Source organism: Streptomyces sp. NPDC002886, assembly GCF_042888445.1.
Taxonomy (GTDB): Bacteria; Actinomycetota; Actinomycetes; order Streptomycetales; family Streptomycetaceae; genus Streptomyces.
Map to the genome: position 1 here is coordinate 1 of NZ_JBIAPV010000013.1, position 229,779 is coordinate 229,779.

Below are 229,779 nucleotides of genomic sequence, written 5' to 3' on the forward strand. Positions count from 1 at the left end.
CTCTCGGGCTTTCCTCCGGGCTTTCGTTCTGTTCTGTTCTTGCGTTTCAGACTCTATCAGAGTCTGTCTCGCTTGTTTTCCGCCTTCCAGGTCATCCGCTTTCGCGCTTTCCCTTTCCGGCGAGTTCGACTCTATCAGATCCTTTCGGGCCTGACTCCCAGTCAACGGGGTTTGTCGTTCGGGCTGTTGGGCCCTTGCGACGAGTGAGACAGTAGCGGATTCCTTGCCCCCGAACCTAATCGGCGGCCGCGTTCGTGAACGCGGATTCCTCATTCGCAAATACGCATGAAAACGGGACGACAAAGTGAGTCGCTCGTTCGAATGTGTAGTGCGGGATGGCTGTCCGGGGACCGACCGGGGTCGGATGCTCACTTCGGACAACTCGAAGAACCTTACGGATCCAGCACGCGTGTGTCAACTCCAGGCTGACCCGCCCCGCGGAGGGTGGAAACCTCACGCCCTCCTCACCCCTCAGGGTCTAGCCTCTCCCCCATGACTACGCGTGCGCTCATGCTCGACCTCCGTTGGTGGGCCGCCTGACGGCGGCCCACCCACCACGCGAGCACGCACGCGCTCGACGGCCGCCGAATCTCGGCGGCCGTTTTTCGTTTCTCCCCTCCCGGGAGTGGCTCGGCCGCCCGACGCGGTGGCGTCGACGCCCACACCGACACGAGCAGGGAGCAGGGACATGACGAGGATCTTCAGCGGGGTCAAGCCGACGGGGCATCTGACGCTGGGGAACTACCTGGGGGCCGTACGTCAGTGGGTCGCCGCCGAGCAGGCGCCCGACGAGGCGCTGTTCTGCGTGGTCGATCTGCACGCCCTGACCGTGGAGCACGATCCGGCCCGGGTTCGCCGGCTCAGTCGGCAGGCGGCGACGCTGTTGCTCGCCGCCGGGCTCACTCCCGAGAAGTGCACGCTCTTCGTGCAGAGCCACGTGGACGAGCACGCCCGGCTCTCCTATCTGCTGGAGTGCACGGCTTCGGACGGGGAGCTGCGGCGGATGGTGCAGTACAAGGAGAAGGCGGCGAAGGCGCAGGCCTCGGGGGAAGGGGTGCGGCTGTCGCTGCTCACCTATCCCGTGCTGATGGCCGCCGATATTTTGGCGTACCGGACCGGAGAGGTGCCCGTGGGGGAGGACCAGCGGCAGCACGTCGAGCTGACCCGGGATCTGGCGGTGCGGTTCAACCAGCGGTACGGGTACACCTTCACCGTGCCCAAAGCCACGCATCCGGTGGTGGCGGCGCGGGTCATGGACCTGCAGGACCCGCGGTCGAAGATGGGGAAGTCGGGGGACACGGGGCCCGGGGTGGTGTTCATCCTCGACGAGCCCGAGGCGGTGCGGAAGAAGGTGATGCGGGCCGTCACCGACAGCGGGGAGGGCGGGGTGGTCTACGACCCGGCCGGGCGGCCGGGGGTCGCGAACCTGCTGGACGTCCTCGCCGCCTGCACCGGGGGCGAGCCGGCCGCGCTGGCCGACGGGTACACCGGGTACGGGGCGCTCAAGCGGGACGTGGCCGACGCCGTCGTGGAACTGCTGCGGCCGGTCCGCGTACGGCACGCGGAGCTCGCGGCCGATCCGGGGACGGTGGATGCGGTGCTGCGCGCGGGGGCCGGGCGGGCCCGGGCGATCGCGCGGCCCGTGGTCGACGCGGCGTACCGGGCCATCGGGCTGCTGGAGCCCTGAGGAGGGGAAGAGGGGCGGGCGTCGTTACGGGGCTGCGCGCGCGGCCCCGTAACGGCCGGCGGGTGTCAGCTGTTGCCGGAGGCGAGTTCGCGGCTGCGGTCGCGGGCCGCTTCGAGGGCGGCGATCAGGGCCGCCCGTACGCCGTGCTTCTCCAGCTCCACGATCGCGTTGATGGTGGTGCCGGCCGGGGAGGTGACGGCCTCGCGGAGCTTGACCGGGTGCTCGCCGCTGTCGCGGAGCATGACGGCGGCGCCGACGGCGGCCTGGACGATGAGGTCGTGGGCCTGGGCGCGGGGCAGTCCGAGGAGGATGCCGGCGTCGGTCATGGCCTCGACGAGGTAGTAGAAGTACGCGGGGCCGGAGCCGGAGAGGGCGGTGGCCGCGTCCTGCTGGGATTCCGGGACGCGCAGGGTCTTGCCGACGCCGCCGAAGATCTCCTCGGTGTGCGCGAGGTGCGCGGCGGTGGCGTGGCTGCCGGCCGAGATGACGGACATGGCCTCGTCGACGAGGGCGGGGGTGTTCGTCATGACGCGGACGACCGGGGTGCCCGGGGCGAGGCGCTCCTCGAAGAAGGAGGTCGGGATGCCGGCCGCGCCGCTGATGACCAGGCGGTCGGCGGGGAGGTGCGGGGCGAGCTCTTCGAGGAGCTTGCCCATGTCCTGCGGCTTCACGGTGAGGATGAGCGTGTCGGCGCGCTTGGCGGCCTCGGCGTTGGTGACGGCCTCGACGCCGTAGCGGGTGCGCAGCTCCTCGGCGCGCTCCGGGCGGCGGGCGGTGACGAGGAGCTTGGAGGCGGGGCGGCCGCCGCGGATCATCCCGCTGAGCAGGGCCTCGCCGATCTTGCCGGTACCGAGGACTGCGACTGTCTGGGTCATGCCCGATTCACCTCGTCGAACTGTTCCTGCACGCGTGCACGGTCTGCGTCTGCTTCCTCATCCTTGCACTCGTGGGAGGAAGCGAGGCGGGCTGTCCGCAGTCCGGTCAGGCCCGGTCCGGTCAGGCCCTATCCGGTCAGGGCGTCCGGCGGCGGAGGGTGGCGGCGCCGAGGGCGAGGACCAGCAGGGCGCATCCGGCGACGACCACGGCGTCGCGGACGAAGTCGGCGGTCATGTCGGTGTGGGTGAGGACCTGGTTCATGCCGTCGACGGCGTAGGACATGGGCAGGACGTTCGAGATCGCTTCGAGGACCGGCTGCATCGTGTCGCGGGCGGCGAACAGGCCGCACAGCAGCAGCTGGGGGAAGATCACGGCCGGCATGAACTGGACGGCCTGGAACTCGGAGGCCGCGAAGGCGGAGACGAAGAGGCCGAGGGCGGTGCCGAGCAGGGCGTCGAGGAGGGCGACGAGCAGGAGCAGCCACGGGGAGCCGACGACGTCGAGGCCGAGGACCCAGAGGGCGACGCCGGTGGCGAGGAGGGACTGGATGACCGCCATGGCGCCGAAGGCGAGGGCGTAGCCGGCGATGAGGTCGCCCTTGCCGAGCGGCATGGCGAGGAGGCGTTCGAGGGTGCCGGAGGTGCGCTCGCGCAGGGTCGCGATGGAGGTGATCAGGAACATCGTGATGAGGGGGAAGATCCCGAGGAGGGACGCGCCGATGCCGTTGAAGGTCTGCGGGCTGCCGTCGAAGACGTAGCGGAGCAGGATCAGCATCAGTACGGGGACCAGCAGCATCAGGGCGATGGAGCGCGGGTCGTGGCGGAGCTGGCGCAGGACGCGGGCGGCGGTGGCGACGGTGCGGGCGGTGCTCATCGGGTGCTCCCGTGGGGGGCCTGAGTGCTGGTGGCTTCGGCGTTCGCGGCGTCGACGAGGCGGAGGAAGCCCTCTTCGACGGTGTCCGCGTGGGTACGGGTGCGCAGTGCCTCGGGGGTGTCCTGCGCGAGGATGCGGCCCTCGCGCATGAGGAGGAGGTCGTGGCAGCGCTCGGCTTCGTCCATGACGTGGGAGGAGACGAGGAGGGTGGCGCCGCGGGTGGTGGTGATCTCGTGGAAGAGGTTCCACAGGTCGCGGCGCAGGACCGGGTCGAGTCCGACGGTCGGCTCGTCGAGGACGAGGAGCTCGGGGCTGCCGAGGAGGGCGACCGCGAGGGAGACCCTGCTGCGCTGGCCGCCGGAGAGGTTGCCGGCGAGGGCGGTGGTGTGGGTGGTGAGGTCGACGTCGGCGATGGCCCGGGTGACGGTCTCGCGGCGGCGCTCGGCGGCGGCGCGGCCGGGGTCGAGGATCGCGGCGAAGTAGTCGAGGTTCTGGCGGACGGTGAGGTCGTCGTAGACGGAGGGCGCCTGGGTGACGTAGCCGATGCGGGAGCGGAGTCCAGGGTGGCCGGCGGGGTGGCCGAGGACGTCGAGGGTGCCGGTGACGTGGGCCTGGGTGCCCACGACGGCGCGCATCAGGGTGGACTTTCCGCAGCCGGAGGGGCCGAGGAGGCCGGTGATGCGGCCCCGGGGGACGTCGAAGGCGAGGCCGTCGAGGACGGTGCGGGGGGTGCGGCCGGTGCCGCGGCGGACGGTCAGGCCGTCGGCGTGGACGGCGGCGGCCGCTTGGTTATTCATCATGTGATGAATAATGCTCCCGGCGGTGCCCCTGCGCAAGGCTGGGGCGGTGCGGGGTGCGGTGCCGGGCCGGGATGGCGCCCTGCGCCGGGGGCTACTTCTTGCGCTTGGGGCGGCGGGCGGCCGGGTTGCCGGTACGGGCACCGCGCCGGCGGGCGAACTCGGCCGTGGCGTGCTCGTACTCGGTGCGGCGCAGCTTCTCGCCGGGGGCCTCGACGAAGCAGCGCAGGAAGTACGCGATGAGGCTGCCGATGAAACCGATCGCCTTCAGGCCCTTGAGGGCCGTCTCGTCGGAGGACGGGGGCTGGCGGCGGCTGAAGGATTCCCAGGTCTTGACGAAGGCGATGGAGCTGGCGATCGCGAAGAGGACGACGACGGAGATGCTGAGGAACGCGCCGACGTTGCCGATCTCCAGGCCCTCGTAGGAGAACCGGAGCAGGAAGGCGCTGAGGACGGCGAGGATCAGCGCGACGAGGGCCGCTCCGACGCGGCGTGCGCCGTAGCCGCCGTCGTGGTTCACCCAGGTGGTGCCGAAGAACCGGATCGGCTCGGGCTCGGGGCCGGTGGGCACGGCGGGGGCCGGCTCGGCGGGGGTCTGGTCTCGCTGGTCGTCGCTCACACCAGCGATTATCCCCCGCCGGGCGGGGTCGGCCCGGGGTGTCTCACGGGGCGGGCCGTGAGATGGACCGGATGGGTGCGGGCGGGTCTCAGCCGCAGCGGCTGGTGATGTAGCCGTCGCTGCCGGTCTTCACGTAGGCGTCGGAGATGTACTCGCCGTTGCCGATGTTGTCCCAGATCGTCGTCGTGCCGTAGGGCCCGGAGACGTTCGCCCCCTCGCACTGGCAGCGAACGCCGACGGAGGCTCCGAGCGGCAGGACGCGGACGACCGCGTAATTGGTGCCGGGACCGTTGCGGACGTTCACCCGGTAGCCGGGCGCGACCGGGAAGGTCGGGAATCCCGACCCGGAAGTAAGGCTCTCGACTTGGCTTGAATCGCTCTCGACCGACATGTGAAAACTCCCCCCTTACGGTGTTGCACTGCGCAACTCGCGCAGGGTAGCAGGACCTTGGAGATGCGCACGGACCATCGACTAGGCTCCGGCAGGGGTGGTGAGCGGTGCGTGCAATACGTGCGGAATACGCGGGTTTTCCGGAGTACGCCGGGCAGTACCGGCTCGAGTCCGTGCTCGGTTCCGGCGGCATGGGCGTCGTCCACCTGGCCACCTCCGAGTCGGGGCTGAAACTCGCCGTCAAGATCGTGCATCCGCAGCATGCCGTGGATCCGGAGTTCCGGGCCCGGTTCCGGCAGGAGGTCGCGGCGGCCCGGCGGGTGAGCGGAGCGTTCACCGCGCCCGTCGTGGACGCGGATCCCGATGCCGAACGGCCGTGGATGGCCACGCTGTTCATCGACTCCCCGACCCTCTCCGAGCGGGTACGGGACCGCGTACTGGAACCCAAGGAGCTGACGCGGCTCGCCGCCGGCTTGGCGGAGGCCCTGCGGGACATCCACCGGGCGGGGGTCGTCCACCGGGACCTGAAACCCAGCAACGTGCTGATGGCCCCGGACGGGGTGCGGGTCATCGACTTCGGGATCTCGCGGCCCGCCGACAGCGATCTGCGGACCGAGACGGGCAAGCTGATCGGGACCCCGCCGTTCATGGCGCCGGAGCAGTTCCAGCGGCCTCGGGAGGTCGGGACCGCGGCCGATGTGTTCGCCCTGGGGGCGGTACTCGTCTACGCGGCGACCGGACGGGGGCCCTTCGACTCCGACAGCCACTACCTGGTGGCGTACCAGGTGGTGCACAGCGAGCCCGATCTGACCGGTCTGCCGGAGCGGCTCGTGCCGCTGGTCGCGCAGTGTCTGGCCAAGGATCCGGCGGACCGGCCGAGTGCGGACGCGCTGATCGTGGCGCTGCGGGCGTTGGCGTACCCGACCGATCAGGACACGCAGGCCTTCGTCCCGCGGCAGCGGGAACCCTTGGCCGACGAGGAGCCCACGCACCGCCGGGAGGCGATCGCCACCCCGGCCGAGGCTCCGGAACGCAGTCGGCGGACCCGGGTGGCCGTCGCGGCGGGGATCGGTCTTCTGCTGGTGGGGGGATCCGTGGGCGGCTACGCGTGGTCGGCGCCCGGCGACAAGCCCCCGAAGCAGCGGGCCGCGCCGGTGGTGCCCGCTCCGCAGCCGGTCCGGCCGTGGTCCGTGCGGTTGGGCGAACGGGGCGCGGCGTGCTCCTGGCAGGCAACAGCCCTGTACTGCTCGGGGCCCGGCTCGACGGTGACCCGCCTCGACACCGTGGACGGGTCCGCGGTGTGGACCGTACGGGCGGCCTCAGCGGACACCCTGACGGCCAAGGACAACGCCCCCCTGTTCGGGGGCGGGCTCGTCTTCGCGGTGGATCAGGGCGGCGGACTGCTCCAGGCCCTGGACGCCTCGACCGGCGCCGAGCGCTGGAGGCGAAACGTCCCGGAAGGCTCGCGCGTGGTGCCGGTCGGAACCCGCGTACTGATCGCCGCGAAGAACGGAAGCCTCACGGCACTGGACGCGACCACCGGTGCCGCACGGTGGACGAAGCACCTCGGCGGGCTGGGTTCCGTCTGGCGGGCCGGGTCCGGGGAGCCCGGCGGGCCGGTGCTGTACGGGGTGACACCGACCGCCGACGGCAGGTCGACCCAGCTTTCGGCCGTGGACCCGGCGACCGGGGCGGTGCGCTGGCAGACCCGTACGACCGGAATGCTGCAACCCGTCGGAGTGGCGGGCAGCCGGATGTACCTGCTGGACAGTGACGTGTCCGGGGGCACGGGCTCCGTCGTACGGGTGGAGCTGAGCACGCGCGCCGTGACGCGGGTGCGGCTCGCGACACCGCTCTACCAAGCCCAGGGGTCGGTGGGGCCGGACGGAGTCGTTTACGTCTTCGGAGCCCCCGGCGGACTGGCAGCCGTCGGCCCCGCCAAGGAGGAGTGGCGGACGGAGACCGGCTTGGCGGGTGCCTCCCGGCCGGTGTTCGGCGACGGGCACGTCTTCCTGACCGCGCCGGACGGACGGCTGCTGGCCTTCGACGCGGCGGGGGGAAAGCCCGCGGGCCAGACCAAGCCCCGGACCGGCACCGGCAAGGACACCTTCGCCGGGAGCCTGCCCGCGCCCGTGGTCGGGGACGGGCGGGTGTACGCGTCGGCGCCGGACGGCAGCGTGTTCGCCGTGGTGGCGGGGGATCCCGCCGGGTGGTGAGACGCGGACGGCCCCGTCCGACGGGTGTCGGACGGGGCCGGGGCCGGATCGTACGGGGTCAGCGCTCCAGGAGGCTGACGTCGCGGACCGCGCCCTTGTCGGCGCTGGTGGCCATCGCCGCGTAGGCGCGCAGGGCCGCGGAGACCTTGCGCTCGCGGTTCTTCGGGGCGTAGACGCCGCCCAGGGCCTCGTGGCGGGCGGCCAGCGTGGCGTCGTCGACCAGCAGCTCGATGGAGCGGTTCGGGATGTCGATGCGGATGCGGTCGCCGTCCTCCACGACCGCGATGGAGCCGCCCGAGGCCGCCTCCGGGGAGGCGTGGCCGATGGAGAGGCCCGAGGTGCCGCCGGAGAAGCGGCCGTCCGTGATCAGGGCGCAGACCTTGCCGAGGCCGCGGCCCTTGAGGAAGGACGTCGGGTAGAGCATCTCCTGCATGCCGGGACCGCCGCGCGGGCCCTCGTAGCGGATGACGACCACGTCGCCGGCCTTGATCTCCTTGCGGAGGATCTTGTCGACGGCCTCGTCCTGCGATTCGCAGACCACGGCCGGGCCCTCGAAGGTCCAGATCGACTCGTCGACACCGGCGGTCTTCACGACGCAGCCGTCGACCGCGATGTTGCCGCGCAGGACGGCGAGGCCGCCGTCCTTGGAGTACGCGTGCTGGACGGAGCGGATGCAGCCGCCCTCGGCGTCGAGGTCGAGGGTGTCCCAGCGCTCGGACTGGGAGAAGGCGGAGGCGGAGCGCTGGCAGCCGGGGCCCGCGTGCCACAGCTCCATGACCTCGTCGGGGGCCGTGCCGGAGCGGGCGTCCCACTTCGCGAGCCAGTCCTCCAGGTTGGCGGAGTGGACGGTGGTGACGTCCTTGTTGAGCAGGCCGCCGCGGTGGAGCTCGCCGAGCAGGGCGGGGATGCCGCCGGCCCGGTGGATGTCCTCCATGTAGTACGTGCCGCCGGGCGCCACGTTCGGCGCGACCTTGGCGAGGCACGGGACCCGGCGGGAGATCTCGTCGATGTCCGTGAGGTCGTACTTCAGACCGGCTTCCTGCGCGGCGGCGAGGAGGTGCAGGATCGTGTTGGTGGAGCCGCCCATGGCGATGTCGAGGGCCATGGCGTTCTCGAAGGCCTGACGGGTCGCGATGTTGCGGGGCAGGACCGACTCGTCGTCCTGCTCGTAGTAGCGCTTGGTGATCTCGACGATCGTGCGGCCGGCGTCCTCGTACAGGGCGCGGCGGGCGGTGTGCGTCGCGAGGACCGAGCCGTTGCCGGGGAGGGCCAGGCCGATGGCCTCGGCGAGGCAGTTCATCGAGTTGGCGGTGAACATGCCCGAACAGCTGCCGCAGGTGGGACAGGCGTTCTCCTCGATGCGGAGCACGTCCTCGTCGGAGACGCTGTCGTTCGAGGCGTCGACCATGGCGTCGATCAGGTCGAGCTTGCGGACGGTGCCGTCGACGAGGGTGGCCTGACCGGCCTCCATCGGGCCGCCGGAGACGAAGACGACCGGGATGTTGAGGCGCATGGCGGCCATCAGCATGCCGGGGGTGATCTTGTCGCAGTTGGAGATGCAGATCAGCGCGTCGGCGCAGTGCGCCTCGACCATGTACTCGACCGAGTCCGCGATCAGGTCGCGGGACGGGAGGGAGTACAGCATGCCGCCGTGGCCCATGGCGATGCCGTCGTCGACCGCGATGGTGTTGAACTCGCGGGGGACGGCGCCGGCGGCCAGGATCGCGTCGGAGACGATGCGGCCGACCGGGGCCAGGTGGGTGTGGCCGGGGACGAACTCGGTGAAGGAGTTGGCGACCGCGATGATCGGCTTCCCGATGTCCGCGCTCGCTACGCCCGATGCGCGCATCAGGGCACGTGCGCCTGCCATGTTGCGGCCGTGGGTGACGGTGCGGGACCTCAGCTCGGGCATCGGGTTCTCTCCCCATGTGTGCGGTGACGCGAGCGCCTGCCGCGACTGTGGATATGGCTCGGTTACGAGGCTACGCCCCCTGCCCGGGATCCGGACAGGCTGTCCGGATCCCGGGACGGGCGGCTCAGTAATTGGGCACGGGTGCGGAGCCTACGGGGCTGCGCGCGAGGGTGTCGCCCTTCCTCGGTGCCGTCATTCCTCGGTGAGGTAGCGCTGGAGGGTGGGGGCCACCAGGCCGATGATCGTCTCCGGGTCCGCCGACGCGAGGGGCTCGACCTGGACGACGTAGCGCAGGATCGCGATGCCGATCATGTGGGAGGCGGCGAGCTCGGCGCGGAAGGTCGGGTCCGGCACGTCGAGGTCGGCCGCGATCCGCTCCAGGAGGCGGTGCAGGATCAGCCGGCGCAGCACCTTCGCGGCGGCGTCGTGGGTGAGGGCCGAGCGGACCACGGCGAGCAGCGGGGTCCGGGTGACCGGGTTCTCCCAGACCCCGAGGAAGTAGCGGGCCAGCCGCTCGCCGATGCCGTCGGGGCCCGCGCCCATGATCGCGGGGAGGACGAGGGCGGGCTCCATGCTGAGCTCGATCGCGGCGGCGAACAGGTCGTCCTTGCTGCCGAAGTAGTGGTGCACCAGGGCCGGGTCCACGCCGGCCGCCTTGGCGATCCCGCGGACGGAGGTCTTGTCGTAGCCGCGCGCGGCGAACTCGGCGCGGGCGGCCAGGCGGATGCGCTCCTGGGTGCCGGGGCCGTCGTCGGCCTCGTCCTGGCGGGGGCGGCCGGGGCCGCGGCGGGGCTTGGACGGCGGGGGCGTGGTCACGGGTGCGGGGTCCTCGGTGCCGGGCCCGGGGCCGTCGCGAGGTGCAGGCGGGTGAAGGCCAGCGCCTCGGCGAGGTCGGCCTCGCGTTCCGCGGAGGACATCGCGCGGCGGGTGTTGACCTCGATGACGACGTGCCCGTCGAAGGAGGTGGCGGCGAGCCGCTCCAGGAGTTCGGCGCAGGGCTGGGTGCCGCGGCCGGGGACGAGGTGCTCGTCCTTCGCGGAACCGTTTCCGTCCGCGAGGTGGATGTGGGCGAGGCGGTCGCCCATCCGGTCGATCATCGCGGTCGCGTCCGTGCGGGCGGTCGCGGTGTGCGAGAGGTCGACCGTGAAGTGGCGGTAGTCGTCCTTGGTGACGTCCCACTCGGGCGCGTAGGCGAGCATTTCGCGGTCGCGGTAGCGCCAGGGGTACATGTTCTCGACGGCGAAGCGGACGTCGGTCTCGTCGGCCATCCGCCAGATGCCGGTCACGAAGTCGCGGGAGTACTGGCGCTGCCAGCGGAACGGCGGGTGGACGACGACCGTGCTCGCGCCGAGCTTCTCGGCTGCCGTCTGGGCGCGCTGGAGTTTGGTCCAGGGGTCGGTGGACCACACGCGCTGCGTGATGAGGAGGCAGGGGGCGTGGATCGCCAGGATCGGGACCTGGTGGTGGTCGGAGAGGCGGCGCAGGGCGTCGATGTCCTGGCTGACGGGGTCCGTCCAGACCATGACCTCGACGCCGTCGTAGCCGAGGCGCGCGGCGATCTCGAAGGCGGTCGCCGTTGACTCCGGGTAGACGGAGGCGGTCGAGAGGGCGACTCTCGCGGTCGGGATCCGGACTGGTTCTGCCACGGGGCCAGGGTATCGGGGTCGCCGTGGGGCCGAACCCTGACCGGCCCCGAGGGCGCGGCCCCCTCACAGGGCCACCGAGCCCCGGCAGCACCCCGGCCCCGCCGGCGTGTGAGGCGCGACGGCGGCGCCGCGCCGATCAGACGCCGATCAGACGCCGACCGGAGTGGACCGGCCGAGGTGGTCCAGGCGGCGGAGGATGACGCCTTCGCGGAGGGCCCAGGGGCAGATTTCCAGGGCTTCGACCCCGAGGAGATCCATCGCGCCCTCCGCAACCAGCGCTCCCGCGAGGAGCTGGTTCGAGCGGCCTTCCGAGACGCCCGGCAGGGCAGAGCGCTGGGCCGTGGTCATCGCCGCCAGTCTCGGGACCCATTCCTCCAGCGACTTCCGGGTCAGGTCCCGCTGGATGTAGAGGCCTTCCGCAGAGCGGGCCGCCCCCGCGATCCGGGCCAGTTGCTTGAAGGTCTTCGAGGTGGCCACCACCCGGTCCGGCGTCCCGAAGCGGCTGAACTCGCCGACCGTGCGGGCGATCTGGGCCCGTACGTGACGGCGCAGGGCCCGGATGTCCGCCGGGTCGGGCGGGTCGCCCGGGAGCCAGCCCGCCGTCAGGCGGCCGGCGCCCAGGGGGAGGGAGACGGCCGCGTCGGGGTCCTCGTCGATGCCGTAGGCGATCTCCAGGGAGCCGCCGCCGATGTCCAGGAGCAGCAGCTTGCCCGCCGACCAGCCGAACCACCGCCGCGCCGCGAGGAACGTCAGGCGGGCCTCGTCCTCGCCGCTGAGGACGGGGAGGTCGACGCCCGTCTCCGCCTTCACCCGGGCGAGGACCTCGTCGGCGTTCGTGGCTTCCCGTACCGCGCTCGTCGCGAAGGGGAGCACGTCCTCGCACCCCTTGTCCTCGGCGGCCTGCACCGCGTCCCCGATGACGGAAACCAGCCGCTCGACGCCCTCGGGCGTCACCGCCCCGTCCGCGTCGAGCAGCTCCGCCAGCCGCAGCTCCACCTTGTGCGAGTGCGCGGGCAGCGGGCGCGCACCGGGGTGCGCGTCCACCACCAGCAGATGGATCGTGTTCGAACCCACATCAAGGACACCGAGTCTCATGGGGGGAAACGCTACTGGTCCAAAGGCGTAGGGGTGGAGTAAGGGGCGCTTAGGCTGGGGTTTGTGCCAAATACGAAGAAGGCCAACAAGTCCAAGACCAAGGCCGGTAAGGCCGGCAAGCCCGCAAAGGACGCCACGGGTGCCAAGAGCGCCAAGGGCGCGCGGGCGGACGAGAAGGGGCTCGACTTTCCGCGGGCCTGGGTGGAGTTCCCCGACCCCGCAGACGAGGAGCAGGTCTTCCGCTGTGACCTGACCTGGCTCACTTCCCGCTGGACCTGCATCTTCGGCAGCGGCTGCCAGGGCATCCAGGCGGGCCGCGCGGACGACGGCTGCTGCACGCTCGGCGCGCACTTCTCCGACGAGGACGACGAGAAGCGGGTCGCCGAGAACGTGGCGCGGCTGACGCCGGAGCTGTGGCAGTTCCACGACGTCGGCAGCGAGACCGGGTGGACGCAGCACGACGACGACGGGGAGAAGCAGACCCGCCGCTGGGACGGTGCCTGCATCTTCCTGAACCGGCCCGGTTTCCCGGCGGGGGCCGGCTGTTCCCTGCACATCCTGGCGGTGCGCGGCGGGCAGGAGCCGCTGGAGACCAAGCCGGACGTGTGCTGGCAGCTTCCGATCCGGCGGACCTACGAGTGGATCGACCGGCCCGACGACACCCGGGTCCTGCAGGTGTCGATCGGCGAGTACGACCGGCGCGGCTGGGGCCCGGGCGGCCACGACCTGCACTGGTGGTGCACCTCGGCCACGTCCGCGCACGGCGCCGGCAAGCCGGTGTACGAGTCGTACCGCGCCGAGCTGACGGAGCTGATGGGCAAGGAGGGGTACGAGGAACTCGTACGGCTCTGCGAGGCGCGGCTCTCCTCGCTGCTGCCGATGGCCCCGCACCCGGCCGATCCCACCCCCGCCCCCACCCCCGCGCCGTAGGCGGTACGAGGCCTGCGGCCTACGGCGCCGGGGTCGGATCCGGCGTGGGCGTGGCCCCGTCCGTGGGACTCGGGGTCGGAGTGGGCGTCGGCGTGGGTGTCGGCTCCGGCGTCGGGGTCGGGGTCGGCGTGGGTGTGGGCGTCGGGGTGGGCGTCGGCTGCGGCTCGGGCGGGGTGGGCTGCGGGCCGGGCGGGGTGGGTGCCGGGCGGCCCCGGCCCCGGATGGAGATCACCGCGCCGGCCGGGTCCACCCCGACCCGGGCGCTCCAGGCCCCCACGGGCTGGGCTCCGGAGTCCACGGTGATCCGTAGGGTGACCGATTCTCCTGGCGCCAGCCGGCCCGAGGTCGTACTGGCCCGCAGCCACGGGGCGTCGGACCACAGCCGCCACTCGACCGGGGCGCCGCCCGACGCGGTGAGGGTGAGCAGGGTGGTCGTTCCGTGGGTGGAGGCGGCCGCGGTCAGCCGGCCCGGGGTGCCGGGAGCGCCGGGGGTGGAACTCGGCGGCGCGCCGCTGCTGATGACCTCCACGGAGACGTCCGGGGTCGCCCCGGCCGGGGCGAAGTCGGGGCCGTCGGTGGCGACGGCGGCGTTGCCCGCGTTCTCGTAGGCCGTCAGCGGGCGGCCGTCGGTACGGGCCGGCGGGAGCTCCGCCTCGCTCGCGGAGATGCGCGTGGAGCCGTTGCCGACGGGTTCCCCGGTGCTCGGGGCGCCGCGGTACGCCGCCCACAGCGCCAGCACCGGGGCCGCGACGACGGTGGCGACGACCGTGGTGGTCACGGCGCGGGTGCGCAGCCGGTCGCGGCGGGCCGCGCGGTCCTTGGGGTCCATCGGGAAGCCCGTGCGGTCGAAGCGCGGGCCGGTGCCGGCGCCCCGGCGGCCGCCGGAGCGGAGCATCGCGGCGCGGACGGCGGTGCGCGGGGCCGGAACCAGCGGGAGGGCGGCGGTGTTGATGCCGCCCGAGCCGGGCCAGGGCGCGCCGGCGCCCACGCGTTCGGCGACGCGGCGGCAGATCGGGCAGTCGTCGACGTGGCGGACGAGCTCGGCGCGCAGGGAGGAGGACAGGAGCAGGTTCCCGTCTCCCCCGCCTTCGCCGCCGTCGCCCCCGTCGACGGCGAGCCGGGACACGGTCGGGCAGTTGCCCGTCTCCACGACGGCGAGGGCGGCGCGGGTGCGCTCCACCTCGCAGGCGGCGCCGGAGAGCAGTTCGCGGGCGGCGGCCGGGGGCGTACCGAGGACGGCGGCGAGTTCGGGGACGCCGAGGCGGTGGCGGACGGCGAGTTCGAGTGCCTCGCGCTGCTCGGGACTGGTCCCGGCGGCCTCCGGCCAGGCGAGGCGGGCCAGCTCGGTGCGGCGGTAGGCGGACACGTCGAGCCCGCCGCCGCCGGGGCCGCCGGGGCCGCCGGGGCCGCCGGGGCCGGCCGACGCGGCGTTCGCCGTCGCGTTCTCAGCGGCGTTCGCGTCGGCGTTCACGGCCGCGTTCGCGTCGGCGCTCGCCGTCGTGGGATCCGGCGCACGTCCGGCGTTCGTGTGCTCCGGTGCACGCCGGGCGGAATGCGCTCCCCCGTACCCGTAGCGCGTACGCCGCCGCTCGGCGAGCCTGCGCAGGCAGGCCCAGCGCGCGAGGGCGTAGAGCCAGGCCCGCCGGTCCCCCTCGTCGGGGCAGCGGCCGGGATGGCGGTCGGCCACGGCGAGGACGTCGCCGAGCACGTCGGTGGCGGTGTCGTGGTCGCACAGGACCGAGAGGCAGTACGTGAACAGCCCGTCCAGGTAGGGCTCGTACCGGAACGGTGGCGGCTGCTCCACCCTGGTCGCCTCGGGGGGCGTGCGCCCGTGCGCCCGGTGTGCGCCGGTGCGCGGAGCGGGGTGTCCCTGGTTGCTGCTGGTCACTTGGCGACCGTAGGCGGCGCGCCGGTGGCGCTCCGGAAGCCTTCACCAGTTTTAGCCCTTACGGGTGAACGGATCGGCGTCGTGCTGACGACACCCCTGACGGTGCACGCCACGGCGTGTACGCCGGGACCACCTCGGGACCGCCCCGGGACCCCCGCGCCGCCCCCGCGCCGCCTCCGCGGAGGCCGCTCGGCGGGGGCTGTCGGTGGCGGCGGCTACGGTGGGCCGCATGGCTGCCCGTACATCTCGTTCATCCGCCAAGGACCGGCCGTCCTACCGTTGTACCGAGTGCGGGTACTCCACCGCCAAGTGGCTCGGCCGGTGCCCCGAGTGCCAGGCCTGGGGCACCGTCGAGGAGGTCGGCGGCGCGCCCGCCGTGCGCACCACCGCGGCCGGCCGGGTCACCACGGCCGCCGTGCCGATCGGGCAGGTCGACGTGCGGACGGCGACCGCGCGCAGCACGGGCGTGAGCGAGCTGGACCGGGTGCTGGGCGGCGGGCTGGTGCCCGGCGCGGTCGTCCTGCTGGCGGGCGAGCCGGGCGTCGGCAAGTCGACGCTGCTGCTCGACGTCGCGGCGAAGGCCGCCTCCGACGAGCACCGCACGCTGTACGTCACGGGCGAGGAGTCGGCGAGCCAGGTCCGGCTGCGGGCCGACCGGATCAACGCGCTCAGCGAGCACCTCTACCTGGCCGCCGAGACCGATCTGTCCGCCGTGCTCGGGCACCTCGACGCCGTGAAGCCCTCCCTGCTGATCATGGACTCCGTGCAGACGGTCGCCTCCCCCGAGATCGACGGTGCGCCCGGCGGCATGGCGCAGGTCCGGGAGGTGGCCGGGGCGCTGATCCGGGCCTCCAAGGAGCGCGGGATGTCCACGCTGCTGGTCGGCCACGTCACCAAGGACGGGGCCATCGCCGGTCCCCGGCTGCTGGAGCACCTGGTCGACGTCGTCCTGAGCTTCGAGGGCGACCGGCACGCGCGGCTGCGCCTCGTGCGCGGCGTGAAGAACCGGTACGGCACCACGGACGAGGTCGGCTGCTTCGAGCTCACCGACGAGGGCATCAACGGCCTCGCCGACCCGAGCGGGCTGTTCCTGACCCGCCGCACCGAGGCCGTCCCCGGCACCTGTCTGACGGTGACGCTGGAGGGCAAGCGGCCCCTGGTCGCGGAGGTGCAGGCGCTGACGGTGGACTCGCAGATTCCCTCGCCGCGCCGCACCACCTCCGGACTGGAGACCTCGCGCGTCTCGATGATGCTGGCGGTGCTGGAGCAGCGCGGGCGGATCACGGCGCTCGGCAAGCGGGACATCTACACCGCGACCGTGGGCGGGGTGAAGCTGACCGAGCCGGCCGCCGACCTGGCCGTCGCGCTGGCGCTGGCCTCGGCGGCCAGTGACGTACCGCTCCCGAAGAACCTGGTCGCCATCGGGGAGGTCGGCCTCGCGGGCGAGGTCCGGCGCGTGACGGGCGTGCAGCGGCGGCTCGCGGAGGCGTTCCGGCTGGGCTTCACGCACGCGCTGGTGCCGGTGGACCCGGGGAAGGTCCCGGCGGGCATGAAGGTGACCGAGGTCGCCGACATGGGCGACGCCCTACGGGTCCTGCCGCGCGGGCGGTCGCGTACGCCGGCGAAGGACACCAAGGACGCCGCCGCGGGCCAGTAGCCCTCCGCAAGCGCCCCTGAAGCACCCCGGAAGCCCTCCGGCCGGCCCTCCGCAGCAGGTCAGCGGGCCCGGACGGGGCGCTCCCCGGCCCGGCCCGGCCAAGGCACGGCGGGCGCCGGGGCCGCGCCGGTAGACTTCGGGATGGTCCGCCCGGCCGTACGCAGGCGGTACATCCCGCGACCGGAGGAGTGCAGTGGCAGCCAAGGACGGGGCAGCAGCATCCGGGAAGTCGGGCGCGAGCTCCAAGCAGGAGGCCATGATGCGCGCCTCGCTGAGCGCGGTCGCACCTGGTCAGCCCCTGCGTGATGGGCTCGAACGGATCGTTCGCGGCAATACCGGAGGGCTCATCGTCCTCGGGATGGACAAGTCGGTCGAGGCCATGTGCACGGGCGGTTTCGTGCTGGACGTGGAGTTCACCGCGACCCGGCTGCGCGAACTGTGCAAGCTCGACGGCGCGCTGATCCTGGACAAGGACATCACCAAGATCCTGCGGGCGGGCGTCCAGCTGGTGCCCGACGCGTCGATCCACACGGAGGAGACGGGCACCCGGCACCGGACCGCGGACCGGGTCTCGAAGCAGTGCGGTTTCCCGGTGGTGTCGGTCTCGCAGTCGATGCGGCTGATCGCGCTGTACGTGGACGGCGAGCGGCGCGTGCTGGAGGAGTCCGGGGCGATCCTGTCGCGGGCGAACCAGGCACTGGCCACGCTGGAGCGGTACAAGCTCCGCCTGGACGAGGTCGCCGGGACGCTGTCCGCGCTGGAGATCGAGGACCTGGTGACGGTCCGCGACGTCACGGCGGTGGCGCAGCGCCTGGAGATGGTCCGGCGCATCGCGACGGAGATCGCGGAGTACGTGGTGGAGCTCGGCACGGACGGCCGGCTGCTCTCCCTCCAGCTCGACGAGCTGACGGTCGGGATCGAGCAGGAGCGGGAGCTGGTCATCCGGGACTACGTGCCGGAGCCGACGGCGAAGCGTTCCCGCACGGTGGACGAGGCGCTGCCGGCGCTGGACGCGCTGACGCATCCGGAGCTGCTGGAGCTGGCCATCGTGGCGAAGGCCCTCGGGTACACGGGCTCGCCGGAGACCCTGGACTCGGCGGTGTCCCCGCGCGGGTACCGGCTGCTGGCGAAGGTGCCCCGGCTGCCCGGGGCGATCATCGAGCGGCTGGTGGAGCACTTCGGCGGGCTGCAGAAGCTGCTCGCGGCGTCGGTGGACGACCTCCAGACGGTCGACGGCGTCGGCGAGGCGCGTGCGCGCAGCGTCCGCGAGGGGCTGTCGCGGCTGGCGGAGTCCTCCATCCTGGAGCGGTACGTCTAGGCCTCGAACGGCGAGCACGCGGAGCACGTCGAGAGCACAGAGCACACGGAAGGGCCGGACCGCCCGTAGGCGGTCCGGCCCTTCCGTTCTGTCCGGCCCCGTCCACTCGGACCACTGGGGCTACTCGGGCTACTCCGGCTTCAGTACGAACGAGGTGCGGGCCACCGGCATCCCCGGGGACTTGACCTCCACCACGTAGGTGTCCGCCGCGGCCGCCCCCGCCGGAGGCGTCTGGCACTGGGTGGCCTCGCTGAAGTGGCGGTCCCAGTCCATGGCTTGCTTGGTCTCGCCCTGCGAGGGGACCCGGTAGAACACGTTGCCCGCGCCCGTCGGGCAGTCCGCCGAGGACCAGACCGACTTGGCGTTGCCGGCCTGGGTGATCGTCAGCACGGCCTGCTTCGGGCCGAGATCGACCTTGCAGGTCGTGCCCGAGACATTGCGCGCGATGAGTTCGAGGCGCGGCTTCTCGCCCGCCTCGTACTCGTTCTTGACGCTCTTGACCTCCCACTGGAGCGCACCGGGCGCGCACGTGGGCACCGGCGAGTCGGCCGGGACGACCTGGCCCGCCGAAGAGCCGCCGGAGCCGCCCGCCCCGCCCTGGTCGGCGCCTCCGGGATCGGTGCCCGGTTCGCCGCTCCCGCCCGTGCCGGGGCTCGCACCGGGGTCGGAGCCCGTGCCGGTGCCGGCGGTCCCGCCGGAGCCGCCGGAGCCCGACTCACCACGCCCGCCCGGGGCCTGAGTGATCGCCGGACCGGAACCCGAGGGTCCGGGGGTGATTTGGGTGACGGGACCGGAGCCGCCCTGGCCCTTGCCGTTGGTACTCGACTTGCCCGCACCGGAACTGACGGTCCATACGGCGAGCATCGCGAGGAGCGCGGCAACGGACGCCAGCACGGCCCTCCGTCGCCAGTAGATGGAGGAGGGGAGCGGCCCGACCGGATTGCGCAGAGATCCCACGGACGGAACCTTACGAGAGTTCGGGGCGCGATCAGTGCCCACATGCCGCGCACGCGCCTTGTTTTGCCGATGATCATCCTGCGGGGTGATCATCTGCGCCGGAACGGACCGGGAACGGACCGGGAACCGACCCGAGACCGCTCCGGAGCTGATCCGGAACTGATGAAGACGTTATTCCGATTTAGGTACCTTCAGTCACCATGGACAGCTCCGGCCTCTACCTCGACGTCACCGATTTCGCCCACTCGACCCCCGCCTGGGTGCAATCGGCGTTCGAGTTCTTCACCGAGTACGGGCTGCTCGTCTTCGGCGCCCTCTTCATAGCCGTGTGGTGGCGTTCGCGCGACGCCCGCGCCCCCCGCACGGTGGCGCTCGCGATCCTCGCCCCCTTCGTCACCGCCCTGGCCTACGTCGCCTCCGAGCTGGTGAAGTCCACCGTCGACGAGGAGCGCCCCTGCCGGGCCGTGGCCGGGGCGGCGGCCTCGCTCGTCACCTGCCCCGCCACCGGTGACTGGTCCTTCCCCAGCAATCACGCCACCATCGCGGGCGCGGCCGCCGTGGCGCTGGCACTGGCCGTGCGCAAGCTGGTGCTGCTGACCGTTCCGCTGGCCCTGCTGATGGCCTTCTCCCGCGTCTTCGTCGGCGTCCACTACCCGCACGACGTGGCCATGGGCCTGCTGCTGGGAGCGAGCCTCGCCGCGCTCGCCGCCCTCGCCCTCGCCGGCCCGGTGACCAGGGTCGTCACCGCCGTGCGGACCAGCGGCGGCCGCACGGCCGTCCTGATCACCGGCCCGGACCCCGCCCGTTAGGACGCGGCCGAGGAGCGGCGCCCGGGGCCGACACGACATCGCCCCGGCCCGAAACGTGCCAGGATGCCGTCTGCCATGACTGCAACCATTCCCACCACCGCGCTGCACTCCCCCGTCATCGCGTGGTTCGAAGCACACGCCCGCGACCTGCCCTGGCGCCGCCCCGAGGCCGGCCCCTGGGGGGTGATGGTCAGCGAGTTCATGCTCCAGCAGACCCCCGTCAACCGGGTCCTGCCGGTCTACGAGCAGTGGCTCGCCCGCTGGCCCCGGCCCGCCGACCTCGCCGCCGACGCCCCCGGGGAGGCCGTACGCGCCTGGGGCCGTCTCGGCTACCCGCGCCGGGCCCTGCGCTTGCACGGCGCGGCCCTCGCCATAACGGAGCGGCACGGGGGCGACGTACCGCGCGAGCACGCGCAGCTGCTGGCCCTGCCGGGGATCGGCGAGTACACGGCGGCGGCCGTGGCCTCCTTCGCGTACGGACAGCGGCACGCGGTCCTCGACACCAACGTGCGCCGGGTCTTCGCGCGCACCGCGACCGGGGTCGAGTACCCGCCGAACGCCACGACCGCCGCCGAACGGCGCCTGGCGCGGGCCCTGCTGCCCGAGGACGAGGACACCGCGGCCCGCTGGGCGGCGGCCTCCATGGAGCTCGGGGCGCTGGTGTGCACGGCCAAGAACCCGGACTGCGGGAGCTGTCCGGTGGCCGGGCTGTGCGCGTGGCGGCTGGCGGGCAAGCCCGCCCACGAGGGACCGCCGCGGCGCGGGCAGACGTACGCCGGGACCGACCGGCAGGTGCGCGGCAAGCTCCTCGCGGTGCTGCGCGAGGCGGTCGGCGCCGTGCCGCAGTCCCTCCTCGACACCGTCTGGGAGGAGCCCGTACAGCGGGCCCGGGCGCTCGACGGACTGGTCTCGGACGGGCTCGTGGAACCGCTGCCCGGCCTCATGTACCGGCTGCCGGCCGCCCCCGCCAAGGCCGGACCCGACACCTCCTCCTGAAGCCGCCTGAGGCTGACTCAGGGATTCCGCTTGTCCGGGGAAACCGCAGCTCACGGGCTCTGTTACATAACCTATGGGTGTCCGTGCGCCCACCGAAGGCTCACCCGCACAGGCCCGTGACAACGCCTCCGTACCGTCGAATCCGTAAGACAGCGGTTCAGCGGTTGGTCGGAACGGAGGCGGTCTGAGATGGCGCACGGCGAGGTACTCGAATTCGAAGAGTACGTACGCACCCGGCAGGACGCGCTGCTGCGCAGTGCCCGTCGCCTGGTTCCGGACCCGACCGACGCACAGGACCTCCTGCAGACCGCGCTCGTGCGCACCTACGGCCGCTGGGACGGCATCGCCGACAAGTCCCTTGCCGACGCCTACCTGCGCCGTGTCATGATCAACACCCGGACCGAATGGTGGCGGGCCCGCAAGCTCGAAGAGGTTCCCACCGAGCAGCTCCCCGACGCCTCCGTCGAGGACGGTTCGGACCAGCGCGCCGACCGCGCCCTGCTCATGGACATCCTCAAGGTGCTCGCGCCCAAGCAGCGCAGTGTGGTGGTGCTGCGACACTGGGAGCAGATGAGCACCGAGGAGACGGCTGCGGCGCTCGGTATGTCGGCGGGAACCGTGAAGAGCACTCTGCACCGCGCACTGGCCCGCCTCCGGCAGGAACTGGAGAGCCGGGACCTGGACCTGCGCGCGCTGGAGCGCGGTGACCACACCATCCGGTACGAGGGGCGTGAGCGGTGCGCGGCCTGATTGGCCCAAGACTGAGCGGCAAGAGCTCGGTGGTACTGATGTCGGCGGGGACGATCGTCCTCGTCGGCACCGTGCTGTTCGCGGTCGGCTGCTCGACGGGGGGAACGGGGCTGCGGGACGGCGGCCCGGCCCGTACCGAGTCCGTGGCCAAGACCGGAGCCCCCACGTCGGCGGCCTCCGACCACGACGCGGGCGCCTCCACCGCCCTCGTCCCCCAGTCCTCCGGGAAGCCGGGCCCCAAGGTCGACCCGATCGCCCTGATCAAGGCGGACCCCAAGATCAGCGCCGAGACCAAGCGGGACCTGAAGCCCTGCTCGGGCAAGGAGTACCCGGTGGACGTCAGCTACGGGAAGGTCACCGGCGGCCCGGAGGTCGACATCGTGGTCAACGTCCTGTCCTGCGCCGACGCGCTGGGCCGCGGTTCGTTCGTGTACCGGGCGGACGGGGCCTCGTACGAGAATGTCTTCTCGGACGAGCAGCCGCCCGTCTACGCCGAGATCGACCGGGGCGACCTGGTCGTCACCAAGCCGGTCTACGGGAAGAGCGACGCGCTCTCCTACCCCTCGGGCGAAGACCTGATCACGTACCGCTGGAACGGGGAACGGTTCACCGAGCAGGACCGGGTGCACACCGACTACAGCAACGTGGTCGACGGCGGGACGCTCCCCGCCCCGGCCGTCAGCCCGAAGAACTGAGCAACGAGTACCGAGGCGAGGCGAAGCTCCCCATGGCCGAGACCCATGTGCTGTTCGTGGAGGACGACGACGTCATCCGTGAGGCCACGACCCTGGCGCTGGAACGCGACGGGTTCGTGGTCACGGCCATGCCCGACGGGCTGTCCGGCCTGGAGTCCTTCCGCGCGAACCGGCCCGACATCGCGCTGCTCGACGTGATGGTGCCCGGGATGGACGGCGTGAGCCTGTGCCGCCGCATCCGCGACGAGTCCACCGTTCCCGTCATCATGCTGTCCGCGCGCGCCGACTCCATCGACGTGGTCCTGGGCCTGGAGGCGGGCGCCGACGACTACGTCACCAAGCCCTTCGACGGCTCCGTCCTCGTCGCCCGCATCCGCGCGGTCCTGCGCCGCTTCGGCCACGCCGGCGGCCCGCAGGGCGGGTCCGAGGACGACGACTCCGGCGAGCGCGGGGTGCTGGCCTTCGGCGACCTGGAGGTCGACACGGAGGGCATGGAGGTGCGCAAGGCGGGCGCCTCGGTGGCGCTGACCCCCACCGAGATGCGGCTCCTGCTGGAGTTCTCCGGCTCCCCCGGCACCGTGCTCTCGCGCGACCGGCTGCTGGAGCGGGTCTGGGACTACGACTGGGGCGGCGACACACGCGTCGTGGACGTCCACGTCCAGCGACTGCGCACCAAGATCGGACAGGACCGGATCGAAACCGTCCGGGGATTCGGATACAAGCTCAAGGCCTGATGCCTTGGGAGCAACCAGCACGGGGGACGAGCGCGGGATGAAATCTGAATGAAGCGGTTCACCCTGCGGACCGGGATCCGCTGGAAGATCACGCTCGCCATCGCGTCCGTGGGCGCGCTGACCGCCATCGCGCTGAGCCTGGTGGTGCACAGCGCTGCCCGCGTCTCGATGCTGGAGAGCGCGCGCGAAGTGCAGCTCGACCGGGTGCAGTTCATCTCCCGCAACGCCGAGGCCGGCCGCAAGCCGCCCATGGGCGCCAAGCTCAACGACCCGGACCTGCCCGGTGAGCTGCGCGAGAAGGCCCGGTCGGGGCGGCGCGGCACCTACATCCAGGACAACCCGGGCGGGCTCCCCGAGGTGTGGGCGGCCGTACCGCTCGGCAACGGGCAGGTGCTGTCGCTCCACACGCAGTTCCGGGAGAGCGCCAACATGGTGCGCGACCTGGACCGGGCCCTGGTCATCGGCTCCCTGGCCGTGGTCGTCGGCGGGTCGGCGCTCGGTGTGCTGATCGGCGGCCAGATCTCGCGTCGGCTGCGCAAGGCCGCGGCCGCGGCGCAGCGCGTCGCGCACGGGGATCCCGAGGTACGGGTGCGGGACGCGGTCGGGGGCGTCGTACGCGACGAGACCGACGACCTGGCGCGGGCGGTCGACGCCATGGCGGACGCGCTCCAGCAGCGGCTGGAGGCGGAGCGGCGGGTCACCGCCGACATCGCGCACGAACTGCGCACCCCGGTGACGGGCCTGCTCACGGCGGCGGAACTGCTGCCGCCGGGCCGGCCGACCGAGCTCGTACGGGACCGCGCGCAGGCGCTGCGCGCACTGGTCGAGGACGTCCTGGAGGTGGCCCGGCTGGACAGCGCGTCCGAGCGGGCCGAGCTCCAGGAGGTGGCACTGGGCGAGTTCGTGCAGCGCCGGGTCACCTCGCTGATGCCGGAGGCCAGCGTACGGATCGTCGCCGACGAGATCGTCAGCACCGATCCGCGCCGCCTGGAGCGGATCCTCGGGAACCTCCTCGCGAACGCCGCGCGGTACGGGCGGGCTCCGGTCCAGGTCGATGTCGAAGGCCGCGTCGTACGGGTCCGGGACCACGGGCCGGGCTTCCCCGAGGCCCTGCTCCGCGAGGGGCCGAGCCGGTTCCGGACCGGGTCCACGGACCGGGCCGGGGTGGGGCACGGGCTGGGGCTGACCATCGCGGAGGGACAGGCACGGGTGCTGGGCGCCCGGCTGACGTTCCGCAACGTGGCCGCCCCCGGCGGCTTCGACCACAGCGGCGCGGCCGCGGGGGCGGTGGCGGTGCTGTGGCTGCCCGAACACGCGCCGACGGCGACGGGGAGCTTCCCGACGCTGCGGCGGGAGGACTGAGCGGGGGCGGTGCCGCGACCGGCGCGGGGACCGACGTGGGGACCGACGTCGTGATCGGGATCGGTGGCGGGATCGGCGTCGGGATCGGTGTCGTATCGCGACCATCGGCTGTTCGCTTGCGGACGCCGATGTTTTAGCATCCGAACCATGACTGACGGTACGGATCGCCCGCACAGCCCCCAGCCCGAGCCCGCCCCGGAGGGTGGCGGGTACGGGTTCCCGCCGGGAATACCCGCGCCGGGCGGCTACGGGTTCCCGCCCGGCTCCCCCGACCGGACCGCGTCGGGCGATGACAGCGTCCATCCGCAGAGCGGTGGCTACGGCTACCCGCCGGCCGGTGGTTACGGCTACCCGCCGGGCCCGCCCGCGCCCGGCACCTTCGGTCCCCCGCTGCCGTTCCCGGAGGAGCCCGGACCGAACGGACCGCAGGCACCGAACGGCCCGTACGGCCTGAACGGCCCCGACCTGAACCCGCCGCCCGTCACCTTCGGAGACGGGCCCGACTGGGAGGCGATGGCCGACCGGTCGGCCGCCGAGCGGCGCAAGAAGCGGCTGTGGATGGTGGGCGGCGCGGTGACCGTCCTGCTGCTGCTCGCCGGAGGCGGAGCGTTCGTACTGCTGCGGGACGGCAAGACCGGCGCGAAGGACGTGGCGGACAACGCCCCCTCCTCCTCCCCCAGCGTCTCCGCGCCGGCGTCCGGGTCTCCCGATCCCGACGCCTCCCCGTCGAAGGGGTACTCCCCCACCGTGTCCAGCGACGTCTCCCTGCTCCGGGACGGCGTCGGCAAGACCAGCATCCGCATGGGGCCCGAGGCCACGGTGCCCAAGGTGACCACGCGCTACGAGCTCACCCTCAAGGGCAATCCGAACTCGTACGCCCAGGCCACCGAGCCGGGCGTGGACACGACCAAGAGCTTCACCCTCGCGGCCCGCGTCAACAACGCCTCCACGGCGAAGGGCACGCACGTCGTGATGAGCCAGGGCACCGGGGAGGCGTTCTCCATCGAGCTCGGCGCGGACGAGGTGGACGGCAAGCAGGCCTGGGTGTTCCGCGTGCGGACCACCGAGAAGAGCGCCACGCCCACGGTGGTGACGGTCTCCTCCACGGGGAAGAAGACGGTCAAGACCTGGGCGGTGCTGCTGGCCGTGTACGACGCGGAGAAGAAGATGATCCATCTCTACGTGGACGGCAAGCAGGCCGGCGAGGCCGCGGTCCCGGGGATCTGGCAGAACTCCGGCCCCCTGCAGCTCGGCCGGGCCCGCCATCAGGACGCGTGGGCCGGCGCGTTCAAGGGGGCGATGAACCAGATCCGGATCTACGAATCGGCCTTCACCCCCGAGCAGGCCGCCGCCCACCGCAAGGGCGACCTGGACGCCGCGGGCCGCGCCACGGCGACCCACGCCTGGGTGACCGGCTGATCGGACGGGGGCTGATCGGACGGTGCCGGATCAGACCGTGCCGGATCAGACGGTGACGCCGACCGTCCGCAGGAAGGACACCGGGTTCACGGCCGAGCCGTAGTTCGGGGTGGTCCGGATCTCGAAGTGGAGGTGCGGGCCGCTCGAGTTGCCGGTGTTGCCGGAGAGGGCGATCCGCTCGCCCTTGGAGACCTTCTCGCCGATGTTGACCTGGATCTTCGAGAGGTGCGCGTACTGGGAGTACGTGTTGTTCGCGTGCTTGATCACGATGGCGTTGCCGTAGGCCGGGCCGTCGCCGCCGCCGTTGGGGCCGGCCTTGACCACGGTGCCCGCGGAGACGGCGTCCACCGGGGTGCCGACCGGGACGGCGAAGTCCTGGCCGGAGTGCTTGTGCGACCACATGGTGCCGCCCTTGCCGAAGGTCGCGGAGAGCGTGTACTTCGACACCGGCTTCTCCCAGAGGGAGGCCTGTGCCTTGAGGGCCGCGGCCTGGGCGGCCGCCTGCTCGGCGACGAGCTGGACCGTACCGGTCAGCTCGGCCTGGGGCACCTCGTCGGCGAAGGCCGCGGTCGTCCCGGCCCCGAGAGCCAGGGCCGCGCCGAGGGCGGTGGCGCCGATGGCGATACGGGTACGACGGGTGCTGACGCGCTTCGCGGACATGAAGGAAACCTCCGGGCCGGGGACGGGGAGAGTGCTGCGGGCAAGAAAGGACCCGGCACGCTGAGCAGGTGCCGGGCTTGCTTGCTCATCCTTGGTAACCCGGGCACCCCGGCTTCCCCAAACCTCCCCGGTACTACCCGGGCTCGTAGGTGCGGAGGGGGCTGTCAGCCCTGTTGACCGCCCCACCACTGGGGCAGCGGTGGGGCAAATCGGACATCGATCTCTACGAATGTTCCTAGTAGGTCCGATTTGCCCTGTGCGGCTTGTCACCGGCGCGGGACCTCCGGCGCCTCCCCGCCGGGACCAAAGCCCTGCGACCGGCGTCACACCGGAGCTACGCTCCGGCTCGTGGACGCATCCGTGGTGGGGATCCGGCTGGCCTCGGGGGTCGTGACCCCCCTCGTGAAGAAGCTCTTCCGCGGGGAGGGCGCGGGCGCCGGTCTGGTGGACCGGCCCGTACGGATCTCCTCGTACGTCTCCCTGCGCGAGCAGCGCACCCTCTCCCGGGACGACCTGCGCCGGCTCGCCGACAAGCTCGTCGCGGAGGCCTTACGGGCCCCCGGCGAGCCGCCGCTGCCGCCGGGCGAGGAGACGGGCGTCGCGGCCGCCCTGGCCGTCACCCTGCACTCCCTCGGGGACCTCGCCCTGGAGGACGCCCAGGCGGTCGAGATGGGCCCGCGCGCCTTCGCCGCCGCCCTGCGCGGGGCGGCGCCGCCGACGGGCCTGGGCCGGGACGCCGAGCTCTTCCACGACGAGCTGCTGGTCACCACCTGCCTGCACATCCTGCAGTTCTTCACGACCCGCTCCACCTACATCCCGGCGGCCCTGGTCCAGAGCGCCCACCGCCAGGCCGAGACGATCGCCAAGATCGACGCCCTGCTCGCCCGCATCCCCCGCCAGGACGGCCGGGACGCGGAGTTCGAGCGCACGTACCTGGCCTATCTGGCCACCCGGCACAACACCCTGACGATCTTCGGCCTCGACCTGGCGCCCGGCTCCGCGCGCTGGCCGCTGGACCTGGCCTACGTGAGCCTGGAGGCGACCCCCCGCCGCGCCGGCGGCGACGGCAGCGCCCCGATCCCGGCGCAGGACCCCGCTCACAGCCCCGCACCCGTCAGGACCGAGGACGTGCTGGCCTCCGAGCCGCGGGTCCTGCTCCGCGGCGAGGCCGGCTCCGGCAAGACCACCCTGATCCAGTGGCTGGCCGTCTCCACCGCCCGGGACGAGCCCGAGGGGGGCCTCGTCCCCTTCGTGCTCCCCCTGCGGAGCCTGAGCCGCTATGCGGAGCGGCTGCCCGCCCCCGAGGACTTCCTGGTCGCCACCGCGCTGAAGGGCCGCTCCCCCGAGGGCTGGGAGAGCCGCGTCATGGACGCGGGGCGGGGCCTGATCCTGGTGGACGGCATCGACGAGATCCCGGAGGACGAGCGGGGCCGCGCCCGCGACTGGCTCAGCGATCTGCTCACCGCCTACCCCGGCAACCGCTGGCTGGTCACCTCCCGCCCCTCGGCGGTCCGCCAGGACTGGCTGGCCACCGAGAAGTTCGCCGAGCTGACCCTCTCCCCCATGAACCGGGCCGACGTGGCCGGGTTCGTCACCCGCTGGCACCGGGCGGCCGAGGCCGGCGAGGAGCTCCGCGACCAGTTGCTGACTTCCCTGGCCACCAAACCGGAGCTGGCCCGGCTCGCCACCAACCCGCTGCTGTGCGGGCTGATCTGCGCCCTGCACCGCGAACGGCACGGCTTCCTGCCTTCAGGCCGCAAGGAGCTCTACACGGCCGCCCTGTCGATGCTGCTGCACCGCCGCGACCGCGAGCGGGACCTGCGCCTGCCGGAACTCGCCGAGGAGCCACAGCTCCAGCTCCTCCAGCGGCTCGCCTACTGGCTGATCCGCAACGGCCGTACGCAGATCTCCCGGAAGCGGGCCGAGGAGCTGATCGCCGCCGCGCTGCCCGCCGTACCGGCCGCCCAAGTGCTCGGTGAGGCACCGGCCGTACTGCGGCACTTCCTGGAGCGGACCGGACTCCTGCGCGCGCCCACGGAGGACACCCTGGAGTTCGTCCACCGCACCTTCCAGGACTTCCTCGGGGCCCGGGCCGGCCTGGACGAGGGCGGACTCGGCGAGCTGACCCGGCACGCGGACGACGACCAGTGGGAGGACGTCATCCGCATGGCGGTCGCCCAGGGCCGCCCCCACGACCGTGCCGCGATCATCGGCGACCTGCTGGTCCGCGACTCCGACCGGTCGGTCCTGCTCGCCCTCGCGTCACTGGAGTACGCGGCCGAGCTGGACCCCGGGCTGCGCCAGGACGTCCACAAGGCCGCCCTGCGGCTCATCCCCCCGAAGAACGAGGAAGCGGCGCGCGCGCTCGGGCGGATCGGGCCGCTGGTCCTGGAGCTGCTGCCGTCCGGCGGGAAGACGGTCCGCGTCTCCCACCTCTCGGTGATCGCGGCGGTGGAGACCGGAGCCGAGGCCGTCGGCTACCTCGCCGGCTACTGCCACCACCCGAGCGAACGGATCCGCGAGACGCTGACCCGGGTCTGGGAACGGTTCGACATGGAGCACTACGCGGCCGAAGTGCTCGCGCGCATGGTCCCGCCCCCCGGCGACCTCTCCATCACCCGGGATGCCGAGCTCACGGCGCTGACGGGCTTCACCGGCCCGCCCGGCCTGCACGTCCACCAGAGTGTGAGCCGTGACGCCCTGACCCGCTTCCTGGCCCGCCAGCCGGTGGCGGGACTCGGCCTGCTGAACTTCGCCGGCGGGACCGACGCCGAGTTCCTGCGCGGCCAGGCCTCGCTGCGGTGGCTCGACATCCGCGGATGGCCCGAACTGCGGGACCTGGGCGCGCTGCAGGGACTGCCCCTGGAAGTGGTGACCCTCGACCTCGGCAACGACGTCCCCCTCGGCCCGGCCCTCGCGTCCTGGCCGCGGCTGCGCGTGCTCACGCTGGGCCGGGGTCACGGGCCGTGGTCCTTCGCCGACTTCTCCCCCGAGGCCCGCCTCGAGATGGTCGACGTGGCCGACGCCGCCCCGGACCTGGCCGGCCTGGGACGGCACACGAGCCTGCGCAGTCTGTGGCTCGGCGACACGTGGCGCCCGCGCGGCGAGGCCGCGTGGGCGGAGCTCTCGGCGCTGGAGAACCTGGAGGAGATCGCCGTGCACACCGCGGCGCTGGCCGGCCTCGCCTCGTACGCGCACCTGCCCTCGCTGCGGACCATCATGATCCACGAGGACCAGGCGTCGAACTCGACCCTGCGGTCCCAGGTGGCCCACAGCTTCCCGCAGGCGGCGCTGAAGCCGGTGACGGAGGCCTTCCTCGACGCCTACGAGGCCTGACCGGCCGCCGCCCACGCCAAAGGGGCGGCCCCGGAACCTCTCGGTCCCGGAGCCGCCCCTTCGTACCGCTCGGAGCGGCTAGCGCTTACGCACCCTTGCTGAGGTCCGGGCCGGAGCCCGACGCCTCGATGGGGGGAAGGTCCGAGATCGGAGTCTTCTCCTCACCGCGGAAGGTGAACTTGGCTTCGTCGCCCTCACCCTCCTTGCCGACGACCACGATGTGACCGGGGCGCAGCTCGCCGAAGAGGATCTTCTCCGACAGGATGTCCTCGATCTCGCGCTGGATCGTGCGGCGCAGCGGGCGGGCACCCATGATCGGGTCGTAGCCCTTCTTGGCCAGCAGTGCCTTCGCTTCCGTGCTGAGCTCGATGCCCATGTCACGGTCCTTCAGGCGGTCATCGACCTTGGCGATCATCAGGTCGACGATCTGGACGATGTCTTCCTCGGTGAGCTGGTGGAAGACGACCGTGTCGTCGACACGGTTGAGGAACTCGGGCCGGAAGTGCTGCTTGAGCTCTTCGTTGACCTTCGCCTTCATCCGGTCGTATCCGGTCTTGGTGTCTCCCTGGGCCGCGAAGCCGAGGTTGAAGCCCTTCGAGATGTCCCGGGTACCCAGGTTGGTCGTCATGATGATGACCGTGTTCTTGAAGTCCACGACCCGGCCCTGGGAGTCGGTCAGGCGACCGTCCTCCAGGATCTGGAGAAGGGAATTGAAGATATCCGGGTGGGCCTTCTCGACCTCGTCGAAGAGGACGACGGAGAACGGCTTCCGGCGGACCTTCTCGGTCAGCTGGCCGCCCTCTTCGTAGCCCACGTAGCCGGGGGGCGAACCGAAGAGACGGGAAACCGTGTGCTTCTCGCTGAACTCCGACATGTCGAGGGAGATCAGCGCGTCCTCGTCGCCGAAGAGGAATTCGGCGAGCGTCTTGGAGAGCTCGGTCTTACCGACACCGGACGGGCCGGCGAAGATGAACGAGCCACCGGGACGCTTCGGGTCCTTCAGACCCGCACGGGTACGGCGGATCGCCTGGGAGAGCGCCTTGATGGCGTCCTTCTGGCCGATGACGCGACGGTGGAGCTCGTCCTCCATGCGCAGGAGTCGCGAGGACTCCTCCTCGGTCAGCTTGAACACCGGAATGCCGGTCGCGGTCGCCAGGACTTCGGCGATGAGCTCGCCGTCGACCTCGGCGACGACGTCCATGTCGCCGGCCTTCCATTCCTTCTCGCGCTTGGCCTTCGCCGCCAGCAGCTGCTTCTCCGAATCACGGAGGGAAGCCGCCTTCTCGAAGTCCTGGGAGTCGATGGCCGACTCCTTGTCGCGACGCACGTTCGCGATCTTCTCGTCGAACTCGCGGAGGTCCGGCGGCGCGGTCATCCGGCGGATGCGCATCCGGGAGCCGGCCTCGTCGATCAGGTCGATCGCCTTGTCCGGGAGGAAGCGGTCCGAGATGTACCGGTCGGCCAGGGTGGCCGCCTGCACGAGGGCCTCGTCCGTGATGGAGACGCGGTGGTGGGCCTCGTAGCGGTCGCGCAGGCCCTTGAGGATCTCGATGGTGTGCTGGAGGGAAGGCTCCGCCACCTGGATCGGCTGGAAGCGGCGCTCGAGAGCGGCGTCCTTCTCAAGGTGCTTGCGGTACTCGTCCAGCGTCGTGGCACCGATGGTCTGGAGCTCACCACGGGCCAGCATGGGCTTCAGGATGCTGGCGGCGTCGATCGCGCCCTCGGCGGCACCCGCACCCACGAGGGTGTGGAGCTCGTCGATGAACAGGATGATGTCGCCGCGGGTGCGGATCTCCTTGAGCACCTTCTTGAGGCGCTCTTCGAAGTCACCGCGGTAGCGGGAACCGGCGACCAGGGCACCCAGGTCAAGCGTGTAGAGGTGCTTGTCCTTGAGCGTCTCGGGAACCTCGCCCTTGACGATCGCCTGGGCCAGGCCCTCCACGACGGCGGTCTTGCCGACGCCGGGCTCGCCGATGAGGACCGGGTTGTTCTTGGTCCGGCGGGAGAGCACCTGCATGACCCGCTCGATCTCCTTCTCGCGCCCGATGACCGGGTCGAGCTTGGATTCGCGAGCTGCCTGCGTGAGGTTGCGGCCGAACTGGTCCAGGACGAGCGAGGTCGAGGGCGTGCCCTCGGCCGGGCCGCCGGCCGTGGCCGACTCCTTGCCTCCGCCGGAGTAGCCGGAGAGCAGCTGGATGACCTGCTGCCGGACTCGGTTGAGATCGGCGCCCAGCTTCACCAGGACCTGGGCGGCGACGCCCTCGCCCTCGCGAATGAGGCCGAGCAGGATGTGCTCGGTGCCGATGTAGTTGTGGCCGAGCTGGAGGGCCTCTCGGAGCGAAAGCTCCAGGACCTTCTTCGCCCGCGGGGTGAAGGGGATGTGGCCGGAAGGGGCCTGCTGCCCCTGTCCGATGATCTCCTCAACCTGCTGGCGAACAGCCTCGAGCGAAATCCCGAGGCTCTCCAAGGCCTTAGCGGCGACACCCTCACCCTCGTGGATCAAGCCCAGGAGGATGTGCTCGGTGCCGATGTAGTTGTGGTTGAGCATCCGGGCTTCTTCCTGAGCCAGGACGACAACCCGCCGCGCGCGGTCGGTGAACCTCTCGAACATCGTTTATCGCTCCTCAGAGCGGTCGGGCAGTTCGGGGTCGGTCCCCGCCCTGTCCTTCCGCATGCTAGTCCCGCGGGGCGGGACAGCTCATTCCAACTGCCGACATCCGTCCGCGGCTCACCCTCACGTCCGTGGGAAAACCCGGCTGTAAGTGCCGACAACTGCTCCAACCCGATGGTGCGAGACGATGTTCCCGCAGGCCAGGCAGATACCCGTCACACGTGTACGCCGATGGCGAACGGAAGCCGGTCTCGGACCCTGCAAATCAGCGTGTCGCCCCGATCCACTAGGAATGTCTTACCCGTAAGAGCGGACGGTTCACGCTGGTGGACGACTCTTCCCTCCGCTACGGGCGAACACGCTTCCGTCCTGAATGTGAGACTCCGGCCCCCCGGACGTTTACGTTCCGCATTGATACGAGTGCTCTGGGTCACATCGGGCGTACCCTCCCGCGTAACTCCGGAGCGTTTCCGCAGTTGCTCCGGGCATGGCCCTCACCGCGCCGCCCGTCACCGTCCCGCTCCCCCGCGTCCCGACCGGGTCTCCCGCGGCCCGTGCGACCGAGGGGGAGGAAGTCGCCGAAGCGCTCGCGTACTGGTACGAACGCGTGCTCGGCTGGCCCGTGGCCGGCGGTCCGCCCGCGCAGCTCGTCACCGGGGTGCGGTTCGACGTGCTGGAGCTGCCCGCCGATGCCGGCGCCGCGGTCCTGCGCGGCCCCTGCGGCGGCTCCACCGGTCCTGTGGCGCTCCTGGGGCGCAGGATGCGGTTCCTGGTGGCCCCGGGGAGCGCCGACGAGCTGGAGGGACTGCTCGACTGGCTGGAGTGGGGCGGCGTGGCCCTGGATCTCGCCGCCCTGGGTGCGGGTGGCCGGATCACCGCTCCGGCGCTTCCCGGACACCTGATGGGGTCCGGGGAAAGCCCTCGGGGGGCCGCCGTGTGGCTGCGGCCCCCCGAGCAGGGGTGTGAGGCACTGCTGCCCGCCCTGCCCGCTGCGGGGCAGGGCTCCGGGCCCGGTCGTGGCGGGGACGCCACCGGGCCCGGTCTCGTACGCCTGGTCGCGGCGGCGGCGACGGAATGCCACCGGGCGCGACTGCGTACGGCCTCCGCGCATCGCATCGGCACCGCGGACCCGACCGTGGGTCAGCGGTTCTCGTAAGCCTCGCGGATGTCCTGCGGAACGCGGCCGCGATCGTTGACGCTCATGCCCTGGGCCTTGGCCCACGCGCGGATCTCCGCCGTGTCCGGGTTGCCGGACGTCGCGGCCGCGCGGCCGCCCTTGGTACGGCCCGCCGCGGCACGGCCACCGGTACGGCGACCGCCCTTGGTGAACGGGTCGAGGAGGCCGCGGAGCTTTTCAGCGTTGGCGGTGGTGAGGTCGATCTCGTAGGTCTTGCCATCCAGAGCGAACGTCACCGTCTCGTCCGCCTCGCCGCCGTCGAGGTCGTCGACAAGAAGGACCTGAACCTTCTGTGCCACCGGGATTTCCTTTCATCGAAAAGCAGTACGCGGAAAGGAAACCGCTTTTGCCTGGAAAACACAAACCCCCCGTCACGGGTTCGGGTCCGCAACGGGTCGGGAAACGTGCGCGATTCGGACATAGGCCACGGAGCCGGGGGCTCCTGTGAAATCCCCGCAGTGATCGATCAGAGGTGCAGAAGCATCCGGCTGTTGCCCAAGGTGTTCGGCTTCACTCGTTCGAGACCGAGGAACTCCGCGACACCCTCGTCATAGGAACGCAGCAGCTCCATGTACACATCGGTCTCGACCGGGGTCTCGCCGATCTCGGTGAAGCCGTGCTTCGCGAAGAAGTCCACTTCGAAGGTCAGGCAGAAAACCCGGCTGACCCCTACCCTCCGGGCGGTCTCCAGCAACTTGTCGAGCACCAGATGTCCGACTCCAACGCCCTTCAAGTCGCGGTCGACGGCAAGAGTGCGGACTTCGGCCAGGTCTTCCCACATCACGTGGAGCGCACCGCAGCCGACGACCTGGCCATCGGAGTCGCGTTCGGCGACCCAGAACTCCTGGATGTCCTCATAAAGGACGACCGGCGCTTTGTCCAGCAGGATCCGCTGCTGAACGTACTGGTCGAGCAGGCGGCGCAGCGCGGGAACATCACCGGTGCGCGCTCGGCGGATCGTCACTGTTTTTGCATGTGCAGCGGAAAACTCAACCATGCCCGGACGTTATCGCCCCGGCACGGTGCCCGGCGCCGCGGAGTCGCCTTCGGCATCGGGCGGCGCGGCGGGGGAGGCGGCTTCCGGTTCCGGGGCGGCTTCGGGTTCCCGGACGGCTTCCGGTTCCGGGATGGCTTCGGGTTCCGGAGCGGCTTCGGGTTCCGCCGGCTGCACGATGCGTACGGCGTCCCTGAGTGCCTCGCGCTGTTCCGCCGACATCATGCCGAAGAAGGCCACGAGGGCGGCCGCGGGGTTGTCGCTCGTCGACCAGGCTTCGTTCATCAGTGCGGCCGAGTAAGCGGCCCGGGTGGAGACCGCCGTATATCGATAGGCGCGGCCTTCCGCCTCGCGGCGGACCCAGCCCTTCTGATGAAGATTGTCCATAACGGTCATGACCGTGGTGTACGCGATGGACCGTTCCTGCTGCAGGTCTTCCAGGACTTCGCGAACGGTGACCGGGCGGTTCCACTGCCACACCCGCGTCATGACTGCGTCTTCGAGTTCTCCCAAGGGGCGAGGCACAGCAGCACGATAGTGCGGGTTGTGGTGAATTGCGCGGCTATCCGGGCGGCAAGGCGCAACAAAATCCGGGGGCCGCCCAACGAAGAAGGGGCGTACGGCAGGGAAGCCGTACGCCCGTCCCCTGTCGAGGGGCCCGAGGAGGGGTCTACTTCTGGGGCTGGGCCTGCTGAGCGGCCTCGGCGCGGGCGAGCACGGCGTCGACGGCCGCGTCCTCCTTGGCCTTGTTGGCGCCGCCCTGGCTCTTCACGATCGTCACGACGAGCGCGACGAAGAACACGGCCATCACGAAGGGGGGCACGAGCGCGGAAACGTAGTCCATGCCCCCAGCCTAACTACCCGACCGCGCGACCGGCCTCCGGGGGCGTTGCCGGCTTGCGGCGGGGCGGGAAGACCTCGCCCGGGGTCGGGACGGGGCGCGACGGACGCTCGTCGGGGCGGGGCTCGGGCTTCGGGCGTCCCGGGTCGCCGTCCTTGTCGGTACCGCCCTTGTCGGCGCCGCGGGTGTCCGAGACGCGGGTGTCCGAGACGCGGGTGTCCGAGACGCGGGTGTCCGAGACGCGGGTGTCGGTGCCGCCCGCGAGGGTCAGCAGCCGGGTGCGCGGGGCGGGGGCCGTGGAGAGCCTGCGGCGTACGGAGCGCTCCGCGATGGTCTGGGCCCGCTCCAGCAGGGCGCCGGCAACCGGGTTGGCGCGCAGCGCCCGCAGGGCCGCCAGATCATCCGGTACGGGTTCGTAGCCGGCGGCCAGCGCGTCCTGCAGCAGCTCCAGGTAGCCGGAGAGGCTGCCGGGCAGGGCGGCTCTGTACCGCGCCAGGTCGGCGAGGAGGAACGCTCTGAGTCTCCCCGCCTCCTGGACCGCGTCGTCCACCGACGCCGCGAGGCGCAGGCAGTCCTGGACCTCGACGGCCGTCAGAGGGGCCGTCGAGGACTGAAGGGCGTGAGCGAGCGAGCGCCTGAGCACGTGAAGCTCATCGGCGCCGAACGCCATGCCGCCGCGGGATCCGTAGGGCGTGGGCATGGGCCGAAGATACGCGCTAATCGGACAAAATCCCTTGAGTGGACACGTTCAGGGCGCGTGTCGGCAGGGGGCTAGTCCGACTGCTTCACCACGCGCAGGAAATCGGTCCAGGCGGCCTGGGTGGTGGCGAGGACCAGGTGGGCCGGGTCCGCGCGGTCCGCCACGCGGACCAGGGTTCCGGGGGCGGCACTGACGTACACGCAGTTGTCCCCCTCGCCGCAGAACGAGGACTTCTGCCAGGCGGCACGAGCGGTCATGTCGTCTCCTCCGGTCACAGGCGCTGTGGCGCCGGGGACGGGCTCCCGGAACATCTCGTGGGGCACGTTATCCCCGCGGCGGCCGTGCTCCGGCCATTTCCGGGGAAATTGTCACGACGGGCGTCAGGGCGCGGTAAAGGGCGGGAGGCGGCGAGCAGACGGCCCCCGGCCTCCGAGGGGGAGGGCGGGGGCCGTCGGGCGGGCGGGCCGGGAGACCGGCCCCCGGTCCGCCCGGCGCGGTCAGCCGAAGGTGGGGGCGTTGCGCTCGTAGACCAGGCGGAGGCCGATCAGGGTGAGCCAGGGCTCGTGGTCGTCGATGGCCTCGGCCTCGCCGAGGACGATCGGGGCCAGGCCTCCCGTGGCGATGACCCGGACGTCGTCCGGGACGCCGTTCGGGCCGGCCAGCTCCTTGGCCATGCGGCCCACGATCCCGTCGACCTGGCCGGCGAACCCGTAGACCACGCCCGACTGCATCGCCTCGACCGTGGACTTGCCGATGACGTTGCGCGGGCGGGCCAGCTCGATCTTGCGGAGCTGGGCGCCCCGTACGCCGAGGGCCTCCATGGAGATCTCGATGCCCGGGGAGATGACCCCGCCGACGTACTCGCCCTTGGCGGAGACCGCGTCGAAGGTGGTCGCCGTACCGAAGTCGACGACGATCGCGGGGCCGCCGTAGAGCTCGGCGGCGGCGACCGCGTTGACGATGCGGTCCGCGCCGACCTCCTTCGGGTTGTCCATCAGGATCGGCACGCCCGTCTTGGTGCCGGGCTCCACGATCACCGCCGGCACGTCGCCGTAGTAGCGGCGGGTCACCTCTCGGAGCTCGTGCAGCACCGCCGGCACCGTCGAGCAGATCGCGATGCCGTGGATGCCGTCGCCCAGTTCGTTGCCGAGCATCGGGTGCATGCCCATCAGGCCCTGCATCAGCACGGCCATCTCGTCGGCCGTGCGGCGCGCGTCGGTCGAGACGCGCCAGTGCTCGACGATCTCGTCACCGTCGAACAGGCCAAGGACCGTATGGGAGTTGCCCACGTCGATGGTGAGGAGCATCGGTTACACCGCCTCGCGCAGATCGAGGCCGATGTCCAGGATCGGGGAGGAGTGGGTCAGCGCGCCGACCGCGAGGAAGTCGACGCCGGTCTCGGCGTAGGCGCGGGCCGTGTCGAGGGTGAGGCGGCCCGAGGACTCCAGGGTGGCGCGGCCGGCGACCAGCGCGACGGCCTTCGCGGTCTGCTCGACGGTGAAGTTGTCGAGCAGGATCAGGTCCGCCCCGGCCTCCAGGACCTCGCCGACCTGCTCCAGGGTGTCGACCTCGACCTCGATCGGGACCTCCGGGAAGGCCTCCCGCACGGCGGTGAAGGCCTGGACGACCCCGCCGGCCGCGACCACGTGGTTGTCCTTGACCAGCGCCGCGTCCGACAGCGACATGCGGTGGTTGACCCCGCCGCCGCAGCGCACCGCGTACTTCTCCAGGGAGCGCAGGCCCGGAGTGGTCTTGCGGGTGTCGCGGACCTTGGCGCCGGTGCCCTCCAGGACCTCGGCCCAGCGGCGGGTGGCCGTCGCCACGCCCGACAGGCGGCACACGATGTTGAGGGCGCTGCGCTCGGCGGTCAGCAGGTCCCGGGTGCGCGAGCGCACCGACAGGAGCACGTCGCCGGCCTTGACGCTGTCGCCGTCCTCCGCGTGCCGCTCGACCTCGAAGGCCTCGGTGCAGACCACCGAGAACACGGCCTCGGCGATGCGCAGGCCGGCCACGACGCCGTCCTCGCGGGCGACGAAGTCGGCGATCGCCTCGGCCTCTTCGGGGACGGTGGCGACGGTGGTGACGTCGACCCCGCCGTCGAGGTCCTCGGAGAGCGCCATGTGCGCGATGTCCTCGACCTCGATGGGGTCCAGGCCGGCTTCCTCCAGCAGTTCGGCGAGGGCCGGGTCGAGACCGGACTCCTCGGCTTCGCCGCAGGCGCAGTCGTCGCCGCAGCCGCCGCCTTCGCTCTGGCCCACGACGGGGAGCTCGGCGTGCTCGTGGTTGTGGTCGTGCTCGTGCGTGCTCACGGTTACGGCTCCAGGCTTTCGTTGCTGTCGGTGGTGGCTGTGCCGGCCGTGGTGGCTGTGCCGGCCGCGTTCGAAGGGATCCGTACGGACGGGAAGTCCGCCGAGTCCGTGGTGGTGACGACCAGGGCCCGCCGCTCGGTCTCCGACAGGCGGACCACCAGGTGGCGCCGCCAGTCGGTGTCGTCCCGGTCCGGGTGGTCCTCGCGCCAGTGGCAGCCGCGGGTCTCCGCACGCCGCTGGGCGGCGGCGACCAGCACCCGGGCCACGCACAGGAGGTTGGTGGCCTCCCAGGTCTCGGTGCCGGGCACGGCCGTCTTGCCCCGGGTCTCCAGCTCCGTCAGCGCCGTCGCGTACAGGGCTTCGAGCGCGGCGGCGGCCCGGCGCAGGGACTCGGCGGAGCGCAGCACGCCCGCGCCGTCGGTCATGATGCGCTGGATCTCGTAGCGCGCCTCGGCGGGCTGGAGGGGGCCGGTGGCCGGGACGGGGATGCCGGGGCCGGTGCCCGCGGGCGCGTTCCCGATGATGTCGTCGGAGATGCGCTCGGCGAAGACCAGGCCCTCCAGCAGGGAGTTGGAGGCCAGTCGGTTCGCGCCGTGCACTCCGGTGCAGGCGACCTCGCCGCAGGCGTACAGCCCGGGGACGGTGGTGCGGCCGTGCAGGTCGGTCCGTACGCCGCCGGAGGCGTAGTGCGCGGCCGGGGCGACCGGGATGGGCTCGGTGACCGGGTCGATGCCGTGCGAGCGGCAGGCGGCGAGGATGGTCGGGAAGCGCTGCTCCCACATCTCGGCGCCGAAGTGCCGGGCGTCCAGGTACATGTGCTCGGTGCCCTGCTCCTGCATGCGGCGCATGATGCCCTTGGCGACGATGTCGCGGGGGGCGAGCTCGGCGAGCTCGTGCTGGCCGGTCATGAAGCGGACGCCGCCGGCGTCGACGAGGTACGCGCCCTCGCCCCGGACGGCCTCCGACACCAGGGGCTGCTGGCCCTCGGCGTCGGCGCCGAGGAAGAGCACCGTGGGGTGGAACTGCACGAACTCGAGGTCGGAGACCTCGGCTCCGGCGCGCAGCGCCAGGGCCACGCCGTCGCCGGTGGAGACCGACGGGTTGGTCGTCGCGGAGAAGACCTGGCCCATGCCGCCGGTCGCGAGGATCACGGCGGGCGCGTGGACGGCGCCGACCCCGTCGTGCTGGCCCTCGCCCATGACGTGCAGGGTGACGCCCGCGGTACGGCCCTCGGCGTCCAGGAGCAGGTCCAGGACCAGGGCGTTCTCGACGGTCTCGATGCCGGCGTCCTGGACGGCCTCGACGAGCGCGCGGGAGATCTCGGCGCCGGTGGCGTCCCCGCCCGCGTGGGCGATGCGGCGGCGGTGGTGGCCGCCCTCGCGGGTCAGCTCGATCTCGCCGGTCTCGGCGGAGGTGTCGAAGACGGCGCCGGTCGCGATGAGGCGGCGTACGGCGTCCGGGCCCTCGGTGACAAGGAGCCGGACGGCGGCCTCGTCGCACAGTCCGGCGCCCGCGACGAGGGTGTCGTCGAGGTGCTGCTCGGGGGTGTCCCCGTCGCCGAGGGCGGCGGCGATGCCGCCCTGGGCCCAGCGGGTGGAGCCGTCGTCGAGCCGGGCCTTGGTGACGACGACCGTACGGCGGCCCGCGGCCGCGCAGCGCAGCGCGGCGGTCAGTCCGGCGACTCCGGACCCGACGACCACGACATCGGCGTCCACGGACCAGCCGGGCGCCGGGGCGTGGAGCCGTATGCCGGTGCTGGTGCCCGCTGCTGCGGGGCCTCTGCCTGGGGTGCTCACGGTTGTGCTCCGAACTCCAATGGGATGTTGTCGATCAGCCGGGTCGCGCCCACCTTCGCGGCGACGGCCAGCACGGCCTGACCGGTGAAGCCGTGGCCGGCCTCGGTGAAGTCCTGGGGGTCCACCAGCGCCAGATAGTCCAGGACGAGCGGCGGATCGTGACGGCCCGCCTCCTCCAGGACGTGCCGCGCGGCGGCCCGTACGGCCTCCGGCAGGCCGGCGCCCGCCGCCGAGACGGCGTGCGCGTCGGCGGAGGCCCGGATCTCGCCGAGCCGGGCCAGGCCGGTGGCCCGCTCGTCCCCGGCCGGGGGCGCCTGCGCCTCGGCGCGGGCGCGCAGCGCGGACTGTGCGGCGAGGCGGTCGCGGCCGGCGAACAGGGCGCGGGAGAGCGCGAGGGCGGTGCCGCGCTCCTTGGCGGAGAGGTAGCGGTTGCGGGAGGAGAGTGCGAGCCCGTCCGGCTCGCGGACGGTCGGTACGCCGACCACCTCCACGGGGAAGTTCAGGTCGGTCACCATGCGCCGGATCAAAGCCAGTTGCTGCGCGTCCTTCTGACCGAAGAAGGCCAGGTCGGGGCGGGTGAGGTGGAGCAGCTTGGCGACGACGGTCAGCATGCCGTCGAAGTGGCCGGGGCGGGTGGCGCCTTCGAGGCGGCCGCCCATCGGGCCGGCGGTGATCCGGACCTGGGGGTCGCCGCCGGGGTAGACCTCGTCGACGGCGGGGGCGAACACGGCGTCGGCGCCGGCGGCTTCGGCGATCGCCAGGTCGGCGTCGAGGGTGCGGGGGTAGCGGTCGAGGTCCTCGTTCGCCCCGAACTGGAGGGGGTTGACGAAGACCGTGACCACGACCTGGCCGGTGGGGCCGACGTGTTCGCGGGCGGTGCGGACCAGGGTGGCGTGGCCCTCGTGGAGGGCGCCCATGGTCATGACGACGGCCCGGCGGCCTTCGGTGGCGGTCGCGGTCGCGGTGGCGCGCGGCAGGCGGTGCAGCGCGTCCGCGGTGTCGAGGAGGATCACAGGTCGCCGCCGCCTTCGGTTCCCTCGGGGCCGGGGCGGCCGGGGTCGATGCCGTTCGCGCCGTCGGCGAGGACACCGAGGAGGTCTTCGGCCAGTTCGGGCTTGAGCAGGCCGTGCGCGAGGGCGCGGTCGGCGGTGGTACGGGCCATCGCGAGGTATCCGGCGACCGTGCCCGGGGCGTGCTTGCGCAGCTCCGAGACGTGCGCGGCGACGGTACCGGCGTCACCGCGGGCCACCGGGCCGGTCAGGGCGCCGTCACCGGAGCGCAGGGCGTTGTCGAGGGCCGCGCCGAGGAGCGGGCCGAGCATCCGGGCGGGGTGTTCCACGCCCGCCTTGCCCAGCAGCTCCATCGACTGTGCGACCAGGGTGACCAGGTGGTTCGCGCCGAGGGCGAGGGCCGCGTGGTAGAGCGGGCGGTTCACCTCGGCGATCCACTCGGGCTCCCCGCCCATCTCGATGACCAGGGCCTCCGCGGCGAGCCGCAGCTCGTCGGGGGCGGTCACCCCGAAGGAGCAGCCCGCGAGGCGCTGCACGTCGACCTCGGTGCCGGTGAAGGTCATCGCGGGGTGCAGGGCCAGCGGGAGCGCGCCCGCGCGGCGCGCGGGGTCCAGCACGGAGACCCCATACCGCCCGGAGGTGTGCACGAGGAGCTGTCCGGGGCGGACCGCGCCGGTCTCGGCGAGGCCCTCCACCAGGGACGGCAGGGCGTCGTCGGGAACGGTCAGCAGCACGAGGTCGGAGACCTGCATGACCTGCGCGGGAGAGACGACGGGCACGCCCGGCAGCATCCGCTCGGCCCGGCGCCGCGAGGCGTCGGAGACGCCCGACACGGCGACGGGGCGGTGCCCGGTCTGCTGCAGGGCGCGGGCCAGCGCGGGGCCGACCCGGCCGGCTCCGACGACACCGACGGCGAGCCGGGCGGGGCGCTCCGCCTGGGGGGCTGTGTTCACGCGGGGGAGGCCTTCCGCTCCGTTCCGGTCCGCGGGGGGTACCGGACGATACGTCGCCATGCTAGCTCCTGGTGTGTGGGCCGGTCGGCGATGATCGGGGGATGAACCAGGACACGGAGCGAACGGCGGGCACGCGGGCCGGGGACGACGGGGCGGCGGGACGGGTGACCGGGACCGGCGCGGGTCCCGACGCGGCGGCCGCACGGGAGGCCGGGACCGGCGCGGGTCCCGACGCCACGGCCGCACAGACGGCCGGGGTCGGCACGGGAGCCGGCGCCGCGGGCGGACGGGCGGCCGGGGCGGGTTCGGCTACGGGGGCGGCACCGGGCAAAGGGGCGGAGCCGGGCGAGGAAGGGGAGCCGGGCAGGACGGGGGGCGAGCTGCGGATCGCGGAACCCGACGCGGCGGCGGAACAGGCCGCGGGCGTGGAGCGGATCACAGACCCCAACCTGGACCCGGGCCCGAACCCGGACCCGGAAGCGGCCGGGGAGCCGGGGTCCGGGCGGGTGACGAAGGCGGTGGCCGAGCACTCCGCGGAGCAGGACGAGGATGCCCTGTCGGCTCGGATGGTGGTTGCCGGGCGGGTGGCGCGGCGGAGGCTGTCGCACAGTCTGCGGGAGGCCACGGTCGGCGAGCTGCTGGCGGAGTTGGCCGGGCAGGTCACGGACCCGGACGAGCCGGGCGACGTCTACGGCAACGGCGTCGTGGAGCGGCTGGAGCGCCGGGTCGCGGAGCTGCTCGGCACGCAGGACGCGGCGTTCTTCCCGACCGGGACCATGGCCCAGCAGATCGCGCTGCGCTGCTGGGCCGGCCGGACCGGGAACCCGGTGGTCGCCCTGCACCCGACGAGCCACCCGGAACGGTGGGAGGGCGGCGCGCTGTCGGTCGTCTCGGGGCTGCGGACCGTCCACCCGACGGGCGAACCGCGCCAGCCGACCGCGTCCGAGGTCGCCGAGCTGCCGGAACCGTTCGGGACGCTGATGCTGGAGCTTCCGCTCCGGGACGCGGGCTTCCTGCTCCCGACCTGGGAGGAGCTGTCGGCCCTGGTGGACGCCGCCCGGGAACGGGACGCGGTCGTCCACTTCGACGGGGCCCGGCTCTGGGAGTCGACGGTCCACTTCGGCCGGACGCTGCCGGAGATCGCGGCGCTGGCGGACTCGGTGTACGTCTCCTTCTACAAGTCCCTCGGGGGCATCAGCGGGGCCGCCCTCGCCGGATCGGCGTCGCTCGTGGCGGAGTCGAAGGTCTGGCGGCACCGGTACGGGGGCCAGATCTTCCGGCAGTTCCCGGCCGCGCTGTCCGCCCTGGCCGGACTCGAACGGGAACTCCCGCGACTCCCCTCCTACGTGGCCAAGGCGCGCGCGGTGGCGTCCGCCCTGTCCTCGGCGCTCGCCGCGGCTCCGGAGGTGCCCTGGTTCCGGGTTCACCCGGAGGTGCCGCACACCCACCAGTTCCAGGTGTGGCTCCCGTACGACGCGGACCGCCTCACCGAGGCGGGTGTCCGCCTGGCGGAGGAGACGGGCACGGTCCTCTTCCGCCGCTGGTCCCCCGACGGCCCGCCGGGCCTGTCGGTGACGGAGGTCGAGGTCACCCGCCCGGGCCTGTCCTGGACGGAGGCCGAAGTCACCACAGCGGTGGCCGACTTCGTGGCCCGCCTCTAACCCGGCCGGGCAAGACCAGGCCCGGGCCCACCGACCCCCGGGCCCCGGCCCCGGCCCCGGCAGGACCGAGGGCGGCCCGCAGCCCGGCCGGCAAGCCCCTGGGCCACGGCGGTCAGACCGGGTACCGGCGGGTCAGCACGCGGCGCAGGGCCGAGCGCCAGGGGTGGTGGGCCGGGGCGCCGTCGAGCACGGCCTGGAACTGCTCGTAGGCGCGGGCCGCAAGCAAGACGGCCACGTCGTCGCGGCCCGGCGGCGGGGGCATCGGGGTGCCGTGCTGTGAGGCCCGGTAGGTGTCGACGAGGTACTGCTCGATCGCGGTCATGCGGTCAGCCTGAACCTGGCCGCGGGTGCTGCGCGCGCGGATTGACGGAGGTCATCAATCGCCCCTGCGGGGTCGCCCTCGGCCGACGGGAACCCGCCGACCGGGTGCCCACCCCAGCCCCGCCGGCGCTTGAGGCGCAGGGGCCCGGGGACAGCGTCCCCGGCAACGGCGCTCGGCCACGTGGGGGAAGGGGGCGTGGCCTGGCGCCCGCGCGCGCCCCGCGGCGGCAGAATGATCCGATGAGCGTCACCATCGACATCACCGGGCTCCCCGCGGAGCGGATCGGCTTCGCGCCATCCCCGCTCGCAGAGCTCTGCATGGCGTTGCACGCGCTCTCCCAGCCCGGCCATCACCCCGGGCTCGCCTCCTGGACCTCCATCACCGCCGCCGCGCTGGACCCGGACCTCGCGGACCGGCTGCTCGAGGGCGATTTCATGTGGCGCAGCTCCTTCGCCGACCTGTTCATGGCCTTCGCCGGGATTCCCGGCGGCTCCGGCCTGCCCGGGGCCACGCTCGCCGCCGAGCTCGACGTGCTCGACCGGCTGGACGACGAGCGGTTCGTGACGGCCGCCCTGGAGCACTGCCGGCTGGCCCTCTACAACGACGACGGCGGGCCGTCCCCGCTCTCGGACCCGCTCGCCCGGGCGAAGGCCCTGGAGACGGCCTCCGCGCGCGGGCCGCAGCAGCTGGCCTTCGCCGTGCGGGTGCTCGACGACACCGCCGGTGTCCGCGTCTGGCTGCGCCGGCTGATGGAGGACTGCGACGAGGCCTTCTTCGCGGAGACCTGGCGTCGCGTCGAGCCCCGCCAGAGCGCGGACGCCCGGCACAAGACGGAGGTGCTGCGCCGCAAGGGGCTGCCCGCCGTCCTGAAGGAGGTCTCCTCGGCGCTGAGCGTCGACGAGGGGCTGAACACCGTCACGGTGGACAAGATGGTCCACGGGTCCACGACCGCGACCGATCCCCGAATAGGTGACGGCCTGCTGTTCGTGCCCACGAACTTCGGCTGGCCCCACCTGCTGGTGCTGCACGCCCCCGGCTGGCGTCCGGTGATCCACTACCCGCTCGGCTCTCCCGAACTGGCCTCCTCACCGGGGTCGGTGGAGTTGATGCAGCGGCGCATGGAGGCTCTGGCGCATCCGATGCGGATGATGCTGTGCCGCAATCTGGCGCGCGCCCCGTACACGACCGGCGAGTTGGCGGCCGCGCACGGGATCACGGCCCCTGAGGTGTCCCGCCATCTGACGGTGCTGAAGAAGGCCGGCCTGATCCAGACCCGCCGCCAAGGGCGGTACGTCCAGCACCAGCTGGACCTGGCGACGGTCGCACGCATCGGCTCCGACTTCATCGAGGGCATCCTGCGGTAGGCCCGCAGTAGGCCTATGACAGGCCGGCGGCAGGCCCGCCAAGGGCCTGTGGCGGCTCCACGGGCCGGACCGGCACACAGAGCGGGCACTGGCCGGATTTCGACGGCTCAGATGATCCGATATACGGATTTCACAAACCGGAATCAGTGAAAAGTCTGGCCATGGCCGCCACTTGATGTCTAACGTGCGTCCACCGCTCCCCCGAATCCGGCGCACGCACCTGACCTGCGTCCGCCTTCGCGTCCCCGCACCGCCGTACGCCCCATGCCACACGCTCCGTGCCACACGCTCCGTGCCACACGCTCCGTGCCACACGCTCCGTGCCACACGCCACACGCCATCCGCATGCGCTCCCGCATCTGCCGTGGAAGGACTTTCATGCCCTCACGCCGTATAGCCGCAGCCACCGCCGCCCTGGCGGCCGCGGCCCTCGTCTCCCCGCTGCTCCTCGCCGGACCCGCCGGTGCCACCGGCAGCCCGCAGAGCGATGCCGCCCGGGGTGACGCCCTGGCCCGCAAGCTGGTCAAGGACTCCACCGGCAAGGGTGCCAACAACCACCTGAAGGTCTTCCAGGCCATCGCCGACTACAACAAGGGCACCCGTGTGGCGGGTTCCAAGGGCCACGTCCAGTCGGCCCAGTACGTCGAGCTCGTCATGCGGGCGGCCGGATACAAGGTCACCAAGAACGAGTTCGACTTCGTGTTCGTCGAGACGATCGCCGAGACCCTGAAGGTCAACGGCCCGGCCGGCCGCGACGTCCCGATCAAGCTGATGACGTACACCGCCAGCGGTCCGGCGAACGGTGTGACGGCGCAGATCGCCGCCGCCCCGGTCGACGCCGACGGCACCAACGGCTGCGAGCCCGCCGACTTCGCCGCGGGCGCCTTTACCGGCAAGGTCGCGCTGATCAAGCGCGGCGGCTGCGCCTTCGCGGTCAAGCAGCAGAACGCGGCCGACGCCGGCGCGGTCGGCGCGGTGATCTACAACAACACCGAGGGCGCCCTCAACGGCACCATCGGCGCGGCCGACGCGGGCAAGATCCCGACCGGCGGTGTCACGCTGGCCGAGGGCCAGCGGCTCGCCGCCGACGCCGCCGCGGGGCCGGTCGAGGTCACCCTCGACATCCGCGAGTTCCGGGAGAACCGCAAGACGTACAACGTCGTCGCGGAGACGCGGGGCGGCGACGAGAACAACACCGTCTTCCTCGGCGCGCACCTCGACTCCGTCGCGAAGGGCCCGGGCATCAACGACAACGGCTCCGGCTCGGCGGGCATCCTCCAGGTCGCGCAGAAGCTCGCGAGCAGCCAGACGAAGATCAAGAACAAGGTCAAGTTCGCCTGGTGGTCGGCGGAGGAGTTCGGCCTGCTCGGCTCCGAGGCGTACGTCGACGGGCTGACGGAGGTGCAGAAGAAGCAGATCAAGCTCTACTTGAACTTCGACATGATCGCCTCGCCGAACGCCGCGTACTTCGTCTACGACGGCGACGACTCGGACAAGGTCGGCTCGGGCCCCGGCCCCGAGGGCTCGGCGCAGCTGGAGAAGGGGATCAACGACTTCCTCGACTCCAAGAGCATCCCGCGCGAGGGCACCGACTTCTCGGGCCGCTCGGACTACGGCCCGTTCATCGCGGTCGGCATCCCCTCGGGCGGTACGTTCACGGGCGCCGAGGGCATCAAGACGCCGGCGCAGGCGGCGAAGTTCGGCGGGCAGGCCGGGGTCGCGTACGACGTGAACTACCACGGCGCGGGCGACACCCTGGCGAACATCGACCAGAAGGCGCTCGACATCAACGTCGACGTCATCGCGGACGCGGTGGGTCACTACGCGTACGACCTGGCGCCGCTGTCGAAGCCGGTGCCGGCGCAGCCGACCGACGGCTCGGGCAGCGGTGGTGGCCTCCACGAGGGCCACGACCACGAGACGGAGTAGCCGCAACGGGGGCGGGTCGGGGACGGTGCGGCCGCTACGCGGCGCCGAGTCCCCACCCGCCCCCAGACGCCGCCGCTACCCCGGCCAGGCGGCCACCCCGACCGGCTGGACCAGCCAGCCGAAGTCGCCCAGCCCGCCGCGGGCGGTGAGTTCCGCGGCCTCCCCCGCCAGGGACAGCGCGCGGACGTACGCCGCCGGGTCGGTGGAGGCCAGGGTCAGCGGGGGCCGGGCCCCCGAGACGCCGAGGGCGGCCAGCGCGTCCCGCTGGGTCCACAGGACCGCCCCCGGCCCCGCGCACGCGTCGAGCGCCACGTGCGCGGTGACGTCGCAGCTCCCGTCCGGCACGGGGGCGGTCTCCCGCCCGGCCCGGAAGCCGGTCAGCGTCCCGAAGGGCGGACGGGCCTCCCGGGTGTGGGCGTAGTCCACGGCGACCGCGAGTCCCCGCTCCACCGTGGCGACGGCCGCGGCCCAGGCCTCGTCGCGCGGCCGGCCGATCTCCGCCCGGCCCCCGCCGGACTCCGCGCCGGCCCCCGCGCCCGCCCGCGGCCACCACCGCTCCAGCCAGGCCAGGTCCGGCCCGTCCAAGGGACCGCCCGGGCGCTCCGTGCCGTCCCGCGCGACCTCCACGTAGCGGCCGTCCTCGGCGAGGTCCAGCGGTACGTTGTCGAGCCACTCGTTGGCGAAGAGCAGCCCCCGGGTCCCCCGGGGCGGTTCGCTCACCCAGTGGATCCGCCCGTCGAGCCCGGCGGGCCGCTCCGCGCGTTCCACCCCGTACGGCCTCACCCGCGCGGCCGTCTCCGGCGGCAGCGCCGACAGCACCCCGGCCAGCAGCTCCCCGCGGCCGGCCCCTACGTCGACGAGGTCCAGCTCATCCGGGCGGCCGAGTTCCCCGTCCACCCACAGGAGCAGCCGGGCCACGGCCCGCGCGTAGAGCGGCGAGGCATGCACCGACGTGCGGAAATGCCCTGCGGGGCCGGGCCCGCCGGGGCGTACGTAGAAGCCGTCGGGGCCGTACAGCGCCCGCTCCATCGCCGTCCGCCAGCGCACCGGACCCGCCTGCTGATCCGCTTGTCCCGTGCCTTCACCCTGAGTGCTCATCGCTGAAAGGTTATGGTCGTCTCCACCTCGGGTAGTACTCGCGCGTCGCACGGATCGCCCCTCTGGTTGACTCCAGCACCTATCGGCTGTCCCTACTCTGGGTTACGTGCAGCGCCTCTACGATTTCCTCCGCAGACACCCGACGGGCGTCGACAGCTTCTGGGCTGTCCTCTTCTTCGGGTTCTCGATGGCCATCGTCGCCTCGATGCACCAGGGCACGGCCGCCGCGCTGCTCGCCACCCCCTGTGTGGTGGCGCTGAGCAGCGCCATCGCGCTGCGCCGCAAGTGGACCGTGCCGGTCTTCTGGCTCACCGTCGCCACCGGCCTCTACCAACTGGCCATCGGCGCGGAGGCGAACTTCTACGACTTCGCGATGCTCGTGGTCCTCTTCACGGTGGCCGCCTCCGACGTGCCGCGCTGGGTCTCGCGCACGGCCCTCGGCTGGGGGCTGAGCGCCTCCGCGCTGTACTTCCTGCGCAACGGCGTGGACAAGTCGAACTCCGCCACCGACAACCTGCTCTTCGTCGTGTTCATGATGATCCCGTTCGCCCTCGCCTGGGTGACGGGCGATTCCCTGCGCACCCGCCGGGCCTATTACGCCCAGCTCGTCGAGCGCAACCAGCGCCTGGAACAGGAGCGCGCGGCCCAGGCCAAGGTGGCCGTCGCCGCCGAGCGGGCCCGGATCGCCCGCGAACTGCACGACGTCGTCGCGCACAACGTCTCGGTGATGGTCGTCCAGGCCGACGGCGCCGCCTACGTGATGGACGCGGCCCCCGAGCAGGCCAAGGAGGCCCTGCAGACCATCTCCGGCACCGGGCGCCTGGCCCTCGCCGAGATGCGCCGGCTGCTGGGCGTACTGCGCACCGGCGAGCCGCAGGAGTCCGAGGACTACGTGCCGCAGCCCGACGTGGAGCAGATCGAGGTACTCGTCGAGCAGGTACGGGCCGCCGGGCTCACGGTGGACTTCGAGGTCGAGGGCGCCCCGCGCAAGCTGCCCAGCGGCGTGGAGCTGACGGCGTACCGGATCGTCCAGGAGGCGCTGACGAACACCCGCAAGCACGGCGGCCCCACCGCGAAGGCCAGCGTGCGGCTCGTCTACTTCGACGACGGGCTCGGCCTGCTCGTCGAGGACGACGGCCGGGGCGCGGCCCGCGAGCTGTACACGGACGGCGGCGCGGACGGCGCCGGACACGGGCTGATCGGCATGCGCGAACGCATCGGTATGGTCGGGGGCACCCTCGACGCGGGCCCCCGGCCCGGTGGCGGCTTCCGGATCAGCGCCCTGCTCCCCCTGAAGAAAAGGTGACCATGTCCTTCCCCACCGGCCCCTCGATCCGCGTGATGCTGGTCGACGACCAAGTACTGCTGCGCACCGGTTTCCGGATGGTGCTCGCGGCGCAGCCCGACATGGAGGTCGTCGCCGAGGCCGGCGACGGCCTGGAGGCGCTGGAGGTGCTGCGGGCCACCAAGGTGGACGTGGTGCTGATGGACGTCCGCATGCCCCGCCTCGACGGGGTCGAGGCGACCCGCCGCATCTGCGAGCCCGAGGAACACCCCAAGGTCATCATCCTGACCACCTTCGACCTCGACGAGTACGCCTTCTCGGGCCTGAAGGCGGGCGCGAGCGGGTTCATGCTCAAGGACGTCCCGCCGGGCGAGCTGCTGGCCGCGATCCGCTCGGTGCACAGCGGGGACGCGGTCGTCGCCCCGTCCACGACGCGCCGGCTGCTGGACCGGTTCGCGCCGATGCTCCCGACGACCTCGGCCGAGCCGCGGAACAAGGACGTCGAGCGGCTGACGGAGCGCGAGCGCGAGGTCATGCTGCTGGTCGCCCAGGGCCTGTCCAACGGCGAGATCGCCGCCCGCCTGGTCCTGTCGGAGGCCACGGTCAAGACCCACGTGGGCCGCATCCTGACCAAGCTGAACCTGCGCGACCGGGTGCAGGTCGTGGTCCTGGCGTACGAGACCGGCCTGGTCCGCGCGGGCGGCGGCGGGGCGGCGTAGCCCCCGGGCCCGGCCGCTGTCAGGTCATCCAGCGGTCCGGGCGGGCCACGGCCCGGGAGGTCCGGGAGCGGGCCGCCTGGGCGTGGAGCAGTTCGGCGGCCTCCGCCGCCGCGCGCAAGCGGGCCGTGACCGTGCCGTTCGCACCGGTGTCCACGTGCACGTCCGCCACCCCTCGGGCGCGCTGCCAGGGGCCCTGGGAGCGGCGCACGCTCTGCACCTTGGCGTGCGGCACGATCTCCGTACGCCGGCACAGGCGGCCGTGGCGGGCAGCGAACACGTCCGCGGACACGGCCAGGCCATACCCCTTCCACCACACCGGCACCACCCAGCGCGATCCGCTCCGCGGCGAGGGCTCGAAGACGAGGGCCCCCAGGTCGACGCCGGGCAGCACCCGCGCCACGACGGCGTGGGCGGCGGCCCGGGTGGCCACCGGGACCAGGACGTCGTTCTTGGAGCCGGCCACCGCCAGCTCCACCCGGACCCAGCCGCGCCGGCGCCACAGCAGCGGCTCGACGATCCGTACCGTCTGCACGCGCCCCGGCGGCACCGTCTCGTGCACGCGGTCGAGGAGCCCGTGGTCGAGCCGGAGCCCGTCCGGGGACTCGGCGACCCGCCAGTCGTACTCGGCGAGGAAGCGGCCGGCGCTCCCCGCCCACATCGCTCCCAGCACCGGGAGCAGGGTGACGACGGCCACCCACGGGTTGGAGCTGAACCACCACACGAGCAAGGGGCCGGCGATCCCGCCGGCGATGATCACCCAGGTGGTCATGGTGAGCAGCAGGGACATCGCCAGATCGCGCGGCTCCACGCGGAGCAGCTCCCGCTCGGGGGCCTCGCCCAGCAGCGGGGCCTCGGCCGGGGTGAATCCGGCCGCGCGGGCGAGCAGCTCGGCGCGGAGCGAGACGGCGTCCTTCTCCGCGAGGAAGGCCAGCTCGTCCTTGGCCTCCGTACCGATGACGTCGAGCCGCAGCTTGGCGACGCCCGCGAGCCGGGCCAGCAGGGGGCGGGTGACGTCGACCGCCTGGATCCGGTCGAGGCGGATGTGCGCGGTGCGGCGGAAGAGGAGCCCGCTGCGGATGCGCAGTTCGGTGTCGGTGACCGCGTAGTGCGTGAACCACCAGCTGAGGAAGCCGTAGACGCCGAAGACGAGCACCAGGGCCGCCAGCGCGAGGATCCGCAGGACGGTGGAGACGGCCGTCGCCCACTCGGCGAGGTTCTCGCCCTGCTGGGCGACGATGCCGATGGTCGCGGCGATCGGCACCCAGGCCCGGCGCAGCGGCGTGAGGAAGTGCAACCGCCGCTCCTGCGCGGACGCGGACGCGGCGGACGCCGCGGGTCCTGCGGACTCCGCGGACTGCGTGGGCTGCGCGGGCTCCGCAGGCCCCGCGGACTCCGCGCCGGCCGACGGGGTCACAGCCCCGCCGACCTTGCCTCGCCGAGTTCCGTCAGCCGGTCGCGCAGCCGTTCCGCCTCCTCGGGCGCGAGTCCGGGGATCGTGGCGTCGGTGGCCGCCGCGGCCGTGTGGAGCTGCACGGTGGCCAGCCCGAAGCGGCGCTCCAGGGGCCCCGAGGTCACCTCCACCAGCTGCATCCGCCCGTACGGGACCACGGTCTGCTCCCGCCACATCACGCCCCGGCTGATCAGCAGGTCGTCCGCGCGCTCCGCGTACCGCCACGACCGCCAGTTGCGCCCGAGCAGCACCCAGCCCCAGGCCAGCACCACCAGCCAGAACCCGCCGAGCGCCGCCCACCCCGGCCCGGCGGTCAGCGCCAGCACGACGGCCGTCACCACCGCGAAGAGGGACATCCACAGCGCCAGCAGGAGCCTGCGCAGCGTCAGCAGCCCTCCCAGCAGCCCCACCCACTCCGGCGGACCCGCCTCACCCTCTGTCCCCGTGTCCATCCCCCCACCCTAGGGGCGTGCCCCTCGGATCGGGCCGGGCTTGCGGCGCCCGTCGGCCGCCGCTCCCGATCCGGAATCCGGACCGGGCCGCGACCCACCCCCGCCGGCTGAGACAATGCCGCCATGACGGAGACCACGGTCGGCATCGGCGGCGCGGCGGAGAGCACCGACATGGTGCTCAACATCGGCCCCCAGCACCCTTCCACGCACGGCGTGCTGCGCCTGCGCCTCGTCCTGGACGGCGAGCGCATCGTCAGCGCCGAGCCGGTGGTCGGCTACATGCACCGCGGTGCCGAGAAGCTCTTCGAGGCCCGCGACTACCGGCAGATCGTGATGCTCGCGAACCGCCACGACTGGCTGTCCGCGTTCTCCAACGAGCTGGGCGTCGTCATGGCCGTCGAGCGGATGCTCGGCATGGAGGTGCCCGAGCGGGCCGTGTGGATGCGGACCCTGCTCGCCGAGCTGAACCGGGTCCTGAACCACCTGATGTTCCTCGGCTCGTACCCCCTGGAGCTGGGCGGCATCACCCCGATCTTCCACGCGTTCCGCGAGCGCGAGGAGCTGCAGGCCGTCATGGAGGAGATCTCCGGCGGGCGCATGCACTACATGTTCAACCGCGTCGGCGGCCTCAAGGAGGACCTCCCGGCCGGCTGGCTGGGCCGGGCCCGCGCCGCCATCGCCGACGTCAACACGCGCATGCACGTCTACGACGACCTGGTGCGCGGCAACGAGATCTTCCGCGCCCGCACCCGCGGCGTCGGCGTCCTGTCCGCCGAAGCCGTGCACGCGTACGGGGTCTCCGGCCCGATCGCCCGCGCCTCCGGCGTCGACTTCGACCTGCGCCGCGACGAGCCGTACCTGGCCTACGGCGAGCTCCAGGACGTCCTGAAGGTCGTCACCCGCACCGAGGGCGACTGCCTGGCCCGCTTCGAGGTCCTGCTGGAGCAGACCCACAACGCGCTGGACATCGCGGTCGCCTGCCTGGACCGGATGGCGGAGCTGGCGCCCGGCCCGATCAACCAGCGGCTGCCGAAGGTGCTGAAGGCGCCCGAGGGCGAGACGTACGCGTGGACCGAGAATCCGCTGGGGATCAACGGCTACTACCTGGTCTCCAAGGGCGAGAAGACCCCGTACCGGCTGAAGCTGCGCTCGGCGTCGTACAACAACATCCAGGCCCTGGCGGTCCTGCTCCCCGGGCAGCTGGTCGCGGACATGGTCTCGATCCTGGGCTCCCTGTTCTTCGTCGTCGGCGACATCGACAAGTAATCGCCGAGCAATCGGCGTGCGAGGGGCCGGCCGGGGGCGAGCGGCCGGGCGGAAGCCCGTGTACTGGACGTACTCGGGTTTTCGCCCGGTGCGCCGAGAGCACGTGCCGGGCGTCGCGAGGCAGGCGCTACTTTGCGGACACGCCCTAGGCTGCCCGCATGACCTCCGGCGCATCAGCAAACCCGCAACCGCACTCCGCCATAGTCGCCGCCTACCTGCGGCGGCTCGGCATCGAGGAGCCGGGTGCGCCGTCCGTCGAGGGGCTGTTCGCCCTCCAGCGGGCGCACCTGGAGCGCGTCCCGTACGAGAACGTCGACATCCAGCTCGGCCGCGCCCCCGGCATCGACCCCGAGCTGTCGGCGCGCCGCTTCGCCGCCGGACGCGGGGGCTACTGCTTCCACCTCAACGGGGCCTTCGCGATGCTCCTCGACCACCTCGGCTACGAGGTCACCCGCCATGTGGGCGGCGTGTACGAGGAGTCCCAGTCCGAGGAGGCCCTGCGGGGCGTGAGCGGCGACCACCTGGCACTCACCGTCCGCGTGCCGGGGGCGGCGCCCGACGCGGAGGGCGTCTACTACGTGGACGCCGGGCTCGGAGACGGCCCGCACGAGCCGCTGCCCCTGCGCGAAGGCACCTACCGCCAGGGCGCCTTCACCTACTCCCTGGAGCGGCTGCCCTCGCTGGGCTGGCTCTACCGCCACCCCGGCAGCTCCGCCCCGCTCGTGAACTTCCGTGCGGAGCCCGCCGGGACGGCGGGAGCGGCCGGCTTCGAGGCCGAGCACCTCCGGCTGTCGACCTCCGCGGACTCCGGTTTCGTACGGACCTTCGCGGCCCTGCGCCGCGACGCGGACGGCATCGACGCCCTGCGGGGGCGGGTGCTGAGCCGGACCGACCCCGTGAAGGGGAACGCGAAGCGGGTGCTCGACGGCCCGGAGGAGTTCTACGCCGTGCTGGAGGGCGTCTTCGGCCGCGCGCTCGACGACCTGACCCCGACGGACCGCACGGCCCTGTGGGCCCGGGTGAGCCGGGCCCACGAGAGCTGGGCGGCCGGCCGCGAGGGGTGACCGCGAAGGGGGCCGGCCCGAAGCGGCGGGCCGGGCCGATGTCGTAGCGGCAGGGCAGACTGGGGGGATGTCCCTCTCACCCCGCCGGGCCTGCCCCTCCTGCGGCCGCGACTGCGCCGTCACCGCCGGGCGGATCGCCCGCCACGACCCGCCCGCCGGACGGGGCCGCGGGGACCTCGTCTCCTGCCCCGGCTCCCGCGCCCGCGTGACCCTCGGCGCCAGTGCCCCCACCCTGGACGGCTTCACCCTGTCCCCGCTGCCGGGCCAACTCCCGCTGTTCTAGGCCCGGACGGGGGGGGAAGCACGGGGGGCAGCACCCGTAACAGCCGCCAGGTAGCCGGATGTCGGGGATGTCCGCCGCTCCGTAGCTTCGGAGCATGACGACCCAGCAGAAGCAGAGCAACCGCCTCCGGCTCCGGCGCGGCGCCGCCGCCGTGGTCCTCGCCGCCGTCCTCGGCGGGCTCGCCGCGCCCGTGGCGCTCGCGGCGCCCGCCGCCCCGACGGGGAGTCCCGCGGCCACGGCGTCCGCGCAGAGCGGCCGCGGGCACCTCATCTCCCTCATCCCCCTGGAGCGGCTCGCCCCCGCGGAGGTCACCGCACGCCTGGCCCCGCTCGGCTTCGACGCGTCCACCGTGCGGTACGGCGTCGCCGCCTACCGGCTCACCTACGCCACCGTCGACCCTCAGGGCCGACCGACCACCGCCACCGGCCTGCTGGTCCTCCCGCGAGGGGGCCCGCACCGGCTCGACCTGGTCTCCGACACCCACGGCACGGTCGCCACCCGCGACGACGCCCCCTCGGGAGGCGCGGGCTACAACCGGCTCACGCCCTACCTGCACGCCTCCGCCGGCCGCGCCGTCGCCGCTCCGGACTACCTGGGCCTGGGCGGCGGGCCGGGGGCCCACCCGTACATGGACACCCGGTCCTCGGTCACCGCCTCCGTGGACATGCTGGAAGCCGCCCGAACCGCGGCCGGCCGGCTGGGGCGCCCCGTCACCCGGGACGTCTACGCCACCGGCTTCTCCCAGGGGGGCCAGGTCGCGATGGCCCTGGGCCGCGAACTGTCGCGTCCCGGCAGCGGCTTCCGGCTCCGCGGGCTGGCCCCGATCGCCGGGCCGTACGACCTGGACGGCTCCGAACTGCCCGGCATCACCGACGGCCGGGTCGCCCCGCGCACCGCCGTCTTCTACCTGACGTACTTCCTCACCGCGCAGAACAGGCTGCACCCGCTCTACGCGGACCCGGCCGAGGTGTTCCGCGCACCTTATGCACAGGTTGTGGAAAGCCTGTTCGACGGGAGCCACCAGGTGGAGGACATCGCGGCCGGACTCCCCGCCTCACCGGAGGAACTGCTCACCCCGGCCTGGTACGAGAACATCCGCGCCCCGCACGGAGCCCTGCGCACGGCCCTGAAGGCCAACGACGAGGCCTGCGACTGGAAGCCGGCCGCCCCGGTCCGCCTCTACGGCGGCTCGGGCGACACCGACGTGCCCTTCGCCAACGCCCTCGCCTGTGCGGCCGATCTGGCCCGCCACGGGGTCCGGGCGAAGGTCGTCGACCAGGGGGCGGACGCCGACCACTTCACCTCGGCGATCCGCTCGGCACCCCAGGCGGTCCGCTGGTTCGACTCGCTGCGCTAGAACGCCGGGGCGGAACGGCCTAGGAGCTCGCCGCGCGCAGCTGCACCACGTCGATCGGCTCGGTCTCGTCGTGGGCGGTCAGGTCGATGACCTGGCCCACGGCGCGCTCCTCCGCGGCAGGATCCTTGAACTCCGGCTCGGCCGCCCCGCCCTGAGCGGACTCCGCCTCGTGGACGGCGAGGGCCTCCGCGCCGACGACATCGGCGAGGTCCTCGTTCTGGACGGACTCGATCGCCGCGCGGGCCTGCGCCGCGGTCTTCGCACCGAAGAAGTCGAAACCGCCCTCGACGCGCGAGGTGGGCCGGCGGTGCTCGGCGTACGGGGCCACCGCGGCCGCGAGACGGCGCGCGGGGACGGCCGCCGCCGGGCCGGCGGGCACCGGGCCGGTGAGCGCGGGGCCGGTGAGCGCGGGGCGGGAGTGCGCCTCCAGCGCGGCGGGCTTCGCCGGGGCGGCGGATGCGACGGGCTTCGCCGAACCGGCGGGGGCGGCGGGCTTCGCCGCACCGGCCGAACCGGCGGGTGCGGCCGGGAGGGCCGGAGCCGCGGGGGCCTTGGGGCCCGCCGGGAGGGCGGGAGGGCCGCTCGGGCCCTTGGGTCCGGGTCCGGGCCCGGGCCCGGTGGCCTTGGCCGTCTTGTCGGCCAGCGCCACGAGCGCGGCGTGGGCGCGGGCGAAGCCCACCGAGGTGGCGGCGCCCGCGCTGGTGCGCTCCTCGGTGACCGCCGGAAGTTCCTTGGGAGCGGGGGTGGAAGCCGCCGGGGCCGCGGCCTCGATGGCCAGCAGCCGGCGTCCCTCCAGGGCGCTCGCCCGCTCGGTCTCGGCGGTGGCGTATCGGCGCAGCAGCGAGGCGTGTTCCCCGCGCAGGCCCGCGAGTTCGACCCGCTTGGCGCGCAGTTTGGCGTCGAGCTTGCCGCGCAGCACCCGGGCCTCTTCGAGGTCGGATTCGAGCTCGGCTATCCGCTCGTCCGTGCGCCACTCGTCCTTGACCCGCTCGCGCCCGAGCTCGGTGACCCGGCGGCCCGCCGCCAGGTCCCACGCGCGCATGACGACGGCGCCGGTCAGCCCGGCGGCCGCGGTGAGCGCCACGAGCAGGCGCAGCGCCATCGGTTCCGCGAGCAGCCAGGCGGCGCCTGCGCCGACGACGGACACACCGGCGACGGCGCTCGGCGTGAGCAGCCGGTGAAGAGGTTCGGGATTGCGGTGGCGTCCACGGGGCATGGCCTGAAATTTACAGGGCGTGGACAGGGTGTGGGGTAGCCGCCCGGGAATCTGTTCCCGAGCGGTTACCGCACTCGGCGCACGAAAGGCGCAACTCCTACTTCTTCAGCAGTCCCTTGGACTCCAGGTAGGCCTTGGCGACATCCGCCGGCTTGGCACGCTCGGCGTCGATCTTGCGGTTCAGCTCGACCAGATCGGCGGTGGTGAGCGCCTTGGTGATCTTGTCGAGGGCGGCCGCGATCTCGGGGGCGCCGGCGTCCTTGGCGTTGACCACCGGGAGCACGTTGTCGGCGTTCTGGAGCTTCTTGTCGTCCTCCAGCAGCACCAGGCCGAAGCTGTCGAGGGTGGCGTCCGTGGTGGTGGTCAGGACCAGCTGGTCCGCGCCGTCCTTGACCGCCTGCTTGGCCTGCGGGGTCCCGACGCCCTTGGGGTCGATACCGGACACGTCGATTCCGTACGTGGTCTTCAATCCGGGTGCGCAGAAGGGCCGCACCGCGCATTCGTCACCCGCCGCGATCTTCACCTTCAGACCGGACTTGCCCAGATCGGAAAGGGTCTTGAGATTGTTCTTCGTGGCGAATTCCTTGCTCACCGCGAAGGCGTTCTGGTCGACCGCCGAGCCCGCCGGCAGCGCCTTCAGCCCCAGCGGGCCCGCCAGCTTCTCCAGGGCCGCCACCGTCGCCGTCACGTCGCTCGACGCGACCGGCTTCTCCGTCGGCGCCTTGGCACCGTTCACCTTGGCGTTGAGGAACTCCGCGAGGGTCGCCGCGTACTCCGGGACGACGTCGATCTCGCCCTTCTCCAGCGAGGGTTCGTACAGCTCGCGGTTGCTGACCGTGGTGATCGACGTGTCGTAGCCGGCGTCCTTGAGGACCTGCGCGTACAGCTCGGCCAGCACGTTGGACTCGGTGAAGCCGGCGGCGCCGATCACCAGCTTGCCGCCCTTGCCGCCCTCGGAGGACCCGGAGGCGGCGGCGGAGGAGCCACCGTCCTTGGTCTTCTCCAGGCTGTCGCCGCCGCACGCGGCGAGCGATGCGGTCAGGGCGACCGCGCCCAGGGCCGCGCCGAGGGCGCGCGTGGACTTGCTCATCTCAATCTCCTTCAAGGGGTGGGGCAACAAGGGACGGGCCGACGTGCCGGGGCCCGCTCAGCGGGCGGTCGCGCGGGCGGGCGCGCCCGGCAGCAGCCGGTCGGCCGCCACCAGCGCGCCCTCCACCAGCAGCGCCAGCGCGGCGACCAGCAGGGCGCCCGCGACGACCTGCGGGGTGTTGTACGTGTTGAAGCCGGCGGTGATGATCCGGCCGAGGCCGCCCTGGCCGACCATGGCGGCGATGGTGGCCGTGGCGATGACCTGGACGGCGCCCGAGCGCAGCCCCGTCATCACCAGCCCGCGGGCGAGCGGCAGTTCCACGCGCCAGAAGAGCTGGCGGCCGGACATGCCCATGCCCCGCGCGGCCTCCACGACCGAGCGGTCGACCTCGCGCATGCCGACGTAGGCGTTGGTCAGGAGCGGCGGGACGGCGAACAGGACCAGCGCGGCGATGGTGGGCACGTACCCGGCGCTGCGCAGCGGGGAGACCATGAACAGCGCCAGCACCGCGAAGACCGGGACGGCCCGCCCGATGTTGGAGACGTTGATCGCGAGGCCGCCGCCCTTGCCGAGGTGCCCCAGCCACAGCCCGACCGGGAGGGCCAGCGCGCAGGCCAGGGCCAAGGCGACACCGCTGACGTACACGTGCTCGCCGAGCCGGTGCCAGACTCCGCTCTCCCCGGACCAGTTGGCCCCGTCGGCCAGCCAGTCCCAGGCCTGTCCCAGTACGCCCATCAGACGACTCCCGCCTTCACGTCGGCGGCCCGTCCGGCCGATCCAGCCGGTCCGGCCGGTCCGCCCCGCTTGGCGCGCGGCGCCTTCGTCGCCCGCGTCCAGGGCGTGAGCAGCCGCTGGAGGCCGAGCAGCGCCAGGTCCGCGACCAGGGCGAGGAGCACGCACAGCACCGATGCGGTGAGCACCTGGGCCTTGAAGGAGCTGTTCACGGCGGGTGCGATGAGGTTGCCGAGGCCGCCCTTGCCCACGATGGAGCCGACCGTGGTCAGCGCGACCGTGGAGACGGTCGCGATCCGTACGCCGGCCAGCAGGGCGGGCAGCGCCAGCGGCAGTTCGACCTGCCACAGCAGCCGGCCCGGGCCGTACCCCATCCCGCGCGCGGCCTCCCGTACGTCCTCGGGCACGGCTTCGAGGCCGGCCAGCACGTTGCGCACGAGGATGGTCAGCGAATACAGCACCAGACCGGTCACCACCAGCGCCGCCGAGAGCCCGAACACCGGCAGCAGCAGGGAGAACATGGCGAGCGACGGGACCGTGTAGAGCAGCGTGGTGATGCCGAGGACGGGGGCCGCCCAGTGGCGGCCGCGGCGGGCCAGCAGGGCGAGCGGGACGGACACGGCGATGCCGATGAGCACCGACACGGCCGTGATCCACACGTGTTCGAGGGTGGCGTCGGTGAGCTCCTGGGAGCGGGAGGTGACGTACTCCCAGCAGATCCAGTCGTTCGCCACCAGGCAGCTCTGCCCGGCCATCGCTCCTCGCCCCCCGTCGCCGATCGTACGTAGGAGCGACCATAACCCCCGGCACCGACAATGGCCGGAATCCTTCGCACGCGGGCAACACGCCCTTCACAAATGGACCCCGCGGGTAGGGAAAGATGGGCGGGTGATCCGATTCGAGCAAGTGACCAAGCGCTACCCCGACGGGACCACGGCCGTCGCGGACCTGTCCTTCGAGGTCGCCGAGGGCGAACTGGTCACCCTGGTGGGCCCGTCCGGCTGCGGCAAGACGACCACCATGAAAATGGTCAACCGGCTCATCGAGCCGACCTCCGGCCGGATCCTGCTGAACGGCGAGGACATCGCGCAGGCCGACCCGGTCGAACTGCGCCGGCGCATCGGCTACGTCATCCAGCAGGTCGGGCTGTTCCCGCACAAGACGGTGCTGGAGAACACGGCCACCGTGCCGCAGCTCATCGGCACCCCGAAGGCCAAGGCCCGCGCACGGGCCGCGGAACTCCTCGACCTGGTCGGGCTGGATCCGGCCGTCTACGGCGGCCGCTACCCGGAGCAGCTCTCCGGCGGGCAGCGCCAGCGCGTCGGCGTGGCCCGGGCGCTCGCCGCGGACCCGCCGGTGCTGCTGATGGACGAGCCGTTCGGCGCGGTGGACCCGGTGGTGCGCGAGCGGCTCCAGAACGAGTTCCTCACCCTCCAGAAGACCGTGCGCAAGACGATCCTGCTGGTCACGCACGACCTGGAGGAGGCGGTCCGGCTCGGGGACCGCATCGCGGTCTACGGAGCGGGCACCATCGAGCAGTTCGCCCGCCCGGCCGAGGTGCTGGGCGCCCCGGCGACCGACTACGTGGCCGGCTTCGTCGGCTCCGACCGGGGGCTGAAGCGGCTGGCCGTCACGGCGGTGGCCCAGGCCGACCTGGCCGAGGTCTCCCCCGCCGACGGAAAGGCCCCCACCGCCGGAGTGGCGCTGGGGGCCAGTCTGCGCGAGGCGCTCGCGCTGCTGCTCCAGGAGGACTCGGGGCGGATCGGGGTCACGGATCCCGACTCCGGCGCGCTGATCGGCGTACTCACCCCGGAGGGGGTGCACCGGGCCCTGCGCCGGGCCCGGCTGCAGGAGGCCTGAACCCCGGGCCGGTGCCCGCCGTCGTCCTCGCTACGCCTGGATCCGGGTGCTCATCCACACCAGCATCGGCGGGATCTCGCGGCGCCAGGTGTTGAAGTTGTGGCCGCCGCTGTCGAGGATGATCGAGGAGACCCGGTCCGGGCCCTTGACCAGCTTGATGAACTTCTTCGTGCCGGCGAGGTTCGGCTCGCCCTTCTCGCTGCTGGTGACCAGGAACGACGTACCGGTCGGCTGCTTGGCCTTGAGGGACTCCAGCACGTTCGCTCGGGCCTTCAGCTTGGCGTCCCCGTGGAAGAGGTCACCGGTCGTCGGGTCGTCCGCGGCCTCGTAGTACGCGGACAGCCCCGCGGCGGCGCCGAAGGTCTGCGGGTAGTGCGCGGTCATCTTCAGGGCGCAGTAACCACCCGTGGAGTTGCCGATGAAGCCCATGTTCGCGGGCTTCTTGCCGACCCGGAAGGTGTTCTGGATGGCCTGCGGAAGGTCCTGGCCGTAGAAGGTCTCGGTCTGCGGGCCACCGGGTATGTCCACGCACTCGGTGTCGCGCGCTCCCGGCGTCGGGCGCATCATGACCATGATCATCGGCTTCATCTTGCCCGCCTTGGACAGGCTGAAGGCCTTCATCGGGTAGTCGAGCCCTTTGATCAGGTTCTCCGCCATGCCCGGGTAGCCCGTGAGGACGATGGAGGCCGGGAAGTTGCGGTCCTTGTACTGCGGCTGGAAGTACTCCGGCGGCAGCCACACGTATCCGGGGCTCGTTATCTTCGACTTCTGGCCCGTCACGGACACCTTCAGGATCTGGCCGCCGACCGGAGGCTTGGCACCGCCGGGCACGTCGAGGTGCTGCTTGTCGACCACCTTGATGTCGTCGCTGCTCATCGAGTGGTCGACGACCTTGCCGATCGACGTCTCCTGGCCGAAGAGGTCGGCCCAGGAGCCGTAGAAGAGGAACGACTTGTTCGCCGCGAGACCGATCGCCGCGAACATCGCCAGCTGCGTCGCCAGCAGCAGGCCGATCCGGCCGACGACCGAACGCCAGGAGCGGCCCGAGAGCTTCGGCCAGAACCACACCGTGGCCGCGAACAGCAGCACACCGGCAAGGATGGCCAGCGCCAGAACCGTATTACTGGTGAGACCCATGAGCAGTCAGTCGACTTTCTATGGCAGGACTAGTTTTTTCTCGACGGAAGAGTGAACCCGCTCCCCTTCGATGTCGTCCTAGGGGACGCACCACCCAACGAAAGGCCCAGCGGCCTTCGGCCACATGATCTCTCGCAGAGCAACGGGAAGCGATGTCTAGCAGGATAGATGGCGATAAGTCGGGACAGGTTCCGAAGCCTGTCAGCCGAATCCTCCGAGGCCCACGACCGGAGTCCGTCCCCGGAGTCGTGGGAACCGCCGTTACGGTCGTCGGCCTGCTGGACATCGCCGCGGGGGTCTTCCCGCGCTTCCGGCACAGCCGCATCCACGCGGTCACCGAGGTGCTGCCCGGCTCCTTCGGCCCCTTCGCCGCCGCCCTGGCCCTCAGCGCCGGCGTCCTGCTCCTGCTGCTCGCCCACGGGCTCAAGCGCCGCAAGCGCCGCGCCTGGCGGGCCGCCGTGGTGCTGCTGCCGGCGGGTGCCGTCGCGCAGTTCACGTACCGCCACTCGATCATCGGCGTGGTCATCGCGGCGGTGCTCCTGGCACTCCTGCTGCGCCATCAGAGTGAATTCAAGGCACTGCCCGACCCGCGCAGCCGATGGAAGGCGCTCGCCAACTTCGTGCTGATGAGCGCGGGCTCCATCGGCCTCGGCCTGGTCATCGTCAACTCGCACCCCGGCCGCGTCGTAGGCAATCCGGGTGTTTATGAACAGATCAGCCACGTCGTCTACGGGCTCTTCGGCTTCGAGGGCCCCGTCGACTACGCCGGCCGGGTGTCCTGGACCGTCGGCTACTCGCTGGGCGCGCTCGGCATGCTCACCGCCGTCACCACCATCTACCTGGCCTTCCGCCCCGAGCACCCGGCCGCCCGGCTCACCGCCGACGACGAGGTCAAGCTCCGCGAGCTGCTCGCCAAGCACGGCGGCCGCGACTCCCTGGGCCACTTCGCGCTCCGCCGCGACAAGGCCGTCGTCTTCTCCCCCAGCGGCAAGGCCGCCGTCACCTACCGCGTGGTCTCCGGCGTGATGCTCGCCTCCGGCGACCCCGTCGGCGACGTCGAGGCCTGGCCCGGCGCCATCGAACGGTTCATGGAGGAGGCCAAGACCCACTCCTGGACCCCGGCCGTCATGGGCTGCAGCGAGACCGGCGGCGAGGTCTGGACCCGCGAGACCGGCCTCGACGCCCTGGAACTCGGAGACGAGGCGATCGTCGACGTCAAGGACTTCTCCCTCTCCGGCCGGGCGATGCGCAACGTCCGGCAGATGGTCAAGCGCATCGAACGCAACGGCTACACCACCCGGGTCCGCCGGGTCAGCGAGCTGACCGAGGCCGAGCTGGAGCGGGTCCGCGGCGCCGCCGAGGCCTGGCGCGGCACCGACACCGAACGCGGCTTCTCCATGGCGCTCGGCCGCGTCGGCGACCCCGGCGACGGCGACTGCTACATCGCCACCGCGCACCGCGTCGAGGAGGGCGACACCTCCCCCTTCGGCGACCTCAAAGCCGTCCTGCACTTCGTCCCCTGGGGCGCCGACGGCATGTCGCTGGAGCTGATGCGCCGCGACCGCGCCGCCGACCCCGGCATGAACGAGCTGCTGATCGTCGCCTCCCTGGAGGCCGCCCCCGCGCTCGGCATCGAGAAGGTCTCCCTGAACTTCGCGATGTTCCGCTCGGCCCTGGCCCGCGGCGAGAAGATCGGCGCCGGCCCGTTCCTGCGGATGTGGCGCAGCCTCCTGGTGTTCCTCTCGCGCTGGTTCCAGATCGAGTCGCTGTACAAGTTCAACGCGAAGTTCCGCCCCCGCTGGGAGCCCCGCTTCGTGGTCTTCCGCACCACCCGGGACCTGCCCCGCATCGGCTTCGCCGCGATGCAGGCCGAGGGCTTCGTCACGCTGGCCCTGCCCCGCCTGTTCGCCGGCCGCCGCCGCCCCAAGCCGGTCCGCACCTGCGCCCACCACCAGGTACCGGCCCCGGCCGCCGTCCCCACCCAGACGGAACACAAGGTCCGGGCCGCCTGAGCCGCCCGGCCACCCAGGGCGGGGCCCGGGGCCCGGGCCCTACCCTGGGAACCATGAACACGAACAGCGGCCCCGCCCCCAGGGGCCTGGTGACAGGCCTCCCCGACTGGGACCGCTGCGCGGTCATGGGCGTCGTCAACGTCACGCCCGACTCCTTCTCCGACGGCGGCCGCTGGTTCGACACCACCGCCGCCGTCAAGCGCGGCCTCGACCTCGTCGCCCAGGGCGCCGACCTCGTGGACGTGGGCGGCGAGTCCACCCGCCCCGGCGCCTCGCGCGTCGACGAGGAGGAGGAACTGCGCCGGGTCGTCCCCGTCGTCCGCGGCCTCGCCTCCGAAGGGATCGTCGTCTCCGTCGACACCATGCGCGCCTCCGTCGCCGCCCGGGCCGTCGCCGCCGGCGCCACCCTGGTCAACGACGTCAGCGGCGGCCTCGCCGACCCGGGCATGATCCCGGCCGTCGCCGCCGCCGAGGTGCCCTTCGTCGTCATGCACTGGCGCGGCTTCAGCGACGGCATGAACAGCCTCGCCGTCTACGAGGACGTCCTCGCCGAGGTCACCGCGGAACTGCGCACCCGCATCGACGCCGTCGTCACCGGCGGCATCGCCCCCGAACGGCTCCTGGTCGACCCGGGCCTGGGATTCGCCAAGAACGCCGAGCACGACCTCGCCCTGGTCGCGCACCTCTCCGAGCTGCGCGCCCTCGGTTTCCCGCTGCTGGTGGCCGCCTCGCGGAAGCGTTTCCTCGGCCGGGTGCTGGCCGGCGCCGACGGCGCCTCCCCGCCACCCGCCCGCGAACGCGACGCCGCCACCGCCGCCGTCTCCGCCCTCGCCGCCTCCCGGGGCGCCTTCGCCGTACGGGTCCACGAGGTACGGGCGAGCGCCGACGCGGTTCGGGTGGCCCGCGCCGTGGAAGGGGCACTGGGTACGACCCGGAGCAACGAGGAAGGGGCACGGTGAGCCGTACCGACATCGAATCCGTCGAAGAGGTCAACACGGCCTTCTACGAGGCCATGGAGCGGGGGGACTTCGACTCGCTGTCGGCGCTCTGGCTCGAAGACGAGATCTCCTGCGTGCACCCGGGCTGGCCCGTGCTGTCGGGACGCGGCGAAGTGCTGCGCTCCTACGCGCTGATCATGTCGCACACCGAGTACATCCAGTTCTTCCTCACCGACACCAAGGTCACCGTCATCGGCGACACCGCGCTGGTGACCTGCACCGAGAACATCCTCAGCGGCGGACCCGCCGAGGACGGCGGAGAACTGGGCCCGCTCGTCGGCCAGCTCGTCGTCGCCACGAATGTGTTCCGACGCACACCGGAGGGCTGGCGGCTGTGGTCGCACCACGGATCTCCCGTCCTCACGGACTCCGACGAGGACGACGAGGAGGAGCCCTCCTAGCCGCTCAGTCGGGGGGCTGGCGGGGTCCGAGGTATTTCGCAGGTAAATTCGAAGATGGACGACGCCGACCGCACTCGGCTTAGGCCATGGATCCGGGGAGTCCCGGACCGGAAGCACCTACGAAAAGCAGGAGTGATTCGCGTGGATCGTGTCGCGCTGCGCGGCCTCAAGGCTCGCGGGCACCATGGCGTCTTCCCCCGGGAACGCGAGGAAGGCCAGACCTTCATCGTCGACCTGGTGCTCCACCTGGACACCCGTCCCGCGGCGGCCGGCGACGACCTGGCTAAGACCGTGCACTACGGGGTAGTCGCGGAGGAAGTCGTCGACGTGGTCCAGGGCGAGCCCGTGGACCTGATCGAGACCCTCGCCGAGCGGATCGCCCAGCAGTGCCTCAAGCACGAGGCGGTCGCCCAGGTGGAGGTCGTCGTCCACAAACCGGACGCGCCGATCACCGTCCCCTTCGACGACGTGACCATCACGATCACCCGGAGCCGCGCGTGAACAACGGAATGAACGCCCAGAGCGACCCCACCGTCCAGCCGGTACCCGCCTCCGTGGTCGAAGCCGTGGACGCGGCGGACGTGACCCTGTCCAACCCCAAGTGGGCCGTCGTCGCGCTCGGCGCGAACCTGGGCAACCGTCTGGAGACCCTCCAGGGCGCCATCGACGCCCTCGGCGACACTCCGGGCCTGCGGGTCAAGGCCGTCTCCCCCGTCTACGAGACGGAGCCGTGGGGCGTGGAGGCGGGCTCGCAGCCCTCGTACCTCAACGCCGTCATCGCGGTGAAGACCACCCTGCCCCCCAGCTCGCTGCTGGAGCGCGGCCACGCCATCGAGGAGGCCTTCGACCGCGTCCGCGAGGAGCGCTGGGGGCCCCGCACGATCGACGTCGACATCATCACCTACGCCGACGAGGTCTCCGCCGACCCCGTCCTCACCCTCCCGCACCCGCGCGCCCACCAGCGCGCCTTCGTGCTGGCCCCCTGGAACGACATCGACCCCGAAGCGCAGATCCCGGGCCACGGGCCCGTCTCCGCGCTCCTGGCGGCCGTCGGCCCCGCCGGGCTCACCCGGCGCGAGGACCTGGAACTGCGCCTCCCCGAGTGAGCCGCGCCCGCGGGGCGGGGCCGTCGCACCCTTAGGATCACGGGATACGCACGCACGGAGAGCGGGCGCTGGGGATTGGCGGGAGAGGCGCACGTGAAGCAACTGAGGCCGGCGGTCCTGGCGGGCATTTTCGCGATCGCCGCGGTGCTGTCCTGGGCCGGAGCCCGGCTGTGGAACGCGTACGGCACGCTCCCCGGCGTCCCGGTGGCCGCCCCGATCGTCCTCGGCGCCATCGCGGTGGTCCTGCTCGCGACGGCCCTGTCGCTGCGCTCCCGCCTGAAGGCCCAGCGCGAGCGCGTGCCCGGCGCCAAGGGCGTGGAACCGCTGATGGCGGCCCGCGCCGTGGTCTTCGGCCAGGCCAGCGCCCTGGTGGCGGCCCTGGTCGCGGGCGCCTACGGCGGCGTGGGCGTCTTCCTCCTCACCACCGCGATGGACGTCCCCGCCCGCCGCGACCAGACCTGGTACGCCGGCTTCTCGGTCCTGGCGGGCGCGGCGGTCGTAGCGGCGGCCCTCTTCCTGGAACACGTCCTCAAACTCCCGGACGACGAGGACCCGGCCCCCCAGGCCCCGGCCCGCGCCTAGGCCGGGCAGGCCGCGCCCACCACTCCGTAGGCGCGGCCGTCGAGGTCGAACTCCCCGAGCGGGATCATGCCCAGCCCGTCGACGTGCACCGTCCACGAGGTCCGGTTCGTCATCTCAATGAAGGCCACCATCACCTCGGCCCGCCCCGCGGCGGCCTCCAGCGCGGTGGTGAACAGCCCCCGGGCGATCCCCCGGCCCCGGTACGCGGCGCCGACCACGACGGGCCCGTAGAGCAGCCAGCGCACGGCCCCGAGCGGCCGCCCGCGCCACAGAAGCGAGTCCTGGGCCCGGAGCAGCGCCCGCACGGGCGGCGGCGGCCCCGGCATGCTCTCGGCCCGCACGAGCCCGAGCAGCCCGGCGATCTCCCCACCGTCGTCCGCGACGAGCAGCCCCCCGCCCTCGGCCATCACCCGCAGCTCATCGACGCCGAGGGCCCCCTGCACGAACCCCTGCCGGGCCCGCTCCCGCTCACTCAGCGCGTCATGGTGGTTGGCGGCGAACAACCCGGCCATAGCCGGCGCGTCCGCTGCTTCGGCAAGCCTGTAGAGCATGATCCCGATGCTGCCACGCCCCCGCTGTCACGGCACTCCGAGAGCGCCCGGCCCTCGCGAGGGGGCTGACGGGGCGCCTAGCGGGCCATGATGAGGCTCATCGCCTCATTGCGGGTCGCGGGGTCGCGGAGCTGGCCGCGTACGGCCGAGGTGATGGTCTTCGCGCCGGGCTTGCGGACCCCGCGCATGGTCATGCACATGTGCTCGCACTCGATGACCACGATGACCCCGCGCGGGTCCAGGATCTCCATGACCGACTCGGCGATCTGGGTGGTCAGCCGCTCCTGCACCTGCGGGCGGCGGGCGAAGACGTCCACGAGGCGGGCGAGCTTCGACAGTCCGGTGATCTTGCCGTCGACGGACGGGATGTAACCGACGTGCGCCACGCCGTGGAACGGCACCAGATGGTGCTCACAGGTACTCATGACCTCGATGTCCTTCACCAGGACCATCTCGTCGTGGCCGAGGTCGAACGTCGTCGTCAGGACGTCTTCGGGCTTCTGGTAGAGGCCGGCGAATATCTCCTTGTACGCCCGTGCAACCCGCCCCGGAGTCGCCAGGAGCCCCTCGCGGTCCGGGTCCTCGCCGACCGCGATCAGGAGCTCGCGGACGGCCGCCTCGGCGCGCTTCTCGTCGAACTCGCCGATCGTGCCCTCGCCACCGGTCAGGGTCACTGGGTCGGTCATCTCTTCCTCGTTCCTGTCTGTGCAGCGCGGGCATGTGAAAGTGCCGCGCCCCCCAGGCTAGAACCTGGGGGGCGCGGCATCCATTCCGGGAGGTACTAGACCTCCGGACGCTCCTCCGGGGAGGGCTCCGGGGCCTTCTCCACCGACACCGCGGGCGAGGCCGCCGACGTGCCGTTCGCCGCGTTCGTCAGCTGGAGCTCCTTGGGAGAGAGCACCGGCGGACGGGTGGACGGCGTGCGGTGGGAGGAGCCGGTCCACGCCGGGCGGGCCGGGCGCTTCACGATCGTCGAGAAGACCTCGGCGATCTGCTCCTTGTTGAGCGTCTCCTTCTCCAGGAGGGCGAGGACCAGGTTGTCGAGGACGTCGCGGTTCTCGACCAGGATCTCCCAGGCCTCGTTGTGCGCGGTCTCGATGAGCTTCTTGACCTCTTCGTCGACCAGCGCGGCAACCTCCTCCGAGTAGTCCCTCGGGTGCGACATCTCGCGGCCCAGGAACGGCTCGGTGTTGTCCCCGCCGAACTTGATCGCGCCGAGGCGCTCGGTCATGCCGTACTGCGTGACCATCGCGCGGGCCGTTGCCGTGGCCTTCTCGATGTCGTTCGCGGCACCCGTGGTCGGGTCGTGGAAGACCAGTTCCTCGGCCGCGCGCCCGCCCAGCATGTACGCCAGCTGGTCGAGCATCTCGTTGCGCGTGGTCGAGTACTTGTCCTCGTCGGGCAGGACCATGGTGTAACCCAGGGCCCGGCCGCGGGACAGGATCGTGATCTTGTGGACCGGGTCGGAGTTCGGGGAAGCCGCCGCGACCAGGGCGTGTCCGCCCTCGTGGTACGCGGTGATCTTCTTTTCCCGGTCCGACATGATCCGGGTCCGCTTCTGCGGGCCCGCCACGACGCGGTCGATCGCCTCGTCCAGCGCGTGGTTGTCGATCAGCTTCCCGTCCGAGCGGGCCGTGAGCAGCGCGGCCTCGTTCAGCACGTTGGCGAGATCGGCACCCGTGAAGCCGGGCGTACGACGGGCCACCGCACCCAGGTCGACGTCCGGGGCGACCGGCTTGCCCTTCTGGTGGACCTTGAGGATCTCCAGACGGCCCTGCATGTCCGGACGGTCGACCGCGATCTGGCGGTCGAAGCGGCCGGGGCGCAGGAGGGCCGGGTCGAGGATGTCGGGACGGTTCGTGGCGGCGATCAGGATGACCCCGCCCTTCACGTCGAAGCCGTCCATCTCGACGAGCAGCTGGTTGAGGGTCTGCTCGCGCTCGTCGTGACCGCCGCCGAGGCCCGCACCGCGGTGCCGGCCGACGGCGTCGATCTCGTCGACGAAGACGATCGCCGGGGCGTTGGCCTTGGCCTGTTCGAACAGGTCACGGACACGCGAGGCACCGACACCGACGAACATCTCGACGAAGTCGGAACCGGAGATCGAGTAGAAGGGGACACCGGCCTCGCCCGCGACGGCACGCGCGAGCAGGGTCTTTCCGGTGCCGGGCGGGCCGTAGAGCAGCACGCCCTTGGGGATCTTGGCGCCGACGGCCTGGAACTTCGCCGGCTCCTGGAGGAACTCCTTGATCTCGTGGAGCTCCTCGACGGCCTCGTCGGAGCCCGCGACATCGGCGAACGTCGTCTTCGGGGTGTCCTTGGTGATGAGCTTGGCCTTGGACTTCCCGAAGTTCATGACTCGGGAGCCGCCGCCCTGCATCTGGTTCATCAGGAACAGGAAGACCACGACGATGAGGACGAACGGCAGCAGCGAGAGCAGCACGCTCAGGAACGGGCTGGTCTTGTCCGGCGTGACGGAGTATCCGTCAGGGATCTGACCGGCTTCGTACTTGGTCTGGAGGTTCTGGGCGAGCTGTACGCCCTGGTCCCCGATGTAGTTGGCCTGGAACTTGGTGCCGTCGTTGTCGCCGAGCTTCTGGTCCTTCTTCAGCTCGATCTTGATCATCTGGCTGTCACCGGTGGTGAGCTTGGCGCTGTCCACCTGGCCACTGTTGATCGCCTTGATGACCTCGCTGGTCTCCACCGACTTGTAGCCGCCGCCGGAGCCGACGACGTTCATCAACACGACCACGGCGAGGACGGCCAGCACGATCCACATAACCGGCCCACGGAAGTATCGCTTCACGTCCATCCATACGGGGCGCTAGGCACCCCGTCCCTCCTGCCCGTAGGTAAATGCTGCTGTGAGTAAAGACTGTTCTTCGGAATGTACCCCTGCATTGTCACCCGCGGCCTCATGGGACGGCTGACAGACCCGCCTTTCCATGCTCCAACGGCGGGAAACGCTCCAGGGTTCCCCTGTCGGGCGCTGGATCAGCCGCCGTAGACGTGGGGAGCGAGGGTGCCGACGAACGGCAGGTTGCGGTACTTCTCGGCGTAGTCGAGGCCGTAGCCGACGACGAACTCGTTCGGGATGTCGAAGCCGACCCACTTCACGTCGATCGCGACCTTGGCGGCGTCGGGCTTGCGCAGCAGCGTGACGACCTCCAGGGAGGCCGGCTGGCGGGAGCCGAGGTTCGACAGCAGCCACGACAGGGTCAGGCCCGAGTCGATGATGTCCTCGACGATCAGGACGTGCTTGTCCTTGATGTCGGTGTCCAGGTCCTTCAGGATCCGGACCACGCCCGAGGACTGGGTTCCGGCGCCGTACGAGGACACCGCCATCCAGTCCATGGTGAGCGGGGTGGACAAGGCACGCGCCAGGTCCGCCATCACCATCACCGCGCCCTTGAGGACGCCGACGATGAGCAGGTCCTTGCCCGCGTACTCCGCGTCGATCTTCGCGGCCAGCTCGGCCAGCTTCGCGTCGATCTCTTCCTTGGTGATGAGCACCGACTGGAGGTCGCTGCCCATGTCCTTCTCGTCCACCCGCATCACTTTCGTTGTCGGCTGGGGCTCCGGGGGTGACCCCGGAGGTCTCAGCCGTGCCTCAGCACCAATCAGCCCTGCCGGATGACCAGTCTGCCACCCTGCCGCTGGGCCTCGACCCGGCCGGGCAGGTTGATGGCTCCCTGACCGCGCCATCCGGTGATGAGCCGGTCGACTTCCTCGATGTGGCGGGCGAAGAGGGAGCCCGCGGGGGAACCGGCGGCGACGACCGCCCGGCGCAGCACGCGGCGGCGGACGGCGGGGGGCAGCGCGTACAGCTTGGCGCACTCCAGGCGGCCGTCTTCGTCGCGTACGCCGCTCTCGGCCTCGGCGGCCCAGGCGTCCAGGGCGTCGGCGTCGTCGCGGGAGAGCTGGGCGGTGCGGGCGAGCGCCTCCACGACTCCCTTGCCGAGCGCCTTCTCCAGGGCGGGCAGTCCCTCGTGGCGGAGCCGGGAGCGGGTGTAGGCGGGGTCGATGTTGTGCGGGTCGTCCCAGACGGCGAGGGACTGGACCATGCAGGCCTTGCGGGCGGTCTGCCGGTCCACCTGGAGGAACGGCCGGCGGTAGCGGTGGCTGCGGCCGCCGCGCGCGCCGGGGTCTCCGGGGCCTCCGGAGACTTCGGCCATGCCGGAGAGCGAGCGAATGCCGGAGCCGCGGGCGAGGCCCAGCAGGACGGTTTCGGCTTGGTCGTCGCGGGTGTGGCCGAGCAGCACGGCGACGGCGCCCAGCCGGTCGGCGGCCTCGTCCAGGGCGGCGTAGCGGGCGTCGCGGGCGGCGGCTTCGGGGCCTCCGTCGCGGCCGACGCGCACGGCGACGGACTCGACGGGGTCGAGGCACAGCGCGGTCATGCGGGAGACGACCTCGGCGGCGCGCAGGGCGGAGCCGTCCTGGAGGCCGTGGTCGACGGTGATGCCGCCGGCCCGGATTCCGAGTTTGGGGGCCTCGAAGGCGAGGGCGGAGGCGAGCGCCATGGAGTCGGCGCCGCCGGAGCAGGCGACGAGGACCAGCGGGGCGGTGTCGGGGAGGGGGTCGTGGGGGGCGGCACCGGCCGAGGAGCCGACCGTGCGGCCGGGGCGGCCGACCCGGGGTGCGGGGGTGGGAGCGGGACGGTCGGTGAGGTCGGTGAGGACGTCGTGGAGTGCGCGGCGGACCGCCAGGCGTATCGCCGCGACCGCAGGATGGGGACCCATGTCCGGTGCCCTTCGGTGGAGTTCGGTGCCTCGGAGGCGCTGGGGAGGCGTTCGGGGAGGTGGTGTGCCAGGGTGCTGCCCGGCTCCCCCCGCGGGCGGGGGTTGTCACTCAGAGTGCGTCGATGGTGACAGAACCGAGCCGTTCTCTGAGCATCGCACGCCCTTCCACGCCCCACGGTCCCTCGGACGGGTGACGCTGCTTCCCCCAGAGGGACATCTTTACGCCTCTGTGGTCACACCTCTTCGCTTGCCTCGCTCTGCTCGCTCCCCTTGCGGTGGACGCGGGCCACCCAGTCCGCGGGCCTGGCGATCTCGGACTTGGTCGGCAGTGTGTTCGGGGAGGTCCAGACCCGGTTGAAGCCGTCCATGCCGACCTGGCCGACGACGGCGCGCACGAAACGCTCCCCGTCGCGGTACTGGCGCAGCTTGGCGTCGAGGCCGAGGAGCTTGCGCAGGGCGGCGTCGAGCCGGCCGGCTCCGCTGGCCCTGCGCTGCTGGAACTTCTCGCGGATCTCGGCGACCGAGGGCACGACCTCGGGGCCGACCCCGTCCATGACGAAGTCGGCGTGGCCCTCCAGGAGGGACATGACGGCGGTGAGCCGGGCCAGCACCTCGCGCTGCTCGGGGGTCTGGACGAGTTCGACGAGGGAGCGGCCCTCGTCTCCGTTCTCCGCGTCGGGGCGGGCCCCGGCGAAGGACTGGGCGGCCTCGCGCAGTCGCTCCAGCACGGTCATCGGGTCCACTTCGGTGGCGCCGAGGAACGTCTGGATTTCGCCCTCCAGGTGTTCGCGGAGCCACGGGACGGCCGTGAACTGGGTACGGTGCGTCTCCTCGTGCAGGCAGACCCAGAGCCGGAAGTCGTGGGGGTCCACCTCCAGCTCCCGCTCGACGTGGACGATGTTCGGGGCGACGAGCAGCAGCCGGCCGCCCGTGGCGGAGGCCGGGAGGTCGAGGCCCGCGGGCGCGAAGGTCTCGTACTGGCCGAGCACGCGGGAGGCCAGGAAGCTGAGCAGCATGCCCAGCTCGACGCCGGTGACCTTGCCGCCGACCGCGCCGAGGACGGCGCCGCCGGGGGTGCCCGCGCGGCGGTCCTGCATCTTGCCGAGGAGGGGGGACAGGAGCTCGCGGAAGCCCGCCACGTTGGCCTTGACCCAGCCGGCCCGGTCCACGACGAGGACGGGCGTGTCGGCCGGGGTCATGCCTTCGGGCATCATCCGCGTGAACTCGCGTACGTGCCGTTCGGAGGTCTTGGCGTGCCTGCGCAGCTCCGCGACGACGGCCCGTGCCTCGTCCCGGCTCACCTCCGGACCGGGCCGCACGAGCCTGGTCGCGGTCGCCACCGCGAGGTTCCAGTCGACCATCTCCGCACCACCGAAGCTCGTCATGCGTCAACCGTACGTGGACCTCGGCGCGGGCGGGATCCCCAGGAGCCGGGCGGGTTCCCCGGACCGCCCTAGGAAACGGTGGCCACGGCCGCCGCGAGCTTGTCGAGGCCCTTCTCGGCGGGGCCGGCGTCCGGGGTGTCGGCGGTGAGGAACGCGAAGGCGAGCAGTCGCCCGGTGGAGTCGACGACGGTGCCGGCGAGGGTGTTCACACCGGTCAGGGTGCCGGTCTTGGCGCGCAGCAGGCCGGCGGCCGGTGAGGTGCCGGAGTTGCGTGCGCGCAGGGTTCCGGTGAATCCGGCGACGGGCAGTCCGGTGAGGACGGGCCGCAGTTCGGGCCGCTGCGGGTCTGCGGCCTTGGCGAGGAGGGCGGTGAGCAGGCCGGCGCTGACCTTGTCCGCGCGGTTGAGCCCGCTGCCGTCGGCGAAGCGGGATCCGGCGGTGTCGACTCCGAGCGCGGCGAGTCTGGCGCCGACGGCCCGGCCCACGCCGTCGAAGCTGGCGGGGGCTCCGGAGGCGAGGGCGGTCTGGCGGGCCAGGGCTTCGGCGATGTCGTTGTCGCTGTAGGTCAGCATCCGCTCGACGAGCCCGGCGAGCGGCGGCGAGAGGGTGGCGGCGAGCGGGACGGCGCCCGTGGCGGCCTTGGCCCTGGCGGGTTCGCCGGTGACCTTGACCCCGCGTTCCCCGAGCAGGGCGGCGAAGGCCCGGGCGGTGTCGCGGGAGGGGTCCGTGCTGCGCTTGACGGGGCCGGAGAAGGAGGCGTCGGTGCGCCCTTCGTCGGCGGTCAGGGCCGTGACGGGCGCGAGGTTGGGGTTGGCGCCGATCGGGTGGAGGACGGGGCCGGTGTAGAGCGAGTCGTCGTAGCCGAGGGTCACGGAGGTGGTGCCGGCGGCCTTGAGGGCCTGGGCGGTGTCCGCGGCGAGGGCGACGAGGCTGCCGCCGGAGCCGGCCGGGGCCTTCTTCTTGGCGGTGAGCGAGGGGTCTCCACCGCCGACCAGGACGATCCGGCCGGGTCCGGCGCCCGGGGTCACGGTGGTGCGGATCCGGTGGTCGGGGCCGAGGGCCGCGAGGGAGGCCGCCGCGGTGGCGATCTTGACGGTGGAGGCGGGGGTCATGGCGTCCCGGGCCCCGTCCTCGAAGAGGACCTTCCCGGTGGCGGTGTCGATCACGCAGGCGCCGTGGGCGGTTCCGAGGGCGGGGTCGGCGAGCAGCGGCCGCAGGGCCGCGGCGAGGGCGCCGCGGTCCACGGCTCCGGCCTGGTTTCCGGAGGCGTCACCGGAGCCGTCGCCGGACCCCGCTCCGGCCGGGCGGACGCCCGCGAGCACGCCGGGGGCGCTGGGGGCCGTCTTCGGGAGGGCCGCGGCGGGGCCCGTACCGTGATCTGCGCCACCCGTACGGCCCCAGGAGGCGGCCCTGTCCCGCTCGGCCTTACGCTGGCCGGAGTCCCAGGGACCCGCGGCGGCCACCGTCGCGGCCGACAGGGCGAGGCCGGCGACGGCCGACACCGCGATGAGCTGCCAGGTCCTGACCAATGGCACCTCGGACCAGCCCCTTTCGCGATCACACATATGCGTGAGGGACACTTAACCATTGCGTCTTGCCGCGAGCATGGCACCCCACCCGGCAGGGCCGGGTCGGCCACGCACGCGGCTGAGTCGGCGCAGTCCCGAGCAATCAAGCTGCTGAAGCTGATCATGGAGGAGCAGGACGTGGAGTTCGACGTCACCATCGAGATCCCCAAGGGTTCGCGGAACAAGTACGAGGTGGACCACGAGACCGGCCGGATCCGTCTGGACCGTCGCCTCTTCACCTCGACCAGCTACCCGGCCGACTACGGCTTCGTCGAGAACACCCTCGGCGAGGACGGCGACCCGCTGGACGCACTGGTCATCCTTGACGAGCCGACCTTCCCGGGCTGCCTGATCAAGTGCCGCGCGATCGGCATGTTCAACATGACGGACGAGGCGGGCGGCGACGCCAAGCTGCTGTGCGTGCCGGCGTCCGACCCGCGTGTGGAGCACCTGCGCGACATCCACCACGTGTCCGAGTTCGACCGCCTGGAGATCCAGCACTTCTTCGAGGTCTACAAGGACCTGGAGCCGGGCAAGTCGGTCGAGGGCGCGAACTGGGTCGGCCGCGTCGAGGCCGAGGCCGAGATCGAGGCCTCGTACAAGCGTCTCGAGGCCCAGGGCGGCCAGCACTGAGCTCCGCTCGGTGACGGAGCGGGCCTGACGCCCCTCCAGCCCCTGTGACACCACGGGCGGCACCCCTTCGAAGGGGGTGCCGCCCGTCGTCGTGTCCGGGGGCTCCCGTGCGTCTCCCGCGCGTCCCCGGGTACGCGTCCGGGGGCCGGTCCGTCGCGGTGCTGCCTGCGCGACGGATCAAGGCGTTCCGCATACTGATACGGGCTGGTTCGGGGACTGGAGGACGTGTGGCGCAGGGCGAGGGATCCGGGACAGAGGACCGGAAGCCGAAGTCGGACGAGGCGCACAGCGCGTTCTCCGTGCCGCCCGGGGTCGGGGTGGAGCCCGAGGCGGTCGAGGAGGACCAGCCGACCTCGGAGTTCGCCGTCCCCGACGGCCTCGCCTCGGTGGCCGTGGAGCCGGAGGGGTCCGCGTTCGCCACCCCGCATACCTACAGCGCCGCCCATTCCCCGCCGGCCTACACCGGCCCTTCGGGCTTCCCCGTCACCCGGTTGAAGGAGTCCCCCTGGCAGGACCGCATGCGCACGGTGCTGCGCATGCCGGTCGACGTCCGGCCGGTGCCGGAGCCCTCGCAGCGGCTGGCCGTGGAGACCGGGCCCGCAGTGGGGCGCGTGCTCGACCTGACGCTGCGCATCGGCGAGCTGCTGCTCTCGGGCGGCGAGGGCGCCGAGGACGTGGAGGCCGCGATGTTCGCCGTGGCCCGCAGCTACGGCCTGGACCGCTGCGAGCCCACCGTCACCTTCACCCTGCTGTCGATCACCCACCAGCCCTCCCTGGTGGACGACCCCGTGTCGGCGAACCGCACCGTCCGCCGCCGCGGCACCGACTACACGCGCCTCTCGGCGGTGTTCGCCCTCGTCAACGACATCACCGCGCACGAGGTCGAGATCTCGCTGGAGGACGCCTACCGCCGGCTCGCCGAGATCCGCCGCAACCGGCACCCGTACCCCGGCTGGGTGCTCACCGGCGCCGCCGGCCTCCTCGCCGGCGCGGCCTCCACGCTGGTCGGCGGTGGGGTGCTGGTGTTCTTCGCAGCCGCACTCGGCGCGGTGCTGGGCGACCGGCTGGCCTGGCTGTGTGCCGGGCGCGGGCTGCCGGAGTTCTACCAGTTCGTGGTCGCGGCGATGCCCCCGGCCGCGATGGGCGTGGCCTTGAAGATGACCGACCTCGACGTGCGTTCCTCGGCCATCATCACCGGTGGGCTCTTCGCCCTGCTGCCGGGGCGGGCCCTGGTCGCGGCCGTGCAGGACGGTCTGACCGGCTACTACATCACCGCGTCCGCCCGGCTGCTGGAGGTGATGTACCTCTTCATCGGCATCATCATGGGCGTGCTGGTCGTGCTCTACGTCGGCTTCCAGTTCGGCTCCAATCCGCAGCCGGAGGACATCCTCCAGATCGAGCAGCGGCCGCTGCTCCAGATCGCCGCCTCGATGGTGCTGGTGTTCACGTTCGCGATCCTGCTTCAGCAGGAACGTTCCACCGTGTGGTTCGTGACGCTGAACGGCGGGATCGCCTGGGTGATCTACGGGGCCCTGCACTACGCCGCCAAGATGCCGCCGGTGCCGTCCACCGCGATCGCCGCCGGGCTGGTCGGCCTCTTCGGACAGCTCCTCGCCCGGCACCGGTTCTCCTCGGCCCTGCCCTTCGTCACGGCCGCCATCGGCCCGCTGCTGCCCGGCTCGGCCACGTACTACGGGCTGCTGCTGATCGCCGAGAACCGGCTGAACGAAGGGCTGGCCTCGCTGACGAACGCCGCGGCCATCGCCCTCGCCATCGCGATCGGCGTCAACCTCGGCTCCGAGACCTCCCGCCTGTTCATGCGCATCCCCGGCGCGGCCAGCGCGGCCAAGCGCGGCGCGGCGAAGCGCACCCGCGGCTTCTAGGGTCCTTCACGGCCCCCGGACACGCAGATGCCCCGCGGACCGGGGATCCGGTCGCGCGGGGCATCGTACGAGGCTGCGAGGAGCCGCTACCGCTTCGCGTGGCGGCCGCTGCGCTGCTGGCCCGGGCCCGGCTCCTCGCCGGGGCCGGACTCGGTGCCGCCGGCCAGGGCCGCCGCCTTCCTCTGCTTGCGGGACTTGAGCACCTCGAAGATCACCGGGATCACCGAGATCAGGACGATGCCGATGAAGATCGGCTCGACGTTGTCCTTGATGACCTCGAACTGGCCGAGCTGGTAGCCCAGGATCGTGACGCCCGCGCCCCACAGGACGCCGCCGATGACGTTGAACGTCAGGAAGGTGCGGTACTTCATCGCGGTGGCGCCCGCGACCATCGGCGCGAAGGTGCGGATGATCGGCACGAAGCGCGCGAGCACGATGGCCTTGGGGCCGTGCTTCTCCATGAACTCGTGCGCGGCGTCGAGGTTCTCGCGCTTGAAGAGCTTGGAGTTCGGCTTGTTGAAGATCTTCGGGCCGAAGACCTTGCCGATCATGTAGCCGACCTGGTCACCGAGGATCGCGGCGGCCACGATCAGGGTGCAGACCAGCCACAGCGGCTGCTCGATGGTGCCGGCCGCGACGAACAGACCCGCCGTGAAGAGCAGGGAGTCTCCGGGCAGGAAGGCGAAGAGACCGGATTCCGCGAAGACGATGACCAAGATGCCGATCAGGCCGAAATGACCGATCAGGTACTCCGGGGAGATCCACTCAGGAGCGAGCGCAAGCGTGTTCACAGGTTCCGGGCTCTCCTGGATCAGGTGGGGGTGTCCGTCCAATTATGAACGCACACCGCCACCCCCTGGTTCCAGGGATCGTGGCCTAAACCTTGCGGACGGCGTTGGCCAGGATCGCGTCCCGCACGAACACCGCCAGTCCGGGCCGGACGGCCTCGTAGTACGCCGTGAACCGCTCGTCCGCCACGTACATCTCGCCGAGGCCGGTGTGGATCTCGTACGTGCAGAAGTAGTAGCTGCCGTTGATCCAGCCGCGGTGCTCCTCCGCCAGGTCCATGGCCTCCTCCGACTCCGCGGGCGTGCCGGAGTCCAGCAGGACGGCGAACCGCCGGTTGATGTCCTCGGCCAGGGCCTGGATCCGCAGCCAGTCCTCCTTGGAGTACGAGGCGGTCCGGCGGGCGGACTCCCGGTACGTGTCGCCCCAGCGGTGCTCGGCCTCCTCGGCGTGCTCCTCGGGATCGAAGCCCCCGAAGACCTCGAACTTCTCCTCGGGGGTCAGGTTGATGCCCATCTTCTTCGCCTCCATGGCGTGCTCGACGGCCGCGGCCATCTGCTGGAGCCGGGCGATCCGCTCGGACAGGAGGGCGTGCTGCCGGCGCAGGTGCTCCCTCGGGTCCGATTGCGGATCGTCCAGCAGGACCGCGACCTCTTCGAGCGGAAAGCCGAGCTCCCGGTAGAACAGGACCCGCTGCAGCCGGTCGAGGTCGGCGTCGTCGTACCGCCGGTGTCCCGCCCCGCTGCGGCCGCTCGGGGAGAGCAGCCCGATCTCGTCGTAGTGGTGCAGGGTGCGCACCGTCACTCCGGCGAATCCGGCGACCTGGCCCACGGAGTAGCCCATCGCTTTCCGCTCCTCTTCTCGGGTACGCGCCCAGCCTGGTCCCTCACGCCGCGTGAGGTGCAAGCCCGCTCGGAGGGCGGGCTCAGGGCGCCGGGGCGAGGACCCCTTCGAAGGGGTCGCCCGGTTCGTCGGCGAAGGAGTACGCGCCCGCCTCGATCCGGGCGATCAGGCCCCGGGTCCAGTCCGCCTCGGCGTCCGCCGAGTGGATCCAGCGGTGCATGATCTCGCCGATGTGGCCCAGCGGCTCGGGGCCCCCCTCGGGGACGTAGTGGTCCGTGACGGCGGAGCGCCAGGCGGCGAGCCGGCCCAGGCGCTCGCGGAGCAGGGCCAGGGCCTCGGCGCGGGGCAGGTCGACCATGAAGCCGAGGGCGGAGGCGAGGACGTCGGCCTTCTGGTCGGCGGAGGACAGCGCCTCGCGGAGCAGCTTGAAGTACTCCGCGCGGCCCGCCTCCGTGAGCTCGTACTCGGTGCGCGGCGGCCCGCCCGCCGCGGACGGGGCCACCTCGTGGGCGAGCAGGACGCCCTGCTTCGCCATCTGTTTGAGCGCGTGGTAGATCGACCCGGGTTTGGTGTTCGACCACTCGTGGGCGCCCCAGAACTCCAGATCGGCCCGGACCTGGTAGCCGTGGGCCCGCCCGTGCTGGCGGACGGCGCCGAGGACGAGGAGGCGGATCGCTGACATGGGGCCCAGGCTACTGACCCGGACCCAGGGCGCCGTGGCTAGCCCATGGCGCGGGTGCCGTCGATGGTTTCGCGGATGATGTCCGCGTGGCCGGCGTGCCGGGCGAACTCCTCCACCAGGTGCAGGAGCATCCAGCGCATCGAGACCTTGGCGTCCTCCGGGAACCACGGGGCCGGGGGCAGCGGGAAGCTGTCGTCGAGGCTGGGGACGGCCGCGATGAACGCCTCCGTCTCCTGCCTGATCCCGTCCCAGTAGCCCAGCACCGAAGGCATGGACTCGCCCTCGACCAGCCGGAAGCCGTCGGCCCAGTCGCCGCCCGGGTACTCGGTCACGCCCTGCGCCATGCGCAGCCAGCCGAGCTCGCAGTTGGCCGCGTGCTTGAGCAGCCCGGACACGGAGAGCTCGCTGGCGCTGGGCTTGCTCGCCGCCTGCTCCTCGGTCAGCCCCTGCGCGGCCTCGCGCAGCGCCGTGCGCTGGGCCTCGACGAAGGAGAGGAGCGTGCCGCGTTCGTCGCCGGGGATCTCCGTGGAAATCTGAGCCATGACCTGACCGCCTTCTGTTCGCGTCCCGAGTGGGTGTCCTGCGGGTCTCTCCTGCTGACAAGAACCACGGTACGAACCCTTGCGGTCAGGTCCTGTCCTCAATCGCGCGATTCCCGCGCCTTTACTGGTTTTCCTGCCGGACCGGCGGGAGGTCCTTCTGCGGCTTGGGGAGCAGGGCCTTCTTCAGGTCCTGGGCGCCCTTCTCGTCGAGGCCGTACATCGCCTCGTAGATGTTGCGGACGGCCGGTCCCGAGGCGCCGGAGCCGGTGCCGCCCTGGGAGATGGTCATGACGATCGCGTAGTCCGCGGTGTAGGAGGCGAACCACGAGGTGGTCTGCTTGCCCTGGACCTCGGCCGTGCCCGTCTTCGCGTGCATCGGGATCTGCTTCTGCGGCCAGCCGCCGAACCGCCAGGCCGCGCTGCCGGTGGTGGCCACGTCGGCGAGGGCCCCGTCGATGTCGTTGCGGAGCTTGGAGTTCATCGGGAGCTTGCCCTGCACCTTGGGGGCGATCTCCTTGACCGAGGTGCCGTCGGCGCTGACCACGGCCTTGCCGATGGCGGGCTGGTGCAGGGTGCCGCCGTTGGCGATGGCGGCGTACACGGAGGCCATCTGGATCGGGGTGACGAGGGTGTCGCCCTGGCCGATGGAGTAGTTGATCGCGTCGCCCTCGCGGAGCTGGTTGCCCTGGCGGCAGTTCTCGTAGGCGATCTTCTCGGCGTACGAGCCGTTCTTCTTGCCGTCGCGGCACCAGGCGGACTTGTTCGCCTCGAAGAATTCCTTCTTCCACTGGCGGTCGGGGACCCGGCCCGGGACCTCGCTGGGCAGGTCGATGCCGGTGCGCTTGCCGAGGCCGAACGCGTGGGCGGTCTTGAAGAACCAGTCGCCCGGCTTGGCCTTGGGCTTGATGCCGCCGTCCTTCTTCCACTCCTTGTCGGCGATGGCGTAGTAGACGGTGTCGCAGGAGACTTCCAGGGCCTTGCCGATGGTGATGTCGCCGTAGCCCTGGGACTCGAAGTTGGTGAAGACCTGGCTGCCGACCGAGTACGAGCTCGGGCAGCCGTAGAGCCGGTTGAAGGGGTAGCCGGCGTTGACCGCGGCCGTCGAGGAGACCACCTTGAAGATCGAGCCGGGGGCCGCCTGGCCCTGGATGGCGCGGTTCAGCAGCGGGTAGTTCGATCCCTTGTCGGTGAGGTCGGCGTAGTCCTTCGCGGAGATCCCGCCGACCCAGGCGTTCGGGTCGTAGGTCGGGTTGGAGGCCATCGCGACGACCCGGCCGGTCTTGGCCTCCATGACCACGACGGCACCGGAGTCGGCCTCGTAGTGGCGGCCCGTGTTGTTCTTGTCGATGCCCTTGCGGGCCTCGATCATCGCGTTGTTCAGCTCGCGCTCGGCCACGGCCTGCACGCGCGAGTCGATCGAGGTCACGATGTTCGAGCCGGCCTGCGGCTTGTCGCTGACGCCCTCGCCGATGATCCGGCCGAGGTTGTCCACCTCGTAGCGGGTGATGCCCGCCTTGCCGCGGAGCTCCTTGTCGTAGGTGCGCTCCAGGCCGCTGCGGCCCACCTGGCCGGAGCGCAGGTACGGGGAGTCGGAGCCCTTCGCCTTGGTGATCTCCTCGTCGGTCACCGGGGAGAGGTAGCCGAGCACCTGGGAGGTGTTGGCGCCGTCGGGGCCGGCGTAGCGGCGCAGGGCGGTGGGCTCGGCGGTGATGCCGGGGAACTGCTCGGCGTGCTCCCGGATCTCCAGGACCTGGTCGGTCGTCGCCTCGTCGGTGATGGGGATCGGCTGGTACGGGGAGCCGTTCCAGCAGGGCTTGGGGGTCTTGGAGTCGCACAGCCGGACGCCGTTGACCACGTCCTCGGGGTCGAGGTCCAGCACCCCGGCGAGGTGGGTCAGGACGCCCTTGCCGCGGTCCTTCATCTTGGAGAGCTCGGTGCGGCTGGCGGAGACCACCATGCGGGTCTCGTTGTCGGCGAGCGGGATCCCGCGGGAATCCAGGATCGAGCCGCGCACGGCGGGCTGGACCACCTGCTGGGTGTTGTTGTTCTTCGCCTCGTCCGTGTACTCCTGGCCGTTGCGTATCTGCAGGTACCACAGACGCCCGCCGAGGGTCAGCAGCAGCGAGAACACCACGATCTGGATCATGACGAGCCGGTTCTGGACCCGGGGTGTGCGCCCGGTCTCCGGTATGTTGCTCAACTCGGCTCTCCCCGGGACTGGTCATCGCCTGACCCGCCCGAGTCTAAAGGCCCCGCGGTACTAGAACGGGAACTGCGTCCGGCCGTGCTGGACCGAGATCCACTTCTGGGTGGTGAAGGCCTCGACGGTGGCCTCGCCGTTGAGGCGGCCCATGCCGGAGGCCTTCTCCCCGCCGAACGCCGCGAGCGGCTCGTCGCCGATGGTGGAGTCGTTGACGTGGATCATGCCGGTCTCGATGCGCCGCGCGAAGCGGACCCCGCGCTCCACGTCCTTGGTGTGGACGGCGCCGCTCAGTCCGTACGGGGTCGCGTTGGTGAGGCGGACGGCCTCGTCCTCGCCGTCGAAGACGACGAGCAGGGCGACGGGGCCGAAGATCTCCTGGCCGAGCAGCGGGGAGTCCTCGGGGAGCCCGGCGAGCACGGTCGGTTCGACCAGGTTGCCGCGCGTAGAGCCCCGTACGAGCGCCTGCGCTCCGGACTCGACGGCGCGGTCGACGAGCGCGGTGAGGGCGTCGGCCTGGAAGGAGTTGATCAGGGGGCCGATGTGGGTGTCGGCGTCGTGCGGGTCGCCGGTCTTCAGGGCGCGCACGCGGGTGGTGAACTTCTGGGTGAACTCCTCCGCGACCGAGGCGTCGACCAGGATCCGGTTGGCGGCCATGCAGACCTGGCCCTGGTAGACGAAGCGGCTGAAGACGGCCGCGTCCACCGCATAGTCGAGGTCGGCGTCGTCGAGGACGACGAGCGCGCTGTTGCCGCTGAGCTCCAGGACGGTCCGCTTGAAGTGGCGGGCGGCGACCGCGCCGACGTGCCGGCCGACCCGGTCGGATCCGGCGAAGGAGATGACCTTGGGGACGGGGTGGGTCAGGAGCGCGTCGCCTATCTCGGCTATGTCCGTGACCAGGACGTTGAGCAGCCCGGCCGGCAGGCCCGCTTCCTCGAAGATCTTGGCGATGACCCCGCCGCCGACCACGGGCGCGTTCTGGTTCGGCTTGATGACCACGGCGTTGCCCAGGGCCAGGGCCGGGGCGACCGACTTCAGCGTGACCAGGAAGGGGAAGTTGAAGGGGCTGATCACGGCGACGACCCCGACGGGCAGGCGCTGGACCCGGTTCTCCTTGCCCTCGACCGGCGAGGGCAGGATGCGGCCCTCGGGGCGGACGGCCAGCTGCATGGCCTCGCGGATGAACTCCATGGCGAGGTGAACCTCGTACTCGGCCTTGGGACGGGTCCCGCCGAGTTCGTCGATCATCGCCTCGATGATCTCCTTCTCGCGCTCCTCGGTGATCCGCAGGGCGCGTTCCAGGACGGCTCGTCTGGTGTACGGGCTGGTGGCGGCCCATTCCTTCTGGGCCCGCTCGGCCGCCCGGTAGGCCTGGTCGACCTGCTCGACGGTGGCCACGGTGATGGCCGCGAGCTTCTCCCCGTTGTACGGGTTGACGTCGATGATGTCCCACGATCCGGTTCCGGCCAGCCATTCGCCGTCGATGTACTGGTGAGCCAGGTCCTCGAATATGGACATGCCATCCCTTACGTCGAACGCGCTTCCTTGCGCTGCACCGGAGACCCGGTGGTCATCCGGGTCATCGTCACGCTCTGATTATCACGGCCTGATCAGGCGTCATAGTACGTGCGAATCAAGACAGTTGAAGCAGACCGCGCAGGAGATCCCGGGTCTGGTCGGGGTCGGGGCAATCACCCTGGAGGCGCAGCATCGCGCGCTCGTACTGCTTCACTTCCTCGTCTTTGTCGAGGTAGAGGGCGCTGGTGAGCTGTTCCAGATAGACGACGTCCTGGAGGTCGGACTCGGGGAAGCGCAGCAGGGTGAAGGCGCCGCTCTCGCCGGCGTGGCCGCCGAAGGAGAAGGGCATGACCTGGAGGTGCACGTTCGGCCGCTGCGAGATCTCGATGAGGTGCTCCAGCTGACCTCGCATCACGTCCCGGTCGCCGTACGGGCGGCGCAGCGCGGCCTCGTCGAGGACGGCGTGGAAGACGGGGGCGCTCTCGGAGACCAGCACCTTCTGGCGCTCCAGGCGCAGCGCGACCCGGCGGTCGATCTCGGCGCGGCCGGCGCCGGGCATGCCGCGGCTGACGACGGCCTGGGCGTAGGCCTCGGTCTGCAACAGGCCGTGCACGAACTGGACTTCGTAGATGCGGATGAGGGAGGCGGCGCCTTCCAGGCCCACGTACGTCTGGAACCAGCCCGGCAGGACGTCTCCGTAGCTGTGCCACCAGCCGGCCACGTTGGCCTCGCGGACCAGCCCCAGGAGGGACTCCCGCTCCGCGCCGTCCGTGACTCCGTAGAGCGTGAGGAGGTCCTCTACGTCTCTGGCCTTGAAGCTCACCCTTCCCAACTCCAAGCGGCTGATCTTCGATTCGGATGCGCGGATCGAGTAACCGGCCGCCTCACGGGTGATGCCGCGGGATTCTCGGAGTCGCCTGAGCTGGGAGCCCAGGAGGATGCGGCGCACCACAGAACCACTGGCTTCTGCGGTCACGATTCCTGCCCCTCCCCATGCGGTGGATGGATACGTCGCAGGGGCCCCCGTGCCCCTCAAGGCCCGCAGTCTGCCACCAAAACGCATCTGTCCGTACTCGTTCTGTAACGGATTTGGCCGAGCTGTAAAAGAAGTCCGTAAGTCTGCGTAGGAAGAAATGAGCAAGAACCGTGACGGGATCGGACAGGTCCGGCGCGTGCACGTGCATCTGCCCTTGCATCCGGCTCCGGCATTCGGAAGCATGGTCTCGCGCACCTGCGTGCCCCGCAGTTCTTTCGAATCCCGGGAGTGCCTCGCATGGGGACGAATGGATCGACCATGCTCGAGCCGTTACGGCAGGGGCTTCCCCCGGTCGACCCCACGGCTGTCTCCGGGTCCGCGTCCTGCGCCCTGCCCGCCCGCTTCGAAGCGGTGCGCGGTGCACGCACCTTCACGCGTTCCACCCTGGCCCAGTGGGGGCTCGACGACCGGTTCGACGACGTGGCCCTGGTCGTCTCCGAACTCGTCACCAACGCGCTGCGCCATGCCCTCCCGGACGACTCGAGGCCGGCCGGGGGCGAGAGCGAGCCGCCGGTGCGCCTGCACCTGATGCGGTGGAGCACCCGGCTGGTGTGCGCCGTGCGCGACCCCAGCGAGGACCGCCCCGGCGGGTGCTTCGCGCCGGACGCGACGGAGCGCAACAGCGACCTGGAGTCGGGACGCGGACTCTTCCTCGTCGACTCCTACAGCGACAGCTGGGGCTGGCACCCGCTCGCGGGACGGCTGACCGGCAAGGTGGTCTGGGCGCTGTTCACCCTGCAGGACTGAAGCACCGCACAATCACCGCATAGACGACAAGCGGCCGGGATTGATCATGGCGATCATTCCCGGCCGCTGCACGTGCATGGCTGATCTTGAGCTGTTCTGCCAGCAGATCTTCAGCTGATCAGGTGGTCGAACTCGCCGTCCTTGACACCCAGCAGCAGCGCTTCTATCTCGGCCGGCGTGTACACGAGTGCCGGTCCGTCCGGAAATCGCGAGTTGCGCATGGCAACGTCGCCTCCGGGCAGTTTCGCGAACTCCACACAGGAACCTTGTGAGTTGCTGTGTCTGCTCTTCTGCCAGGTCACCCCGTCAAGCTCTGCAGCTGCCATCCCGTTGTACGCGTGGTCCACAGGAAGCCCCCGATAGTGCAGATGTCAACTGCACCGGATCATAGCTGTGTTCATGAACGCCTGCATGGGCAGATGCACGTGCACGAGCGGAGTGCAAGCCACCACTAAGGGTGACGGCCTTCCCCGGCGCTTTCCCCGGCGCCTTCCCCGGCACCTTCCCCCGACCTGGGCCGGGGTGGGGCCCGCAGCGCGTCGGAGACCTCCTCCAGGGAGTCCAGCAGCTGCCGCGCCGCCCCGCGCAGCACCCCCGGGTCGGGGGTGTCCCCGTCGGCCAGCACCGCCCGGACCACCTCCCAGTCGGGCACCCGCCGCTCCCGTACGGCCTTCGCGCCCGCCTCCGTCGCCTCGCGCAGCGCTCCTGCCAGCTCGGCCGCGCCCGGGACCGGGGGCCGGGACCGGTCCGGGAAGTGCGCCTCCAGCAGCATCGTGTGACGGCCCATCGCGGCCAGGGCCCGGCCCGCCTCCTCGGCCGCGGCCCGGGAGATCCCGCGGTGGCGCACCGGCTCCCCGGCGGCCCGGTCCACCGCGTCCTGCCAGGCGACCCGGGCGTCGCGCACCGCCAGCAGGGCTTCGCGCACCTCGCCGCGGTGGGCCCCGGCCGGGTCGGCGTACTGCCCGAGCACGGCTGCCGCGTACCGCCCGCCGGCCTCGATCCAGTCGGCCAGCCGGGTCCGCAGGCGCGGGGTCTCCCAGGCCGGGTAGACGGCGTAGGAGAGCATCGCGAGGACCCCGCCGACCAGGGTGAGCATGACGCGGTCCGGCACGGTCTGGTCCCAGCGCAGGCCGCCCATGCCGAGCAGGAACACGACGTAGGCGGAGACGAAGACCATCGAGACGGCGTACCCGGTGCGCATGAAGGTGTACATCAGGCCCGCGCTGACGACGGCGAGCAGCCCGGACACGTACATCCCCGGGTGCGCGAGCTGGACGACGGCCGTCGCGAGGGCGACCCCGACCAGGGTGCCGCCGAAGCGGGCCACGGCGCGGGTGTAGGTCTGCGTGAAATCGGGCCGCATGACCATGACGGAGGCCATCGGGGCCCAGTAGGCGTGGCCGAAGGGCAGCGCGTGGCCGATGCCGTAGCCGGCGCAGGCCACGGCGGTGACCCGTACGGCGTGCCGCAGGATCGGCGACCCGGGACGCAGCTCGGCCCGTACGGCGGCCAGCACCATCGGCACGAGCGCCGGCAGGGTGGGCCGCAGCATCGACTCGTCGGGGTCCACGGTGCGCCCGGAGCCCGGCTCGGCGGTGTCGAGTACGTCGTCCAGCAGGGCGGAGAGCCTGCGCGCGGCGCGCAGCGCGGCGCCCTGGAACAGATCGGCGGTGTCGGGAGCCTTGAGCACCGCGAGGGCCGGGGCGGGCAGCCGCACCGCCTCCCCGTGCCGGATGGCTGACGCGGCGGCGTCCAGCACCGACCCGGTCGCGGCGAGCAGTTCCCGGACCCGGTCCCGCGCCGGGCCCTCGGCCGGGGCCCCGACCGCGGGGTCGGCCAGCAGGGCCAGCACGGGCCGGATCCGCTCCGCGAGCCCCCGCGCGCCGTGCAGCTCGGCGGGGCGGCGGCGGGCCTGGCGCGCCGTCACGGTGGCCGCGTCGCGCGCCCTCATCAGCGGCTGCGGGTCGAAGGAGGCGACCGGGTCCTGGCGCAGGCGGCGCGCGTAGTCGGCCTCGGCGGCCAGCGCGTCGGCGAGGGCGTCGCGCTGGGCGCCCCACCGGCGGATGGGGAAGAGGACGATCAGCAGGGCCTGCACCACCCCGCCGGCGGCGATCATGGCGGCGTGGCCGGCGGCCTGCGGCACGGAGGTGGGCAGGGTGACGGTGACCAGCATGATCGCGACGTTGCTGGAGGCGATCATGCCCGCGGTGGGGCCCGCCGCCCACATCAGGCCCGCCGCGAAGCTCCACACGGCCAGCAGCAGCATGAAGGCCAGGGTGTGCGAGGACCCGACGAGGTACCCGATGAAGGTGGACACGGCCAGCGTCAGCCCGGAGGCGAGGGCGAGGACGGGCCGGGGCCGCCAGCTCTTCTGGAACGTGGCGACGGCCGCCATGTAGGCGCCGAAGGCGGAACTGGCAGCGGCGCCCGGACCGAGGAAGGCGAGGCCGGCGCCGACGACGATCGCGAGCCCGACGGCGGCGCGGAGCGCGACGAGGGGTTGCAGCCGGGTCCGCTCGACCCGCAAACCGGCCCGGGCGGTGTCCTTCAGCGCCCGGACCCAGCTCATGCCCCCGAGCGTAGCCCTGCCGGTGGCGGAACCCGGGAGCCCGGGCTGGACGGGCCCGCGCGTCGGACCCCGGCCCCGGGCTGCGTGCCATCGCCCGGCGTTTGAGGGCACGGGCGCGGAGCGCGTACGGGTCCGGGCGGAGCCCGGGGAACGGTGGAAGGGCGGGTAGGGGACAGCCCCGCAGGGCAGCCAGGGCACGCCCCGGGCTTCAGGTGTTCTTCAGGCTTGGCCTGATCCGTGGCGCCGGCGGCCCGAAGCGCCGATGATCGGCTGGGTGGGGCCGGTCCAGGCACCGCCCGGCAGGCTGCCGGCACTCGCTCCGGAAGGCGGACACACCCATGCTCAGGAACGGCCTGGAACCGTGGCACCTCGCCATCGTCGTGCTCGTCTGCCTGATGCTGTTCGGCTCGAAGAAGCTGCCCGAGATGGCCCGGGGCCTGGGCCGGTCCGCCCGGATCCTGAAGGCCGAGGCCCGTGCGCTGCGCGAGGAAGACCCCGCCGCGCCCGCCGCGCCGGCCGCGCCGGCCGAGCGCTGATCCGGGCTACTGCCGCAGGGAGGCGCGACGGCCGTCCGCCATGTGCGCCCGGTCGGCGGCGGCCGTGCCGTCCTCCCAGCCCGCGAGGTCGGTCGCCCCGCGCAGCCGGGTCGTCGTGGTCCGGGGGAACATCTCCTCGGCCCGCGAGGTGACGGCCACGTCCCGGGCGACCAGGGCCGGCAGGTTGTCGGGGGCCTCGGCCACGGTGTCGGCCACCGTGTGCTCGGCCGTCTCGGCGAGGCGCTGGCCCAGCCGGCTCGCGTAGGCCAGGAGGAAGGACTGCCGGAAGGTCTTGGTGCGCTTGCGGCCGCCCGCCCGCTGCCCGGCCTCCGCGCGGGTCATCGCGGCGGTGCCCTGGACGAGCAGGGAGGTGTACAGCAGCTCCACCGCCTCCAGGTCGCTCTCGAAGCCGACGACCGTGGAGAACTCGTAGGCGCTGTTCCACACCGACCGGCACCGGTTCGCGCCCGCCACCGCGTCGAGCAGCACCGCCTTGGCCTCCTCGTACGGGGCCTCGACCCCGATCCGGCAGGCGCCGGGTATCTGCGCCGTGCCCGACTTCACCGCGAGGAGCGCCGCGTCCACGGTGTGCCGGGCCATGAGCTCCTGCGCCTTGGCGCTGAGCGCCTCCGCCTCCTCCGGGAAGGTGGTCGCCTCGGCCTTCGCGAGCAGGGCCCGGATCCGCCCGAGCATGCGGGGCTCGATGTGCGCGTGTTCGAGCAGGTCGGCCGGGTCCCCGGGCAGCGGCCCGACCGGCTCGATGGACGGCAGCCTGATCAGCAGCCGGAACACCTCCAGGACGGTCCCGGCCAGGCTGAAGCGGTCGGTGCGCTCCCGCTGGACCAGCTGCTCCCCGTACCGGGTGTCGTCCCCCCACCACACCTCGGCGTCGGTCCACCGCTCGGGCAGCCGCGCGTACCGCCGGGCCTCGGCCGCGACCAGGTCCTCGGCGATCCGCAGGTGCGCCTGCTCCAGGTCCCGGCGTACGAGCCGCAGCACGTCGGCGGGCCGCCATCCGCGCTCCCAGGCCTGGCGGAGGTACTCCTCACCGCGCGCGATCAGCGCCTGCCCGACCCCGCCCCACCGGTCACCTTCGGCGACGAGCACCGACGCCCCGGCGTCCAGCCCGGCGTCGTCCTGGTTGTACAGCGCGGCCTCACAGGCCCGGTCGACGATGTCTCTCACCCTTTCAGCTTGGCACGCCCGCCCCCCGGCTCCGCCCCGGGCCCATCCAGCCGCCCGGCACGCGAGGCCCGGGGGCCGGGGCCGGGGCGGAGCCAAACCCAGCCGCCCGGCGCGCTAGGCCCGGGGTCCGGGGTCCGGGGCGGAGCCCCAAGAGGTACGGGCACAGCCCGGTACCCCCAGCCCGTCCGGCGCTTGAGGACCGGGGTCCGGGCAGAGCCCGGGGAACGGGCGAAGGGCGGGGAGGGGACTTCGCCCCCGCGCAGCGGCCCGCACACCCGTGCCAGCGCGCCGCGCACCGGCCCTGTCAGACCCCGGTGGGACACTCGCACTCATGAGCGACCGCACGCCCCGGTGGGCCCTCGCCGAGGACGGCGACGGCCGGTGGCACGCCGCGCCCCTGGACGGAGCCGACGGGCCCGAAGGGCCCGCGGGCGGAGCCCGTGTCACGGTCACCGACCCCGCCGAGGCGATCCGCGCGGCCCCCGCCGGCACCCGCTGGGTCTGGCGGTCCACCCCGGCCGTCTACCCCCGGCTGCTCGCCGCCGGCGCCCGTGTCGAGCGCTGCCACGACATCGAGGACGCCGAGCTGCTCCTGCTGGCCCACGAGGGCCGACTCGGCGAACCCCGCTCGGCGGCCGCCGCCTGGGCCCGGCTGACGAACACCCCCGTACCGCCCGATCCCCCGCAGCGCGCGGCGGAGCCCGGCAGCCAGCACTCGCTCTTCGACCCCCGGCCCACCCCCGTGCCCCTCGACGCCCTCGTCGCGGTCCACGCCGACCAGGCGCAGCGGCTGGCCGCCACCGCCCACCCCGACCGGATGCGGCTGCTCGTGGCCTCCGAGTCGGCGGCCTTCCTCGTGGCCGCCGAGATGAACCGCGCGGGCCTGCCCTGGCGGGCCGACGTCCACCGGGCCCTGCTGACGGAGCTGCTCGGCGAGCGGTACGCGGGGCGCGGGCAGCCGCGCCGGCTCGCGGAGCTGGCCGACGAGGTCTCGACGGCGTTCGGGCGGCGCGTACGGCCGGAGCTCGCCGCCGACGTCATCAAGGCCTTCGCGGAGGCCGGCATCAAGCTCAAGTCCACCCGCCGCTGGGAGATCCAGGACCTGGAGCACCCCGCCGTGGAGCCGCTGCTCGCGTTCAAGAAGCTGTACCGGATCTACACCGCCCACGGCTGGTCCTGGCTCGCGGACTGGGTCCACGACGGCCGCTTCCGCCCCGAGTTCATCCCCGGCGGCACCTACACCGGCCGCTGGGTCACCAACGGCGGCGGGGCCCTGCAGATCCCGAAGGTGATCCGCCGGGCGGTCGTCGCCGACCCCGGCTGGCGGCTGGTCGTGGCCGACGCCGACCAGATGGAGCCCCGGGTGCTCGCCGCGATCTCCCGCGACCCCGCCTTCATGGAGGTGGCCGGCCGCCCCGAGGACCTGTACACCTCCATTTCCCGCCAGGGCTTCTCCGGCGACCGCGACATGGCCAAGATCGCCGTGCTCGGCGCGGTGTACGGGCAGACCTCCGGGGACGGCCTGAAGAACCTGGCAGCGCTGCGCCGCCGCTTCCCCCGGGCCGTGGCCTACGTGGACGACGCCGCGAAGGCGGGCGAGGAGGGCCGGCTCGTACGGACCTGGCTGGGCCGGACCTGCCCGCCGGCGGCCGATCCGGAGGATGCGGAGGAGGCCCCCGACGGCTACGTCCCCAGCTACGCCTCGACCGACGCCCGGGCGCGCGGCCGCTTCACCCGCAACTTCGTCGTGCAGGGCAGCGCCGCGGACTGGGCGCTGCTCCTGCTCGCGGCCCTGCGCCGGTCCCTCGCGGAGGCGGGGATGCGGGCCGAGCTGGTCTTCTTCCAGCACGACGAGGTCATCGTCCACTGCCCTGAGGAGGAGGCGCCTGCCGTGGCCGCGGCGATCCGCGAGGCGGGCGAACTGGCCGGCCGCCTCACCTTCGGCGAGACCCCTGTCCGCTTCCCGTTCACCACGGCCGTCGTGGAGTGCTACGCGGACGCGAAGTGACGCGGGGAAGCGGGGACTCGGCCGGCCCACTCACTCGGCCGGCCCGGGGACTCGGCCGGCCCGGGGACTTGGCCGGCCAGGGGTCCCTCCTACTGCCCGTACTCCGAGGCCCACTTCGAGCTCGTCGCGAGCTCCTTCATCCGGGCCAGCGTCAGCGCCGGCTCCTTGCGGGTCGCCGCCGAGGACTGGCTCTCGGCGTTGAACGCGGACACGATCACCCGGGTCCCGTTCGGCAGCAGCGCCTCGGCGCTCCACCAGACCACCCCGGCCCCGCCCTTCTCCCCCGGCTGCTGCCGGGTCAGGACCTTCATTCCGTTCGGCAGCGTCTCGGCGGACGCGAACACGTCGGCCCACATCCCCGGGTACTTGACGCTGTCCGGCTGGATCTGGAGGCTGACCAGCGACTTGCCCTTGCCCTCGTTGAGCACCACGTAGCCCAGGTCGGAGCCGTCCTGGTCCCTGTGCACGATCGGGATCCCGTCGTTGCTCAGCATGCCCTCCAGGATGTCCACGGCCTTCATCCCCTTGCGGGCGGGCTCCCGCTGCGACTCCTGGCCGGCGGCCGGCAGGTCGTTGAGGGCGGGGTGCCACAGCGGGGAGATCACGAGCGCCTTGAGCTGCGCGAGCGTCAGCGGCGGCGTCGGACGGGAGACGGGCGCGCCCTTCTCTTCCTTCGAGTTCCACTCCTGGGCGTCCACGAGGAACCCCTGGGGGGTCACGACCGTGGCGCGCCAGCACTTCACGTCCGCCCGGTGGTCGGGGTACTCGTACCCCTTGAAGAGCATCAGCCGGGAGCCGTCCGCGAGCTTCTCGGAGCTGCAACTGTCGAACTTCAAGGTGGCCTTGGAGGGGCACTTGATCATGTCTTCGGCCATCCCGCTCTTCGGGTCCACCCGGCTGAGGCCGAAGCCGATGCGGCCCAAGCCGTCGCCGTCGTCGAAGACCCCGGTCACCATCGGGCCCGGCTCGTCGCCCGTGCCCCGGGACTCGATGTTGCTGAGCACGCCCTGCGGCAGGAGCTGTTTGAACACCCCGGTCAGCTCATCGGCGGAGACGGCCCCACTGCCGACGCGGCCCATGCCCGGCTCCAGCGTCGGGGGCGTCGGCGCGGGCGGCTCCTTCGAGGAGGCCACGTTCACCCCGCCGCCACCACCGCCGTCCGTCCCGAGCAGCCCGTTCGCGTAGGCCCCGGCGGTGCCGATCAGTGCCAGGGCGAGCGCCGAGCCGCCGGCCATGGCGGCCCGGCGACGGGCCACCATCCGCCGCCCGCGCCGCTCTCCGGCGTCCACGAGGTCGCGTCCCTCCGACGTGAAGCCGTCGCCCGTACGCCGGAAGGCCTCACCGAGCTCATCTTCAAAGGGCATGCGGAATCAGACCTTCCGTCCAAAGGGATTGGGGTATGAGAAGAGAAGAAGGGATGGAGGCGCGCACAGGAGGGCCGGCGCCCGGCTCAGCGTCCCGCGAACTCCGTGAGCGAGCCGCCCAGTTGCTCGCGCAGCCGGGTCAGCGCGCGCGAGCTGCGGGTCCGTACGGCCGCCGAGCTGACGTTCATCGCGTCGGCGGTCTCCTCGACGCTGCGGTCCTCCCAGTACCGCAGCACCAGGACCGCCCGGTCCTTCGGCGCCAGCCGCCCCAGCGCCTCCAGCAGCGTCAGCCGCAGCGCCGGATCGCCGCCGGCCGGTGCGCCCGTGTCGGGGAACTCCCCGACCGGACGTTCCCCCGCCGACCGGCGGCGCTGGTGCGTCAGGAAGGCACGCACCAGAACGGTTTGCGCGTACGCCGCCGGATTGTCGATCCGTGCGACGCGTGCCCAGAGCAGGTACATCCGCCCGAGGGTCTCCTGTACGAGATCCTCCGCGAGGTGGGTGTCACCGCTCGTCAGCAGACAGGCCGACCGGTACAAGTACGCCGATCTGCCCATCGCGAACTCACGGAACCCATCTCTGCGTCCGTACCCCATCCGCTCCCCCTCGCGTCCGTCTCACACCAATGACGCGACGGGGACGGGGAATGTTTCAGTCGATCTCAAACCGATTCGGAAACCGTCGCGGAACCAGGCTCCGAGCCCGCCTCCGAGCCCGCCCCGGAACCGGCCCCGGCACCCGTCTCGGAAAGGTCGTGGAAGTACATGTGGAACTCCTCGCGGACAAACCCCTCCGCCTCGTACAGCCCCTGCGCGACGAGGTTGTCGTACGCCGTCTCCAGCTGCACGCCCGAGACCCCCGCCTCCCGCGCCCGGCGCAGCACCTCGCGCAGCAGCGCGCGGCCCGCGCCCGTACGGCGGCCGGCGGGGGCCACGTACAGGTCGCCCAGCAGCCACGCGGGCTTCATGGCCAGCGAGGAGATCATCGGGTAGACCTGCGTGAAGCCGACCGTTCCCGCACCCGGGACCTCGGCGAGCAGGACGAAGGAGTCCCCGGCCGCCAGCCGCTCCGCCAGGAAGGCGCGCGGACGCGCGGGGTCCTCGACCTCCACCTCGTAGAACTCCAGGTAGCCCCGGAAGAGCTCGGCGGCGGTGTCCAGATCGGCCTCGCCCGCCTGCCGCAGGACCACCTTGGCCGGGTCCGCCGCCACCAGGACCTCGTCCACCGTATTCCGACCGTTCACATCGTTCTCCCTAGTCCACTCCCACGCGCCGGTTCCATTGTGCGCGGGAGGTCCCCATCCAGCGCCGTCGCCCCACGCTACGGCCGGGCCGACGGGGAACCGGGGCGGCGGCCCGCCGGACGGTCAGTGGTTCTCGTCCCCGGTGACGGGCTGGGCCGGGAGGGTGTAGACGTGCTCCGGGGTCACGATCTTGGTGATCGCCTCGCCGAAGAGGGTGCTCGGCTCCTCCCCCTGCGCGGAGATGTCGGTGTTGAGCAGCACCACCAGGGTGGCATCGGACTGTTGCGGGTTGTAGACCGTCAACGACTGGTAGCCGGGCAGCGAGCCGTTGTGCCCGATCCACCCCTGGACGTTGAAGATCCCCAGTCCGTAGCCGGTGCCCGGCAGGGCATCGACGACGTCGAGTCGCTCGGCCTGCGTGGCGGGGGTGAGCAGTTCGCCCGTGGCCGTCCTGCCGGTGGCCACCACCTTGGCCCACTGCCGCAGGTCCGTGAGGTCGGAGATCATCGCTCCGGCGGCCCAGCCCCAGGAGGGGTTCCAGTCGGCGGAGTCCTCGGTCTTCCCCGAGGCCGTCTGATCCGTGTAGCCCTGGGAGTGCGGGGCCGGGAACTCGGCGCCGGTCGGGAAGAGGGTGTTCTTCAGCCCGGCGGGCCGGAGGACCTCCTCGGTGATGTAGTCGGCGAGCGACTGCCCGCTGATCTTCTCCACGACGAGCCCGAGCAGGATCAGGTTGGTGTTGCAGTAGAAGAACCTCGCGTTCGGCTCGAAGAGCACCGGGTGCTTGAAGGAGTACGCGAGCAGCTCCTGCGGGGTGAAGGGCCGGTCGGGGTCGCTGGTCAGCGCCTTGAAGAAGTCCTCGTCGGCCGAGTAGTTGAACAGCCCGCTGCGCATGCCCGCCAGCTCGCGCAGCGTGATGCGGTCGCCGTTGGGCACGCCCTCGACGTATTTGCCTATGGGGTCGTCCAGCCCGATCTTGCCCTCGTCGACCAGCTTCAGCATCGCGGTCACGGTGAAGGTCTTGGTCTCACTGCCGATCCGCATGTTGAGGCGGTCGGTCATGGGCGCACCGGTGGCCTTGTCGGCCACGCCGAAGGCACGTACGTACGTCCCCTTGCCCGGCGCCGACAGGGCGACCTGCACCCCGGGCACCTTCGCCTCGTCCATCACCTTCCGGATGGCGTCGTCCAATTGCCGCGCCACGGCGGGGGTGAGCTGCGGAAACTCGTCGGAGACGGCCGAACTGCTCGCCGCCGGGGGTGTCGGCACGTCCACGGCGTACCCGACACCGGCCCCCACGGGCACCATGAGGAGCCCCACGGCGGCTGCTCCCACAGCCGCCCTGCGCAACCGTGTCGTGCTCACCCGTCCAACGTAGCCCCGGGGCGGGGGCCGGGCGACCCCGGAGGGCGGGGTACGGGCGGGGTGCTCCTTCAACCAGCCCGATAGGCCCGCAGGAAGGCGCCCACGCCGCCCGAGATCAGGTGGTCGGTCTGCTCCTTGGGGAGGGGCAGGACCCCGTAGTGGGAGAGCTGCGAGATGGCGGTCGAGGTCAGCGCCATGAAGTGGGCGCCGGCCAGCATCGCGTCACCGCGCACGTCGATCAGCCCGGCGGCGTCGAGGCCCGCCATCGCGTCCCCGAGCGCCCGGGACACGGGGCCCGGACCGGCGTTCACCCAGGCCTCCAGCACCTCCGGCGGCACGTGGTCGGCTTCGGCGTGGATGTGGCGGACGAGCGCGAAGTGGTCGGCGTAGTCGGTCATGAGCCCGATGACCCGGTGCGCGAAGGCGACGAGGTCCCGCTCCAGGTCCTCGGGGCGGGGCGGGCGTTCGGGGTTCAGGACGGCTTCGATCTGGGCGATCTGGGCATCGCGCACCTGCCCCGAGGTCCAGGTGACGACGGTGGCGAAGAGCATCGCCTTGCCGCCCGGGAAGTGGTTGTAGAGCGTGCGGGTCGAGACGCCGGCCGCGGCGGCGAGTTCGTCCACGGTCGCCCGGGTGTAGCCCTCGCGGCCGAAGACCCCGCAGGACGCGCTCGCGATGGCGATCTGCTTCTCCAGCTTCTTGGCACTGGTTGCGCCGCTCACTTCGCCTCCAAAAAAACTACAACGGTCGTTGCACTTATTACAACGCTCGTTGTAGTTTACCGGAGGGGCGGCCGCACGGGGCGCCCGCACCACCACCGAGGGGGAACCTGCCATGACCACCGCCCACACTCCCACCACCACTCCCACGCCCACTCCTGAGGAGGACGCGCCGCTGCGCGTCGCCGTCATCCTCGGCAGCGTCCGCGAGGGCCGCCAGGGCCCCGCCGTCGCCGACTGGTTCCTCGGCGCCGCCGGCGCCCTCGGCGGCCTGGACCTCGACCTCATCGACCTCGCCGACATCGACCTGCCGCTGGCCATGCCCGGCTGGGGCGGCTCCCCGAGCGAGCAGGCGGCCGCCGCCCTCGCGAAGGTCAGCCCGCGGCTGGCCGCCGCCGACGCCTTCGTCATCGTCACCCCCGAGTACAACCACAGCTTCCCGGCGGTACTGAAGAACCTCATCGACTGGCACCACGGGGAGTGGCACGCCAAGCCCGCCGGCTTCGTCTCGTACGGCGGCATCGGCGGCGGCCTGCGCGCCGTCGAGCAGCTCCGGCTGATCTTCGCCGAGCTGCACGCCATGACCGTGCGCGACTCCGTCAGCCTGCACGGCCCGTGGTCCGGTCTCGGCCCGGACGGCCTTCCGCGCGACACCGCCGTGGCCGAGGGCGCGGTCAAGGGAATGCTCGGCCAGCTGGCCTGGTGGGGACGCGCCCTGCGCGCCGCCCGCGCGAACCGCCCGTACCAGGGCTGAGGGGCGGCACAAAGATGCGCACGCCCCAGCCCCCCGAAGGCGCGACCCCACACTCCACGGCCCCCGCGGTCCCGTCGGGCCGGACGGGACCGTCAGGCCCCACGGCCCCCACCCCACCACCGCGCGAGCTCCACCGCACCGCGGGCGTCGTCATCGTCGGCTCGGTCATGTCGGTGCTCGACATGACGATCGTCAACGTCGCCCTGCACCGCCTATCCGAGGCCTTCCACGCTCCCCTGGCCACGATCCAGTGGGCCGCCAGCGCCTACACGCTCGCGCTCGCCGCCGTCATCCCGGCCTCGGCCTGGGCGATGGGCCGCTTCGGCGCCAAACGCACCTACCTGGGCGCCCTCACCCTGTTCTCCCTCGGCTCCCTCCTCGCCGCGTGCGCCTGGAGCGCCGGGAGCCTGATCGCCTTCCGCGCGGTGCAGGGCCTCGGCGGCGGACTGCTCATGCCCGTCGGCATGGCCATGGTGATGCGCACGGCGGACCCGGCCCGACTCGGACGGGTGATGGCCCTGCTCGGGCTGCCCATCATCGTCGGGCCGGTGGCCGGCCCGGTGCTGGGCGGCTGGCTGGTCGACTCGGCGTCCTGGCAGTGGATCTTCCTGGTCAACCTCCCCGTGGGGGCGGTCGCCCTGTTCCTCGCCGCGAAGCTGCTGCGCTCCGATGCCCCCGGCGACCCGTCCGCCGCGCCCCGGCTGGACGTACCCGGCCTGCTGATGCTCTCCCCGGGCCTCGCCCTCCTCCTCTACGGCCTGGCCCGGGGCGGGGAAGGCGGCACCTTCACCGCCCCCGACGCCCTGTTCCCCACCCTGGCCGGCGCCGCGCTCGTGGCCGCCTTCGCCCGACGGGCCCTGACGGCCCGTGAACCGCTCCTCGACCTCCGGCTCCTGCGCGACCGCACCTTCGGCGCCGGAATCCTCACGCTCGCCCTCTTCACCTGCGGCTACTTCGGTTCCATGCTGCTCGGACCGATGTACTGGCAGCAGAGCCGCGGCATGAGCGCGACGGCGGCCGGGCTCCTGGGCGCCCCGACCGGCCTCACCGTGGGGCTGGTCATGCAGATCGCCTCGCGCCGCGTCGACAAGGTGTCCCCGCGCCGACTGATCCGCGCCGGGATCGCGACCGGCGCGCTGGGCATGGCCCTGACCGCCCTCCAGGCCGGGTCCCCGGAGGCGGCCCCCTGGCGGTTCGTCGCCGCCTCGGTCGTCATGGGCATCGGCGCCGGCATGGTCCTGATGCCGACGATGACCACCGCGAGCCGAAGCCTCCCGAAGTCCCGCCTGACCGCGGCGAGCACCATCCTGAGCATCAACTCCCAGATCGGCGCCTCGGTCGGCACGGCCCTCCTCTCGGTCACCCTCACCTCAGCCGGCACCACCCCACCAGGCTTCCGCACCACGTACGCCATCGCCGCAACCCTCCTGGCCCTGGCCGCCGTCCCCGCCACCCTCCTCCCCAAACACCACCCCTGACCCGCCCCGCTCCCCCGGGTCACACCACCGAAGCGGAACACGACGGGGACCCACCGCCCGCCCACGACCATCCCGCCAGAACAGCCAAGGACGTGGCCCGGCACGAACACACCCAGCTCAACCAGCCCTTGAAAACAGAACCCAAGGTTGCGCAGAGTCGGCACGCCAATCCGCTGATCGCTCTTCGCAGTGAACCGCCCCTCAGGAGCCCACCCCCAAGGCAGCAGCGCGCGTTCCCCTCGGGCCGGCTTCTGCAACCGGCGTATCGACTTCACCTACGCGGACACCGACACCCGTGATGGAATCGACACGACAGCCGTACTCCGGCGGCTCGACGCCACGGACTCGACCGTCGTCGGGACCGAGCCACCAGCGTGAGGCCCGAGCATGAAGCACCGGATCACGCGGCTCTCCGTAGCGCGTCGGCGGTGGAGCCCCGCGGAGGTCCGGCGGGGGCAGGGGAGGAATCGTTGAGCGGGCTGAGCTTTGTCGACGTCTGCTCGGGGGCAGGTGGACTCGCCTTGGGGCTGGAACGAGCGGGCTTCACGCCTCGCCTCCTCCTGGACAACGAGGCGACTGCCTGCGACACCCTCAAAGCCAACCGGCCGCATTGGAACGTGCTGGAAGCGGACCTTCTCGACTTCGACCCCGTGGACCACCCCGAGGTGTACGACGTCGATCTGCTGACAGCCGGCCTCCCCAGGGTGAGGTCGAGCGCATCGGCGACGCGTCGGCGCTCGTCGGACGTCGAACTGCGCCTCATCGAGGCGACCGCCTATCTGGTCCACTCCGTCCAGCCACGTGCACTGATCATCGAGAACGTGCCCACCCTGGTCGACGAGGACTCTCTGGCACCGATTCGTGACTTCCTCCGCGAAGAGCTGGAGCACCTCGGCTACGCACTGACCTGGTTCATCCTGAACGCCTCCGACTTCGGAGTGCCCCAGCACCGCTTGCAGGGCATCGTCGTGGCCGTCAAACAGCAGTGGGCCGGTGCCTTCCGACCACCCCGGCCCAGCGTTCACCGGCACGTGTCGGTCGGGGCGGCGCTGGCGCCGTCGATGCGTTCCCGCGGCTGGCAGGACGCCGATCGTTGGGCGGCCCAGGCGGCGAGCGTGGCACCCACCTTGGTGGGTGGATCCAAGACGCACGGCGGCCCCGACTTCGGACCGAGCGGCACGAAGGCCAAGTGGCGACGGATGGGGGTCTACACGAAGTCCTTCGGGAACGAACCGCCCGGCCCCGACTTCACATGGGATCCGGCACTCGGTGACGACGGACTGGTACGGATCACGGTGGACCAGACCGCACTGCTCCAAGCCTTCCCCGAAGCATGGCGGATCTCCGGCCTCAAGACCGCCCGATACCGACAGATCGGGCACGCGACCCCACCGCCGGTCGGAGAGGCTCTGGGACGGGCCGTGGCCGCAGCATTGAACGGGGATACGCGAGGGCCTGAGGCCGGCTAAACTTCCACCACATGACCAGCTCGGCGCACCAGCAGCCCATCCTCGACAAACCCTTTGTCCTGGACCTCTTCGCAGGACCCGGAGGGCTGGATGTCGCTGCGCAGGGGCTCGACCTCCCGAGCCTCGGCATCGAGTGGGACAAAAGTGCGTGCCTCACGCGATACGCGGCCGGGCTGGACACCCTTCACGCCGACGTGAGCGCGGCGCGCAGAGATTCCTTCGAGTCCCTGCCGCCGGAGATCAATGTGCTCGCGGGCGGCCCTCCGTGCCAGACGTACTCTGTGGCCGGGCACGGCGCCGGACGCCAGGCCTTGGACCGGGTCGCGAAGTACATCGAGTGGCTGATGGCGGGCGAGTCCGACCAGAAGATCGACGAGGAGCTGAGCACCCTCACCGATCCGCGCACGGCGTTGGTCCTCGAACCTCTCCGGTACGCGATTCAGGCGACCAGGAGCCCCAATCGGGGACACCGCCCGTACGACGTCATCGTCCTGGAGCAGGTCCCTGCGGTGGCTCCGCTCTGGAGGCACTACGCCAAGGTCCTGGAAGAGACGGGGCTCCCCGATGGGACCAAGTACAAGGTCGTCGTCGACACCCTGGCCACCGAGACCTACGGGGTGCCCCAGACACGATCCCGCGCGGTGCTGATCGCTCGGCGCGAAGGGCTCGGCGAGCCCTCGCTCCCCCGTCGGACCCACCATTCCTACGAAGCGAAGGAATGGAATCGGAAGAACCTGACCCGCGAACCCGACCAAGCCGCGAGTCAGGTCCATCAACCGACTCTCGACGACAGCGCCACCGCATCGAAGAAGGACGAGGAGCCCCAGCACTGGAGGTCGATGCGGGATGCCCTCGGGGAACCGGTGGGCTCGCACCCGGGACGTCCGAACCCCTTCCTGGTCCGCTCGAACTACGGCAGTTCCGGGATTCCGGGAAGGCGCGGAGTGCGGACCGACCAGCAGCCCGCCGCCACCGTCACCGGCCGCATCTCCCGCTTCGTGGTCTTCGAGCACCTCGACGAGAACATCGTCTACGAGGGCCCGCGGTTCAGCATGAACGAGGCCGGGCTGCTGCAGACCTTCCCGCCGGACTATCCGTGGTCCGGTACCGCGCAGGCCCAGCAGGTGGGCAACGCGGTACCGCCGCTGTTCGGCGCACACCTGCTGAGCGCCGCCCTGGGGCTCCCCAAGCCGGACCCGGAGGCGTTGCGGAAGCCGTGGCAGCCGGCCACGGAGGAGCAGCGGGCCAAGCTGCGAAGCAGCGGCTGCGGGGACGCCGACGCCTGCACCGACAGGTGCCCGCGCCCCGAGGACCAGGTTCCTCCCCCTTCCTCCGTGCGCCCTCGCAAGGGCAAGAAGGCGTCGGCCGAGTAGTCCGAGGCCGCCCCGGGTCAGTCCCCGCTCTTCCTGCCCCTGACCGGCGCGGTCTCGAACAGCTCCGCGAAGTAGCCGGTGAGCGCGGCCACGGATTCCTCCGGGGCAGGGTCCTCGTCGGGCCCGTTCGGGAGTTCGTAGCGCTCGACCGGTGGCGCCGACTCCGCCTCCGCGATCCAGTCCCGCAGTCGGGCGGGGTCGCGGGGTTGGTCCGGCCCGAGGATGTCGTAGATCAAGGTTGCTCCCGCCGCGTTGATCGCGACGCTGAGGCCGTTGACCGCTCGCCCGCCGGAGACCTGGCCGCTCTTCAGAAGACGGACCAGGGCCTGCGCGGTGGGACGGTGATCGATCAGCTCGGTCCGAAGAACGGTGTGGATGAGGTCCTGATTTCCGCAGGCGACCTCGACCGGCTCGTAGTCCGACCCGTTCCTGAAGAGCTCGGCCGCCCACCACAGGCGCGAGAAGCACTGACGGTCCGCGGGACCACGGAAGCGCTCGGCGGCGACGCGCTTTGCCGGCCTGTTCGCCGTCGGCTCCGACAGGTGCCGCCAGACCACATAGTCCGGGGCCACAGCCAGGGCGAGGTGGTTCCACAGACGCTTGTCCGCCGCTTCTCGCCGGGTCAGGCGCAGCGTGGCATGGAGCCGTGGCGCGAGCCAGGCGTCGGCGCGGGTGCGGTCCTCCCGGAACTCGAACATGGCGTCCTCCGCCAGGCTCCGGATCGGTTCGACCCCCCACCTGGCATCGTCCTCGGGGAGCGGCTCGACGACCTTGGCCAGATCGATGCCGCCGTGAACCTGTTCGCCTTTGAGCAGCTCTTCGGTGAGGAACGGATCAACGGCAGAGGTGGCGAGCAGCCCCAGGCGTGCCGGTACGTGGTTCGGTTGGGTGATCACGTCTCACTCTCGCGGTTCATCTGTTCCAGACTGCGGATGACAAAGGCAAGCGCCTTGGTGGCATCGGCGCGGCGGACCGCCGCGTAATGGATACGCGTCTGCAGCTCCACCCAGCCCGATTCGCCGGTGCGCCTGCGGTGGACCTGCCGTAGGGCCTCCTCGACATGGACGCCGGGAATCACGTCCGGGAGCATCTCCCGCAACACCTCACCCTGCCAGTCGGTGGGGAAGACCGGCCCGCCACCGGGTTCCACCTCCAGATCGCCGATGGCACCGTGAAGCACCGCGGTCCAGACGTCGGTGGACATCTGGGCGACCAAGAGGTCACGCACCTTGCTGTCCACACCCGAGCCGTTGCTGTCCAACAGATCGATGACACCTTCGACATCGGTGTTCACGAACACGGTGGGAACTCTGGCCGAGGTGTCCACGACCCAGGGCGCGTCGGCGTATGCCTGGAGCCACACCCGGGAGCTCCTCTTGAACGACGCCTTCTGAACGTCGAGCCGGAGCCCGCGGACCGGCTCGTCGGAAACCGTGTCGATGACCCAGCTCCGGTCGGTCTCGGCGATCGACCGTCCGCGCACTCCCTCCACCGTCCCCACGGCGTACACGGCGACGGAGGCCCGTGCCAGGTGATCGTCACGGAGCACCTCCAGCGAGCCGGACCAGTCCCGGCCGTCCTCGGCGTCGAGCGTGAGATTCACCGAGGTACGCACATTGGTCTCGCCGTCCGTGAGCACGGCAAGGACACACAGATCCGACCAGGGCGCGTCCGGCGCATTCGCCCCGGGCGGCAGCGTCGCCGAAACGTCGATCTTGGCGCTCACCCATTCCGTGTGGCCCGCGATGCCGAGCGCGACGGCCTGCTGTTGGTTCGAGTAGGCCGTGGTCTCCAACCGGTCGCGTGTGCCGTCGGAGAGCTTGAGGGAGACAGAGGTCACTCTGAGCGTGATCGGCCGGTTGAGCCGCTTATAGGGGTAGAACTTCACTTCTCACTCACCCTTTCCGGCACGAAGTTCGACAACGAGACGGGTGAGAACGGTCCTGACCGGATGGCTGGTGACGTCGGTGGTTCCTCGGAACTTCGCACGCCGCGCGCCAGGCGTGAAGCACAGCATTCCGTCCACCGCTTCACAGCCCTCGACGCCGACCAGTTCCGCCCAGTCCAGCCTGGGGCGGCTCCCCGAGCGCACGTCCAGCTGGGCCACCGGCACCATCGGGATGATCTCGTCGCCACGAGGGATACTCACTTCTCCGGTGATCCGCCACTCCCCTGCGTCGCCGACCGTCGCGTCGAGCCCGTCCAGGAGGGGAACCACGGGGCCGGCGGGTGTCTTGGCCTTGGGCCTCGTCCGCACCGTCAACGCCTTGCGCAGGGCCTCGCTGCCTTCGCCGCCGCTGCGCTTCGGCCGTGCGACAAGTTCTCTCGCCGCATTGTTGGCCTCGGCGGCCAGAGCGTTGATCCGGCGGTATGCGGAAGGTGACCACCGCAGTGTCAGCTCTTCCGTCTGCCCCCAACGGTCGTGCTCGGGAGGTTCCGCCGCACGCAGGAAGTCCTCGGCCTCCTTCGCGAAGGGGGCCGTCTCTCCGGCTGCCTCCCCGACCAGCAGAACGGCCTGGAAAGGGTTGGTGCTGCTCGGCAGCCTCGGGACGACGGTCTTCTTGACGGTCATGCGATTGCCGCGCAGCGAGTGCATCCGGTTCTTCGCCCCGTCCCTGTCCCCTTCCGCCTCCGTGAGAAGCAAGACCGCCTGGTGCGTGCCGACCGTCCCGTGGGCCCCCCCGGACAACGGCAGCCTCAACGGGATGCTCCGCGAGGCCACTTGCCCGGCCTCGGTGAGGCGATCCACCGTGGTGCCCTCGTAGTACGCCCTCAGGGCACGGGTCCGCGCAGGCTGCTCGGCGGACGGGTCCACCTGCTGCTCCGCCACGACCTCCTTGCCGTTGCGCAGGGCCCGGACAGAGACCTCCAGGAGGGGAAGCCTGCTGCCCCCGCCGGTCATCGCGGCCCAGAAGTCACGCCCCAGCGCCTCGACCAGTCGGGCGTGCATCGCGCTGATGTCACGCGTGTCCTCATCGCCCTCCTCGTCGTCGACGGATCCGTCCTCGGACTCGAAGGAGTTCGCCGCGAGCCCGGCCGCGTCGTGCGCACCAACGATGAGGAAGGACGTGCCGGGTTCGTCGCTCTCCCGCGCCAGATGCAGCTTCTCCACGGCCTCCTCGTCCGCCCACCAGGAACGGGCGACCATGGCCCCCGGCGAGTCGGGATCAGGGCGCCCGAACCAGGCTGGGCCCGCGTACGACTCGCCGTCGACCTCACGCCACGGCAGTTCGAGGCGGCCGATGACCCGCCGTTCGGTACGTCCCTCGTGGGGCACGGAGAGAGTGGAGTTGATGAGCACGAGCCCGAGGGAACTGGTGGCCCACAGTGTGGCCTTGCCCAAGCCGTACGACCCACCGGCCCCAGGACCGGACTTGAGGCTCTCCAGTTGGCGTCTGACCACGGCGGCGAACTTGCCGTCCCCGTAATCGTCGCCGGTCAGACCGGAAGCGTTGTAGTCGTCGACGCGCAGCAGGACCAGACGGCCCTTCTCGTACATGTCGCGCACCCCGGCGTCCACGACCCGGCCGACCTTCTGGTTGCCGGCGGTCTCCGAGACGGCGGAGTAGTGCGGAAAGAGATCGTTCCAGAGGATCGCCTCGCGGAAGGCGTCCAGGGCGTCGCCGGTGAGCTCGTGCAGGGTGTAACGGACCTTGACGGGGCGGCCGTTCTCGGTCAGCCTTTCGTCCAGGCTGTTCTGGCACGTCTCCCGCGCGAGGACCTGCACGTCGGCGTCGAAGGCAAAAGCCGCGGCATTGCCCAGGTCGCGACCGCCATCGGGATAGCCGGGGCGGTGGTACCAGGTGACCGGGAGGCCGGCCTGGGTATCGGTGGTGCGGGTGTGCACCGTACCCACGTCCGTGCCGAGCGCCTTGGCGATGTCCGTCATGACGGTCGGACGAGGAGTCGACCTGCCGGTGATCCACGCGGACACCGCGGCCCGAGTCAGCTTGAGTTCGTCGGCCAGTTCGGCCTGCGTCTTCCCCGCAAGCCTGAGCTGTCGGGACAGCCAGGGCCCGAACTCCTCACCTGTCTCCACGCGCCACCTACTCTCCTGGGACTCCCATGCCGATCGCATGCTGTGGATCACGAGGTTAATTTGACAAGGGCGTGGGCGTCAACCAGCAGTTGATCGAGATCGACCCCCAGAACATCTCAGTCCGATGCCCGACTTGCCCTAAATGGTCAGGTATTTGCCTTGTTCGTCGCGCCTTCACGAGTGGACCGGCCAACTCCGTTTAAACGGGGGGCGGTTGGGCGTGAGTTTGGCTTGCGTGATCGAGTGAGCGCCCGATAGGGTTGTTTTCGATGGGGACCCCATCTCGCTCGCAAAACCCGAAACTCGGGAGGCCGGGCGACCTGCCAGAAGTACGTCCAAATTTCGAATCCATGCCCGGCAGACACCTCCAGAGCCGCACAGAGGAAACCCCTCCGCAAAGGACTGGCCGCACGATACCTCCATCGCCTAGCTTTTGACGGGGGAAGGAAGTCTCACCCATAGACTTGGATTTACCCATCTCACACGGGGACGTGTACCAAATGCACCCCTGTGCAGCTGCAGGATGCAATCAATCACAGGGGTGGATAATGAATGAGCAGGACGAGTCACTCGACTCCGGCCGGGAATCGAGTGCATTCTGGCTGGCGATTGTGACGGCTGGAAGCAAGGCCGCGGTTCCCGGGGTTCTTCTCGTACACGAAGTGTCCGAGAAGGATTTCATCAACCGGTTCCCCGCACTGGCGGAGATCGCTCAGAGCCTGCCGGACGTCCCGGGCGAGACCTCTCCCCCGATCTGATTCAGCACGTCAAGGGCCTAACCGTCTCGGTCTCGCAACAAATAGCGCCTTCGCGGTGACCCCTCCGCTTCGCGAAGGCATTGTGGAAAAAACGCCCAGCGCCACGGTGAACGACGGGCCGGCCGGCCCGTCGTTCGCTCTTCCGTCCGGATCTCTGACACCCAGGAGCGCAGAAGCAGTGCCGTCATCGTCCTCTTCGGTCGTTCAAACCGTTCTCGAACAGTCCTCGCGTGTCCTGCAGACTTACGCCGTGGACCCCGGCCTTGTGGCCGAGCACGCCAATGGAGAACGCCGCATCACCCAGGGCGGATACGGCGATCGCCAGCTTTTCGAGCTCGTTCAGAATGCGGCGGATGAAATGGCCGGCGAGTCGAACGGGCGAGTCGGTGTCATCCTCACGGAAACCCACTTGTACTGCGCGAACGAGGGTAATCCAGTCTCCCCGGAAGGCGCCGAGACAATTCTCCGGATGAGCATGTCGAAGAAACGCGGCGGCCAGATCGGGCGTTTCGGAGTGGGCGTCAAATCGGTTCTCGTGGTGACCGACGCGCCGGAATTCTTCAGCAGCACCGGAAGTTTCGGATTCGACCGTGCCTGGTCGTACGAGCAGATCAAGGCCGTGCCCGGCGTGACCGCGCGCTACGGACCCGAGTTCGACGCGCCTGTGCTGCGGATGGCCCGACCGCTGGACGTGGAGGCCGAGCGCGCATCCGATCACGTCCTGAACGAACTGCTGAACTGGGCCACCACCGTCGTTCGTCTGCCTCTGCTCCCGAAGGCGGACGACCGCCTGGGCCGGGACATGCACGGCGGACGTGGCAAGGACCACGGCGAGCCCCGCGAGGAATTCCCGGTCGGCTTCCAGCTCTTCTCGCCGCACGTCGCACGAGTCGTGCTGGAGGACCGCCGGCCACGGCCCGTGGCCCGGCGGACACTGACCGCCCAGCGGACCGGCGACCTGCACACCTTGATCGAGGAGCGGACCGGGAAGTCCGTCGCCACGGACCGGTGGCGCGTGTTCACCACCACCCACGAACCCGGTCCCAGTGCCCGCGCGGACGCCGGCGAACTGCACGACCGGCTCTCGCTCAACATCGCCTGGGGCGTCCCCGCCCTGGAGAAGGACCCGGAGAGCGGACTGTACGTCAGCCCGCGATCGCGCGGCCGCGGCAAGTTCTGGTCCTTCTTCCCGACGAAGTACGAGATGTCGCTGAGCGGCATCCTCAACGGCGCCTGGAAGACGAACGAGGATCGCCAGAACCTCCTGGACTCCTCCCCCTTCAACCAGGAAATGATCCGGATGTCGGCAAAGCTGGTCGTCGACTCCCTCCCTGCCCTTGCACCCGAGGAGGATCCCGCCGCCTATCTCCCCCTGCTGCCCGGTCGGGTCAAGGAGGCGATCAGCTGGGCCGACGAGTTCCTGACCAAAGAAATCTGGGCCCACACCACGAAGCGCCCGTCGTTGCCCGACCAGGACGGTGTGCTGCGCATCCCGACGACGCTGAAGATCCACCCGCGCCTCGACAAGGACCTGAAGAAGCTGTCCAAGTGGCTGCGGATGTGGCACGAGTGCCCCGGACGCCCCTCGAACTGGCTTCACCCCAGTGTCGAGGCCGACGTCCTGCGCTCCGGCAAGGTCGAGCACATCATCGGTACCGCCGGGCATGAGCGGACCGGTGTCCGGGAATGGCTGGAGGCTCTGGTCGGGAGCGGCACCCCCGAGGCGTCGGCGGCGGCCGTTCGCATCCTCGCGGACATGATCGAGAACCACTCTTCCCATGCCGAAGAGGCCCGTAAGGCCCGCATCGTGCTGACAGAGGAGCACGGTCTCGTCGCGCCCGTGCACGGCAAGGTGTTCCGCCGTGCAACCCAGGGCGGCCTGCGCGAGACCCTGGTGTACGTGGTCGACAAGCTCGCCCAGGACCCGTCACTGGCTCACGCCCTCAACGTCCTGGGCATCCGGGAGGCCGATGTCGAGGGCCGGTTCGTCAGCGTGCTCGATCAGGGCTTCGACCACTACGGCGACTCGGACTGGGAACGGTTCTGGGAGCTGTTCCGTCAGGCGGGGGTGCGTCGGCTGGCCCACACGGTCCTGGAGAGGGTCCCCACTCCACGCTCGGCGCTCCGGGTACGCACCGCCGACGGTCGGTTCCGGCCGGTCGAGGACTGCATGCTGCCGGGTGTCGTGGTCGATGCGAAGCGCGACCCCGGCATCGCTGTCGACATGTCGTTCCACTCCGACGACACCCCCTTCTTCTCACAGGTCGGCCTGCGGGAACGACCGTCCGGTGGGGTCCGCCCCCAGGAAGACGAAGCGTGGTTCGTGGAGTACCGCGAAGCCCTCCACGCCGCCTACCTGCGCGGCTTGGACAGTCACGCCCCGCGCCCCGCGCTGAGCCGGATGAAAGTCGAGGGCGCCGCGATCGGCGGCCCGCTCCACCTCTTCCGCGCCCTGTCCGAGGAGTCCCGCGCCGCCTTCCTGAAGGTGCTGCCCGACGACGCCGTGGTGGACAACTGGACGCGCCAGATCGGCGCACAGACCAGCACGCGACAGGCCGTGGCCTCGCCGATCCGATGGATGCTGAGGAAGTTCGGCACGATCGCCACCTCCCAGGGGATCAAGCCGGTCAAGGAGGCGGTCGGCCCCCAGCTCGCCGGCTACCGGGATGTGCTGCCCGTCGCCGACATCTCCCCCGAGAAGGCCCGCAGGCTGCGGCTCCCGACCACCGTCGACGAGGTCCCCGCCGACCGCTGGGACGCGCTCCTCGAAGAGGTGGCCCGCAGCGCGGACGACTCCTTCGTCGGAGCCACCTACGTGATGCTGACCCGATTCGGCGCGGACTTCCCCGAGGACTCACTGACCAGGTGCCGGATCGGTGACGTCTGGGAAACCCGGCCCGACGACGAGATCACCGTCGCCGTCGGGACCGCTCAGTACCAAGCGCTGCGCGCCGAGCAACTCCCGGCGCTGCTCGTACCGACCACCGACGACGCCGAGCTGATGATCGAGAAGTGGGGCATGCTCCGCTACGCCGACGTGATCAGTCTGGAGACCCGTGAAGTACCGGTGGGTGACCCCGTGCCGCTGGTCGAGCTGTTCCCCGCCCTGAGGCAGCGTCTGAACAGCGGGAACCGGAACAGCATGGTGCAACGGTGCAGCGAACTGGAAGAAGTCACCCGTACGCCCAGGGGTACGCACACCTCCCCCCTGGACGCCGTGCGCCAGGACGGCACCGTCAAGCTCCGAGTCCCTCTGGCCCCGGAGCCGATGCTGCGCCTGATCGACCGCGAGCTCGGTTTGGGCCTCGGCGCCGCCGGCTGCCGCGCGGTGCTCGACCACCAGGACCGTATGGAACGGGACGGTGAGTTGAAGGCGGCGCAGAAGGCGGTGCGCGAGTCCACTGACGTGGTGACCAAGATCGAGCTGCTGGTCGGTGCCGACGCGCTCCGCGCCGGCCTCCCCGAAGGACTGATGGAGGCCGAACTTCATTCGACCGAGGGCGTCGAGCCGACCGGGCGTCGCATCGCACAGATGGCGTTCAACGCACACGGTGACGGTGTGCTCCAGCAGCATGCCAGGGACATCCAGGGACGCTTCCCCAACGCCCCGGTCGGGTACGGAGGTTCGTCTGCGGCCATCGCGTTCGTCTCGGAGCTGAAGCTGCCGGTCGCGTTCGCCGGTTCGAGGACTCCGTCCCCACCTCCGTTCGAGACTGTCGAGGGCCCTCGGGACTTCCCGAGTCTCCACGAATACCAGGAGGACCTGGTCCGGAACATCTCCACCATGCTCGACCGACTGGCACCCCAGCGCGGCATGCTGTCGCTGCCGACCGGCGCCGGCAAGACCCGGGTCACCGCCGAGGCCGTGATCCGCTGGGTGAAGCGAGTCGGCGACCTCAAGGGTCCACTGCTGTGGATCGCGCAGACCGAGGAATTGTGCGAGCAGGCCGTCCAGAGCTGGAGGTTTGTCTGGAGCAAGGTCGGCGCCGAACGTCCGCTCACCATCAGCCGGCTGTGGAGCACCAACGAGGTGGGTGACGTGGTCGACCACCCGCACTTGGTGGTCGCCACCGACGCCAAATTGGAACGGTGCCTGGGCACCGACCAGTACGCCTGGCTGCGCCAGGCCGCCCTGGTGGTCGTGGACGAGGCCCACACCGCCATCTCCAAGCGATACACCGAGATCCTGGGCCAACTGGGACTCACCCAGTACGAGACGAGCCGGCACCTGCTCGGCCTGACCGCCACCCCGTTCCGGAACACCAACGAAGAGGAGACCCGCCGCCTGGTCGGGCGCTTCGGCAATCGGCGGCTCGACGAAGGCGTCTTCCCGTCGGGCGACCCGTATCGCGCTCTCCAGGACTGGGGCATGCTCGCCCAGGTCGAGCACCGCACTCTTGAGGGCGGCCGTATCGAGCTCACACAGGACGAGAAGACACACGCCGACCGCATGGCCATGCTCTCCCGCTCCGCCGAGCAGCGACTGGCCGACGACCACACGCGCAGTCGGCGCATCGTCGACGAGGTGGCCGGTCTGCCGGACGATTGGCCGACGTTGCTCTTCGCCACCTCCGTCGACCACGCCAAGTACCTGGCGGCCATGCTCAACGACCGGGGCATTCCGTCCGCTGCCGTGGACTCGACGACCAGTGCGCAAGACCGTCGCACGCGCATCGAGAACTTCCGGAGCGGTCGTATCCGGGTCCTCACCAACTACGGCGTGCTCACCCAGGGGTTCGACGCACCTGCCACTCGTGCCGTGGTCGTGGCCCGGCCTGTCTACAGCACCAACGTGTACCAGCAGATGATCGGTCGCGGATTGCGCGGGCCGCGGAACGGCGGCAAGCCCAGCTGCCTGGTCCTCAACGTCAGCGACAACATCGCCAACTTCGACACCAGCCTCGCCTTCACCCAGTTCGAGCACCTCTGGAGCCGGAAGTGACCGACGTCTACCAGGACAGCCCTCCGCTCACCGCCGAGCAGCTGGCCGTGGTCGAGCAGCCCTGGGATGCCCGGGTACTGGTCACGGCCGGTGCCGGTGCCGGAAAGACCCACACTCTGGTTCGCCGGCTCGACGCCCTGTGCGGTGACGAGGACCCCGAGCAGGCGCTGGAAGCCGCCGAGATCCTGGTACTCACCTTCTCCCGAGCGGCGGCTCGGGAACTGCGGGAACGGATCTCTCGGCACGGGGAGCGAGCGCACCGGGTGCGCGCCCGCACCTTCGACGCATGGGCCTATGAGGTGCTCCTTCAGGCGCACCCGGACGGCGAGTGGGGTTCGGTCGGGTTCGACGCGCGGATCGCCGCCGCGGCCCGCGCGATCGAGAAGGGCGCGCTGGAGGTCGGCGACGCGGTACCACCGGCCCATGTCGTGATCGACGAAGTGCAGGACCTGCTGGGCGGGCGCCGTGAGCTGGTGGAGACGCTCCTCGACCGGTACCAGGACAGCTGCGGGTTCACGGTCGTCGGAGACGCCGCCCAGTCCGTGTACGGCTTCCAGATCGAAGACCCCGTCGAACGCGCCGACGAGACCGGTCGGTTCTTCGACTGGCTGCGCTGCTCCTTCCCCGACGACCTGGTGGAGCTGAGTCTCACAAGGAACTTCAGGGCCACCACGGCCGAGGCCGGGATCGCGTTGGCGCACGGCCCTCTTCTCCAACGGGTGGCCGCACCGGACGAGGCGGAGCGGCTCTACGGCGAATTGCGCGATCTCCTGATGGACCCGGCGAACGGCATGGGTGATCTCGATGACGAGTTCACCCTGGAAGGCCTGCGGGACCTCTCCGACACCTGCGCCGTCCTCACCCGCGACAACCGGCAGGCCCTCGTGGTCTCCGCACTGCTGCACGCACACGGCATCGACCACCGGATACGGCGCCCCCTGGAGGAGCGTCCCGTGCCTTACTGGATGGCCGAGCTACTGCGTCGCACGGAGGCCACCGGCCTCACCGAGGACCGCTTCCGTACGCTCCTCTCGGATATCCCTCTTCCCTACGAACCCGACGCCACCGCCCTGTGGACGGTGCTGCGCCGGGTCGCGCGCGGAGCGGGGCGCGGGGTGCTCGATCTGGACCGGCTGCGTCGTGCGGTCGCCGGTGGCAGGTTCCCGGACGAAGCGGCCGATCCGGAGACCGCACGCATCGTGGTCTCGACGGTGCACCGCGCGAAGGGCCTGGAGTTCGACCGGGTGATCGTCCTAACGCCACCGACTGCCGCCGAGCTCCACAAACAGCACCAGGACGAAGTGGACCTTCCCGCCGAGGCCCGCGCCTTGTACGTGGCCATGACGCGAGCCCGCCAGGATCTTTATCACGTGGCCCCTCCCGAACTGCCTCACTTCAAACGAGCGGGGAGCCGGAGCATCGGCCGCCTCTACCTCGGGTCGTGGCGGTCCTACGACAGGTACGGGATCGTCGCCGAGGCGGGCGATGTCTGCCGCGACGACCCGCCCGGCCACCGGACCGATGCCGTCGCCACCCAGGCGTACCTCCTGGAACGGGTGCGGCCCGGCCGGGAGGTGCTGCTGCGCAAGCGCCACGACCTGCCGATGGGCGAGGTCGAGAGCCCGCCGTACGTCCTGATGCACGACGGCATGGAGATCGGGGAGGCCTCGCAGGGGTTCCGTGAGGCTCTCTTCCAGGTACAGAAGGTCAACCGCACCTGGGAACCTTGGTGGCCCGACGAGATCCATGACCTGCGGATCGACACCCTGGAGACCGTGACGGGCAGCACCGCCGCCGGCACGAACGCCGGACTGGGTGAGCGCGGTGTGTGGATCGCCCCGCGGATCACCGGCATCGGTCGGTACCGGAGAGCCGACGACTACGAGGAGCAGCGCTCATGACGCAGGTGGCAGGTCCCCACTCCGAGCACTACCGGGTCCGGGACGAGGAGCTATTGGTGGGGCTTCGCCGTGAGCTCCTCGGCCCCGCCCCGGAGGCCGTGCCGGACGATCGGGACGAGGTCCTCACCCAGGACGCGCCGATCGACCGGTATCTGGCCGGCGTGCTCTATCCGCGGGCGGCGGACAAACCCGCGGAGGAACGGAAGGGCGAGGACGCCGCCGAGCAGGACGGTCTGGACGCCGCCCCGCTGCTCGGCCGAGAAGACGCCGAGGAGTCCGGAACCGCGCAGGAGATGGGCGCTTCAGGGGACAGGCGCCCTTCCTCGATGGGTCTCACCTTCGCGGTCCGCCCGACCATGAGCGGAATGATCGTGGTCTCTGCGTGCGCGGCCGTCTACGTGCCCACCGACGCCGACGGCAAGCCTGTCCCGGCTCGTCGCGCCGAGGCCCGTACCACCGCCGACCAGCGGGAGCAGTGGCGGCGCAGGGAACTCGTCTTCCCCGACCGGCCCATTGACGTGACCCGACCGAATCCGAAGCAGACGATCAAGCTCTCTCCCGAGGCATTGCTTCATGTCAACGTCCGACCCGTCGATCCGGTCCACAACACGGTCACGGTCACGGTCACGCTGATCAATCGGCAGACGATCGGCGAACGGGATCTTCAGGACGCCTTCTCCCTGTTCCAGTGTGGTCTGACGGTCCGGGCCGCCGACGGATCCAGCGCCTTCGTCGAACGTCCGGCCCCGGCCGCCGCCCACGACCCCGAGATCGCCACGAGTCGGTTGCTGCACCGCCACGCCCCGACGTTCGCGGTCGGTCACGGATGCGCCGCCGAATGGGACTGGACCCCTCAGCCGATCGGTATGACCGAGGCCCGAATCCCCGCCGTCCCCGAGGTGCGGAGCCAGTTCGTACCCAGCATGGAGGTGCTGCTCACCGACTCCAACCCGGAGATCGACAGTTCGGCGCTGTCCATGATCGGGCTGGCCGAGCAGTCGGATGCCTCGGTCCTGGCCGCTCTGGAAGGTCTCGCCACGGGTTACGCGCGCTGGATCGACGGCAAGTCGGCCGAGGCGGACGCTCTGACGGGCGGCCCGCACGAGAAGCCCGCGCGGGAGCAGGTGAAAGCCTGCGGCGAGGCGCTCCAGCGAATCCGTGAGGGAATCGAGCTACTGCGGACCAAACCCGATCTCATGCACGCGTTCCGGCTCGCGAACCGCGCCATGGCAGACCAGCGTGCCCGCAGCAAGTGGGTGAAGGACGGCCGGGTAGGGACCCCCGATCCGGCCGCCGGCCACTGGCGCCCCTTTCAGATCGCGTTCGTGCTGCTCTGCCTGGCCGGCATCGACGACCGCGAGCACCACGACCGGCAGATCTCCGACCTGCTGTGGTTCCCCACCGGTGGTGGCAAGACGGAGGCCTACCTGGGGCTGATCGCCTTCACGGCATTCCTGCGTCGGATCCGCAAAGGAGCGGACGGTGGTGGTGTCACCGTCCTCATGCGCTACACGCTGCGGTTGCTCACCCTCCAGCAGTTCGAGCGCGCCGCGATTCTGCTCTGCGCCATGGAGCGCATGCGGCGCCGGACGCCCGAGTTGGGCCACGAGGAGTTCTCCGTCGGCATGTGGGTGGGGCGTTCGGCCACCCCCAACACACTGGTCGTGGCAGGTCAGAAGCTCGATGAGCTGCAAAGGAATCTCGACAAGCGACTCGCCACCGAGAATCCCGTTCAGCTGCATGCCTGCCCCTGGTGCGGGACCCGGCTCGACGCACGGAACTACGAAGCCGATGTGGACGCCAAGCGGATGCATGTCCGATGCCCGGGTGCGGACTGCGACTTCACCGACGGCCTGCCCGTCCATCTGATCGATGAGGCGGTGTACGCCGCACGGCCGACCCTGGTGATCGCCACCGTCGACAAGTTCGCGTCGATGCCGTGGCGCCCGGAGACCTCTGCGCTCTTCAACCGCGACGACGACCCGGAGGGCGGCACTCCGCCCCCGGAGCTGATCGTCCAGGACGAACTCCACTTGATCTCCGGACCGCTGGGCACGCTCACGGGTCTCTACGAGACGGCCGTGGACGCACTCGCCGGCCTGCCCAAGGTGATCGCCTCCACGGCGACCATCCGTCGTGCCGCCGATCAGGGCCTCCACCTCTTCGCTCGCGAAGTGCGGCAGTTCCCGCCCGCCGGGCTGGACGCCCGCGACTCGTGGTTCGCCGTGGAGACCCCACGCGAGGAGAAGGCGACCCGCCGCTACGTCGGTCTCCTGGCCCCGGGAACCAGTCAGTCCACCCTCCTGATCCGTACCTACGCGACCCTGCTGCACCGGGCCAAGCAGGCGGAGACGGAGGACAAGGTGCGCGACGCGTACTGGAGTCTCGTCGGCTACTTCAACAGCCTCCGACTGTTGTCCGCTGCCGAGCTCCAGGTCCATGACGACGTGGTGGCCTATCTGGAGATGCTCGCCGAGCGGGAGCGGGTGGAAGTCCGCTCGGTCGCCAACTACTCCGAGCTGACGAGTCGTATCGACGCCAGCGAGATTCCCAGCCGTCTCAAGGGCATCGAGAGGCGGTATCCCGGCGATGACACCGTGGACGTCCTCCTCGCCACCAACATGATCGCGGTCGGCGTGGACGTGGACCGCCTCGGTCTCATGGCCGTGATGGGCCAGCCGCAGACGACCGCCGAGTACATCCAGGCCACCAGCAGGGTCGGCCGCGCGCACCCCGGTCTGGTCGCGGTCATGTTCAACTCGACCCGCTCCCGGGACCGCTCCCACTACGAGAGCTTCCAGCATTTCCACTCGGCCCTGTACCGCGAGGTCGAGTCCACTTCCGTCACCCCGTTCTCCGCTCGGGCCCGCGACCGGGGCCTGCACGCCGTGATCGTCGCCCTCGCCCGCATCCTGATCCCGGCCGCTCGACCCAATGAGGGCGCCGGCCAGGTCGAGTCGTACGAACATGTGCTCCGGGGACGCATCAAGTCGATTCTCCTGGAACGCGTGGCGGCGGTTGCCGAGGAGGAAACCGGCACCGTGTCACAGGCCTTCGACGAGTTCGTCGACTGGTGGTGCACCGAGGCCGACATCCACAACGGCCTGCTGTTCGAGCCTCGGAGGGGCAGGCACAGCCCTTCGCTCCTGAAGGCGTACGACGACGAATCACAGGACGCCGAAGCATGGCCCACGCTGTGGAGCCTGCGCGACGTGGACGCCGAGACCGCCCTGTTCTTGGAGGGAACCCGATGACCCCGCCCCCCGCCCGCCGTCAACGGACCGGCGCGTACGGCGCCGCACCCGCCCACAACAACTTTCCGCGACGTGGTGCGGTCCGCCGAGCCCAGGTGATCACCACGTACGGCGTCGGGTCGCTCATCGCAGTCAACCAAGAGTCCTTCATCGTCTCGGGACTCGACGAGGCCGAGCGGAGCTGGAGCCGTGACGAGTCCCCGAGGATCCACGAGCGGCGCCTGGCCCGAGTGCTCGGAGTCGACTTCTTCCGGCTGCCGCCCGCTTCCGACGACACCAGCAAGGACGGTCTCCGGGTCCGACGATTCCCCTTGATGCACTCCTGCCCCGAGTGCAACGACCTTCAGCGGCACCGCGACTTCAACCCCCCTGCCGGGCGAAGCGTCTGCGGCACGTGCGAGGCCGACCTGGTGCCCTCCCGTTTCGTCGTCGCCTGCGAGGCCGGCCACCTCGGCGAGTTTCCGTACCGGCAGTGGTTGCACCGCTCCACGGACCGCGGTGCCGCAAGGACGGCAGAGTGCGGGGGGAAGCTCAAGATGCGCACGTCAGGGCGCACATCCTCGCTCCGCTCCATTCTCGTCTCCTGTACCTGTGGGCAGGTTCCCGAGGTATCGATGGAAGGGTCCTTCCGCAGGAACGCGCTCAAGGACCTGGGCCTGCGGTGTCAGGGAACCCGCCCGTGGCTCGGTGCGTCCGCCCCGGCTACGGGGTGCGGACTTGCTCTGCGCACGCTTCAGCGAGGTTCGTCGGCGTTGTGGCAGCCGGTGTTGAAGTCGGCTCTCTCCATCCCGCCGTGGAGCGACGGCCGGTCGGATCCGCTCGCCGAACATTGGGCGGCGCTCCGCGAGTACGACACACGCGAGCAGGTCGAGATCTACCTCAAGGGTGCTTTCAGGGGGCAGTGTCCGGTGCCGCTCGACGAGGTGATGGCGCTCCTTGACGCGGAGCGCGAGGAGGACCCCGACAGCGAGTCGCCCCCCACCCTCGACCACCGCTACCTCGCACTGCGCAACAAGGAGTACGACCGTCTTCGCGCGGGCAACGAGGAGGGCGACCACTCCCACAACGAGCAGTTCGTCTGTGAGGCCCCGCTGGGCGACCAGAGCGTGCTCGGCCCCCTCGGCGTCACCGGCCCGATGCTGGTCAAGAAGCTTCGCGAGGTGCGCGCCCTGAAGTCGTTCACCCGGCTCGTCGACGCCGAGTCGACGACCGACTCCACGGAGATGCCGCTCTCGGAACGTCCCTTGCCCTGGCTCCCGGCCATGGAGGTACGGGGCGAAGGAGTCTTCCTCCGGTTGGACGAGGATCGGCTCGGCGCCTGGGAGAAGAGCACGGCGGTCGCAGCCCGGGTCGAGCGGATGCGTGCCGCCCACCAGCGGGTGCTCGTACAGCGGGCCGATGACCCGAGCAGGGTCGTACCCTCCCCGGCAACCCCTCGCATGGTCCTCCTGCACACGCTGGCCCACGTCCTCATCAACGAGTGGAGCCTGGAGGCGGGCTACCCGGCCGCGGCCCTGCGCGAGCGCCTGTACGCCGCCGACGACATGGCCGGGGTGCTCGTCTACACGGCGACGAGCGACTCGGCGGGCAGTCTTGGCGGTCTGGTCGCCCAAGGTGAACCGGGAACTCTCGGCCGTACGGTGCGTTCGGCCGTCCACCGTGCCGAATGGTGTTCGTCGGACCCGCTCTGCATGGAGACCGAGGCATCCGGTGCCGGCGGAATCAACCTGGCGGCCTGCCACGCCTGCGTGATGCTGCCGGAGACGAGTTGCGAGCACAACAACGTCCTGCTCGACCGCGCCCTCCTCGTCGGTACTCCCGATGACCCTCGACTCGGCTACTTCGCGGGCATCCTGGGGCAATGACGTCCACCCATCCGCGATCGCCTCGACGGTGAGGGCGATCCGACGCATGCCGCTCTCCCGGTTTCGGAGCCGGAGAAACTGCCGCGACGGCTCCGGAACTCGGGAGGGCGCAGGCCCGTCGGATCGCTCTGCGAGAACGTGCACGCCACCTGAGACCCACCGCACACGGGCCGCCCGTGCCCGGCGGCGTCGCAAGATCCGGGAAAAAGCAAAACCCCCAGGTCACGGCGAGTGAGTCCTGGGGGTTCTACAGAGCCGCCTTCGGGATTCGAACCCGAGACCTACGCATTACGAGTGCGTTGCTCTGGCCAGCTGAGCTAAGGCGGCACCGCTGGGAAGACAAGAATTTCCCTGGTGGGAGGCTCTCATCAGCAGCGGCGCCAAGTCTACAGGGTTAAACGGGGTGCCCCGAACAGGGGTCTTCGGCGGCCCTGGCTGCGGGGGTCAGCACTTCTTCCCGTCCTCGGGAGCGGTGCCCTCAAGGAGGTAGCTGTTGATCGCGGAGTCGATGCAGGCGCTGCCCCGGCCGTACGCCGTGTGGCCGTCGCCGTCGTAGGTCAGCAGGACGCCCGAGTCGAGTTGGCTCGCCAGCGCCTCGGCCCACTTGTACGGGGTCGCCGGGTCGCGGGTGGTGCCGACCACCATGATCGGCGGAGCGCCCTTCGCGTGCAGTGCCTCGGCCTTGCCGGTGGCCTTCGTCGGCCAGTACGTGCAGTTCAGCGAGGCCCAGGCCAGGCCCGCGCCGAAGACCGGGGAGGCCTTCTCGAAGGAGGGCAGCGCCTTACCGACCGCCGCGGGGTCGGCGAAGGCCGGGGGCTGGTCGAGGCAGTTGACGGCGGCGTTCGCCGACATGAGGTTGGCGTACTTCCCGTCCGCCCCGCGCTCGTAGTAGCTGTCGGCGAGGGCGAGCAGCCCGTCGCCGTCGCCGTCCTTGATCGCGGACGCGAGCGCCTCGCGCAGCTGCGGCCAGGCGTTCTCGTCGTAGAGGGCGGCGATCACCCCGGTCGTCGCCAGCGACTCGCCGAGCGTGGCGCGCGACCGGTCCGTCGTGGTGATCGGCTGGGCGTCGACCTTGCGGAAGAACTCCTTCAGGCGTTCCCCGATCTGCTCCGGGCTGCCCTGGCCGAGCGGGCAGTCGGTCTGCTTCGCGCAGTCCGCCGAGAAGGCCCGGAAGGCGGTCTCGAAGCCTTCCGTCTGGTCCCGGTTCAGTTCCACCGCGGGCCGGGAGGGGTCCATCGCCCCGTCCAGGACCAGCCGTCCGGCCCGGCCCGGGAAGAGGTCGGCGTACATCGCCCCGAGGAAGGTGCCGTACGAGGCTCCGACGTAGTTCAGCTTCTCGTCGCCCAGCGCCGCACGCAGGACGTCCATGTCGCGGGCGGCGTCGACCGTGGACACGTGCGGCAGGACCCGCTGCGAGTGCGTCTGGCAGGCGGCCGCGAACTCCTTGAAGGCGGCCACCAGCAGGTCCCGCTCCGCCGGCGTGTCGGGCGTCTGGTCCACCTGCGTGTACTTGTCCATGGCCGGACCGTCCAGGCATTCCACGGGGCTGCTGCGGTCCACGCCGCGCGGGTCGAAGGAGACCATGTCGTACGCGGCACGGACCGGGGCCGGGTACCCGATGCCCGCGTACGCCTGGAGGTAGCCGATGCCGGAGCCGCCCGGGCCGCCCGGGTTCACCACCAGGGAGCCGAGCCGCTTGGAGGGGTCGGTGGCCTTGCGGCGGGACACCGCGATGTCGATGTCCCCGCCCCCCGGGTTCTCGTAGTCCAGCGGGACCTTCATGGTGGTGCAGTCGAAGCCGGGCACGCCGCACTCGCGCCAGCTCAGCTTCTGGTCGTAGTACGGGCGCAGCGCCGCCGAGACGGCGGTCGGCGCGGCCGACGCCGCCGGGGAGGCCCCGCCGGACGAAGCGGCGGCGCGGGGTGTCCCCGAACCGCCCGAGGTACACCCGGAGAGCAGTAGCCCCGCAGCGGCCATCACGGTCCCGGTGGTGCGCAGCAGGCGACTGGTGTCCATTCCCGGAGCCTACGGCCTGCGCGCACGCCCGGGGCGGTGGTACCCGCGCCGCGCGGCGGACGGCCGCCCGGGCGCGGGGCGCCGCCCCGCACGGACCGGCGGCGTCCGCGGCCCGCCCCGCGGACCCCTCGAACGGGTGAAGCCGTCAACCGGAGTCGCGGCCCGCACCCCCCGACCGAACCGCGTCAGCCCGCGCGCAGCGACATCGTCATCGCCTCGACGGCCAGCAGCGGGGCGACGTTGCGGTCCAGCGCCTGCCGGCACGCGATGATCGCCTCGATGCGCCGCAGTGTGCGCTCCGGGCCCGACTCCCGGGCGATCCGGTCCAGGTCCTGCCGTATTTCCTCGTTCGCGATGGCCAGCGAGGAGCCGAGCTGGAGCGCCAGGACGTCCCGGTAGAAGCCGGTGAGGTCGGTCAGGGCCAGGTCGAGGCTGTCGCGCTGCGTACGCGTGCGCCGGCGCTTCTGCCGGTCCTCCAGCTCCTTCATCACGCCCGCCGTACCGCGCGGCATCCGCCCGCCCGTGCCCGCTCCGGCGCCGAGCGCGGCCCTCAGCTCCTCGGTCTCCTTGGTGTCGACCTCTTCCGCGACCTGCTTGGCGTCCTCCGCGGCGGCGTCCACCAGCTCCTGCGCCGCCTTCAGGCAGTCGCCCACGTCGGCCACGCGCATCGGCAGCCGCAGCACGGTGGCGCGCCGTGAGCGGGCCGCCTCGTCGGTGGCGAGCCGGCGGGCCCGGCCGATGTGGCCCTGGGTCGCGCGGGCGGCGGCCTGGGCGACGGCCGGCTCGATGCCGTCGCGCCGTACGAGCACCTCGGCGACGGCGGACACCGGCGGGGTGCGCAGCGAAAGGTGGCGGCAGCGGGAGCGGATGGTGGGCAGCACGTCCTCCAGCGAGGGGGCGCACAGCAGCCACACGGTCCGTGGAGCGGGCTCCTCCACGGCCTTGAGCAGGACGTTTCCGGCGCCCTCGGTCAGCCGGTCGGCGTCCTCCAGGACGATGACCTGCCAGCGCCCGACAGCCGGGGAGAGCTGCGCCCGGCGCACCAGGGCTCGGGTGTCCTTCACGCCGATGGACAGCTGATCGGTGCGGACGATCTCCACGTCCGCGTGCGTGCCGATCACGGTGGTGTGGCAGCCGTCGCAGAACCCGCAGCCCGGCTCGCCGCCGAGGGCGCGGTCGGGACTGGTGCACTGGAGGGCGGCGGCGAAGGCGCGGGCGGCGGTGGAGCGCCCCGAACCGGGCGGTCCGGTGAACAGCCAGGCGTGCGTCATCTTGGAGGCGGCCGGCGGCGGGGTGCGCGCCTCGATGGCGGTGACCAGGGCGTCGGCATCGACCGCGGCGGCGGCCAGCTGTGTCTGAACCCGCTCCTGTCCCACCAGGTCGTCCCATACGGGCATCCCGCCCACCGCCTTTCCCTCGCGTACCGTCCGTGTCGTCTGCTCACCCAGTGTGGCGGCTCCCACTGACAATCCCCGTCAGCCGGCCCCCACGACGACCCCGGCCGTCACCCGCCGTACCGGCGTCCCCACGCCCGCCCTACCGCCGTAGCGCCGTCCCCGCCGCGGTCAGCCGCGGCGCGGTCCCCGGCCCTGGTCGTCCTCGTCGTCCCGGTGCCATCCCAGCAGCTCGTCCGCCAGCGTCGGCAGATCGTCCAGCGGAGTCTCCTCCGCCCAGTCCGAGCGCGGCCTGCGCGGCCGGCCGTCCTCGGTGACGTCGGTGAGCATCGGCAGTTCGCGGGTCGCGTCGTTGCCCGAGTCGCGGAAGATGCCCGGCGGGACCCGGTCGGCCGGGTTCTCCTCGGGGCGCCGGGCCGTCGGCCGCGACGCGGAGTACGGGGCCCGGGGCGCCGCCGGCCGCGTGGCCGGCGCCTCACCCGTGCCCGTGGGGCGTACGGGCGGCAGTACGGCCGTCTCGTCCGCCGGACCCGTCGCGCGTACGGGCGGCAGCACCGCCGTCTCGTCCACCGGGCCCGCCGCGGAGACGGGCGGCAGCACCGCCGTCTCGTCCGACGGAGCCACCGGACCGGACGCCGGACCCGCCGCCGGATCGGCCTTCGGGACCGGGACCGTCTGGGTGACGTCGTCCGGCTGCACGACCCGCTTGACGACCGGGGTCTCGATCGTGACGGCCTCGTCGTGGTGCGGCTCCTTGCGCAGGTCGGCCTTGGGCCCGGACACCGGGGGAGCCGCCGGGGCGGCCGGAGCCACCGGTGCGGCCGCCGGCACGGACGCCGAAGCGGCCGTCACCGAGGCAGCGGCAGCCGCGGCCGCCGCGGACTTCGCCGCCGCCTCCGCCGCCGAGGCCTCGGCCAGCCGACGGGCCTCCTCGGCCTTCAGCAGGGCCTCCTCGGCCCGCCGCTGCTTCTCCAGCCGGCGCTCCTCGGCCTCGGCGTGCAGCCGGGCCTCCTCTTCCGCCTGCTTGCGCAGCCGCTCGGCCTCCACCGCGCGGGCCTTCTCCTCGGCCTCCAGACGCAGTCGCTCGGCCTCGGCCCGCGCGCGGGCCTCCTCCTCGGCGCGCAGCCGCTCCTCGCGCTCCTTGCGGGCGGCCTCGGCCTCGGCTGCGATCCGGGCCTCCTCCGCCTCGCGGACCTTGCGGGCCTCTTCCTCCGCCAGCAGCCGGGCTTCCTCGGCCTTGCGGGCCGCCTCTTCCTCGGCCTTGCGCGCGGCCTCCACCAGGGCGAGCCGGCGGGCCTCCGCCTGCGCGGCCACCTCGGCCTCCGACAGCGGGAGCATCCGGTCCAGCCGGTGGCGCACGACGGTGCTGACCGACTCGGGGTCCTGGCCCGCGTCGACCACCAGGTAGCGCCCGGGGTCGGCCGCGGCCAGGGTCAGGAACCCGGCCCGCACCCGCTGGTGGAACTCCGCCGGCTCCGATTCCAGCCGGTCCGGCGCCTCCGTGAACCGCTCCCGGGCCGCCTCCGGCGACACGTCGAGCAGCACGGTCAGATTCGGTACGAGGCCACTCGTGGCCCAGCGCGAGATACGGGCGATCTCGGTCGGGGACAGGTCCCGGCCGGCGCCCTGGTAGGCCACCGAGGAGTCGATGTAGCGGTCGGTGATGACCACCGCGCCGCGCTCCAGGGCGGGCCGTACGACGGTGTCCACGTGCTCGGCGCGGTCGGCCGCGTAGAGCAGGGCCTCGGCGCGGTTCGACAGGCCCGCTGAGGACACGTCGAGCAGGATCGAGCGCAGCCGCTTGCCGACCGGCGTGGCCCCGGGCTCGCGCGTGACGACGACCTCGTGCCCCTTGGCCCGTATCCAGTCGGCCATCGCCTCGACCTGGGTGGACTTGCCGGCGCCGTCGCCGCCCTCCAGGGCGATGAAGAACCCGGCGTCGGACGCGGCCTGGACCGGCTCCCCGCCGCGCAGCGCCTCGCGCAGGTCGCGGCGCAGCGGTACGCCGCCGCGGTCGTCGGCCTTGGCCAGGACGATGACGGCGACCGGCAGCAGCAGGGCGCCGACCAGCATCAGCGTGAAGGCCGCGCCGCCGTGCGCGAAGACGACCTCGCCGGCGGCCAGCCGGTGCGGTCCGATCAGGGCGGCCAGCAGCGGTGCGGCCACGGCCCCGACGGCCACGGAGACCCGGACGACGGCCTGCAGGTGCTCGGTGACCCGGGCCCTGCGGAACTCCTCGGTCTCCTGGTCGAGCAGCGTGTGCCCGGTGTTCGCGGCGACGCCCGCGGCGGTGCCGGCGAGCAGCGAGAGGAACACCACCGTCGAGGTGTCCGGAACCAGCCCGGTCAGCATCAGCGCCAGCCCTGCCACCCCCACGGCCAGCGCCAGCAGGCGGCGCCGGGACAGTGCGGGGAGCACCTTGCCGGCCTGGGTGGCGCGGATGCCCAGCGCGGTGCCGCCGAGCAGGGCCAGTACGAGCAGCGAGAACGCGGCCGCTCCGCCCCCCAGGTCGGCGGCGTGCAGGACGGCCACGGCGGCGGCGGAGGCGACGGCTCCGGCGACGGCTCCGCAGACGAGCACGAACAGCGGGATGGCCCCCGTACGCCCCTTCTCCGGCCGGTCCCCCGCCTTGGGGGCCCGCAGGCCCTCCAGCGGGGAGCGGGGCCGCGGGGTCTTCGTGGCGGGCAGCACGAGCGGAAGCAGCAGCGAGACGGAGGCCGCGAAGAGACCGGAGGCCACGTACGAGCCGAGGGCCGCCTGGTTCTCGGCGAACCAGCCGATGCCGAGACCGAGCGCCTTGCCGATCAAGGTGGCGGCGAGCAGCGCGGCCGCGGCGATCGGCAGGGCGGCGAAGGCGGTGCGCAGGTTCAGCCGGCGCAGTGCGTCGAGGTGATCGGGCAGCGGCCGTACGGTCGCGCCCTCCGGCGGCGGCGCCGGCAGCAGACCGGGCGCCGCACTGTCCCTGGCCAGCCCCCACAGCCGCTCGGAGGCGCCGGAGACGAAGACGGTGGCGAGCAGGGCGATCAACGCGTGCGGGCCGATCCAGTCGAGCCACAGTGGGGCCACGACGAAGAGCGCGAGCCGGATCCCGTCGGCGCCGATCATCGTCCAGCGGCGGTCCAGCGTGCCGCCGGGGGCGGTGAGCTTGGACAGGGGCCCGAGGAGGACCGCGCCGAAGAGGACCGTGGACACCACACGGACGCCGAAGACGGCGGCGACGGCGAGGGCCCAGCCGGTGTAACCACCGCCGAAGGCCCCCTGATCCATGGCCGCCTGGAAGACCAGGAGCACCAGGACCAGCAGGGCGAGGGCATCGCCGATGCCGCTCACGAGCTGCGCGCTCCACAGACGGCGCAGCCCGGGGACGCGCAGCAGGGCGCGCACCGCGCGCTCGCGGGAGTCCGCGGCGAGGGCTTCGTCGTAGGTGGGTGCGGTGTCGGTGGTGTCGGTGGCGGCGGTCACGACCGTTGGCTGCTCGGCTCGCGTCATCCGCCCAGCCTATCCGCTGCGCTGTGCGGGTGCGGAGGGCTGTGGACAAGGTCCAATGTGACTCCCGACCCACCCCGTTCGGGAGCGCGCTCCCGGCCCGTGGGGCCGCTGCGCGGGGCTTCTCCCCGCCCCGCCCTTCCACCGTTCCCCGGGCTGCGCCCGGACCCCGGTCCTGCCCCGGTCCTGCCCCGGTCCTCGAGCGCCGGACGGCTGAAAGCGAAGGGGCGGGGCCCGCGCGTTACACGCGGGCCCCGCCCCTTACCTGCCGCAGGCCTGTGACTACTCGTCCGCCGCCACGGCCGCCGTCTTCTTCGCGACCGCCTTCTTCGCCGTGGTCGCCTTCTTCGCGGTCGTCGTCTTCTTCGCCGCCGTCTTCTTGGCGGCAGCGGTCTTCGTCGCCGTCGCCTTCGTGGCCGTCGCCTTCTTCGCCGGGGCCTTCTTCGCCGGAGCCTTCTTGGCCGTCTTCTTCACCGGCCCCTTGGCGCGCTTCTCCGCGAGCAGCTCGTAGCCCCGCTCCGGCGTGATCGTCTCGACGTCGTCGTCCCGCCGCAGCGTCGCGTTCGTCTCGCCGTCCGTCACGTACGGGCCGAACCGGCCGTCCTTGACGACCACCGGCTTCTCGCTCACCGGGTCCGTACCGAGCTCCTTCAGCGGCGGCTTGGCCGCCGCGCGCCCCCGCTGCTTCGGCTGCGCGTAGATCGCGAGCGCCTGCTCCAGGGTGATGGCGAAGAGCTGGTCCTCGGTCTCCAGCGACCGCGAGTCCGTGCCCTTCTTCAGGTACGGGCCGTAGCGGCCGTTCTGCGCGGTGATCTCCGCGCCCTCCGCGTCCACGCCGACGACCCGGGGAAGGGACATCAGGCGCAGGGCGTCTTCGAGCGTGACCGTGTCCAGGCTCATCGACTGGAACAGCGAGGCCGTCCGCGGCTTGACCGCGTTCTTGCCCGTCTTCGGCGTGCCCTCGGGCAGGATCTCCGTCACGTACGGCCCGTAGCGACCGTCCTTCGCGACGATTTCGTTCCCGCTGATCGGGTCCTTGCCCAGCTCGAACTCGCCGCTCGGCTTCGCGAAGAGCTCCTCCGCGTACTCGACCGTCAGCTCGTCGGGAGCCAGCTCCTCCGGGACGTCCGCCCGCTGGTGGCCCTCCGCGTCCTTCTCACCGCGCTCCACGTACGGCCCGTAGCGTCCGACCCGCAGCACGATGCCCTCGCCGACGGGGAAGGAGGAGATCTCCCGGGCGTCGATCGCGCCCAGGTCGGTCACCAGCTCCTTCAGGCCGCCGAGCGCGTCGCCGTCGGCCGGCACTACCTCGGTCGCGTCCTCCGCGCCGAAGTAGAAGCGCTTCAGCCACGGCACGGACTGGGCCTCGCCCCGCGCGATGCGGTCGAGGTCGTCCTCCATCTTGGCGGTGAAGTCGTAGTCGACGAGCCGCCCAAAGTGCGTCTCGAGCAGGTTGACCACGGCGAACGACAGGAAGGACGGCACGAGCGCCGTGCCCTTCTTGAAGACGTATCCGCGGTCCAGGATCGTGCCGATGATCGACGCGTACGTCGACGGGCGGCCGATCTCCCGCTCTTCCAGCTCCTTGACCAGCGAGGCCTCGGTGTAGCGGGCCGGCGGCTTGGTCGAGTGACCGTCGACCGTGACGTCCTCGGCCGACAGCGCGTCGCCCTCGGCGACCTGCGGGAGACGCTTCTCACGGTCGTCGAGCTCGGCGTTCGGGTCGTCCGCGCCCTCGACGTAGGCCTTCATGAAGCCGTGGAAGGTGATCGTCTTGCCGGAGGCCGAGAACTCGGCGTCACGGCCGTCGGCCGACCGGCCGCCGATCTTCACGGTGACCGAGTTGCCGACCGCGTCCTTCATCTGGGAGGCGACGGTGCGCTTCCAGATGAGCTCGTACAGGCGGAACTGGTCGCCGGTCAGACCGGTCTCGGCCGGGGTGCGGAAACGATCACCCGAAGGACGGATCGCCTCGTGCGCCTCTTGCGCGTTCTTGACCTTGCCCGCGTAGACGCGGGGCTTCTCCGGCAGGTACTCGGCGCCGTAGAGCTGCGTGACCTGCGCACGGGCCGCCGACACCGCGGTTTCGGACAGCGTCGTGGAGTCGGTACGCATGTAGGTGATGAAGCCGTTCTCGTACAGCTTCTGCGCCACCTGCATCGTCGCCTTCGCACCGAAGCCGAGCTTGCGCGAGGCCTCCTGCTGGAGCGTCGTCGTACGGAACGGGGCGTACGGGGAGCGGCGGTACGGCTTGGACTCGACCGACCGGACGGCGAACGAGGTCTCCGCCAGTGCGGCGGCCAGCGCCCGCGCGTTCGCCTCGTCGAGGTGCAGCACCTCGCTCTTGAGCTGCCCGGTCGAGCCGAAGTCGCGGCCCTGTGCGACGCGCTTGCCGTCCACCGTGTTCAGGCGGGCGACCAGCGTGGACGGGTCGGAGGCGTCACCGGCGCGGCCGGTGGCGAAGGTGCCGGTCAGGTCCCAGTACTCGGCCGAGCGGAAGGCGATGCGCTCGCGCTCCTTCTCGACCACCATGCGGGTGGCCACCGACTGGACGCGGCCCGCCGACAGCTTCGGCATGACCTTCTTCCACAGGACCGGCGAGACCTCGTAGCCGTAGAGGCGGTCGAGGATGCGGCGGGTCTCCTGGGCGTCGACCATGCGCTGGTTCAGCTCGCGCGGGTTGGCGACGGCGTCGCGGATCGCGTCCTTGGTGATCTCGTGGAAGACCATCCGGTGGACGGGGACCTTGGGCTTGAGTACTTCCTGCAGGTGCCACGCGATGGCTTCGCCCTCGCGGTCCTCATCGGTGGCGAGGAAGAGTTCGTCGGACTCGGCCAGCAGCTCCTTGAGCTTCCTGACCTGGGCCTTCTTATCCGCGTTGACGACGTAGATCGGCGCGAAGTCGTGCTCGACGTCCACACCGAGACGGCGGACCTCACCGGTGTACTTGTCGGGAACCTCGGCCGCGCCACTCGGGAGGTCGCGGATGTGCCCGACGCTCGCCTCGACGACGTATCCGGGGCCGAGATAGCCCTTGATCGTCTTCGCCTTGGCAGGGGACTCGACGATGACGAGTCGGCGGCCGCCCTTTGCGGTCTCGCTAGTCGGGGACAACTTGGCTCTTCTCTCCGGTCGGCACTCGGTCGCAGTACGGCGACGCTGCGGAGTGTGACGGTACAACCCGCCCCCGTGTCAAACGGCAGAAGCCCGCAACGGCCACTCGAACGGTAACCCGACAAGTGCCATTTCTGCCGCCCGGATGCCGCGCCAGGCCCTGCGCACTCACCGGGCAGAGTGGCCGAAGGGCCGTCTGGCCCCGCCTCCGCACCCCTCCCCACGTCGGTGTTCACCGATGTGTACGGGCCTGCGCGCAATCCGGACGAGAGGGCGAAACCCGGCGCGCCGCCGGAGCCCGGACGACATCCGGCCGCTCCGCCGGGGCCACGAACCGCGAGCCCGGCCCCGGCCGGCGCGAGGCGGCCGCCACGGCCGGGCCGACACCACCGGAGGGAAACCGCCCGGGTGACATCACCGGAGCGAACCGCCTGGCCGAAACCGCCTGAGCGGCACCGCTCCGGCGTCACAGCCGTCCGAGGCACCAGACCCCGAGGGCCAGCGAGACCCCGCCGGCGAGCAGCGCCAGCGGTACGGCCACGACGGGGCGCACGCCCTCGGCCACCGGCGCGCCGTGTGCGGCGCGCGCCCCCGTCCAGGCCAGCAGAGCGGCCCCGAACAGCAGGAACACGGCCGCCGCGAAGATCGCCGGACCGTGCTCCATGCCGTTCACCTCGTCCCCCGGGCCGCTCTCGGGATCCCCCCGGATCCCGCTGACCGGAGGATTTCAGCCGAGGGGAGACAGCAGGCGAACCCGGGGTGACATCCCGGCTCCGACCGACCGGATCCCCGACTGCCCGGGACACGCCGGCCGGGCCGCGGCGAACCTCCCCGCGGCCCGACCCCCCTGACTGCTCCGGGGTGCGCCGGGCGCACGGCGACGGCCGGCCTACTCGTCCGCGGGTTCCGCTTGCGCCCCGGCCAACGGCTCCAGGAACCCCTGCTCCACCAGCATCCGGATCGCCTCGGGCGTCCGGTCCCGCAGGACCACCGGGTCCTCCTCCACCAGCTGGGCGATGGCGTCCAGGATCCGCCCCGCGCTCAGTGATCCGTCGCACACCCCGGCGAACCCGGCCCCGACCGTGTCGACCTTGGTGGCCCGCCGCATGCCCCGGTTCTGCCGGAGCACGACGTGTTCCGGATCCTCCGCGCCGGGCGCTCCGACCTGCTCTTGCACGACCTCCGCGGTCAGCCGGAAGTAGCCCGCCAGCAGGGCCGCGTCATCGTGGTCGCGCAGGTAGTCCTGGCGTGCGAAGTGGTCGAGCACGGCCTCGCCGAGCGGCTGTTCCACGGAGTGCGGCCATTCCTCGACCACGATCGACGGCTCGGCCGCGTCGCTGCGGCGCAGCGTGATCCAGCCGAACCCGACCGCCTTGGTCTTGCGGGCTTCGAACTCGTCCAGCCAGTCCTCGTACCGCTGTTCGTACGCGGCGGGGTCGGTGCGGTGGTCGCCCGCGTCGCGCAGCCACAGCTCCGCGTACTGCGTCACGTCCTGCACGTCGCGCTGCACGATCCAGGCATCGCAGCCGCGCGGCACCCAGGCCCGTACCCGGTCGTGCCAGTCCTCGCCGTCCACGTGCTGCCAGTTGCCCAGGAACTGCGCGAACCCGCCCTGGTTGAGCCGGGCCCCGGCCTCCTGGACGAGGGTCCGGCACAGGTCGTCGCCGCCCATCCCGCCGTCCCGGTACGTCAGCCGGGCTCCCGGGGAGATCACGAACGGCGGATTCGACACGATCAGGTCGTACGTGGCCTCGCCGACCGGCTCGAACAGCGACCCGGCGAGCAGTTCCGCCTCGGGGGCGCCCGACAGTGCCAGCGTCAACCGGGTGAATTCCAGGGCCCGCGGGTTGACATCGGTCGCCGTGACCCGGGTCGCGTGCTGGGCGGCGTGCAGCGCCTGGATCCCGGATCCGGCGCCGACGTCGAGGGCCGAGCCGACCGGCGTGCGGATGGTGATCCCGGCCAGCGTCGTGGAGGCTCCGCCGACACCGAGGACCACGCCCTCCTCACGGCTGCCGATGCCGCCGGCCCCGCCGACGGCGCAGCCGAGGTCGGAAACGATGAACCAGTCCTCGCCGTCCGGACCGCCGTACGGGCGCACGTCCACGGTGGCGTGCAGCTCATCGCCCTCGCGCCGCAACCAGCCGTCCGCCAGGGCCGCGTCGACGGGCAGGGCGGCCGCGGCGTGCACGTACGGCACCGGCTGCCGCAGCAGGAACAGCCGCGTCAGACTCGCGAGCGGGCCGTCGCCGTGGCTCCGCGTGGCGCGCAGGGCGGGGACCGTCTCGCTGCGGGCCAGCGCGGCGTACGCCGGGGCGCCGAGCAGGTCGAGCAGCCCGTCGGCGGTGAAGCCCGCGGCGAGCAACGCGGCGCGGAGCTCGGCCGCGCGGGCCGACGAGGGGAGGTGGGCGGGCAGACCGGGGGGAAGGCTGGTGGTACTCACCCGCCCATTGTGGCCGCTGCCGCCCCCATTGCCCGCGCCACACGGCCTTCGGCGTGGGCGTCCGGCGCTCCCGCGAGCTCCCGGCCGGGGGCGTCGGCCCGGGACGGGCGCCGAGCGGGCGCAGTTCCGTACGGTCGTTGGTTGCTTCTGGGGTGTCCCCGGCGCCGTCCCGGCCTGACCGCCGGACATGCGCCGGACATCCCGCCGCGCATCACGCCCGCCATCCCGCCCGACATCCCACCGGACATCCCGCCGGACATCCCGCCGGACATGCGCCGGGGCGGCCGGGGTCCCGAAGGATCCCGGCCGCCCCGGTGTGTGCGGCGCCGCCGGCGGGGCGGCGGTCCGCGTTAGGACTTCGCCGGCGACGGAGTCGTCACCTGGCAGCCCTTCTGACCGTTCATCGCCTTGTCCAGCCCGCCCGCCTTGAGCTGGTCGAGGGCCTCCTTGCCGCCCTTGGTCGCTTCCTCCAGGCCGCCCGCCACGTCCTTGAGGCCCTCGGCGAACTTGCCCTGGTCCTTGGCGTCGAGGGCGTCCATCTTCGTCTTCAGGGCGGTGTAGCCCGCCGACGTGGACTCGAAGCCCATGACCGCGGCGGCCTGGGTCTTCTCACCGTCCTTGACGGGCGGAACTCCCGCGTCCGTCAGGGCCGTACCCATCGCCTTGTACGACTGGGCCATGGTCCCGAAGGCCGCCGAGTCGGTCGTCTGGACCTCCTCGGGCTTGCTGCTCTCGGTCGCCACCCGCTTGATGTCCGTGTTCGCCTGCTCGATCTTCTCGAGCTCGGGCTGCCAGCTGTCGCAGACCTTCTTGGCCCAGGCGTCGGTCTTCTTGTCGCCGTCGTCCCCGCCGCAGCCGGACAGGACGAGCATCAGCACCGCAGCGCCCGATACCGCGGCCGCAAGCTTCTTGTTCACCGGATTGGTCCCTTCGAAGGCTCTCGGCCCGGAAGATACACGTCCACCATCGGGGAAACGCAAAGGCGGACGGACGGCGCGTCAGTCCGCGCCGTCCGTCCGCCGTTCGGGCGTACGGTCGAGAGCCGTGCCCGCGCCTGCCGGGTCAGGCCCGCGAGAGCCTTCTCGGGAGCGGCCGTCTCAGGAGGAGATCGCCGTCGCCGGGTCGGCCTGCTGGCCCACCCGCTCGGCGGGCGCGCCCTCGCCCTCCCCGTCGTCGCCCACCGCGATGCCGCGGCGCTTGGAGACGTACACCGCGCCGACGATGACGCCGATCGCGAGGACCGCGACGATCGCCCGAACGGTCGGACTGGCGTCCGAGCCGTAGCTGAACTGCACGATCGCGGGGGCGATCAGCAGCGCCACCAGGTTCATGACCTTGAGCAGCGGGTTGATGGCGGGGCCGGCGGTGTCCTTGAACGGGTCGCCGACGGTGTCGCCGATGACGACCGCCTCGTGCGCCGCGCTGCCCTTGCCGCCGTGGTGCCCGTCCTCGACGAGCTTCTTCGCGTTGTCCCACGCGCCACCGGAGTTGGCGAGGAAGACGGCCATCAGGGTGCCGGTGCCGATCGCTCCGGCGAGGAAGGAACCGAGCGCTCCGACGCCGAGCGTGAATCCGACGGCGATCGGGGTGAGAACGGCGAGCAGCCCGGGCGTGGCGAGTTCGCGCAGCGCGTCCTTCGTGCAGATGTCCACGACGCGCCCGTACTCGGGCTTCTCGGTGTAGTCCATGATCCCGGGGTGCTCCCGGAACTGCCGGCGCACCTCGTAGACCACCGCGCCCGCCGAGCGGGACACGGCGTTGATGGCGAGGCCGGAGAAGAGGAACACGACGGCCGCGCCCAGGATCAGCCCGACCAGGTTGTTGGGCTGCGCGATGTCCAGGCTGAGGTTCATCTCGCTGCCGGCCTTGACGCCGACTTCCTTGACCGCGTTCGCGATGGCGTCGTTGTACGAGCCGAAGAGCGCGGCCGCGGCGAGTACGGCCGTGGCGATGGCGATGCCCTTGGTGATGGCCTTGGTGGTGTTGCCCACCGCGTCCAGGTCGGTCAGCACCTGCGCGCCGGCGCCCTCGACGTCCCCGGACATCTCCGCGATGCCCTGGGCGTTGTCGGAGACCGGACCGAAGGTGTCCATGGCGACGATGACGCCGACCGTGGTGAGCAGACCGGTGCCGGCCAGCGCCACGGCGAAGAGCGCCAGCATGATCGAGGTGCCGCCGAGCAGGAACGCCCCGTACACGCCGAGCCCGATGAGCAGCGCCGTGTACACGGCGGACTCCAGGCCGACGGAGATGCCGGCGAGCACGACCGTCGCGGCGCCCGTCAGGGAGGACTTGCCGATGTCCCGGACGGGACGGCGGTTGGTCTCGGTGAAGTAGCCGGTGAGCTGCTGGATCAGGGCCGCGAGCACGATGCCGATGGCGACGGCGACCAGCGCCAGGATCCGCGGGTCGCCGGAGTGACCGGAGATCGCGGCGTCGTCGACGCCGACGAGCTCCTTGTAGGTGCCCGGCAGGTACGCGTAGACGGCGATCGCGACGAGGACCATCGAGATGGCGGCGGAGATGAAGAAGCCGCGGTTGATGGCGGTCATTCCGCTGCGGTCGGTCCGGCGCGGGGAGACCGCGAAGATGCCGATCATCGCGGTGACGACCCCGATGGCGGGGACGATCAGCGGGAAGGCCAGGCCCAGGTCGCCGAAGGCGGCCTTGCCGAGGATGAGGGCCGCCACGAGGGTGACGGCGTACGACTCGAAGAGGTCGGCGGCCATTCCCGCGCAGTCTCCGACGTTGTCGCCCACATTGTCGGCGATGGTCGCGGCATTGCGCGGGTCGTCCTCCGGAATGCCCTGCTCGACCTTGCCGACCAGGTCGGCGCCCACGTCGGCGGCCTTGGTGAAGATGCCGCCTCCGACACGCATGAACATCGCGATGAGCGCGGCACCGAGACCGAAGCCCTCCAGGACCTTGGGCGCGTCGGCGGCGTAGACGAGCACGACGCAGGACGCGCCGAGCAGGCCGAGGCCGACGGTGAACATGCCCACCACGCCGCCGGTGCGGAACGCGATCCGCATGGCCTTGTGGGAGACCTCGGTGAGGTCCTTGGCCGGCTCGCCCTCGGCGGGGGTGGCCTCGCGGGCGGCGGCGGCGACGCGGACGTTGGCACGGACCGCGAGGCGCATGCCGATGTAGCCGGTGGCGGCCGAGAAGACGGCGCCGACGAGGAAGAAGGCGGAACGTCCCGACCTCTGCGTCCAGTCGTCGGCGGGAAGCAGGAACAGCAGGAAGAACACGACGACGGCGAAGACGCCGAGCGTGCGGAGCTGCCGGCCGAGGTAGGCGTTGGCGCCCTCCTGGACGGCGGCGGCGATCTCCTTCATGGAGTCGGTTCCCTCGTCGGCTGCGAGGACCTGGCGGACCAGGATCTGCGCGACGACGAGCGCGGCGATGGCCACGGCCGCAATGACGATCACGATGAGCCGATTGTCATCCGTGAGTACTGCGGATGCCAGGTCTGTGGTGCGACCCGGCGCGATAGGGGTAAAGAGCCCCGTCATTCGTCCTCCTTGACGTGATGAGCTCAAGATGTGGACGGATTGTAGGGAGCGCGACCCGATCAAAACAGTACGCAGGAAACGGAATTGGCCCGCACTTGCCCCTCACCAATAGATCTGGTCACTCCATTACCCTCGAAAGCGGTAACGGGGCAAAAGCATTGACGCTTGATCAGCGATCAATAAACCCGGCAGGGAACGATCACGGAATGGATCTAGGGCCACCCGAAAGGCCCTGCTCGGCAGGGCATTGAATAAGATCGGAAGATACGTCGGCACGCGCGGCGGAACATCATCGGTGTCCACCCCGGGGCGCCTCCGACGCCTTACCGGCACCCGCCCGGTCCCCCGTCGCCAGACGACCGGCCTCCGGGAACGCCCCGCGTCAAAGCCCGATCGGGGCACGAAACCGACGGGGAAGCGGCAAACCCACGGAGCGGGACGAGAACCCGCCGGGCCCCACGAGAACCCGCCAGCCCCTCCCGGGCAGCACGAAGCCCCGGGGAGACGCGGGCCCCAGAGGGGGGACGCGGGCCGGGGGGGGTGACGCGGTCCAGGGCAGCACGAAAACCCGCCGGGCTGCCCGAAGGCGACCCGGCGGGCACGAAGCGTGTGCGCAGCCGATCGAGGCGGCCCGCCCGACTACGGCGGCCCGGCCACGGAAGCCCGGCTGGGGCAACCCGACTACGGAAGCTCGGAGGTCCCCGAGACGGGCCAGCTCATCCGGATGGTCCCGCCGGCTTCCCCGCTGATGACGTCGACGTCGTCGACCAGGCCGCTGATCACGGCAAGGCCCATCTCGTCCTCGCCCTCGGCGTCGGGGTCCAGGACGGCGTCGATTCCGGACACGGCGGCGGCAGGACCGCCGGCCGGTCCGGGCACTTCGTCGCTGACCTCGATGGAGAACACCTTCTCCTCCTCGGTCAGCACCACCCGGACGGGCGCGGTGATTCCGTTGGTGCGATGCAGTCCGACGGCACGCGAACAGGCCTCGCCCACGGCGAGGCGGACCTCGTCGAGGACGGCTTCCTCCACACCGGCCCGTCGCGCCACGGCGGCCGCGACCAGGCGGGCCGTCCGGACGTGTTCGGGCTGGGCGCTGAAGCGCAGTTCAACGGTGGCCATGCGCGTCCCCCTCGGACTACGGGCGTGCCTTACCGGGGCCCGGACCGCTTGTGGCCCGGTACCCCTCGCTCCATCTTCGGCCGTTTCGCCGCCGGCCGTCAGTCGGTGGCGTTGACGGCGTCTTCCACCGAGTTGTGGATCGGAAACACCTTGGTCAGACCGGTGATTCGGAAGATCTTCAGGATGCGCTCCTGGTTGCAGACCAGACGCAGCGAGCCCTCGTGCGCGCGGACGCGCTTGAGGCCTCCCACGAGCACACCAAGCCCGGTGGAGTCGAGGAAGTCCACTCGCTCCATGTCGACAACCAGGTGGTAGCTGCCGTCATTCACCAACTCGACCAACTGCTCGCGCAGCTTGGGCGCGGTATACACATCAATCTCGCCACCGACCTCCACGACCGTACGGTCGCCGACAGGGACAGGTCCACGGATCCTCCAGCACCTTGCTATCGAGCGGCGCCCCCCAGGGGCCTCCCCACCCGGAGGTGGACGAGGGATTGGCTGCCGCGATGGCATTCAATCACTTACCGGCAGGCGCGCACGACGCCTTCGGACCATTGTCCCGCACGCCGGTGACACACTCGGTTCCAATGGCCAACACTCACCGTCCCGGGCCGCCCACGGCACCCGAGGACGTCAGACCCACCCCCGGCACGGTTCTGGACCGGCTGTCACGGGGGCCTTCCCGGGCTGCGCGCATCACCCATACGGAGCACTTGCCCCCTCGGGAGGGTCGTCATGCGGTCTGGCCCGATCGCATCCGAACTGATGTCGTAGCCGCGATTCAGGCCGCCGGGATCGACCATCCGTGGGAACACCAGGCCGCGGCGGCCGAGCACGCCCTCGACGGGGAGTCCGTGGTCGTCGCCACGGGCACCGCCTCGGGCAAGTCGCTGGCCTACCTCGCGCCCGTGCTCTCCGCCCTCGCCGAAGGGGCCGAGGCGCCCAACGGCCGGGGCGCGACCGCCCTGTACCTGGCCCCGACCAAGGCCCTGGCCGCCGACCAGCGCCGCGCCGTACGGGAACTGGCCGGCCCCCTCGGCAACGCCGTCCGGCCCGCGGTCTACGACGGGGACACCCCCTTCGAGGAGCGCGAGTGGGTGCGCCAGTACGCCAACTACGTCCTCACCAATCCCGACATGCTGCACCGCGGGATCCTCCCGGCCCACCCGCGCTGGTCCTCCTTCCTGCGGGCCCTGCGCTACGTGGTCATCGACGAGTGCCACACCTACCGGGGCGTCTTCGGCTCCCACGTCGCCCAGGTCCTGCGGCGGCTGCGCCGGCTGTGTGCCCGCTACGGCTCCGATCCCGTGTTCCTGCTGGCCTCCGCCACCGCGAGCGACCCGGCGACCGCCGCGTCCCGCCTGACCGGCCTGCCGGTGGTCGCGGTCTCCGACGACGCCTCCCCGCGCGGCGAGGTCGTCTTCGCCCTGTGGGAGCCGCCCCTGACCGACCTCAAGGGCGAGCGGGGCGCACCCGTACGCCGTACGGCCACCGCCGAGACCGCCGATCTCCTCACCGACCTGGTCGTGCAGGGCGTCCGTACGGTCGCCTTCGTCCGCTCCCGGCGCGGCGCGGAGCTGATCGCGGTGATCGCCCAGGAGAAGCTCGCAGCCGTGGACCGCTCGCTGCCCGGGCGGGTCGCGGCCTATCGCGGCGGCTACCTGCCCGAGGAGCGCCGGGCCCTGGAGCGGGCCCTGCACTCCGGCGACCTGCTCGGCCTGGCCGCGACGACCGCCCTGGAGCTGGGCGTGGACGTCTCGGGCCTGGACGCCGTCCTGATCACCGGCTACCCGGGCACCCGCGCCTCCCTGTGGCAGCAGGCCGGCCGTGCCGGGCGCTCGGGCCAGGGGGCGCTGGCCGTCCTGATCGCCCGGGACGACCCGCTGGACACCTACCTGGTCCACCACCCCGAGGCCCTCTTCCGGCAGCCGGTGGAGGCCACGGTCCTGGACCCCGACAACCCGTACGTCCTGGCCCCGCACCTGTGCGCGGCGGCGGCGGAGCTGCCGCTGACGGAGCCCGACCTCGACCTCTTCGGCCCGGCCGCGCGCGACCTCCTCCCCCAGCTCGAAGCGGCGAAGCTGCTGCGCCGCCGGGCCACCGCCTGGCACTGGACCCGCCGGGAACGGGCCTCGGACCTCACCGACATCCGGGGCGGCGGCGGACGCCCGGTCCAGATCGTCGAGGCCGCCACGGGCCGGCTGCTGGGCACGGTCGACGAGGAGGCCTCCCACACCGCCGTCCACGACGGGGCGGTCCACCTCCACCAGGGCCGCACGTACCTCGTGAAGCACCTGGACCTGGAGGATTCCGTGGCGCTGGTCGAGGAGGCGAACCCGCCGTTCTCCACGACGGCCCGCGACACGACCGCCATCTCCGTCCTGGAGACCGAGACGGAGATCCCCTGGGGCCGCGGCAGGCTCTGCTTCGGCTCGGTGGAGGTCACCAACCAGGTGGTCTCCTACCTGCGCCGCAAACTGATCACCGGCGAGGTGCTGGGCGAAGCCAAACTGGACCTGCCGCCCCGCACCCTGCGCACCCGGGCCGTCTGGTGGACGGTCACGGAGGACCAGCTCGACGAGGCCAGGATCAACCCGGAGATCCTCGGTGGCGCCCTGCACGCCGCCGAGCACGCCTCCATCGGCCTGCTCCCGCTCTTCGCCACCTGCGACCGCTGGGACATCGGCGGGGTCTCCGTCCCGCTGCATCCCGACACCCTCCTCCCGACGGTCTTCGTCTACGACGGCCACCCGGGCGGCGCCGGATTCGCCGAGCGCGCCTTCCACACGGCCCGCGCCTGGCTGACGGCGACCCGTGACGCCATCGCCGCCTGCGAGTGCGAGGCCGGCTGCCCCTCGTGCATCCAGTCCCCCAAGTGCGGCAACGGCAACGACCCCCTGCACAAGCGCGGCGCCGTCCGGCTCCTCACCCACCTCCTCTCGGAATCCCCGGACCCGGACCCACCGGCGACACCCTGAACCCCGACGGGCCGACCGGTAGGAACTCGGGCCGCACGGGCCGGTCAGCGATTGGCTGAATATCGCCCCTGGCACCCCTCAAACCGGAACACCCGCCCGAAGGCCCGACCCGCCGTCGCAGCCGCCTCCCAGCCCCCTCTCAGCCCCATATCGGCCCCCTCACACCCCGTCCCGGCGGCGCCCGGGCACTCTTCGGCCCGCACCCGCCCCGCACGGACCGGCGTCCGCGGCGTCGCCGGGTCCCTTCCCCACGGATCCGGGCCCTTCCACCGGGCCAGGACGTGCGGAGGACCTCATCGGGGCTCCTCGGGCAGGGGCGGGCCCGCGCGCGAGCGCAGCCCGGGGGCGAAGGGGCCCGTCGGGGCGCGGGCGGTGATCTCCGCGATCTCTCCCGTCACCACGCACCCGGTGACCTGCGCGCCCTGCGCCACCGCCACCCGTACCGCCGTGGCGCAGGCGGCCTCCGGGCCGTGGGCCCAGCTCGCCGCCGCGGCGAGGGCGGCCAGGTCGGCGGCGGCCGCGGCACGGTGCCGCGAGACCACCGCCTGCCCGAGCAGGAGCACCCCGCCGAACACCGCCACCAGCACGGTCACCACCACGACCGCCCACACCGTGGCGGACCCCCGGTCCCGCGCGGCCGCACGCGCCCCGGTCACGACGGCGGCCCCACGGTGTCCTCGGCCAGGGCGGCCGCCAGGGCGGTGAGCCGCACCGGCAGTGCGGCCGGGCCCGGGGCGGGCGCCGAGACGCGGACCCGCCACAGGTCACCTGTCCGCGAGAGCTCCACCCGCGCCCCGGGCGGGGCCGCGGCCACGGCCGCCGCAACGGCCGTGTCCGCCGGCTCCGACCGGGCAGCCGCCCGGGCGCCGGCCCGAGCGGCGTCCACACACCGGATCTGGGCGGAGGCCGCCATCAGCGCCCACACCAGCAGTGCCGCGAACAGCACCAGCGCCGGAATCACCAAGGCCGTCTCCGCCGTCACGAATCCACGGTCAGAACGGCGCATCGAGTGCCTTCCCGATGGTCGACTGGAGTGCCGCCGAGACCAGTTCGCTCGTCACCACCTTGTACAGAACGGCCGCGAACGCACACGCCGCGATCGTGCCCATGGCGTATTCGGACGTGGACATTCCCGCATCGCCCGCACGCCGCCTCAGTCCCGCCAGTCCCGTCAGTACCGCCCGCATCCGAAACCCGTTGATCGACATGACAATCTCCCGTTGATTCAGCTTTTTGACGTGTTCTCAGATGGTCATTTCAGGTGGCGCCCGCGGCTGATCATTCAGCCGGTCCTCCAGCGATCATTCGGCCGGTCCTTCAGCCCGCCATTCGCCGCGATCATTCGCCCCGGCCATTCAGGCGCCCCTTCAGGCAGGCGCCCCTCCAGAGGGTTTCCGGATGACCTTTCAGATGGCCCTCAGATGACCCGCAGGCGACCCTTCAGTTGCCCCCGCCCGCCTCACCTGCAGCTCTCAACTGCCGCTCTCAGCGGCCGGAGAGGAGACCGGAGGCCATCCCGATCACCACCGGCGCCACTCCCAGCGCGAGGAAGGCGGGGAGGAAACACAGGCCCACCGGCGCCGTGACGAGGACCGCCGCCCGCTGCGCCCGGGCCCCCGCCCGGCGCGCGCGGTCCGCACGGAGGGTCGACGCGAGCCGGGAGACGGGTTCCGCGGCGGGCGCACCCGTACGCGCGGAGCGCTCCAGGCATTCGGCCAGGGCGCGGGCTCCCGGTATCTCCGCCAACCTCCCCCACGCGGCGCCCGGTTCACCACCGAGCCGCAGCTCCGCCCCGGCCATCGCCAGCCGGTCGCCCACCGGGCCGCCCAGCGACTCCCCCACCGCCTCGGCGGCGTCCACCGGCCCGGCTCCGGCTGCCAGACAGGCGGCCAACAGGTCGGCGGCGAAGGGGAGCTGGCGCTCCGCCTCCCCGGGGTCCACCCCTGCGGCCGGCCGCCGCCGCGCGAGCCATCCGCGCACCGCGAACCCTGCCGCACAGCCGGCCGCCACGCCCGCGAGCCCGCCGATCAGCACCCAGGCCACCACCAGCGCTCCGGCCGGCCCTGCCCAGACCGCCGGGGCCGCCCGCATCCGTGGCCCGGGCGCCGGTCGCCTGCGCGCCGCCTCCACCCCGAGCAGGCGGGCGAGTCGGCGTCGGGCCGCCCGCGCCCTGATGCGGGCGGCCACCAGCGACCCCGCGCACAGCGCCGCCGCCGTGAGGCACAGGGCCGCCCCCAGCCTGTGGAGGGCGAAGCCGTCCATCACCGCTCCCCCACCCGTACGATCCGCCGGCACCAGAGCAGCCCCACCGTCTCGAGCACCGCGCCCGTGAGCAGGCAGCCCCACCCCACCGGCGTGTGCAGGAGCACCCGCAGCGGATCGGCCCCCAGCCCGGTTCCGATCAGCAGGCCGACTCCCGGGAGCAGGGCGAGCACCGCCGTCGTCGATCTCGCGCCCGTGAGCTGGGCGCGCAGTGATTCCTCCCGGTCCCGCTCGGCCCGCAGGGCCCCGTCCAGCCGGTCCAGTCCGGCGGCCAGCCCCGCGCCGCCGTCCACCGAGACCCGCCAGCAGGCGGCCATCGCCGCCAGGCCCTCCGCGCCGGGTTCCCGCGCCGCCTGCCGCAGTGCCGCCACCACGTCCCCGCCGAAGGCCGCAGCCGCGAGGACCCCGGCCTCCGCGGCTCCCGGCCCGCCGGGGCCCGCCACCGTCCGGCGCATCGCCTCGGTCAGTGCCCGGCCCGGCTGCGCCCCGGCGCGGAGCTCGCCGACCACCGCGCCGCACAGGGCCACCACCTCGGCGGCCCGCGCCGTCCGGGCCCGCTCCCGCTGCCGGGCCCGGAGCCCGCGGCGCACCAGCGGCACCGCCGCCGCCCCCACGAGCAGCGGGATCACCGACCCGCCCAGCAGCGCGAGCGCCAGCCCCGCCCCGAGGCAGGCCCACTCCGGGCCGCGCGCGGCCCGGACCCGGACTCCGGCCACCAGCCGCTCCCAGGGCGCCGGCCCCACCGGCTCCGGCGGCCCGGCCCCGGCCAGCACCGCCCTGGCCCGCCGGGACACCCCGTCGGCCCCGGCCAACGCCCAGGCCGCCGCCCCGGCGCAGAGGACCCCGGCGAACAGCGCCCGCGCCGCCACCGCCGCGGCGCTCACCGGGCACCTGCCAGCAGTGGGCGCAGCCGCTCCCAGCCCCGGTCCCGTACGAACCCCCTGGCGCCCCAGCGCAGCGCCGGTACGGTGACCACCAGCCCGGCGGAGTCCCGCTCCAGGACGTGCACCTCGGCGACCCGGCGCCGGCCGGCCCGGTCCCGCACCAGGTGGACTACCAGGGTCAGCGCGGCCGCCAACTGGCTGTGCAGGGCGGCCCGGTCGAGCCCGGCAGCAGTCCCGAGGGCCTCCAGCCGGGCCGGCACATGGGCGGCGGCATTCGCGTGGACGGTGCCGCAGCCGCCTTCGTGGCCCGTGTTGAGGGCGGCCAGCAGGTCGGCGACCTCGGCGCCGCGGACTTCGCCGACGACGAGGCGGTCGGGCCTCATCCGCAGCGCTTGGCGGACCAGGTCCGCGAGGGTGACCTGGCCGGCGCCCTCCTGGTTGGCCGGCCGCGTCTCCAGCCGCACCACGTGCGGATGGTCGGGCCGCAGCTCGGCCGAGTCCTCGGCGAGGACGATCCGCTCCCCGGGACCGACCAGCCCGAGCAGGGCGCTGAGCAGGGTGGTCTTGCCGGTGCCCGTGCCTCCCGAGACCAGGAAGGACAGCCGGGCCCGCACCATGTCCCGCAGCAGCCGCTGGCCGCCGGGCGGCAGTGTCCCGGCCGCGACCAGCTCCTCCAGCGTGAAGGCGCGCGGCCGGACCACCCGTAGGGACAGGCACGCCGATCCCACGGCCACCGGAGGCAGTACGGCGTGCAGCCGGGTGCCGTCGGGCATCCGGGCGTCGACCCAGGGCCGGGCGTCGTCGAGTCGGCGCCCGGCGACGGCGGCGAGCCGCTGGGCGAGCCTGCGCACGGCGGCCGCGTCGGCGAAGGTCACGCCGGTCAGCTCCAGCCCGCCGCCGCGGTCCACCCACACCCGGTCGGGGGCCGCGACGAGGACATCGGTGACCTCGGGGTCGGCGAGCAGGGGCTCCAGCGGGCCCGCGCCGACCAGTTCGGACCTCAGTTCCGCGGCGACGCCCAGCACTTCGGCGTCGCCGAGCAGCCGGCCCTGGGCGCGCAGGGCCGCCGCCACCCGCGCCGGGGTGGGATCCGCCCCGCTCTCGGCGAGCCGCTGGCGCACCGCGTCGAGGAGTACGGCGCTCATGCCGACACCCCCTGGGCGGAGCCGAGCGCGCGCTGCCAGAAGCCGTCGCAGAAGCGGGCCAGGGCGCCCCGACCGTGCGCCCCCGGGGGCTCGCCCTCGGCCACCCGGCCCGGGAGCCCCACCTCGACCGGCACCTCGCCGGCCAGAGGAACCCCCAGCAGGCCGGCGACGGCCTCCGCGTCGAGCCCGCCGGGCGCGGGGCCCCGTACGACCACGCGGACGTCCCGGGCCACCATCCGGACCCCGGCGGCCACCCGGCCGGCCGCGGCCACCGCGCGCAGCTCGCCCCGCACCACCATCAGCACCAGGTCCAGCTGTGCGAGCACCTCGGCGACGGCTTCGTCGACCCGGCGCGGCAGGTCGACCACGACGACCCCGCCCCGGCGCCGCGCGGCGGCCACCACCGAGCGCATCGCGGCGGGCGGCACCACCACACGGTCGCCGCGGTCCCAGCTGAGCACCCGCAGCGCGTGCAGCTCTGGCAGGGACTCCGCCAGTGCTCCGGCGCCGACGCGGCCGCGCGAGGCGGCGAAGTCGGGCCAGCGCAGTCCTTCGGCGGCTTCGCCTCCGAGGAGGACGTCCATCCCGCCGCCGAGGGGGTCGCCGTCGATGAGGATGGTCCGCTCCCCGGCGCGGGCGGCCCGCAGAGCCAGGGCGCAGGCGAGGGTGGAGGCTCCGGCTCCGCCGCTGCCCCCGATCACCCCGACCGTCAGGGCGGGCCTCCCGGCCCCCTCGACCACATCGGCGATCCGGTCGACGAGCAGGCCCTCGGCGTCGGGGAGGGTCAGCACCTCCTCGGCGCCGATCTCCACCGCCCGCTGCCATACGTGGGGGTCGTCCAGGTCCCGGCCGACGAGGAAGACCCCGGCCCGCCGGGGCGCGCCCCGCACCCGCCGGGCGGCATCGTCGCCGACGAGGACGAGCGGTGCCGTCTCCCAGCCGATGCCCGCGACGCCTCCGACGCTTCCGATGCCCCCGATGCCGACGGTGCCCGTGACCCCCTTGGCGCCCCCGTCCCTCCCGTCGCCACGCTCACGACCGGCTCCGCTTTGCTCGGGCACCGCATGGTGCACATGAGGCTCGGCACCCGCGGCGGCGCACAGCCGCAGCAGGTCGTCGAGCAGCAGGGGGTCCTCGGTGATGATCAGCGGCCGTCCACCGGCGGCCACGGGCCCGCCGGCCCCGGGATTCAGCCCGTCCCCGCCGTCCACCGCGAGATCCCGGACTTCACACGACTTCGATCCAGCCACGATCTCCGCCTCCTTCTCACCGCAAATCCAGCGCCGCGGACTTCGCGGCCGGAATCACCGTGCCGGGATCGGGAAAAGGAAGTGGATCTTGCTCTAAAACCGTGGACAGCCGCCCCATTGTGAATAACCCACTCACCCCTACAGGTGAGTTCCGGAGCGCGCCGGAACGACTACGCACCGTGACGAGTTCGGGAGGGTGAGGGCCTTCGACGCGCAGGCCCCTCGAAGACGAGGAGGCCTGAGGAATGATCACTTGGGGTCGAAAGCAGGGACGCGAACCGCGTCCGGACATGCGACGACCCCCGCCGGGGGGGAGAGCGGGGGTCGTCCCCACGGTCCGACTCGGGGGGGGAGGAGCCAGACCGGGTTAGCACGGTCGCGAACGATCCGTGACTTCCATGGTGTACCCGAGAGGCTTCTCAGGCAAACCCACGCGCCGCACTTTACGCCGAATGGTGGGCGCATATGCTCGGGTCGTGGAAAATCAGCCCTTGCCGCACTCCTTGCCTCGCACCGCAGCCTTCTTCGACCTGGACAAGACGGTCATTGCGAAGTCGAGCACTCTGACGTTCAGCAAGTCCTTCTACCAGGGCGGCCTGATCAACCGGAGGGCCGTGCTGCGCACGGCCTACACGCAGTTCATCTATCTGGCCGGCGGCGCCGACCACGACCAGATGGAGCGGATGCGGGAGTACCTGTCCGCCCTCTGCAAGGGGTGGAACGTGCAGCAGGTCCGGGAGATCGTCGCCGAGACCCTGCACGACCTCATCGACCCGCTGATCTACGACGAGGCCGCCTCCCTCATCGAGGCCCATCACACCGCGGGCCGCGACGTGGTGATCGTGTCCACGTCCGGCGCCGAAGTCGTCGAGCCCATCGGCGAGATGCTGGGCGCCGACCGGGTCGTCGCCACCCGCATGGTCGTGGGCGAGGACGGCTGCTTCACCGGCGAGATCGAGTACTACGCCTACGGCCCCACCAAGGCGGAGGCCGTACGGGAACTCGCGGAGTCCGAGGGGTACGACCTCGCGCGCTGCTACGCGTACAGCGACTCGGCCACCGACATCCCGATGCTGGAGGCGGTCGGGCACCCGCACGCGGTCAACCCCGACCGGGCACTGCGACGGGAAGCCGTGGCGCGCGAGTGGCCGGTGCTGGTGTTCAACCGGCCGGTGCGGCTCAAGCAGCGCCTGCCCGGACTGTCGATGCCCGCACGGCCGGCGCTGGTCGCCGCCGCAGCGGTGGGCGCGGCCGCGGCCACCGCCGGGCTGGTCTGGTACGCGAGCCGACGCCGCGCACTGGCGGCCGCCGCGACCCGCTGACCGGGGGTCGGACACCCGCTGACCTGCGAGGGCATCGGGTGTCCGATACATCCCGGTAGGCGCCGGAAAGCAAAGAAATGTGGCCAGGGGTTTCGCTCCACCCCGAAGCGGAGTACAAAGGAGTCAAGGCCCGCGAGACCAAAGAACATCCGAGAGGATCATCTTTAAAACGCAGTATGGCCCACGGACCGAAAAGCATGAACGCCGAGCACCCACGCGACGTCGACCCGTCGATTACGGGCCAGCCGCACCAGGTGACGGGCAAAGCTCCCGACCTGATGGGCAATCATCGAGGACGCTTGGTAACTGGGCGTAAGTGCCAGCGGCGACACCAGAGCAATACGGTGTCGCCGCAACCCATGTCCGGGCCCGACCGGTTCGCCCGGGAGCCTCAGGCCGCGCCGCGCTGGAGCGCCTCGCAGACCGCCGTCGACTCCCGGACCCCGAGTTCGATCGCGCGGCCGCAGTGCGCGATCCACGCCGACATCCCCTCCGCGGTGCCGGAGACGTAGCCCTTGAAGGCCTCCAGGTAGGCCTCCCAGCCCTGTTCCGCGTGGCCGACCTCCGCGGGGCAGATCGCCTTCGGGTCCAGACCGCTGTTGATCAGCACGATCCGCTCCGCGGTCCGCGCCACCAGGCCGTTGTACGAACCGAACGGACGCAGCGCCAGCAGCTCGCCGTGCACCACGGCCGCCGTGATCAGCGCCGGGGCGGAGCCGCCCGCGATGATCAGGCGGGAGAGCCCGTCCAGCCGGCCCGCCACCTCCCGCGCGTCGGGCAGGGGCAGATCGATCAGCGGCTCGTCCACCGGCTCACCGGCCAGCCGGGGCCGGCCGACCACGTCGCCGTCGGCCGTGGAGCCGCAGGCCACCAGGTGGAGCCGCGCCAGGACCCGTAGCGGCGACTGGCGCCAGATGCTCAGCAGCTGGCCCGCCTCCGCCGTCAGGCGCAGGGCCGCGCCCACCGTGCGCGCCTCCGGCTCCGAGCCGAAGTCGGACCGGCGGCGGACCTCCTCCAGCGCCCAGTCGGCCCCGGACAGCGCCGCGCTGCCGCGGGCCCCGCGCAGGGCGGCCTCCGAGGTGACCGCCCCGGCGCGGCGGCGCATGACGCGGTGGCCGTAGACCCGGTCCACGGCCTTGCGTACGGAATCCACGGACTCGGCGACGCCCGGCAGACCGGCCAGCGGGGCGAGCGGATCGGCGGCGGCGGCTCCAGAAGAGGCCGGGGCGGCGGAAGCAGAGGCGCTACTCATAAGTAAGGAGCCTACGCACTGCTCCCCCATAGCACCGACCCCTCCTTGGAGTGGTCTTCTTCACTCAGGCATACAACACAAAGCCACCGACCCACTACGCTTCGTGAACATGAAGATCGCTTTCGTGGGGAAGGGCGGCAGCGGCAAGACCACGCTGTCCTCCCTTTTCATCCGCCACCTCGCCTCCAATGAAGCCCGTGTCGTCGCGGTGGACGCCGACATCAACCAGCACCTGGGCGCCGCGCTCGGACTCAGCGAGGACGACGCGGCCTCGCTGCCCGCGCTGGGCGCGCACCTGCCCCTCATCAAGGACTACCTGCGCGGATCCAACCCGCGCATCGCCTCCGCCGACACGATGATCAAGACCACCCCGCCCGGCACCGGGTCCCGGCTGCTGCGCGTCGACGAGGACAACCCCGTCTACGACGCCTGCGCGCGCACCCTGACGCTGGACGGGGAGCCCGTGCGGCTGATGGCCACCGGCCCGTTCACCGAGTCCGATCTCGGGGTGGCCTGCTACCACTCCAAGGTCGGCGCGGTCGAGCTTTGCCTCAACCACCTCGCCGACGGCCCGGACGAGTACGTCGTGGTCGACATGACGGCCGGCTCCGACTCCTTCGCCTCCGGCATGTTCACCCGCTTCGACGTGACCTTCCTGGTCGCCGAACCGACCCGCAAGGGCGTCTCCGTCTACCGCCAGTACAAGGAGTACGCGCGGGACTTCGGGATCACGCTCAAGGTCGTCGGCAACAAGGTGCAGGGCCCGGAGGACATCGAGTTCCTCCAGGACGAGGCCGGCGAGGACCTGCTGGTCACCGTCGGACAGTCGGACTGGGTGCGGGCGATGGAGAAGGGCCGCCCGGCCGCCTTCGAGCTGCTGGAGGCCACCAACCGGCTGGCCCTGCAGGCGCTGCAGGACGCCGCGGACGACTCGTACGCGCACCGCGACTGGGAGCGGTACACCGAGCAGATGGTCCACTTCCACCTGCGCAACGCCGAGAGCTGGGGCAACGCGAAGACCGGGGTCGACCTGGCGGAGCAGGTAGACCCCGGTTTCGTCCTACGGGAGCTGCTCACTCCTCGTTCTGACTCGCTTCTGCCGGCTCCGCAGCCGGCTTGACCCCGGCGGGGGCGGCCGGCTTGGCCGGCGGCCCCGCCGTCAGGAACTTGTTCCAGCCCTCCTTCGGCGTCTCGCCGACGTCGAGGGTGCGCATCCACTCCAGGGCCTTCGGGTCCTGGGCGTCCAGCCAGTCCACGAGCTCGCGGAAGGGCACGCAGCGGACGTCCTTCTGCGTGCACATGGTCTTGATGGAGTCCTCGACGGCGCGCATGTAGGTGCCGCCGTTCCAGGATTCGAAGTGGTTGCCGATGATCAGCGGCGCGCGGTTGCCCTGGTAGGTCCGCTCGAAGGCCTTGGCCAGTCCGTCGCGCATCTGCTCACCCCAGTACGCATGCTGGGAGGGGTCGCCCTGCGTGGTCGTACCGGACTGGTTGACCAGGTAGTTGTAGTCCATGCTGAGCGTCTCGAAGGCGCGGCCCGGCATGGGGACCAGCTGGAGCGGGATGTCCCACAGGCCGTCCGTCTTCTTCGGCCAGATCTGCTTGCTGATGCCGCTGGAGTCGTAGCGGAAGCCGCCCATCTCCTTGGCCGCCAGCATGAAGTTCTTCTGGCCTTCGAGGCAGGGGGTGCGGGCCCCGATCATCTCCTTCTCGTAGTCGAACGGGAGCGGCTCCATCCCCGCCAGCGCCGGCGAGTTCGTCTTCCAGTTCTTGACGAACGACTTCGCCTGGTTGATCTCGCTCTTCCACTCCCCCACCGACCAGGTCCCGACGCCACCCTCGGGTCCGCAGAAGTGGCCGTTGAAGTGGGTGCCGATCTCGTTGCCCTCCAGCCAGGCCCCGCGCACCTGCTCGGCGGTGTCCTTGATGCCCTGGGGGTCGCCGAAGCCGATGTCGGAGCGGCCCGAGGAGTGCTGGGGAGCGGTGTAGAGGGAACGCTTCTCCTCCGGGAGCATGTACACGCCGCTGAGGAAGTACGTCATACGGGCGTTGTACTTCTTGCCCACCTCACGGAAATGCGAGAAGAGCTTCTGGCTGTCCTCTCCCGCCCCGTCCCACGAATACACCACGAACTGGGGCGGCTTTTCGCCCGGCTTCAGCTTCTCCGCCTTCCGTACGTTCGGCTGCAGCCCCGTGTACGCGGTCGAGCCGTCCCCGATGAGCCGCTTGACGCTGCCGGGAGCCGGGCCTTCCGGCGCGGGCGCGCCTTTCTTGGCCGCCTGACCTCCGGGGGCCGGACGGCCGGCGGGCTCCGAGGTGCTGCACCCGGCCACTCCCAGGACCAGCGCCGTGGCCATCAGGCCACCGGCGATCCTCTTCCCGGCGGCCTTCTTCGTGGCGGGCCTCTTCGTGGTGGCAGTCATCCGCCGCACCTCTTCCCTCGCAGTTCCATCGCAGGACTTCCGCGCCGCAACGTCCCATGCGGTCCGTTTTAAGGAAGGTGTGACAAGCCGGACTAAATGCCTAATCACTCGTGAGCGCTAATTCCTAGGCCGTTTGCCCGCATTGCCCCCCACCGGGCTTTACTCTCCATTACCGTTCATTTACCGAGTGTTGAGAATCCCGCCGCTTCACCCCTCCCCCGAGGAGACGGGACCTATGACAGCCATCCCTTCCCCCCCTTCCCCTCCCTCCGCCAAAGGCCTCCCGACCGGGAGCAGGGCCGGCCTCCATGCCGACCTCTCCGCCTCCGTCGCCGTCTTCCTGATCGCCCTGCCGCTCTCGCTCGGCATCGCCCTGGCCACCGGCGCCCCGCTCCAGGCGGGGCTCGTCGCCGCGGCGGCCGGCGGGATCGTGGCCGCACGGCTCGGCGGGACGCCGCTCCAGGTGAGCGGCCCCGCGACCGGACTCACCGTCGTCACCGCCGAGTTGATCCAGCACTACGGCTGGCGCACCACCTGTGCCATCACGGTGCTCGCCGGGCTGTGCCAGCTCGGCCTGGCCGCGCTGCGGACCGCCCGGTCCGCGCTGATGGTCAGCCCGGCGATCGTCCACGGGATGCTCGCCGGTGTCGGCGTGACGATCGCGCTGGCACAGCTGCACATCGTGCTCGGCGGCACCCCGCAGAGCTCCGCCCTGGCCAACGTCCGCGGACTGCCGGACCAGTTGGCCGATCTGCATCCCGCCGCGCTCGGCGTCAGCGTGCTCACCCTGGCCGTCCTGCTCTGCTGGCCGCGACTGCCGGGCCGCACCGGGCGGAACCTGCGCAAGGTGCCCGCCGCGCTGGCCGCCGTCGCCGTCGCCACGGCCTGCGCCGCCCTCGCCGGGCTCAGCCTGCCCCGGGTGGACCTGCCGTCCTGGCGCAGTCACGCGCTGCCCGAACTGCCCGAGGGCCCGGTCCTCGGCATCATCGCCGCCGTCCTGACCATCACCCTGGTCGGCAGTGTGGAATCCCTGCTCTCGGCCGTGGCCACCGACAAGCTGATCGCCTCCCAGCGGGGCACCGGACAGCGTCCCGCACGGGCCGACCTCAACCGCGAACTGCGCGGCCAGGGCGCCGCGAACATCGTCTCCGGGGCACTGGGCGGACTGCCCGTCGCGGGCGGCGCCGTCCGCAGCATGGCCAATGTCAAGGCCGGTGCCACCAGCCGCCGTTCGTCCATGCTGCACGGGCTGTGGATCCTGCTCGCCGCCGGGCTGCTCGTCCCCGCCCTCGACCTGATCCCGCTCGCCGCACTGGCCGCGCTGGTGATGGCGGTGGGCGTGCAGATGGTGAGTGCCACGCACCTGCGCACCGTCACCCGGCACCGCGAGATCCTCGTCTACGCCACCACCATCGTGGCCGTGGTGCTCGGCGGGGTCCTGGAGGGCGTCGCCATCGGCATCGCGATGGCCGTCGCCCTGGCCCTGCACCGCCTGGCCCGGACCCGGATCACCGTCGAGCAGCTCGACAGCGGGGTCCACCGGGTGTGGGCCCGAGGGCAGTTGACCTTCCTGGCGGTGCCGCGGCTGAGCCGGGTGCTGAACCAGATCCCGCACCACGGGCACGCCGTGATCGAGCTGGACGGCTCGTTCATGGACCACGCCGCCTACGAGACCCTCCAGGACTGGCAGGACTCCCACCTGGCCCACGGGGGCACGCTGGAGGTCACCGGCCGGTCGGGAGCCAGGATCGCCGAAGCGGAGCAGGCCCAGCGGGCCGAGCGCGCCGAGCGGGGCGCCCAGCGCGGCGCGCAGCGCGGGGACCACCAGTGCTGCCGGCCCTGGACCCCGTGGCAGAACCACTGCGACCACCGCGGCACGGTGGCCCGTACGGACGCCGCGGCCGCGGGGAGCCCGGCGGCGGCCGAGAGCCCGGCCGAACCTCCCGCCCCGGCCCCGGAGCCCACCGCGCCGGCCGGGCCGCGCGGACGCGGCGCCGGTCAACTGGCCAACGGGATCAGCGCCTTCCAGCGGGACACGGCTCCGCACGTGCGCGAGGAGCTGGCCCGGCTGGCCCGGGAGGGGCAGCGGCCCTCGCAGCTCTTCCTCACCTGCGCGGACTCCCGCCTGGTGACCAGCATGATCACGGCCAGCGGCCCCGGGGACCTGTTCACGGTCCGCAACGTCGGCAACCTCGTCCCCCTCCCGGGGGCCGAGTCCACGGACGACTCGGTCGCGGCGGCCATCGAGTACGCCGTGGACGTCCTGCAGGTGGACAGCATCACCGTGTGCGGGCATTCGGGGTGCGGGGCCATGCAGGCCCTGCTGAACTCCGCGCCCGGGGTCCCCATGACCCCGCTGCGCCGGTGGCTGCGGCACGGGCTGCCGAGCCTGGAGCGGATGGCCAGCCGCCATCACGCCTGGGCGCGGATCTCCGGGAGGCTGCCGGCGGACGCCGTGGAGCAGCTCTGCCTGACCAATGTGGTGCAGCAGCTGGAGCACCTGAAGGCCCACGAATCGGTGGCCCGACGGCTCGCCGAGGGCACGCTGGAGCTGCACGGGATGTACTTCCACGTCGGCGAGGCGCAGGCCTACCTGCTGTCGGAGGGGCAGGACTTCTTCGACTGCCGGGTCTTCGACACCGTGGGCGCGGGCGCGCTGCGCGGCTGAACGGCCAAACGGCTGAACGGGTGGCACCCCGTCCGCGGGAGCTTCCGCCGAACCGCCCGCGGGACCTTCCGTCGGATCCTCGGCGGGATCTTTGAACCGATACCCTCCCGTATCCGTGCCACTCGGTGGCCCCCTTCCGCACCCTGGTGCGGAAGGGGGCCACTCGCGCGTGGGCCCGGCCGGGTAATAGGTCTACACCAATTCCCGGCAGCCTCTTGTCACCCGGGCCATTGACTGATGAGCTAGGCCCGGGACACAACCGGGGACACAACGGACACCCTGGGAAAGGGAGATGCGTCGTGAGCAATGAAAGCCTGGCCAATCTGCTCAAGGAGGAGCGGCGGTTCGCACCGCCTGCCGATCTGGCCGCCGCCGCCAACGTGACCGAGGCTGCGTACGCACAGGCCGACGCGGACCGGCTGGGCTTCTGGGCCGAGCAGGCGCGTCGCCTGAGCTGGGACACCGAGCCGACCGAGACCCTCGACTGGAGCAACCCGCCCTTCGCGAAGTGGTTCGCGGACGGCAAGCTCAACGTCGCCTACAACTGCGTGGACCGCCACGTCGAGGCCGGCAACGGCGACCGCGTCGCCATCCACTTCGAGGGCGAGCCCGGCGACAGCCGCTCGATCACCTACGCCGAGCTCAAGGACGAGGTCTCCAAGGCCGCGAACGCCCTGACCGAGCTGGGCGTGCAGGCGGGCGACCGGGTCGCGGTCTACCTGCCGATGATCCCCGAGGCCGTCGTCGCGATGCTCGCGTGCGCCCGCGTCGGCGCCGCGCACTCCGTGGTCTTCGGCGGTTTCTCCGCCGACGCCGTCGCCTCCCGCATCCAGGACGCCGACGCGAAGCTGGTCATCACCTCCGACGGCGGCTACCGCCGGGGCAAGCCCTCCGCGCTGAAGCCCGCCATCGACGAGGCCGTCGCCAAGTGCCCGCAGGTCGAGCACGTCCTCGTGGTGCGCCGCACGGGCCAGGACACCGCCTTCACCGAGGGCCGGGACGTCTGGTGGCACGAGATCGTCGAGCGCCAGTCCGCCGAGCACGCGCCGCAGGCCTTCGACGCCGAGCACCCGCTCTTCATCCTGTACACCTCGGGGACCACGGGTAAGCCCAAGGGCATCCTGCACACCTCCGGCGGCTACCTCACGCAGGCCTCGTACACCCACCACGCCGTCTTCGACCTCAAGCCGGAGTCGGACGTCTACTGGTGCACCGCCGACATCGGCTGGGTCACCGGGCACTCCTACATCGTCTACGGGCCGCTCGCCAACGGCGCCACCCAGGTCATGTACGAGGGCACGCCCGACACCCCGCACCAGGGCCGGTTCTGGGAGGTCGTGCAGAAGTACGGCGTCACCATCCTCTACACCGCGCCCACCGCGATCCGTACGTTCATGAAGTGGGGCGACGACATCCCCGCGAAGTTCGACCTCTCCAGCCTGCGCGTGCTGGGCTCGGTCGGTGAGCCGATCAACCCCGAGGCCTGGATCTGGTACCGCAAGCACATCGGCGGCGACCGCTGCCCGATCGTGGACACGTGGTGGCAGACCGAGACCGGCGCGATGATGATCTCCCCGCTGCCGGGCGTCACCGCCACCAAGCCCGGCTCCGCGCAGCGCGCGCTGCCCGGCATCGCCGCCACCGTCGTGGACGACGAGGCGAACGAGGTCCCGAACGGCGGAGGCGGCTACCTGGTCCTCACCGAGCCGTGGCCCTCCATGCTCCGCACCATCTGGGGCGACGACCAGCGTTACATCGACACCTACTGGTCGCGCTTCGAGGGCAAGTACTTCGCGGGCGACGGCGCCAAGAAGGACGAGGACGGCGACATCTGGCTCCTCGGCCGGGTGGACGACGTGATGCTGGTGTCCGGTCACAACATCTCGACCACCGAGGTCGAGTCGGCGCTCGTCTCGCACCCCTCGGTCGCCGAGGCGGCGGTCGTGGGCGCGGCCGACGAGACCACCGGCCAGGCCATCGTGGCCTTCGTCATCCTGCGCGGCAGCGCCTCCGAGACGGACACGCTGGTCGCGGAGCTCCGCAACCACGTGGGTGCCACCCTCGGACCGATCGCCAAGCCGAAGCGGATCCTGCCCGTGCAGGAGCTGCCGAAGACCCGCTCGGGCAAGATCATGCGCCGCCTGCTGCGCGACGTGGCCGAGAACCGCGCGGTCGGTGACGTCACCACGCTCGCGGACTCCTCCGTCATGGATCTGATCCAGAGCAAGCTGCCGGCCGCCGGCAGCGAGGACTGACACAGGGTCCGGCGACAGCCGTACGACACGACGAAAGGGGCATCCGGCGCGGCGCGCCGGATGCCCCTTTCGCACATAAAGTGACGATCACCGGATACACCCACGCGTACACCCTGTAAAGTATTAGATGGTTAAAGAATTACTCCACAGGGTGCGCCGGGAAGTCTGGTCGGCAACGCGTTTCGTCATGCCGTCCAACCCACCCCGGAGGTGCCCCCCGTGGCCGCGCCCAGCCCCACCGACCACCAGAGCCGCAAGCTCCTCGGCCGCCTCTCGCTGCCGGAGCGCCGCTTCGTGGCCGACGCCCTGCGCGCCGAGACGGTCGGCGGCGTCCTCCTCCTCGTGGCCGCGATCGCCGCACTCATCTGGGCGAACGTGCCCGCCATCGCGGCGAGCTACGACAGCGTCCGCTCCTTCCACATCGGCCCCGCCGCCCTCGGCCTGGACCTCTCGCTCCAGCACTGGGCGGCCGACGGCCTGCTCGCCATCTTCTTCTTCGTCGCCGGCATCGAGCTCAAGCGCGAACTCGTCGCCGGCGACCTGCGCGACGCCAAGGCCGCCGCGCTCCCGGTGATCGCCGCGATCTGCGGCATGGCCGTACCCGCGCTGGTCTACGTACTGACCAACGTGCTCGGCAACGGCTCGACGGACGGCTGGGCGGTCCCGACCGCCACCGACATCGCCTTCGCCCTGGCCGTCCTCGCCGTCATCGGCACCTCGCTGCCGTCCGCCCTGCGCGCGTTCCTGCTGACCCTGGCCGTCGTCGACGACTTGTTCGCCATCATGATCATCGCGGTGTTCTTCACCAGCGAGATCAACTTCCTGGCGCTCGGCGGGGCGGTCGTCGGCCTGGTCCTCTTCTGGTTCCTGCTCCGCCTGAACGTGCGCGGCTGGTACGTCTACGTCCCGCTCGCCCTGGTCATCTGGGGCCTGATGTACAACAGCGGCGTCCACGCCACCATCGCCGGTGTCGCCATGGGCCTGATGCTGCGCTGCGACCGCAAGGAGGGCGAGGAGCACTCCCCCGGCGAGCACATCGAGCACCTGGTCCGGCCGGTCTCCGCCGGTCTGGCCGTCCCGCTCTTCGCCCTCTTCTCCGCCGGCGTCTCCCTGTCCGACGAGGCCATCGGCCAGGTCTTCACCCGGCCCGAGACCCTCGGCGTGGTGCTCGGTCTCGTCGTCGGAAAGACGCTCGGCATCTTCGGCGGCACCTGGCTCGCCGCCCGCTTCACCAAGGCCGAGCTCAACGACGACCTCGCCTGGCCGGACGTCTTCGCGGTCGCCTCGCTCGCCGGCATCGGCTTCACCGTCTCGCTCCTGATCGGCGAGCTCGCCTTCACTGACGACCCCGTCCTCACGGACGAGATCAAGGCCGCCGTCCTGATCGGTTCGCTGATCGCCGCGGTCTTCGCGTGCGTCCTGCTGAAGATGCGCAACCGGAAGTACCGGGCGCTCATCGAGGAGGAGGAGCGCGACGAGGACTTCGACGGCATCCCCGACATCTACGAGCAGGACAAGCCGGACTACCACCTGCGGATGGCGAAGATCTACGAGGCCAAGGCCGCCGAGCACCTGCGCCGGGCCGAAGAGGCCACGGCCGAAGCCCCGGGCGGGTCCAGCGCCGACGGCGGCCGTCCGGCATGATCTGACCTGACGACAGGACAGCCGTCGCAGTCGGATGACGGACGACAGAGGGAGAGAGCGATGAGCGCAGTGGACCAAGGGGCCCCAGGAGCCGAGCGCACACTCGGCCAGCTGGTCGCCTCGGCCACCGCCGAGATGTCCGCCCTGGTGCACGACGAGATCGCCCTCGCCAAGGTGGAGATCAAGCAGGACGTCAAGCGCGCGGGCATCGGCAGCGGCGCCGCCATCGTCGCCGGCGTGCTTCTCCTCTTCTCGCTGCCGGTGCTGAGCTTCGCGGCGGCCTACGGGATCCACAACCTCGGACTCGGGCTCGCCTGGGCCTTCCTGATCGTCGGTGTGGCGTTCTGGCTGCTCGCGGGCGTGATCGGACTGATCGCCATGGCGAAGTTCAAGAAGATCAAGCCGCCGGTGAAGACCATCGCCTCGGTCAAGGAGACGGCGGCCCTCGTCGGCACCGTCAAGCCCCACGCCCGGTCGGTCAGTGACAACGCCGTGGGTGTGGCACGCTCGTCTTCATGACCTCCCCCTCGTCGGATTCCGGCACGTCCGGTACGCCCCCCACCGCGGCCACGGCGGTCCGGATCCCCCTCCCCGGCGGGCGGGAAGTGACGCACCGGGACGTCGCGGCCAACGGGGCGCGGTTCCACGTCGCCGAGCTGGGTGACGGACCGCTGGTGCTACTCCTGCACGGGTTCCCGCAGTTCTGGTGGACGTGGCGGCACCAGATGACCGCGCTGGCCGACGCGGGCTACCGGGCGGTCGCGATGGACCTGCGCGGGGTGGGCGGCAGCGACCGCACCCCCCGCGGCTACGACCCCGCCAACCTGGCACTCGACATCACCGGGGTCGTACGGTCCCTCGGCGAGCCCGACGCCGCCCTCGTGGGGCACGACCTGGGCGGCTACCTCGCCTGGACGGCGGCGGTGATGCGGCCGAAGCTGGTGCGCCGGCTCGTGGTGTCCTCGATGCCGCATCCGCGCCGCTGGCGGTCCGCGATGCTGTCCGACTTCGGGCAGACCCGCGCCAGCTCGCACATCTGGGGCTTCCAGCGGCCGTTCGTGCCCGAGCGTCAGCTCGTCGCCGACGACGGGGCGCTCGTCGGCGAACTGATCCGGGACTGGTCGGGTCCGCGGCTCCCCGAGGAGGAGGACGTCGCGGTGTACCGGCGCGCGATGTGCATCCCCTCGACGGCGCACTGCTCGGTCGAGCCGTACCGCTGGATGATGCGGTCCATGGCCCGGCCCGACGGCCTGCAGTTCAACCGGCGCATGAAGCGGCCGGTGCGGGTACCGACGCTGCATCTGCACGGCTCGCTCGATCCGGTGATGCGGACGCGGAGCGCGGCGGGGTCGGGGGAGTACGTCGAAGCCCCGTACCGCTGGCGGCTCTTCGACGGGCTCGGGCACTTCCCGCACGAGGAGGACCCGGCGGCGTTCTCGGCGGAGCTGGTCAACTGGCTGAAGGATCCCGAGCCGGACCGCTGAGCCGGTGCCCACTACCCGTCAGTCGCTTATATGACAAGCATTCAATTGCCTGGCGCATAGGCCAATTAGCCGTCCCCAACGCGATTACGGACCTTGGGCCCCGGGCACAGCTCGGAGTATGGGCTGGACGCACGACTACGGTGACACCGCACACGAACGCCGCTCGACGGTCACGCCGGGCACGCACAGGGGGCAGGGCCGCGCAGGCCACGACGACCCCCGACTCGGGATTCCGCGCATCCTGCGCCGGCGGGCCCGCTGGGTCTCCGCCCGGCTCAGGCACCAGCGTACGTAGACACAGGGCCCGGGAAGCCGACAGGGCCCACCGGGCCCGGGACGGCGCTACGGGAGCCCCTCAAGGCTCCCGTAGGGCTCAGAGGGCGCAACCCTGGCTGTTGACCCGCCGGTCCGCCGTCGCACCGGACCGGATGTCCTCGCGGATCTCGTCCGCGGTCAGGGCGTAACCGGTGTTGGGGTCGTCGAGGGACTTCGCGAAGACGACCCCGTACACCTTGCCCTCGGGCGTCAGCAGCGGGCCGCCGGAGTTGCCCTGGCGGACCGTCGCGTACAGGGAGTAGACGTCCCGTCGCACGGTTCCCCGGTGGTAGATGTCCGGGCCGGTCGCGTTGATCCGGCCGCGCACGCGCGCCGCGCGGACATCGTACGAGCCGTTCTCCGGGAAGCCCGCCACGATGGCGTCGCTGCCGCTCGCCGCGTCCTTGTCGGTGAACTCCAGCGCGGGCGCCTTCAGCCTGGGCACGTCCAGGACGGCGATGTCGCGCTCCCAGTCGTAGAGCACGACCTTGCCGTCGTAGAGCTTGCCCTCGCCGCCGACCTGCACGGTCGGTTCGCCGACCCCGCCGACGACGTGCGCGTTGGTCATCACCTTGCCCGGCGCGAAGACGAAGCCGGTGCCCTCCAGGACCTTGCTGCACGCGGGCGCCGTGCCGACGACCTTCACGATCGACTGCTTGGCGTACTCGGCCACGGTGCTGCGCGCGAGCAGCGGGTCCGGCGGCTTGACCTCGGTGATCGGCTCGTTGGAGAAGGGGCTGAAGACCTGCGGGAAGCCGTTGCGGGCCAGCGTGGAACTGAAGTCCGTGAACCAGGTGTTCGCCTGCGCGGGAAGGACCCGCGAGACACCGAAGAGCACCTTGGAGTTGCGGACCTCCTTGCCCAGCGTGGGAATGGACGTGCCGGCGACCATGGAGCCGATCAGCCAGGCCACCAGCAGCATCGCGACCACGTTCACCAGGGCGCCGCCCGTCGCGTCCAGCGCGCGGGCCGGGGACCATGTGATGTGGCGCCGGAGCTTGTTGCCCAGGTGGGTGGTCAGCGCCTGGCCGATCGAGGCACAGATGATGATCACGACCACGGCGATGATGACGACCGTGGTGGACACCTTGGTGCCGTTGTCGGTGACCCGGTCCCAGATCAGGGGCAGCAGGGACACGGCGACGAGACCACCGCCGAGGAAGCCGATCACCGACAGGATGCCGACGACGAACCCCTGGCGGTAGCCGACGATCGCGAACCATACGGCGGCGAGCAGCAACAGGATGTCCAGCACGTTCACAGGGCTCACCGTCTCATGCGCGCCAGTCGAGCGGGACTTCCCGGGACCGGTCCCAGGGGCGCTCCCAGCCGGCGAAGTGCAGGATCCGGTCGATCACCCCGGCGGTGAAACCCCAGACCAGAGCCGATTCCACGGTGAAGGCCGGGCCCTGGAAGCCGCCGGGGTGCACGACGGTGACCCGGTGCCGGGGGTCCGTGAGATCGGCCACGGGCACGGTGAAGACGCGGGCGGTCTCGGCGGGGTCGACCACGCCCACCGGGCTGGGGGCGCGCCACCAGCCGAGCACCGGGGTCACGACGAACTCGCTGACCGGGATGTAGAGCGGGGGCAGCACACCGAAGAGCTGGACCCCGGCCGGATCCAGGCCGGTCTCCTCCTCGGCCTCGCGCAGGGCGGCCCGCAGCGGGCCGGTGGTGCGCGGGTCGCCGTCCTCGGGGTCGAGGGCGCCGCCGGGGAAGGAGGGCTGGCCGGGGTGCGAGCGCAGGGTGCCCGCGCGCTCCATCAGCAGCAGCTCGGGGCCGCGCGGGCCCTCGCCGAAGAGGATCAGTACGGCGGACTGGCGGCCGCGGCCGTCCTCCGGGGGCAGGAACCGGCTCAGCTGGGTCGGCCGGACCGTCCGGGCCGCCTCGACGACGGGGTCCAGCCAGCCGGGCAGGCCCTGGGTGCGGAGGTCGATGCTTCCGCGCCGGCCGCGCTGGTTGTCGTACGGCCCGTCGTACGGGGCCTCGTGCGCGGCGGCGCCCGCCCGGCGGTTCTGCGTGGCCTCTGTCATAGGCACCCCTGTCCGTGGTCCCCCACACATCGCCAAACGCGGTGCGGGTAGCGATTCGTTCCTTGCGGGTGCGGCGCCGTTGCGGGGGCTCCGCCCCCGAACCCCCGCGCCTCAGGCGTCCGCCGGGCCCGGCCGGGCCGGTGCCGGGAGGCCCGGGTAGTCCGGGGGCGGAGACAGGCGCTGGCCGGGCTGGCCGCCCTTCTCGTACTTCAGGAGCTTCGCCGCCTTCTCCGGATCGGTCTCGCCCTCCCCGTAGGCCGGGCAGAGCGGTGCGATCGGACAGGCCCCGCAGGCGGGCTTGCGGGAGTGGCAGATCCGGCGGCCGTGGAAGACGACGCGGTGCGAGAGCATCGTCCACTCGCTCTTCGGGAAGATCGCGCAGATCTCCGCCTCGACCTTCTCCGGGTCCTCCTGCTCGGTCCACTTCCAGCGCCGCACCAGCCGGCCGAAGTGGGTGTCGACCGTGATGCCGGGGACGCCGAAGGCATTGCCGAGGACCACGTTCGCCGTCTTGCGGCCCACCCCGGGGAGCGTGACCAGGTCCTCGATCCGGCCGGGCACCTCGCCGCCGAAGTTGTCGCGCAGCGCCTGCGAGAGGCCGAGCAGGGACTTGGACTTCGCCCGGAAGAACCCGGTCGGCCGGATGATCTCCTCCAGCGCCTCCGGATCGGCTCCCGCCATGTCCTCGGGGGTCGGGTACGCGGCGAAGAGGGCCGGGGTCGTCTGGTTCACGCGCAGGTCGGTGGTCTGCGCGGACAGGACGGTGGCGACCAGCAGCTCGAAGGGGTTGCGGAAGTCGAGCTCCGGGTGCGCGTACGGGTAGACCTCCGCCAGCTCGCGGTTGATCCTGCGCGCCCGCCGCACCATCGCCAGATGACTTTCCGGCTTCGTCCCGGCCTTCTTGACCTTGCTCTCTGCCATCCCCGAAGGCTACGCCGAGCGGCCCTTCGCCCGTGGCCGGACGTGACCTCCGCCCGGCAAGGGTTTCTTGGCCGAAGTTTTGCCCTGGAGCGGGGGTGACTGCTCCGGGAGGGCCCCCACCGGGGCGTGTTCGCCCACGGCTGAATTTACTGTGGCCGTCACTCCCCCGGACCCCTTGGCCTGTGCTCTCACCGGCCTGTTGGACACCCGGCAGGTCCGGGACGGAGCCGGTACGACCATCCCGGACCTCAGGTAACACCACCCCGATCGGCCTCTCGCCGCACAGCACACCCGTACGTCCGGCATCCTTGTGATGAACGTGATTGATCGCACTGTTTGAGCCGTCCGGCAAAATGGGGGAGCGATCCCCTGGCTGGTCGACATAGGAGAGAGACTCGTGGACGACGTACTGCGGCGTGCCCCGCTCTTCGCGGCGCTCGATGACGAGCAGGCCGCGGAGCTCCGCGCCTCCATGGGCGAGGTGACCCTCGCACGCGGTGACGCACTGTTCCACGAGGGCGACCCCGGTGACCGGCTCTACGTCGTCACCGAGGGCAAGGTGAAGCTGCACCGCACCTCCCCCGACGGCCGCGAGAACATGCTGGCCGTCCTCGGCCCCGGAGAGCTGATCGGCGAGCTTTCGCTGTTCGACCCGGGCCCGCGCACCGCCACCGCCACCGCGCTGACCGAGGTCAAGCTGCTGGGTCTGGGTCACGGAGACCTCCAGCCCTGGCTGAACGCCCGGCCCGAGGTGGCGACCGCGCTGCTGCGCGCCGTCGCGCGGCGCCTGCGCAAGACCAACGACCAGATGTCCGACCTGGTCTTCTCCGACGTTCCGGGCCGCGTGGCCCGTGCGCTCCTCGACCTGTCGCGCCGCTTCGGCGTGCAGTCGGAGGAGGGCATCCACGTCGTGCACGACCTCACGCAGGAGGAGCTGGCCCAGCTCGTCGGCGCGTCGCGCGAGACCGTGAACAAGGCCCTGGCCGACTTCGCGGGACGCGGATGGCTCCGCCTTGAGGCTCGCGCGGTGATTCTTCTGGACGTGGAGCGGCTGGCGAAGCGGTCCCGCTGACGTTTCCCGTCTCCGTTGAGGGGTCCTGCCCGGTCGGGCGGGGCCCCTTTTCGTGCTCCTGCGGCGACGTTCCGGGGGCTGCCCCCGGCTCCGCCCCCGCCCCCGCCCCGCGCCTCAAAGGCCGGCAGGGCTGATTTCGGCTGCGCAGAAGGCACAGTGGACCCATGGAGCACAGAGGCCTCGACACGTACGGGTACTTCGAGCGCGAAGGCTCGCTCGGGCAGGTGCAGACCGAGTTCCGCCCGGTCGTAGCCGCCGCGCGGGAGCGCATCGGGGACGCGTACGGGCGACGGCTGCACAGCGCCTACCTGTACGGGTCGGTGCCGCGCGGGACGGCCCGGCCCGGGCGGTCCGACCTCGACCTGCTGATCGCCCTGCACCACGAGCCAGGCGGGGAGGACCGCGACACCACCGAGGCACTGGCGCGCGGCCTCGACGAGGAGTTCCCGGAGATCGACGGGGTGGGGGTCCTGCTGTACGGCAAGGACCGGCTGCTGAGCGAGCGGGAACGTTACGACCTCGGCTGGTTCCTCGCCGTCCTGTGCACCCCGCTGCTCGGCGCGGACCTTGCCGAGCACCTGCCCCGGTACCGTCCGGACAGCCTGCTCGCCCGCGAGACCAACGGCGACCTGGCCGAGCTGCTGCCCCGGGTGCGCGAGCGGATCCGGGCGGCGGCCACGCCGGAGGAGTACCGAAAGCTGTGCCGCGGCGTCTCGCGGCACCTCGTACGGACCGGGTTCACCCTGGTCATGCCGCGGTGGGGCGGCTGGACCAGCGACCTGACCGAGTCGGCGGAGGTGTTCGGGCGGTACTACCCGGAGCGCGCCGAGCAGATGCGCGCCGCGGCCGCCGCAGCGCTGGACCCGGTCGCGGACCCGGCCGTGCTGCGCGCCTACGTCGAGGACCTCGGGCCGTGGCTCGCGGACGAGTACACGGCCCGGCACGGGGCGAAGACGCCCCGCCCGGCGGGCTAGGACCCTTACGGCCCGTTCAGTCCGGGGCCCCGGGGATCAGCCCGTGCTCCTTCAGGTACTCCAGCTGCGCGCGTACGGACCACTCCGCGGCCGGCCACAGCGAGCGGTCCACGTCCGCGTAGACGTGGGCGACGACCGCCTCGGGCGTGGTCAGGCCGTTCTCCACCGCCGTCTCGATCTGTGCGAGGCGGTGCGCCCGGTGGGCGAGGTAGAACTCCACCGCGCCCTGCGCGTCGTCCAGGACCGGCCCGTGGCCCGGGAGCACCGTGTGGACCCCGTCGTCGACGGTCAGCGAGCGCAGCCGGCGCAGGGAGTCCAGGTAGTCGCCCAGGCGCCCGTCGGGGTGCGCGACGACGGTGGTGCCGCGGCCCAGGATCGTGTCGCCGGTCAGGACCGCCCGGTCGGCGGGCAGGTGGAAGCAGAGCGAGTCCGCGGTGTGGCCGGGCGTCGGAACCACGCGCAGCTCCAGACCGCCCGTGCGGATGACGTCCCCGGCGGCCAGCCCCTCGTCGCCCAGGCGCAGGGCCGGGTCCAGGGCGCGGACCTTCGTCCGGGTCAGCTCGGCGAAGCGGGCCGCGCCCTCCGCGTGGTCGGGGTGGCCGTGGGTCAGGAGGGTGAGCGCGACCCGCTTGCCCGCCCCCTCGGCGGCGGCGACGACCGCGCGCAGGTGTACGTCGTCCAGCGGCCCGGGGTCGATCACGACGGCCAGGTCGGAGCCGGGCTCGGAGACCAGCCAGGTGTTGGTGCCGTCGAGGGTCATCGCGGAGGCGTTCGGGGCCAGGACGTTGACCGCGCGGGCGGTGGCGGGCCCGGAGGCGACCATCCCGCGGGGCTGGCCGGGCAGGGCGGCGGCATCGGTCATGCGGGGGCTCCTCCCGGGTGCGCGGGGCCTCGGCCGGCGGGGCCGGAGCCCGGGGTGCCGGGCGCCGTGAGGCGGACGCGCTTGGTGAACTCGTCGTGGCCCGGCCAGCTGAGGACGAGCTCCCCGTCCGTGAGGGTGGCCTTGGCGAGGACCGGGGTCAGGTCCTGGGCGCCGGCCGCGGCGAGGGCCTCCGCGGGGCTCCCGTACGGCTCCAGGGAGCGCAGGGTGGTGATGGTGGGCGGCATCATCAGCAGCTCGCCCTTGTCGTAGCCGGCGGCGGCGTCGGCGGGGCGGATCCAGACCGTGCGGTCGGCCTCGGTGGAGGCGTTGCGGGTGCGCTGGCCCTCGGGGAGGGCCGCGACGAAGAACCAGGTGTCGTAGCGGCGCGGCTCGAACTCCGGGGTGATCCAGCGGGCCCACGCGCCGAGCAGGTCGGAGCGCAGGACCAGGCCCCGGCGGTCGAGGAACTCGGCGAAGGACAGCTCACGGGCGACCAGGGCCGCGCGGGCGGCCTCCCAGTCCTTGCCGGTGGTGTCGCCGACGACGGTGTCCGCGGACTCGCCCGCGAGCAGGACCCCGGCCTCCTCGAAGGTCTCGCGGACGGCTCCGCAGACGATCGCCTGGGCGGTGGCGGGGTCGGTGCCCATCCGCGCGGCCCACTCGGCGCGGCTCGGGCCGGCCCAGCCGATGAGGTGGTCCTCGTCGCGGGGGTCCACACCGCCGCCGGGGTACGCGTAGGCGCCACCGGCGAAGGCCATCTCGACCCGGCGGCGCAGCATGTGCACGGCGGGGCCGTCGGGGGTGTCGCGCAGCAGCATCACGGTGGCGGCGCGCCTGGGTTCCGTCGGGGTGAGGGCGCCGTCCGCGAGGGCGCGGATCCGGTCGGGCCACTCCGGCGGGTACCACTGACCTCCGGCGGAGGTCTCTTGCTGACCGTACTGACCATTCGGCATGGCGGGATGCTACGGGCATCCGGGCCGATGTTCGAGGGGTGGCCTCCGCGCACCGCCCGAAAGACCCGGGGCTCCGCCCGGACCCGGCACCTCGAACGCCGGAGGGGCCGGATCGGCCCTGCGGGCGGATCCGGCCCCTCCGGGGCAGACGGTGAGGTGAGGTCAGGCTCCCGGGACCAGTTCGACCTGGATCTCGATCTCGACCGGGGCGTCCAGCGGGAGGACCGCCACGCCGACCGCGCTGCGGGCGTGCACGCCCTTGTCGCCGAGGACCGCGCCCAGCAGCTCGCTCGCGCCGTTCAACACGCCCGGCTGGGCCGTGAAGTCGGGGGCGGAGGCGATGAAGCCCACCACCTTCACGACGCGCGCGATCTTGTCGAGGTCACCGATGACGGACTTCACCGCGGCGAGCGCGTTCAGCGCGCAGGTCGCGGCCAGTTCCTTGGCCTGCTCCGCCGAGACCTCGGCGCCGACCTTGCCGGTGACCGGCAGGTTGCCCTTGACCATCGGGAGCTGGCCCGCGGTGTACACGTAGGCGCCCGACCGGACGGCCGGCTGGTACGTGGCCAGCGGCGGGACGACCTCGGGCAGGGTCAGGCCGAGTTCGGCCAGCTTCGCCTCGACGACTCCGCTCATGCCGCCTTCTCCCGCTTCAGGTAGGCCACGAGCTGCTCGGGGTTGTTCGGGCCGGGGACGACCTGGACGAGCTCCCAGCCGTCCTCGCCCCAGGTGTCCAGGATCTGCTTGGTGGCGTGGACCAGCAGCGGGACGGTCGCGTATTCGAACTTCTTGGTCATGGGAGCGAGCGTAGTGCCTGCCGTGCGGGGCCCCGCCACCACCGCCGCCGCCCGGGAGGAATTAGGCTCGGGCCCTGTGAGCAGGCTCCAGGTGGTCAGCGGCAAGGGCGGCACCGGCAAGACCACGGTCGCCGCGGCACTCGCGCTCGCCCTCGCACGCGAGGGCAGGCGGACTCTTCTGGTGGAGGTCGAGGGCAGGCAGGGCCTCGCCCAGGTCTTCGGGGCGGAGGCGCTCCCCTACGAGGACCGGAAGATCGCCGTCGCCTCGGGCGGCGGGGAGGTCTACGCGCTCGCCATCGACGCGGAGCGGGCCCTCCTCGACTACCTCCAGATGTTCTACAAGCTCGGCTCGGCCGGCCGCGCCCTCAAGAAGCTCGGCGCCATCGACTTCGCGACGACCATCGCGCCGGGGCTCCGGGACGTGCTCCTGACGGGCAAGGCCTGCGAGGCGGTCCGGCGCAAGGACAAGAGCGGCCGGTTCGTCTACGACCACGTGATCATGGACGCTCCGCCGACCGGGCGGATCACCCGCTTCCTGAACGTCAACGACGAGGTGGCGGGGCTGGCCCGGTTCGGGCCGATCCACAACCAGGCGCAGGCCGTCATGAAGGTGCTCAAGTCCCCCGATACGGCCGTGCACCTGGTCACCCTCCTGGAGGAGATGCCCGTGCAGGAGACCGCCGACGGGATCGCCGAACTGCGGCAGGCGGGCCTGCCCGTGGGACGGGTCATCGTCAACATGGTCCGGCCGCACCACCTCGACGAGGACGCCCTGCGCGCCGCCGCCGGCGAGCGGCGCGCCGAGGTCTCCGGGGCGCTGTCCCGGGCCGGCCTGGGCAGCGCCCGGCGCGGCGGGCCGGCCGACCGGCTGGTGGACCCGCTGCTCGCGCAGGCCTCGGAGCACGCGAGCCGGGTGGAGCTGGAGCGCGCCCAGCGCACCGTCCTGTCGGGGCTGGACGCGCGGACGTACGAGCTCCCCATGCTCGGCGCGGGGATCGACCTGGCCGGGCTCTACGGGCTCGCCGCGGAGCTGCGCAAGCAGGTGGGCGAGGAATGAACGGGGCCGGGACGGTGGAAGCGATGACGGAGGCGAAGATGGACGCTCCCCCTCGGCTGGACGTCGACCGGCTGCTGGACGATCCGCAGACCCGGATCATCGTGTGCTGCGGGGCGGGCGGGGTCGGCAAGACCACGACCGCCGCGGCGCTCGGGGTACGGGCGGCCGAGCGCGGCCGCAAGGTGGTCGTCCTGACCATCGACCCGGCCCGCAGGCTGGCCCAGTCGATGGGGATCGACTCGCTGGACAACACCCCGCGCGAGGTGAAGGGCGTCCGGGGCCCCGACGGCGGCGAACTGCACGCCATGATGCTCGACATGAAGCGGACCTTCGACGAGATCGTCGAGGGCCACTCCGACCCCGAGCGGGCGCAGGCCATCCTGGCCAACCCCTTCTACCAGTCCTTGTCGGCCGGCTTCGCGGGCACGCAGGAGTACATGGCGATGGAGAAGCTGGGACAGCTGCGGGCCCGGGACGACTGGGACCTGATCGTGGTGGACACCCCGCCGAGCCGCTCCGCGCTGGACTTCCTGGACGCGCCGGGGCGCCTGGGGTCCTTCCTGGACGGGAAGTTCATCCGGGTGCTGATGGCTCCGGCCAAGGTGGGCGGCCGGGCGGGGATGAAGTTCCTCAATGTCGGCATGTCGATGATGACGGGCACGCTGAGCAAGCTGATGGGTGCCTCGCTGCTGAAGGACGTACAGACCTTCGTGGCCGCCATGGACACGATGTTCGGCGGCTTCCGCACCCGCGCGGACGCGACCTTCCGGCTCCTCCAGGCCCCCGGTACGGCGTTCCTCGTGGTCTCCGCGCCCGAACCGGACGCGTTGCGCGAGGCCGCGTACTTCGTGGAGCGGCTGGCCGCGGAGCGGATGCCGCTGGCCGGGCTCGTACTGAACCGGGTGCACGGCAGCGACGCCGAACAGCTCTCCGCGGAGCGGGCGTTGGCCGCCGCGGAGAATCTTGAAGAAGGCGGCATTGTGGATCAGGAGTCCGGGAAAGCTGGACTTCGTGACTCCACGGAGACCGATACGGAGACCGACACCGACACCGACACCCGCACGGAGCGAGAGACCGGCGCCGACCCCGTAGAAGCCGCCACAGACGCCACGGACGCCGACGCGGACGTCGACGTGGACGTGATCACGGCAGGACTGCTCCGCCTGCACGCGGAGCGCATGCAGGTCATCGCGCGCGAACAGCGCACGCGTGACCGCTTCACCTCGCTACACCCCGAGGTGGCGGTGGCCCAAGTGGCCGCCCTGCCCGGCGACGTACACGACCTCGCCGGGCTGCGGGCCATCGGAGAGCGACTCGCGACCGGGGTTCCGGCCGGAGCGTAGGCGTTCCTACGACGTGGTGCCCGGGTGGTCTACCCGGCTGCCGCGTACGTCTCGTACGGAACGCCCAACTCGTCCTCGTCATCCATGGTGAGGATGCCCGTACTGCGCTCGTACTCCGTGCGTGCGGTTTCGAGCAGGCGCCGCCACGAGGTGACGGTGGGCCGCCGGCGCAAGAGCGCACGTCGTTCCCGCTCGGTCATTCCGCCCCACACTCCGAACTCGACACGATTGTCGAGCGCGTCGGCCAGGCACTCGGTCCGCACCGGACATCCGGTGCACACCGCCTTGGCCCTGTTCTGTGCCGCTCCTTGAACGAACAGTTCATCCGGATCGGTAGTGCGGCAGGCTGCCTGCGCACTCCAGTCGGTAACCCAGCCCATCCCGGCGCCGTCCTCTCCCGAATCGAGGCTCCCCCACGGCGGTAGCGGCATATTCACCGCTGCCAGTTGAGGACGTTACGGAAGGCGGGCACAGTGCAACACCCCCGACGGGCCCAATCTTGAATGGTCCGAACGGACTATGGGTAAGCGGCAGATCACCCGACGGAGTGATCCTGCGACATGCCCGACCATTCCGGCGATTTGGGTGAAATCGGCGGGGCAGCCTGATCACAGGGGGCGAGATTCGGACATGCGTCCACCCCATTCGGGAAGGGTGAAAAACAAGCCGAGGGGTTGATGTCCCACCGCACTGCTGTGACAGTTGAGAACAGCTTAGGCCAAGGCATTCGCGCGTGTCCGGCGAATGAGAACGTAGGCTGCCCTCCATGGGAAAGAAGCGCTCGGGCGGCGGGCTCACGGGGCCACAGCAGGCCGCCAAGTTCCTCGGTGTGTCCGTTCTCTCCGGAGTTGTACTTGCGGGCATCGCGATCCCGGGCGCCGGCGCCCTGGGACTCGCGGCCAAGGGCACGGTCGAAGGGTTCGATGAGATCCCGGCCAACCTCAAGACACCACCGTTGAGCCAGCGCACCACGATTCTGGACTCCGAGGGTGGCTTGATCGCCACGGTCTATTCACGTGACCGGCAGGTGGTGCCCATCACGGCCATCTCCCCGTACATGCAGAAGGCCATCGTCGCGATCGAGGACTCCCGGTTCTACGAGCACGGCGCGATCGACCTCAAGGGCATCCTGCGTGCGGTCAACCGCAATGCCCAGGAGGGCGGCGCGGCGCAGGGCGCGTCGACGCTGACGCAGCAATACGTGAAGAACGTCTTCGTCGAGGAAGCCGGCGACGACGAGACCAAGGTGCGCGAGGCCCAGGAGAAGAGCCTCGGGCGCAAGATCCGCGAGCTGAAGTACTCGATCCAGGTCGAGGAGGAGCTCGGGAAGAACAAGATCCTCGAGAACTACCTCAACATCACGTACTTCGGGCAGCAGGCGTACGGAATCGAATCCGCCGCCCAGCGCTACTTCAGCAAGCCCGCCAAGGACCTGACCCTGGACGAGTCGGCGATGCTGGCCGGCGTCGTGCAGTCGCCGAGCCGGTACGACCCGGTGAACGACTCGCAGGAGGCGACGAAGCGCCGCAACATCGTCCTCCAGCGCATGGCGGACATAAAGGATATTTCGCAGGACGAGGCGGACGCCGCGAAGGCGAAGCCGCTCAAGCTGAAGGTGACCAAGCCGAAGAACGGCTGCATCACCGCAGTCAAGGGCGCCGGCTTCTTCTGCGACTTCGTGCGGAACACCTTCCTCGACGACACCGCCTTCGGGAAGACCCGCGAGGAGCGGGCGAAGGTCTGGAACCAGGGCGGCCTGACGGTCCGCACCACCCTGGACCCGCAGTCGCAGGACTCCGTCAACGAGTCCATCAAGGACCACGTGGACCAGGACGACAAGGTCGCGACGGCCGTCACCCTCGTCCAGCCCGGCACCGGGCGGGTCCTCGCCATGGGCCAGTCCAAGCCGTACGGCTTCGGCAAGAACGAGACCCAGATCAACTTCTCGGTGGACAAGAAGATGGGCGGCTCGAACTTCGGCTTCCCGACCGGCTCCACCTTCAAGGCCTTCGTCGCGGCAGCGGCCCTGGAGGGCGGACTGCCGCCGACGAAGATGTACCAGTCCCCGTACGACATGGACTACCCGAGCCCGGTGAGGACCTGCAGCGACAAGCCCTGGGTCAACACCGACAGGGCCAAGGTGGAGAACGAGACCGAGTCCGAGGTCGGCCCGTACGGAATGAAGGAGGCGATGGCCAAGTCGGTCAACACCTACTTCGTGGAGATGATCTCCGAGGTGGGCCTGTGCCCCGTCACCGAGATGACCACCAAGCTCGGCGTGATCCCGGCCAACGGCGCCAAGCTCCCCGAGGTCCCGGCCATCGCGCTCGGCAGTGAGGGCATGTCCCCGCTGACGATGGCCAACGCCTACGCCACCTTCGCCAACCGCGGCGTGTACTGCACCCCGGTCACCATCGAGTCGATCACCGACTCGCACGGCAAGGCCCTGACGGTCCCGAAGTCCAAGTGCGGCCGCGCGATGACCGAGAGGACCGCCGACACCATCAACACGCTGCTGCTCGGCGTGGTCGACTCCGGTACGGGCCAGCAGTCGGGTCTGAAGGACCGGGAGAGCGCGGGCAAGACCGGTACCACCGACAGCCGCTACAACGCCTGGTTCGTCGGCTACACCCCGAACATGTCCGGCGCGACCTGGGTCGGCTCCGGCGGCGCCAAGCAGGTGTCGATGGAGAACATCACCATCGGCGGCCAGTACTACGACAAGGTCTTCGGTGGTGGCCTGCCCGGCCCGATCTGGAAGCAGGCCGTCTCCGGCGCGCTCTCCGGCCGCGAGGCCCCGAGCTTCGTCACGGTGAACATCCCCGACACCCCGACCCCGACCCCCGGGGGCAAGCCCAGCGGCAAGCCGAGCGGGAAGCCCAGCGGCAAGCCGGGCCGGGGCGGCGACGGCAAGCCCGGTGACGGGAAGCCCGGCAACGGGCGGACCGCCGGTCAGACCGGCGGAACCACCGGCGGGGACACGGGCGGCACGGGCGGGGACGACCCGCTCGGCGGGATCACGCTCCCGCCGGGCGTCATCGGCGGCCGCGACTAGGCGCCGTAGGCGTTTGGGCCCGCAGGCCTCGCAGGCCCGTAGGCCTCGTAGCGAAATCGGGGAGGGCCCCCACTGATCCGCATCCGGATCGGTGGGGGCCCTCCTGCGTTCCCCTGCCGGGGACCGCGTACGTACGCGTACTCGTCACGCGTACTCGTACTCGTCACGCGTACTAGGACAGGTGCTTCTTGACGGCGGCGGCGACGCGCCCGCCCTCCGCCAGACCCGCGACCTTCGGGCCCACGATCTTCATCACGGCGCCCATGGCCCGCGGTCCCTCGGCCCCCGCCGCCTTGGCCTCCTCGACGGCCTGCGCCACGATCGCGTCGAGCTCGGCCTCGCCGAGCTGCTTGGGCAGGTAGGTGTCGAGGAACTCGCCCTCGGCGGTCTCCCGCGCGGCCTGCTCGGGACGGCCACCCTGCGCGAAGGCATCCGCGGCCTCGCGGCGCTTCTTCGCCTCCTTGGCGATCACCTTGAGGACTTCCTCGTCGGAGAGCACCCGGGCTTCCTTGCCCGCGACTTCCTGGTTGGTGATGGCCGAGAGGGTCAGGCGCAGCGTGGACGAGGCGAGCTCGTTGCGCGCGCGGATGGCGGTGGTGAGGTCTTCCTGGAGCTTGGCCTTGAGCGTGGTCATGTCCCGAGTCTGCCAGGTGCGGGGGCTCCGGCGCCCGCCGGTTTCCCGGCGGGGTTGCCGGGTCTGCGAACATATGGGCATGCGTGCGCGTTACGGAGTACCTCTGAAGGTCACCGCCGGGATCGCCGCGGCGGGGGCCGCCGGTCTGGCCTATGCCGCCGGTTTCGAAGCCCGGTCCTTCCGCCTGCGCCGGGTCACGGTCCCCGTGCTCCCGCGAGGGATGCGCCCGTTGCGCGTCCTGCAGGTCTCGGACATCCACATGGTCGGCGGGCAGCGCAAGAAGCGCGCCTGGCTGCAGTCCCTCGCCGGGCTGCGCCCCGACTTCGTGGTGAACACGGGCGACAACCTCTCCGACACGGAGGGCGTGCCGGAGGTGCTCGACGCGCTCGGCCCGCTGATGGACTTCCCCGGCGTGTACGTCTTCGGGTCGAACGACTACTACGGCCCCCGGCTGCGCAATCCCGGCCGCTACCTGCTGGAGAAGACGCAGGGCCGGCACGGGCTGAACGGCAACGCACCGGTCGTCGGCGCCGTCCACAACCCGTGGGAGGGAATGCGGGACGCCTTCGACGCGGCCGGCTGGGTCAACCTCACCAACACCCGCGGCCGGCTCAAGCTCGACGGCCTGGAGCTCGCCTTCACCGGCCTGGACGACCCGCACATCAAGCGCGACCGGTACGCGAAGGTCGCGGGCGGGCCGGAGACGGACGCGGACTTCTCGATGGCCGTCGTGCACGCCCCGTACCTGCGCGTCCTCGAAGCCTTCACCGCCGACCGGTACCCGCTGATCCTGGCCGGCCACACGCACGGCGGGCAGCTGTGCATCCCCTTCTACGGGGCGCTCGTCACCAACTGCGACCTGGACACCAAGCGGGTGAAGGGCCTCTCCACGCACGAGACGCAGGGGCAGCGCGCGTACCTCCACGTATCGGCGGGCTGCGGGACCAACCGCTTCACCCCGGTGCGCTTCGCGTGCCCGCCCGAGGCGACACTGCTGACGCTGACCCCGAAGGCCTGACGCGGTCCGGCCCCGCCCGCCGGTACGTTGACCGGATGATCACATCCGGCGCATTCCGCCTCCCGGCCACCGTCGCCTTCCGCGCGCTGATCGCGGCCGCGGCCGTCACCGGCCTGGTCATCGAGTGCGCGTACGGCAGCGTGCCCGTCGTCCTGAGCTTCTTCACGATCTGGACGAACATCCTGGTCGCGGTCACCTTCGGGCTCTCCGCCTACCGCGTGTACCGGCGCGAGCCGGACGTTCCCCCCTTCTGGCGGGGCGGGGTGCTCCTCTTCATCCTGATCACCGGGCTGGTCTTCCACCTGGTCCTGGCCAACCCGTCGAGCCCCTTCAACGCGCTGGAGGACCTGGACAAGCTCTCCGGCGCGAAGTCCGTCTCCAACCAGCTCCTCCACACGGTCACCCCCGTCGGCGCCGTCCTGGACTTCCTCTTCCTGACCGCCCCGCGCACCCTGCGCCCGCGCTACGCCGCGCAGTGGCTGGCGTACCCCCTGCTCTACGTGGTCTTCGCGCTGGTCCGCGGCGCCCTGCTCTCCCCCGACGTCCCGTCGCGGTACACGTACCCCTTCATCGACGCCGCCGAGTACGGCTACGCCCGGGTCGCGCTGAACGCAGTGGCCTTGGGCCTCGCCTTCTACGCCCTCGGCCTCGCCCTGGTGGCGGCGGACCGCTACCGGCCGCCGCGCGAAAACCGGATTTCGTCTCCGGCCGAGGGTCCGCTAAAGTAATCGATGTCGCCAGGGCAGCAAGCGCTGCAAGGGTGGACATCGGGGTGTAGCGCAGCTTGGCAGCGCGCTTCGTTCGGGACGAAGAGGTCGTGGGTTCAAATCCCGCCACCCCGACTTCGTAAGACCAGGTCAAGGGCTTGATCCGCATCGCGGGTCAGGCCCTTCCTGTGTTTCTGGAGCCGTTCTCCGCGCACCCGCCCAGTGGTTCGGGTGTTCTCACCGAACCTGAGGTCCTTGCCCGTGCCTTCCTTTGTTGCTTCCCTGTCCGCGCGGTCCGCGTGGCTCTCGCCGAAGGTGCTGCGGACCGAGGTGCTCGGTGGGCTGGTGGTGGCGCTGGCGCTGATACCCGAGGCGATCTCGTTCTCGGTGATCGCCGGGGTGGATCCGGCGATCGGGCTGTTCTCGTCCTTCACCATGGCCGTGGTGATCTCCGTCGTCGGTGGGCGGCCCGCGATGATCTCCGCCGCCACGGGTGCGGTGGCGCTCGTGATCGCGCCGCTGAACCGTGAGCACGGGCTGGGGTACCTCATTGCCGCGGTGATCCTCGGCGGTGTGTTCCAGATCGTGCTCGGGGCGCTCGGGGTGGCGAAGCTGGTCCGGTTCGTGCCGCGTTCGGTGATGGTCGGCTTCGTCAACTCCCTCGCCATCCTGGTGTTCATGGCGCAGGTCCCCGAGATGCGGGACGTGCCGTGGGCCGTGTACCCGCTGCTCGCCGGCGGGCTCGGGCTGATGGTGTTCTTCCCGAAGGTCACCAAGGCGGCACCGGCACCGCTCGTGTCCATCGTCATCCTCACGGTCGTCACCGTGGCCGCGGGGATCGCGGTGCCGACCGTCGGGGACAAGGGGGCGCTGCCGTCCGCGCTGCCGGTTCCCGGTCTGCCGGACGTGCCGTTCACCCTGGACACCCTGACGCTCATCGCCCCGTACGCGCTGGCCATGGCGGTGGTCGGGCTGATGGAGTCGCTGATGACGGCGAAGCTCGTCGACGAGATCACCGACACGCGGTCGAGCAAGACGCGTGAGTCCGTGGGTCAGGGCGTCGCGAACATCGTCACCGGGTTCTTCGGCGGCATGGGCGGCTGCGCGATGATCGGCCAGACGATGATCAACGTGAAGGTGTCCGGGGCGCGGACCCGGCTGTCGACCTTTCTCGCCGGTGTGTTCCTGATGGTGCTGTGCATCGCCTTCGGGCCGATGGTCTCCGAGATTCCGATGGCCGCGCTCGTCGCCGTCATGGTGATGGTCTGCTTCGCCACCTTCGACTGGCACTCCATCGCTCCGAGGACGCTGAAGCGGATGCCGGCCGGGGAGATCACCGTCATGGTGATCACCGTGGTGTGCGTGGTCGCCACTCACAACCTCGCCGTGGGTGTCGTCGCCGGGTCGGTCACCGCGATGGTCGTCTTCGCCAAACGGGTCGCGCACCTGGCGGACGTCACCTCGGTGAGCGATCCCGAGGGCGGCATGGTGGTCTACTCGGTCACCGGCGAGCTGTTCTTCGCCTCGTCCAACGACTTGGTCGGGCGGTTCGACTACGCGGGCGACCCCGGCAAGGTCGTCATCGACCTCTCCGGGGCCCACATCTGGGACGCGTCCTCCGTCGCCGCGCTCGACGCCGTCGAGGAGAGGTACCGCCGGCGCGGCAAGAGCGTGGAGATCACGGGGCTGAACGAGCACAGCGCCCTGCTGCACGGAACCCTCAGCGGTGAGCTGTCAGCGGGTCGCTGACAGGCCGCGTCAGCCTGCGGGGCGTCCCGTCCAGGGGTCCGGGCCGGGGTCGCCGCCTTCGGCGCGCAGGGCGAGGCGGTCGACGTAGTGCTGCCAGAACTCCGCATGCGCCTCGCAGGCCTCCGAGGTGGGCAGGCCGGTGTGGAGGAGGTGGAGAACGGTGCCCCTCGGGGTGGGGTCGAGGGCCGGTTCGAGGGTGATCTCCAGGTGCGTGGAGCCGGGCGCCACGGGTGTGTTGCCGCCCTCCCAGCCCCAGGTGAGGGCGAGCCGCTGCGGGGGGTCGACCGTCAGGAAGGTGCCGGACGCCACGTTCTCCCCGGTGACGCGGGTGCGGTACGGGCCACCGGGCTCGAAGGAGAACGCACCGTCGCCGCCCATCCAGGACAGCCACTTGTCCCGGTCGGTGAGGAAGCCGAAGACGGTTTCCGGGCGGGCCGCGATGCGGCGCTCCAGCGTGACGGTGTCCATCGGGGTCGCGGGAGTGGTCATGGTGGCCAGTCTCCCGCGACGGCGTGGCGGTGCGGCGGCGGCTCGGCGGGCGGCTCGGCCGAATGCGGGCCGGCCCGGTGGTCGGCCCCCGGGGGTCAGCCGGTGATCTCGATCTTCCCGTTGAGGGCGGGGGTCTCCCGGGCCGGGGAGGCCTTCGGGGCGGCCAGGCCCTTCAGGAGTTCGGACAGGTCCACGCCCGTGGTGGAGCTCAGGAGCTCCATGCCCTGGGCGACGTTGTCGGTGACCGTGCGGGAGAGCTTGCTCGCGCCGTCGGTGGAGATGACGGTCATCTTGTCGATGGCGGAGAGCGGTTCGGCGGCCTTGGCCACGACCTGGGGCAGGGCCTCGACCATCATCTGGATCATCGCCGCGTCGCCGTACGTCTCGAAGGCCTCCGCCTTCTTCCGCATGGCCTCGGCCTCGGCCGAGCCCCTGGCCAGGATGGCCGCGGCCTCCGCGTCGCCCTCCAGGCGCACGGCCTCCGCGATCGCGGCACGGCGGGCCCGCTCGGCCTCGCCGCGCTTGGCGCCCTCGATGGCCTCGGCCTCGGCGAGGGCGGAGCGGCGCTGCTTCTCGCCCTCACCGGTGAGCCGGGCGCGCTCGGCCTCGCCCTGGGCCGCGGCGATGGCCGCGAGGCGCTCGGCCTCGGCCTGCTTGACGCGGGCCACCCGCTTGGCCTCCGCCTCCTGCTCGGCCTCGTAGCGGCGGGCGTCGGCGGGCTTGCGGACCTGGGTGTCGAGCTGGCGGTCGGTCAGGGCGGCCTGCCGCTCGGCCACCTTCTCCTGCTCGCCGAGGATCTGCTGCTGGCGGTCGGCCTCGGCCAGCGGACCGGCGGCGTTGGCCTGGGCGGCCGCCGCGTCGGTCTCGGCCTTGATCTCCGCCTGGCGGAGATAGAGGGTGCGCTCGGCCACCGCGATCTCCTCCTCCGCCTTCAGGCGGGCCTGCTCGGCCGCCCGGCGGGAGTTGGCCTCGGCGATGTCGGCCTCCTGCTTGGCGCGGGCGGCTTCGGGACGGCCGAGGTCTTCGAGGTAGGAGCCCTCGGTGGTGATGTCCTGGATCTGGAAGGCGTCCAGGACCAGGCCCTGCCCGGACAGGCTGGCCTCCGCCTCCTCGGCGACCTGCCCCGCGAAGGCGGCCCGGTCCCGGATGATGTCCTCCACCGACATGCGGCCCACGATGGCGCGCAGGGCGCCGGAGAGGACCTCCTGGGTGAAGCCGACGATGCCGTCCTGCTGCTGGAGGAAACGCTGGGCAGCGGCCCGGATGGCGTCCTCGTTGCCGCCGACCTTGACGATCGCGACGCCTTCGAGGTTCGCCTTGATGCCGCGCAGGGTGACCGCGCCGCGCACCGCGATGGGGATGTGACGGCTGGACAGGTCGAGGGTGTAGCGCTGCTGCACGAAGGGGACGACGAAGACCCCGCCGCCGACCACGACCTTCTGGCCGGTGGTGTCGGTGGATATCCGGCCGGTCTCCGGGTCGGTGGAACGCTTGCCGCGCCGGCCGGTGATGATGAACGCCTCGCTGGGTCCGGCGACCTTGTAGCGCGTGACGACGACCAGGGCGAGCAGGACGAGGAGTACGACGACTCCGACGACCGCGGTGACGACTGGGCTCATGACAGATCCCCTCTGCCTCCCCCGTGGGAGCAGATCGGTGATGTTGGTGATGGCGATGTTGGTGGTGGTCTGATCCGACGGCTCGGGGTGGTCAGTGCTCGACGGGGCGGACGCTGACGGAGGTGGACGACGGGGCCGCCGTCACCCACACCTCCGCGCCGCGGGCCAGCGGGCCCTCGGCGGTCGCCGCGTACTTCACGGGCTGGCCCGCCAGGCGCAGGAGGACCTCGCCGTAGCCGGGGACCGGGATCGCGGTGACCACGGTTCCGGTCGAGCCGACGAGGGAGTCCTGGTGCGGGGCGGCCCCGCTGCGGTCCCGCATCAGGGCGCGGCTCAGGCGGTACGTCGCCCAGCCCGCGCCGGCGCCGGCAAGCGTGCCCGCGGCGGTCGCCGGGACCGGCCCGGACCCCGTGGTCCCGAGCACGATCGCCCCGGTGAACCCGAGCATCGAAACGAAGCCCGCGAGCACCGGAAGGGACAGCCAGCCGTCGAACAGTCCGTCGAGCGCGCCGTCGAAGATGCCTTCCAGCACCCCGTCGAGCAGCAGGGAGAGGGCCAGCAGCACAACTCCCGCAATGCCGAGACCAAGAAACAAGCCCATGGACACACCTCCCGCCCGCGTGACGTTTACGCCGGACACCGGCATCGTTTCACCGGAGGGGTGCTTCGCACATTGCCTGCCTTCGGCAATCTTTACGCCTCTTTGACGCAGGGGACCGCCTTCACGCGTCGCCGTCGGGCCAGCCCAGCAGGCGGGCTCCGATCACGGCGGTCTGGAGCGTGTAACGGTTCAGCGGATCGGCCGGATCGGCCCGGGTGAAGGTGTGGATGCGGTCCAGCCGGTACGTCAGGGCGCGCACGCTGAGCGAGAGGCGCCGGGCCGCCTCGGTGGAGACGCAGCCGCTGTCGAAGTACGCGGTGAGCGTGTCGAGGAGCGGCCGCGCGCCGCCGCGGGCCGCGCGGAGCGGGCCGAGGGTGCTCTCGACCAGATCGGCCATGGCCTGCCGGTCCCGGGTCAGGACGGGGAAGACGAGCAGGTCGGCGGCGTGCAGCACCGGGCCGTCCAGGTCCATCCGGCGGGCCAGGTCCAGGGCGTTCAGGGCCTCCTCATAGGAGTGGACGACCCCGCCCGGGCCCGGGTGCGAGCGGCCGATCCCGACGCGGCCGCCGTCGGTGGCCGCGTGCGCCCGCTTCGCGAAGTGCGCCAGCACCTCGGGCTGGTCCCCGGGGGCCACGCAGATCAGCCGGCCCTCCTTCGTGGTCAGCAGGATCTGCCGGCCCGGGAACCGGGCGAGGACCGCCGACTCGATCCCGCGCGCCACGGGGTAGCCGTCACCGTACGGCTCGGGGCCGGTGGCCACGGCCACGCCGTGCGACTGCGAGAGGCGCAGCCCGAAGCGTTCGGCGCGCTCCGCCAGTCGGCCCAGGTCGCTGCCGCCGTAGAGGAGGTCGTCGATGAACTCCCGCCGGGCCGCCTCCTCTTGGCGCACCGCCTGCTGCTGGGCGCGTTCGTAGCCCTCGACGAAGGCGTCCACCGCCTGCTCGACGGCCGACAGGAGCGGGCCCGGTGCGGGCAGGGGCCGTACGAGCTGCGCCGCGGCCAGGTGTTCGCGTATCAGGGACCGGAGCGACAGCCCGGCCTCCGCCGCCCGCTCGCCTTCCGCGCGGCGCGACTCCAGCTCGTCGCGGGTGAGTCGGCGGCCCGTGGCGCAGGCGGCGACGAGCATGTCGGCGTACCCCGCGAAGCGGTCCTCCGGTGCTTGCGGTCCCGCCACGCTCTTCCCCCCGATTCCCGCGCGCCCGTGGCGCGTACTCGATACGGGGACAAGGGTCACACGGTGGTGAGGGCCGCCGCTCCGAAGGAGACGTCGAAGCGGTCGCACCAGATGGTGACGCTGCCGTAGTCCGACGGGTTCACGTCGGCCGGGAGCGCGTAGTTCTGGTCGCCCTTGTTGCCCTTGAGCTTGCCCAGGCTGACGTACTTGCCGTCGTCGAACACCCGCCAGCCCGCCGTGCCCTCCTTCACCTGGGCGTCCGTCAGCCAGACCCGCAGGTCGGGGCCGTTGCTGGTGTCGAGGTTCTCCAGGCGCAGGGTGTGAGAGCCGTCCGCGAGGCGGATGAGCTTCACCGTGCCGGAGGTGGCGTGCTCGTGGCTGATCAGCGTGCCCTGGGCGAGGGTTCGGGGGGTGACGGGAGCGGCTGTGGCGGCCGGGGTGGCGCCGGGGGTGGTGGCCGGGGGCGCGGATGCCGCGGGGGACGCCGCCGGGAGGGCCTCGTTGACCGTGGCGTCCTGCCAGAGCTTCCAGGGCTGGAACCAGTACAGGCCGAGGCCCAGCAGGAGGGCCGCCGGGAGGGCGAGGACGGTCAGGAGCCTGCGTACGCCCCGCCTCTTCGCCGGGTGCCGCGGCTGGTCCTGCGGCTGGTTACGCGGCTCGTCTCGCGGCTCGTCCCGCGGCTCGTCTCGCGCCGGGTTCTGCGTCACTCGTCGGGCCCTTCCTCGCGTTCGGCCGGCCGGCCGTCCTGGACATTCAACGCGCGGGCACGGGGTGGGACCAGGCCCGGCCGGATGACGAAAGGCTTACGTCATCCGGCCGGGTGGGGCCGTACCCGTCAAGTCGGGCCCGTCAGGTCGGGTCCGCGGGTCGGCCGGCCAGGTCGGCTCAGAGGGTGCGGAGCTTGGTGGTGAAGACCTGGTTCGCGACCTTGTCGCCCAGGACGAGGCCGTCCGCGGCGTCCCACGGGTAGTGGACGCCGAGCCAGATGCGGCTGTCGGCGTCCTCCTTGGCGGCCGCGCTGAAGCTGGTGAAGTGACGGGTCTTGACCAGGGCCTGCGGATCGTCGGTGGTGAGGTCGAAGGAGAGGGTGTCGCTGCCGAAGTAGCGCTTCATGACCCCGGCCCAGGCGGCGCCGAAGGAGGCGTGGCCGGAGACGTACGCGGGGAAGCAGGGGCTGACGTTGACGCCCGTCGGGCTCTTCAGCAGCGGCTTCCACTGGGGGTCGAGGCCGCCCTCGCGGACCGCCGAGACGGGCCGCCACAGGTCGATGGGCGTGGCGAACTTGGCGTCGCGGACCGCGATCCCGGTGTCCGCCATGGCGAGGGAGACGAGGGCGAAGAGGCGGGCGTTCGCGTAGACCCCGAGGCCGCGGGCCTTGGCGACCTCGCGGGTGGCCTGGAGCATCTGGCCCGGCGGCTTGTAGGTGCCGTTGTTGTCGTTGGCCCAGAACCAGGCCGCGGCGAGCTGGTCGGGGGTCCGGTTGACGACCGGGGTGGCGGCCGTGGGCTTGTCGGCGCCGGCCCGGCGGACCGCATCGACCTGCCGCTTGTACTCGTCGCTCGCCACCAGGGCCTCGTACGAGCCGTACTGGGTCAGGGTGGTGGGGCGGAACTGGGAGCCGGAGGCCAGCGAGAACGGCTTGACCTGGCCGTAGAACGGGCTGACCGCGTCACTGTCCTCGTCGCAGGAGGCGTCGGGCATGTCCGGGTAGCTCGTCGGCCGCCAGGCGCCCGGCTTGTTGTCCCCCACGTAGACCTGGGGGTTGTCGGAGCCGTCGCCGGTGCGGGCGTCGGTCATCTGCTTGACCATCGGGCCGACCACGGAGAGGTCCAGGAAGTCGCCGGAGGTGGGCTCGGTGCCGAAACGCTCGCGGAAGCGCGCGTCGAGGTACTGCGTCTGGTCCGCGTAGCGGCTCTGCTTGTTGCCGTACAGGCCGAGGAGGATGTTGTAGGCCGTGCGGCCGATGACGCGCTCCTCCTCGTCCGGCCCCTCGGCCCAGCCCACGTAGTTCTCCGCCTTGATGTAGGGCTCCGAGGTGATCTTGCCCTTCCACTTCAGCTGGTACGAGGACTCCGCGTCATAGATCGCGGCGTTCATCATCGCGGCCGATCGGGCCAGCGGGACGGGCCCGCCGCCGACCCGGCGGAAGACGTTCTGCAGCACGTCGTTCCAGTAGTGCACGGGGTCGGCTATCGACTGCGCCGGCAGCGCCGCCTGGGCGGGCTGCGGGGCCGCGACGAGGACCGTTCCGGTCGCGGCCAGGACGACGACGGCCGCGAGGGCCCGGTACCGGAGCGTGCGACGGGGGGTGCTGATGATCTCGAACACGGCTCGACTCCCTTTGACCACATGCGTGTTGATCACCACGGGAGGTGGCGGCGCGATCATGACCCGGAGCGGACCGGGGCGCTTGTAGAAAACGGAACGCCCCGGCGGAATGGCCGGTCCCGCCCGGCTGGGCGGCGTGAACCCGCCCGTGCCCGGCTGGAACCGCGAGCCCCTTCCAGCCGACCAACTCCACGCGGAGAGGCGACCGGTGACAGCGGAAGGGCGTGGAATGGGCGGGCTGGACGTGCGGATGGAAGGGGTGGGCTGCCGGCACGGGCGCATCGAGGCCGTGTCCGGCGTCGACCTGGAGATCGCCGCGGGCGAGCGCGTCGCACTGACCGGCACCAACGGATCGGGCAAAACCACCCTGTTGCGCGCCGTGCTCGGGCTGCACCCGCAGGTCAGCGGGAAGATCCTGGTCGGCGGCCGCACGGGCGACCCGGTCTGGCGGCGGCGGGCGTGCGCGTGGATCCCGCAGAAGCCCGCCGCGGGACGCTTCCCGCTGCTGGGCGGCGAGCTCCTCGCCAGCAGCGGGGACCCGCACGCGGCCGCCGAGGCCGCCGGCCGGCTGGGGGTGGGCCCGCTGACCGGTCGGCCCCTGCACACCCTGTCGGGCGGGCAGTTGCAACGCATGTACCTGGCCCGGGCGATCGGCTGCGTGGCCGCGGGGGCCGGCGTACTGCTCGCCGACGAACCGACCGCCGCCCTGGACTTCGCCGGGCAGGACGAGGCCGCCGACGTCCTGGCCGCGCTGCCCGTGACGCTCGTCGTCGTCACCCACGACCGGGCGCTCGCGGAACGCTGCGACCGGGTCCTGGAGATGGCCGCCGGACACGTGCGGGAGATCCGGTGAGCGCCACCCTCGCGGCCGCCTCCCTCGCGAGCGCCGACCTCGGCACCCTGCTGCAACTTCCACCCGTGCAGCGGGCGGGCTTCGCCCTGCTGCTCGCCGCCGTCGGGCTGCCCGTGATCGGTGTGGTCATCGTCGGGCTGGACATCATGCCGGTGCGCTTCGCGATGATGCACGTGGCGCTGCTGGGCATCGCCGTCGGGCTGCTCACCGGACTGGACCCCATGCTGTGCGCGCTGGTGGCCTGCGCCCTGGCCGGAGCCGGGGTCGCCCCGCTGGCCCGGACCCCGGACGGGCTGTCCGGGGCGATGGGGCTGCTGATGAGCCTGGCGATCGCCGCCGCGCTGCTGCTCCTGGCGGTGTCCGGGGTGAACGCCTCGGGGGCGTTCGCACTGCTGTGGGGCTCGATCCTGTCCGTCGGCGGCGCCGATCTCGTGGTGCTCGGCGTCCTGGCCGTCCTCGTGCCCGGCCTGTTCTGGTGGCGGCGGCGCGAAGTGGCGCTACTGCTGTACGACCGTGAGCTCGCGCAGTGTTCGGGCGTGCCGGTCCGGGCGCTGACCACGGTCCTGATGGTGCTCGTCGCGGTCGCGGTCGCCGGAGCCATCAAGCTCACCGGCGCCCTGCTGGTCGACGCGCTGACCCTGTTGCCCGCCCTGGCCGCGCGCCGGCTGGGCACCTCGCTGAAATCGATCACCGGATGGGCGGTGGGCATCGGCGTCTTCGTGAACCTGACCGGCTTCCTCATCGCCCTCCGGCTGGACTGGCCCCCCGGGCCCGTCCTCGTCCTGACCGCGGGGGCGCTCGTCCTCGCGGTGCACCTCGTACCCGAACGGAGAATCCGCTCATGGCGCCCCGAACCCGCGTCCGCAGCAGCTCGGCCCGCATCGCCCTCCTCCTCGCACTGACCCCGGCACTGGCCCTGGTGGCCGGCTGCGGCACCGAGGACGGGAAGGGCGGCGGTGGCGGCGCCTCCGCCGGGGGCGGCGCGCCCTCCCGGACGACCGTCGTCGTGACGACCACCTGGGAAGGCGCCTTCGCCAAGGCCGCCGGCGCACAGGACGTCAAGGTGATCGTGCCGCAGTCCGTGCACCACGCCCCGGACTACGACCCCAAGCCCTCCGACCTCGCGGCCGTCGCCGGGGCCGACTTCGTGCTCTACGCGCCCTTCGAGCCGTACGCCGCGAAGATCAAGGAGGCCGCCGGGTCGAAGGCGGAGCTGGTGGAGGTGAACCTCGACAACGACGCCGACAAGGTCAAGGCCGAAGTCACCCGGCTGGGCGCGCTGTTCGGCACGCAGGCCGCCGCCGCGAAGTGGACGGCCGACTTCGACGCCGAGTACGGGCGGGTCGCGCAGGACGTCCGGGCCGCCTGGCCCGGCGGGAAGAGCCCGTCGGCGGTGAGCCAGGTGTTCACCGCCTGGTCGGCGAAGCTGGCGGGCGCCACCACCGTGGGCACCTACGGCCCCGAGGCGGTGACCCCGGCGCAGCTGGCCGAGCTGTCGGCGAAGAAGCCCGCGCTGGTGCTGGACAACGCGCACATGTCGACCGGGACCGTGCTGCCCGACTCCGGCGCGCGGCAGGTGCAGATCGTCAACTACCCCGGGAACGATTTGGACTTGCTGCCGGTCTACCGCAACGCGGGGGCCGCGCTGAAGGCGGCCATGGGCAAGGTGGGCGGGTCCGCGGGGTAGGGGGTAGGAGGGTAGGAGGGTAGGGGGAGGAGCCGGAAGGCGTGGGACGGGGGTGGCGCCCCCGGTACGCCGGGAGGGCGGGGCGGTCCACCGGGGCCGCCCCGCCCTCGTCTACGCGCCGACCCCGACGGCGGGTCCGGTGCGGGGGTGGGCGGCGGGCTCGGTACGGGCCTTGGCGGGCTCGGTACGGGCCTCGGCGGCGGGCTCGGCGAAGGCCCGAATGGCCCCATGGCCGGGTGCGCCGGACGCGAGGCGGGCCCGCAGCATCGCGCGGTCGGGTTTGCCGGCCGGGGTGAGCGGGAGCTCCGCCAGCAGCAGCAGGTGCTCGGGGTGCTTGCGGCGGTCGAGGCCGCGGAGCGTGAGGTGTCCGCCCAGGGAGTCGAGGCTGGGGGACCGCGCGCCGCGGGGGACGACGCAGGCGGCGAGGCGTTCGCCCATCACCGCGTCCGGGACCCCGACGCAGACGACGTCGCGGACGAGGGGGTGGGAGGAGAGCTCCCGTTCCACTTCGGCGGGGCTGATGTTGGCTCCGCCGCGGATGACGATGTCCTTGAGGCGGCCGACGACGTGCAGGACCCCGTCCTCGTCGATGAAGCCGAGGTCGCCCGTACGGACCCACCCCTCGGGCGTGCGGTACCGGGCGTCCAGGTCCGGGGAGGCGACGTAGCACATGGGGGTCATCGGGCCGCGCGCGATGATCTCCCCGATCGCCCCGTCGGGGAGCCGCTCGTGCGTCTCGGTGTCGGTGATCCGGATCTCGGCGACCCGGGGGTCGGGGCGGCCGGCGGCGACGCCCGTGCCCTCGGAGTCCGGGGTCGTCGCGCCCAGCCCGGTGTGGCAGTTGACCCCGTCGGCCGAGCCGTAGAGGTTGACGACCGGGCAGCCGAAGGCGCGGCTCGCGCTCTCGGCGGTGGTCTCGTCGAGGGGGGCGCCGCCGAGGATCAGGGCGGTGGGGGCGGGGAGCGGCTGCCCCTCTCCCCCGGAGGCCTCCGCCTCCAGCCGGTCGAGCATCATGCGGATCATCGTGGGCACCCCGAGGACGTGCGTGGGCCGGTGCTCGCGCACCGCCGCGAGGGCCGCCTCCGGGGTGAAGTGGTCGAGGACGATCAGGGTTCCGCCGTGCCGGGCGAGGGTGACCGCGGTCCCGCTCGAGCCGAAGGCGGACGCGAGCGGTACGAGGAACAGGCAGCGCGGCGGCGTCCCGTCGGGCATCAGCGAAGCGAGGAAGTTGCCGCGGCCGCCGGCGAGGGCGTTGTGGGAGTAGGCGATCATCTTCGGCTCCGCCTCCGAACCCGAGGACACCAGGATGCGGGCGGCGCTGTCGGGGTCGGGCCGGGCAGGTACGAAGGCGGCCGGGTCGGAACGCAGCAGCGCCGCGAGCCGGATCGTTCCTTCGGGCTCCGTGCCCGCCGGTCCGCCGGCCGCGATGACATGGCGCAGCGCGGGTAGTTCGGGGGCCAGGTCGCGCAGTTCGGCGGCGTGCCGGTGGCCCCGGTGCTCCACCGCGGCGATCACCGCCACGGCTTCTGCGCGGCGCAGCAGGCAGCGGGCCTCCTGGCCGCCCCGGCCCACGGGGAAGGGTAGGGCCACCGCTCCGAGGGCAGCCAGGGCCAGGTCCGCGATGACCGCGTCGCGGCCGTTGGGGAGTTGGACACCGACCACGTCGCCGGGCCGTACGCCGAGCGCCGCGAGGCCGGTGGCCAGACATCGCACCTTGCGGTCGAGCGCGGTGTAGCAGAGCTTGCCCTTGGCGTCGACGACCGCGGTGTGGTGCAGGTCGGAGATCTGGCGGGCCCGGAAGAGGCTGTAGAGGTCGAGGTCGGGACAGGTTCCGTCGACCGCCCACGAGCGGCGCAGGCCCACGGGCAGCAGATCGTGCAGTGCGACGGTCATACGAAGCTCCAGGGGTCGGGAACGGCGGGGGCACCGTGCGCGTCCCGGCTGATCGAGCCGGCGAAGCGCGGGTCTTGGGGCGGGGTGTGGGGCGGGGTGTGGGGCGGGGTGTGGGGTGGGGTGGGGGGCCGGTTGTGGGGCGGGATGTGGTGCCGGTCGTGGTGCAGGTCGGCGTGCCCGTTGGCGTGCCCGTTGTCGTGCCCCTCGGCGTGCCCGTTGTCGTGCCCCTCGGCGTGCCCGTTGTCGTGCCCCTCGGCGTGCCCGTTGTGGAGGTCGGCGAGGTCCGTGGTGACAGCGGTCGCGGTGAGGCCGCGCGCGCGGAGTGCTCGTAGGGCGTCGTCGGTGGACAGGTCCGCGAGTCCCCGGGAGGCCTCGGCCACCGCGCGGGCGTCCGCGTCGGCCGGGGCGATCCAGCCGTCGGCGGTGCGCAGGGGCGTACGGAACCCCGTGGGCCGGCGGCCGCGCTCCCCGCGCCGCACGCGGTGCAGAGCGGGGGCGGTGAGCAGATCGGCGGCGCCGAGCAGCGAGGAGTCCACGCGGACCCCCCGCCCGGTGCGCTCGCGCAGCAGCAGCCCCGCGAGGACCGCCTCGGCGCCGAGCAACCCGCCCAGCACGTCGAGCAGGGTCATCAGGGAGGGTGCGGGCGGCTCGCCCTCGGGGCGGGCCGCCTCGCCGACTCCGGTGCGGGCCTGGACCATGAAGTCCGTGCCCATCGGCGGGTCGGCGATCCGGCCCGTGCCCCAGCCGCCGGTGTACGCGTACACGAGCGCGGGGTTCACCCGCGCGAGGTCGGCGCAGTCCAGGCCCAGCTCGGCCGCCTTTCCCGGGGCCCAGTTGTGCAGGAACACGTCGGCTCCGGCCGCCAGCGCGGCCAGCCGCAGCCGGTCGGCGGGCGACTTGATGTCGATCTCCACGGCGTGCTTGCCCCGGTTCAGGGCCAGCCAGCGGGCGGAGATCCCCGAGCTGGTGGGAGGCATGCCGCGCAGCGGGTCACCGCCCGGCGGCTCGATCCGGATCACCTCGGCGCCGAGCAGCCCCAGGAGGTGGGCGGCGAGCGGTGCCTGGACGCGCCGGCCGGCCTCCAGAACGGTCATGCCGGTGAGGGGGCCGGGGGTGGGCCGGCCGGGGGTGGGCGGCGTCGGCTTCGGGCGGGCGCGGCCGCCGGGGCCGTACGGGGCCAGGGTCCAGGGGGCGGCTCCGTCGTCCTCGGCGGCCCGCTCGGCCAGGGTCCGCAGCCGGCACACCTCGGCCCCCGACGCGGCCGCCGCATCGCGGATCCGCTGCCAGCCGTGGGCCCGGGTGGTGGCGTGCAAGGCTTCGGGGAAGGGCGCGCACGCGGTGGCGTACCGGAACTGGAAGGGCCGCCACCCGGCCCGTACCGCGTCGGCCGGGGCGTCCAGGGCCCGCCAGAACCCGGCCCAGGCACTGGGATCCAGCGTCTCCAGCTCGAAGAGCGTGCCGTCGGTGGCGGTGAAGGGCGGGCCCCCGGGAGCCAGTTCGGCGGCTTCGCCCTCATCGGCGCCGCTCGCGGCGAGGTACTGGGACACGACCAGCAGCCCGGCCCGGTCCACGTACGTGTGCGGCTGCGCGGCGGCGCCCTCGCACCCCCTGGCCCGGGCCAGCAGGGCGGCGAGCAGCCCCTGCGTGGTGAGGACGGCCGTCGCGGTGGTGGCGTAGTCCACGGCGAGCCCCCGCGGTAGACCGTCGCGGCGGCCGTGCACGGCCATGATCCCGGTCGCGGCCTGCACGGTCGCCTCGTCGGTGACGCCCAGCAGGGCCGCCTCCGGGGATGACCAGCGGAGGGTCGCGGTGGCGGGGGTGTGGGTGTGGGTGTGGAGAGAGGTGGTGGCGTGGGTGCGGGTGGTTCCGAAGCCGTCGTCCGTCAACGTGATGCGGGCCGCATCGCCGCCGTCGTCCGCGGCCTGCCCGGTGTCCGGGCCGACCGCTCCCAGCAGCCTCAGGTGTTCGGCCACCGGGCCGGCGAGCGCGGGCGGTCCCGAGGTGGTGAAGCGCAGCCCGTCGAGCGGCCGAGCGGTGTGGGTGACGGCGGGTGACGCCATGCCTCTCCTCTTCTCCCGGCCCGGCGATCGGCCGGCGCCGCAGGTGATCCCGTACGGGAACCAAGGGGCGGGCCCGCCCGACCAGTTCCACGGGAAGGCAGTCGCACTGCCGTTCCCACGGGTTCCCGGCGGGCCGAGGAAAGTGGTGGAGGAGCGAGTGGTGGAGGAGCGGGTGGTGGAGGGCGAAGGGGGCGTGGCGCGCGTCTCGGAGGAACCCGGTTTCAGCGAGCTGGAGTTGAGGGACCGGGTGGCCGAGTTCGTACGGGAGCGGGTGATGCCCCGCGAGCCCGTGCTCGACGCGGGCGGCCCCGCCGCGGCGGCGGCCCTGCGGGAGCTCCAGGCCGGGGCGAAGGAGGCGGGCCTCTGGGCCCTCCCGCTGCCCGTGGAGCTGGGCGGCCAAGGGCTCGGTCTGGCGCGCTACGCACGGCTCGCCGAGGCCGAGGGGGCGAGCGACCACGGACCGGCGGCACTGGGGTCGGCGCCCCTGCTGGACGCCACGATGCTGTGGCGGCACGGCGGCGACCGGGTGCGCGCGCTGTACCCGCGTCGGCTGACGGCCGGCGAACTGCGCGCCTGCTACGCCATGACCGACCCGGAGACCCCGGGCACGGACCCCTACCTCACCTCCACGCACGCGGTGGAGGCGGCGGACGGGAGCTGGATCCTGAGCGGCCGCAAGTGGTTCACCTCGCACGCCGCCGAGGCCGATCTGGTCACCGTACTGGCCCGCACCGACGGGCGGGCGGGCGACCGTACGGGGCTGTCGCTGCTTGTTGTCCCCACCTCCGCCCCGGGGTTCCGGGTGGTGCGGGAGCTGCCGGTGCTGGGTGCGGGCGGGCAGTGGGAGATCGAGTTCGATCGGGTGCGCGTGTCCGCCGACCACCTCCTGGGCGAACGCGGCCGGGCCCTGGCCATCGCCGCAGAACGCCTCCAACTGGGCCGCACCCTGCGGTGTCTGCGCTGGCTGGGCCAGGCGCAGCGCGCGTTCGACCTCATGTGCGCACGCGTGAACTCCCGTACCGGGTCGCGCGGCCCGCTCGGAGCACACCAGCTGGTGCAGAGCCACGTCTTCGAGTCGCTCCTGCTGCTGCGCGGCACCCGGCCGCTCGTCCACGAGGCCGTCGCCGCGATCAGCGCGGGACGGGACGCGCACGTGGAGGTGGGCCTGGCCAAGGTGGCGGCCGCCCGGATGCTCCAGCAGGTGACCGACGCGGCCATCCAGATCCACGGCGCGGCCGGCCTGGGCCCCGACACCCCCCTGCCCGCCCTCTATCGCTCGGGCCGCACGGCCCGGATCCTGGACGGGCCGGACGAACTGCACATCACGGCGGTGGCTCGGCGGGTGCTGGGGGGATACGGGGGCGGCGGCGGGGGCGGGGGCGGGGGCGGGGGCGGGGGCGGGGGCGGAATCTGAGCTGCGGGTTGGTCGGTGGCGTTGGCATGGTCCGGGGGGATCCCGGAAGTCCAGTGTCCTTTCGGTGTGGGCCGGTCCCTCAAGGGCGCTCCCTGCGGTCGCGTCGCTTCGCGATGGCCTTCGGCCACCCTTGACCGACCGACCCACACCGAAACGCCACAAGACTTCCGGGATCCCCCCGAGGAACGGCCGGGAGGGAGGACCGGGAGGAGCGGCCGAGTCGCTTCCTTGTGGCCCCCTGAGGCCGGGGGCATCCGGACACCGCCCCGGCAGGACAGTGAGCTCAGTCACCACACCCCCGCGGGGCGATCAGAGCATCCAGGGCCGGGCGTCTGGACACCCTTCCCGTGACCGTCGCCCGCCACCACGAGCGAGAGGACGACATACAGCCTCTCGGAGTCGGGGGGCGCGACCGGTCGCTACGCGCTCCCAGTCGGATTGGCGACTGACCGGCGTCCCTGGCTGATCTCGACGGGGGGGGCGGCGGTGAGGGTTCAGACCGTGCGGAGGTCGGCTCGCCCGGTCAGGGCGGCCAGGCCCAGGGCCAGGAAGAAATCGCCCCACACCAGTTCGTGGTGGGTCGCGACTCCCTTGTGCGCGTCGTAGCAGCCGTTCAGCAGGCGGCCCCCGGAGAAGTGGTGGTCGACCAGGTGCTTCAGGATCTGCGCCGCGCGGTGCGCGTACGCCGCTGCGCGGGGGCCGGGCAGCAGGGACAGCTTCAGGAGGGCGACGGCCGTGACGGCCGCGGCGGAGGTGTCCGGCGGGCCGTCCGGGCGGGCCGCTTCCGCGGGCGGTATGAGGGGGGTGCCCGGTCCTGTCCACGTGTCGGCAAGACGTTCCGCCAGTGTCTGCGGGTGGCCCGGCAGGCAGGCGGTCACGGCGGGGCGGTGCAGTGCGTCGGCCAGTGCGAGGAGCAGCCAGGCCGGTCCTCTGCTCCAGCCCGGCGCCGGCTCCGCGCACTCCCGCCAGCCCGTCTCCGCCTTGTAGGACCAGGCCGGTACGAGGTCACGGGCGGGGCGGGCCTCCGTCCCGGGGCCGGGGAGGCACAAGGACAGGTGGCGCTGGAGGTGCGATGCGGCGGCCGCCGGGCCGACGGTGGCGAGCAGGGTGACCGTGCCCGGCAGGCCGTCCACCCGGGCCAGCAGTCGCGGACCGCCGAAGGCCGACCCCCAGGGCAGCAGGCCGAGTTCCTCGTCCACGGCTGAGAGGCAGGCTCCGGCCGCGCGGGAACGCAGTTGCTCTGCTCCGGGGTCCTCGAAGGCCAGGGCCGTTCCGTACCAGAGGATCAGCCCGCGGGTGGAGGTGTCGGCGTCGACCCAGCCGGTCAGGCGTGCGGTGCAGGCCGATGCCGCGGACTTGTCGGCCGCGGTTCCCGTGTGCCGGGCCCTCAGCCACAGCAGGCCTGCCCAGAAGCCGCCTGCCCAGGAACCCCGGCCGGTCGTCGTCCACTCCCCCGTGTGCGGATCCGCGTACAGCGGGAAGCGCTCCGCGTCGATGTCGGACGCCGTGGCGGCCACCCGCGCGAGGAGTCGCGCGAACGCACGTTCCGCCCATGGATCCGTTCGCGTCGTCAACGGCCCCGCCTCCGCTCCCGTACCGCCCAGGTCATCCCGACGGCACCGGCCACGCCGAACTCGGCCGCCACCAGCAGCCAGCCCGTCCCGTAGCGGCCGGCGTTCGCGAGGGGGCCGAAGAGGAGGGGGCCGACGGCGAAGCCGGTGAAGAAGCCGGCGGCCACGAGGGCGGAATCCTGGCCGGCCCGGCCGGGGGCGGAGCGCTGCATCACCAGGACCATCGAGACGGCGTTGGCCGCTACCGCGAACACCCCGACGGCCACGGCCGCCACCCACACCAGCGGTCGTACGGTCGGCGCCGCGGCCAGCAGGACGGCCGCCCCCACCGCTCCGGCGGCCAGGGCTCCGGGCAGCCATTCGGCGCGCCCCGGCCGGGCCGCCTTCGACCAGCCGACCCGCCCGGCGATGCCCGCGACGCCGAGCACCGCGACCAGCGCGCCGGCCGCGGTGGGACCCATGCCGAGCCGCTGCGCGCCGAAGAGGGCCACGTAGGTGTTGACCGAGGCGATGCCGCAGCCCAGGAACAGGGAGAACACCGCCAGCCAGGCGATGGCACCCCGCGGGACGAGCGGGGCGCGGGGACCGGCCGGGGCCGCCGGCGGGTCCGCGGGCAGGGCGCGGCGCGCCCACAGCGCCGCCAGCGCGGCGGTGGCGGCGGCCGTCCACACCGCCCCGCGCCAGCCGATCCCGCCGGCCAGTGCCGTGAGCGGCAGCCCCGCGGCGAAGGCGCCCAGCTGGACGCCCGACTGCTTCATGCCGGTCACCGGGCCCCGACGGCCGGGGGGCACCGCGGCGAGGATGGCCTTGTTGGTCGCCGGGTTGGCCAGGGCCTGGGGCAGTCCGCCCAGCGCGACGGCGGCGAGCAGGAAGCCGGTGCCGGGCGCGGCGCCGATCAGCGCGAGCGCCGCCGCGGACACCGACAGCAGGAGGACGAGGGAGCGGCGCGGCCCGATCCGGTCCACCAGCCTCCCGCCGAGCGGGGACAGCACGGCGGCCGTACCGAATCCGACCGTGGTGGTCCAGCCGAGCACGGCGGGCGGGACTCGCAACTCCCCCACCAGGCGCGGGCCGAGTGCGCCGAGGAGGAAGAGCTGGAGCATCGAGAAGGCCATGGCGCCGGTGAGCAGGGCCGTCAGCGCGCCCGGACCGACGTCGGCAGGGCTCTCGGTTGCCGTCCCGGATGCTCCGGAGGTCTTCGCCGAACCGGTTCGGTCCGCCACCGCTCGTCCACCCCGTTCTCGTCTCGCCGCTCGACGTCAGGCTCAGTCCGGACAGGAGTCGGATCCGCGAACGGGCTGGTTCCCAGGGCCTGTTGTGGCGTGCGCCACAAGAGGTGGGGGTTCGGTTTCCGGCCGATGAGAAAACCTGATGCCCTCTGTCGTCCCTGTCTGGCCGGTGCAACGATGGCCCGGCCATGACACCGGGTCGATGTTGCCGAGCCGTACGGGCCGCGATGTTCGCGGCCACCTGCGTGCTGCTCTCGGCCCTCGGGCACATCCTCATGTCGGGGTCCTCCGTGCCCTGGTGGGGGATGACCGCGGCGTTCGCCGGAACCTCGGCGACCGGCTGGCTCCTCGCCGGGCGGGAGCGCGGCCTCGCGGCCGTCGTCTCCGCGACCCTCGGCGTCCAGGCCGCCCTGCACGGCGGGTTCTCGCTCGCCCAGGCAGCCGTGACGCGGACCCCGGAGCCGGGGTCCTCCTTGGGCTCCCTGGGCCGCCGCTGGGGCCGGTACCTGCTCTGCGACGTGCCTGCCGCGCTCCGCCAGCGGGCGGACGTACACGGGATGGCCGGGGCGCAGGGTGCGCACGGGGCGCCGGTCACGCACGGGGCTCACGGCGTGCACGGGTCCCATGGCGCGCACGGGATGGCCGGCATGTCCGGGATGGCCGACGGTTCCTCGTTCGGCGCGGCGGCCGTGCCGGTGCCGGACGCGCACGCCATGGGTGCCATGTCGCCTGCGGGCATGCTCGCCGGCCACCTCCTGGCCGCCGTGATCTGCGGCCTCTGGCTCGCGTACGGGGAACGCGGCGCCTTCCGCGTGCTGCGCGCCGTCGCCGCCCGGTTCCTCGTACCGCTGCGGCTGCTCTTCCGGCTTCCCGCGCCCCCGCACCGGCCGCGGGTCCGCCCCGCCCGGAACCACCGGGTCCGGATGCCCCGCGGGCTGCTGCTCGCCGACGCCCTCACCTCACGGGGTCCACCTCACGGGATCGCTGTCGTCTGACAGCCGGCTCCCCGACGCGCCACGGGTACGCATGCCCGTACCGCGCCTCGGGCATCGGTCATGCCGTCCGGCAGGCCGTACCACCCGTTCCCCGGCCTCGCGCCGCCCGCGCCGCGGGCGCACGTGGGTCGCCCTGCCGCCTCGGGCACCCCGCGCTCCGCGCCCCCGCGTCGTGGCATCGCGTCCGGCCGGATTCCCCGAAGGACTCCAGGCGATGACCGCTGCCCTGCTCACCCGCCCGACCAGCGCCCCCACCCGCCGCACCGCCGGACCCGACGAGGGCGTCACGCTCCTCGCGCTGGCCGCCCGTGACGGCGACCCCGTCGCGGTGGACCGGTTCGTCCGCGCCCTGCACCACGACGTGCGCCGCTACGTGGCCTACCTCAGCGCGGACCCGCAGTCCGCCGACGACCTGACCCAGGAGACCTTCCTGCGCGCCCTCGGCAGCCTCCACCGCTTCGAGGGCCGCTCCTCCGCCCGTACCTGGCTGCTCTCCATCGCGCGGCGCACCGTGGTGGACAGCCTGCGCCACAAGGCGGCCCGCCCCAAGATCGCCGACAGAGACGACTGGCAGACCGCGGCCGAGCAGAGCCAGCCCCGCGGCGTACCCGGCTTCGAGGACGGCGTCGCGCTCGCGGAGCTCCTGGCGGCGATCCCGGCCGAGCGCCGCGAGGTCTTCGTCCTCACCCAGCTCATGGGTCTGCCGTACGCGGAGGCGGCGCTCATGCTCGGCTGTCCGATAGGCACCGTCCGCTCCCGCGTGGCGCGGGCCCGCTCGTCCCTGATCGACCTGCTGGAGGACACGGACCCCGCCACGGCCTGACGCGCAAAGGACCCGGAACACGCGACCGGGGGCCGGACCGCGCTCTCGCGGTCCGGCCCCCGATCGGCGGGCAGATGGAGCAGCCCCTCAGGTCAGGAGCTTCTCCTTGGCCTTGTCGAACTCCTCCTGGGTCAGGTGGCCCTGCTCCTTGAGGGAGGACAGCTTGGCGAGTTCCTCAGCCGGGCTGCTGCGGGGGCCCGCGGCCTTCTGGACGTAGTCCTGGAAGGCCTTCTCGTTCGCCTGCGCCTGCTTCACGTCGCGCTGGCTCATGCTCTTGCCGCGGACGATCAGGTAGACGAGGACGCCGAGGTAAGGCAGCAGGAGCACCAGGATCAGCCAGCCCGCCTTACCCCAGCCGTGCAGCTCGTGGTCCCTGAAGATGTCAGTGATCACCTTGAACAGCAGGAAGAACCACATGACCCACAGGAAGAGCCACAGCATGGTCCAGAACAGGTTGAGCAGTGGATAGTCGTCCACGCTTCACTCCGATCACATAAGGGACAGATCAATTCATACCGTCTGATTGAGTGATCCGCACGCGGAGTAGCCGGTCCGACGCGACCGCGGGACCATGAACCCATGGAGGAGCGCCCCCTCACCGGGATCAGCCCCCCGGGCCGGATCGCCGCCCCCGGGGAGGGCATCGGCCAGGACGAGCTCGCGCTCGCCGCGCGCAATCACGGACTCCCCCTGGAGGCCCTGCGGTACGAGGTCACGCCGGCCGGGCTGCACTACGTGCTCGTGCACTACGACATCCCGGACACGGGCACCGGCACCGACTGGCACCTCACCGTGCGCGGCCGCCTCCGCACCCCCCTGGAGCTACGGCTGCGCGACCTGCGGAGCCTGCCCTCCGTGACCCGCCGGGTCACCATGGAGTGCGCCGGCAACGGGCGGGCCCTGCTGTCCCCGCGGCCGGTCAGCCAGCCCTGGCTGGTGGAGGCGGTGGGGACGGCCGACTGGACGGGGGTGCCGCTGCGCGCGGTGCTCGCGGAGGCCGGGGTGACGCCGGACGCCGTGGAGGCGGTGTTCACGGGCGCGGACCACGGGGTGGAGCGGGGCGTCGAGCAGGACTACCGGCGCAGCCTGCCGCTGCCCGTCGGCGAGGACGTGCTGCTCGCCCACACCATGAACGGCGGGCCCCTGCCGCCCCAGCACGGGCATCCGCTGCGGCTGGTCGTCCCGGGCTGGTACGGGATGGCCCACGTGAAGTGGCTGCGCGATATCGAGCTCGTCGACACGGCCTTCGGCGGCTATCAGCAGGCCACCGCCTACCGGTACCGGCAGGCCGCCGAGGAGCCCGGCGAGCCCGTCACCCGGATCGCCCCGCGCGCCCTGCTGATCCCGCCGGGATTCCCCGACTTCATGTCCCGCACCCGGGTGGTGCGCCCCGGCCCCGTACGGCTCGCCGGGCGCGCCTGGTCGGGGTACGGGCCGGTCGTGCGCGTCGAGTTGAGCACCGACGGGGGCGGCGGCTGGGCCGACGCCGAGGTGCTGCCGCAGGGCGGGCACCCGTACGCCTGGCAGGGCTGGCACGCCGACTGGACCGCGGTCGCGGGCCGCCACACCCTCCTGGTCCGCGCCACCGACGCCTCGGGGCGCACGCAGCCGGTGCAACAGCCTTGGAATCGCGGGGGCTTCGGGAACAACCAGGCGCAGGCCGTCTCCGTCGTGTGCCACTGAACCCTGTCGGCACCCCCTGCCCGCGGACCCCGTCGCCAACCTCGTCGGCCAACCCCTTGCCACACCCGTACCCTTCCCTCGAAACTGACACATCGTCAGATCTTTCTGAGAGAACGAGGAAGGGAACCGAGGATGCAGACCATCTGGCTCGGCGGGCCCGAATGGGTCGCCGTTCTGCGGATCGGGCTCGGGCTGTGGTGGCTGGAGAGCTGGCGGCACAAGGACAAGAAGGACTGGTTCGGCGGAGGCGGCATCCGCTGGGCGGCCGGCGTCGCCGAGAAGCACCGATGGGGGTTCGTCACGCGCGGCTTCGACGTCGTCGTCAAGCCCTACCCGCGTTTCATGGCCTACCTCGTCGCCTACGCCGAACTGGCCCTCGGCCTGGGCCTGATCGTCGGGTTCCTGACCCCGATAGCCCTGCTCGCCGGGCTGCTGCTCAACCTGGTCTACCTGATCCTGATGATCCACGACTGGGGCGAGCAGGGGCAGAACCTGATGATGGCCCTGATCTCCGGAGTCGCCTTCTTCGCGATGGGCTGGCAGGTCTGGTCCCTGGACAACGCCCTGGGGCTCTTCTAGACGGCTGGACGGCTGATCCGGCTGTACGGCTGATCCGGCTAGACGGCCCGGCCGCGCCGGTCCAGCGGGTTCGCCGCGATGCGCTCCTTCGCGCCGCTCGCCACGTAGGCCGCCGCCGCGCACTGCGGCTTGCGCGCGGCCTGGTCGCTGACCAGCGCGAAGAAGGCGTCGCCGAAGCCGAGGCGCGGGTATTCGGTGAGCAGCGCGGACGTGAAGACGGGGTCGGCGTCCAGGACGCCGACCCCGGAGACGTCCGCGGTCGTACCGATCTGGAGCAGGTGGCTCTCCACGTCCTCGGCGGCCGTGACGTCCTCGCGCATGTGCCGCACGATGATCTCCTCGGCGCGCGCCCGCCGCTCCGCGGGCCAGCCCAGCCCGGCCGTCAGCACGCGCGCGACGTGGCCGCCCGCCTCCTCGAAGGGGAGGGTGTGGCTGTCGAAGGGCGCGGTCAGCCCGAGGTCGTGCACCAGGGCGCTGACGTAGAAGAGCTCGCGGTCGTACGAGAGCCCGTGCCGGTCCGCGTACTCGGCCCCGAAGGCGTACGAGCGGACGGAGTGGTTGAGCAGCGCCGCGTCCGTGTACTCGGAGGCGACCTCCAGCGCGGCGCGGGCCGACGGAGTGTCAAGAGTCCATGTCACAAAGGTCATGGACGCTCACAGTAGGCGGACGCGGAAGTCCACCTCCGAGGGACCCTCCTCTCCCGGCCAGGCCAGCAGCCGGGCCGGAGCCGCCGGGGTCTCGGCGAGGACGGTGCCGCGCGAGACCACGTAGCGCGGGCGGACCTGGCGGCGGACGGCCTCGGTGGGCGATTCGGCGGGCAGCAGGACGAAGGAGGCCGGGTTGCCCTGGCGGACCCCGTACTCCGAGGGCGACAGGCCCAGCACGCGCGCCGCGCGCTCGGTCACCATCTCGAAGGCCACCGGGATCTCGTCCGCTCCCGTGAGCTGGGCGGCGTAGATCCCGACGAGGGCGGTCTGCAGCGGGTTGCCGGTGCCCAGCGCGTTCCAGGGGTCCATCACGTCGTCGTGGCCGAAGGCCACGTTGACCCCCGCCGCCAGCATCTCCTTGACCTGGGTGAGGCCGCGCCGCTTGGGGTAGGCGTCGAAGCGGCCCTGGAGGTTGAGGTTGGCGAAGGGGTTCGAGACGAGGTTGATCCCGGAGCGGGACAGCAACCGCTGGAGTTTGAAGCTGTAGGCGCCGCCGTAGGAGCCCATCGCCGTCGTGTGCGAGGCGGTGACGTGCCCGCGCAGCCCCGAGCGCAGGGCGTGCGCGGCCAGTACCTCCACGAAACGGGACTGCTCGTCGTCGATCTCGTCGCAGTGCGCGTCCACGCGCAGCCCCTGCTCCTCCGCCAGCCGGAAGGCGACGGCCAGCGAGGCCACCCCGTCCTCCCGGGTGTCCTCGAAGTGCGGGATCGCTCCGACCACGTCGGCCCCGCGCCGGACGGCCTCGCGCAGCAGCTTCTCGCCGCCGGGGAAGGAGACGATGCCCTCCTGCGGGAAGGCGACGATCTGCAGGGTCATCACGTCCCGGACCCGGTCGCGCACCTCCAGCAGCGCGTCGAGCGCGGTCAGCTCCGGGTCGGTGACGTCGCAGTGGGTGCGCACGTGCAGGACGCCCTGCGCGGCCTGCCAGCGCAGCACCTCGGTGGCCCGCGCGATCACGTCCTCGCGGGTCAGGGTCTTCTTGCGCTCGCTCCAGCAGGCGATGCCCTCCCAGAGGGTCCCGGAGACGTTGGGGCGCGGGTCTCCGGCCGTCAGGGCCGTGTCGAGGTGGATGTGCGGCTCGACGAAGGGCGCGCTGAGCAGCCCGCCGTGCGCCTCGATCAGCACCCCCGTCGCCGGGGGCTCCTTCTGGTCGTCGTACGGGAGCACGCGCGCGATCCGCCCGTCCTCCGCGACCTCGACGTCGTGCAGGCCTTCGCTGTGCAGCAGCCGGGCGCCCCGGACGATCATCCGCATGGCGCCACCCTACGGCTCAACCCCGCTTGGCCTGGGACTTCTGCTGCATGCCCCGGGTCTTCGCGGAGACCGAATGGACATCGCGGACGGCGGCCTTGGCGCGCGCCTCGGCCGCCGTGTTCTTGGCCATCGCGACCTCGGAATCCTGATGGGCGTGCTTGCTCCGGTGCGCCTTCTTCGCCATGACCACTGCTCCTCCGCCGGGAATGCCACGGAACTTCGTACGCAGACCACCTTGCGCCCGTTCGGCCCCGTCGGCATCTCGGGCGATCGGGTTACATGGGTGCATGACTGACGCCACCGCTGACACCGACACCGCCATGCCCGACTGGGAGAAGCGCTTCCGGGCCCCGCGCGTGGGACTGCCCGAATGGGCCGAGGACGCGCCCGACCGCTCGCTCTTCGTCTCCAACGCCACCGGAACCTACGAGCTCTACACCTGGGACCGCGCCACCGGCGCCCAGCGGCAAGCCACCGACCGGCCGAACGGGACCACCGACGGCACCCTCTCCCCCGACGGCGCATGGGTCTGGTGGTTCTCCGACACCGACGGCGACGAGTTCGGCACCTGGGTCCGCCAGCCCTTCGTGGGCGGCCCCGACGAGCCCGCCACTCCCGGGCTGGAGGCCTCGTATCCGGCCGGGCTGTCCATCGGGCGGGACGGGACGGCCGTCGTGGGGCGCTCCACCGACGAGGACGGGACCACGATCCACGTGGTGCGGCCCGACGGGACGGAGCCGTCCGTGGTCTACCGGCACCGCGAGTCGGCCGGCGTCGGCGACCTGTCCCGGGACGGCACCCTGCTCGCCGTCGAGCACACCGAGCACGGCGACGCGATGCACTCGGCCCTGCGCGTGATCACCCTGGACGGCGCCACCGTCGCCGAGCTCGACGACTCCAAGGGCGGCACCGAGGAGCTGGGCCTCACGGTGCTCGGCTTCGCGCCCGTCGCCGGAGACACCCGGCTGCTGATCGGCCACCAGCGGCGCGGCCGGTGGGAGCCGATGGTGTGGGACGTGGCCGCGGGCACCGAAGAGGGGCTGGCCGTCGACCTGCCGGGCGACGTGGGCGCCGAGTGGTACCCCGACGGGTCCGCGCTGCTGATCGAGCACGAGTACGAGGCGCGCAGCGAGCTGTTCCGCTACGACCTGGCCGCACGGGAGCTCGTACGGCTGGACACGCCGCCGGGGACCGTATCGGGGGCGACGGCGCGGCCCGACGGGTCCGTGGAGTACCAGTGGTCCTCCGCGGCCGAGCCCTCCGTCATCCGGTCGACCGCGGGCGGGGTCGTGCTCGACCCTCCCGGTTTCCGGCCGCCGGGCTCCGTGCGGGTCGAGGACGTGTGGGTCGAGGGCCCCGGCGGACGGATCCACGCCCTCGCCCAGCGCCCCGAAGGCCACGGAGACGGGCCCTTCCCCACCATCTTCGAGATCCACGGCGGGCCCACCTGGCACGACAGCGACGCCTTCGCCGCGACCCCGGCGGCCTGGCTCGACCACGGCTTCGCGGTCGTCCGGGTCAACTACCGCGGCTCGACCGGCTACGGACGCGAGTGGACCGACGCCCTCAAGCACCGGGTCGGCCTGATCGAGCTGGAGGACGTCGAAGCCGTACGGGAATGGGCGGTGGGCTCCGGCCTCGCGGACCCGGCGCGGCTGGTGCTGTCCGGCGGCTCCTGGGGCGGCTACCTGACCCTGCTGGGCCTGGGCACCCACCCGGACGCCTGGGCGGTGGGGCTGGCGGCCGTCCCGGTCGCCGACTACGTGACGGCGTACCACGACGAGATGGAGGCGCTGAAGTCCCTGGACCGCACCCTCTTCGGCGGTACCCCGGAGGAGGTCCCGGAGCGCTTCGAGGCCTCCTCGCCGCTGACGTACGTGGACGCGGTGAAGGCGCCCGTCCACATCGCGGCGGGCCTCAACGACCCGCGCTGCCCCATCAAGCAGATCGAGAACTACGTGGACCGGCTGGCCGCGCGCGGGGCCGAGCACGAGGTGTACCGCTACGACGCCGGGCACGGCTCGCTCGTCGTGGAGGAGCGGATCAAGCAGGTCCGGATGGAGATCGACTTCGCGCTGAAGCACCTGCCGCGATAGGCCCGCGGCCGGGCCGGCGACGGCCCCCGCGGCAGCCCCGGCACCGGTGATCCGGTGCACCCCCCGTACGGTGGTGGGGTGCACCGGTTTCTCCTGACCCCGCGCTGGTGGGGGATCAACGTCTTCGTCGCGCTCGGCGTTCCCTTCTGCCTGTTCATGGGGACCTGGCAGCTCGGCCGGTTCGAGGACCGCGTCGACACCCACAAGGAGGCGACCAGCGCACGCCCCGCCGACCAGGCGGCCGCGCCGCTGGAGTCGCTGCTCCCGGTGGACAAGCGGACCTCGGGACGGCTCGCCTCGGTCTCCGGGGAGTACGCCGACCAGCTCCTCGTCCCCGAGCGGCGGCTCGACGGGAAGTCCGGCTTCTACGTCCTGACCCTGCTGAAGACCGACACCGGCAAGGCCGTTCCCGTGGTCCGGGGCTGGCTGCCCGGCAGCGCCGACGCGGGCCGGGCCCCGGCCCCGCCCGCCGGCCGCGTCGAGGTGACGGGCGCGCTCCAGGCCTCGGAGAACTCCACCAGCAAGGGCGTCTACTCCTCGGGCGGACTGCCGGCCGGGCAGCTCGGTGTCATCGGGGCCGCCTCGCTCGTCAACATCGTGCCGTACGGCCTGTACGACGCCTGGCTGACCGTGCAGACGCCCGCCGACGGGATGACTCCGGTACCGGCGCAGGCTCCGGCCAACACGGGGCTCGACCTGAAGGCCTTCCAGAACCTCGGCTACACCGGCGAGTGGTTCGTCTTCGCCGCGTTCGTGCTCTTCATGTGGTTCCGGCTGTACCGGCGCGAGGTGGAGACCCTGCGCGACGCGGAGGCGGGCCTCGTCGAGGAGACCCCGGCGGAGCGGAACCCCGCGGAGCCGGCCCCGGCCGGGGCGGGCTCGGCGTAACCGAGGGGTCCGGGGCCCGGTCCGGGCCCCGTCACGGGTCTACGCGAGCGGGTCCGCCTGAACGGGTCCGACTGAACAGGTCTACCTGAGCGGGATGACGCCCGTCCGGTACACCGTTCCGCCGCACGCCTCGGCGATGGTCGTCTGCGTCGTCGGACCGTCCGGCCCCAGTGTGTTGGGCGTGTGGGTCACCACGGCACCGAGCGGCGGGGTCTCCGCCTGGACCTGGCCCGTGTCGGTGCCCGTCCCGGCGTCCGGGGCGGCCCCGGTGCCCTCGCTCGACGCGTTGTCCCCCTCGCCGCTCGCACCGGGACAGCCGCCCTCCGGCGGCACCCACGCGAAGCGGACCTCGTACGAGGCGTTCGGCGGGAGCACCAGCTTCAGGGTCTCCACCGACGGGTCGGGCAGCAGCCCGGTCGCCGGGTCGCCCGTGACGTGGTTGACGACCGCGACCCCGGCTCCGCCCTCGCTCGCCGGGCCGGCCGTCAGGCTCTCCGGACCACGGACGGTGCAGCCCTTCGAGGACACGTTGGTGACCCTGAAGCTGCCGTAGACCTTGCCGCCGGCCGACGGGGCCCGGGTACTGGCCGCCACCCCGACCTGGCTCTCGGAGCAGAAGGGCGCGTCCGAGGACGCGGGCGGGGGCAGCACACCACCCCCGACACTGCCGGTGGAGCCGCTTCCGGGGGTCGCGCGGGGCGGGGTGACCGCCGAGCCGCCGGTGCTCGGGAAGCCGCCGGGCGGGGTGGGCGACGCGCTGGCGCCGTTCTCCTCGTCCTTGTCCTTCTTGTCCTTGTCCCGGTCCTTGTCGGAGGACCTCTTGGGCTTCGGACGGGCGGAGCCGTTCTGGTGCAGCCCGGACCCGTCCTTGGCGTTGTCGCCCGTCTGGCCGTGCCCCGCCGTGACGGAACGGCCGGAGTCTCCGCCCGCCCCGGAGGTCATGTACAGGCCCACCGGCACCGAGCCGCCCAGCACCACCACGGCCGCCGCCGCGGCAACGAGGATCCTGTGGTTGCGGACCCGGCGCGCGGGGACCGCGTGCCGCAGACGGTCCAGCGCGTCGCCGGAGGGCTCGATCCCACCGACGACCCCGTGCAGCAGGACGCGCAGCGCGTCCTCCTCGCCCAGGGGCTCCGGGTCCGCCGCGTCCGGCGTGTCCGCCGTCTTCGCCGTCTTCGCCGTCTTCGCCGGAGTCGGCTTGCCGAACACGAGCTCCCGCAGCGCCTCCGGGCCCCCGGACGCGGATCCGCCGGACTGGCCGGGCAGCTCCCGGGCTTCGCCGTCGTTCGTCTTGCGGTCCTCACTCATGACTGCGCAGCCTCCATCGCCACCCGCAGCGCGGCAATGCCCCGCGATCCGTACGCCTTGACCGAACCGAGCGATATGCCGAGGACCTCGGCGACCTGGCTCTCCGTCATGTCAGAGAAGTAGCGCAACGACAGCACCTCGCGCTGGCGTCGCTGGAGCCCGCGCATCGCCTTGATGAGATCTTCCCGTTCGAGCAGGTCGTACGCGCCTTCCTCGGCGCTCGCCATGTCCGGCATCGGCTTCGACAGGAGCTTCAGGCCGAGGATGCGGCGGCGCAGGGCGGAGCGCGAAAGGTTGACGACGGTCTGGCGGAGGTAGGCCAGGGTCTTGTCCCGGTCCCGGACCTTCTTGCGGGCCGAGTGGACGCGGATGAAGGCCTCTTGGACGACGTCCTCGCAGGAGGCGGTGTCGTCGAGGAGCAGCGCGGCGAGGCCCAGGAGCGAGCGGTAGTGGGCCTGGTAGGTCTCGGTGAGGTGGTCGACGGTGGTCCCCTGGACCACCTCGGCCGGCTCGGCCACCGTGACCGGCTCGGCCACCGCGGCCACCGCGGCCTGCTCGACCGGCTTCGTGCTCCCGATGTCCTCCGCGCTGTCGCGCGGCCCGGGCACGCGGCCGTCCTTGGCCGGTCCGGGCAGGCCGACGCCGGGCGCGGCGGGCACCCCGGGCAGCAGGGGCGCTCCGGACGCCGTCGCGGCGGGCGGAACGGGAACGATCACCGGGAACCCACCGGGCGTACGGGATCGCAGACGCGGCGGGACGGGGATCGTCCCGGTCCGCGCCGCAAGGACGGGGTGTTCGAGCAATGCTTCTGCCACGCCAGTTGGACTCGCGTGCCCCCGGCAGGGTTGTACGCGCATGGCAGATTCATCGGCGGGATTCTCATCGTCTTCTTGCGTAGCCGCACACCCGGGCGCGCGTCGTCGTACGACGACGGCCGTCGGGCCATCACCTCGATCAAGGTATTAACGATGATCCTACAAAGTGAAGGAGCTAAAACCAGCCGCGATTAGCTCCGCATTTTGTGTGGCATTCAGCGCAGCACCCTGGCGGAGGTTGTCCGCGCAGACGAAGAACTCCAGGGCACGCGGGTCGTCGAGCGAGCGCCGCACCCGCCCCACCCAGGCCGGATCCGTTCCCGCGGCGTCCGAGGGCGTCGGGAACTCCCCCGCGGCCGGGTCGTCCACGAGGACCACCCCGGGCGCCGATTCCAGGATCTCCCGGGCGTGCACCGCCTCGACGACGCTCTCGAAGCGGGCCCGTACGGTCAGCGAGTGGCCGGTCAGCACGGGTACCTGTACGCAGGTCACGGACACCGGCAGCTCCGCCAGTTCCAGGATCCGACGGGTCTGCGCCCGTACGGCCAGCTCGTGCGAGGACCAGCCGTCCTCGCGCAGCTCACCGGACCACGGCAGCACGTTGAGCGCGAGCGGACCCGCGAAGGGCCCGGTGTCCTCGCCCACGGCGCGGCGCACGTCCCCGGGAAGCTCCCCCAGGGAGCTGCCGGCGACGAGGGACAGCTGGCGGCGCAGGGCCTCCGAGCCGACCCGGCCGGCCGCGCTCGCGGCCTGGTAGGTGGAGACGGCCAGCTCGGCCAGCGCGTACTCGGCGTGCAGTGCGCCCAGGGCCGCGATCATCGCCGCGGTCACGCAGTCGGGCCCGGCGACGATCCCGCGCGGCCGGATCCGGGCCGCGTGGCCGTTCACCTCGGGCACCACCAGCGGTACCTCGGGGTCCTCGCGGAAGGCCGCGGACTGGTCCACCACGACGGTCCCCCGCGCGGTGACGACGGGGGCCCACCGGGCCGAGACCTCGGCCGGGGTCAGGAAGACCGCGATGTCGCCCGCCCCGAGGCCGTCGAAGGCGTCTTCGGTGAGGGCGAGCACCTCGGTCTGCGTACCGCGCACGGTCAGCCTGCGGCCGGCCGAGCGGGCGGAGGCGATCAGGCGTACGTCGCCCCAGACATCGGCCCGCTGGGACAGCATCTGGAGCAGGACGGTGCCGACGGCTCCGGTCGCCCCGACCACGGCGAGTGCCGGAGCCGGGACGGACCGGGCCGCGGGCGGGTTCAACGTCCCGTGCCGCCGTAGACGACGGCTTCGTCGCCGCTGTCGTTGTCGAGTCCGAAGGCCGTGTGCACGGCGCGGACGGCCTCGTTGACGTCGTCCTGGCGGGTCACGACCGAGATCCGGATCTCCGAGGTGGAGATGAGCTCGATGTTGACGCCCGCGTCGGACAGCGCCTGGAAGAACGAGGCGGTGACGCCGGGGTTGGTCTTCATGCCCGCGCCGACCAGGGAGATCTTGCCGATCTGGTCGTCGTAGCGCAGGGACTCGAAGCCGATGGTGCCCTTCGCCTTCTCCAGGGCGTCGATGGCCTTGTGGCCCTCGGCCTTGGGGAGGGTGAAGGAGATGTCCGTCAGACCCGTGGAGGCGGCGGACACGTTCTGCACGATCATGTCGATGTTGATCTCGGCGTCCGCGATGGCGCGGAAGATGGCCGCGGCCTCACCCGGCTTGTCCGGGACGCCGACGACCGTGATCTTGGCTTCGGAGACGTCGTGAGCGACTCCGGAGATGATGGCGTGCTCCACCGGCTCGTCCCCTTGCGGATTCTCGTTGCTGACCCAGGTGCCCGGCAGTCCCGAGAAGGACGAGCGGACGTGGATCGGGATGTTGTAGCGGCGCGCGTACTCGACGCAGCGGTGCAGCAGCACCTTGGAGCCGGAGGCCGCGAGCTCCAGCATGTCCTCGGAGTTGATCCAGTCGATCTTCCGGGCCTTCTTCACGACGCGGGGGTCCGCGGTGAAGACGCCGTCGACATCGGTGTAGATCTCGCAGACCTCGGCGTCCAGCGCCGCGGCGAGCGCGACGGCGGTCGTGTCCGAGCCGCCCCGGCCGAGGGTGGTGATGTCCTTGCTGTCCGCCGACACACCCTGGAAGCCGGCGACGATGGCGATGTTGCCCTCGTCCAGCGCGGTGCGGATACGGCCCGGCGTGACATCGATGATGCGCGCTTTGTTGTGGACCGAGTCGGTGATGACGCCTGCCTGGCTGCCGGTGAACGACTGGGCCTCGTGGCCCAGGTTTTTGATCGCCATGGCCAGCAGGGCCATGGAGATCCGCTCTCCCGCGGTCAGCAGCATGTCGAATTCGCGCCCGGCAGGCATCGGGGACACCTGCTCGGCGAGATCGATCAGCTCGTCCGTCGTGTCGCCCATCGCGGAAACCACGACGACCACTTGGTGGCCGTTCTTCTTGGCATCCACGATCCGCTTGGCAACACGCTTGATGCCTTCGGCATCGGCTACGGAGGAGCCTCCGTACTTCTGCACGACAAGGCCCACGTGCGCTCCTCGCTCAGTCCGTCTCATTGCTGGTGCAGTCTAACTAGCGGCCGCGATACGACCGCTTCGTACCACATCATGAGACGAAAAGATCAGCAGACGGGTTCCCCCGCCGACGTGTTTTCCCGGATGTGGCGCTCGGGGACGTCACCGCCGGCCGAGTTGGCCGAGCTCCTCCGCCATGACCTGACCGGCCTGCTCGGCGAGCTCGTCCTCCGCCAGGTCCTCGTCCGTGTCCAGCCCGTCCAGGGCGGCCAGTGGCTGGTCGAGGCGGACGTGCGCGATCAGTGACTGGAGGGCGCGCAGCGTGGCCGACGCCGTCGGGCCCCAGTTGGTGAAGTACGAGAACTGCCACCACCACAGCGCCTCGGTGATCCGGCCCGCCTGGTGGTGGATGAGGCCGTGGCGCAGGTCGGCGACCATGTCCGCCAGGTCGTCGGAGATCCGGTGCGGGACCGGGGCCTTGCGCGGCTCGTAGGGGTCGAAGACCTCCGAGTAGACGTCGACCGGCTCCAGCATCACGGAGAACCGCTCGCGCAGGTCCTCGACGTCCGGCTCCGGGCCCAGGTCGGGCTCGTAGCGCTCGTCGGGCAGGACATCCTGGTACGCGCCCAGCCGGCCGCCCGCCAGCAGCAGCTGGGACACCTCCAGGAGGAGGAAGGGCACCGCGCTGTCCGGGTCCTCGCCCTTGGCCACCTCGGTGACCGCGACGATGAAGGACTCGATCTGGTCCGCGATCGAAGCCGCGAAGTCGTCCGGATCCAGTCCCAGGGCGTGCAGCGTTGCGTCAGACATCGAGAAGTCGCCTTCCTTCAAAGGCCCGCCCCAGCGTGACCTCGTCCGCGTACTCCAGATCTCCCCCGACGGGGAGCCCGCTGGCCAGGCGGGTGACCTTGAGGCCCATGGGCTTCATCATGCGGGCGAGGTAGGTGGCGGTCGCCTCGCCCTCCAGGTTCGGGTCGGTCGCGATGATCAACTCGGTGACCGATCCGTCCGCGAGCCGCGCCAGCAGCTCCCGGATGCGCAGATCGTCCGGTCCGACGCCCTCGATCGGGCTGATCGCGCCGCCGAGGACGTGGTACCGCCCCCGGAATTCGCGGGTCCGCTCGATCGCGACGACGTCCTTCGACTCCTCGACCACACAGATGACCGTGAGATCGCGGCGCGGATCGCGGCAGATGTTGCACCGCTCCTCCTGCGCCACGTTCCCGCACACCGCGCAGAACCGGACCTTGTCCTTGACCTCCAGCAGCGCGTGCGCGAGGCGGCGGACATCGGTGGGCTCGGCCTGCAGGATGTGGAAGGCGATCCGCTGCGCGCTCTTGGGCCCGACGCCGGGCAGCCTGCCCAGTTCGTCGATCAGGTCCTGGACCACGCCTTCGTACAACGGACTGCCTTCTTTCGGTTCTGAGGAGTGCTGGTGGGGGAAGGGAAAGCGGGACGGGTCCTAGAACGGCAGGCCGGGGATACCGCTGCCGCCGCCCAGGCCCTGCGCCAGCGGGCCCAGCTTCTGCTGCTGGAGCGCCTGCGCATTCTCGTTGGCCGCCTGGACCGCCGCGACCACCAGGTCCGCGAGCGTCTCGGTGTCCTCGGGGTCCACGGCCTTCGGGTCGATCACCAGCGCGCGCAGTTCACCGGAACCGTTGACGGTCGCCTTCACCAGGCCGCCGCCGGCCTGGCCCTCGACCTCGGTGCGCGCCAGCTCGTCCTGCGCCACGGCGAGGTCCTGCTGCATCTTCTGGGCCTGCTGGAGCAGCTGCTGCATGTCGGGCATGCCACCACCGGGAATCACAGGTCACTCACTCCGTAGCGTCGGGCCAAGCGCCGGCGGCTTGGTCAATCCGAGCCTACGTGCTCCCCGGGCGCCGCGCCCTACGCCGTGAGGACCAACTCTTTCGAGTGAGAGACGGGGCGTGCGCGTACCTGATGACGCCCCCCTTGCGGGCGGAAATCCCGGGAATCGTCGCCCATCGCGTCTCATTCGAAGGTAGGAAGAGCATGCGCACCATTGCGCACACGCGCACCACCACACGTTCAGCGCAGGCAAGAGGGAGTGCCCGGGTGAGTCAGCCGGAGATGCAGCCCGAGGGGCCACCCCGGGATCCCGCGGAGGACGGCGACCTTACCGGCCGGCCGTTCCCCCTCGGGGACTGGGGCGAGCCCGCCGAGCGGCTCGACGAGCTCTACCGACGGGTCGAGGCCGATGCGCTGCGCACCGCCGAGTGGTACCTGTCGGACCGGGCGTGGAAGCGCCGCGGGGCCCGGATCCTGCGGATCGGGGCCGCCGTCGGCGCGGTCACGGGCGCCGCGATGCCCCTGCTGGAACTGACCGGCTCGGCGCCCGGAGCGGCCTCGTACGGCTATCTCGCGCTGCTCCTGGGCGCGGCCTGCCTGGCCTGCGACCGGTTCTTCGGCCTGACCTCCGGCTGGATGCGGGACGTGGCGACGGCGCAGGCCGTGCAGCGGCGACTGCAGACCCTGCAGTTCGACTGGGCCACGGAGAACGTGCGCGAGATCCTGGGCCCGACCGAGGGCACCGCCAGCGAAGCCGCGGAGCGATGTCTGACCGTGCTGCGCCGCTTCTCGGAGGACGTCACCGAGCTCGTGCGGTCCGAGACCGCGGAGTGGATGGTCGAGTTCAGCTCCGGCCCCGCCCCGCTGGTCATGCAGTCCCTGGGCGCGGGCGGATCCCGCTCGGAGGCGTACGTCCCGCCGGCCCGCTTCCCGCTCCCCCCGGGCACCCGCCCGAACATGCCCCGGCAGAGACCGCCGGAGCAGCCGCGCTGACACCGGGACGGGTCCGGCTCCGCCGTGCGGAGCCGGACCCGTCCGGGGCGTACGCGCGGGGCCCGCATGCGTGCGGGCCGCGTCAGCTGAAGATGATCATCGAGCCCTGGCCCAGGCTCCGGGTCGCCGCCGCGTGCAGGCCCAGCCATACGTGCCGCTCCCGCGCGAAGGGGCTGTCGTCGTACGGGATCGGCCCGGCCGGCTCCTCCAGCGACGTCGGGCGCCCCGGGGGCGCCGGCGCCACGGGCGGGTTCCGGGGGTCTATCCCGATCGCGGGAGCCACCAGCGCCAGCTCGCGCAGCAGGCCCTGTGCGGACCCCAGCGGCCCGCCCCCGGCCAGCAGCTCCTCGTTGGCCAGCGGGTACGCGAAGTCCACGGGGACGTAGGCCCCCGCGTGGTCGTAGTGCCACACCAGGTGCGACTGCTGAGCCGTCGGCTCGAACATCTCCAGCAGTTGCTCGTAGTCCCCGCCCAACTCGTCCACCGGCGTCACCGGCAGCCCGCAGATCTGGAGCAGGTACGCCCGCCGCAGGAAGTGCAGGGCGTCGTAGTCGAAACCGGCCACCGGGGCGACGTCCCCGGAAAGCCCCGGCATGTACGCGAACACCGGCACGGACGGCAGTCCGGCCTCGCCCAGCGCCTTGTCGTACGAGGCGATCTCTTCCGCGAAGGGATTGTCGGGGCTGTGGCACAGCACGTCGACAAGGGGGACCAGCCACAGGTCACAGGCCACTCGGCCTCCGATCAGTCGTTGTCGCCGATCGGGCCAGCGTAGTGCGCCGGACACGCTCAGCGAAGGGGTGAGTGGACCCGAAGATACGCAGGGCGCGGATCCGGCGTGGTGCCGGACCGATCCACGCCTACGGCTCTCCCGGGCCCACCCGCCAGACCCATGCGTCGCGCACCTTCTCCGGTTCCCGGCCCAGCAGCCCGGTGATCAGACCCCGTAGCTCGGTGTCCCGGTCCTGGAAGGGCAGGACGACCGCGCCGGCCTTCCAGTACTCCAGGTCCTGGCGGGCCTGCAGCCGCCAGGAGTCGGTGATCTCGGGCGGCTGCCCGCCGTAGCGGACGTCGCGCAGGAGGTTCGAGAGGTGCCGCGGGGTGGCTCCGTAGATGCCGACCCGGTCGGGGCCCCACGGGCCGTTGAAGTAGCCGCCGGCCAGCCGGAAGCCGAAGTCCGCCTCCACCTGCCAGTGCAGCGCGTCCGCCTGGCCCGGGTCCGGCAGCGGTACCGGAACGAGTGCCTCCCCGTCCTTGACGTAGCCCTTCCAGTCCCCGGAGGTGATGAAGGCGGGGACCGGCGCGCGGTCCCGTACGGTCAGCGGCAGCGGCAGGACCGGGATCAGCGCGGCCGCCACCCCCAGCAGGCCCAGCGTCCGCACCTCCCGCGTGGGCAGCCGCAGGATCCGGTCGAGCGCCAGGGCGAGCAGGATGCCCAGGACGGGGGCGCACACCATCGCCACGCGCCCCTCGATCACCGACTCGAAGAGCGGCAGCTTGATCATCAGGCGCCAGGGGCCCGGCAGCACGATCTCCGTGCGGGGTACGGGCACCCACGGCCCGAGGGACAGCAGCAGCGCGACGAAGCCGGTGAGCGCGAGGGCCCGTACGGCCTTGCTCCGCCACAGCCACACGCACACGACGACGCCGAAGGCGAGCAGGGGCCAGCCGTAGAAGGCGTTCTGCTCGGTGGTGTTCAGGGAGAGCTTGCCGGCCGTCTCGGGGTCTCCGAAGAGCGAGCGGGAGGCGTACTCGATCAGGGCGCGCGGGCTGTTCCCGGCGTTGTCCCCGTGCAGGACCGAGTGGTAGCTCTGCGGGCCGAAGAACTGCCAGTACAGCGGCACGGCCACCAGCGGCAGGCACACGCCGAGCGCGACGAGCAGACCGGAACCCAGCGGGCGGGCGGCCGCGAGGGCGCGGCGGGGGGCGACCACGAGGTAGGCGAAGCAGAAGACCAGCATGCCGAGCGCGGCGATGAGCAGCGGTTCCTCGCCGATGAAGATCTGGTACGTCGCGAAGAGGCCGAGCAGGACCCCGTCACGCGTCGCGCCGCGACCCTCGCGGTGGCCCTCGCACAGGCGCAGGGCCCGGTCGATGATCAGCGGGATCATGAAGAGGACGACGAAGTTCGGGTGGCCGTTGGCGTGCGAGACCATCGGCGGCGCGAAGGCGGCGAGCGCCCCGCCCGCGGCGGCGGCCCAGCGGCTGCGCACGAACCGGCGGCGGATCAGCCAGTACCAGGTCCAGGCACTGGCGGCCATGCCCAGCGTGAGGACCAGCGCGAAGGTGACGGTCTCGCCGAAGAGCAGCGTCACCGGGATCAGCGGGATGTTCAGGCCGAGCATCGTGGCGTTGGCCATCAGGTTCACGCCGTCGGGCATGCCCTGGGAGAGGGTGAAGAGCGGGTTGCGGAGGTGGGTGATGTTGTCGGTGGTGACGCCGACGAACCACTCCCACTGGTTCTGGTCCTGGAGCGCGTCAGCGAGGTAGGCGCCGTCGAGGTCCCGCCACAGGCCCTGGAAGACGTAGAAGGAGAGCGCGAGGAACGCGAGGGCCACGGCGAGGCCGCCGGCGTTGAGGCGGAACAGTTCGCCGAGGGCCCGGCGGCGGTCGGGGCGCGGGGCGTTCGGGGTGGCCGTCTCCAGGGTGGCCGTCTTCGGGGTGCCGGTGCGGCGGGCCGCGAGTTCGACCTCCGCCACGGGCCAGCCCTGGCGGCGGATCCAGCGCAGGACCTCGGCGTCGATGGCCGGTCCGTCGAGGGTGGAGGCGGCGAAGGCGGCGCGGGCACGGTCGCCGTCGAAGAGGGCGAAGGCGCAGGTGTCTGCGCGGAATCCCGGTATGCCGGGGATGCCCAGGGTGCGGACCAGGCCGTTCCGGGAGCGTCCTAGGACCACGGCGGGGCGGGTGTCCGGGTGGGCGTCGTCGGGGTGGGCGTCCTGGTCCAGGGCCTCTTCGAGGCGGGCCAGCTCGTCGAGCGGGGTGGTGAGGGCGGGGTCCGTGAGCAGCACCCGGTCGCCCGTGGAGGCGAGCACTCCGGCGCGCAGGGCCGCGCCCTTGCCGCTCCGGCCGTCGCCACTGCCGGTGTCGCCGAGGCGGATCAGCCGGATCCGGGGTTCCGCGACGTCGATCCCGGGTTCCGCGGCGTCGATCCCGGGTTCCGCCGCGTCGGCCGCCGCCGTCGGGGCGGCCGCGTCGCCGGTGACCACGATGAGTTCCCAGGCGCCGGGGCCCGTGCCGCAGTGCGCGTCGAGGTGCTCGCGCAGAGCGGTGAGGTTCCGCTCCGGAACGGGAGCGGGGACGACGACGGACAGCCCGACCGCGCCGAGCCAGCGTGCACCGGAAGCGGCCCGTGTCTCCTGGTCGCCGCTCACGGCGCTCTCCCCGCTCATGCGCCCGCCGCCTTCAGGCCCGCGGCCCAGTCGAGACCGTGCTGGTTGTACGCGTGCACGAGGCGTCGTACCTCCTCGGCGTCGGCGCGGGTCACCGCGTCCATGAGTTCGTTGTGACCGGACCACAGCTGGGCACGCAGGTCCGGGTTCGCCTTCATGTAGGGCACGGAGAACACCCAGCACTGCACCCGGATCCGGTGCAGGAACTCTGAGATGTAGATGTTGCCGACCAGCCCGCTCAGCTCCCTCCAGAAGCGCAGGTCGTAGCCGATCAGCACTTCGAGTGAGCCGTTCAGCGCCGCCCGCCGCGCCTCTTCCGCCCGGCGGCGCACCGAGACGATCCGTTCCCCGGAGCCGGGGGCGGTGCCGCGTTCCACGAGCCTGCGGAAGATGCCTTCCACGATCAACGTACGAGCCTCGATCATGCCCCGGAAATCGTCCACGGAGAAGACTCGGACGCGGAAGCCGCGGTGCTGGACGGAGTCGAGCAGGCCCTGCGCGGAGAGATCGACGAGGGCCTCGCGGACGGGGGTCGCCGAGACCTCGTACTGCTCGGCGATCTGTTTGACGGTGAACTCGCTGCCGGCCGCCAGGCGTCCCGCGAGCACCTCGTCACGCAGCGCGTCCGCGATCTGCTGGCGAAGTGTGTTGCGGGTGACAGCGCCGCTGCCTGGCATAGGGGTCCGTCTCCATCTGTGGGCTTCGGACACCTTAGGCCAGGCAGGACGGCTGAAACCGATCGGTTTGTGGCCGCTATGTGGATTTAGTGCCCGTTATCCGGACGGGCGCCGCCCCTCTTCTTGATCGCTTTCCCCTGCGCGGGACCGCTCACGGGCACCCGCACAGGGGTGTCCTTGCTGCTCAAAGCCTGTTCAGGGCTTCCGTGCGGCCCGGCGGGGGGTCGCACGCCGAAGCCCGGTCGAGTGGTCGACCGGGCTTCCGCAAGGGCTCCGTAGGCGGCCTGTACGCCCTCGGTGCGCCCTCTGCACGCCCTCGGTACGCCTCCGTACGCCTCGGTCAGGCCGAAACGTGCCGGTCGGCGACGGTCAGCGCGTCGTCCAGCAGGGCGAGGCCCTCCTTCGCGTCCGCCTCCGTGATGTTGCACGGAGGGACCACGTGGGTGCGGTTCATGTTGACGAACGGCCACAGCCCGGACGCCTTGCAGGCCGCGGCGAACTCGGCCATCGGCGCGTTGTCGGCGCCCGCGGCGTTGTAGGGGACGAGCGGCTCGCGCGTCTCCTGGTTCCGTACGAGTTCCAGGGCCCAGAAGGTGCCCAGGCCCCGCACCTCCCCGACCGAGGGGTGCCGCTCCGCGAGCTCGGCGAGGGCCGGGCCGATCACGTTCTCGCCGAGGTGGGCGGAGTGCTCGACGATGCCCTCCTCCTCCATCGCGTTCATCGTCGCGACGGCGGCGGCGCAGGCGAGGGGGTGACCGGAGTAGGTCAGCCCGCCCGGGTAGGGGCGCGTGGCGAAGGTCTCGGCGATCGCGCCGGAGATCGCGACGCCGCCGAGCGGGACGTAGCCGCTGTTGACGCCCTTGGCGAAGGTGATCAGGTCGGGGGTGACGTCGAAGTGCTCGGCGGCGAACCACTTGCCGGTCCGGCCGAAGCCCGACATGACCTCGTCCAGGATGAAGACGATGCCGTAGCGGTCGCAGAGCTCGCGCACGCCGGCCAGGTAGCCGGGCGGCGGGGTCATGATCCCGGCCGTGCCGGGGACCGACTCCAGGATGATCGCGGCGATCGTCGCCGGTCCCTCGAAGGCGATGGTGTCCGCGAGGTGGGTGAGGGCGCGCGCGCACTCCTCGGCCTCGGTGGTCGCGTGGAAGGGCGAGCGGTAGAGGAACGGCCCCCAGAAGTGCACGACGCCCGCGGCGGCCGTGTCGGAGGGCCAGCGGCGCGGGTCGCCGGTCAGGTTGATCGCGGCGGAGGTGGCGCCGTGGTACGAGCGGTAGGTGGACATCACCTTCTGCCGGCCGGTGTGCAGCCGGGCCATGCGGACGGCGTTCTCCACGGCCTCGGCGCCGCCGTTGGTGAAGAAGATCTTGTCGAGGTCGCCGGGGGTCCGCTGCGCGATGAGGCGTGCGGCCTCGGAGCGGACGTCGACGGCGAAACCGGGGGCCAGGGTGCAGAGCGTGGCCGCCTGCTCCTGGATGGCGGCGACGACCTTGGGGTGCTGGTGACCGATGTTGGTGTTGACCAGCTGGGAGGCGAAGTCGAGGTAGCGCTTGCCGTCGTAGTCCCAGAAGTGCGACCCCTCGGCTTTGGCCACGGCGAGCGGGTCGATCAGGGCCTGGGCGGACCAGGAGTGGAAGACGTGAGCGCGGTCGGCGGCCTTGACGGTGGCGCCCGGGGTGACGTGAGGGGTCATGCCCGCCACCGTAGAAGTGCGCAGGTGGGGAGGGATATCGGCGGTCTGTATGCGGGTGGGGGGCGGGTCTCGGCAGTCTGTCTGGGGAGAGATTGACAGTATGCTGTCGTGATGTCAGTATGCTGTCATAAAGCGCAGGTGACCGGTAGGCGACACTGGAGGCGAGCACGATGAGCGAGACCCAGGCGAAGACGCAGGCGGAGACCCAGGCGAAGACGGGCGCGGGGACGGTCGCGGGGACGCGGGCGGGAACCGGGACCGAGCCCCACACCGCGCCCGCAACGCCCTCCCCCACTCCCCCCACGGTCCACGTCGCGGTGTACGACACGTACGCCGACTGGGAGACGGGCCACACCACCGCGCACCTGACCCAGCACGGCTACGAGGTCCGCACGGTCGGCGTCGCCGCCGGACGGCCCGTCACCACGATGGGCGGCCTCCGCATCCAGCCCGACCTGGCCCTGTCGGACCTGCGCCCCGAGGAGTCCGCGCTCCTCATCCTGACCGGCGCCGGGCTGTGGGACGCGGGCGACGACCTGGCCCCCTTCGCGGCGAAGGCCGAGGAGTTCCTCGCGGCGGGCGTCCCGGTCGCCGCGATCTGCGGAGCCACGGCCGGCCTGGCCCGCGCCGGAGTCCTGGACGGACGTACACACACCAGCGCGGCCCCCTTCTACCTCGGCGGCCAGCCGGGCTACGGCGGCGCCGAGCGCTACGTCGAGGCCGACGCCGTCACCGACGGCGACCTGATCACGGCGGGCCCCACGGAACCGGTGGCGTTCGCCCGCGAGGTCTTCGCCCGCCTCGGGGTGTACGAGCCGCACGTGCTCGACGCCTGGTACCGCCTGTTCCACGACTCCGACGCGAGCGCCTACCCGGTCCTGATGGCGGCGGAAGCGGAAGCGGCGGAAGCGGAGCCGAGCGATGCGTAACGACCCCCCGACCCCGACCGGCGGGCAGGCCTCACCGACGGATCCGCCGCCGTCACCCCGCACAGACGCCGCGCCCACCCCGGACCACGGGCCCGGCGCGGACGCGCCCCCACCGGCCGGGGCCGCGGCCGCGCACGCCGACACCCGAACCGCCTCGGGCGAGCCGGGCCACCCCGGCCCGGCCCCGGCCCCGGCCGGCGTTGCGGCATCCCGCGCCGGGAGGTCCCGTACGACCGCGGCCGACGTGGACGCCGCACCCGCCGGGCCCTCGAGGCCCTCCGGCGCGGGCGGATCCGCGGACCCGGACCCGGGACCTGCGCCGGACCCGGGCCCGGTTCCGCCCGGGTCGGAGGTCGTCGGCGCGGCTCCGGCGGCGCGGGGCAGAGGGCCGCGGGACAACTCCCAGCGCACCCGGCAGGACCTCCTGAGCCGCACCGCCCTCGGGGTGTTCCGGCTCAACGGCCAGTTCCTCTCCGTCTCTGAGGAGCTGGCCCGCCCGGCGGGACTGACCGCAGCCTGGTGGCAGGTGCTCGGCGCCGTACTGCGCGAGCCGCTGCCCGTCGCCGGCATCGCCCGGGCCATGGGCATCACCCGGCAGAGCGTGCAGCGCATCGCCGATCTGCTGGCCGCCAAGGGCCTCGCCGAGTACGTGCCGAACCCGGCCCACCGCCGGGCGAAGCTGCTACGTCCCACGGACGCCGGCCGCGCCGCGGTCGCCAGGATCGGCCCGGGCCACGCGACGCTGGCCGCCCGGCTCGCGGAGGTCCTCGGCGAGGACGGCTTCGCCGAAACGGTCCGCGTCCTGGAACGCCTGTCGGCCGCCCTGGACACCCTGCCGGCCCTGCCGCCGGACCCCCCGGCCGTCTAGGCCGTCCCCTATATGAGGGCGGTACTCGGGTCGATGGCCCAGTGGTTGGCCGACAGCACCCGGTCCGCGAACGTCACCTCGCGTCCGGCGACGAACCGGAAGCCGAGGGAACGGCAGATGCCGTTGGAAGCACCGTTGCCCGTTGCGGGAAACGCGTGCACGAGTCCCCAACGGCCCTCGTCCCGCGCCTGTTCGAGCAGGGTACGGACGGCCAGTTTGGCCAGTCCCCGTCCCTGGTGTTCCGGCAGGACCATCCATCCGATCTCCGACATGGGCCCGTCGTCACTCTCGTGGGACCACAAGGTCACTGTTCCCGCGACCACTTCGGGCGCGGCCGGATCGGGGACGACCATCTTGATCCAGTCGAGATCCGCGGCCACCCTGTGGACATCCCGCCGGACCTTGTCCTCCATGCCCGCACGCGGCAGCGGTCCACCGAGGTCGGCCATCATGACCGGATCGCACCGCATCCTGACGTAGGCGTCCACGTCGCCGAGTTCGACATTGCGCAGCTGCACTGGGCCCGCTCCCCTGCTCGTCACACTCCCCGCATGATCGGATATCCCGATCACCGCACCCTCGCATCCCTGGTGAGGCTGGAACCACAGCCGCCGGGCCTGTAACCGGCAGCCGCCGGGACGACCGCCCGTTCCCGTTCGCACGGCCCCGGGAGCGACCCGCCCGCAAGGCCGGCCTGCCCGGACGCGCGCCCCCGCTCCAACGGAACCACCTGCCCGGCCGAACCGGCTCGGCCGAAGACCCGCCTCCCCCTGGCTACGGGGCCGAAGGCGCCCGGCCCACGCAGGCCCTCGGGCGCACCTCCACCCAGGCCCTCGGGCGCATCTCCCATCCGTACGGCTGGTGCACCTCCCACCCGTACGGCTGGTGCGGCCTCCGCAACGGGTCCGGCCCGGACCCCGGCCCCTCCGGCCCCGCTGCCGCCTTGGGCCAACCCCACCCCCGCAACCGGCATCGTGCCCTGTCGCACTATTGTCGGGCTCCGGCGAGTCCCAGGGGGAGGACCACCTGTCATGGAACAACTGCACTCGCGCGACGCGGAGCACATCGGTCCGTACCGCCTGCTCGCCCGCCTCGGAACCGGCGGAATGGGCCAGGTCTACCTCGGCCGCGCCGAGGACCACGACCCGGGCACGGGGACCGGCGCCGGCACGGGAACCGGCACCTCAGCCCCCACCCGTACGGGCAACCGCACCCGCACCGCCGCCGTGAAGCTGATCCACCCCCACCTCGCCGCCCACCCCGACTTCCGCACCCGCTTCCGCCGCGAGGCCGACGCCGCCCGCCTCGTCGGCGGGGACTGGACCGTCGCCGTCCTCGACGCCGACCCCGACGCCGAGATCCCTTGGCTGGCCACCGCCTACATCGCCGGGCCGAGCCTGCGCCAAGCCGTGGCCCGCGACTTCGGCCCGCTGCCGACCGGCTCCGTACGAGTCCTGGGCGAGGGGCTCTCGTACGCCCTCCAGGACATCCACCGCGCCGGCCTCGTCCACCGGGATCTGAAGCCCGGCAACATCCTGCTCACCGCCGACGGCCCCCGCGTCATCGACTTCGGCATCGCCCGGGCCCTGGGGGCCACCGCCGATCCCTCCCTCACGCAGACCGGCGAACTCCTCGGTTCCCCCGGCTTCCTCGCCCCCGAGCAGATCAACGGCACTCCCGTCACCGCGGCCTGCGACGTGTTCGGCCTCGGCACCGTGCTCGCCTACGCCGCCACCGGCCGGCTGCCCTTCGGGGACCCGGACCAGCCCGGAGGCATCGCCGCGCTGCTGATGCGGGTCACCGAAGCGGAACCCGACCTGGCCGGCATACCGGCCGAACTGCGTGACCTCGTACGCGATTGCCTGCACAAGGACCCGGCCGCCCGGCCCCACCCCGCCGAGCTCCTCGAGCGGCTCACCCCGGACGGCCGGAAGGACCCCTCGGAGTCCTGGCTGCCCGCGCCGCTCGTCGCGCGGCTCGGACAGCACGCCATAGCCCTGCTGGACCGCGTGGACGCAGGCCCGTACCGCGCCGAGCCGGTGACCGTGCCCGCCCAGCGCACCGGAGCGGAACCGGAACCGGGCCCGGGTCCGGGTACGGGCCTGGGCGCGGGTCCGGCCGCGGGTCTGGGTACGGGCCCGGCGGCGCCGGCTCCGACGCCCATACCCGCCCCCGCACCGACGCTCGCTCCCGTGCCCGGGGCGGACTCCGGCCATGCCTATGACTACGGCTACCGCCCGTACCCCGACCCCGGCCCCACCGCCGGCGCCCGCTCCCGGCCCGCGGCCGCCTCCACGGCCCTGCTCGTCGCCATCGCCGCGGTCGTCGCCGTGGCCGCGGGCGGCACGGTGTACACCATCATGAGCAGCCCCGGTGCCGGTTCGCCCGGCGGCGTCTCCGCGGCCACCCCGTCCGGCTCCTCCGGGTCCTCCGGCCCGCAGGGCACCGGGGACACGGTCGCTCCGAACACCGGCACCGGCACCACTCCGACCCCTTCCGTCACTCCGGCCACACTCCCCGAGGCCTACGCCGGCAGCTGGCGGGCCGTGAACGGCGAGCAGAGCTGGCAGCTCACCCTCAGTCCCGGCACGACCGGCGCCCGCGTCATGTCCCTGACGCTCCAGTCCCCCGGACTCAGCTGCGCCTGGACCGCACCGCTGCGCTCCGCCACCACCGGCAGCGTGGAGCTCGACCCCTCCACGGTGATCTCCGGCACGCCGCCCTCGTGTTCACCGGGCGGCCGGAGCACGCTGCGGCTGCTCCCCGACGGGAACCTGGTGCGGGAGCTGGACGGCAGCACGGCCGCTCCGCTCACGTACCGACGGCGCTAATTATTTCGAAGTCAATAAGCCTGCAAGCAAAGCTTGTTGCATTCCGCGCTCCCCCCGCACACTGCGGCACATGGAGCCGTTGAAGGTAGTGGCACAACTGTGGGAGCGGATCGAGGCACGCGACTGGGACGGAGTGGCCCTGCTGATCGACGCGGACGCGGTGATCGAGTGGCCCGTGAGCAGCGAACGCATCGTCGGTCGCGACAACTTCATCGCCGTCATCAGCGATGACGACTACGCGGACGAGAGATCCGTCGAGGTGCTCCGGATCCTCGCGGACGGCGATCTCGTCGTGACCGAGGTGGAAATACCTCAGGACCACGTCGTCTATCGTGCCGTCTCCCTGTGGACCGTACGGGACGGGCGGATCGCCGGCGCGCGGGAGTACTGGACCAGCCCCGGCCAGGACCCGGCCCCGCGCTGGCGTGCCGGTTTCGTCGAGCCGCTCGCGGAGCCGCTCGCCGAATCCCTGGCGGCCGACTGAGCTGCGCCCGCGGCTCCACTGACCCGGGTGTGGGCCAGTTCGCCAACCAGCCATGGGTGACCCCTGAGTAGCCCCTGTCATACCTGAGAGCCACTTGGGAAGTGGGCTCTGCAGTGGGACGCCGACGAGGGCTCCTGATTCCTAACTTCGTGACCAGAGAACAACGCGTCACCGCCTCTCTGGCACGAGCGAAGGAAGGGACCCCATGAGCCGCAGGCCCACCGCACGTCCCGACGGCCGCACCGGCGGCCGGCTGCGCCGCACGCTGCTGGCCGGACTCGTCGCCGCGGCCGTGGTGTTCCCCGTCTCCGCCGCGGCTTCCCCGAACGTGCCCGCGCCGGCCCCGGCGGTCCTCGGCGAGGGCTCCGCCCTCCCCGACCGGTACGCCGCCAACCTCGCCAACCTCGACGAGGCGGCCCGTACGGCGGAGAGCGCCGGCCGCGGCGGCCGCGCGGCGAAGCTCAGAGCGATGGAGGCGGGCGGCGACGCCCGGTTCCTCGTCTTCGACGGGCGCGGCAAGGGCCGGGCGATAGAGGTGTTCGGCGATCTGGAGACCGCCGACCGGGTCGCGGTCCTGGTCCCCGGGTCGGACACGACGCTGGACACCTACCAGAGGTTCCGTGCCGGAGCCGTCTCCCTTCAACAGCGCCTCCTCGCCGGGCACCCCCGCTCCGCCGTGGTCGCCTGGCTCGGGTACGACACCCCCGGCACGGTCAGCCCGGCCGTCCTGACCGCCGGCCGAGCCGACGATGCCGCCGCCGAACTCGGCTCCTTCCTGCCCAGCCTGGCCCGGCTGGCCGCGCCGGAGGCCCACCTCTCGCTGCTCTGCCACTCCTACGGGTCCGTCGTCTGCGCCCGTACCGAGACCGGGTCGGAAGTCACCGACATCGCGCTGTTCGGCAGTCCGGGCACGGGCGCAGATTCCGCCGCGCAGTTGCCGACCCGGGCCCGGGTCTGGGCCGGGCGGGGCGGCGCCGACTGGATCTCCGGCGTCCCGCACGTCCGCGTCCTCGGAGTGGGCTTCGGCGCCGATCCCGTGGACCCGGCCTTCGGAGCCCTGCCCTTCGCGGCCGGCTCCGGCGGTCACAGCGACTACCTCAAGCCGGGCACCGCGTCCCTGAACGGCCTGGCCGGGATCGTGCTCGGCGACTCCGACGGCTCCCTCGACTCCCCGGAGGTCTCCCATGCGCGAGCGTGAACCCCTCGCCCGCTGGTCCGCTCTCGCGGACCGCATCGACGCCGGAACCCCCGCCCACCGGGACCGGTCCGTGGACGCGCTCCGGGCCTTCGCCATCCTCGGCGTGGTGCTGGGCCACTGGCTGGTCACCGCCCTCACCAGTGCCGACGGCGGCCTCGCCACCACCAGCCCGCTGGCCCACATGAGTGCGCTGGCGCCGGTGTCCTGGGTGTTCCAGACCTTGGCCGTCTTCTTCCTGGTCGGCGGCCACGTCGCCGCCCAGGGGTACGAGTCGGCGCGCGGCCGCGGGGTCCCGTACAGGCAGTGGGTCAAGCAGCGTCTCGGCAGGCTGTTCCGGCCGGTCGCCGCCGTGCTGGTCCTCTGGAGCCTCGCGTCCGGCGGCATGCTGCTCGGCGGGGTCGCCGCGGACACCGTGGGGACCCTGCTCAAGCTGGTCCTGTCCCCCCTGTGGTTCCTCCTCGTCTTCGCCGCGCTCACCGCCGCGACCCCGCTCGTCGCCCGGCTGAGCCCGCTGTGGCCGCTCGCCGTGGTGGCCGCGGTCGACGTCTGGCGCTTCGGGTTCGGCGGGCCCGCGTGGATCGGCTGGGTCAATGTGGCCGCCGGCTGGCTGGTGCCCTACACCCTGGGCGCCGCATGGTCCCGGGGTGCCTTCGCCCGGCGCACCCCGGCCATCCTGCTGCTGGGTGGCGGGATCGCCGCCACGGCGGCACTGATCCTCTGGGGCGGGTACCCCGCTTCGATGGTCGGCGTCCCCGGTGCCGCGATCTCGAACCTGAACCCGCCGACGCTGGCAGCCGTCGCTTTCGGCCTGGCCCAGTGCGGGCTGGCGCTGCTGCTGCGGGAGCCGCTGGCCCGGGTGATGAGCCGGCCGCGGGCCTGGGCCACGGTGGCGCTGGTGAACCTGTCCGCCATGACGATCTTCCTCTGGCACCAGACCGCGATGATGGCGGTCACTGCCCTGGGACTGCTGGTCTCCACCGATCTGCCCGGCCTGCACACCGCGCCCACCTCCGCACAGTGGATAGCCGTCCGACTGCTCTGGCTGCCCGTGTTCGCGGCCGCGCTGGCGGTCTGCTGGGCCGCCTTCCACACCTACGAGCAGGTCGGTCGCCGCTCCCGGGGCCGCTCCCGGCGCGGGTCCGCCGGGGCGCCGGCCAAGCCCTCACGGATCGTCGCCTCGTCCGCCCCGACCCACGAAAACGCCTCCCTCACCGCCCAGACCGCCCCAACTCCGGCCCGGGACAGCACAGTCACCGGCCCGGCAGCTCACGCCAAGGAGACCCTCCGTGCCTAGGCTGGACGACGTGGACGACGTAGACGATCAGAGCGAGCCCTCACCCCAGGGCCAGGCCCCGACCCCGGCCCCGGCACAGCGGGCGGCCGCTGCTGCGACCGTGCCCATGGCCGGCGGGGAACCGGGGGGCTCCCCCTCCAGGGCTTCGGCCGTGGTGCGGAGCGTGGCCCTGGGGCTGCTGGACCTGAAGGCCGACCCCCTGCCGAGGATGTCGAAGCCCCGCTGGCTGGCCTGGCTCCCTCACCTCGTGCTCCTCTATCTGGCGGTCGCCTTCTTCGCCGTGACCACGGAGCAGCTCGGCAACCACTACGGGGTCCACGGCTCAGTCCGGCAGTTGCTGGCGATCCTGGTCGGCGGGTCCGTCGTGATCGCGATGCGGTGGCCGATGGCCGGGTACTGGCTCGGCCTGACCGCGGCGGGACTGATCGCCGCGCAGATCCACGGCCACGTGGGCCAGGGCCAGAGCTGGCCTTGGATGCCCGCGGGGATATTCGCCTTCGCCCCGGTGCTGCTGCTGGTGGCCCTGCGGGTGCCGCCCCGGGTGACCGTCGGGGCGGTGACCCTCGTCGTCGCCTGCACCGGCCTGGCCGAGGGCGTCTTCAAGCCCGAGCACAGCGGCACCACCGCCCCCGGTGCCATCCTCTTGTTCGCCTTCACGGGCCTCCTCGGCTACGCCCTGCGCGCCACCCGGCTGACCCGCACACAGCTCGTCCGACAGGAGACCCTCACCGAGGAGGAGCGCGCCCGGCGCACCCTGCTGGAGGAGCGCAGCCGCATCGCCCGTGAGCTGCACGACGTCGTCGCGCACCACATGTCGGTGATCTCCATCCAGGCGCAGGTGGCCCCTTACCTCGTGGAGAACCCGTCGGAGGAGCTCAAGGAGAACCTGGCCGGGATCCGCGCGAATGCCGTGGAGGCGCTGACGGAGCTGCGCCGTGTGCTGGGGGTGCTGCGTTCCGAGCAGGCGGACGAGGCCGCCGATCTGCACCATCCGCAGCCCACGCTCGCCGAGTTGGGCGGCCTCGTGGACAACGTGCGGGGCGCCGGGCTGGAGGTCACCGTGGAGATCGCGGGCATCCGCCGACCACTGTCGCCCGGCGTGGAACTGACGGCGTACCGGATCGTCCAGGAGGCGCTGAGCAACTGTCTCCGGCACGCGCCGGGTTCCCGGGTGGAGGTCGGCATCGCCTACGGCCCCCGCGACGTGCACCTGTGCGTCGCCAACACGGCTCCCACCCGACCGGCACCGCCGACCATGGGAGCGGGGCACGGGCTGCTGGGGATGCGGGAGCGAGCGGGCATGCTGGGGGGTGAGCTGGCCGCCGGGCCCCGCCCCGACGGGGGGTACGAGGTGAGCGCCGTGCTCCCGATGGATCCCGTGTCCCCGGGCGGCGCGGCCGCACTTGGCCCCGAGACGAAGAAGAAGGACTCATGACCGCTGCCCCGATCAAGGTGATGATCGCCGACGACCAGATGATGGTCCGACAGGGCTTCACCGTGCTCCTCGATGCCCAGCCCGACATCCAGGTCGTCGGTCAGGCCGTCGACGGCGCCGAGGCCGTGGCCAAGGTCGCCGACCTGGCCCCGGACGTGGTCCTGATGGACATCCGGATGCCCGGGATGGGTGGCATCGAGGCCACCTCCCTGATCACCGGCGCCCCGGGATCCACGGTGAAGGTGCTGGTACTGACCACCTTCGACCTCGACGAGTACGTGTACGAGGCGCTGCGCGCCGGCGCCTCGGGCTTCCTCCTCAAGGACGCCTCGGCCGATCAGCTGGCCGAGGCGGTCCGCGTGATCGCCGCCGGGGAGGCGCTGCTCGCGCCGAACATCACGAAGCGGCTGATCACCGAGTTCTCCCGGCTGGGGGCTCCTCGTGCGCCTTCGAAGGCGCGCCTGGACGAGCTGACGGAGCGCGAGACGGAGGTCCTGTCACTGGTCGCCCAGGGCATGTCGAACGCGGAGATCGCCGGGCACCTGATCCTGGCCGAGCAGACGGTCAAGACGCACGTGGGCCGGATCCTGGTGAAGCTGGGTCTGCGGGACCGCACACAGGCGGCGGTGTTCGCGTACGAGACGGGCCTGATCCGTCCGACGGGCTACTAAAAGTAGCCCGGGTAGTACTTGAGGGGGACCCCGGGAAATCCCCTTCAGCGGCGACGCGGACCAGGCGGGGGCCCGCCTACCGTGGGGTACATGACCGAGACCACACCCGGGGCGACCCCCCGGACACCCGAGATCCGACTGGCTTCGGGCTTCGTCCAGAGCCTGCGCGAGGCGCTGATCACCGACGCGTTCGCCTATCGGCCCCTGGCCCCGATGCGCACGGACGGGCCGCTGACCCGGCGGCTCCCGAAGCGGATACGGGTGGAGGCCGCGCACCTGCCGCACGCGGTCGTCTGCCTGATCGCGTTCTTCGTGGTGGTCTTCACCTCGATCACCACCGGCCTGCCTCAGGCAGCTGCCCTGGTGATGGGGCTGCTCGCGGCAGCCCCCATCGCGATGACCCTGGTGCGGCCGCTGGGCGCGTTCTGGGTCGCCGTGGCGGTCACCATGGTCTTCTCGGTCATCAGTGGGTCCGATCCCAACTGGCCCTGGATCCCCGCCACCTTCTTCTCGTACCTCGCGACGGTGACGCTGGTGGCGATGCGGACCAGTCCCCGGACGGCCGGCTGGATGTGGGTGGTCACGCTGTCGATCGGCATCGGGACGTCCATCGTCCTCGGTCACGGCCAGAGCATCAACGTCGGCCCGATGGCCTTCGCCTCGGCGCTCGCCCTGCTGGCAGTGAGCATCCGCAACATCCGCAAGCAGGCGGAGCAGGAGGTCACCGCACAGCAGGAGGTCACCGCCGTCGAGCGGGACCGGCGGACCTTGCTGGAGGAGCGGACCACGATCGCGCGGGAGCTCCACGACGTGGTCGCGCACCACATGTCGGTGGTGGCCATCCAGGCGGAGGCCGCGCCCTACCGGGTGAAGAACCCGCCGCCGGAGCTGGAGGCCGCGTTCGTCACCATCCGGGAGAACGCGGTGGCGGCCCTGACCGAGCTGCGCCGGGTGCTGGGCGTCGTCCGCTCCGCCGACTACGAGGCGCCGGACGCCCCGCAGCCGACGCTGGCCTCGCTGGACGGGCTGTTGGCCAATGTGCGGGAGGCCGGGCTGAGCGTGGACAAGACCGTGACGGGCGCGGTGCGCGAACTGCCGCCGGGCGTGGAGCTGTCGGCCTATCGGATCATCCAGGAGGCCCTGAGCAACACCCTGCGGCACGCGCCGGGCGCGAGCGCCGGGGTCGAGGTCTCGTACGTGCTGGGCGGGCTGGGCCTGCGCATCGTGAACGACGCCGGCACCGGGGACGTGCGCCCCTCGCCGGGGGCCGGGCAGGGGGTCACCGGGATGCGCGAGCGGGTGGCCATGCTGGAAGGGGAGATGACCGCCGGGGAGCTGGCCTCCGGCGGGTTCGAGGTGGCGGTGTTCATACCCGTGGCCGGCAGCCGCCCGGACCCGGCGAAGGATCCGGCATGACGATCCGTGTGCTCATCGTCGACGACCAGATGATGGTCCGTGAGGGTTTCTCCGTCCTGCTGAACGCGATGGAGGGCATCGAGGTCGCCGGGGAGGCGGTGAACGGGCGGGAGGCCATCGCCCAGGTGGCGGCGTTGAAGCCGGATGTGGTGCTGATGGACATCCGGATGCCGGAGATGAACGGCCTGGAGGCGACCCGGGAGATCGTGGCCGCCGACACGGACGCGAAGGTGCTGGTCCTGACGACCTTCGACCTCGACGAGTACGTGTACCAGGCACTGCGGGCCGGCGCGTCCGGCTTCCTCCTCAAGGACGCCTCCGCCCGCCAACTGGCCGATGGGGTGAGGGTGGTGGCCGCCGGGGAGGCCCTGCTGGCGCCTTCCGTGACCAAGCGGCTGATCACGGAGTTCTCGAAGTTGTCGGAGACCCGGACGCAGGTGGGCTCGGCGGGCGTCACGGAGCTGACGGAGCGGGAGACCGAGGTACTGGTGCTGATCGCACAAGGGTTGTCCAACGCGGAGATCGCGGATCGGCTGATCATCGCCGAGTCCACCATCAAGACGCACGTGAGCCGGATCCTGGTCAAGCTGGGACTGCGGGACCGCACACAGGCGGCGGTGTTCGCGTACGAGACCCGGCTGGTGACCCCCGCTTAGGGAATCCCGAAAAGTTGTCCACAGCTGTGGACAACTTTTCGGACGGGCGTGGATCAAGGAATGTCGGGGCTCAGGCCGCCAGGTCCCGGCGGCGCAGAGCGGCCAGGGCCGCGGCCAGGAGAGCCGCCGCCAGCGCGGTCAAGATGAGCAGAGGAGCCCAGGTCAGGGCCTCGGAGCCGGGGATCCGGGGCAGGTGGGCGAAGGGGGACAGGTCGAGGACCGCCCGGGGGAGGTTCAGCGCGGGGCCGATCCAGCCGAGGGTCAGCGCAGCCCCGGCCACCGCCCAGCCGGCCGACGCGTGGCCGGGGACCACGCCGTACAGGAGGGCCGCGACGGCCCCGATCACCCACACCGCGGGGAGCTGCGCGAGGGCGCCCCCGACGGTCTGTCCGAGGGCCCCGCCATGGCCGAGGCCCAGGCCGAGCCCGCCGAGCAGCAGGATCAGCGCCGAGCCGCCGAAGGCGACGGCCAGGTGGCCGGCGGCCCAGCGCAGGCGGCCGACGGAGTGCGCCAGGACGGGTTCCGCGCGCTGCCCCGACTCCTCGGCGCCCAGGCGCAGTACCGCCGACACGATGAAGAGTGCGGCCACCAGTCCCAGCATCCCAACCATCGTCGCCAGGAAGGCGTCGGTGAGGCCCGCCGGGCCGCCCGCGCCGCCCATCCGCTCGATGATCTCCCGGGTCTTGGCGTTGTCGCCGACCAGTTCGGTGGCCCCGTCCGCCATCCCCCCGAACACCCCGCCGGCCACCAGGAATCCGAGGCTCCAGCCGAGCAACCCGCCCCGCTGCAGCCGCCACGCGAGCGCACCGGCGCCGCCGAGCCGCCCCTCGGCCGGGCCCGGGCGGACCGCCAGGAAGCTCATGCCGAGGTCGCGTCGGCCGGCCAGCGCGTAGGCCGCGGCCGTCTGGACCGCGAAGGCCGCCGCGAACAGGGCGAGCACCCACCAGCGTTCGGCCGCGAAGGCCCGTACGTGCTCCAGCCAGCCCAGCGGTGAGATCCAGGTCAGCACCGACGCACCGTCCGCGGAGCCCGCGTCGCCCGCCGCGCGCAGGACGAAGGCCGCCCCGAGCAGCGCCCCGGCGAGCCCCTTGGCCGACCGCGCGCTCTCGGTGAGCTGCGCCGTGACGGCGGCCACCGACGCGAACAGCATCCCGGTGGCGCCGAGCCCGAGCCCGAGGGCGAGCGCTCCGCCCGCGCCCCCTCCCGCGCCCCCTCCCGCACCCCGGCCGGCGAGCCCGGCCGTGACGAGGAGGGCGACCAGGGCGTCGGCCACGAGGGCCGCCAGCAGGGCCGCCGTCAGCGGGGCCCTGCGCCCCACCATCGCCGCCGACAGCAGCTCCTGACGGCCCGTCTCCTCCTCTTCGCGGGTGTGCCGGATCACGATGATCAGGCTCATGACCCCGGCGAGCAGGCCGGCGAAGACCCCGCCGCGCCACGCGGTGAGCGCGCCGATCGAATCGCCGAAGGCGGGGCCGTAGAGGGCGCGGAGGGAGCCGTTCGCGTTCATGGTGGCGAGGACGCGGGCCCGTTCGGCCGGCGTCGCGTACACCGATTCGAGGGAGGCGGGCAGGCTGAGCACCAGGGCGGCCACGCCCAGGATCCAGACCGGCATCATGAGGCGGTCGCGGCGCAGGGCGAGACGCAGCAGAGTTCCCGTCCCGGCCAGTTGGCGGTGCTTCATCGCGGTTCCCCCGCCTCTTCGGCGGACCGCGCGTAGTGCCGCAGGAAGAGCTCTTCGAGGGTCGGCGGGGTCGCGGTCAGGGACCGTACCCCCGAGGCGGCCAGCGACCGCAGTACGGCGTCCAGCTTGTCCGTCTCGGCCTGGAGCCGGACTTTCCCGTCCCGCACCTCCACGTCGTGGACGCCCGGCAGGTGGGCGAGCCCGTCGGGCGGTCCGGCGAGTTCGGCGCTGATCGACGTACGGGTCAGGTGGCGCAGTTCGGCGAGGCTGCCGGTCTCGACCGTACGGCCCTTGCGGATGATGCTGACCCGGTCGCAGAGGGTCTCGACCTCGCTGAGGATGTGCGAGCTGAGGAGGATGGTGCGGCCGGCGGCGCGGGCCTCGGCGACGCAGCTCCGGAACACCTCCTCCATCAGCGGGTCGAGGCCGGAGGTGGGCTCGTCGAGGATGAGCAGTTCCACGTCGGCGGCGAAGGCGGCGACGAGGGCGACCTTCTGCCGGTTGCCCTTGGAGTACGTGCGCCCCTTCTTGGTCGGGTCGAGTTCGAACCGCTCGATCAGCTCGGCCCGGCGCGCCCGGTCGAGGCCCGCGCGGCCGCCGCGCAGGCGCCCGTAGAGGTCGATGACCTCGCCGCCCGAGAGGTCGCGCCAGAGGGTGACATCGCCGGGTACGTAGGCGATGCGGCGGTGCAGCTCGACGGCATCGGCCCACGGATCGCCGCCGAGCAGTGCGACGGCGCCGGAGTCGGCGCGCAGCAGGCCGAGCAGGACCCGGATCGCGGTGGACTTGCCGGCGCCGTTGGGGCCGAGGAATCCGTGCACCTCTCCGGTGGCCACCGCGAGGTCGAGACCGTCCAGTGCGTGGGTGCGACCGAACGCCTTGTGGAGTCCGGCGACGCTGATTGCCTTCGTCATGTTTCCGAACGTACGCTTCTTTCACAATTTTGTGAAGGTCGGGAATCACGTAAAGTCGGAAGGGTGGCTGACGACGTGAACGAAGCAGACGTGATGGCCGGTGCGGGCCCCCGGGGCCCCCGGGATGAAGAAGCGGTCGCCCGCTTCGTCGAGCGGTTCGCCGCGCAGCTGACCGAGGCGGGAATGCAGCGGATGGCGGCGCGCGTCTTCGCCCGGCTGCTCGCCAGCGACGGCGGCGCGATGACCTCGGCCGAGCTGGGCGAGGCCCTGCGGATCAGCCCCGCGGCGGTCTCGGGGGCCGTCTCCTACCTGTCCCAGGTCAACATGGTCAGCCGGGAGCGCGAGCCGGGTTCGCGACGCGATCGCTACGTCCTGCACAACGAGCTCTGGTACGAGACCTTCACCCGCCGGGACCAGATCCTGACCCTCTGGGAGAAGACCCTCCGCGACGGCGCGGCCAGTCTCGGCCCCGACTCCCCCGCGGGCGCCCGGATCGCCGAGACGGCGGCGTTCTTCGAGTTCATGCAGGCGGAACTCCTGAGCCTGATGGACCGCTGGCGCGACCACCGCGCGACCCTGAACCTGCCGTAGCCCGGACGGGCGGCGACCGGACTCTCCCCCTAGCGTGGCCCGGGGGGCCTGCGACCCGACCACGGGACCCAGGAAACCGGCACTCAGGAGCAGAACCTCATGGCCGACAGCCCCGTCCGCACCCCCGCCATCGTCCTCGTCCACGGCTTCTGGGGCGGCGCCGCCCACTGGGCCAAGGTCATCGGCGAGCTC

196 protein-coding genes, 2 tRNA genes and 1 pseudogene (1 of these 199 only partly in view) are annotated in these 229,779 nt (G+C 72.1%); 84 read left to right on the top strand and 115 right to left on the bottom strand.

Going from position 1 to position 229,779, the window contains the following annotated elements; all coding sequences use genetic code 11:
* The first annotated feature begins 688 nt into the window (after window positions 1–688).
* Entirely contained in the window at window positions 689–1,687 is a 999-nt protein-coding gene (gene trpS / locus ACFYYB_RS36615) for a tryptophan--tRNA ligase (protein WP_389441841.1), read from the top strand.
* Window positions 1,688–1,752: 65 nt separating this feature from the next.
* Here trpS and proC read toward each other — a convergent pair whose 3' ends face one another.
* From proC to ACFYYB_RS36640, 5 genes are all read right to left on the bottom strand, one after another.
* A complete protein-coding gene (proC, locus tag ACFYYB_RS36620) occupies window positions 1,753–2,562 on the bottom strand; it encodes a pyrroline-5-carboxylate reductase (RefSeq protein ID WP_389441843.1) in 810 nt (269 codons plus the stop codon).
* Window positions 2,563–2,698: 136 nt separating this feature from the next.
* Window positions 2,699–3,436, bottom strand: a complete 738-nt coding sequence (locus ACFYYB_RS36625; RefSeq protein WP_389441845.1) for an ABC transporter permease — start codon at window positions 3,434–3,436, stop codon at window positions 2,699–2,701.
* Window positions 3,433–4,236, bottom strand: coding sequence for an ABC transporter ATP-binding protein (locus tag ACFYYB_RS36630; RefSeq protein ID WP_389441848.1), 804 nt, complete (start codon window positions 4,234–4,236; stop codon window positions 3,433–3,435). Before ACFYYB_RS36630 ends, ACFYYB_RS36625 begins: the two co-directional genes overlap by 4 nt.
* 91 nt (window positions 4,237–4,327) lie before the next feature.
* Window positions 4,328–4,861, bottom strand: a complete 534-nt coding sequence (locus ACFYYB_RS36635) for a hypothetical protein (RefSeq protein WP_389442336.1) — start codon at window positions 4,859–4,861, stop codon at window positions 4,328–4,330.
* A 79-nt stretch (window positions 4,862–4,940) separates the two neighbouring features.
* Entirely contained in the window at window positions 4,941–5,243 is a 303-nt protein-coding gene (locus ACFYYB_RS36640) for a peptidase (protein ID WP_389441851.1), read from the bottom strand.
* A gap of 107 nt (window positions 5,244–5,350) precedes the next feature.
* Between ACFYYB_RS36640 and ACFYYB_RS36645 the strand changes: the two genes are divergently transcribed.
* The gene (locus ACFYYB_RS36645; RefSeq protein WP_389441854.1) at window positions 5,351–7,459 is read left to right on the top strand and encodes a PQQ-binding-like beta-propeller repeat protein; all 2,109 of its coding nucleotides are present in this window, start codon (window positions 5,351–5,353) and stop codon (window positions 7,457–7,459) included.
* A gap of 58 nt (window positions 7,460–7,517) precedes the next feature.
* Here ACFYYB_RS36645 and ilvD read toward each other — a convergent pair whose 3' ends face one another.
* The 4 genes from ilvD to ACFYYB_RS36665 form a co-directional block, all read right to left on the bottom strand.
* Window positions 7,518–9,371, bottom strand: coding sequence for a dihydroxy-acid dehydratase (ilvD, locus tag ACFYYB_RS36650; RefSeq protein WP_389441856.1), 1,854 nt, complete (start codon window positions 9,369–9,371; stop codon window positions 7,518–7,520).
* Between the two features lie 192 nt (window positions 9,372–9,563).
* Window positions 9,564–10,187: a TetR family transcriptional regulator gene (locus tag ACFYYB_RS36655; RefSeq protein WP_389441859.1), complete on the bottom strand. Its 624-nt coding sequence runs from the start codon at window positions 10,185–10,187 to the stop codon at window positions 9,564–9,566.
* Window positions 10,184–11,017, bottom strand: a complete 834-nt coding sequence (locus tag ACFYYB_RS36660; protein ID WP_389441862.1) for a sugar phosphate isomerase/epimerase family protein — start codon at window positions 11,015–11,017, stop codon at window positions 10,184–10,186. The genes ACFYYB_RS36655 and ACFYYB_RS36660 overlap by 4 nt, the downstream gene beginning before the upstream one ends.
* A 147-nt stretch (window positions 11,018–11,164) precedes the next feature.
* Window positions 11,165–12,112 carry a Ppx/GppA family phosphatase gene (locus ACFYYB_RS36665; protein WP_389441864.1) on the bottom strand — a complete coding sequence of 316 codons (948 nt, stop codon included), beginning with the start codon at window positions 12,110–12,112 and terminating at the stop codon, window positions 11,165–11,167.
* Between the two features lie 63 nt (window positions 12,113–12,175).
* Between ACFYYB_RS36665 and ACFYYB_RS36670 the strand changes: the two genes are divergently transcribed.
* Window positions 12,176–13,042 (top strand): hypothetical protein, encoded by an 867-nt coding sequence (locus ACFYYB_RS36670; RefSeq protein WP_389441866.1) that lies wholly within the window; start codon window positions 12,176–12,178, stop codon window positions 13,040–13,042.
* Between the two features lie 19 nt (window positions 13,043–13,061).
* Here the strand turns inward: ACFYYB_RS36670 and ACFYYB_RS36675 are convergent, their stop codons facing one another.
* The gene (locus ACFYYB_RS36675) at window positions 13,062–14,930 is read right to left on the bottom strand and encodes a hypothetical protein (protein WP_389441869.1); all 1,869 of its coding nucleotides are present in this window, start codon (window positions 14,928–14,930) and stop codon (window positions 13,062–13,064) included.
* Window positions 14,931–15,159: 229 nt separating this feature from the next.
* Here ACFYYB_RS36675 and radA point away from each other — a divergent pair, with 229 nt between their 5' ends.
* On the top strand, window positions 15,160–16,587 hold the full coding sequence (gene radA / locus ACFYYB_RS36680) for a DNA repair protein RadA (RefSeq protein ID WP_389441872.1): 1,428 nt from the start codon (window positions 15,160–15,162) through the stop codon (window positions 16,585–16,587).
* A gap of 193 nt (window positions 16,588–16,780) precedes the next feature.
* Window positions 16,781–17,905, top strand: a complete 1,125-nt coding sequence (disA, locus tag ACFYYB_RS36685; protein WP_243339766.1) for a DNA integrity scanning diadenylate cyclase DisA — start codon at window positions 16,781–16,783, stop codon at window positions 17,903–17,905.
* A gap of 129 nt (window positions 17,906–18,034) precedes the next feature.
* Here disA and ACFYYB_RS36690 read toward each other — a convergent pair whose 3' ends face one another.
* Window positions 18,035–18,862 carry a hypothetical protein gene (locus ACFYYB_RS36690; RefSeq protein ID WP_389441875.1) on the bottom strand — a complete coding sequence of 276 codons (828 nt, stop codon included), beginning with the start codon at window positions 18,860–18,862 and terminating at the stop codon, window positions 18,035–18,037.
* 200 nt (window positions 18,863–19,062) lie between these two features.
* On the opposite strand from ACFYYB_RS36690, the gene ACFYYB_RS36695 reads away from it, so the two are divergent.
* From ACFYYB_RS36695 to ACFYYB_RS36725, 7 genes are all read left to right on the top strand, one after another.
* On the top strand, window positions 19,063–19,671 hold the full coding sequence (locus ACFYYB_RS36695; protein ID WP_389441877.1) for a phosphatase PAP2 family protein: 609 nt from the start codon (window positions 19,063–19,065) through the stop codon (window positions 19,669–19,671).
* Window positions 19,672–19,746: 75 nt separating this feature from the next.
* Window positions 19,747–20,667: an A/G-specific adenine glycosylase gene (locus tag ACFYYB_RS36700; RefSeq protein ID WP_389441879.1), complete on the top strand. Its 921-nt coding sequence runs from the start codon at window positions 19,747–19,749 to the stop codon at window positions 20,665–20,667.
* A 189-nt stretch (window positions 20,668–20,856) separates the two neighbouring features.
* Window positions 20,857–21,417 (top strand): SigE family RNA polymerase sigma factor, encoded by a 561-nt coding sequence (locus ACFYYB_RS36705; RefSeq protein ID WP_389441882.1) that lies wholly within the window; start codon window positions 20,857–20,859, stop codon window positions 21,415–21,417.
* Between the two features lie 38 nt (window positions 21,418–21,455).
* Window positions 21,456–22,112, top strand: coding sequence for a hypothetical protein (locus ACFYYB_RS36710; protein WP_389441885.1), 657 nt, complete (start codon window positions 21,456–21,458; stop codon window positions 22,110–22,112).
* Between the two features lie 32 nt (window positions 22,113–22,144).
* Window positions 22,145–22,846, top strand: a complete 702-nt coding sequence (gene cseB / locus ACFYYB_RS36715) for a two-component system response regulator CseB (protein WP_389441889.1) — start codon at window positions 22,145–22,147, stop codon at window positions 22,844–22,846.
* A 48-nt stretch (window positions 22,847–22,894) separates the two neighbouring features.
* A complete protein-coding gene (cseC, locus tag ACFYYB_RS36720) occupies window positions 22,895–24,208 on the top strand; it encodes a two-component system sensor histidine kinase CseC (RefSeq protein WP_389441891.1) in 1,314 nt (437 codons plus the stop codon).
* Window positions 24,209–24,355: 147 nt separating this feature from the next.
* Window positions 24,356–25,627 carry a LamG-like jellyroll fold domain-containing protein gene (locus tag ACFYYB_RS36725; protein WP_389441894.1) on the top strand — a complete coding sequence of 424 codons (1,272 nt, stop codon included), beginning with the start codon at window positions 24,356–24,358 and terminating at the stop codon, window positions 25,625–25,627.
* Between the two features lie 45 nt (window positions 25,628–25,672).
* Here the strand turns inward: ACFYYB_RS36725 and ACFYYB_RS36730 are convergent, their stop codons facing one another.
* On the bottom strand, window positions 25,673–26,287 hold the full coding sequence (locus ACFYYB_RS36730) for a M23 family metallopeptidase (RefSeq protein WP_389441897.1): 615 nt from the start codon (window positions 26,285–26,287) through the stop codon (window positions 25,673–25,675).
* Between the two features lie 348 nt (window positions 26,288–26,635).
* Here ACFYYB_RS36730 and ACFYYB_RS36735 point away from each other — a divergent pair, with 348 nt between their 5' ends.
* Window positions 26,636–29,623 carry an NACHT domain-containing protein gene (locus ACFYYB_RS36735; protein ID WP_389441899.1) on the top strand — a complete coding sequence of 996 codons (2,988 nt, stop codon included), beginning with the start codon at window positions 26,636–26,638 and terminating at the stop codon, window positions 29,621–29,623.
* Between the two features lie 85 nt (window positions 29,624–29,708).
* On the opposite strand, the gene ACFYYB_RS36740 is transcribed toward ACFYYB_RS36735, so the two are convergent.
* Window positions 29,709–32,234, bottom strand: coding sequence for an ATP-dependent Clp protease ATP-binding subunit (locus ACFYYB_RS36740; RefSeq protein ID WP_389441902.1), 2,526 nt, complete (start codon window positions 32,232–32,234; stop codon window positions 29,709–29,711).
* A gap of 487 nt (window positions 32,235–32,721) precedes the next feature.
* Here ACFYYB_RS36740 and ACFYYB_RS36745 point away from each other — a divergent pair, with 487 nt between their 5' ends.
* On the top strand, window positions 32,722–33,390 hold the full coding sequence (locus ACFYYB_RS36745) for an SCO3374 family protein (protein WP_389441904.1): 669 nt from the start codon (window positions 32,722–32,724) through the stop codon (window positions 33,388–33,390).
* Here the strand turns inward: ACFYYB_RS36745 and ACFYYB_RS36750 are convergent.
* The 11 genes from ACFYYB_RS36750 to ACFYYB_RS36800 all read right to left on the bottom strand — a co-directional run bounded on the left by ACFYYB_RS36750 (window position 33,375) and on the right by ACFYYB_RS36800 (window position 42,074).
* A complete protein-coding gene (locus ACFYYB_RS36750; protein ID WP_327305279.1) occupies window positions 33,375–33,710 on the bottom strand; it encodes an Lsr2 family protein in 336 nt (111 codons plus the stop codon). The two genes, ACFYYB_RS36745 and ACFYYB_RS36750, sit on opposite strands and share 16 nt — an antisense overlap.
* Before the next feature lie 167 nt (window positions 33,711–33,877).
* Window positions 33,878–34,408, bottom strand: coding sequence for an amino-acid N-acetyltransferase (locus tag ACFYYB_RS36755; RefSeq protein WP_389441908.1), 531 nt, complete (start codon window positions 34,406–34,408; stop codon window positions 33,878–33,880).
* Window positions 34,409–34,417: 9 nt separating this feature from the next.
* Window positions 34,418–34,930: a BlaI/MecI/CopY family transcriptional regulator gene (locus ACFYYB_RS36760; RefSeq protein WP_389441911.1), complete on the bottom strand. Its 513-nt coding sequence runs from the start codon at window positions 34,928–34,930 to the stop codon at window positions 34,418–34,420.
* 145 nt (window positions 34,931–35,075) lie between these two features.
* On the bottom strand, window positions 35,076–35,249 hold the full coding sequence (locus tag ACFYYB_RS36765) for a hypothetical protein (protein WP_389441913.1): 174 nt from the start codon (window positions 35,247–35,249) through the stop codon (window positions 35,076–35,078).
* A gap of 13 nt (window positions 35,250–35,262) precedes the next feature.
* On the bottom strand, window positions 35,263–35,946 hold the full coding sequence (locus tag ACFYYB_RS36770) for a hypothetical protein (RefSeq protein ID WP_389441915.1): 684 nt from the start codon (window positions 35,944–35,946) through the stop codon (window positions 35,263–35,265).
* Window positions 35,947–36,017: 71 nt separating this feature from the next.
* On the bottom strand, window positions 36,018–36,203 hold the full coding sequence (locus ACFYYB_RS36775) for a DUF397 domain-containing protein (protein WP_389441917.1): 186 nt from the start codon (window positions 36,201–36,203) through the stop codon (window positions 36,018–36,020).
* A 240-nt stretch (window positions 36,204–36,443) separates the two neighbouring features.
* On the bottom strand, window positions 36,444–37,253 hold the full coding sequence (locus ACFYYB_RS36780; protein ID WP_327305286.1) for a type III pantothenate kinase: 810 nt from the start codon (window positions 37,251–37,253) through the stop codon (window positions 36,444–36,446).
* 3 nt (window positions 37,254–37,256) lie between these two features.
* A complete protein-coding gene (nadC, locus tag ACFYYB_RS36785) occupies window positions 37,257–38,204 on the bottom strand; it encodes a carboxylating nicotinate-nucleotide diphosphorylase (protein ID WP_389442338.1) in 948 nt (315 codons plus the stop codon).
* Between the two features lie 53 nt (window positions 38,205–38,257).
* Window positions 38,258–40,051, bottom strand: coding sequence for an L-aspartate oxidase (locus ACFYYB_RS36790; protein WP_389441920.1), 1,794 nt, complete (start codon window positions 40,049–40,051; stop codon window positions 38,258–38,260).
* A complete protein-coding gene (panC, locus tag ACFYYB_RS36795) occupies window positions 40,048–41,061 on the bottom strand; it encodes a pantoate--beta-alanine ligase (protein WP_389442340.1) in 1,014 nt (337 codons plus the stop codon). Before panC ends, ACFYYB_RS36790 begins: the two co-directional genes overlap by 4 nt.
* Entirely contained in the window at window positions 41,061–42,074 is a 1,014-nt protein-coding gene (locus ACFYYB_RS36800; protein ID WP_389441923.1) for a Rossmann-like and DUF2520 domain-containing protein, read from the bottom strand. The genes panC and ACFYYB_RS36800 overlap by 1 nt, the downstream gene beginning before the upstream one ends.
* Before the next feature lie 374 nt (window positions 42,075–42,448).
* Between ACFYYB_RS36800 and ACFYYB_RS36805 the strand changes: the two genes are divergently transcribed.
* The gene (locus ACFYYB_RS36805; protein ID WP_389442343.1) at window positions 42,449–43,675 is read left to right on the top strand and encodes a threonine aldolase family protein; all 1,227 of its coding nucleotides are present in this window, start codon (window positions 42,449–42,451) and stop codon (window positions 43,673–43,675) included.
* A gap of 112 nt (window positions 43,676–43,787) precedes the next feature.
* Here the strand turns inward: ACFYYB_RS36805 and ACFYYB_RS36810 are convergent, their stop codons facing one another.
* Window positions 43,788–43,997, bottom strand: a complete 210-nt coding sequence (locus ACFYYB_RS36810; RefSeq protein ID WP_389441925.1) for a hypothetical protein — start codon at window positions 43,995–43,997, stop codon at window positions 43,788–43,790.
* 239 nt (window positions 43,998–44,236) lie between these two features.
* On the opposite strand from ACFYYB_RS36810, the gene ACFYYB_RS36815 reads away from it, so the two are divergent.
* Together ACFYYB_RS36815 and ACFYYB_RS36820 are read left to right on the top strand one after the other, a co-directional pair.
* Window positions 44,237–45,361 (top strand): DUF5937 family protein, encoded by a 1,125-nt coding sequence (locus ACFYYB_RS36815; protein WP_389441928.1) that lies wholly within the window; start codon window positions 44,237–44,239, stop codon window positions 45,359–45,361.
* Between the two features lie 378 nt (window positions 45,362–45,739).
* Window positions 45,740–47,290 (top strand): M20/M25/M40 family metallo-hydrolase, encoded by a 1,551-nt coding sequence (locus tag ACFYYB_RS36820; protein WP_389441930.1) that lies wholly within the window; start codon window positions 45,740–45,742, stop codon window positions 47,288–47,290.
* Between the two features lie 75 nt (window positions 47,291–47,365).
* Here ACFYYB_RS36820 and ACFYYB_RS36825 read toward each other — a convergent pair whose 3' ends face one another.
* Window positions 47,366–48,388: an SAM-dependent methyltransferase gene (locus ACFYYB_RS36825; RefSeq protein ID WP_389441932.1), complete on the bottom strand. Its 1,023-nt coding sequence runs from the start codon at window positions 48,386–48,388 to the stop codon at window positions 47,366–47,368.
* Window positions 48,389–48,494: 106 nt separating this feature from the next.
* Between ACFYYB_RS36825 and ACFYYB_RS36830 the strand changes: the two genes are divergently transcribed.
* Together ACFYYB_RS36830 and ACFYYB_RS36835 are read left to right on the top strand one after the other, a co-directional pair.
* Complete coding sequence (locus ACFYYB_RS36830) at window positions 48,495–49,694, top strand: sensor histidine kinase (RefSeq protein ID WP_389441934.1); 1,200 nt, start codon at window positions 48,495–48,497, stop codon at window positions 49,692–49,694.
* A gap of 2 nt (window positions 49,695–49,696) precedes the next feature.
* The gene (locus ACFYYB_RS36835; protein ID WP_389441937.1) at window positions 49,697–50,392 is read left to right on the top strand and encodes a response regulator; all 696 of its coding nucleotides are present in this window, start codon (window positions 49,697–49,699) and stop codon (window positions 50,390–50,392) included.
* Window positions 50,393–50,411: 19 nt separating this feature from the next.
* Here ACFYYB_RS36835 and ACFYYB_RS36840 read toward each other — a convergent pair whose 3' ends face one another.
* The gene (locus ACFYYB_RS36840; protein WP_389441940.1) at window positions 50,412–51,806 is read right to left on the bottom strand and encodes a PH domain-containing protein; all 1,395 of its coding nucleotides are present in this window, start codon (window positions 51,804–51,806) and stop codon (window positions 50,412–50,414) included.
* Complete coding sequence (locus ACFYYB_RS36845; protein WP_389441943.1) at window positions 51,803–52,294, bottom strand: PH domain-containing protein; 492 nt, start codon at window positions 52,292–52,294, stop codon at window positions 51,803–51,805. Before ACFYYB_RS36845 ends, ACFYYB_RS36840 begins: the two co-directional genes overlap by 4 nt.
* 123 nt (window positions 52,295–52,417) lie before the next feature.
* Here ACFYYB_RS36845 and ACFYYB_RS36850 point away from each other — a divergent pair, with 123 nt between their 5' ends.
* The 4 genes from ACFYYB_RS36850 (at window position 52,418) to ACFYYB_RS36865 (ending at window position 56,264) form a co-directional block, all read left to right on the top strand.
* Complete coding sequence (locus tag ACFYYB_RS36850; protein ID WP_250754463.1) at window positions 52,418–53,560, top strand: NADH-quinone oxidoreductase subunit D; 1,143 nt, start codon at window positions 52,418–52,420, stop codon at window positions 53,558–53,560.
* 158 nt (window positions 53,561–53,718) lie between these two features.
* Window positions 53,719–54,624, top strand: coding sequence for an arylamine N-acetyltransferase (locus tag ACFYYB_RS36855; RefSeq protein WP_389441946.1), 906 nt, complete (start codon window positions 53,719–53,721; stop codon window positions 54,622–54,624).
* A gap of 67 nt (window positions 54,625–54,691) precedes the next feature.
* Entirely contained in the window at window positions 54,692–54,907 is a 216-nt protein-coding gene (locus ACFYYB_RS36860; RefSeq protein WP_266956188.1) for a hypothetical protein, read from the top strand.
* Between the two features lie 94 nt (window positions 54,908–55,001).
* The gene (locus tag ACFYYB_RS36865) at window positions 55,002–56,264 is read left to right on the top strand and encodes an alpha/beta hydrolase family protein (RefSeq protein WP_389441948.1); all 1,263 of its coding nucleotides are present in this window, start codon (window positions 55,002–55,004) and stop codon (window positions 56,262–56,264) included.
* Between the two features lie 19 nt (window positions 56,265–56,283).
* Here ACFYYB_RS36865 and ACFYYB_RS36870 read toward each other — a convergent pair whose 3' ends face one another.
* The 4 genes from ACFYYB_RS36870 to ACFYYB_RS36885 form a co-directional block, all read right to left on the bottom strand.
* Window positions 56,284–57,480 (bottom strand): hypothetical protein, encoded by a 1,197-nt coding sequence (locus ACFYYB_RS36870; RefSeq protein WP_389441950.1) that lies wholly within the window; start codon window positions 57,478–57,480, stop codon window positions 56,284–56,286.
* A 97-nt stretch (window positions 57,481–57,577) separates the two neighbouring features.
* Window positions 57,578–58,570: an ABC transporter substrate-binding protein gene (locus ACFYYB_RS36875; RefSeq protein ID WP_389441952.1), complete on the bottom strand. Its 993-nt coding sequence runs from the start codon at window positions 58,568–58,570 to the stop codon at window positions 57,578–57,580.
* Between the two features lie 57 nt (window positions 58,571–58,627).
* On the bottom strand, window positions 58,628–59,305 hold the full coding sequence (locus ACFYYB_RS36880) for an ABC transporter permease (RefSeq protein ID WP_389441954.1): 678 nt from the start codon (window positions 59,303–59,305) through the stop codon (window positions 58,628–58,630).
* Window positions 59,305–60,057, bottom strand: a complete 753-nt coding sequence (locus tag ACFYYB_RS36885; RefSeq protein WP_389441956.1) for an ABC transporter permease — start codon at window positions 60,055–60,057, stop codon at window positions 59,305–59,307. The genes ACFYYB_RS36880 and ACFYYB_RS36885 overlap by 1 nt, the downstream gene beginning before the upstream one ends.
* A 133-nt stretch (window positions 60,058–60,190) precedes the next feature.
* Here ACFYYB_RS36885 and ACFYYB_RS36890 point away from each other — a divergent pair, with 133 nt between their 5' ends.
* A complete protein-coding gene (locus ACFYYB_RS36890; RefSeq protein ID WP_389441959.1) occupies window positions 60,191–61,162 on the top strand; it encodes an ABC transporter ATP-binding protein in 972 nt (323 codons plus the stop codon).
* Between the two features lie 30 nt (window positions 61,163–61,192).
* Here the strand turns inward: ACFYYB_RS36890 and ACFYYB_RS36895 are convergent, their stop codons facing one another.
* Window positions 61,193–62,299, bottom strand: coding sequence for an alpha/beta hydrolase-fold protein (locus tag ACFYYB_RS36895; RefSeq protein ID WP_389441962.1), 1,107 nt, complete (start codon window positions 62,297–62,299; stop codon window positions 61,193–61,195).
* A 152-nt stretch (window positions 62,300–62,451) separates the two neighbouring features.
* On the opposite strand from ACFYYB_RS36895, the gene ACFYYB_RS36900 reads away from it, so the two are divergent.
* The 6 genes from ACFYYB_RS36900 (at window position 62,452) to ACFYYB_RS36925 (ending at window position 67,398) form a co-directional block, all read left to right on the top strand.
* Entirely contained in the window at window positions 62,452–64,311 is a 1,860-nt protein-coding gene (locus ACFYYB_RS36900) for a phosphatidylglycerol lysyltransferase domain-containing protein (protein WP_389441965.1), read from the top strand.
* Between the two features lie 53 nt (window positions 64,312–64,364).
* The gene (gene folP / locus ACFYYB_RS36905; RefSeq protein ID WP_389441967.1) at window positions 64,365–65,270 is read left to right on the top strand and encodes a dihydropteroate synthase; all 906 of its coding nucleotides are present in this window, start codon (window positions 64,365–64,367) and stop codon (window positions 65,268–65,270) included.
* A complete protein-coding gene (locus tag ACFYYB_RS36910; protein WP_327305308.1) occupies window positions 65,267–65,710 on the top strand; it encodes a nuclear transport factor 2 family protein in 444 nt (147 codons plus the stop codon). The genes folP and ACFYYB_RS36910 overlap by 4 nt, the downstream gene beginning before the upstream one ends.
* A gap of 141 nt (window positions 65,711–65,851) precedes the next feature.
* On the top strand, window positions 65,852–66,211 hold the full coding sequence (gene folB, locus ACFYYB_RS36915; protein ID WP_030010912.1) for a dihydroneopterin aldolase: 360 nt from the start codon (window positions 65,852–65,854) through the stop codon (window positions 66,209–66,211).
* An 8-nt stretch (window positions 66,212–66,219) separates the two neighbouring features.
* On the top strand, window positions 66,220–66,816 hold the full coding sequence (gene folK / locus ACFYYB_RS36920; RefSeq protein WP_389442347.1) for a 2-amino-4-hydroxy-6-hydroxymethyldihydropteridine diphosphokinase: 597 nt from the start codon (window positions 66,220–66,222) through the stop codon (window positions 66,814–66,816).
* Window positions 66,817–66,909: 93 nt separating this feature from the next.
* Entirely contained in the window at window positions 66,910–67,398 is a 489-nt protein-coding gene (locus ACFYYB_RS36925) for a DUF3180 domain-containing protein (protein ID WP_389441970.1), read from the top strand.
* On the opposite strand, the gene ACFYYB_RS36930 is transcribed toward ACFYYB_RS36925, so the two are convergent.
* The 7 genes from ACFYYB_RS36930 to dacB form a co-directional block, all read right to left on the bottom strand.
* Window positions 67,395–67,949, bottom strand: coding sequence for a GNAT family N-acetyltransferase (locus tag ACFYYB_RS36930; protein WP_389441972.1), 555 nt, complete (start codon window positions 67,947–67,949; stop codon window positions 67,395–67,397). The two genes, ACFYYB_RS36925 and ACFYYB_RS36930, sit on opposite strands and share 4 nt — an antisense overlap.
* A gap of 77 nt (window positions 67,950–68,026) precedes the next feature.
* Window positions 68,027–68,635 carry a GTP cyclohydrolase I FolE gene (gene folE, locus ACFYYB_RS36935; RefSeq protein WP_112449909.1) on the bottom strand — a complete coding sequence of 203 codons (609 nt, stop codon included), beginning with the start codon at window positions 68,633–68,635 and terminating at the stop codon, window positions 68,027–68,029.
* A 95-nt stretch (window positions 68,636–68,730) separates the two neighbouring features.
* Window positions 68,731–70,761 carry an ATP-dependent zinc metalloprotease FtsH gene (gene ftsH / locus ACFYYB_RS36940; protein WP_389441975.1) on the bottom strand — a complete coding sequence of 677 codons (2,031 nt, stop codon included), beginning with the start codon at window positions 70,759–70,761 and terminating at the stop codon, window positions 68,731–68,733.
* Window positions 70,762–70,943: 182 nt separating this feature from the next.
* Window positions 70,944–71,504, bottom strand: a complete 561-nt coding sequence (hpt, locus tag ACFYYB_RS36945; RefSeq protein ID WP_030158549.1) for a hypoxanthine phosphoribosyltransferase — start codon at window positions 71,502–71,504, stop codon at window positions 70,944–70,946.
* A gap of 65 nt (window positions 71,505–71,569) precedes the next feature.
* Entirely contained in the window at window positions 71,570–72,688 is a 1,119-nt protein-coding gene (tilS, locus tag ACFYYB_RS36950; protein WP_389441977.1) for a tRNA lysidine(34) synthetase TilS, read from the bottom strand.
* Between the two features lie 233 nt (window positions 72,689–72,921).
* Window positions 72,922–74,073, bottom strand: a complete 1,152-nt coding sequence (locus tag ACFYYB_RS36955) for a zinc-dependent metalloprotease (protein WP_389441979.1) — start codon at window positions 74,071–74,073, stop codon at window positions 72,922–72,924.
* 68 nt (window positions 74,074–74,141) lie between these two features.
* The gene (gene dacB / locus ACFYYB_RS36960; RefSeq protein WP_389441981.1) at window positions 74,142–75,608 is read right to left on the bottom strand and encodes a D-alanyl-D-alanine carboxypeptidase/D-alanyl-D-alanine-endopeptidase; all 1,467 of its coding nucleotides are present in this window, start codon (window positions 75,606–75,608) and stop codon (window positions 74,142–74,144) included.
* A gap of 171 nt (window positions 75,609–75,779) precedes the next feature.
* On the opposite strand from dacB, the gene ACFYYB_RS36965 reads away from it, so the two are divergent.
* Together ACFYYB_RS36965 and ACFYYB_RS36970 are read left to right on the top strand one after the other, a co-directional pair.
* Complete coding sequence (locus tag ACFYYB_RS36965) at window positions 75,780–76,274, top strand: inorganic diphosphatase (RefSeq protein WP_266912864.1); 495 nt, start codon at window positions 75,780–75,782, stop codon at window positions 76,272–76,274.
* A 227-nt stretch (window positions 76,275–76,501) separates the two neighbouring features.
* Complete coding sequence (locus tag ACFYYB_RS36970; RefSeq protein ID WP_389441983.1) at window positions 76,502–78,157, top strand: threonine/serine exporter ThrE family protein; 1,656 nt, start codon at window positions 76,502–76,504, stop codon at window positions 78,155–78,157.
* Between the two features lie 86 nt (window positions 78,158–78,243).
* On the opposite strand, the gene ACFYYB_RS36975 is transcribed toward ACFYYB_RS36970, so the two are convergent.
* The 7 genes and pseudogenes from ACFYYB_RS36975 to ACFYYB_RS37005 form a co-directional block, all read right to left on the bottom strand.
* Window positions 78,244–78,948: a DedA family protein gene (locus ACFYYB_RS36975; RefSeq protein ID WP_389441986.1), complete on the bottom strand. Its 705-nt coding sequence runs from the start codon at window positions 78,946–78,948 to the stop codon at window positions 78,244–78,246.
* Between the two features lie 85 nt (window positions 78,949–79,033).
* A complete protein-coding gene (locus tag ACFYYB_RS36980) occupies window positions 79,034–79,786 on the bottom strand; it encodes a MerR family transcriptional regulator (RefSeq protein ID WP_389441988.1) in 753 nt (250 codons plus the stop codon).
* 82 nt (window positions 79,787–79,868) lie between these two features.
* Window positions 79,869–80,468, bottom strand: a complete 600-nt coding sequence (locus tag ACFYYB_RS36985) for a PadR family transcriptional regulator (RefSeq protein ID WP_389441991.1) — start codon at window positions 80,466–80,468, stop codon at window positions 79,869–79,871.
* Window positions 80,469–80,506: 38 nt separating this feature from the next.
* Window positions 80,507–81,010 (bottom strand): DinB family protein, encoded by a 504-nt coding sequence (locus ACFYYB_RS36990; RefSeq protein WP_389441993.1) that lies wholly within the window; start codon window positions 81,008–81,010, stop codon window positions 80,507–80,509.
* Between the two features lie 130 nt (window positions 81,011–81,140).
* Window positions 81,141–83,210: pseudogene (gene mrdA / locus ACFYYB_RS36995) on the bottom strand (penicillin-binding protein 2); the annotation flags it as partial.
* 60 nt (window positions 83,211–83,270) lie between these two features.
* Window positions 83,271–84,728, bottom strand: coding sequence for an aldehyde dehydrogenase family protein (locus ACFYYB_RS37000; protein ID WP_389441995.1), 1,458 nt, complete (start codon window positions 84,726–84,728; stop codon window positions 83,271–83,273).
* 115 nt (window positions 84,729–84,843) lie between these two features.
* On the bottom strand, window positions 84,844–85,704 hold the full coding sequence (locus ACFYYB_RS37005; protein ID WP_389441997.1) for a helix-turn-helix domain-containing protein: 861 nt from the start codon (window positions 85,702–85,704) through the stop codon (window positions 84,844–84,846).
* A gap of 297 nt (window positions 85,705–86,001) precedes the next feature.
* Here ACFYYB_RS37005 and ACFYYB_RS37010 point away from each other — a divergent pair, with 297 nt between their 5' ends.
* On the top strand, window positions 86,002–86,511 hold the full coding sequence (locus ACFYYB_RS37010; protein WP_389441999.1) for an ATP-binding protein: 510 nt from the start codon (window positions 86,002–86,004) through the stop codon (window positions 86,509–86,511).
* A 110-nt stretch (window positions 86,512–86,621) separates the two neighbouring features.
* Here the strand turns inward: ACFYYB_RS37010 and ACFYYB_RS37015 are convergent, their stop codons facing one another.
* Complete coding sequence (locus ACFYYB_RS37015) at window positions 86,622–86,858, bottom strand: DUF397 domain-containing protein (protein WP_112450436.1); 237 nt, start codon at window positions 86,856–86,858, stop codon at window positions 86,622–86,624.
* A 104-nt stretch (window positions 86,859–86,962) separates the two neighbouring features.
* The gene (locus ACFYYB_RS37020) at window positions 86,963–89,080 is read right to left on the bottom strand and encodes an FUSC family protein (protein ID WP_389442002.1); all 2,118 of its coding nucleotides are present in this window, start codon (window positions 89,078–89,080) and stop codon (window positions 86,963–86,965) included.
* Between the two features lie 338 nt (window positions 89,081–89,418).
* On the opposite strand from ACFYYB_RS37020, the gene tatA reads away from it, so the two are divergent.
* Window positions 89,419–89,616 (top strand): Sec-independent protein translocase subunit TatA, encoded by a 198-nt coding sequence (tatA, locus tag ACFYYB_RS37025; protein ID WP_389442006.1) that lies wholly within the window; start codon window positions 89,419–89,421, stop codon window positions 89,614–89,616.
* Window positions 89,617–89,622: 6 nt separating this feature from the next.
* Here the strand turns inward: tatA and ACFYYB_RS37030 are convergent, their stop codons facing one another.
* A complete protein-coding gene (locus ACFYYB_RS37030) occupies window positions 89,623–90,801 on the bottom strand; it encodes a DUF2786 domain-containing protein (RefSeq protein WP_389442008.1) in 1,179 nt (392 codons plus the stop codon).
* 331 nt (window positions 90,802–91,132) lie between these two features.
* Between ACFYYB_RS37030 and ACFYYB_RS37035 the strand changes: the two genes are divergently transcribed.
* Window positions 91,133–92,809 carry a bifunctional 3'-5' exonuclease/DNA polymerase gene (locus ACFYYB_RS37035; RefSeq protein ID WP_389442011.1) on the top strand — a complete coding sequence of 559 codons (1,677 nt, stop codon included), beginning with the start codon at window positions 91,133–91,135 and terminating at the stop codon, window positions 92,807–92,809.
* An 89-nt stretch (window positions 92,810–92,898) separates the two neighbouring features.
* Here the strand turns inward: ACFYYB_RS37035 and ACFYYB_RS37040 are convergent, their stop codons facing one another.
* From ACFYYB_RS37040 to ACFYYB_RS37060, 5 genes are all read right to left on the bottom strand, one after another.
* Window positions 92,899–94,173 carry a hypothetical protein gene (locus ACFYYB_RS37040; RefSeq protein ID WP_389442014.1) on the bottom strand — a complete coding sequence of 425 codons (1,275 nt, stop codon included), beginning with the start codon at window positions 94,171–94,173 and terminating at the stop codon, window positions 92,899–92,901.
* 86 nt (window positions 94,174–94,259) lie between these two features.
* Window positions 94,260–94,769, bottom strand: coding sequence for a SigE family RNA polymerase sigma factor (locus ACFYYB_RS37045; RefSeq protein WP_389442016.1), 510 nt, complete (start codon window positions 94,767–94,769; stop codon window positions 94,260–94,262).
* A gap of 65 nt (window positions 94,770–94,834) precedes the next feature.
* Window positions 94,835–95,416 carry a GNAT family N-acetyltransferase gene (locus tag ACFYYB_RS37050; RefSeq protein WP_389442019.1) on the bottom strand — a complete coding sequence of 194 codons (582 nt, stop codon included), beginning with the start codon at window positions 95,414–95,416 and terminating at the stop codon, window positions 94,835–94,837.
* 123 nt (window positions 95,417–95,539) lie between these two features.
* The gene (locus ACFYYB_RS37055) at window positions 95,540–96,721 is read right to left on the bottom strand and encodes a serine hydrolase domain-containing protein (RefSeq protein ID WP_389442351.1); all 1,182 of its coding nucleotides are present in this window, start codon (window positions 96,719–96,721) and stop codon (window positions 95,540–95,542) included.
* A 125-nt stretch (window positions 96,722–96,846) separates the two neighbouring features.
* Window positions 96,847–97,500, bottom strand: a complete 654-nt coding sequence (locus tag ACFYYB_RS37060; RefSeq protein ID WP_389442021.1) for a TetR/AcrR family transcriptional regulator — start codon at window positions 97,498–97,500, stop codon at window positions 96,847–96,849.
* A 112-nt stretch (window positions 97,501–97,612) separates the two neighbouring features.
* On the opposite strand from ACFYYB_RS37060, the gene ACFYYB_RS37065 reads away from it, so the two are divergent.
* From ACFYYB_RS37065 to ACFYYB_RS37080, 4 genes are all read left to right on the top strand, one after another.
* Complete coding sequence (locus ACFYYB_RS37065) at window positions 97,613–98,251, top strand: NADPH-dependent FMN reductase (protein ID WP_389442023.1); 639 nt, start codon at window positions 97,613–97,615, stop codon at window positions 98,249–98,251.
* Between the two features lie 14 nt (window positions 98,252–98,265).
* The gene (locus tag ACFYYB_RS37070) at window positions 98,266–99,729 is read left to right on the top strand and encodes a DHA2 family efflux MFS transporter permease subunit (protein ID WP_389442026.1); all 1,464 of its coding nucleotides are present in this window, start codon (window positions 98,266–98,268) and stop codon (window positions 99,727–99,729) included.
* 470 nt (window positions 99,730–100,199) lie between these two features.
* A complete protein-coding gene (locus tag ACFYYB_RS37075) occupies window positions 100,200–101,198 on the top strand; it encodes a DNA cytosine methyltransferase (protein WP_389442028.1) in 999 nt (332 codons plus the stop codon).
* Between the two features lie 11 nt (window positions 101,199–101,209).
* Window positions 101,210–102,571, top strand: coding sequence for a DNA cytosine methyltransferase (locus ACFYYB_RS37080; RefSeq protein ID WP_389442030.1), 1,362 nt, complete (start codon window positions 101,210–101,212; stop codon window positions 102,569–102,571).
* A 17-nt stretch (window positions 102,572–102,588) separates the two neighbouring features.
* Here the strand turns inward: ACFYYB_RS37080 and ACFYYB_RS37085 are convergent, their stop codons facing one another.
* Genes ACFYYB_RS37085 through ACFYYB_RS37095 form a run of 3 tightly spaced genes read right to left on the bottom strand, consistent with a single transcriptional unit; the run spans window position 102,589 to window position 106,610 of the window.
* Window positions 102,589–103,467 (bottom strand): DUF6339 family protein, encoded by an 879-nt coding sequence (locus ACFYYB_RS37085; protein ID WP_389442033.1) that lies wholly within the window; start codon window positions 103,465–103,467, stop codon window positions 102,589–102,591.
* Window positions 103,464–104,459, bottom strand: coding sequence for a hypothetical protein (locus ACFYYB_RS37090; protein WP_389442036.1), 996 nt, complete (start codon window positions 104,457–104,459; stop codon window positions 103,464–103,466). The genes ACFYYB_RS37085 and ACFYYB_RS37090 overlap by 4 nt, the downstream gene beginning before the upstream one ends.
* 3 nt (window positions 104,460–104,462) lie before the next feature.
* Window positions 104,463–106,610, bottom strand: a complete 2,148-nt coding sequence (locus ACFYYB_RS37095; RefSeq protein WP_389442038.1) for a helix-turn-helix transcriptional regulator — start codon at window positions 106,608–106,610, stop codon at window positions 104,463–104,465.
* A 548-nt stretch (window positions 106,611–107,158) separates the two neighbouring features.
* On the opposite strand from ACFYYB_RS37095, the gene ACFYYB_RS37100 reads away from it, so the two are divergent.
* The 5 genes from ACFYYB_RS37100 to drmB all read left to right on the top strand — a co-directional run bounded on the left by ACFYYB_RS37100 (window position 107,159) and on the right by drmB (window position 119,330).
* Complete coding sequence (locus ACFYYB_RS37100; RefSeq protein ID WP_389442041.1) at window positions 107,159–107,368, top strand: hypothetical protein; 210 nt, start codon at window positions 107,159–107,161, stop codon at window positions 107,366–107,368.
* 178 nt (window positions 107,369–107,546) lie between these two features.
* Window positions 107,547–112,310, top strand: a complete 4,764-nt coding sequence (locus ACFYYB_RS37105) for a DEAD/DEAH box helicase (protein ID WP_389442044.1) — start codon at window positions 107,547–107,549, stop codon at window positions 112,308–112,310.
* On the top strand, window positions 112,307–114,211 hold the full coding sequence (locus ACFYYB_RS37110) for a UvrD-helicase domain-containing protein (RefSeq protein ID WP_389442046.1): 1,905 nt from the start codon (window positions 112,307–112,309) through the stop codon (window positions 114,209–114,211). The genes ACFYYB_RS37105 and ACFYYB_RS37110 overlap by 4 nt, the downstream gene beginning before the upstream one ends.
* Window positions 114,208–117,465, top strand: coding sequence for a helicase-related protein (locus ACFYYB_RS37115; protein WP_389442048.1), 3,258 nt, complete (start codon window positions 114,208–114,210; stop codon window positions 117,463–117,465). Before ACFYYB_RS37110 ends, ACFYYB_RS37115 begins: the two co-directional genes overlap by 4 nt.
* Window positions 117,462–119,330, top strand: a complete 1,869-nt coding sequence (drmB, locus tag ACFYYB_RS37120) for a DrmB family protein (protein ID WP_389442051.1) — start codon at window positions 117,462–117,464, stop codon at window positions 119,328–119,330. The genes ACFYYB_RS37115 and drmB overlap by 4 nt, the downstream gene beginning before the upstream one ends.
* 253 nt (window positions 119,331–119,583) lie before the next feature.
* Here drmB and ACFYYB_RS37125 read toward each other — a convergent pair.
* From ACFYYB_RS37125 to bldG, 11 genes are all read right to left on the bottom strand, one after another.
* Window positions 119,584–119,657: transfer RNA gene (locus tag ACFYYB_RS37125), tRNA-Thr, on the bottom strand.
* A 117-nt stretch (window positions 119,658–119,774) separates the two neighbouring features.
* Window positions 119,775–121,346 (bottom strand): alpha/beta hydrolase, encoded by a 1,572-nt coding sequence (locus ACFYYB_RS37130; protein ID WP_389442054.1) that lies wholly within the window; start codon window positions 121,344–121,346, stop codon window positions 119,775–119,777.
* Window positions 121,347–121,531: 185 nt separating this feature from the next.
* A complete protein-coding gene (locus tag ACFYYB_RS37135; RefSeq protein WP_389442056.1) occupies window positions 121,532–122,743 on the bottom strand; it encodes a DNA polymerase III subunit delta' in 1,212 nt (403 codons plus the stop codon).
* Between the two features lie 168 nt (window positions 122,744–122,911).
* Window positions 122,912–126,229, bottom strand: a complete 3,318-nt coding sequence (gene tmk, locus ACFYYB_RS37140; RefSeq protein WP_389442058.1) for a dTMP kinase — start codon at window positions 126,227–126,229, stop codon at window positions 122,912–122,914.
* A gap of 279 nt (window positions 126,230–126,508) precedes the next feature.
* Window positions 126,509–129,340, bottom strand: a complete 2,832-nt coding sequence (topA, locus tag ACFYYB_RS37145) for a type I DNA topoisomerase (RefSeq protein WP_389442060.1) — start codon at window positions 129,338–129,340, stop codon at window positions 126,509–126,511.
* Between the two features lie 466 nt (window positions 129,341–129,806).
* The gene (locus ACFYYB_RS37150; protein ID WP_389442062.1) at window positions 129,807–130,004 is read right to left on the bottom strand and encodes a hypothetical protein; all 198 of its coding nucleotides are present in this window, start codon (window positions 130,002–130,004) and stop codon (window positions 129,807–129,809) included.
* A gap of 225 nt (window positions 130,005–130,229) precedes the next feature.
* Window positions 130,230–131,783: a methyltransferase gene (locus tag ACFYYB_RS37155; protein ID WP_389442065.1), complete on the bottom strand. Its 1,554-nt coding sequence runs from the start codon at window positions 131,781–131,783 to the stop codon at window positions 130,230–130,232.
* A gap of 350 nt (window positions 131,784–132,133) precedes the next feature.
* Complete coding sequence (locus ACFYYB_RS37160) at window positions 132,134–132,700, bottom strand: small secreted protein (RefSeq protein ID WP_389442068.1); 567 nt, start codon at window positions 132,698–132,700, stop codon at window positions 132,134–132,136.
* Window positions 132,701–132,880: 180 nt separating this feature from the next.
* The gene (locus tag ACFYYB_RS37165) at window positions 132,881–135,298 is read right to left on the bottom strand and encodes a sodium-translocating pyrophosphatase (RefSeq protein ID WP_389442071.1); all 2,418 of its coding nucleotides are present in this window, start codon (window positions 135,296–135,298) and stop codon (window positions 132,881–132,883) included.
* Between the two features lie 681 nt (window positions 135,299–135,979).
* Window positions 135,980–136,420 carry an ATP-binding protein gene (locus tag ACFYYB_RS37170; RefSeq protein ID WP_389442074.1) on the bottom strand — a complete coding sequence of 147 codons (441 nt, stop codon included), beginning with the start codon at window positions 136,418–136,420 and terminating at the stop codon, window positions 135,980–135,982.
* Window positions 136,421–136,518: 98 nt separating this feature from the next.
* Window positions 136,519–136,851: an anti-sigma factor antagonist BldG gene (gene bldG, locus ACFYYB_RS37175; RefSeq protein ID WP_389442353.1), complete on the bottom strand. Its 333-nt coding sequence runs from the start codon at window positions 136,849–136,851 to the stop codon at window positions 136,519–136,521.
* 77 nt (window positions 136,852–136,928) lie between these two features.
* Between bldG and ACFYYB_RS37180 the strand changes: the two genes are divergently transcribed.
* Window positions 136,929–139,400, top strand: a complete 2,472-nt coding sequence (locus tag ACFYYB_RS37180; RefSeq protein WP_389442077.1) for a DEAD/DEAH box helicase — start codon at window positions 136,929–136,931, stop codon at window positions 139,398–139,400.
* A 293-nt stretch (window positions 139,401–139,693) separates the two neighbouring features.
* Here ACFYYB_RS37180 and ACFYYB_RS37185 read toward each other — a convergent pair whose 3' ends face one another.
* The 7 genes from ACFYYB_RS37185 to ssd form a co-directional block, all read right to left on the bottom strand.
* Entirely contained in the window at window positions 139,694–140,056 is a 363-nt protein-coding gene (locus ACFYYB_RS37185; protein WP_389442079.1) for an Rv3654c family TadE-like protein, read from the bottom strand.
* Window positions 140,053–140,382 carry a TadE family type IV pilus minor pilin gene (locus ACFYYB_RS37190; protein ID WP_389442082.1) on the bottom strand — a complete coding sequence of 110 codons (330 nt, stop codon included), beginning with the start codon at window positions 140,380–140,382 and terminating at the stop codon, window positions 140,053–140,055. The genes ACFYYB_RS37185 and ACFYYB_RS37190 overlap by 4 nt, the downstream gene beginning before the upstream one ends.
* Window positions 140,383–140,392: 10 nt before the next feature.
* On the bottom strand, window positions 140,393–140,608 hold the full coding sequence (locus tag ACFYYB_RS37195) for a DUF4244 domain-containing protein (RefSeq protein ID WP_389442085.1): 216 nt from the start codon (window positions 140,606–140,608) through the stop codon (window positions 140,393–140,395).
* Between the two features lie 277 nt (window positions 140,609–140,885).
* On the bottom strand, window positions 140,886–141,662 hold the full coding sequence (locus ACFYYB_RS37200; protein WP_389442088.1) for a type II secretion system F family protein: 777 nt from the start codon (window positions 141,660–141,662) through the stop codon (window positions 140,886–140,888).
* The gene (locus tag ACFYYB_RS37205) at window positions 141,662–142,546 is read right to left on the bottom strand and encodes a type II secretion system F family protein (RefSeq protein WP_389442091.1); all 885 of its coding nucleotides are present in this window, start codon (window positions 142,544–142,546) and stop codon (window positions 141,662–141,664) included. Before ACFYYB_RS37205 ends, ACFYYB_RS37200 begins: the two co-directional genes overlap by 1 nt.
* Complete coding sequence (locus tag ACFYYB_RS37210; protein WP_327305358.1) at window positions 142,543–143,691, bottom strand: TadA family conjugal transfer-associated ATPase; 1,149 nt, start codon at window positions 143,689–143,691, stop codon at window positions 142,543–142,545. The genes ACFYYB_RS37205 and ACFYYB_RS37210 overlap by 4 nt, the downstream gene beginning before the upstream one ends.
* Window positions 143,688–144,884 carry a septum site-determining protein Ssd gene (ssd, locus tag ACFYYB_RS37215; RefSeq protein WP_389442356.1) on the bottom strand — a complete coding sequence of 399 codons (1,197 nt, stop codon included), beginning with the start codon at window positions 144,882–144,884 and terminating at the stop codon, window positions 143,688–143,690. Before ssd ends, ACFYYB_RS37210 begins: the two co-directional genes overlap by 4 nt.
* Before the next feature lie 509 nt (window positions 144,885–145,393).
* Here ssd and ACFYYB_RS37220 point away from each other — a divergent pair.
* On the top strand, window positions 145,394–146,263 hold the full coding sequence (locus tag ACFYYB_RS37220; protein WP_389442094.1) for an HAD family hydrolase: 870 nt from the start codon (window positions 145,394–145,396) through the stop codon (window positions 146,261–146,263).
* Between the two features lie 391 nt (window positions 146,264–146,654).
* Here ACFYYB_RS37220 and ACFYYB_RS37225 read toward each other — a convergent pair whose 3' ends face one another.
* Complete coding sequence (locus ACFYYB_RS37225; RefSeq protein WP_389442097.1) at window positions 146,655–147,515, bottom strand: oxidoreductase; 861 nt, start codon at window positions 147,513–147,515, stop codon at window positions 146,655–146,657.
* Between the two features lie 109 nt (window positions 147,516–147,624).
* On the opposite strand from ACFYYB_RS37225, the gene ACFYYB_RS37230 reads away from it, so the two are divergent.
* Entirely contained in the window at window positions 147,625–148,635 is a 1,011-nt protein-coding gene (locus tag ACFYYB_RS37230; protein ID WP_389442099.1) for an ATP-binding protein, read from the top strand.
* Here the strand turns inward: ACFYYB_RS37230 and ACFYYB_RS37235 are convergent.
* A complete protein-coding gene (locus tag ACFYYB_RS37235) occupies window positions 148,589–149,938 on the bottom strand; it encodes a hypothetical protein (protein ID WP_389442101.1) in 1,350 nt (449 codons plus the stop codon). The two genes, ACFYYB_RS37230 and ACFYYB_RS37235, sit on opposite strands and share 47 nt — an antisense overlap.
* Window positions 149,939–150,173: 235 nt before the next feature.
* On the opposite strand from ACFYYB_RS37235, the gene ACFYYB_RS37240 reads away from it, so the two are divergent.
* The 5 genes from ACFYYB_RS37240 (at window position 150,174) to ACFYYB_RS37260 (ending at window position 157,989) form a co-directional block, all read left to right on the top strand.
* Window positions 150,174–152,606: a SulP family inorganic anion transporter gene (locus ACFYYB_RS37240; protein ID WP_389442103.1), complete on the top strand. Its 2,433-nt coding sequence runs from the start codon at window positions 150,174–150,176 to the stop codon at window positions 152,604–152,606.
* Window positions 152,607–152,905: 299 nt separating this feature from the next.
* Window positions 152,906–154,861, top strand: coding sequence for an acetate--CoA ligase (acs, locus tag ACFYYB_RS37245; RefSeq protein ID WP_389442105.1), 1,956 nt, complete (start codon window positions 152,906–152,908; stop codon window positions 154,859–154,861).
* 210 nt (window positions 154,862–155,071) lie between these two features.
* Window positions 155,072–156,505, top strand: a complete 1,434-nt coding sequence (nhaA, locus tag ACFYYB_RS37250; protein ID WP_389442108.1) for a Na+/H+ antiporter NhaA — start codon at window positions 155,072–155,074, stop codon at window positions 156,503–156,505.
* Window positions 156,506–156,565: 60 nt separating this feature from the next.
* Window positions 156,566–157,024 carry a phage holin family protein gene (locus tag ACFYYB_RS37255; RefSeq protein WP_327305366.1) on the top strand — a complete coding sequence of 153 codons (459 nt, stop codon included), beginning with the start codon at window positions 156,566–156,568 and terminating at the stop codon, window positions 157,022–157,024.
* On the top strand, window positions 157,021–157,989 hold the full coding sequence (locus ACFYYB_RS37260; RefSeq protein ID WP_389442112.1) for an alpha/beta fold hydrolase: 969 nt from the start codon (window positions 157,021–157,023) through the stop codon (window positions 157,987–157,989). Before ACFYYB_RS37255 ends, ACFYYB_RS37260 begins: the two co-directional genes overlap by 4 nt.
* 373 nt (window positions 157,990–158,362) lie before the next feature.
* On the opposite strand, the gene ACFYYB_RS37265 is transcribed toward ACFYYB_RS37260, so the two are convergent.
* From ACFYYB_RS37265 to nth, 3 genes are all read right to left on the bottom strand, one after another.
* On the bottom strand, window positions 158,363–159,565 hold the full coding sequence (locus tag ACFYYB_RS37265) for a MarP family serine protease (protein ID WP_389442358.1): 1,203 nt from the start codon (window positions 159,563–159,565) through the stop codon (window positions 158,363–158,365).
* Between the two features lie 13 nt (window positions 159,566–159,578).
* Window positions 159,579–160,337: an NUDIX hydrolase gene (locus ACFYYB_RS37270; protein ID WP_389442114.1), complete on the bottom strand. Its 759-nt coding sequence runs from the start codon at window positions 160,335–160,337 to the stop codon at window positions 159,579–159,581.
* Window positions 160,338–160,448: 111 nt separating this feature from the next.
* Window positions 160,449–161,258, bottom strand: coding sequence for an endonuclease III (nth, locus tag ACFYYB_RS37275; RefSeq protein ID WP_389442117.1), 810 nt, complete (start codon window positions 161,256–161,258; stop codon window positions 160,449–160,451).
* A 397-nt stretch (window positions 161,259–161,655) separates the two neighbouring features.
* Here nth and ACFYYB_RS37280 point away from each other — a divergent pair, with 397 nt between their 5' ends.
* Entirely contained in the window at window positions 161,656–162,330 is a 675-nt protein-coding gene (locus ACFYYB_RS37280) for a Crp/Fnr family transcriptional regulator (RefSeq protein WP_003981529.1), read from the top strand.
* Between the two features lie 164 nt (window positions 162,331–162,494).
* The gene (locus ACFYYB_RS37285; RefSeq protein ID WP_389442119.1) at window positions 162,495–163,304 is read left to right on the top strand and encodes a nucleotidyltransferase domain-containing protein; all 810 of its coding nucleotides are present in this window, start codon (window positions 162,495–162,497) and stop codon (window positions 163,302–163,304) included.
* A gap of 16 nt (window positions 163,305–163,320) precedes the next feature.
* On the opposite strand, the gene ACFYYB_RS37290 is transcribed toward ACFYYB_RS37285, so the two are convergent.
* The 4 genes from ACFYYB_RS37290 to ACFYYB_RS37305 all read right to left on the bottom strand — a co-directional run bounded on the left by ACFYYB_RS37290 (window position 163,321) and on the right by ACFYYB_RS37305 (window position 165,916).
* Window positions 163,321–164,166, bottom strand: coding sequence for an MBL fold metallo-hydrolase (locus tag ACFYYB_RS37290; protein ID WP_389442122.1), 846 nt, complete (start codon window positions 164,164–164,166; stop codon window positions 163,321–163,323).
* Window positions 164,163–165,119: an NUDIX hydrolase gene (locus tag ACFYYB_RS37295; protein ID WP_389442124.1), complete on the bottom strand. Its 957-nt coding sequence runs from the start codon at window positions 165,117–165,119 to the stop codon at window positions 164,163–164,165. The genes ACFYYB_RS37290 and ACFYYB_RS37295 overlap by 4 nt, the downstream gene beginning before the upstream one ends.
* A gap of 162 nt (window positions 165,120–165,281) precedes the next feature.
* Entirely contained in the window at window positions 165,282–165,755 is a 474-nt protein-coding gene (locus ACFYYB_RS37300; protein ID WP_266906135.1) for a RidA family protein, read from the bottom strand.
* A complete protein-coding gene (locus ACFYYB_RS37305; protein WP_112447450.1) occupies window positions 165,752–165,916 on the bottom strand; it encodes a DUF4177 domain-containing protein in 165 nt (54 codons plus the stop codon). The genes ACFYYB_RS37300 and ACFYYB_RS37305 overlap by 4 nt, the downstream gene beginning before the upstream one ends.
* Before the next feature lie 76 nt (window positions 165,917–165,992).
* On the opposite strand from ACFYYB_RS37305, the gene ACFYYB_RS37310 reads away from it, so the two are divergent.
* Both ACFYYB_RS37310 and ACFYYB_RS37315 read left to right on the top strand, forming a co-directional pair.
* A complete protein-coding gene (locus ACFYYB_RS37310) occupies window positions 165,993–166,973 on the top strand; it encodes an ArsA-related P-loop ATPase (protein WP_389442129.1) in 981 nt (326 codons plus the stop codon).
* Window positions 166,974–167,011: 38 nt separating this feature from the next.
* Window positions 167,012–168,316: an ArsA family ATPase gene (locus ACFYYB_RS37315; protein ID WP_389442131.1), complete on the top strand. Its 1,305-nt coding sequence runs from the start codon at window positions 167,012–167,014 to the stop codon at window positions 168,314–168,316.
* A gap of 29 nt (window positions 168,317–168,345) precedes the next feature.
* Here the strand turns inward: ACFYYB_RS37315 and ACFYYB_RS37320 are convergent, their stop codons facing one another.
* Entirely contained in the window at window positions 168,346–168,696 is a 351-nt protein-coding gene (locus ACFYYB_RS37320) for a WhiB family transcriptional regulator (protein WP_327305375.1), read from the bottom strand.
* A 386-nt stretch (window positions 168,697–169,082) separates the two neighbouring features.
* Between ACFYYB_RS37320 and ACFYYB_RS37325 the strand changes: the two genes are divergently transcribed.
* Window positions 169,083–171,371 carry a transglycosylase domain-containing protein gene (locus tag ACFYYB_RS37325; protein ID WP_389442134.1) on the top strand — a complete coding sequence of 763 codons (2,289 nt, stop codon included), beginning with the start codon at window positions 169,083–169,085 and terminating at the stop codon, window positions 171,369–171,371.
* 172 nt (window positions 171,372–171,543) lie between these two features.
* On the opposite strand, the gene ACFYYB_RS37330 is transcribed toward ACFYYB_RS37325, so the two are convergent.
* Window positions 171,544–172,005 (bottom strand): GatB/YqeY domain-containing protein, encoded by a 462-nt coding sequence (locus ACFYYB_RS37330; RefSeq protein ID WP_389442136.1) that lies wholly within the window; start codon window positions 172,003–172,005, stop codon window positions 171,544–171,546.
* A 79-nt stretch (window positions 172,006–172,084) separates the two neighbouring features.
* Here ACFYYB_RS37330 and ACFYYB_RS37335 point away from each other — a divergent pair, with 79 nt between their 5' ends.
* From ACFYYB_RS37335 to ACFYYB_RS37350, 4 genes are all read left to right on the top strand, one after another.
* The gene (locus ACFYYB_RS37335; RefSeq protein ID WP_389442138.1) at window positions 172,085–173,023 is read left to right on the top strand and encodes a metallophosphoesterase; all 939 of its coding nucleotides are present in this window, start codon (window positions 172,085–172,087) and stop codon (window positions 173,021–173,023) included.
* A gap of 35 nt (window positions 173,024–173,058) precedes the next feature.
* Entirely contained in the window at window positions 173,059–173,751 is a 693-nt protein-coding gene (locus ACFYYB_RS37340) for a Pr6Pr family membrane protein (RefSeq protein WP_389442141.1), read from the top strand.
* A 40-nt stretch (window positions 173,752–173,791) separates the two neighbouring features.
* Window positions 173,792–173,865: transfer RNA gene (locus ACFYYB_RS37345), tRNA-Pro, on the top strand.
* Between the two features lie 120 nt (window positions 173,866–173,985).
* Complete coding sequence (locus tag ACFYYB_RS37350) at window positions 173,986–175,479, top strand: SulP family inorganic anion transporter (RefSeq protein ID WP_389442144.1); 1,494 nt, start codon at window positions 173,986–173,988, stop codon at window positions 175,477–175,479.
* A 9-nt stretch (window positions 175,480–175,488) separates the two neighbouring features.
* Here the strand turns inward: ACFYYB_RS37350 and ACFYYB_RS37355 are convergent, their stop codons facing one another.
* The 6 genes from ACFYYB_RS37355 to ACFYYB_RS37380 form a co-directional block, all read right to left on the bottom strand.
* Window positions 175,489–175,968 carry an SRPBCC domain-containing protein gene (locus tag ACFYYB_RS37355; protein ID WP_389442146.1) on the bottom strand — a complete coding sequence of 160 codons (480 nt, stop codon included), beginning with the start codon at window positions 175,966–175,968 and terminating at the stop codon, window positions 175,489–175,491.
* A 95-nt stretch (window positions 175,969–176,063) separates the two neighbouring features.
* Window positions 176,064–177,587 carry a flotillin family protein gene (locus ACFYYB_RS37360; protein WP_389442148.1) on the bottom strand — a complete coding sequence of 508 codons (1,524 nt, stop codon included), beginning with the start codon at window positions 177,585–177,587 and terminating at the stop codon, window positions 176,064–176,066.
* A 91-nt stretch (window positions 177,588–177,678) separates the two neighbouring features.
* Window positions 177,679–178,188, bottom strand: coding sequence for a hypothetical protein (locus ACFYYB_RS37365; RefSeq protein WP_389442151.1), 510 nt, complete (start codon window positions 178,186–178,188; stop codon window positions 177,679–177,681).
* A gap of 121 nt (window positions 178,189–178,309) precedes the next feature.
* Window positions 178,310–179,314, bottom strand: coding sequence for a PucR family transcriptional regulator (locus ACFYYB_RS37370; protein ID WP_389442361.1), 1,005 nt, complete (start codon window positions 179,312–179,314; stop codon window positions 178,310–178,312).
* 104 nt (window positions 179,315–179,418) lie between these two features.
* The gene (locus tag ACFYYB_RS37375) at window positions 179,419–179,955 is read right to left on the bottom strand and encodes a DM13 domain-containing protein (RefSeq protein WP_389442363.1); all 537 of its coding nucleotides are present in this window, start codon (window positions 179,953–179,955) and stop codon (window positions 179,419–179,421) included.
* 292 nt (window positions 179,956–180,247) lie between these two features.
* Window positions 180,248–181,690, bottom strand: coding sequence for a vanadium-dependent haloperoxidase (locus ACFYYB_RS37380; RefSeq protein WP_389442154.1), 1,443 nt, complete (start codon window positions 181,688–181,690; stop codon window positions 180,248–180,250).
* 229 nt (window positions 181,691–181,919) lie between these two features.
* Between ACFYYB_RS37380 and ACFYYB_RS37385 the strand changes: the two genes are divergently transcribed.
* Genes ACFYYB_RS37385 through ACFYYB_RS37395 form a run of 3 tightly spaced genes read left to right on the top strand, consistent with a single transcriptional unit; the run spans window position 181,920 to window position 184,230 of the window.
* Window positions 181,920–182,543, top strand: coding sequence for a metal ABC transporter ATP-binding protein (locus ACFYYB_RS37385; protein ID WP_389442156.1), 624 nt, complete (start codon window positions 181,920–181,922; stop codon window positions 182,541–182,543).
* Window positions 182,540–183,445, top strand: a complete 906-nt coding sequence (locus tag ACFYYB_RS37390; protein WP_389442159.1) for a metal ABC transporter permease — start codon at window positions 182,540–182,542, stop codon at window positions 183,443–183,445. The genes ACFYYB_RS37385 and ACFYYB_RS37390 overlap by 4 nt, the downstream gene beginning before the upstream one ends.
* Entirely contained in the window at window positions 183,385–184,230 is an 846-nt protein-coding gene (locus ACFYYB_RS37395; protein WP_389442162.1) for an ABC transporter substrate-binding protein, read from the top strand. The genes ACFYYB_RS37390 and ACFYYB_RS37395 overlap by 61 nt, the downstream gene beginning before the upstream one ends.
* A gap of 111 nt (window positions 184,231–184,341) precedes the next feature.
* Here ACFYYB_RS37395 and ACFYYB_RS37400 read toward each other — a convergent pair whose 3' ends face one another.
* Window positions 184,342–186,123 (bottom strand): class I adenylate-forming enzyme family protein, encoded by a 1,782-nt coding sequence (locus tag ACFYYB_RS37400; RefSeq protein WP_389442165.1) that lies wholly within the window; start codon window positions 186,121–186,123, stop codon window positions 184,342–184,344.
* Complete coding sequence (locus tag ACFYYB_RS37405; RefSeq protein WP_389442167.1) at window positions 186,120–188,183, bottom strand: CoA transferase; 2,064 nt, start codon at window positions 188,181–188,183, stop codon at window positions 186,120–186,122. Before ACFYYB_RS37405 ends, ACFYYB_RS37400 begins: the two co-directional genes overlap by 4 nt.
* 193 nt (window positions 188,184–188,376) lie before the next feature.
* Between ACFYYB_RS37405 and ACFYYB_RS37410 the strand changes: the two genes are divergently transcribed.
* Window positions 188,377–189,597, top strand: coding sequence for an acyl-CoA dehydrogenase family protein (locus ACFYYB_RS37410; RefSeq protein ID WP_389442365.1), 1,221 nt, complete (start codon window positions 188,377–188,379; stop codon window positions 189,595–189,597).
* A gap of 494 nt (window positions 189,598–190,091) precedes the next feature.
* On the opposite strand, the gene ACFYYB_RS37415 is transcribed toward ACFYYB_RS37410, so the two are convergent.
* The gene (locus ACFYYB_RS37415) at window positions 190,092–191,171 is read right to left on the bottom strand and encodes a sugar ABC transporter permease (protein WP_389442170.1); all 1,080 of its coding nucleotides are present in this window, start codon (window positions 191,169–191,171) and stop codon (window positions 190,092–190,094) included.
* The gene (locus tag ACFYYB_RS37420) at window positions 191,168–192,283 is read right to left on the bottom strand and encodes an MFS transporter (protein WP_389442367.1); all 1,116 of its coding nucleotides are present in this window, start codon (window positions 192,281–192,283) and stop codon (window positions 191,168–191,170) included. The genes ACFYYB_RS37415 and ACFYYB_RS37420 overlap by 4 nt, the downstream gene beginning before the upstream one ends.
* A gap of 341 nt (window positions 192,284–192,624) precedes the next feature.
* Between ACFYYB_RS37420 and ACFYYB_RS37425 the strand changes: the two genes are divergently transcribed.
* Window positions 192,625–193,392: a hypothetical protein gene (locus ACFYYB_RS37425; RefSeq protein WP_389442173.1), complete on the top strand. Its 768-nt coding sequence runs from the start codon at window positions 192,625–192,627 to the stop codon at window positions 193,390–193,392.
* A 214-nt stretch (window positions 193,393–193,606) separates the two neighbouring features.
* On the top strand, window positions 193,607–194,215 hold the full coding sequence (locus tag ACFYYB_RS37430) for a sigma-70 family RNA polymerase sigma factor (RefSeq protein ID WP_389442176.1): 609 nt from the start codon (window positions 193,607–193,609) through the stop codon (window positions 194,213–194,215).
* 87 nt (window positions 194,216–194,302) lie between these two features.
* Here the strand turns inward: ACFYYB_RS37430 and ACFYYB_RS37435 are convergent, their stop codons facing one another.
* The gene (locus tag ACFYYB_RS37435; protein ID WP_389442179.1) at window positions 194,303–194,692 is read right to left on the bottom strand and encodes an SHOCT domain-containing protein; all 390 of its coding nucleotides are present in this window, start codon (window positions 194,690–194,692) and stop codon (window positions 194,303–194,305) included.
* 102 nt (window positions 194,693–194,794) lie between these two features.
* On the opposite strand from ACFYYB_RS37435, the gene ACFYYB_RS37440 reads away from it, so the two are divergent.
* Complete coding sequence (locus tag ACFYYB_RS37440; RefSeq protein WP_389442181.1) at window positions 194,795–195,898, top strand: sulfite oxidase; 1,104 nt, start codon at window positions 194,795–194,797, stop codon at window positions 195,896–195,898.
* A gap of 132 nt (window positions 195,899–196,030) precedes the next feature.
* Window positions 196,031–196,477, top strand: a complete 447-nt coding sequence (locus tag ACFYYB_RS37445) for a DoxX family membrane protein (protein ID WP_266879885.1) — start codon at window positions 196,031–196,033, stop codon at window positions 196,475–196,477.
* 38 nt (window positions 196,478–196,515) lie between these two features.
* Here ACFYYB_RS37445 and ACFYYB_RS37450 read toward each other — a convergent pair whose 3' ends face one another.
* Genes ACFYYB_RS37450 through ACFYYB_RS37460 form a run of 3 tightly spaced genes read right to left on the bottom strand, consistent with a single transcriptional unit; the run spans window position 196,516 to window position 198,622 of the window.
* Window positions 196,516–197,124 (bottom strand): HD domain-containing protein, encoded by a 609-nt coding sequence (locus ACFYYB_RS37450; RefSeq protein WP_389442183.1) that lies wholly within the window; start codon window positions 197,122–197,124, stop codon window positions 196,516–196,518.
* A 6-nt stretch (window positions 197,125–197,130) separates the two neighbouring features.
* Window positions 197,131–198,438, bottom strand: a complete 1,308-nt coding sequence (gene codA, locus ACFYYB_RS37455; protein ID WP_327305398.1) for a cytosine deaminase — start codon at window positions 198,436–198,438, stop codon at window positions 197,131–197,133.
* Between the two features lie 16 nt (window positions 198,439–198,454).
* Window positions 198,455–198,622 (bottom strand): hypothetical protein, encoded by a 168-nt coding sequence (locus ACFYYB_RS37460; RefSeq protein ID WP_389442186.1) that lies wholly within the window; start codon window positions 198,620–198,622, stop codon window positions 198,455–198,457.
* Between the two features lie 103 nt (window positions 198,623–198,725).
* On the opposite strand from ACFYYB_RS37460, the gene ACFYYB_RS37465 reads away from it, so the two are divergent.
* Both ACFYYB_RS37465 and ACFYYB_RS37470 read left to right on the top strand, forming a co-directional pair.
* Complete coding sequence (locus ACFYYB_RS37465; RefSeq protein WP_389442188.1) at window positions 198,726–200,534, top strand: prolyl oligopeptidase family serine peptidase; 1,809 nt, start codon at window positions 198,726–198,728, stop codon at window positions 200,532–200,534.
* A 78-nt stretch (window positions 200,535–200,612) separates the two neighbouring features.
* A complete protein-coding gene (locus ACFYYB_RS37470) occupies window positions 200,613–201,422 on the top strand; it encodes an SURF1 family protein (RefSeq protein WP_389442191.1) in 810 nt (269 codons plus the stop codon).
* 81 nt (window positions 201,423–201,503) lie between these two features.
* Here ACFYYB_RS37470 and ACFYYB_RS37475 read toward each other — a convergent pair whose 3' ends face one another.
* From ACFYYB_RS37475 to ACFYYB_RS37505, 7 genes are all read right to left on the bottom strand, one after another.
* The gene (locus ACFYYB_RS37475) at window positions 201,504–202,730 is read right to left on the bottom strand and encodes a hypothetical protein (protein WP_389442193.1); all 1,227 of its coding nucleotides are present in this window, start codon (window positions 202,728–202,730) and stop codon (window positions 201,504–201,506) included.
* A complete protein-coding gene (locus ACFYYB_RS37480; RefSeq protein WP_389442195.1) occupies window positions 202,727–203,446 on the bottom strand; it encodes a SigE family RNA polymerase sigma factor in 720 nt (239 codons plus the stop codon). The genes ACFYYB_RS37475 and ACFYYB_RS37480 overlap by 4 nt, the downstream gene beginning before the upstream one ends.
* Window positions 203,447–203,704: 258 nt before the next feature.
* Window positions 203,705–204,799, bottom strand: a complete 1,095-nt coding sequence (locus ACFYYB_RS37485) for an aspartate-semialdehyde dehydrogenase (RefSeq protein ID WP_389442198.1) — start codon at window positions 204,797–204,799, stop codon at window positions 203,705–203,707.
* Window positions 204,796–206,073 carry an aspartate kinase gene (locus tag ACFYYB_RS37490; protein ID WP_327305404.1) on the bottom strand — a complete coding sequence of 426 codons (1,278 nt, stop codon included), beginning with the start codon at window positions 206,071–206,073 and terminating at the stop codon, window positions 204,796–204,798. The genes ACFYYB_RS37485 and ACFYYB_RS37490 overlap by 4 nt, the downstream gene beginning before the upstream one ends.
* Before the next feature lie 147 nt (window positions 206,074–206,220).
* Window positions 206,221–206,868, bottom strand: a complete 648-nt coding sequence (locus ACFYYB_RS37495; RefSeq protein ID WP_266879868.1) for a DUF5063 domain-containing protein — start codon at window positions 206,866–206,868, stop codon at window positions 206,221–206,223.
* Entirely contained in the window at window positions 206,861–207,460 is a 600-nt protein-coding gene (recR, locus tag ACFYYB_RS37500) for a recombination mediator RecR (protein WP_243330636.1), read from the bottom strand. Before recR ends, ACFYYB_RS37495 begins: the two co-directional genes overlap by 8 nt.
* Before the next feature lie 60 nt (window positions 207,461–207,520).
* A complete protein-coding gene (locus tag ACFYYB_RS37505; protein ID WP_327305406.1) occupies window positions 207,521–207,865 on the bottom strand; it encodes a YbaB/EbfC family nucleoid-associated protein in 345 nt (114 codons plus the stop codon).
* A 269-nt stretch (window positions 207,866–208,134) separates the two neighbouring features.
* Between ACFYYB_RS37505 and ACFYYB_RS37510 the strand changes: the two genes are divergently transcribed.
* Window positions 208,135–208,860 carry an SLATT domain-containing protein gene (locus ACFYYB_RS37510; protein ID WP_389442204.1) on the top strand — a complete coding sequence of 242 codons (726 nt, stop codon included), beginning with the start codon at window positions 208,135–208,137 and terminating at the stop codon, window positions 208,858–208,860.
* An 82-nt stretch (window positions 208,861–208,942) separates the two neighbouring features.
* On the opposite strand, the gene ACFYYB_RS37515 is transcribed toward ACFYYB_RS37510, so the two are convergent.
* The 4 genes from ACFYYB_RS37515 to ACFYYB_RS37530 form a co-directional block, all read right to left on the bottom strand.
* Entirely contained in the window at window positions 208,943–209,593 is a 651-nt protein-coding gene (locus tag ACFYYB_RS37515; protein WP_389442207.1) for a hypothetical protein, read from the bottom strand.
* A 127-nt stretch (window positions 209,594–209,720) separates the two neighbouring features.
* On the bottom strand, window positions 209,721–212,249 hold the full coding sequence (locus tag ACFYYB_RS37520) for a glycosyltransferase family 2 protein (RefSeq protein WP_389442210.1): 2,529 nt from the start codon (window positions 212,247–212,249) through the stop codon (window positions 209,721–209,723).
* Window positions 212,246–212,926: a GntR family transcriptional regulator gene (locus ACFYYB_RS37525; protein WP_327305409.1), complete on the bottom strand. Its 681-nt coding sequence runs from the start codon at window positions 212,924–212,926 to the stop codon at window positions 212,246–212,248. The genes ACFYYB_RS37520 and ACFYYB_RS37525 overlap by 4 nt, the downstream gene beginning before the upstream one ends.
* 340 nt (window positions 212,927–213,266) lie before the next feature.
* A complete protein-coding gene (locus ACFYYB_RS37530) occupies window positions 213,267–214,619 on the bottom strand; it encodes an aspartate aminotransferase family protein (protein WP_389442215.1) in 1,353 nt (450 codons plus the stop codon).
* 170 nt (window positions 214,620–214,789) lie between these two features.
* Between ACFYYB_RS37530 and ACFYYB_RS37535 the strand changes: the two genes are divergently transcribed.
* The gene (locus ACFYYB_RS37535) at window positions 214,790–215,548 is read left to right on the top strand and encodes a type 1 glutamine amidotransferase family protein (protein WP_389442218.1); all 759 of its coding nucleotides are present in this window, start codon (window positions 214,790–214,792) and stop codon (window positions 215,546–215,548) included.
* A gap of 424 nt (window positions 215,549–215,972) precedes the next feature.
* A complete protein-coding gene (locus ACFYYB_RS37540) occupies window positions 215,973–216,416 on the top strand; it encodes a MarR family winged helix-turn-helix transcriptional regulator (RefSeq protein WP_389442369.1) in 444 nt (147 codons plus the stop codon).
* Window positions 216,417–216,424: 8 nt separating this feature from the next.
* Here the strand turns inward: ACFYYB_RS37540 and ACFYYB_RS37545 are convergent, their stop codons facing one another.
* Window positions 216,425–216,934 carry a GNAT family N-acetyltransferase gene (locus tag ACFYYB_RS37545; RefSeq protein ID WP_389442221.1) on the bottom strand — a complete coding sequence of 170 codons (510 nt, stop codon included), beginning with the start codon at window positions 216,932–216,934 and terminating at the stop codon, window positions 216,425–216,427.
* Window positions 216,935–217,447: 513 nt separating this feature from the next.
* Here ACFYYB_RS37545 and ACFYYB_RS37550 point away from each other — a divergent pair.
* From ACFYYB_RS37550 to ACFYYB_RS37585, 8 genes are all read left to right on the top strand, one after another.
* Window positions 217,448–219,247: a serine/threonine-protein kinase gene (locus tag ACFYYB_RS37550; RefSeq protein WP_389442222.1), complete on the top strand. Its 1,800-nt coding sequence runs from the start codon at window positions 217,448–217,450 to the stop codon at window positions 219,245–219,247.
* 70 nt (window positions 219,248–219,317) lie between these two features.
* Complete coding sequence (locus tag ACFYYB_RS37555) at window positions 219,318–219,731, top strand: nuclear transport factor 2 family protein (protein WP_389442224.1); 414 nt, start codon at window positions 219,318–219,320, stop codon at window positions 219,729–219,731.
* 205 nt (window positions 219,732–219,936) lie between these two features.
* Complete coding sequence (locus tag ACFYYB_RS37560) at window positions 219,937–220,929, top strand: alpha/beta hydrolase (RefSeq protein WP_389442226.1); 993 nt, start codon at window positions 219,937–219,939, stop codon at window positions 220,927–220,929.
* Window positions 220,916–222,223, top strand: coding sequence for an acyltransferase (locus tag ACFYYB_RS37565; protein WP_389442229.1), 1,308 nt, complete (start codon window positions 220,916–220,918; stop codon window positions 222,221–222,223). The genes ACFYYB_RS37560 and ACFYYB_RS37565 overlap by 14 nt, the downstream gene beginning before the upstream one ends.
* Window positions 222,216–223,658 carry a sensor histidine kinase gene (locus ACFYYB_RS37570; RefSeq protein WP_389442231.1) on the top strand — a complete coding sequence of 481 codons (1,443 nt, stop codon included), beginning with the start codon at window positions 222,216–222,218 and terminating at the stop codon, window positions 223,656–223,658. Before ACFYYB_RS37565 ends, ACFYYB_RS37570 begins: the two co-directional genes overlap by 8 nt.
* Window positions 223,655–224,329, top strand: a complete 675-nt coding sequence (locus ACFYYB_RS37575; protein WP_389442233.1) for a response regulator — start codon at window positions 223,655–223,657, stop codon at window positions 224,327–224,329. Before ACFYYB_RS37570 ends, ACFYYB_RS37575 begins: the two co-directional genes overlap by 4 nt.
* A 90-nt stretch (window positions 224,330–224,419) precedes the next feature.
* The gene (locus ACFYYB_RS37580; protein WP_389442236.1) at window positions 224,420–225,745 is read left to right on the top strand and encodes a sensor histidine kinase; all 1,326 of its coding nucleotides are present in this window, start codon (window positions 224,420–224,422) and stop codon (window positions 225,743–225,745) included.
* Entirely contained in the window at window positions 225,742–226,401 is a 660-nt protein-coding gene (locus ACFYYB_RS37585; protein WP_266906319.1) for a response regulator transcription factor, read from the top strand. Before ACFYYB_RS37580 ends, ACFYYB_RS37585 begins: the two co-directional genes overlap by 4 nt.
* Before the next feature lie 70 nt (window positions 226,402–226,471).
* On the opposite strand, the gene ACFYYB_RS37590 is transcribed toward ACFYYB_RS37585, so the two are convergent.
* Together ACFYYB_RS37590 and ACFYYB_RS37595 are read right to left on the bottom strand one after the other, a co-directional pair.
* Window positions 226,472–228,082, bottom strand: coding sequence for an ABC transporter permease (locus tag ACFYYB_RS37590; protein WP_389442238.1), 1,611 nt, complete (start codon window positions 228,080–228,082; stop codon window positions 226,472–226,474).
* Window positions 228,079–228,996 carry an ATP-binding cassette domain-containing protein gene (locus ACFYYB_RS37595; RefSeq protein WP_389442240.1) on the bottom strand — a complete coding sequence of 306 codons (918 nt, stop codon included), beginning with the start codon at window positions 228,994–228,996 and terminating at the stop codon, window positions 228,079–228,081. Before ACFYYB_RS37595 ends, ACFYYB_RS37590 begins: the two co-directional genes overlap by 4 nt.
* 93 nt (window positions 228,997–229,089) lie before the next feature.
* On the opposite strand from ACFYYB_RS37595, the gene ACFYYB_RS37600 reads away from it, so the two are divergent.
* Window positions 229,090–229,587 (top strand): GbsR/MarR family transcriptional regulator, encoded by a 498-nt coding sequence (locus ACFYYB_RS37600; RefSeq protein ID WP_389442371.1) that lies wholly within the window; start codon window positions 229,090–229,092, stop codon window positions 229,585–229,587.
* Window positions 229,588–229,686: 99 nt separating this feature from the next.
* Window positions 229,687–229,779, top strand: the start of a protein-coding gene (locus ACFYYB_RS37605) for an alpha/beta hydrolase (protein WP_389442244.1). It continues 606 nt past the right edge of the window; the window shows 93 of its 699 coding nt (coding positions 1–93); it begins with the start codon at window positions 229,687–229,689; the stop codon falls past the right edge of the window.

Bases quoted from the DNA above. Each gene is read 5' to 3' on its own strand.
- ACFYYB_RS37355 (WP_389442146.1), bottom strand. From the start codon at position 175,968: ATGACCACTCCCGCGACCCCGATGGACACCGTCACGCTGGAGCGCCGC.
- ACFYYB_RS37135 (WP_389442056.1), bottom strand. From the start codon at position 122,743: ATGCCCGTATGGGACGACCTGGTGGGACAGGAGCGGGTTCAGACACAG.
- ACFYYB_RS37330 (WP_389442136.1), bottom strand. From the start codon at position 172,005: ATGACCACGCTCAAGGCCAAGCTCCAGGAAGACCTCACCACCGCCATC.
- ACFYYB_RS37235 (WP_389442101.1), bottom strand. From the start codon at position 149,938: ATGACTGCCACCACGAAGAGGCCCGCCACGAAGAAGGCCGCCGGGAAG.
- ACFYYB_RS36825 (WP_389441932.1), bottom strand. From the start codon at position 48,388: ATGAGCACTCAGGGTGAAGGCACGGGACAAGCGGATCAGCAGGCGGGT.
- ACFYYB_RS36755 (WP_389441908.1), bottom strand. From the start codon at position 34,408: ATGGTTGAGTTTTCCGCTGCACATGCAAAAACAGTGACGATCCGCCGA.
- ACFYYB_RS36780 (WP_327305286.1), bottom strand. From the start codon at position 37,253: ATGCTCCTCACCATCGACGTGGGCAACTCCCATACGGTCCTTGGCCTG.
- ACFYYB_RS36875 (WP_389441952.1), bottom strand. From the start codon at position 58,570: ATGAGCAAGTCCACGCGCGCCCTCGGCGCGGCCCTGGGCGCGGTCGCC.
- ACFYYB_RS37555 (WP_389442224.1), top strand. From the start codon at position 219,318: ATGGAGCCGTTGAAGGTAGTGGCACAACTGTGGGAGCGGATCGAGGCA.
- ACFYYB_RS37100 (WP_389442041.1), top strand. From the start codon at position 107,159: ATGAATGAGCAGGACGAGTCACTCGACTCCGGCCGGGAATCGAGTGCA.
- ACFYYB_RS36665 (WP_389441864.1), bottom strand. From the start codon at position 12,112: ATGAGACTCGGTGTCCTTGATGTGGGTTCGAACACGATCCATCTGCTG.
- ACFYYB_RS37290 (WP_389442122.1), bottom strand. From the start codon at position 164,166: ATGACCGATGCCGCCGCCCTGCCCGGCCAGCCCCGCGGGATGGTCGCC.
- ACFYYB_RS36710 (WP_389441885.1), top strand. From the start codon at position 21,456: ATGTCGGCGGGGACGATCGTCCTCGTCGGCACCGTGCTGTTCGCGGTC.
- ACFYYB_RS37315 (WP_389442131.1), top strand. From the start codon at position 167,012: ATGGACGCTCCCCCTCGGCTGGACGTCGACCGGCTGCTGGACGATCCG.
- ACFYYB_RS36765 (WP_389441913.1), bottom strand. From the start codon at position 35,249: ATGGACTACGTTTCCGCGCTCGTGCCCCCCTTCGTGATGGCCGTGTTC.
- ACFYYB_RS36880 (WP_389441954.1), bottom strand. From the start codon at position 59,305: ATGGGCGTACTGGGACAGGCCTGGGACTGGCTGGCCGACGGGGCCAAC.
- ACFYYB_RS37240 (WP_389442103.1), top strand. From the start codon at position 150,174: ATGACAGCCATCCCTTCCCCCCCTTCCCCTCCCTCCGCCAAAGGCCTC.
- ACFYYB_RS36625 (WP_389441845.1), bottom strand. From the start codon at position 3,436: ATGAGCACCGCCCGCACCGTCGCCACCGCCGCCCGCGTCCTGCGCCAG.
- ACFYYB_RS37270 (WP_389442114.1), bottom strand. From the start codon at position 160,337: ATGACAGAGGCCACGCAGAACCGCCGGGCGGGCGCCGCCGCGCACGAG.
- ACFYYB_RS37320 (WP_327305375.1), bottom strand. From the start codon at position 168,696: ATGGGCTGGGTTACCGACTGGAGTGCGCAGGCAGCCTGCCGCACTACC.
- ACFYYB_RS37425 (WP_389442173.1), top strand. From the start codon at position 192,625: ATGTTCGCGGCCACCTGCGTGCTGCTCTCGGCCCTCGGGCACATCCTC.
- drmB (WP_389442051.1), top strand. From the start codon at position 117,462: ATGACCCCGCCCCCCGCCCGCCGTCAACGGACCGGCGCGTACGGCGCC.
- ACFYYB_RS37440 (WP_389442181.1), top strand. From the start codon at position 194,795: ATGGAGGAGCGCCCCCTCACCGGGATCAGCCCCCCGGGCCGGATCGCC.
- ACFYYB_RS36895 (WP_389441962.1), bottom strand. From the start codon at position 62,299: ATGGGTCTCACCAGTAATACGGTTCTGGCGCTGGCCATCCTTGCCGGT.
- ACFYYB_RS36730 (WP_389441897.1), bottom strand. From the start codon at position 26,287: ATGTCCGCGAAGCGCGTCAGCACCCGTCGTACCCGTATCGCCATCGGC.
- ACFYYB_RS37065 (WP_389442023.1), top strand. From the start codon at position 97,613: ATGACCACCGCCCACACTCCCACCACCACTCCCACGCCCACTCCTGAG.
- ACFYYB_RS37150 (WP_389442062.1), bottom strand. From the start codon at position 130,004: ATGGAGCACGGTCCGGCGATCTTCGCGGCGGCCGTGTTCCTGCTGTTC.
- ACFYYB_RS36855 (WP_389441946.1), top strand. From the start codon at position 53,719: ATGACCTCCGGCGCATCAGCAAACCCGCAACCGCACTCCGCCATAGTC.
- codA (WP_327305398.1), bottom strand. From the start codon at position 198,438: ATGCGGATGATCGTCCGGGGCGCCCGGCTGCTGCACAGCGAAGGCCTG.
- ACFYYB_RS36885 (WP_389441956.1), bottom strand. From the start codon at position 60,057: ATGGCCGGGCAGAGCTGCCTGGTGGCGAACGACTGGATCTGCTGGGAG.
- trpS (WP_389441841.1), top strand. From the start codon at position 689: ATGACGAGGATCTTCAGCGGGGTCAAGCCGACGGGGCATCTGACGCTG.
- ACFYYB_RS37575 (WP_389442233.1), top strand. From the start codon at position 223,655: ATGACCGCTGCCCCGATCAAGGTGATGATCGCCGACGACCAGATGATG.
- ACFYYB_RS37055 (WP_389442351.1), bottom strand. From the start codon at position 96,721: ATGGTGCCCGTGGGGGCCGGTGTCGGGTACGCCGTGGACGTGCCGACA.
- ACFYYB_RS37535 (WP_389442218.1), top strand. From the start codon at position 214,790: ATGAGCGAGACCCAGGCGAAGACGCAGGCGGAGACCCAGGCGAAGACG.
- ACFYYB_RS37115 (WP_389442048.1), top strand. From the start codon at position 114,208: ATGACGCAGGTGGCAGGTCCCCACTCCGAGCACTACCGGGTCCGGGAC.
- ACFYYB_RS37325 (WP_389442134.1), top strand. From the start codon at position 169,083: ATGGGAAAGAAGCGCTCGGGCGGCGGGCTCACGGGGCCACAGCAGGCC.
- ACFYYB_RS37520 (WP_389442210.1), bottom strand. From the start codon at position 212,249: ATGAGCGGGGAGAGCGCCGTGAGCGGCGACCAGGAGACACGGGCCGCT.
- cseB (WP_389441889.1), top strand. From the start codon at position 22,145: ATGGCCGAGACCCATGTGCTGTTCGTGGAGGACGACGACGTCATCCGT.
- ACFYYB_RS37580 (WP_389442236.1), top strand. From the start codon at position 224,420: ATGACCGAGACCACACCCGGGGCGACCCCCCGGACACCCGAGATCCGA.
- ACFYYB_RS36955 (WP_389441979.1), bottom strand. From the start codon at position 74,073: ATGACGAGCTTCGGTGGTGCGGAGATGGTCGACTGGAACCTCGCGGTG.
- folE (WP_112449909.1), bottom strand. From the start codon at position 68,635: ATGACCGACCCAGTGACCCTGACCGGTGGCGAGGGCACGATCGGCGAG.
- ACFYYB_RS37525 (WP_327305409.1), bottom strand. From the start codon at position 212,926: ATGCCAGGCAGCGGCGCTGTCACCCGCAACACACTTCGCCAGCAGATC.
- ACFYYB_RS37585 (WP_266906319.1), top strand. From the start codon at position 225,742: ATGACGATCCGTGTGCTCATCGTCGACGACCAGATGATGGTCCGTGAG.
- ACFYYB_RS37130 (WP_389442054.1), bottom strand. From the start codon at position 121,346: ATGGACACCAGTCGCCTGCTGCGCACCACCGGGACCGTGATGGCCGCT.
- ACFYYB_RS37035 (WP_389442011.1), top strand. From the start codon at position 91,133: ATGAGCGACCGCACGCCCCGGTGGGCCCTCGCCGAGGACGGCGACGGC.
- ACFYYB_RS36700 (WP_389441879.1), top strand. From the start codon at position 19,747: ATGACTGCAACCATTCCCACCACCGCGCTGCACTCCCCCGTCATCGCG.
- ACFYYB_RS37360 (WP_389442148.1), bottom strand. From the start codon at position 177,587: ATGAGCCCAGTCGTCACCGCGGTCGTCGGAGTCGTCGTACTCCTCGTC.
- ACFYYB_RS37195 (WP_389442085.1), bottom strand. From the start codon at position 140,608: ATGTCGATCAACGGGTTTCGGATGCGGGCGGTACTGACGGGACTGGCG.
- ACFYYB_RS37220 (WP_389442094.1), top strand. From the start codon at position 145,394: ATGGTGGGCGCATATGCTCGGGTCGTGGAAAATCAGCCCTTGCCGCAC.
- ACFYYB_RS37370 (WP_389442361.1), bottom strand. From the start codon at position 179,314: ATGCTCGTCGCCGCCTGCGCCACGGGCCGCCGACTCACCCGCGACGAG.
- ACFYYB_RS37420 (WP_389442367.1), bottom strand. From the start codon at position 192,283: ATGGCCTTCTCGATGCTCCAGCTCTTCCTCCTCGGCGCACTCGGCCCG.
- ACFYYB_RS37465 (WP_389442188.1), top strand. From the start codon at position 198,726: ATGACTGACGCCACCGCTGACACCGACACCGCCATGCCCGACTGGGAG.
- ACFYYB_RS37460 (WP_389442186.1), bottom strand. From the start codon at position 198,622: ATGGCGAAGAAGGCGCACCGGAGCAAGCACGCCCATCAGGATTCCGAG.
- ACFYYB_RS36705 (WP_389441882.1), top strand. From the start codon at position 20,857: ATGGCGCACGGCGAGGTACTCGAATTCGAAGAGTACGTACGCACCCGG.
- nth (WP_389442117.1), bottom strand. From the start codon at position 161,258: ATGGCAGAGAGCAAGGTCAAGAAGGCCGGGACGAAGCCGGAAAGTCAT.
- ACFYYB_RS37595 (WP_389442240.1), bottom strand. From the start codon at position 228,996: ATGACGAAGGCAATCAGCGTCGCCGGACTCCACAAGGCGTTCGGTCGC.
- ACFYYB_RS36775 (WP_389441917.1), bottom strand. From the start codon at position 36,203: ATGACCGCTCGTGCCGCCTGGCAGAAGTCCTCGTTCTGCGGCGAGGGG.
- ACFYYB_RS37395 (WP_389442162.1), top strand. From the start codon at position 183,385: ATGGCGCCCCGAACCCGCGTCCGCAGCAGCTCGGCCCGCATCGCCCTC.
- ACFYYB_RS37600 (WP_389442371.1), top strand. From the start codon at position 229,090: ATGGCCGGTGCGGGCCCCCGGGGCCCCCGGGATGAAGAAGCGGTCGCC.
- ACFYYB_RS36640 (WP_389441851.1), bottom strand. From the start codon at position 5,243: ATGTCGGTCGAGAGCGATTCAAGCCAAGTCGAGAGCCTTACTTCCGGG.
- ACFYYB_RS37260 (WP_389442112.1), top strand. From the start codon at position 157,021: ATGACCTCCCCCTCGTCGGATTCCGGCACGTCCGGTACGCCCCCCACC.
- ACFYYB_RS37560 (WP_389442226.1), top strand. From the start codon at position 219,937: ATGAGCCGCAGGCCCACCGCACGTCCCGACGGCCGCACCGGCGGCCGG.
- ACFYYB_RS36835 (WP_389441937.1), top strand. From the start codon at position 49,697: ATGTCCTTCCCCACCGGCCCCTCGATCCGCGTGATGCTGGTCGACGAC.
- ACFYYB_RS36820 (WP_389441930.1), top strand. From the start codon at position 45,740: ATGCCCTCACGCCGTATAGCCGCAGCCACCGCCGCCCTGGCGGCCGCG.
- proC (WP_389441843.1), bottom strand. From the start codon at position 2,562: ATGACCCAGACAGTCGCAGTCCTCGGTACCGGCAAGATCGGCGAGGCC.
- ftsH (WP_389441975.1), bottom strand. From the start codon at position 70,761: ATGGACGTGAAGCGATACTTCCGTGGGCCGGTTATGTGGATCGTGCTG.
- ACFYYB_RS36745 (WP_389441904.1), top strand. From the start codon at position 32,722: ATGGCCCTCACCGCGCCGCCCGTCACCGTCCCGCTCCCCCGCGTCCCG.
- ACFYYB_RS36770 (WP_389441915.1), bottom strand. From the start codon at position 35,946: ATGCCCACGCCCTACGGATCCCGCGGCGGCATGGCGTTCGGCGCCGAT.
- ACFYYB_RS36740 (WP_389441902.1), bottom strand. From the start codon at position 32,234: ATGTTCGAGAGGTTCACCGACCGCGCGCGGCGGGTTGTCGTCCTGGCT.
- ACFYYB_RS37070 (WP_389442026.1), top strand. From the start codon at position 98,266: ATGCGCACGCCCCAGCCCCCCGAAGGCGCGACCCCACACTCCACGGCC.
- ACFYYB_RS36630 (WP_389441848.1), bottom strand. From the start codon at position 4,236: ATGATGAATAACCAAGCGGCCGCCGCCGTCCACGCCGACGGCCTGACC.
- ACFYYB_RS37565 (WP_389442229.1), top strand. From the start codon at position 220,916: ATGCGCGAGCGTGAACCCCTCGCCCGCTGGTCCGCTCTCGCGGACCGC.
- ACFYYB_RS37305 (WP_112447450.1), bottom strand. From the start codon at position 165,916: ATGACCAAGAAGTTCGAATACGCGACCGTCCCGCTGCTGGTCCACGCC.
- ACFYYB_RS37285 (WP_389442119.1), top strand. From the start codon at position 162,495: ATGGAGCACAGAGGCCTCGACACGTACGGGTACTTCGAGCGCGAAGGC.
- ACFYYB_RS37495 (WP_266879868.1), bottom strand. From the start codon at position 206,868: ATGTCTGACGCAACGCTGCACGCCCTGGGACTGGATCCGGACGACTTC.
- ACFYYB_RS37400 (WP_389442165.1), bottom strand. From the start codon at position 186,123: ATGACCGTCGCACTGCACGATCTGCTGCCCGTGGGCCTGCGCCGCTCG.
- ACFYYB_RS36815 (WP_389441928.1), top strand. From the start codon at position 44,237: ATGAGCGTCACCATCGACATCACCGGGCTCCCCGCGGAGCGGATCGGC.
- ACFYYB_RS36850 (WP_250754463.1), top strand. From the start codon at position 52,418: ATGACGGAGACCACGGTCGGCATCGGCGGCGCGGCGGAGAGCACCGAC.
- ACFYYB_RS36870 (WP_389441950.1), bottom strand. From the start codon at position 57,480: ATGCCCCGTGGACGCCACCGCAATCCCGAACCTCTTCACCGGCTGCTC.
- cseC (WP_389441891.1), top strand. From the start codon at position 22,895: ATGAAGCGGTTCACCCTGCGGACCGGGATCCGCTGGAAGATCACGCTC.
- ACFYYB_RS37010 (WP_389441999.1), top strand. From the start codon at position 86,002: ATGGGGACGAATGGATCGACCATGCTCGAGCCGTTACGGCAGGGGCTT.
- ACFYYB_RS36810 (WP_389441925.1), bottom strand. From the start codon at position 43,997: ATGACCGCGATCGAGCAGTACCTCGTCGACACCTACCGGGCCTCACAG.
- ACFYYB_RS37550 (WP_389442222.1), top strand. From the start codon at position 217,448: ATGGAACAACTGCACTCGCGCGACGCGGAGCACATCGGTCCGTACCGC.
- folP (WP_389441967.1), top strand. From the start codon at position 64,365: ATGAACACGAACAGCGGCCCCGCCCCCAGGGGCCTGGTGACAGGCCTC.
- ACFYYB_RS37225 (WP_389442097.1), bottom strand. From the start codon at position 147,515: ATGAGTAGCGCCTCTGCTTCCGCCGCCCCGGCCTCTTCTGGAGCCGCC.
- ACFYYB_RS37405 (WP_389442167.1), bottom strand. From the start codon at position 188,183: ATGGCGTCACCCGCCGTCACCCACACCGCTCGGCCGCTCGACGGGCTG.
- ACFYYB_RS37475 (WP_389442193.1), bottom strand. From the start codon at position 202,730: ATGAGTGAGGACCGCAAGACGAACGACGGCGAAGCCCGGGAGCTGCCC.
- ACFYYB_RS36985 (WP_389441991.1), bottom strand. From the start codon at position 80,468: ATGTCAGCGATCCGCCTCCTCGTCCTCGGCGCCGTCCGCCAGCACGGG.
- ACFYYB_RS37385 (WP_389442156.1), top strand. From the start codon at position 181,920: ATGGGCGGGCTGGACGTGCGGATGGAAGGGGTGGGCTGCCGGCACGGG.
- ACFYYB_RS37080 (WP_389442030.1), top strand. From the start codon at position 101,210: ATGACCAGCTCGGCGCACCAGCAGCCCATCCTCGACAAACCCTTTGTC.
- hpt (WP_030158549.1), bottom strand. From the start codon at position 71,504: ATGCGGGTGGACGAGAAGGACATGGGCAGCGACCTCCAGTCGGTGCTC.
- ACFYYB_RS37230 (WP_389442099.1), top strand. From the start codon at position 147,625: ATGAAGATCGCTTTCGTGGGGAAGGGCGGCAGCGGCAAGACCACGCTG.
- ACFYYB_RS37365 (WP_389442151.1), bottom strand. From the start codon at position 178,188: ATGGGCTTGTTTCTTGGTCTCGGCATTGCGGGAGTTGTGCTGCTGGCC.
- ACFYYB_RS36695 (WP_389441877.1), top strand. From the start codon at position 19,063: ATGGACAGCTCCGGCCTCTACCTCGACGTCACCGATTTCGCCCACTCG.
- ACFYYB_RS37200 (WP_389442088.1), bottom strand. From the start codon at position 141,662: ATGGACGGCTTCGCCCTCCACAGGCTGGGGGCGGCCCTGTGCCTCACG.
- ACFYYB_RS36845 (WP_389441943.1), bottom strand. From the start codon at position 52,294: ATGGACACGGGGACAGAGGGTGAGGCGGGTCCGCCGGAGTGGGTGGGG.
- tmk (WP_389442058.1), bottom strand. From the start codon at position 126,229: ATGACGCGAGCCGAGCAGCCAACGGTCGTGACCGCCGCCACCGACACC.
- ACFYYB_RS36865 (WP_389441948.1), top strand. From the start codon at position 55,002: ATGACGACCCAGCAGAAGCAGAGCAACCGCCTCCGGCTCCGGCGCGGC.
- ACFYYB_RS36930 (WP_389441972.1), bottom strand. From the start codon at position 67,949: ATGCTCTACAGGCTTGCCGAAGCAGCGGACGCGCCGGCTATGGCCGGG.
- ACFYYB_RS37170 (WP_389442074.1), bottom strand. From the start codon at position 136,420: ATGGCCACCGTTGAACTGCGCTTCAGCGCCCAGCCCGAACACGTCCGG.
- ACFYYB_RS36980 (WP_389441988.1), bottom strand. From the start codon at position 79,786: ATGGGCTACTCCGTGGGCCAGGTCGCCGGATTCGCCGGAGTGACGGTG.
- ilvD (WP_389441856.1), bottom strand. From the start codon at position 9,371: ATGCCCGAGCTGAGGTCCCGCACCGTCACCCACGGCCGCAACATGGCA.
- tatA (WP_389442006.1), top strand. From the start codon at position 89,419: ATGCTCAGGAACGGCCTGGAACCGTGGCACCTCGCCATCGTCGTGCTC.
- ACFYYB_RS37165 (WP_389442071.1), bottom strand. From the start codon at position 135,298: ATGACGGGGCTCTTTACCCCTATCGCGCCGGGTCGCACCACAGACCTG.
- ACFYYB_RS37040 (WP_389442014.1), bottom strand. From the start codon at position 94,173: ATGCCCTTTGAAGATGAGCTCGGTGAGGCCTTCCGGCGTACGGGCGAC.
- ACFYYB_RS37445 (WP_266879885.1), top strand. From the start codon at position 196,031: ATGCAGACCATCTGGCTCGGCGGGCCCGAATGGGTCGCCGTTCTGCGG.
- folK (WP_389442347.1), top strand. From the start codon at position 66,220: ATGAACGCCCAGAGCGACCCCACCGTCCAGCCGGTACCCGCCTCCGTG.
- ACFYYB_RS37530 (WP_389442215.1), bottom strand. From the start codon at position 214,619: ATGACCCCTCACGTCACCCCGGGCGCCACCGTCAAGGCCGCCGACCGC.
- ACFYYB_RS36900 (WP_389441965.1), top strand. From the start codon at position 62,452: ATGTCTAGCAGGATAGATGGCGATAAGTCGGGACAGGTTCCGAAGCCT.
- ACFYYB_RS36725 (WP_389441894.1), top strand. From the start codon at position 24,356: ATGACTGACGGTACGGATCGCCCGCACAGCCCCCAGCCCGAGCCCGCC.
- ACFYYB_RS36800 (WP_389441923.1), bottom strand. From the start codon at position 42,074: ATGGCGACGTATCGTCCGGTACCCCCCGCGGACCGGAACGGAGCGGAA.
- ACFYYB_RS37255 (WP_327305366.1), top strand. From the start codon at position 156,566: ATGAGCGCAGTGGACCAAGGGGCCCCAGGAGCCGAGCGCACACTCGGC.
- ACFYYB_RS37590 (WP_389442238.1), bottom strand. From the start codon at position 228,082: ATGAAGCACCGCCAACTGGCCGGGACGGGAACTCTGCTGCGTCTCGCC.
- ACFYYB_RS37340 (WP_389442141.1), top strand. From the start codon at position 173,059: ATGATCACATCCGGCGCATTCCGCCTCCCGGCCACCGTCGCCTTCCGC.
- ACFYYB_RS37295 (WP_389442124.1), bottom strand. From the start codon at position 165,119: ATGCCGAATGGTCAGTACGGTCAGCAAGAGACCTCCGCCGGAGGTCAG.
- ACFYYB_RS37450 (WP_389442183.1), bottom strand. From the start codon at position 197,124: ATGACCTTTGTGACATGGACTCTTGACACTCCGTCGGCCCGCGCCGCG.
- radA (WP_389441872.1), top strand. From the start codon at position 15,160: ATGGCTGCCCGTACATCTCGTTCATCCGCCAAGGACCGGCCGTCCTAC.
- ACFYYB_RS36860 (WP_266956188.1), top strand. From the start codon at position 54,692: ATGTCCCTCTCACCCCGCCGGGCCTGCCCCTCCTGCGGCCGCGACTGC.
- ACFYYB_RS37300 (WP_266906135.1), bottom strand. From the start codon at position 165,755: ATGAGCGGAGTCGTCGAGGCGAAGCTGGCCGAACTCGGCCTGACCCTG.
- ACFYYB_RS36990 (WP_389441993.1), bottom strand. From the start codon at position 81,010: ATGGCTCAGATTTCCACGGAGATCCCCGGCGACGAACGCGGCACGCTC.
- ACFYYB_RS37180 (WP_389442077.1), top strand. From the start codon at position 136,929: ATGGCATTCAATCACTTACCGGCAGGCGCGCACGACGCCTTCGGACCA.
- ACFYYB_RS37000 (WP_389441995.1), bottom strand. From the start codon at position 84,728: ATGTCCATATTCGAGGACCTGGCTCACCAGTACATCGACGGCGAATGG.
- ACFYYB_RS37020 (WP_389442002.1), bottom strand. From the start codon at position 89,080: ATGAGCTGGGTCCGGGCGCTGAAGGACACCGCCCGGGCCGGTTTGCGG.
- ACFYYB_RS37335 (WP_389442138.1), top strand. From the start codon at position 172,085: ATGCGTGCGCGTTACGGAGTACCTCTGAAGGTCACCGCCGGGATCGCC.
- tilS (WP_389441977.1), bottom strand. From the start codon at position 72,688: ATGGGTCCCCATCCTGCGGTCGCGGCGATACGCCTGGCGGTCCGCCGC.
- ACFYYB_RS37430 (WP_389442176.1), top strand. From the start codon at position 193,607: ATGACCGCTGCCCTGCTCACCCGCCCGACCAGCGCCCCCACCCGCCGC.
- ACFYYB_RS37045 (WP_389442016.1), bottom strand. From the start codon at position 94,769: ATGGGGTACGGACGCAGAGATGGGTTCCGTGAGTTCGCGATGGGCAGA.
- ACFYYB_RS37210 (WP_327305358.1), bottom strand. From the start codon at position 143,691: ATGAGCGCCGTACTCCTCGACGCGGTGCGCCAGCGGCTCGCCGAGAGC.